This is a genomic window from Arthrobacter sp. FB24 (genome assembly GCF_000196235.1).
Lineage (GTDB): Bacteria > Actinomycetota > Actinomycetes > Actinomycetales > Micrococcaceae > Arthrobacter.
Window position 1 is genome coordinate 2528669 of the sequence record NC_008541.1, and the last position, 226869, is coordinate 2755537.

215 protein-coding genes, 6 tRNA genes, 1 other RNA gene, 1 pseudogene and 2 riboswitches (2 of these 225 only partly in view) are annotated in these 226869 nt (G+C 65.7%); of the genes and pseudogenes, 75 read left to right on the forward strand and 148 right to left on the reverse strand.

The genetic code is table 11. The annotated features are described in order from the left end of the window. The 4 genes from leuS to ARTH_RS11385 form a co-directional block, all read right to left on the reverse strand. On the reverse strand, positions 1-1641 hold the 5' portion of the coding sequence (leuS, locus tag ARTH_RS11370; protein WP_011692091.1) for a leucine--tRNA ligase. The gene continues 891 nt to the left of window position 1, outside the view; the window shows 1641 of its 2532 coding nt (coding positions 1-1641); its start codon is at positions 1639-1641; the stop codon falls past the left edge of the window. A 355-nt stretch (positions 1642-1996) separates the two neighbouring features. Next, complete coding sequence (glpK, locus tag ARTH_RS11375; protein ID WP_011692092.1) at positions 1997-3511, reverse strand: glycerol kinase GlpK; 1515 nt, start codon at positions 3509-3511, stop codon at positions 1997-1999. A gap of 58 nt (positions 3512-3569) precedes the next feature. Continuing rightward, a complete protein-coding gene (locus ARTH_RS11380; RefSeq protein ID WP_011692093.1) occupies positions 3570-4319 on the reverse strand; it encodes an MIP/aquaporin family protein in 750 nt (249 codons plus the stop codon). A 161-nt stretch (positions 4320-4480) separates the two neighbouring features. After that, the gene (locus ARTH_RS11385) at positions 4481-6283 is read right to left on the reverse strand and encodes a glycerol-3-phosphate dehydrogenase/oxidase (RefSeq protein WP_011692094.1); all 1803 of its coding nucleotides are present in this window, start codon (positions 6281-6283) and stop codon (positions 4481-4483) included. 124 nt (positions 6284-6407) lie between these two features. Here ARTH_RS11385 and ARTH_RS11390 point away from each other — a divergent pair, with 124 nt between their 5' ends. From ARTH_RS11390 to ARTH_RS11405, 4 genes are all read left to right on the forward strand, one after another. Further along, on the forward strand, positions 6408-7370 hold the full coding sequence (locus ARTH_RS11390) for a sugar-binding transcriptional regulator (RefSeq protein ID WP_011692095.1): 963 nt from the start codon (positions 6408-6410) through the stop codon (positions 7368-7370). A gap of 68 nt (positions 7371-7438) precedes the next feature. Further along, a complete protein-coding gene (locus tag ARTH_RS11395; protein WP_011692096.1) occupies positions 7439-8314 on the forward strand; it encodes an aldo/keto reductase in 876 nt (291 codons plus the stop codon). A gap of 11 nt (positions 8315-8325) precedes the next feature. Next, complete coding sequence (locus ARTH_RS11400) at positions 8326-9255, forward strand: alpha/beta fold hydrolase (protein WP_011692097.1); 930 nt, start codon at positions 8326-8328, stop codon at positions 9253-9255. Beyond that, positions 9252-10328: a glycosyltransferase family 4 protein gene (locus ARTH_RS11405; RefSeq protein WP_011692098.1), complete on the forward strand. Its 1077-nt coding sequence runs from the start codon at positions 9252-9254 to the stop codon at positions 10326-10328. Before ARTH_RS11400 ends, ARTH_RS11405 begins: the two co-directional genes overlap by 4 nt. Positions 10329-10355: 27 nt before the next feature. On the opposite strand, the gene ARTH_RS11410 is transcribed toward ARTH_RS11405, so the two are convergent. From ARTH_RS11410 to pyrR, 13 genes are all read right to left on the reverse strand, one after another. Continuing rightward, entirely contained in the window at positions 10356-12512 is a 2157-nt protein-coding gene (locus ARTH_RS11410) for a primosomal protein N' (RefSeq protein WP_011692099.1), read from the reverse strand. A 213-nt stretch (positions 12513-12725) separates the two neighbouring features. Then, complete coding sequence (gene metK, locus ARTH_RS11415; RefSeq protein ID WP_011692100.1) at positions 12726-13961, reverse strand: methionine adenosyltransferase; 1236 nt, start codon at positions 13959-13961, stop codon at positions 12726-12728. 109 nt (positions 13962-14070) lie between these two features. After that, positions 14071-15306 (reverse strand): bifunctional phosphopantothenoylcysteine decarboxylase/phosphopantothenate--cysteine ligase CoaBC, encoded by a 1236-nt coding sequence (gene coaBC / locus ARTH_RS11420; protein WP_011692101.1) that lies wholly within the window; start codon positions 15304-15306, stop codon positions 14071-14073. Positions 15307-15361: 55 nt separating this feature from the next. Then, positions 15362-15622 (reverse strand): DNA-directed RNA polymerase subunit omega, encoded by a 261-nt coding sequence (rpoZ, locus tag ARTH_RS11425; protein WP_011692102.1) that lies wholly within the window; start codon positions 15620-15622, stop codon positions 15362-15364. Between the two features lie 39 nt (positions 15623-15661). Beyond that, complete coding sequence (gmk, locus tag ARTH_RS11430) at positions 15662-16234, reverse strand: guanylate kinase (protein ID WP_011692103.1); 573 nt, start codon at positions 16232-16234, stop codon at positions 15662-15664. After that, positions 16231-16581 (reverse strand): integration host factor, actinobacterial type, encoded by a 351-nt coding sequence (gene mihF, locus ARTH_RS11435; protein WP_011692104.1) that lies wholly within the window; start codon positions 16579-16581, stop codon positions 16231-16233. Before mihF ends, gmk begins: the two co-directional genes overlap by 4 nt. Before the next feature lie 107 nt (positions 16582-16688). Continuing rightward, positions 16689-17555: an orotidine-5'-phosphate decarboxylase gene (gene pyrF, locus ARTH_RS11440; protein ID WP_011692105.1), complete on the reverse strand. Its 867-nt coding sequence runs from the start codon at positions 17553-17555 to the stop codon at positions 16689-16691. Then, positions 17548-20847, reverse strand: coding sequence for a carbamoyl-phosphate synthase large subunit (gene carB / locus ARTH_RS11445; protein WP_011692106.1), 3300 nt, complete (start codon positions 20845-20847; stop codon positions 17548-17550). Before carB ends, pyrF begins: the two co-directional genes overlap by 8 nt. Next, positions 20847-22109: a glutamine-hydrolyzing carbamoyl-phosphate synthase small subunit gene (carA, locus tag ARTH_RS11450; protein WP_011692107.1), complete on the reverse strand. Its 1263-nt coding sequence runs from the start codon at positions 22107-22109 to the stop codon at positions 20847-20849. The genes carB and carA overlap by 1 nt, the downstream gene beginning before the upstream one ends. Then, complete coding sequence (locus ARTH_RS11455) at positions 22090-22608, reverse strand: PH-like domain-containing protein (protein ID WP_011692108.1); 519 nt, start codon at positions 22606-22608, stop codon at positions 22090-22092. Before ARTH_RS11455 ends, carA begins: the two co-directional genes overlap by 20 nt. Next, the gene (locus tag ARTH_RS11460; protein ID WP_011692109.1) at positions 22608-23996 is read right to left on the reverse strand and encodes a dihydroorotase; all 1389 of its coding nucleotides are present in this window, start codon (positions 23994-23996) and stop codon (positions 22608-22610) included. Before ARTH_RS11460 ends, ARTH_RS11455 begins: the two co-directional genes overlap by 1 nt. Beyond that, entirely contained in the window at positions 23996-25009 is a 1014-nt protein-coding gene (locus ARTH_RS11465; protein WP_011692110.1) for an aspartate carbamoyltransferase catalytic subunit, read from the reverse strand. The genes ARTH_RS11460 and ARTH_RS11465 overlap by 1 nt, the downstream gene beginning before the upstream one ends. Continuing rightward, a complete protein-coding gene (gene pyrR, locus ARTH_RS11470) occupies positions 25006-25590 on the reverse strand; it encodes a bifunctional pyr operon transcriptional regulator/uracil phosphoribosyltransferase PyrR (protein ID WP_011692111.1) in 585 nt (194 codons plus the stop codon). Before pyrR ends, ARTH_RS11465 begins: the two co-directional genes overlap by 4 nt. 319 nt (positions 25591-25909) lie before the next feature. Here pyrR and ARTH_RS11475 point away from each other — a divergent pair, with 319 nt between their 5' ends. Beyond that, positions 25910-27079 (forward strand): PrsW family intramembrane metalloprotease, encoded by a 1170-nt coding sequence (locus ARTH_RS11475; RefSeq protein ID WP_083812693.1) that lies wholly within the window; start codon positions 25910-25912, stop codon positions 27077-27079. A 62-nt stretch (positions 27080-27141) separates the two neighbouring features. On the opposite strand, the gene nusB is transcribed toward ARTH_RS11475, so the two are convergent. The 15 genes from nusB to ARTH_RS11550 form a co-directional block, all read right to left on the reverse strand. After that, a complete protein-coding gene (nusB, locus tag ARTH_RS11480; protein ID WP_011692113.1) occupies positions 27142-27552 on the reverse strand; it encodes a transcription antitermination factor NusB in 411 nt (136 codons plus the stop codon). Continuing rightward, on the reverse strand, positions 27552-28115 hold the full coding sequence (gene efp / locus ARTH_RS11485) for an elongation factor P (RefSeq protein ID WP_011692114.1): 564 nt from the start codon (positions 28113-28115) through the stop codon (positions 27552-27554). The genes nusB and efp overlap by 1 nt, the downstream gene beginning before the upstream one ends. 143 nt (positions 28116-28258) lie before the next feature. Then, positions 28259-28777: a tetratricopeptide repeat protein gene (locus ARTH_RS11490; protein ID WP_043430731.1), complete on the reverse strand. Its 519-nt coding sequence runs from the start codon at positions 28775-28777 to the stop codon at positions 28259-28261. A gap of 14 nt (positions 28778-28791) precedes the next feature. After that, entirely contained in the window at positions 28792-29883 is a 1092-nt protein-coding gene (gene aroB / locus ARTH_RS11495; protein ID WP_011692116.1) for a 3-dehydroquinate synthase, read from the reverse strand. After that, positions 29880-30419 (reverse strand): shikimate kinase, encoded by a 540-nt coding sequence (locus ARTH_RS11500; protein WP_052309783.1) that lies wholly within the window; start codon positions 30417-30419, stop codon positions 29880-29882. Before ARTH_RS11500 ends, aroB begins: the two co-directional genes overlap by 4 nt. Positions 30420-30478: 59 nt before the next feature. Continuing rightward, positions 30479-31678, reverse strand: a complete 1200-nt coding sequence (gene aroC, locus ARTH_RS11505) for a chorismate synthase (RefSeq protein WP_011692118.1) — start codon at positions 31676-31678, stop codon at positions 30479-30481. A 26-nt stretch (positions 31679-31704) separates the two neighbouring features. Beyond that, positions 31705-32565, reverse strand: coding sequence for a shikimate dehydrogenase (locus ARTH_RS11510; RefSeq protein WP_011692119.1), 861 nt, complete (start codon positions 32563-32565; stop codon positions 31705-31707). After that, complete coding sequence (mltG, locus tag ARTH_RS11515) at positions 32562-34190, reverse strand: endolytic transglycosylase MltG (RefSeq protein ID WP_043429809.1); 1629 nt, start codon at positions 34188-34190, stop codon at positions 32562-32564. Before mltG ends, ARTH_RS11510 begins: the two co-directional genes overlap by 4 nt. Continuing rightward, positions 34187-34786, reverse strand: a complete 600-nt coding sequence (gene ruvX / locus ARTH_RS11520) for a Holliday junction resolvase RuvX (protein ID WP_011692121.1) — start codon at positions 34784-34786, stop codon at positions 34187-34189. Before ruvX ends, mltG begins: the two co-directional genes overlap by 4 nt. A gap of 7 nt (positions 34787-34793) precedes the next feature. After that, on the reverse strand, positions 34794-37472 hold the full coding sequence (alaS, locus tag ARTH_RS11525) for an alanine--tRNA ligase (protein WP_011692122.1): 2679 nt from the start codon (positions 37470-37472) through the stop codon (positions 34794-34796). Positions 37473-37654: 182 nt separating this feature from the next. Beyond that, positions 37655-37885 (reverse strand): DUF6167 family protein, encoded by a 231-nt coding sequence (locus ARTH_RS11530; protein ID WP_011692123.1) that lies wholly within the window; start codon positions 37883-37885, stop codon positions 37655-37657. Positions 37886-37902: 17 nt separating this feature from the next. Further along, on the reverse strand, positions 37903-38277 hold the full coding sequence (locus ARTH_RS11535) for a DUF948 domain-containing protein (RefSeq protein WP_011692124.1): 375 nt from the start codon (positions 38275-38277) through the stop codon (positions 37903-37905). Positions 38278-38422: 145 nt separating this feature from the next. Continuing rightward, the gene (gene rpsD / locus ARTH_RS11540) at positions 38423-39049 is read right to left on the reverse strand and encodes a 30S ribosomal protein S4 (protein ID WP_011692125.1); all 627 of its coding nucleotides are present in this window, start codon (positions 39047-39049) and stop codon (positions 38423-38425) included. 195 nt (positions 39050-39244) lie between these two features. Next, positions 39245-39643: a cupin domain-containing protein gene (locus tag ARTH_RS11545; protein WP_011692126.1), complete on the reverse strand. Its 399-nt coding sequence runs from the start codon at positions 39641-39643 to the stop codon at positions 39245-39247. 220 nt (positions 39644-39863) lie between these two features. Next, positions 39864-41288, reverse strand: coding sequence for a replication-associated recombination protein A (locus ARTH_RS11550; protein ID WP_011692127.1), 1425 nt, complete (start codon positions 41286-41288; stop codon positions 39864-39866). Between the two features lie 52 nt (positions 41289-41340). Between ARTH_RS11550 and ARTH_RS11555 the strand changes: the two genes are divergently transcribed. From ARTH_RS11555 to ARTH_RS11580, 6 genes are all read left to right on the forward strand, one after another. Further along, entirely contained in the window at positions 41341-41988 is a 648-nt protein-coding gene (locus ARTH_RS11555; RefSeq protein ID WP_011692128.1) for an acVLRF1 family peptidyl-tRNA hydrolase, read from the forward strand. Positions 41989-42183: 195 nt separating this feature from the next. Continuing rightward, entirely contained in the window at positions 42184-42969 is a 786-nt protein-coding gene (locus ARTH_RS11560) for an IclR family transcriptional regulator (RefSeq protein WP_011692129.1), read from the forward strand. A gap of 119 nt (positions 42970-43088) precedes the next feature. Beyond that, entirely contained in the window at positions 43089-43850 is a 762-nt protein-coding gene (locus ARTH_RS11565; RefSeq protein WP_011692130.1) for an SDR family NAD(P)-dependent oxidoreductase, read from the forward strand. Between the two features lie 95 nt (positions 43851-43945). Beyond that, positions 43946-45622, forward strand: a complete 1677-nt coding sequence (locus ARTH_RS11570) for an FAD-dependent oxidoreductase (protein ID WP_011692131.1) — start codon at positions 43946-43948, stop codon at positions 45620-45622. Position 45623: 1 nt separating this feature from the next. After that, complete coding sequence (locus ARTH_RS11575) at positions 45624-45953, forward strand: Dabb family protein (RefSeq protein ID WP_011692132.1); 330 nt, start codon at positions 45624-45626, stop codon at positions 45951-45953. Positions 45954-45963: 10 nt separating this feature from the next. Then, positions 45964-47340 (forward strand): MFS transporter, encoded by a 1377-nt coding sequence (locus ARTH_RS11580; protein ID WP_011692133.1) that lies wholly within the window; start codon positions 45964-45966, stop codon positions 47338-47340. A 112-nt stretch (positions 47341-47452) separates the two neighbouring features. Here ARTH_RS11580 and ARTH_RS11585 read toward each other — a convergent pair whose 3' ends face one another. Continuing rightward, on the reverse strand, positions 47453-48247 hold the full coding sequence (locus ARTH_RS11585) for a GNAT family N-acetyltransferase (protein WP_011692134.1): 795 nt from the start codon (positions 48245-48247) through the stop codon (positions 47453-47455). Positions 48248-48327: 80 nt separating this feature from the next. Continuing rightward, a complete protein-coding gene (gene aspS / locus ARTH_RS11590) occupies positions 48328-50118 on the reverse strand; it encodes an aspartate--tRNA ligase (protein ID WP_011692135.1) in 1791 nt (596 codons plus the stop codon). A gap of 108 nt (positions 50119-50226) precedes the next feature. Here aspS and ARTH_RS11595 point away from each other — a divergent pair, with 108 nt between their 5' ends. After that, positions 50227-51483, forward strand: a complete 1257-nt coding sequence (locus tag ARTH_RS11595) for an APC family permease (RefSeq protein WP_011692136.1) — start codon at positions 50227-50229, stop codon at positions 51481-51483. Between the two features lie 6 nt (positions 51484-51489). On the opposite strand, the gene hisS is transcribed toward ARTH_RS11595, so the two are convergent. Continuing rightward, positions 51490-52833, reverse strand: a complete 1344-nt coding sequence (gene hisS / locus ARTH_RS11600) for a histidine--tRNA ligase (protein WP_011692137.1) — start codon at positions 52831-52833, stop codon at positions 51490-51492. 252 nt (positions 52834-53085) lie between these two features. On the opposite strand from hisS, the gene ARTH_RS11605 reads away from it, so the two are divergent. The 3 genes from ARTH_RS11605 to ARTH_RS11615 all read left to right on the forward strand — a co-directional run bounded on the left by ARTH_RS11605 (position 53086) and on the right by ARTH_RS11615 (position 56344). After that, positions 53086-53886, forward strand: a complete 801-nt coding sequence (locus tag ARTH_RS11605; protein WP_011692138.1) for a peptidylprolyl isomerase — start codon at positions 53086-53088, stop codon at positions 53884-53886. Between the two features lie 61 nt (positions 53887-53947). Then, positions 53948-55621 (forward strand): DUF349 domain-containing protein, encoded by a 1674-nt coding sequence (locus ARTH_RS11610; protein WP_011692139.1) that lies wholly within the window; start codon positions 53948-53950, stop codon positions 55619-55621. 93 nt (positions 55622-55714) lie between these two features. After that, positions 55715-56344 (forward strand): type IV toxin-antitoxin system AbiEi family antitoxin, encoded by a 630-nt coding sequence (locus ARTH_RS11615; protein ID WP_011692140.1) that lies wholly within the window; start codon positions 55715-55717, stop codon positions 56342-56344. A 43-nt stretch (positions 56345-56387) separates the two neighbouring features. On the opposite strand, the gene ARTH_RS11620 is transcribed toward ARTH_RS11615, so the two are convergent. From ARTH_RS11620 to pdxT, 9 genes are all read right to left on the reverse strand, one after another. Continuing rightward, positions 56388-58781 carry a RelA/SpoT family protein gene (locus ARTH_RS11620; protein WP_011692141.1) on the reverse strand — a complete coding sequence of 798 codons (2394 nt, stop codon included), beginning with the start codon at positions 58779-58781 and terminating at the stop codon, positions 56388-56390. A 133-nt stretch (positions 58782-58914) separates the two neighbouring features. Then, a complete protein-coding gene (gene secF / locus ARTH_RS11625) occupies positions 58915-59937 on the reverse strand; it encodes a protein translocase subunit SecF (RefSeq protein ID WP_011692142.1) in 1023 nt (340 codons plus the stop codon). Next, positions 59938-61695: a protein translocase subunit SecD gene (secD, locus tag ARTH_RS11630; RefSeq protein ID WP_011692143.1), complete on the reverse strand. Its 1758-nt coding sequence runs from the start codon at positions 61693-61695 to the stop codon at positions 59938-59940. A gap of 115 nt (positions 61696-61810) precedes the next feature. After that, positions 61811-62203: a preprotein translocase subunit YajC gene (yajC, locus tag ARTH_RS11635; protein WP_043430739.1), complete on the reverse strand. Its 393-nt coding sequence runs from the start codon at positions 62201-62203 to the stop codon at positions 61811-61813. Between the two features lie 230 nt (positions 62204-62433). After that, positions 62434-63522, reverse strand: a complete 1089-nt coding sequence (gene ruvB / locus ARTH_RS11640; RefSeq protein WP_011692145.1) for a Holliday junction branch migration DNA helicase RuvB — start codon at positions 63520-63522, stop codon at positions 62434-62436. Continuing rightward, entirely contained in the window at positions 63515-64159 is a 645-nt protein-coding gene (ruvA, locus tag ARTH_RS11645) for a Holliday junction branch migration protein RuvA (protein WP_011692146.1), read from the reverse strand. Before ruvA ends, ruvB begins: the two co-directional genes overlap by 8 nt. A 95-nt stretch (positions 64160-64254) precedes the next feature. Then, the gene (ruvC, locus tag ARTH_RS11650; RefSeq protein ID WP_011692147.1) at positions 64255-64833 is read right to left on the reverse strand and encodes a crossover junction endodeoxyribonuclease RuvC; all 579 of its coding nucleotides are present in this window, start codon (positions 64831-64833) and stop codon (positions 64255-64257) included. 34 nt (positions 64834-64867) lie between these two features. Next, the gene (locus tag ARTH_RS11655) at positions 64868-65623 is read right to left on the reverse strand and encodes a YebC/PmpR family DNA-binding transcriptional regulator (protein WP_011692148.1); all 756 of its coding nucleotides are present in this window, start codon (positions 65621-65623) and stop codon (positions 64868-64870) included. 3 nt (positions 65624-65626) lie between these two features. Further along, positions 65627-66337: a pyridoxal 5'-phosphate synthase glutaminase subunit PdxT gene (pdxT, locus tag ARTH_RS11660; protein ID WP_011692149.1), complete on the reverse strand. Its 711-nt coding sequence runs from the start codon at positions 66335-66337 to the stop codon at positions 65627-65629. A gap of 91 nt (positions 66338-66428) precedes the next feature. Here pdxT and ARTH_RS11665 point away from each other — a divergent pair, with 91 nt between their 5' ends. The 6 genes from ARTH_RS11665 to ARTH_RS11690 all read left to right on the forward strand — a co-directional run bounded on the left by ARTH_RS11665 (position 66429) and on the right by ARTH_RS11690 (position 71621). Continuing rightward, positions 66429-67718 carry a Mur ligase family protein gene (locus ARTH_RS11665; RefSeq protein WP_011692150.1) on the forward strand — a complete coding sequence of 430 codons (1290 nt, stop codon included), beginning with the start codon at positions 66429-66431 and terminating at the stop codon, positions 67716-67718. After that, positions 67715-68437 carry a type 1 glutamine amidotransferase gene (locus tag ARTH_RS11670; protein WP_011692151.1) on the forward strand — a complete coding sequence of 241 codons (723 nt, stop codon included), beginning with the start codon at positions 67715-67717 and terminating at the stop codon, positions 68435-68437. The genes ARTH_RS11665 and ARTH_RS11670 overlap by 4 nt, the downstream gene beginning before the upstream one ends. A gap of 95 nt (positions 68438-68532) precedes the next feature. Continuing rightward, positions 68533-69036, forward strand: coding sequence for an NUDIX domain-containing protein (locus ARTH_RS11675; RefSeq protein WP_011692152.1), 504 nt, complete (start codon positions 68533-68535; stop codon positions 69034-69036). A 123-nt stretch (positions 69037-69159) separates the two neighbouring features. Next, positions 69160-70140, forward strand: coding sequence for a S1C family serine protease (locus ARTH_RS11680; protein WP_011692153.1), 981 nt, complete (start codon positions 69160-69162; stop codon positions 70138-70140). A gap of 598 nt (positions 70141-70738) precedes the next feature. Continuing rightward, a complete protein-coding gene (locus ARTH_RS11685) occupies positions 70739-71044 on the forward strand; it encodes a hypothetical protein (protein ID WP_011692154.1) in 306 nt (101 codons plus the stop codon). 142 nt (positions 71045-71186) lie between these two features. Then, positions 71187-71621 (forward strand): protein-tyrosine phosphatase family protein, encoded by a 435-nt coding sequence (locus tag ARTH_RS11690; protein ID WP_011692155.1) that lies wholly within the window; start codon positions 71187-71189, stop codon positions 71619-71621. 36 nt (positions 71622-71657) lie between these two features. Here the strand turns inward: ARTH_RS11690 and ARTH_RS11695 are convergent, their stop codons facing one another. Further along, positions 71658-72932, reverse strand: coding sequence for a CapA family protein (locus tag ARTH_RS11695; protein ID WP_052309688.1), 1275 nt, complete (start codon positions 72930-72932; stop codon positions 71658-71660). An 82-nt stretch (positions 72933-73014) separates the two neighbouring features. On the opposite strand from ARTH_RS11695, the gene ARTH_RS11700 reads away from it, so the two are divergent. Continuing rightward, positions 73015-75027: a M3 family metallopeptidase gene (locus ARTH_RS11700; protein WP_011692157.1), complete on the forward strand. Its 2013-nt coding sequence runs from the start codon at positions 73015-73017 to the stop codon at positions 75025-75027. Between the two features lie 77 nt (positions 75028-75104). Here the strand turns inward: ARTH_RS11700 and pdxS are convergent, their stop codons facing one another. From pdxS to ARTH_RS11730, 6 genes are all read right to left on the reverse strand, one after another. Beyond that, positions 75105-76031, reverse strand: a complete 927-nt coding sequence (pdxS, locus tag ARTH_RS11705) for a pyridoxal 5'-phosphate synthase lyase subunit PdxS (RefSeq protein WP_011692158.1) — start codon at positions 76029-76031, stop codon at positions 75105-75107. 166 nt (positions 76032-76197) lie between these two features. Continuing rightward, a complete protein-coding gene (gene pgsA, locus ARTH_RS11710) occupies positions 76198-76821 on the reverse strand; it encodes a phosphatidylinositol phosphate synthase (protein WP_011692159.1) in 624 nt (207 codons plus the stop codon). Beyond that, the gene (locus tag ARTH_RS11715) at positions 76814-77404 is read right to left on the reverse strand and encodes an HIT family protein (RefSeq protein WP_043430743.1); all 591 of its coding nucleotides are present in this window, start codon (positions 77402-77404) and stop codon (positions 76814-76816) included. Before ARTH_RS11715 ends, pgsA begins: the two co-directional genes overlap by 8 nt. A gap of 22 nt (positions 77405-77426) precedes the next feature. Then, positions 77427-79436, reverse strand: a complete 2010-nt coding sequence (thrS, locus tag ARTH_RS11720) for a threonine--tRNA ligase (RefSeq protein WP_011692161.1) — start codon at positions 79434-79436, stop codon at positions 77427-77429. A gap of 143 nt (positions 79437-79579) precedes the next feature. Continuing rightward, complete coding sequence (locus ARTH_RS11725) at positions 79580-83080, reverse strand: DNA polymerase III subunit alpha (RefSeq protein WP_011692162.1); 3501 nt, start codon at positions 83078-83080, stop codon at positions 79580-79582. Continuing rightward, complete coding sequence (locus ARTH_RS11730) at positions 83077-83409, reverse strand: DUF6504 family protein (RefSeq protein WP_011692163.1); 333 nt, start codon at positions 83407-83409, stop codon at positions 83077-83079. Before ARTH_RS11730 ends, ARTH_RS11725 begins: the two co-directional genes overlap by 4 nt. Positions 83410-83863: 454 nt before the next feature. Here ARTH_RS11730 and ARTH_RS11735 point away from each other — a divergent pair, with 454 nt between their 5' ends. After that, positions 83864-84250 (forward strand): hypothetical protein, encoded by a 387-nt coding sequence (locus ARTH_RS11735; protein ID WP_011692164.1) that lies wholly within the window; start codon positions 83864-83866, stop codon positions 84248-84250. Between the two features lie 18 nt (positions 84251-84268). Here ARTH_RS11735 and ARTH_RS11740 read toward each other — a convergent pair whose 3' ends face one another. Next, positions 84269-84595: a chorismate mutase gene (locus ARTH_RS11740; RefSeq protein ID WP_011692165.1), complete on the reverse strand. Its 327-nt coding sequence runs from the start codon at positions 84593-84595 to the stop codon at positions 84269-84271. Between the two features lie 14 nt (positions 84596-84609). Here ARTH_RS11740 and ARTH_RS11745 point away from each other — a divergent pair, with 14 nt between their 5' ends. Continuing rightward, entirely contained in the window at positions 84610-85032 is a 423-nt protein-coding gene (locus ARTH_RS11745) for a VOC family protein (protein ID WP_011692166.1), read from the forward strand. A gap of 7 nt (positions 85033-85039) precedes the next feature. Here ARTH_RS11745 and ARTH_RS11750 read toward each other — a convergent pair whose 3' ends face one another. Next, the gene (locus tag ARTH_RS11750; protein ID WP_043429813.1) at positions 85040-85768 is read right to left on the reverse strand and encodes an SOS response-associated peptidase; all 729 of its coding nucleotides are present in this window, start codon (positions 85766-85768) and stop codon (positions 85040-85042) included. A gap of 178 nt (positions 85769-85946) precedes the next feature. Here ARTH_RS11750 and ARTH_RS11755 point away from each other — a divergent pair, with 178 nt between their 5' ends. Then, the gene (locus ARTH_RS11755; protein WP_011692168.1) at positions 85947-86204 is read left to right on the forward strand and encodes a mycoredoxin; all 258 of its coding nucleotides are present in this window, start codon (positions 85947-85949) and stop codon (positions 86202-86204) included. 51 nt (positions 86205-86255) lie between these two features. Here ARTH_RS11755 and ARTH_RS11760 read toward each other — a convergent pair whose 3' ends face one another. Next, positions 86256-87005: a lipoate--protein ligase family protein gene (locus tag ARTH_RS11760; protein ID WP_011692169.1), complete on the reverse strand. Its 750-nt coding sequence runs from the start codon at positions 87003-87005 to the stop codon at positions 86256-86258. Positions 87006-87021: 16 nt separating this feature from the next. Here ARTH_RS11760 and ARTH_RS11765 point away from each other — a divergent pair, with 16 nt between their 5' ends. Next, positions 87022-87411 carry a DUF2177 family protein gene (locus tag ARTH_RS11765; protein WP_011692170.1) on the forward strand — a complete coding sequence of 130 codons (390 nt, stop codon included), beginning with the start codon at positions 87022-87024 and terminating at the stop codon, positions 87409-87411. A gap of 42 nt (positions 87412-87453) precedes the next feature. On the opposite strand, the gene ARTH_RS11770 is transcribed toward ARTH_RS11765, so the two are convergent. After that, entirely contained in the window at positions 87454-88257 is an 804-nt protein-coding gene (locus tag ARTH_RS11770; protein ID WP_011692171.1) for a thioesterase family protein, read from the reverse strand. 322 nt (positions 88258-88579) lie between these two features. Here ARTH_RS11770 and ARTH_RS11775 point away from each other — a divergent pair, with 322 nt between their 5' ends. Beyond that, a complete protein-coding gene (locus tag ARTH_RS11775) occupies positions 88580-89284 on the forward strand; it encodes an endonuclease/exonuclease/phosphatase family protein (protein ID WP_043429816.1) in 705 nt (234 codons plus the stop codon). Between the two features lie 27 nt (positions 89285-89311). Further along, entirely contained in the window at positions 89312-91003 is a 1692-nt protein-coding gene (locus ARTH_RS11780) for a SulP family inorganic anion transporter (protein ID WP_011692173.1), read from the forward strand. An 18-nt stretch (positions 91004-91021) separates the two neighbouring features. On the opposite strand, the gene ARTH_RS11785 is transcribed toward ARTH_RS11780, so the two are convergent. After that, entirely contained in the window at positions 91022-92782 is a 1761-nt protein-coding gene (locus tag ARTH_RS11785) for a DUF5671 domain-containing protein (RefSeq protein ID WP_232223514.1), read from the reverse strand. After that, positions 92740-93204, reverse strand: coding sequence for a hypothetical protein (locus ARTH_RS11790; protein ID WP_043429818.1), 465 nt, complete (start codon positions 93202-93204; stop codon positions 92740-92742). The genes ARTH_RS11785 and ARTH_RS11790 overlap by 43 nt, the downstream gene beginning before the upstream one ends. A gap of 111 nt (positions 93205-93315) precedes the next feature. On the opposite strand from ARTH_RS11790, the gene ARTH_RS11795 reads away from it, so the two are divergent. Further along, a complete protein-coding gene (locus tag ARTH_RS11795) occupies positions 93316-94761 on the forward strand; it encodes a DUF5129 domain-containing protein (protein WP_011692176.1) in 1446 nt (481 codons plus the stop codon). Between the two features lie 215 nt (positions 94762-94976). After that, positions 94977-95354, forward strand: a complete 378-nt coding sequence (locus ARTH_RS11800) for a cupin domain-containing protein (protein WP_011692177.1) — start codon at positions 94977-94979, stop codon at positions 95352-95354. A 42-nt stretch (positions 95355-95396) separates the two neighbouring features. On the opposite strand, the gene ARTH_RS11805 is transcribed toward ARTH_RS11800, so the two are convergent. Then, entirely contained in the window at positions 95397-95588 is a 192-nt protein-coding gene (locus ARTH_RS11805; RefSeq protein ID WP_011692178.1) for a DUF1918 domain-containing protein, read from the reverse strand. A gap of 191 nt (positions 95589-95779) precedes the next feature. On the opposite strand from ARTH_RS11805, the gene ARTH_RS11810 reads away from it, so the two are divergent. Then, positions 95780-96367: a hypothetical protein gene (locus ARTH_RS11810; RefSeq protein WP_011692179.1), complete on the forward strand. Its 588-nt coding sequence runs from the start codon at positions 95780-95782 to the stop codon at positions 96365-96367. Between the two features lie 113 nt (positions 96368-96480). On the opposite strand, the gene ARTH_RS11815 is transcribed toward ARTH_RS11810, so the two are convergent. Next, complete coding sequence (locus ARTH_RS11815; protein WP_011692180.1) at positions 96481-97245, reverse strand: NlpC/P60 family protein; 765 nt, start codon at positions 97243-97245, stop codon at positions 96481-96483. 3 nt (positions 97246-97248) lie between these two features. After that, positions 97249-97443, reverse strand: a riboswitch (cyclic di-AMP (ydaO/yuaA leader). 229 nt (positions 97444-97672) lie between these two features. On the opposite strand from ARTH_RS11815, the gene ARTH_RS23145 reads away from it, so the two are divergent. Beyond that, complete coding sequence (locus ARTH_RS23145) at positions 97673-99175, forward strand: polysaccharide deacetylase family protein (protein ID WP_011692181.1); 1503 nt, start codon at positions 97673-97675, stop codon at positions 99173-99175. A gap of 25 nt (positions 99176-99200) precedes the next feature. After that, entirely contained in the window at positions 99201-99455 is a 255-nt protein-coding gene (locus tag ARTH_RS11830) for a hypothetical protein (RefSeq protein ID WP_156037032.1), read from the forward strand. Here ARTH_RS11830 and ARTH_RS11835 read toward each other — a convergent pair. After that, complete coding sequence (locus ARTH_RS11835) at positions 99422-99940, reverse strand: DNA alkylation repair protein (protein WP_011692183.1); 519 nt, start codon at positions 99938-99940, stop codon at positions 99422-99424. The two genes, ARTH_RS11830 and ARTH_RS11835, sit on opposite strands and share 34 nt — an antisense overlap. A gap of 99 nt (positions 99941-100039) precedes the next feature. Between ARTH_RS11835 and ARTH_RS11840 the strand changes: the two genes are divergently transcribed. Continuing rightward, positions 100040-101071: a ribonuclease Z gene (locus tag ARTH_RS11840; RefSeq protein ID WP_011692184.1), complete on the forward strand. Its 1032-nt coding sequence runs from the start codon at positions 100040-100042 to the stop codon at positions 101069-101071. Here ARTH_RS11840 and ARTH_RS11845 read toward each other — a convergent pair. From ARTH_RS11845 to ARTH_RS11865, 5 genes are all read right to left on the reverse strand, one after another. Continuing rightward, the gene (locus ARTH_RS11845; RefSeq protein WP_011692185.1) at positions 100967-101794 is read right to left on the reverse strand and encodes a CPBP family intramembrane glutamic endopeptidase; all 828 of its coding nucleotides are present in this window, start codon (positions 101792-101794) and stop codon (positions 100967-100969) included. The two genes, ARTH_RS11840 and ARTH_RS11845, sit on opposite strands and share 105 nt — an antisense overlap. Further along, positions 101787-102059 carry a hypothetical protein gene (locus ARTH_RS11850; RefSeq protein ID WP_011692186.1) on the reverse strand — a complete coding sequence of 91 codons (273 nt, stop codon included), beginning with the start codon at positions 102057-102059 and terminating at the stop codon, positions 101787-101789. The genes ARTH_RS11845 and ARTH_RS11850 overlap by 8 nt, the downstream gene beginning before the upstream one ends. A 94-nt stretch (positions 102060-102153) precedes the next feature. Next, positions 102154-102969: an amino acid ABC transporter ATP-binding protein gene (locus tag ARTH_RS11855; protein ID WP_043429819.1), complete on the reverse strand. Its 816-nt coding sequence runs from the start codon at positions 102967-102969 to the stop codon at positions 102154-102156. Continuing rightward, positions 102956-103621, reverse strand: coding sequence for an amino acid ABC transporter permease (locus ARTH_RS11860; RefSeq protein WP_011692188.1), 666 nt, complete (start codon positions 103619-103621; stop codon positions 102956-102958). Before ARTH_RS11860 ends, ARTH_RS11855 begins: the two co-directional genes overlap by 14 nt. A gap of 36 nt (positions 103622-103657) precedes the next feature. After that, positions 103658-104479 carry an amino acid ABC transporter substrate-binding protein gene (locus ARTH_RS11865; RefSeq protein WP_011692189.1) on the reverse strand — a complete coding sequence of 274 codons (822 nt, stop codon included), beginning with the start codon at positions 104477-104479 and terminating at the stop codon, positions 103658-103660. A gap of 118 nt (positions 104480-104597) precedes the next feature. Between ARTH_RS11865 and ARTH_RS11870 the strand changes: the two genes are divergently transcribed. From ARTH_RS11870 to ARTH_RS24095, 8 genes and pseudogenes are all read left to right on the forward strand, one after another. Next, positions 104598-105323, forward strand: a complete 726-nt coding sequence (locus ARTH_RS11870; protein WP_011692190.1) for a maleylpyruvate isomerase family mycothiol-dependent enzyme — start codon at positions 104598-104600, stop codon at positions 105321-105323. Between the two features lie 373 nt (positions 105324-105696). Continuing rightward, on the forward strand, positions 105697-106188 hold the full coding sequence (locus ARTH_RS11875) for an OsmC family protein (protein ID WP_011692192.1): 492 nt from the start codon (positions 105697-105699) through the stop codon (positions 106186-106188). A gap of 249 nt (positions 106189-106437) precedes the next feature. Continuing rightward, positions 106438-106836, forward strand: a complete 399-nt coding sequence (locus ARTH_RS11880) for a YybH family protein (protein ID WP_011692193.1) — start codon at positions 106438-106440, stop codon at positions 106834-106836. Between the two features lie 45 nt (positions 106837-106881). Continuing rightward, positions 106882-107235: a hypothetical protein gene (locus ARTH_RS11885; protein ID WP_011692194.1), complete on the forward strand. Its 354-nt coding sequence runs from the start codon at positions 106882-106884 to the stop codon at positions 107233-107235. A gap of 15 nt (positions 107236-107250) precedes the next feature. Next, positions 107251-107406, forward strand: a complete 156-nt coding sequence (locus ARTH_RS24260) for a DUF2087 domain-containing protein (RefSeq protein ID WP_269534825.1) — start codon at positions 107251-107253, stop codon at positions 107404-107406. A gap of 77 nt (positions 107407-107483) precedes the next feature. Continuing rightward, positions 107484-109079, forward strand: a pseudogene (locus ARTH_RS11890) (DUF222 domain-containing protein). A 62-nt stretch (positions 109080-109141) separates the two neighbouring features. Then, positions 109142-109702: an SDR family NAD(P)-dependent oxidoreductase gene (locus ARTH_RS11895; RefSeq protein ID WP_011692195.1), complete on the forward strand. Its 561-nt coding sequence runs from the start codon at positions 109142-109144 to the stop codon at positions 109700-109702. Then, entirely contained in the window at positions 109699-109989 is a 291-nt protein-coding gene (locus ARTH_RS24095) for a hypothetical protein (protein WP_198011508.1), read from the forward strand. The genes ARTH_RS11895 and ARTH_RS24095 overlap by 4 nt, the downstream gene beginning before the upstream one ends. 39 nt (positions 109990-110028) lie before the next feature. On the opposite strand, the gene ARTH_RS11900 is transcribed toward ARTH_RS24095, so the two are convergent. From ARTH_RS11900 to ARTH_RS11945, 10 genes are all read right to left on the reverse strand, one after another. Then, the gene (locus ARTH_RS11900) at positions 110029-110856 is read right to left on the reverse strand and encodes a VOC family protein (RefSeq protein WP_011692196.1); all 828 of its coding nucleotides are present in this window, start codon (positions 110854-110856) and stop codon (positions 110029-110031) included. A gap of 43 nt (positions 110857-110899) precedes the next feature. Next, the gene (locus tag ARTH_RS11905; protein WP_011692197.1) at positions 110900-111394 is read right to left on the reverse strand and encodes a hypothetical protein; all 495 of its coding nucleotides are present in this window, start codon (positions 111392-111394) and stop codon (positions 110900-110902) included. A 186-nt stretch (positions 111395-111580) separates the two neighbouring features. Beyond that, positions 111581-112555 (reverse strand): class 1b ribonucleoside-diphosphate reductase subunit beta, encoded by a 975-nt coding sequence (nrdF, locus tag ARTH_RS11910; protein WP_011692198.1) that lies wholly within the window; start codon positions 112553-112555, stop codon positions 111581-111583. Between the two features lie 107 nt (positions 112556-112662). Further along, on the reverse strand, positions 112663-114846 hold the full coding sequence (nrdE, locus tag ARTH_RS11915; RefSeq protein ID WP_011692199.1) for a class 1b ribonucleoside-diphosphate reductase subunit alpha: 2184 nt from the start codon (positions 114844-114846) through the stop codon (positions 112663-112665). 2 nt (positions 114847-114848) lie between these two features. Then, positions 114849-115337, reverse strand: a complete 489-nt coding sequence (nrdI, locus tag ARTH_RS11920) for a class Ib ribonucleoside-diphosphate reductase assembly flavoprotein NrdI (RefSeq protein WP_011692200.1) — start codon at positions 115335-115337, stop codon at positions 114849-114851. Between the two features lie 51 nt (positions 115338-115388). After that, the gene (nrdH, locus tag ARTH_RS11925) at positions 115389-115634 is read right to left on the reverse strand and encodes a glutaredoxin-like protein NrdH (protein WP_011692201.1); all 246 of its coding nucleotides are present in this window, start codon (positions 115632-115634) and stop codon (positions 115389-115391) included. A gap of 445 nt (positions 115635-116079) precedes the next feature. Then, positions 116080-117318: an SAM-dependent methyltransferase gene (locus ARTH_RS11930; protein WP_011692202.1), complete on the reverse strand. Its 1239-nt coding sequence runs from the start codon at positions 117316-117318 to the stop codon at positions 116080-116082. Next, complete coding sequence (locus tag ARTH_RS11935) at positions 117315-118706, reverse strand: class I SAM-dependent methyltransferase (RefSeq protein WP_011692203.1); 1392 nt, start codon at positions 118704-118706, stop codon at positions 117315-117317. The genes ARTH_RS11930 and ARTH_RS11935 overlap by 4 nt, the downstream gene beginning before the upstream one ends. Then, the gene (locus tag ARTH_RS11940) at positions 118703-119431 is read right to left on the reverse strand and encodes a DUF1365 domain-containing protein (protein ID WP_011692204.1); all 729 of its coding nucleotides are present in this window, start codon (positions 119429-119431) and stop codon (positions 118703-118705) included. The genes ARTH_RS11935 and ARTH_RS11940 overlap by 4 nt, the downstream gene beginning before the upstream one ends. Beyond that, entirely contained in the window at positions 119431-120795 is a 1365-nt protein-coding gene (locus ARTH_RS11945; protein ID WP_011692205.1) for an NAD(P)/FAD-dependent oxidoreductase, read from the reverse strand. The genes ARTH_RS11940 and ARTH_RS11945 overlap by 1 nt, the downstream gene beginning before the upstream one ends. A 210-nt stretch (positions 120796-121005) precedes the next feature. Between ARTH_RS11945 and ARTH_RS11950 the strand changes: the two genes are divergently transcribed. Then, positions 121006-121920, forward strand: a complete 915-nt coding sequence (locus ARTH_RS11950; protein WP_011692206.1) for a LysR family transcriptional regulator — start codon at positions 121006-121008, stop codon at positions 121918-121920. Here the strand turns inward: ARTH_RS11950 and ARTH_RS11955 are convergent. Next, the gene (locus tag ARTH_RS11955; protein ID WP_011692207.1) at positions 121917-123344 is read right to left on the reverse strand and encodes an aldehyde dehydrogenase family protein; all 1428 of its coding nucleotides are present in this window, start codon (positions 123342-123344) and stop codon (positions 121917-121919) included. The genes ARTH_RS11950 and ARTH_RS11955 overlap by 4 nt on opposite strands. Positions 123345-123455: 111 nt before the next feature. On the opposite strand from ARTH_RS11955, the gene ARTH_RS11960 reads away from it, so the two are divergent. Beyond that, positions 123456-123962: a DUF2004 domain-containing protein gene (locus ARTH_RS11960; protein ID WP_043429821.1), complete on the forward strand. Its 507-nt coding sequence runs from the start codon at positions 123456-123458 to the stop codon at positions 123960-123962. A 124-nt stretch (positions 123963-124086) separates the two neighbouring features. On the opposite strand, the gene metE is transcribed toward ARTH_RS11960, so the two are convergent. The 9 genes from metE to ARTH_RS12005 form a co-directional block, all read right to left on the reverse strand. Beyond that, entirely contained in the window at positions 124087-126447 is a 2361-nt protein-coding gene (gene metE / locus ARTH_RS11965; protein WP_011692209.1) for a 5-methyltetrahydropteroyltriglutamate--homocysteine S-methyltransferase, read from the reverse strand. 164 nt (positions 126448-126611) lie between these two features. After that, a complete protein-coding gene (locus ARTH_RS11970; RefSeq protein WP_011692210.1) occupies positions 126612-127583 on the reverse strand; it encodes a methylenetetrahydrofolate reductase in 972 nt (323 codons plus the stop codon). A gap of 385 nt (positions 127584-127968) precedes the next feature. Then, on the reverse strand, positions 127969-128838 hold the full coding sequence (locus ARTH_RS11975; RefSeq protein ID WP_198011509.1) for a CPBP family glutamic-type intramembrane protease: 870 nt from the start codon (positions 128836-128838) through the stop codon (positions 127969-127971). 118 nt (positions 128839-128956) lie between these two features. Further along, a complete protein-coding gene (locus ARTH_RS11980) occupies positions 128957-129727 on the reverse strand; it encodes a hypothetical protein (RefSeq protein WP_011692212.1) in 771 nt (256 codons plus the stop codon). Beyond that, on the reverse strand, positions 129724-130734 hold the full coding sequence (locus tag ARTH_RS11985; RefSeq protein WP_011692213.1) for a vWA domain-containing protein: 1011 nt from the start codon (positions 130732-130734) through the stop codon (positions 129724-129726). Before ARTH_RS11985 ends, ARTH_RS11980 begins: the two co-directional genes overlap by 4 nt. Continuing rightward, the gene (locus ARTH_RS11990; RefSeq protein WP_011692214.1) at positions 130731-131753 is read right to left on the reverse strand and encodes a vWA domain-containing protein; all 1023 of its coding nucleotides are present in this window, start codon (positions 131751-131753) and stop codon (positions 130731-130733) included. Before ARTH_RS11990 ends, ARTH_RS11985 begins: the two co-directional genes overlap by 4 nt. Next, entirely contained in the window at positions 131744-132244 is a 501-nt protein-coding gene (locus tag ARTH_RS11995) for a hypothetical protein (RefSeq protein ID WP_011692215.1), read from the reverse strand. Before ARTH_RS11995 ends, ARTH_RS11990 begins: the two co-directional genes overlap by 10 nt. Further along, a complete protein-coding gene (locus tag ARTH_RS23320) occupies positions 132234-133268 on the reverse strand; it encodes a DUF58 domain-containing protein (protein ID WP_071067493.1) in 1035 nt (344 codons plus the stop codon). The genes ARTH_RS11995 and ARTH_RS23320 overlap by 11 nt, the downstream gene beginning before the upstream one ends. Before the next feature lie 10 nt (positions 133269-133278). After that, positions 133279-134286, reverse strand: a complete 1008-nt coding sequence (locus ARTH_RS12005) for an AAA family ATPase (RefSeq protein WP_043429827.1) — start codon at positions 134284-134286, stop codon at positions 133279-133281. A 161-nt stretch (positions 134287-134447) separates the two neighbouring features. Between ARTH_RS12005 and ARTH_RS12010 the strand changes: the two genes are divergently transcribed. Then, positions 134448-134651, forward strand: coding sequence for a hypothetical protein (locus ARTH_RS12010; RefSeq protein WP_156810671.1), 204 nt, complete (start codon positions 134448-134450; stop codon positions 134649-134651). A 7-nt stretch (positions 134652-134658) separates the two neighbouring features. Here ARTH_RS12010 and ARTH_RS12015 read toward each other — a convergent pair whose 3' ends face one another. The 20 genes from ARTH_RS12015 to ARTH_RS12110 all read right to left on the reverse strand — a co-directional run bounded on the left by ARTH_RS12015 (position 134659) and on the right by ARTH_RS12110 (position 155761). Then, positions 134659-135549 (reverse strand): carbohydrate ABC transporter permease, encoded by an 891-nt coding sequence (locus ARTH_RS12015; RefSeq protein ID WP_011692219.1) that lies wholly within the window; start codon positions 135547-135549, stop codon positions 134659-134661. Beyond that, positions 135546-136427, reverse strand: a complete 882-nt coding sequence (locus ARTH_RS12020) for a carbohydrate ABC transporter permease (protein ID WP_011692220.1) — start codon at positions 136425-136427, stop codon at positions 135546-135548. Before ARTH_RS12020 ends, ARTH_RS12015 begins: the two co-directional genes overlap by 4 nt. Positions 136428-136430: 3 nt before the next feature. Beyond that, the gene (locus ARTH_RS12025) at positions 136431-137786 is read right to left on the reverse strand and encodes an extracellular solute-binding protein (RefSeq protein ID WP_011692221.1); all 1356 of its coding nucleotides are present in this window, start codon (positions 137784-137786) and stop codon (positions 136431-136433) included. 117 nt (positions 137787-137903) lie between these two features. Further along, positions 137904-139157, reverse strand: a complete 1254-nt coding sequence (locus tag ARTH_RS12030) for an ROK family transcriptional regulator (protein WP_011692222.1) — start codon at positions 139155-139157, stop codon at positions 137904-137906. A 154-nt stretch (positions 139158-139311) separates the two neighbouring features. After that, positions 139312-140454 carry a class I SAM-dependent methyltransferase gene (locus tag ARTH_RS12035; protein WP_043430760.1) on the reverse strand — a complete coding sequence of 381 codons (1143 nt, stop codon included), beginning with the start codon at positions 140452-140454 and terminating at the stop codon, positions 139312-139314. A 108-nt stretch (positions 140455-140562) separates the two neighbouring features. After that, the gene (locus ARTH_RS12040; RefSeq protein WP_011692224.1) at positions 140563-141687 is read right to left on the reverse strand and encodes an NAD(P)-binding domain-containing protein; all 1125 of its coding nucleotides are present in this window, start codon (positions 141685-141687) and stop codon (positions 140563-140565) included. Positions 141688-141741: 54 nt separating this feature from the next. Then, positions 141742-142092, reverse strand: coding sequence for a zinc ribbon domain-containing protein YjdM (locus ARTH_RS12045; RefSeq protein WP_011692225.1), 351 nt, complete (start codon positions 142090-142092; stop codon positions 141742-141744). Positions 142093-142165: 73 nt separating this feature from the next. Further along, positions 142166-142238 (reverse strand) — tRNA-Ala (locus ARTH_RS12050). 195 nt (positions 142239-142433) lie between these two features. Beyond that, a tRNA-Ala gene (locus ARTH_RS12055) sits at positions 142434-142506 on the reverse strand. 139 nt (positions 142507-142645) lie between these two features. Then, the gene (gene rsfS / locus ARTH_RS12060) at positions 142646-143047 is read right to left on the reverse strand and encodes a ribosome silencing factor (protein WP_011692226.1); all 402 of its coding nucleotides are present in this window, start codon (positions 143045-143047) and stop codon (positions 142646-142648) included. A gap of 102 nt (positions 143048-143149) precedes the next feature. Then, the gene (locus ARTH_RS12065) at positions 143150-144439 is read right to left on the reverse strand and encodes a hypothetical protein (RefSeq protein ID WP_011692227.1); all 1290 of its coding nucleotides are present in this window, start codon (positions 144437-144439) and stop codon (positions 143150-143152) included. 8 nt (positions 144440-144447) lie between these two features. After that, positions 144448-145065: a nicotinate-nucleotide adenylyltransferase gene (gene nadD / locus ARTH_RS12070; protein ID WP_011692228.1), complete on the reverse strand. Its 618-nt coding sequence runs from the start codon at positions 145063-145065 to the stop codon at positions 144448-144450. Positions 145066-145120: 55 nt separating this feature from the next. After that, positions 145121-145345, reverse strand: a complete 225-nt coding sequence (locus ARTH_RS12075; RefSeq protein WP_011692229.1) for a hypothetical protein — start codon at positions 145343-145345, stop codon at positions 145121-145123. Between the two features lie 80 nt (positions 145346-145425). Beyond that, positions 145426-146775: a glutamate-5-semialdehyde dehydrogenase gene (locus ARTH_RS12080; protein WP_043429831.1), complete on the reverse strand. Its 1350-nt coding sequence runs from the start codon at positions 146773-146775 to the stop codon at positions 145426-145428. Positions 146776-146801: 26 nt separating this feature from the next. Next, positions 146802-147899 carry a glutamate 5-kinase gene (gene proB / locus ARTH_RS12085; protein WP_052309786.1) on the reverse strand — a complete coding sequence of 366 codons (1098 nt, stop codon included), beginning with the start codon at positions 147897-147899 and terminating at the stop codon, positions 146802-146804. 64 nt (positions 147900-147963) lie between these two features. Further along, positions 147964-149553, reverse strand: a complete 1590-nt coding sequence (gene obgE / locus ARTH_RS12090) for a GTPase ObgE (protein ID WP_011692232.1) — start codon at positions 149551-149553, stop codon at positions 147964-147966. Positions 149554-149670: 117 nt separating this feature from the next. Next, the gene (gene rpmA / locus ARTH_RS12095; RefSeq protein ID WP_009372867.1) at positions 149671-149934 is read right to left on the reverse strand and encodes a 50S ribosomal protein L27; all 264 of its coding nucleotides are present in this window, start codon (positions 149932-149934) and stop codon (positions 149671-149673) included. Between the two features lie 60 nt (positions 149935-149994). Next, entirely contained in the window at positions 149995-150303 is a 309-nt protein-coding gene (gene rplU / locus ARTH_RS12100) for a 50S ribosomal protein L21 (protein WP_011692233.1), read from the reverse strand. Between the two features lie 323 nt (positions 150304-150626). Beyond that, positions 150627-152222 carry a bifunctional hydroxymethylpyrimidine kinase/phosphomethylpyrimidine kinase gene (locus ARTH_RS12105; RefSeq protein ID WP_011692234.1) on the reverse strand — a complete coding sequence of 532 codons (1596 nt, stop codon included), beginning with the start codon at positions 152220-152222 and terminating at the stop codon, positions 150627-150629. Beyond that, positions 152205-152302, reverse strand: a riboswitch (TPP riboswitch). Its footprint overlaps the gene before it by 18 nt. 117 nt (positions 152303-152419) lie before the next feature. Further along, positions 152420-155761: an Rne/Rng family ribonuclease gene (locus ARTH_RS12110; RefSeq protein ID WP_011692235.1), complete on the reverse strand. Its 3342-nt coding sequence runs from the start codon at positions 155759-155761 to the stop codon at positions 152420-152422. A 470-nt stretch (positions 155762-156231) separates the two neighbouring features. Here ARTH_RS12110 and ARTH_RS12115 point away from each other — a divergent pair, with 470 nt between their 5' ends. Then, a complete protein-coding gene (locus ARTH_RS12115) occupies positions 156232-156903 on the forward strand; it encodes a vitamin K epoxide reductase family protein (protein WP_011692236.1) in 672 nt (223 codons plus the stop codon). A gap of 117 nt (positions 156904-157020) precedes the next feature. Here ARTH_RS12115 and ndk read toward each other — a convergent pair whose 3' ends face one another. From ndk to ileS, 4 genes are read right to left on the reverse strand one after another with little or no spacing between them, the layout of a single operon-like run. Then, a complete protein-coding gene (ndk, locus tag ARTH_RS12120) occupies positions 157021-157440 on the reverse strand; it encodes a nucleoside-diphosphate kinase (protein WP_011692237.1) in 420 nt (139 codons plus the stop codon). Between the two features lie 39 nt (positions 157441-157479). Then, positions 157480-157923: a DUF4233 domain-containing protein gene (locus ARTH_RS12125; protein WP_043429833.1), complete on the reverse strand. Its 444-nt coding sequence runs from the start codon at positions 157921-157923 to the stop codon at positions 157480-157482. 2 nt (positions 157924-157925) lie between these two features. Further along, the gene (locus ARTH_RS12130; protein ID WP_011692239.1) at positions 157926-159284 is read right to left on the reverse strand and encodes a bifunctional folylpolyglutamate synthase/dihydrofolate synthase; all 1359 of its coding nucleotides are present in this window, start codon (positions 159282-159284) and stop codon (positions 157926-157928) included. Positions 159285-159287: 3 nt separating this feature from the next. Then, positions 159288-162617, reverse strand: a complete 3330-nt coding sequence (gene ileS, locus ARTH_RS12135) for an isoleucine--tRNA ligase (protein WP_011692240.1) — start codon at positions 162615-162617, stop codon at positions 159288-159290. A gap of 326 nt (positions 162618-162943) precedes the next feature. On the opposite strand from ileS, the gene ARTH_RS12140 reads away from it, so the two are divergent. Further along, complete coding sequence (locus ARTH_RS12140; protein ID WP_011692241.1) at positions 162944-163969, forward strand: endonuclease/exonuclease/phosphatase family protein; 1026 nt, start codon at positions 162944-162946, stop codon at positions 163967-163969. Positions 163970-163977: 8 nt separating this feature from the next. Here ARTH_RS12140 and ARTH_RS12145 read toward each other — a convergent pair whose 3' ends face one another. Continuing rightward, positions 163978-164739, reverse strand: a complete 762-nt coding sequence (locus ARTH_RS12145; RefSeq protein ID WP_011692242.1) for an SDR family oxidoreductase — start codon at positions 164737-164739, stop codon at positions 163978-163980. Between the two features lie 105 nt (positions 164740-164844). On the opposite strand from ARTH_RS12145, the gene valS reads away from it, so the two are divergent. Next, positions 164845-167466, forward strand: coding sequence for a valine--tRNA ligase (gene valS, locus ARTH_RS12150; protein ID WP_011692243.1), 2622 nt, complete (start codon positions 164845-164847; stop codon positions 167464-167466). Positions 167467-167865: 399 nt separating this feature from the next. Here the strand turns inward: valS and ARTH_RS12155 are convergent, their stop codons facing one another. From ARTH_RS12155 to ARTH_RS12180, 6 genes are all read right to left on the reverse strand, one after another. After that, positions 167866-168480, reverse strand: a complete 615-nt coding sequence (locus ARTH_RS12155) for a mycothiol-dependent nitroreductase Rv2466c family protein (RefSeq protein WP_011692244.1) — start codon at positions 168478-168480, stop codon at positions 167866-167868. Between the two features lie 67 nt (positions 168481-168547). After that, on the reverse strand, positions 168548-169837 hold the full coding sequence (gene clpX / locus ARTH_RS12160; protein ID WP_011692245.1) for an ATP-dependent Clp protease ATP-binding subunit ClpX: 1290 nt from the start codon (positions 169835-169837) through the stop codon (positions 168548-168550). Between the two features lie 197 nt (positions 169838-170034). After that, complete coding sequence (locus ARTH_RS12165; protein WP_028268993.1) at positions 170035-170694, reverse strand: ATP-dependent Clp protease proteolytic subunit; 660 nt, start codon at positions 170692-170694, stop codon at positions 170035-170037. 36 nt (positions 170695-170730) lie between these two features. Beyond that, positions 170731-171342, reverse strand: a complete 612-nt coding sequence (locus ARTH_RS12170; protein ID WP_011692247.1) for an ATP-dependent Clp protease proteolytic subunit — start codon at positions 171340-171342, stop codon at positions 170731-170733. Positions 171343-171598: 256 nt separating this feature from the next. After that, complete coding sequence (tig, locus tag ARTH_RS12175; RefSeq protein WP_011692248.1) at positions 171599-173008, reverse strand: trigger factor; 1410 nt, start codon at positions 173006-173008, stop codon at positions 171599-171601. Positions 173009-173074: 66 nt separating this feature from the next. Beyond that, positions 173075-173149: transfer RNA gene (locus ARTH_RS12180), tRNA-Pro, on the reverse strand. A 157-nt stretch (positions 173150-173306) separates the two neighbouring features. Here ARTH_RS12180 and ARTH_RS12185 point away from each other — a divergent pair. Next, positions 173307-173380 (forward strand) — tRNA-Gly (locus tag ARTH_RS12185). A gap of 81 nt (positions 173381-173461) precedes the next feature. On the opposite strand, the gene ARTH_RS12190 is transcribed toward ARTH_RS12185, so the two are convergent. The 3 genes from ARTH_RS12190 to ARTH_RS12200 form a co-directional block, all read right to left on the reverse strand. Beyond that, the gene (locus ARTH_RS12190; protein WP_011692249.1) at positions 173462-174379 is read right to left on the reverse strand and encodes an Fpg/Nei family DNA glycosylase; all 918 of its coding nucleotides are present in this window, start codon (positions 174377-174379) and stop codon (positions 173462-173464) included. Further along, the gene (locus ARTH_RS12195) at positions 174379-174873 is read right to left on the reverse strand and encodes a ribose-5-phosphate isomerase (protein WP_011692250.1); all 495 of its coding nucleotides are present in this window, start codon (positions 174871-174873) and stop codon (positions 174379-174381) included. The genes ARTH_RS12190 and ARTH_RS12195 overlap by 1 nt, the downstream gene beginning before the upstream one ends. Before the next feature lie 153 nt (positions 174874-175026). Then, on the reverse strand, positions 175027-176013 hold the full coding sequence (locus tag ARTH_RS12200) for a hypothetical protein (protein WP_011692251.1): 987 nt from the start codon (positions 176011-176013) through the stop codon (positions 175027-175029). 145 nt (positions 176014-176158) lie between these two features. Between ARTH_RS12200 and pepN the strand changes: the two genes are divergently transcribed. Together pepN and ARTH_RS12210 are read left to right on the forward strand one after the other, a co-directional pair. Further along, positions 176159-178711, forward strand: coding sequence for an aminopeptidase N (gene pepN, locus ARTH_RS12205; protein WP_043429835.1), 2553 nt, complete (start codon positions 176159-176161; stop codon positions 178709-178711). An 8-nt stretch (positions 178712-178719) separates the two neighbouring features. Then, positions 178720-179199, forward strand: a complete 480-nt coding sequence (locus ARTH_RS12210; RefSeq protein WP_011692253.1) for an OsmC family protein — start codon at positions 178720-178722, stop codon at positions 179197-179199. On the opposite strand, the gene ARTH_RS12215 is transcribed toward ARTH_RS12210, so the two are convergent. After that, a complete protein-coding gene (locus ARTH_RS12215) occupies positions 179196-180179 on the reverse strand; it encodes an epimerase (protein WP_011692254.1) in 984 nt (327 codons plus the stop codon). The two genes, ARTH_RS12210 and ARTH_RS12215, sit on opposite strands and share 4 nt — an antisense overlap. Before the next feature lie 107 nt (positions 180180-180286). On the opposite strand from ARTH_RS12215, the gene ARTH_RS12220 reads away from it, so the two are divergent. After that, positions 180287-180952, forward strand: a complete 666-nt coding sequence (locus tag ARTH_RS12220; RefSeq protein WP_011692255.1) for a mechanosensitive ion channel family protein — start codon at positions 180287-180289, stop codon at positions 180950-180952. Positions 180953-180956: 4 nt separating this feature from the next. Next, a complete protein-coding gene (locus ARTH_RS12225) occupies positions 180957-181412 on the forward strand; it encodes a globin (protein ID WP_043429836.1) in 456 nt (151 codons plus the stop codon). 28 nt (positions 181413-181440) lie between these two features. Here ARTH_RS12225 and ARTH_RS12230 read toward each other — a convergent pair whose 3' ends face one another. Together ARTH_RS12230 and ARTH_RS12235 are read right to left on the reverse strand one after the other, a co-directional pair. After that, a complete protein-coding gene (locus ARTH_RS12230) occupies positions 181441-182148 on the reverse strand; it encodes a Pr6Pr family membrane protein (protein WP_011692257.1) in 708 nt (235 codons plus the stop codon). Between the two features lie 41 nt (positions 182149-182189). Continuing rightward, positions 182190-182849 (reverse strand): hypothetical protein, encoded by a 660-nt coding sequence (locus ARTH_RS12235; RefSeq protein ID WP_011692258.1) that lies wholly within the window; start codon positions 182847-182849, stop codon positions 182190-182192. Between the two features lie 63 nt (positions 182850-182912). On the opposite strand from ARTH_RS12235, the gene ARTH_RS12240 reads away from it, so the two are divergent. Then, on the forward strand, positions 182913-183893 hold the full coding sequence (locus ARTH_RS12240) for an acyl-CoA thioesterase (protein WP_011692259.1): 981 nt from the start codon (positions 182913-182915) through the stop codon (positions 183891-183893). Positions 183894-184009: 116 nt separating this feature from the next. On the opposite strand, the gene ettA is transcribed toward ARTH_RS12240, so the two are convergent. The 3 genes from ettA to ARTH_RS12255 all read right to left on the reverse strand — a co-directional run bounded on the left by ettA (position 184010) and on the right by ARTH_RS12255 (position 186986). Further along, a complete protein-coding gene (gene ettA / locus ARTH_RS12245; RefSeq protein ID WP_011692260.1) occupies positions 184010-185692 on the reverse strand; it encodes an energy-dependent translational throttle protein EttA in 1683 nt (560 codons plus the stop codon). A gap of 73 nt (positions 185693-185765) precedes the next feature. Then, complete coding sequence (locus ARTH_RS24265; protein ID WP_232223515.1) at positions 185766-186341, reverse strand: DUF6993 domain-containing protein; 576 nt, start codon at positions 186339-186341, stop codon at positions 185766-185768. A gap of 66 nt (positions 186342-186407) precedes the next feature. Next, positions 186408-186986, reverse strand: coding sequence for a single-stranded DNA-binding protein (locus tag ARTH_RS12255; protein WP_011692262.1), 579 nt, complete (start codon positions 186984-186986; stop codon positions 186408-186410). A 220-nt stretch (positions 186987-187206) separates the two neighbouring features. On the opposite strand from ARTH_RS12255, the gene ARTH_RS12260 reads away from it, so the two are divergent. Together ARTH_RS12260 and ARTH_RS24270 are read left to right on the forward strand one after the other, a co-directional pair. Beyond that, a tRNA-Arg gene (locus ARTH_RS12260) sits at positions 187207-187279 on the forward strand. A gap of 295 nt (positions 187280-187574) precedes the next feature. Continuing rightward, positions 187575-188093 carry a LapA family protein gene (locus ARTH_RS24270; protein ID WP_011692263.1) on the forward strand — a complete coding sequence of 173 codons (519 nt, stop codon included), beginning with the start codon at positions 187575-187577 and terminating at the stop codon, positions 188091-188093. 60 nt (positions 188094-188153) lie between these two features. On the opposite strand, the gene ARTH_RS23900 is transcribed toward ARTH_RS24270, so the two are convergent. The 5 genes from ARTH_RS23900 to ARTH_RS12285 all read right to left on the reverse strand — a co-directional run bounded on the left by ARTH_RS23900 (position 188154) and on the right by ARTH_RS12285 (position 192279). Beyond that, positions 188154-188330, reverse strand: a complete 177-nt coding sequence (locus ARTH_RS23900) for a hypothetical protein (protein WP_011694002.1) — start codon at positions 188328-188330, stop codon at positions 188154-188156. A gap of 82 nt (positions 188331-188412) precedes the next feature. After that, positions 188413-188844 carry an SRPBCC family protein gene (locus tag ARTH_RS12270; RefSeq protein WP_011692264.1) on the reverse strand — a complete coding sequence of 144 codons (432 nt, stop codon included), beginning with the start codon at positions 188842-188844 and terminating at the stop codon, positions 188413-188415. A gap of 197 nt (positions 188845-189041) precedes the next feature. After that, positions 189042-189899: a sugar phosphate isomerase/epimerase family protein gene (locus ARTH_RS12275; protein WP_011692265.1), complete on the reverse strand. Its 858-nt coding sequence runs from the start codon at positions 189897-189899 to the stop codon at positions 189042-189044. Then, positions 189896-191110 (reverse strand): dihydrodipicolinate synthase family protein, encoded by a 1215-nt coding sequence (locus tag ARTH_RS12280; RefSeq protein ID WP_011692266.1) that lies wholly within the window; start codon positions 191108-191110, stop codon positions 189896-189898. Before ARTH_RS12280 ends, ARTH_RS12275 begins: the two co-directional genes overlap by 4 nt. Then, positions 191110-192279: a Gfo/Idh/MocA family protein gene (locus ARTH_RS12285; RefSeq protein WP_011692267.1), complete on the reverse strand. Its 1170-nt coding sequence runs from the start codon at positions 192277-192279 to the stop codon at positions 191110-191112. The genes ARTH_RS12280 and ARTH_RS12285 overlap by 1 nt, the downstream gene beginning before the upstream one ends. 164 nt (positions 192280-192443) lie before the next feature. Between ARTH_RS12285 and ARTH_RS12290 the strand changes: the two genes are divergently transcribed. The 3 genes from ARTH_RS12290 to ARTH_RS12300 all read left to right on the forward strand — a co-directional run bounded on the left by ARTH_RS12290 (position 192444) and on the right by ARTH_RS12300 (position 194949). Beyond that, positions 192444-193541, forward strand: a complete 1098-nt coding sequence (locus tag ARTH_RS12290; RefSeq protein WP_011692268.1) for a LacI family DNA-binding transcriptional regulator — start codon at positions 192444-192446, stop codon at positions 193539-193541. Next, a complete protein-coding gene (locus ARTH_RS12295; RefSeq protein ID WP_011692269.1) occupies positions 193529-194341 on the forward strand; it encodes an alpha/beta hydrolase in 813 nt (270 codons plus the stop codon). The genes ARTH_RS12290 and ARTH_RS12295 overlap by 13 nt, the downstream gene beginning before the upstream one ends. Before the next feature lie 101 nt (positions 194342-194442). After that, positions 194443-194949: a GNAT family N-acetyltransferase gene (locus ARTH_RS12300; protein WP_011692270.1), complete on the forward strand. Its 507-nt coding sequence runs from the start codon at positions 194443-194445 to the stop codon at positions 194947-194949. Here ARTH_RS12300 and ARTH_RS12305 read toward each other — a convergent pair. Then, complete coding sequence (locus ARTH_RS12305; protein WP_011692271.1) at positions 194946-196202, reverse strand: ROK family transcriptional regulator; 1257 nt, start codon at positions 196200-196202, stop codon at positions 194946-194948. The genes ARTH_RS12300 and ARTH_RS12305 overlap by 4 nt on opposite strands. Before the next feature lie 127 nt (positions 196203-196329). Between ARTH_RS12305 and xylA the strand changes: the two genes are divergently transcribed. Together xylA and xylB are read left to right on the forward strand one after the other, a co-directional pair. After that, the gene (gene xylA, locus ARTH_RS12310) at positions 196330-197517 is read left to right on the forward strand and encodes a xylose isomerase (protein WP_011692272.1); all 1188 of its coding nucleotides are present in this window, start codon (positions 196330-196332) and stop codon (positions 197515-197517) included. An 84-nt stretch (positions 197518-197601) separates the two neighbouring features. Next, positions 197602-199029: a xylulokinase gene (gene xylB / locus ARTH_RS12315; RefSeq protein WP_011692273.1), complete on the forward strand. Its 1428-nt coding sequence runs from the start codon at positions 197602-197604 to the stop codon at positions 199027-199029. An 8-nt stretch (positions 199030-199037) separates the two neighbouring features. Here the strand turns inward: xylB and ARTH_RS12320 are convergent, their stop codons facing one another. Then, positions 199038-199943 (reverse strand): aldose 1-epimerase family protein, encoded by a 906-nt coding sequence (locus ARTH_RS12320; RefSeq protein ID WP_011692274.1) that lies wholly within the window; start codon positions 199941-199943, stop codon positions 199038-199040. Between the two features lie 218 nt (positions 199944-200161). Between ARTH_RS12320 and ARTH_RS12325 the strand changes: the two genes are divergently transcribed. Next, positions 200162-200848 carry a DNA alkylation repair protein gene (locus ARTH_RS12325; protein ID WP_011692275.1) on the forward strand — a complete coding sequence of 229 codons (687 nt, stop codon included), beginning with the start codon at positions 200162-200164 and terminating at the stop codon, positions 200846-200848. On the opposite strand, the gene mptB is transcribed toward ARTH_RS12325, so the two are convergent. Further along, a complete protein-coding gene (mptB, locus tag ARTH_RS12330; RefSeq protein ID WP_011692276.1) occupies positions 200841-202397 on the reverse strand; it encodes a polyprenol phosphomannose-dependent alpha 1,6 mannosyltransferase MptB in 1557 nt (518 codons plus the stop codon). The genes ARTH_RS12325 and mptB overlap by 8 nt on opposite strands. 157 nt (positions 202398-202554) lie before the next feature. Between mptB and orn the strand changes: the two genes are divergently transcribed. From orn to def, 3 genes are all read left to right on the forward strand, one after another. Further along, on the forward strand, positions 202555-203190 hold the full coding sequence (gene orn / locus ARTH_RS12335) for an oligoribonuclease (protein WP_011692277.1): 636 nt from the start codon (positions 202555-202557) through the stop codon (positions 203188-203190). Positions 203191-203320: 130 nt separating this feature from the next. Continuing rightward, positions 203321-203393: transfer RNA gene (locus ARTH_RS12340), tRNA-His, on the forward strand. A 100-nt stretch (positions 203394-203493) separates the two neighbouring features. Next, positions 203494-204066 carry a peptide deformylase gene (def, locus tag ARTH_RS12345; protein WP_011692278.1) on the forward strand — a complete coding sequence of 191 codons (573 nt, stop codon included), beginning with the start codon at positions 203494-203496 and terminating at the stop codon, positions 204064-204066. Between the two features lie 21 nt (positions 204067-204087). Here the strand turns inward: def and ARTH_RS12350 are convergent, their stop codons facing one another. The 3 genes from ARTH_RS12350 to ARTH_RS12360 all read right to left on the reverse strand — a co-directional run bounded on the left by ARTH_RS12350 (position 204088) and on the right by ARTH_RS12360 (position 206743). Continuing rightward, on the reverse strand, positions 204088-204885 hold the full coding sequence (locus ARTH_RS12350) for an HNH endonuclease family protein (protein WP_011692279.1): 798 nt from the start codon (positions 204883-204885) through the stop codon (positions 204088-204090). A 92-nt stretch (positions 204886-204977) separates the two neighbouring features. After that, positions 204978-205187, reverse strand: a complete 210-nt coding sequence (locus ARTH_RS12355) for a hypothetical protein (RefSeq protein ID WP_043429841.1) — start codon at positions 205185-205187, stop codon at positions 204978-204980. Positions 205188-205264: 77 nt separating this feature from the next. Further along, the gene (locus ARTH_RS12360; protein WP_011692280.1) at positions 205265-206743 is read right to left on the reverse strand and encodes a glyceraldehyde-3-phosphate dehydrogenase; all 1479 of its coding nucleotides are present in this window, start codon (positions 206741-206743) and stop codon (positions 205265-205267) included. 271 nt (positions 206744-207014) lie between these two features. On the opposite strand from ARTH_RS12360, the gene ARTH_RS24100 reads away from it, so the two are divergent. After that, a complete protein-coding gene (locus ARTH_RS24100) occupies positions 207015-207167 on the forward strand; it encodes a hypothetical protein (RefSeq protein ID WP_011692281.1) in 153 nt (50 codons plus the stop codon). 105 nt (positions 207168-207272) lie between these two features. On the opposite strand, the gene rnpB is transcribed toward ARTH_RS24100, so the two are convergent. Then, positions 207273-207664: RNase P RNA component class A (gene rnpB / locus ARTH_RS23265), an RNA gene on the reverse strand. A gap of 120 nt (positions 207665-207784) precedes the next feature. On the opposite strand from rnpB, the gene ARTH_RS12370 reads away from it, so the two are divergent. The 3 genes from ARTH_RS12370 to ARTH_RS12380 are packed head-to-tail and all read left to right on the forward strand — an operon-like array spanning position 207785 to position 210288. Beyond that, a complete protein-coding gene (locus ARTH_RS12370; RefSeq protein WP_011692282.1) occupies positions 207785-208597 on the forward strand; it encodes an SPFH domain-containing protein in 813 nt (270 codons plus the stop codon). 42 nt (positions 208598-208639) lie between these two features. Next, entirely contained in the window at positions 208640-209476 is an 837-nt protein-coding gene (locus ARTH_RS12375) for an alpha/beta hydrolase (RefSeq protein ID WP_011692283.1), read from the forward strand. Between the two features lie 47 nt (positions 209477-209523). Then, positions 209524-210288: a YaaA family protein gene (locus ARTH_RS12380; protein WP_011692284.1), complete on the forward strand. Its 765-nt coding sequence runs from the start codon at positions 209524-209526 to the stop codon at positions 210286-210288. Here the strand turns inward: ARTH_RS12380 and ARTH_RS12385 are convergent. Both ARTH_RS12385 and ARTH_RS12390 read right to left on the reverse strand, forming a co-directional pair. Continuing rightward, a complete protein-coding gene (locus ARTH_RS12385) occupies positions 210285-211022 on the reverse strand; it encodes a zinc ribbon domain-containing protein (RefSeq protein WP_011692285.1) in 738 nt (245 codons plus the stop codon). The two genes, ARTH_RS12380 and ARTH_RS12385, sit on opposite strands and share 4 nt — an antisense overlap. Positions 211023-211083: 61 nt before the next feature. Then, a complete protein-coding gene (locus tag ARTH_RS12390) occupies positions 211084-212016 on the reverse strand; it encodes a Nif3-like dinuclear metal center hexameric protein (protein WP_011692286.1) in 933 nt (310 codons plus the stop codon). A gap of 99 nt (positions 212017-212115) precedes the next feature. On the opposite strand from ARTH_RS12390, the gene msrA reads away from it, so the two are divergent. From msrA to epsC, 3 genes are all read left to right on the forward strand, one after another. Next, positions 212116-212640: a peptide-methionine (S)-S-oxide reductase MsrA gene (gene msrA, locus ARTH_RS12395; protein WP_011692287.1), complete on the forward strand. Its 525-nt coding sequence runs from the start codon at positions 212116-212118 to the stop codon at positions 212638-212640. Between the two features lie 77 nt (positions 212641-212717). After that, a complete protein-coding gene (cysK, locus tag ARTH_RS12400; protein WP_011692288.1) occupies positions 212718-213653 on the forward strand; it encodes a cysteine synthase A in 936 nt (311 codons plus the stop codon). 41 nt (positions 213654-213694) lie between these two features. Continuing rightward, positions 213695-214279: a serine O-acetyltransferase EpsC gene (gene epsC, locus ARTH_RS12405; RefSeq protein WP_011692289.1), complete on the forward strand. Its 585-nt coding sequence runs from the start codon at positions 213695-213697 to the stop codon at positions 214277-214279. On the opposite strand, the gene ARTH_RS12410 is transcribed toward epsC, so the two are convergent. Together ARTH_RS12410 and gndA are read right to left on the reverse strand one after the other, a co-directional pair. Continuing rightward, entirely contained in the window at positions 214276-215109 is an 834-nt protein-coding gene (locus ARTH_RS12410; protein WP_011692290.1) for an oxidoreductase, read from the reverse strand. The two genes, epsC and ARTH_RS12410, sit on opposite strands and share 4 nt — an antisense overlap. Positions 215110-215261: 152 nt before the next feature. Continuing rightward, positions 215262-216698 carry an NADP-dependent phosphogluconate dehydrogenase gene (gndA, locus tag ARTH_RS12415; protein ID WP_011692291.1) on the reverse strand — a complete coding sequence of 479 codons (1437 nt, stop codon included), beginning with the start codon at positions 216696-216698 and terminating at the stop codon, positions 215262-215264. A gap of 255 nt (positions 216699-216953) precedes the next feature. On the opposite strand from gndA, the gene ARTH_RS12420 reads away from it, so the two are divergent. Then, positions 216954-217682, forward strand: a complete 729-nt coding sequence (locus ARTH_RS12420) for a FadR/GntR family transcriptional regulator (RefSeq protein WP_043429844.1) — start codon at positions 216954-216956, stop codon at positions 217680-217682. Here the strand turns inward: ARTH_RS12420 and ARTH_RS12425 are convergent. The 3 genes from ARTH_RS12425 to ARTH_RS12435 are packed head-to-tail and all read right to left on the reverse strand — an operon-like array spanning position 217660 to position 220495. Then, the gene (locus tag ARTH_RS12425; protein WP_011692293.1) at positions 217660-218727 is read right to left on the reverse strand and encodes an L-idonate 5-dehydrogenase; all 1068 of its coding nucleotides are present in this window, start codon (positions 218725-218727) and stop codon (positions 217660-217662) included. The genes ARTH_RS12420 and ARTH_RS12425 overlap by 23 nt on opposite strands. After that, complete coding sequence (locus tag ARTH_RS12430) at positions 218727-219497, reverse strand: SDR family oxidoreductase (RefSeq protein WP_011692294.1); 771 nt, start codon at positions 219495-219497, stop codon at positions 218727-218729. The genes ARTH_RS12425 and ARTH_RS12430 overlap by 1 nt, the downstream gene beginning before the upstream one ends. Beyond that, complete coding sequence (locus ARTH_RS12435; RefSeq protein WP_011692295.1) at positions 219494-220495, reverse strand: NAD(P)-dependent oxidoreductase; 1002 nt, start codon at positions 220493-220495, stop codon at positions 219494-219496. Before ARTH_RS12435 ends, ARTH_RS12430 begins: the two co-directional genes overlap by 4 nt. A gap of 82 nt (positions 220496-220577) precedes the next feature. On the opposite strand from ARTH_RS12435, the gene ARTH_RS12440 reads away from it, so the two are divergent. Next, positions 220578-221642: a D-2-hydroxyacid dehydrogenase gene (locus ARTH_RS12440; RefSeq protein ID WP_011692296.1), complete on the forward strand. Its 1065-nt coding sequence runs from the start codon at positions 220578-220580 to the stop codon at positions 221640-221642. 99 nt (positions 221643-221741) lie between these two features. On the opposite strand, the gene ARTH_RS12445 is transcribed toward ARTH_RS12440, so the two are convergent. Both ARTH_RS12445 and ARTH_RS12450 read right to left on the reverse strand, forming a co-directional pair. Next, positions 221742-222365, reverse strand: a complete 624-nt coding sequence (locus ARTH_RS12445; RefSeq protein ID WP_011692297.1) for an FMN-binding negative transcriptional regulator — start codon at positions 222363-222365, stop codon at positions 221742-221744. A gap of 4 nt (positions 222366-222369) precedes the next feature. Further along, positions 222370-223347 (reverse strand): DMT family transporter, encoded by a 978-nt coding sequence (locus ARTH_RS12450; RefSeq protein ID WP_052309691.1) that lies wholly within the window; start codon positions 223345-223347, stop codon positions 222370-222372. On the opposite strand from ARTH_RS12450, the gene ARTH_RS12455 reads away from it, so the two are divergent. After that, a complete protein-coding gene (locus ARTH_RS12455) occupies positions 223346-224758 on the forward strand; it encodes an aminotransferase-like domain-containing protein (protein ID WP_011692299.1) in 1413 nt (470 codons plus the stop codon). The genes ARTH_RS12450 and ARTH_RS12455 overlap by 2 nt on opposite strands. 114 nt (positions 224759-224872) lie before the next feature. On the opposite strand, the gene ARTH_RS12460 is transcribed toward ARTH_RS12455, so the two are convergent. Both ARTH_RS12460 and ARTH_RS12465 read right to left on the reverse strand, forming a co-directional pair. Beyond that, positions 224873-226228, reverse strand: a complete 1356-nt coding sequence (locus tag ARTH_RS12460; RefSeq protein WP_043429846.1) for an MFS transporter — start codon at positions 226226-226228, stop codon at positions 224873-224875. Between the two features lie 164 nt (positions 226229-226392). Beyond that, positions 226393-226869, reverse strand: the 3' portion of a protein-coding gene (locus ARTH_RS12465) for an IclR family transcriptional regulator (RefSeq protein WP_011692301.1). It continues 321 nt past the right edge of the window; only the last 477 of its 798 coding nucleotides appear in the window; its start codon lies beyond the right edge, outside the window; its stop codon occupies positions 226393-226395.

Here is a 226869-nt window from a genome sequence, read left to right on the forward strand (position 1 = left end):
CTTGGGATCAAAGGGACCCTCGGTGTACTGCGGCGACACGAAGCGCAGGAAGTACCACGACGAGTCAACGAACGTGTCCATGGTGTCAGTGTCGCGTTTGGCGGGACCGTGGCAGTTGGGGCACTCAACGTTGACCCAGGCCTCGGCCGCGGCCAGCGGCGAGGTGCCCTTCGGGGACAGGTCCTCGCCGCGCAGGTCGGCCGGCAGGGTGACGGGCAGCTGGTCGTCGGGAACCGGAACTTCGCCGCAGGCAGGGCAGTGGATGATCGGGATGGGCGTGCCCCAGAAGCGCTGGCGGCTGAGCAGCCAGTCACGCAGGCGGAAGTTGACGAACTTTTCGCCCGTGCCCTGTTTCTCCAGCATGTCGATCGCCGTCGGGATGGCCTCGGCCTTGGGCAGGCCGTCGAGCACGCCGGAGTTGATCAGGGTGCCTTCCCCGGCGGTGGCCTTCCCGGTCACCGCGGGGTCGTCCTCCCCCGTGTCCAGCACGGCGCGGACGGGCAGGTCGAAGGTCCTGGCAAAGTCGAGGTCGCGCTGGTCGTGGGCCGGGACCGCCATGATGGCGCCCGTGCCGTAGTCCGCCAGCACGTAGTCGGCCGCCCAGACGGGCAGCTTTTCGCCGTTCAGTGGGTTGACGGCGTAACGGCCGGTGAAGACGCCCGTCTTTTCGCGCTCGGTGGACTGCCGTTCGATTTCGGACAGCGCCTTGACCTGTTCGCGGTACGCGTCCAGGGCCGCGGCGTGCTCGTCCGTGACCAGCTCCACTGCCATCGGCGCATCTGCTGCAACCACGAAGAACGTGGCGCCGTAGAGGGTATCGGGGCGCGTGGTGAAGACGGTGACGTCCTTGGCCGGCTTATCGCCGGCGGCCTCGATCACGAAGTTGACGTGGGCGCCTTCGGACCGGCCGATCCAGTTCTTCTGCATGGCCAGGACACGCTCGGGCCAGTGGCCGCGCAGTTCGTCCATGTCGTCCAGCAGCCGGTCGGCGTAGTCGGTGATCTTGAAGTACCACTGGTTCAGGGACTTCTTGGTTACAGCGGTGCCGCAGCGCTCACAGGCCCCGTTGACCACCTGTTCGTTGGCCAGTACGGTCTGGTCCTTGGGGCACCAGTTGACCGGAGAATCCTTCCGGTACGCCAGGCCGCGTTCGTAGAAGCGCTTGAACAGCCACTGGGTCCACCGGTAGTACTCCGGGTCCGAGGTGTGCAGGCGCCGTGACCAGTCCGCCGAGATCGCATAGCGCTTGAAGGACGCCGCCTGGGTGTCGATGTTGGCGTAGGTCCACTCGCTGGGGTGCGCGTTGCGCTTGATGGCGGCGTTCTCGGCGGGCAAGCCGAAGGAGTCCCAGCCGATCGGGTGCAGGACGTCGTAGCCCTTCTGGCGCAGGTAGCGCGCCACGACGTCGCCCATGGCAAACGCCTCGGCGTGGCCCATGTGCAGGTCGCCTGAGGGGTAGGGGAACATGTCGAGGACGTAGCGGCGCTCGCGCGAGCCGTCGTCGACGGGTGTGAACACCTTGAGGTCTTCCCACACCTGCGGCCATTTGGCCTCCATCGCGGCGAAGCTGTAGGTGCCCTCCTCGGGACCTTCCGTCGCGACTGCTGCTGTTCCGGTCTCTGTCTCCGGCTGAACGCTCACTGCTGCCCTCTTCTGTTCTGTACCGCTTTTCGTACGGCCCGGGCTTGCTGTCCAGCCCCGGCCCCCTAATCCCCTGCTGCCGGCCCCGAAGGGCTCCAGACACACAAAAGCCCCTCGACATGGAGGGGCTGCCGCGCGGTAATCCGAGTAGGTCCGGGATACCGGGCGGCTAGCTAAGCAGAAGGATCGCACGCATAGAACTACTTTAGCGCACCTCTACCATCAGCTAAACGTAAGTCGCCACGAGCGGCTGAATAGCTGACGGATAGGTTGATGGCAGCCGCACCTCGCCCGGGTGTGGTGGGCACCGCGAAGCGGGCGGGGCAGGTGCGGCTGCCATCAACGACAGGTCAGACTATTTCACGTCCTCGTCGACCCAGTCCATGGACTTCGTGACGGCCTTCTTCCAGAGGCGCATCTGGCGGTCCCGCTCGGCGTCGTCCATCTGCGGTTCCCAGCGCTTGTCCTCGGACCAGTTGGCCGAGCACTCCCCTAGGTCCTTCCAGAAGCCGACGGCCAGGCCGGCAGCGTAGGCGGCACCGAGGGCGGTGGTTTCCACAACCTTCGGCCGGATCACCGGAACGCCCAGGATGTCCGCCTGGAACTGCATCAGGGCGTCGTTGGCAACCATGCCGCCGTCGACCTTCAACTCAGTCAGCGGAACACCGGAGTCCGCGTTGACGGCGTCGAGCACCTCACGGGTCTGGAAGGCCGTGGCCTCCAGCGCCGCACGGGCGATGTGGTTCTTGTTCACGAAGCGGGTCAGGCCAACGATCGCGCCGCGGGCATCGGACCGCCAGTACGGCGCGAAGAGGCCGGAGAACGCCGGCACGATGTAGACGCCGCCGTTGTCCTTGACCGAGGCCGCGAGCGTCTCCACCTCCGGGGCACTGCTGATCAGGCCGAGGTTGTCCCGCAGCCACTGGATCAGGGATCCGGTGACGGCGATCGAGCCTTCCAGGGCGTAGTGCGGAGCAGCATCCCCCAGCTTGTAGCCCACGGTGGTCAGCAGTCCGTTCTTGGAATGGACGATCTCCTCGCCGGTGTTGAAGATCAGGAAGCAGCCCGTTCCGTACGTGTTCTTGGCTTCGCCGGCATCAAATGCCGCCTGGCCGAACGTGGCTGCCTGCTGGTCGCCGAGGATGCCGGCAACCGGCACTTCCCGGAGCAACTGCGAGGTGTGGACGGTTCCGTACACCTCGGAGGAGGACTTGATTGCGGGCATCATTGACGCGGGAACACCGAAGGCGTCAAGGATCTCCTGGTCCCAGGACAGCGTGTCCAGGTCCATGAACATGGTCCGGGAGGCGTTGGTGACGTCCGTGACGTGCACGCCGCCATCCACTCCGCCGGTGAGGTTCCACAGCACCCAGCAGTCAGTGTTGCCAAAGACCAGATCACCGGCTTCGGCCTTGGCACGGGCGCCTTCCACGTTATCCAGGATCCATTTGATCTTGGTGCCGGAGAAGTACGTGGCCAGCGGCAGGCCCACCTTCTGTTTGAAGCGCTCCGGTCCGCCGTCCTTGGCCAGTTCATCCACGATGTCCTGCGTCCGGGTGTCCTGCCAGACGATGGCGTTGTAGATCGCCTTGCCCGTTGTCTTATCCCACACGACGGCGGTTTCGCGCTGGTTGGTGATGCCGACGGCGGCGATGTCGTGCCGGGTCAGGTTCGCTTTGGAAAGCGCCGAGGCAATGACCTCGCGGGTGTTGTTCCAGATTTCGGCGGGGTCGTGCTCCACCCAGCCGGCCTGCGGAAAGATCTGCTCGTGTTCCATCTGGCCGGAGGAGACGATGCTGCCGCTGTGGTCGAAGACGATGGCGCGCGTGCTGGTGGTGCCCTGGTCGATGGCGATTACGTACTGGTTCATGTTGACGTCCTTGTCTGTTGTCTGAAGGGCTTGACGGGGTTGTTGAAACGCGGGCGGATCAGGAAGCTGCCGAGGCGATGATCGGCACTACAGCTGCGACAGCGCCGGCCAGGGTACCGCCTACCAGCGGCCCGACGACCGGGATCCAGGAGTAGCTCCAGTCGCTGGAACCCTTGCCCTTGATGGGGAGCAGAGCGTGCGCAATGCGGGGACCAAGGTCACGGGCGGGGTTGATGGCGTAGCCGGTGGGACCGCCGAGGGACACGCCGATGCCCACGACGAGCAGGGCCACAGCGAGCGGGCCGAGGCCCGAGGGGGTGCCGCCGAACGTCAGGATGACGAAGACGAGCACGAACGTGCCGATGATCTCGGTGATCAGGTTCCAGGGGGTGGAGCGGATGGCAGGGCCGGTGGAGAACACGGCGAGCTTGCTGGCGGGTTCCGGTTCGGCGTCAAAGTGCTGCTTGTGGGCCAGCCACATGACGACTGCGCCCAGGAACGCGCCCAGGAGTTCTCCGCCGAAGTAGGTCAGTGTGGATGCGAAGTCGACGGGCACCCCGGGCGCATATTCGCTTTTCCCGTTCACCAGCAGGCCGAGAGTCACGGCAGGATTGATGTGTGCGCCGGACTTTACCGCCACATAGACGCCGGCGAAGACCGCGATGCCCCACCCCCACGTGACCATTAGGAATCCGCCGTTGTTGCCCTTGGTGCCTTTGAGCGCAACGTTTGCCACAACGCCGCAACCCAGCAGGGTGAGCATTGCGGTTCCGAATACTTCGGAAAGGAAAACAATTCCAAGAGACATCTTTGACTCCTCTATTTTCTGTTGTCAGCCCCTCGCGATTTGAAGGGCTGTTGGGCCGGCAACGTTGTTGCGTTGCCGGCCGGCTGCTGCGCTGGCTGCTCCTCCAGCGGGACTGCGCAGCCCTTGCGCCCGGGCAATTCCTCCCCGGGCACGCAAGCTTTCTAAGCGACCAGGCTGTGGACCTGGACGCCGTGGAAGCGTTCAAGCACCTCCTGGGCATGGTGGATTTCGGCTGCCCTGGCAGCGGCGTCCCATTCCAGCGGGGCAGCGAGGACGTCTGCCACCTCGTTGAGGAGTTCGCCGGTCACCAGCCCGCGGAAGGCCAGCGAGGTGCGCCGGATCAGCACGTCGATGAGGTGCCCCACTTGTTCGTTCCGGGCCATGAATTCCAGTTCGCGGACACTGAGTTCACGGGTGGAGTGCAGGAGCCGGTCCGGGCCCGCGTCGAGGTAGCGCAGCACCTCTTCGGCGCGGGTGCCGTATCGGGTCAGCAATCCGGAGATCCGGTCAGCGTCGCGGCCGGCGGACATGTGGGCCTTGATCCACTGCTGGACTCCGGCCTGGCTGTCCGGGAAGCCGGCTCCGCCGCCAATGGCGAGTTTCGCCGTCGAGACTTTCCGGTCCATGCCCAGTTCCTTGAGCACGTCGTTTGTGAGGTGTTCGGCCAGCGCCCGGAATGTTGTCCATTTGCCGCCCACCAGGCTGAGTACGACGGCGCCGCTGCCGCCGGATGCCGCTTCCTGGCCGCCGGCACTGCGTTCGATGCGGTAGTCGCGGCTGACGAAGCCGGGCTGGGTGGCGTCGTGCCTGGGCAGCGGGCGAACGCCGGCGAAGGTGTAGACGATCTGGTCCCTATGCACTGCGACGTCCGGGAAGACGTGGCCGATCAGGTCGAAGAAGTAGTCGATCTCGTCGTCGGTGCACACGGCGTCCTCGGCCATGTCCGCGTCCACGTCGGTGGTCCCCACGAGGACACGGTCGCCCATCGGGTAGATGAGCACGATCCTGCCGTCCGTGTGCTCGAAGAAGATCTCGCGGCCGTTGCAGGCTTCGAGGAGGCCGGGGTGGTCCAGCACGATATGCGAGCCCTTGGTGCCGCCCATGAACATCGACGCGGCGCCCATGGCCTCATTGGTCAGGTCCACCCACGCCCCCGTGGTGTTGACGATGACGTCCGCCGTGAAGTCGAACACCTCTCCGGTCAGTTCATCGCGCAGCTGGACAGTGCTGCCGCCGGTGGGCCCGGCTGACGTGCCGGCCGCTCCGCCCATGGCGACGAGCGAGAGGTAGTTGCTGGCCCGCGCGTCGCTCTGCCCGCTGGCGCCGGCCTTCTCGCCGTCCTGGAGCACGTCAAGGGTGAGGCGCTCTGGGTTGTGGACCGAGGCATCGAAGTACGTGGCCGCGTATTTGATGCCGGGGTGCAGCCGTGGCAGCTCCGCCAGGGCGCGCTTCCTGCCGCGGAACTGGTGGCGCGGAACGGTGCCCCCGTCGCGGGAAAAGAAGTCGTACATGCTAAGCCCGACCTTGATGAGGAAAGCTCCGCGTTCCTTCGGCTTGCCCTGCTGCTTGTGGGTCAGGAACCGCAGGGGCGCGGACAGCACACCCGAGAAAGTGCTGAAGATAGGGATGGTGGTCTGGAGCGGCTTGACGTAGTGGGGAGCGATGCGCAGGAGCCTGTTGCGTTCGACGACGGACTCCTGGACCAGCCGGAACTCGCCGTTTTCCAGGTATCGGATTCCACCGTGGATCATGTGCGACGATGCACCGCTGGCCCCCTGGCAGTAATCCCCGCGTTCAACGAGCGCAACGTCCACGCCCTGCAGTGCCAGGTCGCGGAAGGTGCCGACTCCGTTGATCCCGCCGCCGATAATCAGGACTTGGGCGCGGGGCCGCTTGCGCAGGCTCTGCACTGATGACCGCTGGCGGCTGGTAGCCGGATGGCCGGATGAATCGTTGGTTCCCAAATCTGCTCCTTCGGGTTTGGTCCTGTGCGGCGCACCTCACAGCGCGGCGCCGTTCATCACTATTCTTTGGAGTAATGGAAAATGGAGTCAAGCACTATGCACAAACGTGCAGAACGGAAGCCGAATGCCGCGCTCACGCCACTCAGAAGCCCTCAGGGCTGCACAACTGTATTACCTCCAGGACCTCACGATGGACGCCATAGCCAGAGAGCTCAGGACGTCCAGATCCACGGTTTCCCGCCTTCTTTCCGCTGCCCGGGAGACCGGCCTGGTCCAGATCCAGATCCGCAATCCGCTCGACACCGGGCCGGAACTGGAAAACATGATCCGCACCCAATACCGGGTGGATGTCCACGTCGTCCCGGTGCTGGACACCCTTAATGAAGCGGAAACCCTTGACAGGGTGGCCATGCAGGCTGCAAGGACGATCGGGCCGCTGGTTGACTCCAACGCCATCATCGGCGTCGCCTGGGGATCCACCCTTAGCGCCGTCAGCAGGCACCTCACCCGCAAGATCACCCACGACAGCGTGATCGTCCAGCTCAACGGCGCCGGCAACATGCAGACCACCGGCATTACCTACGCCAGCGACATCATGCGCAGGTTCGGCAGTGCCTACGGTGCACGCGTTGAACAGTTTCCCGTTCCTGCCTTCTTCGACCACGCAGCCACCAAAACCGCCATGTGGAATGAACGCAGCGTCCAGCGCATCCTTGAGCTGCAGTCGCGCATGAGCATTGCCATCTTCGGCGTGGGGTCGGTGGACGCCGACTACCCGAGCCACGTCTATGCCGGCGGATACCTCGACGAAGACGACCTGAATATTCTGGCGAACTCCGACGTGGTGGGTGACGTAGCCACCGTGTTTTTCCGCGGGGACGGATCCTCTGACGGCATCACGCTCAATGAGAGGTCCACCGGCCCCGCCCTGGCGCAGCTGCGGCAGGTCAGGCGGCGGATCTGCGTTGTGTCAGGGGCCTCGAAGATCAACGGATTGCGCGGCGCGCTCGCCGCCGGCCTGGCAACGGACCTGATCCTCGATGAGGCCACCGCCCGCCGCCTGGTCAGCTTTGACGGACTGTCCTGAGGCCTGCTGCCAGTCCCGCCCGGCCTGTCCCGGGGAGCGGACGGCGCCGAGTCGGTAGAGTCAGTCCTATGAAGAACTCGCCCCGACTAAGCCTCAACAACGGTGTGCTGATCGACCAACTGGGCTTCGGGCTCTATAAGGTTCCCCCTGCAGACGCCGCCGGCCTGGTAACCATGGCCCTCGAGGCCGGCTACCGTCACTTCGACACTGCCGCCATGTACGGGAATGAAACCGGGGTAGGCAAGGCCATCGGTGCGCTTGCCGGGTTCGCGGGCGGCGGTCCGGCCGGAGGCTCCGGCGAGGCAGCACCGTCGCTTTCCCGCGAGGACCTCTTCGTCACCACGAAGGTGTGGAACGACGACCATGGCTACGACGCCACCATGCGGGCCTTTGACACGTCCATGTCCAACCTCGGCATGGAATATGTTGACCTGTACCTCATCCACTGGCCATGCGCCCGCCGCGGGCTTTTCACGGAAAGCTACCGGGCCATGGAGACCCTCTACCGCGAGGGCAGGATCCGGGCCATCGGGGTGTCCAACTTCCAGCCCGCCCACCTGGAGCACCTGCTGGAGACCGCCGAAGTCGTCCCTGCAGTGAACCAGATCGAACTCCACCCCTGGCTGCAGCAGGACGAACTCCGCCAGTTGCACGACCGGCTAGGCATCCGCACCGAGGCCTGGAGCCCGCTGGGCCGGGGCCAGGTGCTTGCGGATCCGGTAGTCCTCGAGCTGGCAGCAGCGCACCGCCGGAGCGCGGCGCAGATCATCCTGAGATGGCACGTGCAGCTCGGCAACGTGGTGATCCCGAAAGCCAGTTCCTATGCCCGGATCAGGGAAAACCTGGACGTCTTCGGGTTCACCCTGGACCCGGCGGAGATGGCCGCCCTCGCCGCCCTGGAACGCGGCCACCGCACCGGCTCCAACCCTGACGACGTCAACTAGGATTCGACACCATGGAACAAGTGGACATGGGACCGGCGCAGGCCCCGCCCCTCTTCAGCGGGCAACTGGACGCCCGGACGCGGGCTGCCAGCGTGGACCTGCACGGCTGCAATGTGGACTACTGGGTCTATGAACCTGTCAGCGTGACGGCCGAGACCCGTACCATGCTGGTGGTCCACGGATTCCGGGGCGACCACCACGGCCTGCTCCGGGTAGCGGACCAGCTCCCGGACATGCGGCTCATCATGCCCGACCTTCCCGGCTTCGGCAGCTCCGATGCGTTCCCGGACGGCGGGCACAGTGTGAGGCGGTACGGGCAGTTCATCAGCGATTTCATGGCCGCACTTGGACTGGGGCCGGACACGGTGCTCCTGGGGCACTCGTTCGGGTCCATCGTTGCCAGCCATTTCGCGGCTGCCAACCCCGGCGCGGTGTTCCCGCTGATCCTCATCAACCCCATTGCCGCACCGGCGCTGGAGGGGCCCAAGGGCGTTATGACCAAACTGGCTGTCATCTACTACGAGGCCTCCGCCAGGCTCCCCCGGGCCCTCGGCCTTTACCTGCTCCGCAGCCGGCTCATTGTCAGGGTCATGAGCATGGCCATGGCCAAGACCAGGGACAAGCAGCTCCTGCAGTTCATCCATGGACAGCACAACGCCTATTTCTCCGCCTTCGCCAACCGGGACAGCCTGCTTGAGTCGTTCAAGGCCTCCGTGGGAAGCAACGTTTCCGAGGTTGCCCCGGACCTTTCCCTCCCGGTGCTGCTGATTGCCGGGGAGAAGGATGAGATCGCGATGCTCCCGGACCAGCACAAGCTGCAGGCACTCCTGCCGGACGGCACCCTCGAGGTGATTCCCGGCGTGGGGCACCTCATCCACTACGAGACCCCCCAACCGGCCGCCGGCTTCATCAGACGCTTCCTGAAGGACCATCCCGCGTGAAAATCATTATCGACGCCCGCTTCACCCGCCTGGACCACCACGACGGCATCAGCCGGTACGGCGCCAGCCTGATCGCAGCCACGGCCAAGATCGCAGACGTCTCGATGCTCATCAGCGATTCCCGGCAGCTGGCCCTCCTCCCGGATGTGCCCTACACGCTGATCAACAGCCCGCTCTCCCCCGCGGAGCTGTTCGTGGCCGGCAAGGTCAACAAGCTGGGCGCCGACGTCGTGGTGTGCCCGATGCAGACGATGGGCACGTTCGGCCGGAAGTACGGCCTGGTGCTGACACTTCACGACCTCATCTACTACGAGCACCCTTCCCCGCCGGGCTTCCTGCCGGCACCCGTCCGTGTGCTGTGGCGCCTGTACCACAAGGCGTACTGGCCGCAGCGGCTGCTCCTGGACCGGGCGGACGTGGTGGCTACCATCAGCCACACCACCGAAGCACTGATCGCCAAACACCGCCTCACCCGGCGTCCGGTCCGGATTGTGGGCAATGCGCCGCAGCACGGCCATACTCCGCGCGACCCCGGTGCCGGCGCGGACAGGACGCTTCTCTACATGGGTTCGTTCATGCCGTACAAGAACGTGGAAACCATGGTGCGGGGAATGGCCGAACTTCCCGACATGACGCTCCACCTGCTCAGCCGCATCACGCCGCAGCGGCAGGCGGAGCTGGAAGCGCTGGTGCAGCCGGGAGCCAACGTTGTGTTCCACAACGGCGTGACGGATGCCGAGTACGAGGCCCTGCTGGGCCGGACAACGGCCCTGATCAGCCTTTCACGAGCGGAGGGCTACGGCCTCCCGCTCGTGGAGGCCATGTCCCATGGGACCCCCGTAATCGCAAGCGACATCCCGATCTTCCGTGAAGTAGGCCATGACGCGGTGAGTTATGTCCACCCGGATTCCCCCTCGGAGTTCGCCAACGCGGTCCGCAGGCTGGAAGAGCCGGAAGTGTGGAAAGCTCACTCACTCCGTTCGGTGGAACGCGCCGCGGAATTCAGCTGGGACCACTCGGCCCGGCAGCTTGTGCAGCTGGCCGAGGAGGCCGCCCGAATCAACCGCCGCTGAGGTGCCGCCCCCCGGGGTGAATCACTGCTACAGCACATCCACGCCGTCGAGCCTCAACTGGACGGGGTCGTCGCTGCGCCGCGCCGCTGCAGCTGCCTTGACGGCCCGCATCACCCGCGTGGCGTCGGCCGCCTGGGAGTATGGAAAAAACAGCAGGGTCCTGACGTCCTCGCTGGCGTCCCGCCGCGGTGCGCGTGCGTCCGTGAGCACCAGAGGCGCCGGTCCGGCGGTGCGAAGGGTGATGCCCTGCCTGGCAAGGCTGTGTTCGATGGCTTCGGTGAAGTGCCCGACGGCGGTCCGGCCGCCGGTCACGGAGGCTATCCTGACCGCCGGGGGCAGCTGGAGCTCCTGCCGCAGTGAGAGCTCCCGCTGCGCGTACCCCCCTGCGTCCCAGCGCAGCAGCGCGCCGACCCCTGCTGTGTCGTCGGCGGTGATAACAACGAGGCCGCCCTCGCGGGCAGGCCTGACCAGCGCCGCGGCATTGAACCAGCGCCGGACGGCGTCCTCCCCGGCGCGGAGGTTTTCGCGGCGGAGGAGCGAGTCTCCATCCAGCAGAACTGCGGCGGCATAGCCGCCAGCCGCCACAGGTTCCGCCCCCACGGTGGCGACCACCAGGGATTTTGTGTCCGGGACTGCGGCTTTGACGTGGTCCCCGGACGACGTGATGACCGTCTTGCCAGGAAATGCCCGGCCCAGTTCCTCCGCGGTTCGCAGCACGCCGGTAGCGGAGCGGCGCAGCCGGGGGCTTGTGCAGTGGCTGCAGCGCCAGGCCGGCGCGGGAGCGGAACACCAGCGGCACTGCGGCACGGCGGAACTGCCTGCGGCGCCGGCAACAGCCAGGGGTCCGCTGCAGGCCGTGCAACGTGCCGGCTCCCGGCAGGAATCACAGACCAGCGAAGGCGCGTAGCCGGAACGGGCGACCTGGACCAGGACGGGTCCGCGTTCCAGGCCCTCCTTGGCGGCACGCCAGGCCGCCCCGGGCAGCCTCGCGATCCTGGCCAGGGGGTCGCGCTCCTGCTCGAAGCTGTCCGCCGTATTCACAACTCGCGGCACGGTCCGGCGGACCTCCGGACGGTCGGCTTCCACCGACCTCGCCCAGCCCGCCTCCACGAGCCGCTGGAGTTCGGTGCTGCGTGTGTGCGCCGCCATGAGGCACGCCGCGCCTTCCTGTTCCGCCCGCAGCAGCAGGACCTCCCGGGTGTGGGCGTACGGCGACCGCTGTTCGATGTGAAGATCGTCGCCGTCATCCCAGCACACCACAAGACCCAGGTTGTGCACTGGAGCATAGGCGGCCGAGCGCGTACCGACGGCAACCCCGGCGCTGCCCGTGAGCACCCGCAGGTAGCTGCGGTAGCGCGGCGTTGGCCCGTCGTCTGCGGTAAGTCGGGCAATGTCTTCCCGGGGCAGCAGTTCCGCCAGCGCCTCCTCGACACGGTCCAGGTCGCGGTAGTCCGGAACAACCACCACCGCGCCGCGGCCCGAGGCCCGGGCGGCTGCAACGGCTTCGGCAACGAGGGCTGGCCACCCGGCGGGGCCGAAACCCTGCAGCGCGCTGAGGACGGCCCGCGGCGATTCGCCGGCCGCAAGATGCTGCAGGAACGCCGCTCCGTTGACGTAGCGGGACCAGTGGCCGGGTGCGGGAGGCGTGCGGTCCGCCTCCGGCGCAAGGTTCGTTGCGGCTTCGGCGGCCGTACCCGGGCTCAGACCGAGGGCACCCCCGGCGGCCAGCTCCTTTTCCAGCCTGGCAACCCGCGGCGGAATGGCTACGCGCAGCACGTCGCTGACGGTGCCTGCGTAGCGGGCAGCCACTTTGCCGGCGAGTTCGGCGAGTTCGGGGGTGAGCACCCGGACGGGCGAGACCACTTTGTGGAGGGGCACCAGGGTATGGCCGGCGTCGGATACCGCCAGCCGGTCCAGGATGTAGCCGCTGAGCTCCTGGCCGTTGAACTTGACCTTGACCCGTACGCCGGGCTGCGCGACGTCGTCGAACGCCGCCGGCACGCTGTAGTCGAAGGGCCGGTCCAGGTGGGGCAGCGAAGACTCGATGAGCACCCTGGCCACGGGCAGCGAGGGGGCGAGGACCGGGCCGGATGGAGACACCGGGCGGCCCGCCGGGAACCCCTGCAGGAGTGAAAGCTGGAGCGGCTCGCCGGCGGCCGATCCGTCGGAGGAAAAGGAAGTCATGGTGCCACCCTCCGTTCAGCATCGTGCAGGTTATGGTGCCAGTGGATCCGGTGCAGGGGCCCCGGCGGCCACCGGCCGGAAAGCACTGTAGCAGGGCCACCCGGACGGGGGCCCTGCTACAGCCAAGCACAAGGCACCGACTTTTACTCCGACGCGGCACATTTCATGCCGTGCGGATCGAGCGCGCCGCGGTTTGTTTGCGGGTGGCGGTTCTCAGGCGTTGAAGAAAGCCTTGAGCTCGTCCACCCGGTCGAGCCGTTCCCAGGTGAAGTCGGGATCGTCGCGGCCGAAGTGTCCGTGCGCCGCGGTCTTGGCGTAAATGGGCCGTTTGAGGTCCAGCGCGTCGATGATCGCACGGGGACGAAGGTCGAAGATCTCCGAAATCGCGGCGCTGATGCGCTCGGGATCCACCGTTTCCGTGCCGAAGGTCTCGACGTAGGTACCCACGGGGCGTGCCTGGCCGATGGCGTAGGCGATCTGGATCTCGGCCCGCTTGGCGAGTCCTGCAGCCACTACATTCTTGGCCACCCAGCGCATCGCGTACGCCGCCGAGCGGTCAACCTTGGACGGATCCTTGCCGGAGAAGGCCCCGCCACCGTGGCGCGCCATGCCGCCGTAGGTGTCGACGATGATCTTGCGGCCGGTCAGGCCGGCGTCTCCCACGGGGCCGCCGATCACGAACGCACCGGCGGGGTTCAGGATGTTGCGGGCGCGGGAGATGTCCAGGTTCGTTGCCGCCAGCACGGGATTGATCACGTGCGTGGCGAGGTCGGCTCGCAACTGTTCGAGGCTGGCGCCTTCAGCATGCTGGCTGGAGATGACGATGGTTTCGACGGAGACGGGCCGGTCCCGGTCGTAGCCGATCGTCGCCTGGGTCTTGCCGTCCGGGCGGAGGTACGGCAGTTCGCCATTCTTGCGTACTTCGGTGAGCCGCTCCGAGAGGCGGTGCGCAATCCAGATCGGGATCGGCATGTAGGACGGCGTCTCGTCGCTGGCGTAGCCGAACATGAGGCCCTGGTCTCCGGCGCCCTGGAGGTCGTAGTCATCTTCCTGGCGGCCTTCCCGGGCCTCCAGGGAATTGAAAACGCCGCCGGCGATGTCGTTGGACTGCTGGCCGATGGACACGGAGACGCCGCAGCGGGCGCCGTCGAAGCCGTTGGCCGAGGAGTCATAGCCGATCCCCAGGATGGTCTCGCGCACAATCTGCGGAATCTCCACGTAGGCGTCGGTGGTGACTTCGCCAGCTACGTGCACCAGCCCGGTGGTGGCCAGTGTCTCGACTGCCACACGGGACTCGGGGTCCTTCGCAAGCAGGGCATCCAGGATGGCGTCGCTGATCTGGTCGCAGATCTTATCGGGATGGCCCTCAGTCACGGACTCCGACGTGAAGAGACGAAGGGATGGCGGCGTCGCGCCATGGGAAGCGGGAATGTGCAGCGGTAAAGTCACTCAACTACCTTACTGGTTGGGAATCGTTCAGGCCCCGGCATGTGTCCCCCTGCTAAGCAGGCTTTGCACACGCCGGTCTCTCAGTCTCCGGAAAACAGTTTCTCGAAAATCATGATCGCGGGAAAACGCGGCTCAACTCGGAGCTGATGCGGTCAATGACGGTGGCCGCAACATCGTCCTTTGAACCGGATGCCGCCTGTGGTTCGGAGCCGGAGCGGGAAAGGATGACTACCGAATTGTGGTCCTGGCCGAACACCAGGCCTTCGCCCACATGGTTGACCACCAGCAGGTCGCAGCCCTTCTTGCGCAGTTTGGCCTCGGCGTAGGCGAGGACGTCACCGTGGGCGTCCCCGGTTTCGGCCGCAAAACCCACGATCAGCTGCCCGGGCTTGTTCGCCGCACGCACTTCCACGAGTTCCTGCAGGATGTCCGGGTTGCGCAGCAGGCTGATCACCGGATCGTCGGTGTCGTCACGTTTCTTGATCTTGGTGTCTGAAACGTTCGCGGGACGAAAGTCCGCCACGGCGGCGGCCATGATGACGACGTCGGAATCGACGGCCGCGCGCAGCGCCTCTTCCCGGAGCTGCAGCGCCGTTTCCACCCGGACCACCTCGACGCCGGCGGGCGCCGGCACGTCCATGTGGGCGGCGAGCAGCCGGACGCTGGCCCCCGCGTCGCGTGCCGCCACGGCAAGCGCCACGCCCTGCTTGCCGGAGGAACGGTTACCGAGGAACCGTACCGGGTCCAAAGGTTCACGAGTGCCGCCTGCGCTGATGGTGACAGTGCGGCCGGCCAGCGGCAGCTGCCCGGAAACCCCGCTGTCCTGCATAAGCGCCATGGCGGCCGAGAAGATTGCCTCCGGTTCGGGGAGCCTGCCGGGACCGGAATCGGACCCGGTGAGCCGGCCGCTGGCGGGTTCGAGGACGGTGACGCCACGGCCGCGCAGTGTTTCCACGTTGGCCTGGGTGGCGGGGTGCTGCCACATTTCGGTGTGCATGGCGGGTGCCATCAGCACGGGACCGCTGGCCATCAGCAAAGTGTTTGTCAGAAGGTCGTTGGCGTGGCCGCCGGCGGCACGGGCCAGGAGGTCCGCGGTGGCCGGAGCCACAACAATGAGGTCCGCCTCATGCCCCAGGCGGACATGGTTGACCGAAGGAACGTCGTCGAAGACGCTGTTGCTGACCGGATTTCCGGACAGCGCTTCCCAGGTGGCCACTCCGACAAAGCGGTTCGCGGCCTCCGTGGGGATCACCGTGACGTTGTGTCCGGCTTCAGTAAAAAGCCGGAGGAGCGATGCCACCTTGTAGGCGGCAATCCCTCCCCCGACTCCGAGGACTATGCGCACGTGACCTCCGTCAACAGGCAGTCTGTATTCCGATGAGACCCAGTCCGAAAAGTTCTTACTCTGCAGGCTCGATCGGCGTGGAAACGAGCTTGCCTTCGTTGATCTCGCGCAGGGCGATGGAAAGCGACTTCTCGTTCAGCTTGGTGTCGACCAGCGGACCTACGTATTCGAACAGGCCCTCGTGCAGCTGCGCGTAGTATGCGTTGATCTGACGTGCACGCTTGGCACCGAAGATCACCAGGCCGTACTTGGAATCAGCTGCCTTCAGCAGCTCGTCGATCGGCGGGTTGATGATGCCTTCAAGGTTCGTGGACACGAATTCTCCAAATTCTAACGGGCCGATCCGACCCTGCGGCTAGTGCGGGTGCGGGGTCAGCCCCATGAGTGAAACAAGCTCGTCCGCTGCGCGTCGAACGTCATCATTGATAACGGTGTGATCGAACTCCGGCTCAGCGGCAAGTTCTAGTTTAGCGGTTTCCAGTCTTTGCTGCTGTTCCTCGGCTGTTTCGGTGCCGCGGCCCACCAGGCGGCGGACCATTTCCTCCCAGCTGGGCGGGGCGAGGAAGACGAACTGCGCCTCCGGAACGGCCTGCTTGACCTGCCGTGCGCCCTGCAGATCTATCTCCAGCAGCACCGAGCGGCCATCGGCGATGGCGGCGTCCACGGTGCTGCGGAGCGTGCCGTAGCGGTTGCGGCCGTGGACCACGGCCCACTCCAGCAGTTCCCCGCGGGCCACCAGGGCGTCGAATTCCTCGGCGGACTTGAAGAAGTAGTGAACGCCGTCCTGCTCCCCCGGGCGCGGCTCACGGGTGGTGGCCGAGACGGAAAGCCAGACTTCAGGATAGTTGTCCCGGATGTAGGTGGACACGGTGCCTTTGCCAACAGCCGTCGGGCCGGCGAGGACTGTCAGTCCCGGTTTCTTGCTCACATATTCCTTTGGGCGTTATTCGGATGGACGTGGTTCTCGTTCATAAAATCTACCAGCGCCCGGCGCTGGTGAATGCCGAGTCCCCGCAGCCGGCGGGACGCGGCAATACCCAGCTCGTCCATAATGGCGGCCGCCGTGACGCGGCCGATACCGGGCATTGCCTCAAGCATCTCGGAGACCTTCATCCGGGCAAGGGCGGAATTGCCGTCGCCGGAGGTGAGGAGCTCCGCCACGGAGAGGGTTCCGGACTTCAGCTGCTCCTTGGCTTCCGCCCGGGCAGCCCGGGCCGCTGCCGCCTTCCCCAGGGCTTCCGCGCGTTCCTGGTCTGTCAGGGGCCGCAGGCTCACTCAAGTCACCGCCGAATCGTCAGTCTGAACCAAGGCAAGGGCCGTTGGAGTCTTCCTGAACCTACCCTTTGCCCGTCGCAGAAATCAATGGCGCCGAAGTCAATGGATCAGCTGGTCAGCAGCGGTTCCAGGGTACGCAGTGCGGCCTCGCGGAGTCCGCCGGCGGAGGGACCCGCCGAGAGGATGTCCCGGCTTGAGGTGCCCAGGACCTGCGAATAGGCGGCACCGAACGTTGTCCGCAGATCAGCGGCCGTGGCGCCCTGCGCCCCGAGCCCGGGAGCGAGGATGATCCCCCGGACAGCCGCCAGGTCCAGCTGCAGATCCTGCAGGGCTCCGCCCACGGTGGCGCCAACCACCAGGCCCACCGAACCCAGGGCGCCCCCGTACCGGCGGTTTTCCCCGGCAGCGGCCTCGGTGATCCTTCGCGCCACTGAATCCGCACCGCCCACGTGCTGGACGGAGGCGCCTTCCGGATTGGACGTCAGGGCCAGGACGAAGACGCCGCGACCGTACTCTGCAGCCAGGTCGAGGGCCGGACGCAGCGATTCGAAGCCAAGGTAGGGGCTCAGTGTCACCGAATCCGCGGCGAGTGACGAGCCGTCCCGGAGCCAGGCGTCGGCATAGGCCGCCATCGTGGAGCCGATGTCCCCGCGCTTGGCGTCGGCAATGGTCAGCACACCGGCGCCGGCGGCGGCCGCGAGGGTGCGTTCGAGCACCGCCATGCCCGCCGAGCCGTGCCGCTCGTACAGCGCCACCTGCGGCTTGACGGCGGCAGCGAGCGAACCCACTGCGTCCACAACGGTGAGCGAGAAGCGCTCCAGGCCGGCGGCGTCGTCGTTCAGTCCCCAGGCTTTGAGCAGCGCCGGGTGCGGATCGATCCCCACGCACAACGGACCGCGGTCCGCCATGGCCCGGCCCAGCCGGGAGCCGAAGGACTCCCGACCGGCCGTCATTGCTGCCGCCTGCTCAGCCATTCTGCAGGGCCTTCAGGTTCTCGGCGTGCTCCTGCAGGCTGGTCACGGACCATTCGTAGGTCCGCTGCGCTTCGATGGCCTGGACGGCTGCGTTGAACTCGGCCACCGTGGTGATGCACGGAATGCCGATGGAGGTTGCCGCGGCGCGCAGTTCATAGCCGTCGATGCGGGCCTCGCCGCCGGAAGGCGTGTTGAAGACCATGTCGATCTCACCGGCGACGATGAGGTCGGCAATGGTCCCTTCACCCTCGGCGCTGCTGCCCTCGGCGACCTTGCGGACCGGGGTTGCCTGGATGCCGTTGCGGCGCAGGACGTCCGCGGTGCCGCCGGTGGAGACGATCTCGAAGCCGAGGTCGGAAAGGCGTTTGACGCCCATGATCACCGAGCGCTTGTCCCGGTTGGCCACGGACACGAAGATCTTCCCTTCAGTCGGCAGCGCATTGTTGGCGGCGGCCTGGCTCTTGGCGAAGGCTGTGTCGAAGTGCTTGTCGATGCCCATGACCTCGCCGGTGGAGCGCATTTCCGGGCCGAGGAGCGAGTCCACAACCTTGCCTTCCGGAGTCCGGAAGCGGCTGAACGGCAGCACGGCTTCCTTGACCGAGACGGGGGCGTCGAACGGCAGGGTGGAGCCGTCCCCGGTCTCCGGCAGCATCTTGTAGGCGCTGCGGAGCTGGTTGATGGTCACCCCGGTGCCGATCAGTGCAGCGGCCTTGGCCATCTGAACGCCCGTGGCCTTGGAGACGAAGGGCACCGTGCGGGAGGCCCGCGGGTTGGCTTCGAGGACGTACAGGACGTCGGAGGCCAGGGCGAACTGGATGTTGATAAGGCCTCTTACGCCGACGCCCTCGGCGATGGCCAGGGTGGCGGTCCGGACGCGTTCGATCACGTTGTTGCCGAGGGTGATCGGCGGCAGGACGCACGCGGAGTCGCCGGAGTGGATGCCTGCCTCTTCGATGTGCTCCATAATGCCGCCGAGGTACATTTCGGTTCCGTCGTAGAGGGCGTCGACGTCGATTTCGACGGCGTCCTCCAGGAACCGGTCGATCAGCACGGGGTGTTCGGTGGTGATCTCGGTGGCGTTGGCGATGTAGCGCGAGAGGTTGGGCTCGTCGTATACGATCTCCATGCCCCGGCCGCCCAGCACGTAGGACGGGCGCACCAGGACCGGGTAGCCGATTTCGTCGGCGATCTTCTTGGCGTCTTCGAAGGAGACGGCCGTGCCGTTCTTGGGTGAGATCAGTCCGGCCTCGTCCAGCACCCGGGAGAAGGCGCCGCGGTGTTCGGCGAGGTCGATCGCTTCCGGCGACGTGCCGAGGATCGGCACGCCGGCGTCGGCCAGCTGCTGCGCGAGTTTGAGCGGGGTCTGGCCGCCGAGCTGGACAAACACACCCATGACGCCGCCGGTGCGCTCCTCCGCCGCGATGACCTCGAGGACGTCCTCGAGGGTCAGCGGCTCGAAGTAGAGGCGCGTGGAGACGTCGTAGTCGGTGGAGACGGTTTCCGGGTTGCAGTTGACCATGACGGTCTCGTATCCGGCCTTGCGCAGCGCCATCGAGGCGTGGACGCAGGAGTAGTCGAATTCGATGCCCTGGCCGATGCGGTTTGGCCCGGAACCCAGGATGATGATGGACGGCTTGGAGTGCAGCGCCACCTCGTCCTCTTCGTCGTAGGACGAGTAGTGGTACGGGGTGTAGGCGGCGAATTCCGCGGCGCAGGTGTCCACGGTCTTGTAGACCGGCCGGATGCCCAGGGCCTGGCGGACGCCGCGGACCACGGCCTCCTGGTTGTTGGTGAGGGCGCCGATCTGCTCGTCGGAGAAGCCGTGGCGCTTGGCGCGCTGAAGCATTTCCGGGGTGAGGGCCGTGGACTTGCGGATTTCGTGCGAGATCTCGTTGAGCAGCTGGAGCTGGTCCAGGTACCAAGGGTCGATCTTCGTGGCCTCGAAGAGCTGTTCCACTGTTGCGCCGCCGAGCAGCGCACGCTGCACCTGGTGCAGTCGTTCGGTGGTGGGCCGCTTGGCCTTTTCGATCAGCTCCGGGACTTCCCATTCCGGAACGTGGCTGAAGTCCAGCTGCGAGCCCTTCTGTTCCAGGGAACGGAGCGCCTTCTGCAGGGCCTCGGTGAAGTTGCGGCCCATGGCCATGGCCTCGCCCACCGATTTCATCGTGGTGGTGAGGGTGGGGTCTGCTGCCGGGAACTTCTCGAACGCGAAGCGGGGAACCTTGACTACGACGTAGTCAAGCGTCGGTTCGAAGGAGGCCGGGGTCTTCTGCGTGATGTCGTTGGGGATCTCGTCCAGGGTGTAGCCCAGGGAAAGCTTGGTGGCGATCTTGGCGATGGCGAAGCCGGTGGCCTTGGATGCCAGCGCGGAGGACCGGGAGACGCGGGGGTTCATCTCGATGACGACGACGCGTCCGGTGTCCGGTTCGACGGCGAACTGGATGTTGCAGCCGCCGGTGTCCACGCCCACTTCGCGGATGACCGCGATGGAGATGTCGCGCAGGCGCTGGTACTCACGGTCCGTAAGGGTCAGCGCAGGTGCAACCGTGATGGAGTCGCCGGTGTGGACGCCCACGGGGTCGAAGTTCTCGATGGAACAGACGACAACCACGTTGTCGTTCTTGTCCCGCATCATCTCGAGCTCGTATTCCTTCCAGCCGAGGATGCTCTCTTCGAGCAGGACCTCGCTGGTGGGGCTGTACTGCAGGCCCTGGCCGACAATCCGGCGCAGGTCGTCCTCGGTGTAGGCGAGGCCGGAGCCGAGGCCGCCCATAGTGAAGGACGGGCGGACCACCATCGGGTAGCCGAGGTCCTCGGCGGCCTTCAGTGCCTCGTCCATGCTGTGGATGATGTGGCTGCGGGCGGACTCCGCGCCGCAACGCTCCACGACGCCCTTGAACTTCTCGCGGTCTTCGCCGAGTTCGATCGCGGCGATGTTGGCGCCGATGAGTTCCACGTTGTACTTTTCCAGCACGCCGTTCTTGTCCAGCGCAATGGCAGTGTTGAGGGCTGTCTGGCCGCCCAGGGTGGGCAGGATCGCGTCAGGCCGTTCCTTGGCGATGATCTTTTCCACCACCTCCGGGGTGATGGGCTCCACGTAGGTGGCATCGGCGAACTCGGGGTCCGTCATGATGGTGGCCGGGTTGGAGTTGACCAGGATGACGCGCAGGCCTTCCTCCTTGAGGACACGGAGAGCCTGGGTGCCGGAATAGTCGAACTCGGCGGCCTGGCCGATCACGATGGGGCCGGAACCGATGACCAGGACGCTCTTAAGGTCAGTTCTCTTAGGCATTACTTCTTGTCCTCAGTCTTGGATTCGGTGGCAGTCTTTGTCTCGGAAGCGGTGTCCGCCATCAGCTCGATGAAGCGGTCAAAGAGGTAGGCGGCGTCGTGCGGGCCCGAGGCAGCTTCAGGGTGGTACTGCACCGAGAATGCGGGGATGTCCAGGCAGGAGAGGCCTTCCACGACGTCGTCGTTGAGACTGACGTGGCTGACTTCGACGCGGCCGTAACGTTCCTCGGGAGCCTGGGTGGCGCCGTCGAGCGGGGCGTCCACGGCAAAGCCGTGGTTCTGTGAGGTGATCTCCACCTTGCCGGTGCGGCGGTCCATGACGGGCTGGTTGATGCCACGGTGTCCGTAGCGGAGCTTGTACGTCCCGAAGCCGAGCGCACGGCCAAGGATCTGGTTGCCGAAGCAGATGCCGAAGTACGGCAGCTTCTCGTCCAGCACCGAGCGGAGCAGCTTGACCTGGTTGTCCGCCGTGGCGGGGTCGCCGGGGCCGTTGGACATAAAGAATCCGTCCGGGTTGACCGCCTTCACGTCAGCCAGGGTGGCCGTCGCCGGCAGGACGTGGACGCGGACGCCGCGTTCGGCGAAGCGAATGGGAGTCATGCGCTTGATGCCGAGGTCGATGGCGGCGATGGTGAACCGCGGCTCACCGTCCCAGCCCCAATCCTTGGGCTCCACAACATACGCCTCGTCAACACTGACTTCCTCGGCGAGGCGGGACCCCTCCATGGGGGCGCTGGCCAGTACGGCGTCGAGCAGTTCCTTGTCCGTGGCCCGGGCGGACTCGCCGGAGAAGATCCCGGCACGCATGGTCTTGTGTTCGCGCAGGTGCCGGGTGATGGCACGGGTGTCCACACCCTGGATGCCCACTATGCCCTGTTCCACGAGTTCGTCGTCCAGGGAGCGTTCGGAGCGCCAGTTGGAGGGCCGGCGGGCGGCATCGCGGACAATGTAGCCAGCCACCCAGATGCGGCGCGATTCGGCGTCGTCCTTGTTGACGCCGGTGTTGCCGATGTGCGGGGCGGTCTGAACCACGAGCTGGCGGGCGTAGGAGGGGTCCGTGATGGTTTCCTGGTAGCCGGTCATGCCGGTGGCGAACACCGCCTCGCCGAGCGCGGTGCCGGTTGCGCCGTAGCTGGTGCCGCGGAAGGTGCGGCCATCCTCGAGCACCAGCACCGCGGGTGCGGAAGTTCCTTGTTCAGGTGCAGTATCTGCGTTTGCTGTTACTTCGGTTTCTGTCACGTTGTTACTTTCCACTATCGGCATCTGCCTGAGGGGCTGCGGAGATCAATTCTTGAAAGGCTGCCAGGACGGGCGGTTTGTCTGCGGCACGGCGGGTCCGGAACCCGGTATCGAGTTCCCGGCCGCCCAGGGTCCAGCTGACCACCAGGAGTCCGTCTTTTTCGACGAACTTCCCGGCCATGCCACTGTCCTGGCGGATTCCGGTGAGCCGGTTCGCCGGGATGAAGACCGGCCCGGCCCCGGAACGCTCGAACAGCACGCCCTCCGGGTGGACGGTGAGTTCAGCGTTGGTGCGGATGCCCAGGCCATGGACAGCGATGCGGTCCAGCCAGTCGCCGGCCGTCGTGGTGGCAACATACTGGCCGTCGGCGGTGGCCAGCGGCTGGCTCAGTTCGGCCGGCACCGCGGGCAGCTGCTCGACGTCGGACTGGCGCCGCAGGCGGTTCCGCCACCCGATGCCGAGCAACACGAAGGCCACCGCGATGATCGCCAGCATGGCGAGTCCGGGGAGTGCTTTGTCCATCAGTACCCGCCCGCCGGTGCGGCGGCGGTTGTTTCCTGGTGGGGCCCGTGGCGGTACGGGGTGTTGAGCTCGCCGTTAAGGACGGTGGGGTGGCCCTTGAAGAACGTCGCCACTACCTTGCCGGGGAGTTCCCTGCCGGCGAACGGAGAGTTACGGCCCATGGTTGCCATCTTAGAAGGGTCCACGGTCCAGCGCGCAGCCGGGTCCACCAGTGTGACGTTTGCGGGTTCGCCGGCCTCCAGCGGACGTCCCTGGTCCGCCACCCGTCCGATCACGGCGGGAGCGGTGGACGTCACCCGGGCAAAGTCGGCCCAGCCCATCAGGCCGGTCTCGATCATGGTTTCCTGGACGACGGACAGCGCCGTTTCCAGCCCCGTCATGCCCATGGCCGCCTGCGCCCACTCGCATTCCTTGTGTTCGCTCGGGTGCGGGGCGTGGTCGGTTCCGACGACGTCGATCGTGCCGTCGGCCAGGGCGGCACGCAGGGCCTGGACGTCGGAGTCCGTGCGCAGCGGCGGGTTGACCTTGTAGACGGGGTCGTAGCTGCGGACCAGTTCATCGGTCAGGAGCAGGTGGTGCGGCGTCACTTCGGCCGTCACATTGATCCCGCGGGCCTTGGCCCAGCGGATGATTTCCACCGAGCCTGCCGTGGAAACGTGGCAGACGTGCAGCCTGGACCCGACGTGCTGGGCGAGCAGCACGTCCCGGGCAATGATGCTTTCCTCGGCCACGGCGGGCCAGCCCGTCAGTCCGAGAACTGCCGAGACGTCGCCTTCGTTCATCTGGGCGCCCGCGGTGAGCCGCGGTTCCTGCGCGTGCTGTGCCACCACGCCGTCGAACGCCTTCACATATTCCAGCGCACGGCGCATGATCACGGGGTCGTGGACGCAGATGCCGTCGTCGGAAAAGACCCGGACCTTGGCACGGGAATCAGCCATGGCGCCGAGCTCGGCCAGTTGTTCGCCTGCGAGGCCCACGGTCACCGCGCCAACTGGGCGGACGTCCACCCAGCCGGCGGCACGTCCCAGGGTGTGCACCTGTTCCACGACGCCTGCGGTGTCCGCAACGGGATTACTGTTGGCCATGGCGTGCACGGCCGTGTAGCCGCCAAGCGCGGCGGCGCGGGTGCCGGTTTCCACTGTTTCGGCGTCTTCCCGTCCGGGTTCGCGGAGGTGGGTGTGGATGTCCACCATGCCGGGCAGTGCCACCAGGCCGGCGGCCTCGATGACGGTGGCGCCGTCAGCTGCGTCGGTGCCGGCCAGGTCGGTGCCGCGCGCGGCGATAATGCCGTCGCGGATCAGGAGGTCTTCGGCTGCGCCGCCAAGAATCGCTGCGCCGCGGATGAGGTATGCCCCGGTGGTGGCTGCATCCTGTTGATCGTGTGCCATCAGTGGCTCTCCTTGGTGGAATAGGCGGCGTTTGGGGTTAGGGCTGGTTCGCGGGTGTCTCCGGAGAGCAGCAGGTACAGGGCGGCCATCCGGACGGACACGCCGTTGCGCACCTGCGCAAGCACGGTGGAACGAGGTGAGTCCGCGGCCGCGGAGGAAATTTCCAGCCCGCGGTTCATGGGGCCGGGGTGCATGATGATGGTGTCCTTCAGGCCCAGGCTGTCCAGGGCACGCAGCCGGTTGTCGTCGAATCCCCAGCGGCGGGAGTACTCGCGGGTCGTGGGGAAGAAGGAGGCATTCATCCGTTCGCCCTGGACGCGCAGCATCACGACGGCGTCGACGCCCTTCGCCAGGGTTTCGTCCATGTCGTAGCTCACGCTGCAGGGCCATTGCCCGACGCCGATGGGCAGCAGGGTGGGCGGCGCCACGAGGGTGACCTCCGCGCCGAGTGTACGCAGCAGCCACACATTCGAACGGGCCACACGCGAGTGCAGGACATCGCCGGCAATGGCCACGCGCATTCCTTTGAGGTCTGCCCCGGCGGACGGCGTCCCATGGAGCCTGGCCCAGTGCCGGCGCATGGTGAAAGCGTCCAGCAGCGCCTGGGTGGGGTGTTCGTGGGTTCCGTCGCCTGCGTTGATGACGGCTGCGTCGATCCAGTCCGTGGCTGCCAGCCGGTGCGGCGCACCCGAGGCCCAGTGGCGGATGACGACGGCGTCGGCCCCCATCGCTGCAAGCGTCTGGGCCGTGTCCTTGAGGGATTCGCCCTTGGAGACCGAGGATCCCTTCGCGGCGAAGTTGATGACGTCCGCGGACAGCCGCTTCGCTGCCGCTTCGAACGAGATGCGGGTGCGGGTGGAGTCCTCGAAGAACAGGTTCACCACGGTGCGGCCGCGGAGCGCAGGCAGCTTCTTGACTTCCCGGTCCCCCACGGCCGCCATCTCCTCTGCGGTGTCGAGGATGCGGATGGCATTGGCCAGGCTGAGGTCTTCGGTGGAGAGCAGGTGTTTCATGCGCCTGCCTCGATGACCACTTCATTGACGGGGGTGCCGTCGATGGAATCGGTCTCTTCGAGCCGCACCCGGACCTTTTCGGAGGAGGAAGTGGGGAGGTTCTTTCCGACATGGTCTGCGCGGATGGGCAGCTCGCGGTGGCCGCGGTCGATCATGACGGCCAGCCGGACGATGCGCGGGCGGCCGAGGTCCACGATGGCGTCCAGCGCTGCACGGATGGTCCTGCCCGAATAAAGGACATCGTCGATCAGCACAACGACCTTGTTGTCGATGCCGGTGCGGGGCAGCTGCGTGGGATAGGGCGGCCGCGTGGGCTGGTGGGACAAATCGTCCCGGAACATAGTGACGTCCAGCTGGCCAACGATGGCGGCGGCATCCACGGTGGGATCGGCGGCGGCGATTTTTTTCGCCAGGCGGACGGCCAGCGGGTAGCCGCGGCGCGGAATGCCCAGCAGCACCAGATCCTGGGAACCCTTGTTGGCCTCGAGGATCTCATGGGCGATACGAGTGAGTGCACGGTCAATGTCCGCAGAGTTGAGCACAACCCTGGCCGGAACCGGTGCTTCTGTGACTGAAGTCAACGCTCGTCTCCCCTTTCCCCGCCTCACGGGACGGAATTAAAAAAGGAACATTTGCAGTTCAAAATTACCACACGCCACACCCACACCCTGCGGGCCGGCGGGCGGCGGGAAGGCGTTTAACATCACACCCCCGGGATGGTGAGGCGTGCCTTTCCCGCGCGCCTGTCGCCTTGGAAGCGACAGTGACGGGGACATAGGCTCAGTCCCATGACATCGAACGCGCCCTGGCCGCAGCACGATCCCACCGGCGGCCCACGAATACGGGCAGCAGCCACCCTGGCCCCGGCAGGAGCTGCCGACGCAGGCCAATCCCACCTGGATGGGCCAGGTCCGGCCCGATCACTACCGTCCGGCACCCGCCAGCAACCACGCGCCCACCGTGAACACCATGATGCCGCCTGCCGCGGTGCGCAGCCGGTCAAGTGCGGGAGTTGTAGGACTCGTGGGCGGCGGCGGCTTCCTGGCTTTTGCCAGCCTCTTCCTGGTCCTCCCCTACCTTGTTGGCAACACCGGCGTCACCGGGTTCGTGATCGGCTTCATCGCGTCCCTGATCCCGTTGAGCGCCGTGCTCCTCGCTGTCTACGTCATTGACCGCTGGGAGCCCGAGCCCAAGCGCCTGTTGCTGTTCGCCTTTATGTGGGGCGCGGTCGTGTCTATTTCCGTCACGCTGCTGATCCAGCCGGTTTTTGCGCTGGCAGCGGTGCCCCCGGCCGGCGTGGACTACCGGACTTTTGCCGTCACCGTGCAGGCCCCCGTGGTGGAGGAGTTCGCCAAGTCCTTGGGCCTGTTGCTACTGCTTGTGCTGGCGCGGAAGCACTTTGACGGCCCGGTGGACGGGGTGGTGTTCGCCTTCACCATTGCCGGCGGCTTTGCTTTTACGGAAAACATCCTCTACTTCGGCCGGGCCATCGCCGAGTCCGCAACACCGGGCACAGACCTCGCGGTCGTGTTCTTCCTGCGGGGCGTCATGTCCCCGTTCGCCCACGCCATCTTCACGGGTACCACCGGACTCATTCTCGGTTTTGCGGCGCGGCGCTGGCACCCGGGGATGTCCGTCGTTGCGTTCGCCGTGGGACTGGTCCCGGCGATGATCCTGCACAGTATGTGGAACAGCATGGGCCAGGACTTCCTGGTTCAGTACATCGTGGTCCAGGTGCCCATCTTCGTGCTGGCCGTCGTCGTTATTGTGCTGCTGCGTGTGGCGGAGAACCGGCTAACGCGGCAGCGGCTCCAGGAGTATGCAGCCGCGGGGTGGTTCACGCCGCCGGAAGTGGAGATGCTGGCAACCGCCGGCGGACGCCGTTCTGCGGTCCGCTGGGCGAAGCAGTTCGGCCGGGGGCCGCAGATGAAAGCCTTCCTGCGATCGGCCACCCGGCTTGCCTTCATCAGGCAACGGATCCTCAGTGGCCGGGACGTTCCGGCCCACCAGCTGGACGAGCACCACCAGCTCGCAGAAGTCGTGGCCCGGCGGGACGCCGTGCTGCGCTAGGCGGGCAAACAAAAAGGACCGGCGCCCGCCTTGGCGGGGACCGGTCCTTTTTCATGTTGTTGTTATGCCAGCAGCGAAGGCTTCAGCTGCTGGAGCCGGCCGAGGAGGCCGTTGATAAAGGACGGTGACTCGTCCGTGGACAGCGTCTTGGCAAGGGCGACGGCCTCGCTGACCGCCACGCCGTCGGGAACGTCATCGTTGTAGAGAAGTTCCCACGTGCCGATGCGCAGGATGATGCGGTCCACCGACGGCATGCGCTCCAGTGTCCAGCCCTGCGAGTAGGTTTCCAGGAATTCGTCGATGGCGGCCTGGTGGGACACCACGCCTTCGACGATCTCGAGTGTGTAGGGGTTGACGATCTGGTCGGTTTTTTCACGGCGTGACCGCAGCACATCGAAAGCCGAGAGGGAGCGCTGCTCCGCCTCGAAAAGAACATCCAGGGCCCGGTTACGGGCCTTACCGCGGGCGCTCACTAGTCGTTGACCCGGCCGAGGTAGCTGCCGTCGCGGGTGTCAACCTTGACCTTGGTGTTGTTCTCGACGAACAGCGGCACCTGAATCTCGTAGCCGGTCTCCAACGTGGCGGGCTTGGTGCCGGCGGAGGAGCGGTCGCCCTGCAGGCCCGGCTCGGTGTAGGTGATTTCAAGCACGACGCTCGGGGGCAGTTCGATGTACAGCGGGGTGCCTTCGTGGATGGCAATGTTGACCATCTGGTTTTCCAGCATGAAGTTGGTGGCGTCGCCTACGGTGGCGCCGGAAACCGTGATCTGGTCGTAGTCCTGCGTGTCCATGAACACGAAGTCAGCGCCGTCCTGGTACAGGTACTGGTAGTCGCGGCGGTCCACAGTGGCGGTCTCGATCTTGAGGCCGGCGTTGAAGGTCTTGTCGACCACCTTGCCGGACATAACGTTGCGCATCTTGGTACGGACGAAAGCGCCGCCCTTGCCCGGCTTGACGTGCTGGAACTCGATGATGTTCCAGAGCTGGCCCTCAAGCTTCAGCACGGTTCCGTTCTTGATGTCGTTTGTGGTTGCCACTGGTATCCTCTGGTTTGTCTCTGACCGCTTCTAGCCGCCAGCCGGTTATGTCAGGCAGGCACGCCACAAGGCCGCCAGCGAGTATTTGTCAAAAATCCAAGAACCATTCTACCGGCAATGCCGGCGGGCTGCTGCGACCGACCCTAGGACGACCTTTCCAGGACGTTCCGCGCACGCTGCAGCGCGACTGTGGACGAGTAGATCAGCGCGGCATCCGCGGCCCCCGCAACGCGGAGGTCCAGGGCCTTGGCGAACTCGTCGACGGCCGCTGCCGTGTTGCCTCCGGCATAGTAGGCACGGCCGAGATGCTGGTGCGCCATGGCCTCCAGCTCGGTTCCCTGGACCTCCGCCAACAGCTGGCGGTAAAGATCCACGGCCCGGTCATAACGCTTGGAGACCCGCAGGAGCTCGGCTTCAAAGGCCCGGAGCCGGAAAGATTCGGGGTCGTTGTAGCGTGCTTCGGCCAGGAGCTCCGCGGCATCGCCGGCGTGGCCTTCCGCCAGGAGGACCATGATGCGGTCCGCCGGATCGGAGGACGCCTGAAGTGCCAGGTTGCATGCCTCTTCGTTGACGATTCCCGGCATGAGGGTGTCCGGGTTGATCTTGACACCCGGGAACCCTGCGTCCGGCCACTCACTCGTGCCGCCCATGGAATCAATCATGACGCTCCCCGTCATCAAGAGGCAATCTCCTGGTAGGCGGCAAACAGCAGGGACGTGTCCGGAACGTCAAGGATTCCCGGGCGGGCGATGCCGTCCAGGACCACGAAACGAAGCAGGTCTCCACGGGACTTCTTGTCCCGGCGCATGCCGTCCAGCAGCCCCTGCCACCGGTCCCGGCGGTAGGTGATCGGCAGTCCGAGCGTTTCCAGGATGGTGCGGTGACGGTCGGCGTCGGCGTCGCTGAGGCGACCCACGCTGCGGGCGAGTTCAGCGGCGAACATCATCCCCACCGAAACAGCGGCGCCGTGGCGCCAGGAGTAGCGTTCCACTAGCTCGATCGCGTGGCCTAGGGTGTGCCCGTAGTTGAGGATCTCGCGCCGGCCGGTTTCCTTGAGGTCTTCGGACACGACGTCGGCCTTCACGGCGATGGCGCGCTCGATCAGCTCGCGGAGGAACGCTGACTGCGGATCGGTGACTGCGGACGGATCCTTTTCCACGAGGTCCAGGATGGCGGGGTCGGCGATGAACCCGCACTTGATGACCTCGGCCATGCCCGAAATGAGCTCGTTCTTCGGCAGGGTGCTGAGCGTATCGAGGTCCGCGAGGACGGCGGCCGGCGGGTGGAACGCACCCACCAGGTTCTTGCCTTCGGCGGTGTTGATGCCGGTCTTGCCACCGACGGATGCATCCACCATGCCGAGAAGGCTGGTGGGCATGTGGATGACCTTAACGCCGCGGAGCCAGGTGGCCGCCACGAAGCCGGCGAGGTCCGTGACGGCGCCGCCGCCTACTGCCACCACGGCGTCGGAGCGGGTGAAGTCGTTTTGTCCCAGGACCTGCCAGCAGAACGCGGCTACCTGGATGTGCTTGCCTTCTTCGGCGTCCGGGATTTCTGCGGTCAGCGCAGTGAACCCGGCCGAGGCCAGCTCATCGCGGACGGTGTCACCGGTGAGCCGGAGGGCCCGCGGGTGGATGACCAGAACCCGTTTGACACGCTCGCCCAGCAGCTCGGGAAGGCGTCCAAGCAGGCCGCGGCCCACAACGACGTCGTAGTTGTCAGCGGCAGACTTGCCGGTGACTTTGATGACGGTTGATTCGCTACTCACTTTTCAACTTCCTTTGTAGCGGCCACTGGCTCCGCCGCCGCGGTTTGTGCCGCCGCGTACTCACGCAGCGCCTCTTCCAGCCGGTGCCCGAGATCCGTGACGGATCCGTGGCGGACATCGAAAACTAGGTCGGCAAGCCGTTCATAGACCGGTTGCCGGGTGGCAAAAAGCGCACGCCACCGGCCCATGGCGTCTCCGGCCAGGAGCGGACGGCCGGAATTGCGGGCTATGCGCTCCGAAACTGTGTCGGCGTCGCACTCAAGGTAGACAACGGTGCAGCGGCGCAGGAGCTGCTGGGTGCCGGAGTCGAGTACGGCCCCGCCGCCGAGGGAAATGACGGTGCCGGTGTTCCCGGCCTCTTCGATGACCCGGGCGACGGTCCGGGCCTCAATCTCCCGGAACGCACGCTCGCCGCGGGCGGCGAAGATGTCCGGGATGGTTCCGTGGTTTTCCACGATCACGACGTCGGTGTCGACGAACGCCGCCCCCAGCTGTTGAGCAAGCTGGTGGCCGATTGCCGACTTGCCAACGGCCATGGGTCCGATGAGCGCAATGGGCCGCCGGGCCGCAGTGCCGTTCCTGCTGCTGGCCGGCACTACTGGCCGATCGAGTCCAGGGACGCCGGAATGTTGTCCAGGTAACCCTTGATGTTCCGTGCCGTTTCCGCGACCGAATCGCCGCCGAACTTCTCCGCCACTGCCTCGGCCAATACGAGTGCCACCATGGCCTCAGCCACTACGCCGGCGGCCGGAACAGCACAGACGTCAGAGCGCTGGTGGTGGGCCTTGGCGGCCTCCCCGGTGCTCACGTCGATGGTCTTGAGGGCGCGCGGAACGGTGGCGATGGGCTTCATTGCCGCGCGGACCCGCAGAACGTCACCGATGCTCATGCCGCCTTCAATGCCGCCGGCCCGGTTGCTGGTGCGGATGATCCGGCCGTCGGAGTCCTTGACGATTTCGTCGTGGGCGGCTGAGCCCCGGCGGGAAGCCGTGAGGAATCCGTCGCCCACCTCAACACCCTTGATGGCCTGGATGCCCATCAGGGCGGCGGCGAGGCGGGAGTCCAGGCGGCGGTCCCAGTGGACGTAGCTGCCGAGTCCGGGCGGAAGGCCGTAGGCCAGCACCTCCACCACACCGCCGAGGGTTTCGCCTTCCTTGTGGGCGGCGTCAACTTCGGCCACCATGGCGTCGGAGGTTTCCCGGTCAAAACAACGAAGCGGATCGGCGTCGAGGGCAATCACGTTGGCGGGTACAGGCAGCGGGCGCCCTTCCGGCACAGAGACACTGGCGATCGAAACCGTGTGGCTGACTAGTTCAATGCCCAGTTGCTTGAGGAACTGCGACGCCACGGTGCCCAGTGCAACGCGGGTAGCGGTTTCGCGGGCGCTGGCGCGCTCCAGTACGGGGCGTGCTTCGTCAAAGCCATATTTCTGCATGCCCGTGAAGTCCGCGTGTCCGGGGCGCGGCCGCGTCAGTGGTGCGTTGCGTGCCTGGTCCGCCAGTATCTCGGGGGCCACGGGGTCCGCAGCCATGATCTGCTCCCACTTGGGCCATTCAGTGTTGCCCACCTGGATGGCCACCGGGCCGCCCTGCGTGATGCCGTGGCGCACGCCGCCAAGGACGGTAACGACGTCCTGCTCGAACTTCATCCGGGCACCGCGGCCGTAGCCGAGGCGGCGGCGGGCGAGGGCATCCGCGATCTGGCTGCTGGTGAGTTCAACACCGGCAGGGACGCCTTCAATTATTCCGACCAGTGCCGGTCCATGGGATTCACCGGCAGTCAACCAACGCAACATAAAATCCATCCTGCCACGTAGGGCGGTTAGAACACTCGTCGGGGTGCCCCGACTGCGTCACACATCACATCTATGACTTCGGCCGTGACGTCGTCGCCAAGGCCGCTAAAGAACCGGACCTGCTCTACTGCCTGGTAGAGCAGCATTTCCAGGCCGGGAACCACGGCGCCTCCCCCGTCCTGCCAGACGGAGGCTATCCTGCTGGGCCACGGATCGTAGGCGACATCCAGCAGCACTCCCGGCGTCCGGGCCCCGAGGCCCGCGAGCTCGTCCGCCAGGGCGTCGGCCCCGCGGGGCGGGAGCGTGGAGATGACGACGTCGGCGGCGGCCATTGCGGCGGCCGCGCCGGATAGCGGGAGGATGCGGACGGGAAGGCCCACGCCTTGGGAGGCAGCCCGGGCTTCTGCCGCCCGGCCCACGTCGCGCACGTAGACATCAGCAGACGGTGCGCCGAGGTCCTTGAGCGCGGCGATCGCGGCGGCAGCGGTTCCGCCGCCGCCCAGGACCACGGCTGACGGTGCGGAAACCACGCCGGCATGCCGCACGGCGTTGACGATGCCCGCGACGTCGGTGTTGTAGCCGACCCGTCGCACGGCCGTACCGTCGGCCTCAAACACCACCGTGTTGACCACTCCGAGGATGCCGGCTACGCCGCGGACCTCGTCAACCTCGGAAACCATGGCCGTCTTGAGCGGCATGGTGACGGACAGTCCACACCAGCCGGGCTGGTTGCGGACCGACGCCATGAAGGCCGGCAGGTCGGGAACAGTCACATCGATGGCGGAATACTCGACGTCGATTCCCAAACGCCGGTAGGCAGCGCGGTGCAGGGCCGGGGACTTCGAATGGCCGATCGGGTGCCCAAGGACGGCAGCCTTCAAGGTCACGTGCAACGTCCTGCGTTGGCGGCGCACCAGGCGTTGTACTGCTCCACGTACTGGTTGTGCTCAGCCAGCGTCTTGGAGAACTTCGTCTCCTTGGTGTCCAGGTTAATGGTCACCCAGTACATGTAGTCGTTGGCCTTCGGCTTGGCTGCCGCGTCGATGGCGTTCTTGCCCGGTGAGCCGATGGGTCCCACCGGAAGCCCCTGGTTGGCGTACGTGTTGTAGGGGTTCGACTTGTCAGCTTTCTGATCCTCGTCGATGTGGAAGCTCTTGATTCCCAGCCCGTAAGTCACCGTTGCGTCGGACTGGATCAGGCCGGCCGTCTCGGTGTTGTTCGGCTTGAGCCGGTTGTAGATGGCACCGGCGACGTCGCCGTACTCGGCCTGGCCGCCTTCAGCCTGGACAATGCTGGCGACCGTGACGACGTCGTACTGCTTCGCGGGATCCGTGACTCCCTGCGCCTTCAGCTCGTCGGTCGTGGTGGTCACAAGGTTCTGGAGGATCTCCTTCGCCGGCGTTCCCAGCGGGAACCGGTGCTCGCCCGGAGCCAGGTAACCTTCAAGGTTCTTGGCTTTCGCCGGCAGTCCGAACTGGGCCGGGGAGTCGCTGAGCGATTTGAGTTCGGCAACAGGGATACCGGAGCCCTTGGATATCGCCTGCAGTGATTCGCCGATCCTCAAGCCGGCGCTCAGGGCGAAGTACATGACTTTGCCCTCGCCCTTGCCCAGCAGCACGGCCACGGCGTCTGAATTCTTCATTTCCTGGCGAAACTGGAATTCCCCCGGGGCTATCGTGCCGCCGGAAGCTGTGAGCTCGCGCAGGAACGTGTCCGGGTTGGCAACTACCTTCTGCTCCGCGAGCTTGGTGGCCACAGACCGGGTACCTTCACCGGGCTCCACGGAAACATTCACCTCGCCGGTGCCGGGGCCGGGGTAATCGGCGATCGTGTTCCCGCCCAGAAGGGGTTTCAGGAACTGGGCGCCCACCACCAGGGCAGTCACGAACACCGCAAGGGTCAGCAGTAGCGCGAGCCAGCGTCGACGACGGCGGACCTTCTTGGACGTAGCCGGAACGACCGCCACGGACGAGCCGCCGGCCATCAGCGGATGTGCAGGTTCGTCAAGATGCTCCTCGTGGTGCTCCCCCGCTGCATAGAGGTGGGCGTCATCGTAGACGTGGTGCTCGTCGTCCTCGTGGTCGGGGTGCACAGGGTAGACGTGGTGCGCGTCATCCTCGTGCTCGTGGTGCACGGGGTAGCCGGCATGCGGGGCGAACTCCGCAGAGTCGTCGTGGTGCAGCGGTTCCTCGTGGTGGAGCGGTTCGGGGTGCACGGCTTCCTGATGCAACGGCGCGTCGGGGTGCAGCGGTTCGTCGTGCTGCCCGGGCTCGTGGTGCACCGGTTCCCGGGCAGGTTCCTGAACAGCGTCCTGTTGCACGGTGGGCGGCTCCGCCGGCATGGCGGGCGGAACCTGCGGCGAGTGGCCGGTTTCAAACGCCTGCGGCGGGACGACGTCGTTACCGTCGGTGGTCAGGGATTTCTCCCTGGCCCGAATTTCCTTGCGCGTCAGCTGACGTCCGGAGTCACTGAATTCCTCACCTGAGGACTCTCCGCTGTTAACCGGGCTCACTGTTGCCTTCCATTTTCTGAAGATTGCACATTGATTCCCGGGACTGCCGGATCAGCGTTTTCCGCTGCGGCGTCCCCGGAAAGCCCCGGCTGGGAAACCGCGAACACGCGGCTTCCTACATCCGTTCCCCTGGCTTTTTGCATGTCGATTGCGTGCTGCAGTATTCCTGCGGCGGCAACCTGATCCACTACCTTACGGTGATTCCGGCTGCTCATGCCAGCTTCGTGCAGGTTGCGGTGGGCCGTCACTGTGCTCAACCGTTCGTCCACGAGCTGCACCGGAATGTCCGATCCACGGGCCGCGAGGGCTTCGGCCAGCAGCTCCGCATAATCCGTCGCCATCCGGGCCGAAGCATGCTCTTCCCCTTTGAGCGTACGCGGCAACCCTACAAAGACCTGCACGGCGCCAAGCTCGGATGCCAGACCCGCCAGCACACGGACATCCGTATTTTTCTTGGCGTTTCGCTCGAGCGTCTTCAACGGTGTGGCCAGGATGCCGTCGCGGTCACACACCGCGACGCCTACACGGACCGTGCCCACGTCCACCCCCAGTTTGATGCCCCGGGGGTAGGCGTCGGATTCAACAGATTGGTTCACGGTTCGGTTATCGCCTCGTGATTGCGTCCACGACGGCGGTCAGCGCCGCCGGCACCTTCGCGGCATCGGTGCCGCCGCCCTGGGCGACGTCGTCCTTGCCGCCACCGCCGCCGCCGAGGATCCCGGCTGCGAGCCGGACGAGTGCTCCGGCCTTCACACCCGCGGCACGGGCCGCCTCGTTGGTGGCGACAAGAATCACGGGGCGGTCGTTGCTCACACCCGCAACCGCAACTGCCGCGGCCTCGGAGCCAAGACGTGTGCGCAGGTCAAGCGCCAGTCCCCGGAGGTCGTCAGCGCCGCTCACCTGTCCGGCGTCGTGCGCAATGACCTTCACCCCGGCAGCGTCCTTAGCCGTACCCACCAGCTGCGCAGCGGCAGCCGTCAGCTGCTCCTTGCGCAGGCGCTCGAGTTCCTTTTCCACCGTCTTGAGCTTGGTCAGGGTGGTGGCGATGCGGTCCGCCAGCAGCCCTGACGGCACCTTCAGCATTTCCGTAAGCTCCGTGACCAGCGCCCGCTCGGCAGCCAGGTGCCGGAAAGCCTCCATTCCCACGAAGGCTTCAACGCGGCGGTTTCCCGAGCCGACGGACTGGTCGCCCAGCAGTGACAGGCTGCCGATGAGCGAGGTGTTGGCCACATGGGTTCCGCCGCAAAGCTCGCGGGACCATGCGCCGTCGATCTCTACGACCCGGACTTCGTTGCCGTAGTTCTCGCCGAAGAGCGCCATGGCGCCGAGAGCCTTGGCCTCGGCCAATGCCATGACTTTGGTCTCAACCTGGAAGTTGTTGCGGATGGCAAGGTTGGAGACTTCTTCGATTTCAGAGCGCGTGGCAGCGCTGAGTCCCTCTCCCCAGGCGAAGTCGAAGCGCAGGTATCCGGCCTTGTTGTAGGAACCGCGCTGCAGTGCCTCCGGGCCGAGGATCTGGTGCAGGGCGGCATGCACAATGTGGGTGCCGGTGTGGGCCTGCTCTGCGGAGTGCCTCCGCTCGCGGTCCACCGCCGCCTGCACGAGCGAGTCCGCGCCGATTTCGCCCTCGCGGACGATCGCCTTGTGCACGCTCAGGCCCTTGACAGGGCGCTGGACGTCCAGCACTTCGACGACGAAGCCGTCTCCCGTAATGAGCCCGGTGTCGGCAGCCTGGCCGCCGGCTTCCGCGTAGAACGGGGTCTCGGCGAGCACCAGTTCGATTTCCTCGCCGGTGGAGGCCTGGGAAACCTTGCGGCCGCCGGAAAGGATGCCGCGGACCTTGGATTCGCCGGCAAGCTCCGTGTAACCGGTGAAGACCGTCTCCCCCTCGGCCAGCAGCTCCTGGAAGGCGCTGAGGTCGGCGTGCGAACCCTTCTTGCCCTTGGCGTCCGCCTGGGCGCGCTGGCGCTGCTCAAGCATCAGCTTCCGGAATTCGGGTTCGTCGACCTTCAGGCCCGCTTCTTCCGCCATTTCCAGCGTCAGGTCGATCGGGAAACCGTAAGTGTCATGCAGGGCAAAAGCATCGGCGCCGGAAAGCGGCTGGCCGGCTGCCTTGGAATCCTTGACGGCGTCCTCGAGGCGTGCGGTGCCGGAAGCAATGGTCCGCAGGAACGCCTTCTCTTCGGCGTAGGCGATGCGGCTGATGCGGTCGAAGTCGGTCTCCACCACCGGGTAGACGCCCTTCATGGCGTCACGGGAAGCCGGCAGCAGATCGGGCAGGCAGGCCTTTTCGACGCCCAGGAGCCGCATGGAGCGCACGGCCCGGCGGATGAGGCGGCGCAGTACGTAGCCGCGGCCTTCGTTGGAGGGCGTCACGCCGTCGGCGATCAGCATCAGTGCGGACCGGATGTGGTCCGCCACTACGCGCATCCGGACATCGTCGGTGTGGTGGGGATCGTCGGCGGACTCGGCCGAGGTGTATTCCTTGCCGGACAGTGCCGCGGCCTTGTCGATGACGGGACGGACCTGGTCGGTCTCGTACATGTTTTCGACGTCCTGCAGGATCATTGCCAGGCGTTCCATGCCCAGGCCGGTGTCGATGTTCTTCTTGGGCAGTTCACCGGTGATGTCGAAGTCCACCTTCGAGCGCACGTTGTCGATCTGGTACTGCATGAACACGAGGTTCCAGATTTCGACGTAGCGGTTCTCGTCGGCGATGGGGCCGCCTTCGACGCCGTAGGAAGGGCCACGGTCGTAGTAAATCTCGGAACAGGGTCCGGCCGGGCCGGGCTGGCCGGTGGACCAGTAGTTGTCCGCCTTGCCCATCCGCTGGATCCGCTCGGCGGGCATGCCGGTGTTCTTGAGCCAGAGCTGCTCGGCCTCGTCGTCTTCTTCGTAGACGGTGACCCAAAGCTTCTCGGGCGGCAGGCCGTAGCCGCCGTCGTCGACGCTGGTGGTGAGGAGCTCCCAGGCGAACTTGATGGCGTCTTCCTTGAAGTAGTCGCCGAAGGAGAAGTTGCCGCACATCTGGAAAAAGGTGCCGTGGCGGGCGGTCTTCCCGACTTCCTCGATGTCGCCGGTGCGGATGCACTTCTGCACGCTGGTGGCGCGGTTGTAGGGCGCCTCCTCGCGGGCCGTCAGGTACGGAATGAACGGAACCATGCCGGCCACCGTGAACAGCAGGGAGGGGTCGCTGGAGACCAGTGATGCGGAAGGCACCGCCGTGTGGCCCTTACTGACAAAAAAGTCGATCCAGCGCTTGGTGATCTCCTGCGACTTCATAACCTGGTTACTTACCCTTCTTGGTGTACTGCGTGTAGTTCTGATGCGTGCGGTTCACGCAATGCAACGCGTGGCTGCCCTGGCACATGCCTGAGCCACCGGTTTAATTCTCCCCTACGCCGGGCATTGTGATGTCCGCGCGGGTACCGGACCGGTTTCCGGGCCGTTCCAGGGGCTGCGGGTTAGCGCCGCACCAGCTCCTGGGTGTCAATGCCCAGTGCAGCCCGCAGGTCGCTTTCGCGCTCCTGCATGCCATCGCGGACAGCGTCTGCAAAGTCGTAGATGCCGTCGGCCAGCCGGCCCACCGCCCTGTTGAGGCCTTCAGGGCCCAAGGTGGACTGGGCCTCGGTGATCTTGCGGAAAGCGATGACGCCGATGGCGACGCCGATTCCCATCCAGAGGATTCTTTTCATTGAGTGCTCCGTCGGGATTAGCGGCTGCGGCGGCCGGTGGCGGGTTTCTTGCGGGCGGAGAGGGCGGAGCGGACTCCGTAGCTGAAGGCTGCCACCTTGATCAGCGGAGAACCCACGGTTGCCGCCACGAGAGACGAGAGGGCGGAGATGTTGGCTGAGGCGTCCGAGACGTTGGACGAGATGCCGTCAACCTTCTTGAGCTGCTGGTTCGTGGTGGAAACCGTTGCCGTGACTTCGTCCATGAGCGGTGTGGCGCCGTCGCTAATCGAACGGATAGACGTCCGGACTTCATCAAAAACCCGTCCGAGCTTCAGGATCGGCACGGCGAGTAACAGCACGAGGAGCGCAAACACCCCTGCCGCGATCAGGCCGGCAATATCGCCACCAGACATAGACGTTCATCTCCTTGTATTTCCGTGGACTGCTGCGGGTTCCGCACCGGCGCCGTGGCCGCTCTTGCGGAACTCCCCCCAGTACCTTACATACAAAGAAGCCCGCGGCGCTTGCCACGGGCTTCTTTGTATACGCTGCTTTTATTTAGCGTGCGTAGAATTCGACGACGAGCTGCTCTTCGCAGGTTACGGGAACCTCGGAGCGCTTCGGGCGACGAACCAGGCGTGCCTGCAGGGCGTCAAGCTTGACGTCCAGGTAGGCCGGAACCTGGGGCAGGACGTCGCGGTGCGCGCCGGCTGCTGCAACCTGGAACGGAGGCATGGTTTCGCTGCGGCTGTGGACGTGGACCAGCTGGCCCTCGCCGACGCGGAAGGACGGACGGTCAACGCGGATGCCGTCAACCAGGATGTGGCGGTGCACAACCAGCTGGCGGGCCTGGGCGATGGTGCGGGCGAAGCCGGCACGGAGCACGAGGGCGTCGAGACGCATTTCGAGCAGTTCGATCAGGTTTTCACCGGTCAGGCCCTTGGTGCGGCGTGCTTCTTCGAAGGCACGGGTCATCTGGGCTTCGCGGATGCCGTACTGGGCGCGCAGACGCTGCTTTTCGCGCAGACGTACGGCGTAGTCGGAGTCCTGCTTCTTGCGGGCACGGCCATGCTCACCGGGGCCGTACGGGCGGCGCTCCATGTACTTGGCGGCCTTGGGGGTCAGAGCAATGCCGAGTGCACGCGAAAGGCGTGCGGTACGGCGAGCACGAGTGTTGTTAGCCACTTGTGTCCTTCCAATATCTGCGGTGTGTCAGTGTTACTGGCCTCCACGATGGAGAGCATCGGCCAACCGCTGCCTTTTGCTACTGGGCGCAGGGCATAACCTCATCAAAGTGAATTTGGTGGATTGTGCGTCCGTGCCTTGCCAGACAACGAACTATCCTACCACGATGCGGTCTGCCGTCCCTGACGCCTGCCGTCAGGTCCGCGCGTGGACGCCGCGGCTGGCCGGACGGCCGAAGGACGCGGCGCCCAGGAACTCGACGGCGATGAACGGCTCGTTCCCCACCACCCATTCATCGTGGCCGGGAGGCAGCGTGTAGGTGTCGTTGGCATGGATCGTGGAACGGACGCCGTCGGGGGTTTCCACTTCCATGACACCGGAGACGCAGAATCCGAGGTGGTTGTGCTGGCAGAAGTCGGTCTTCTCAAGGGGCTTGATGCTCTCCGACCACCGCCAGCCGGGGTTGAGTATCAGCCGGGCCACTGAGTAATCGTTCACGGTGACCAGATCGAACTCGGCCTTGTCGGGGCAACGCTTCTTGTCCGGAACGTCGAACGACTTCACGGACATTGCTGTGACGAAATTTGCGGACATGTGACACTGCCTGGGAACTGGGAAGGAGGCGCATAGGGTTGTGCCGGGCTGTTTCCGTGCCGGCGGCCGGCCCGGGCCTGAGCGAACGGGCAACCGGCAAGTGTGCTGATGTCCCCCTCAAGGCACGCACGTACAGCAGATCTGTGCTGACGTAATTCAACGTTAGCCCTCCGCCGCCGGAAGTCAACGGGCAAGTGCACCGTCCGCAGGGGCCGGCCCGTCAGCCGCCGCGGATGATCTTCCGGAGCCGCTCCAGCCTGGTGGAAATCTCCCGTTCGGCGCCGTTGGCGGTGGGCTGGTAGTAGTCCCGGCCCACGAGGTCGTCCGGTGGATATTGCTGGGTGGCAACGCCGTGCGGTGCGTCGTGCGCGTATTTGTAACCCTGCCCGTGCCCGAGCTGTTTGGAACCCGGATAGTGGGCATCCCGCAGGTGGGCGGGGATGCCGTTCCCCAAGCCGGCCCGTACATCGGCTGTGGCTTTGTTGATGCCCATATAGGCGGCGTTGGACTTCGGGGCCGTCGCCAGGTGGACCACGGCCTCGGCCAGCACGATCCGCCCCTCGGGCATGCCGATCAGTTGCACGGCCTGCGCCGCCGCCACGGCAGTCTGCAACGCCGTGGGGTCCGCCATCCCGACGTCCTCCGCAGCCGAGATCACGATGCGCCTGGCGATGAACCTGGGATCCTCCCCGGCCTCCAGCATGCGTGCCAGGTAATGGAGTGCGGCGTCCACGTCGGATCCGCGAATCGATTTGATGAAGGCACTGGCAACGTCGTAGTGCTGGTCCCCCGCACGGTCGTACCTGACGGCGGCAACATCCAGGGCACGTTCGGTATGCCGCAGTTCCACGGTGACGGGACCGTCGTCGGCGTCGTCGGCATCACCGAAAGCCACGCCGGCGGCCGCCTCCAGCGCTGTCAGCGCTCGGCGCGCGTCTCCGCCGGACAGCCTGACCAGGTGCGCCAGTGCTTCTTCGCTTAGTTGCACTTTCCCGTTGAGTCCGCGGGGATCAGCAACGGCCCGCTGGACCAGGCCCTCGATGTCGGCATCGGTCAGCGGACGGAGCGTCAACAGCAGCGAGCGGGACAGCAGCGGGGACACGACCGAGAACGAGGGATTCTCGGTGGTGGCGGCGACGAGGACCACCCAGCGGTTTTCGACCCCCGGCAGCAGCGCGTCCTGCTGGGCTTTATTGAAACGGTGGATTTCGTCGAGGAAAAGCACCGTTGTGGTCTTGTAGAGGTCCCGCGCCGTGAGCGCATCGTCCATCACGCGCCGTACGTCCTTGACGCCCGCGGTGATGGCGGACAGTTCGACGAACTTCCGGCCCGGGCCTTTCGCGATCACATGCGCAAGCGTGGTCTTGCCGGTTCCTGGAGGACCCCACAGGATGAGCGAGGTGGGGCCGGCCGGGCCGGCGGAATCCGCCCCCGCTCCCGCGGCAAGCTGGCGCAGCGGCGAACCCTGCCCCAGCAGGTGCTGCTGGCCCACGACGTCGTCAAGCGTGCGCGGCCGCATCCGGACAGCCAGCGGGCTCCGGGGCTGCGTCCGGCCGGCGGCCAGCCCGGAAACTGCCGATCCGGACGGCGTCACAGTCCCGCCGTCGTCGTCGTTGTCCGGCCCTTGGCCAAAGAGATCATCCACATAGATAGGCTACTTCTAGTTCAGGACGCCCCTAACAACGGAGAACCACGCGATGCCAAACCCAGAGTCCCGTGTGGCTTTCGTCTCCGGTGAACGGCTGCCGGGATGGGTGGAGCGTTTTGCCGCAAGCCACGGCACCCTTGTCGAAGAAGACCTCGACGGCGGCCTGCAACTGTCCGCGGCGGACGGTGCCGTGGCGCTGCTGCAGTCGCCGTGGCCGGCGGACGGACGGCCCGGCCGCGGCGCCGATGCCGTGGGACGGCTGGCTTCGTTGGCGGCGCAGTCCCGGACGGTCGGGCTGGTGCTTGTCCGCCGCGGCGGTTACTCAGTGGCGGTGGTCCGTGACGGGGCCGCCCTTGCCTCCAAAACCGGTACCCGCCACATCCAGTCCAGGACTGCCGCCGGGGGCGGGTCCCAGCAGCGGTTCGCCCGGCGCCGCACCAACCAGGCCGACGCCCTGGTGGAGGCGGTCGCCGGGCACGCCGACCGGATCTTCCGGGAGCACCGGATCGAATACCTGGTGCCGGGCGGCGACCGCACCCTTGCCGAGCAGGTCCTCGGCGAACCCGTACTGAAACGCTACGCGGCGCGGTTCCGGCTTGCGTTCCTGGACGTCCCGGACCCGCGCGCTTCCGTGCTGAAGCAGGCTGCAGCCGACGCGTGTTCGGTCCGGATCCTGGTGACCGACCCGCCGGCTTAGCCCCGCCGCTGCTCCACCTAATCCTCGCTGCGCCCGCCCAGCGTGTCGAAGGCATCCCTCCCGAGGAACACGTGGCAGGTTGCTCAGGAGGCGGTGCAGCCGCAGGAGGCCAGGACGGGACTGCCGTTGTCCCGGAGGGCAGGTCCCGGCGCCCGGGAGGAGGATTACCATTGAGCGGGAATCCTGAGGAGAAGAGTGGCCAATTCCGCATCGGGCGAGTCAATCATCGGGCGCTTCGTGAAAATCGTGAGCGCCTTCGACGACCGCCATACTTCCATGAGCGTCGCCGAACTCGGGCGCAGGACCGGGCTGCCCGTAACCACCACCTACAGGCTGGTCAACGACCTGCTGCAGGAACGGCTCCTCGAACGCGAGCCAGGCGGCGACGTCCACATCGGCACCAGGATGTGGGAACTCGTCTCCCGCGGGTCCAAGATGCTCGGACTGCGGGAGGCCGCCCTGCCCTTCATGGAGGACGTCCAGGCAGTTGTGCAGCATTCCACCACGCTGGGCATCCTGGATTCGGATGAAGTGCTGTACATCGAACGGCTTGGCTCCGACAAGACCATCGTGGACATCACGAAAATCGCCGGCAGGCTGCCGCTGCACGCAACGTCCTCGGGTTTGGTTCTGCTGGCGCACTCCCCGGCGGCCTATCAGGGCAGCTTCCTGGCCCGTCCGCTGACAAAGTTCACCGAAACCACCCTCACGGACCCTGCGGTGCTCCGCCGCCACCTGGCCGAGATCAGGCAGCGCGGCTTTGCTGCCATGCCGGGCGTGATCGTGCCCGAATCCAGCGGCATCGCTGTCCCCGTCTTTGGACCCGACAACAGAGTCCGCGCCGCGCTCAGCGTAGTGGTGCCGCGCAACGAGGAGAACGCGGCTGCCCGGGTCCCCGTCCTGATGGCCGCCGCCCGGGGAATCTCGCGGGCCCTGGGCTGGCGCGGCGAGCTGAAGGGGACCGTCCGCCAGAGCCACTGACCGGAGCTCTTGGACGCTGCATTGCCGTTCATCGGCAATCATGTGGTTCCAGTCACACCTCCCCTGCCACTCTGGCTAGACGCGGCAAAGAAGCTGCAGGAGCTACGAGGAGCAAACCCATGAACACCACAGCGAACCGGGTGGCTGGTAAGACCGCAATCGTCACCGGCGGCCGCGGCGACCTGGGCAGCGCCACTGCCGCCCTGCTGGCTCAACACGGCGCAGTAGTCGCCAGCCTGGACGTTGCCGGCATCCCGGCAGGCGCGTCCCACGCAAACATCAGCCAGTACGACGTCGACGTCACGAGCGAGGACAGCGTCGCCGATGCTATCCGCCGGGTCATCGACGACCTGGGCACGCCGGACATCCTGGTCAACGCGGCCGGAATCATCGGGCCCGCCGGAGCCTCCCACACCGCCTCCGTGGCGGACTTCGACACAATCTTCAACGTCAACGTCAAGGGTGTCTGGCTGATGACCAAGCACGTGGTCCCCGGCATGATCGATAGGGGCGCCGGCAGCATCGTCAACTTCTCCTCCATCCACGGAATCACGGGCGGACGGAACGTGCCGCTGTACCACGCGACCAAGGGTGCCGTCCGGCTCCTGAGCAAGTCCGATGCGGCGGCGTACGGAGCCCATGGCATCCGGGTGAACTCCATCCACCCGGGCTCCATGGACACCCGGATGAGCCGCCGCTCGGCCGAGCAGTCAGACATCGGCGCCGAGGCCTACTACAGGCAGCTGGTGGGCTCCAATCCCCTTCCCCGGCAGGGCAAGCCGGACGAGATTGCCTATGGGGTGCTGTACCTGGCCTCCGACGAATCCCGCTTCACCACCGGTTCCGAGCTCGTGATCGACGGCGGCTACACCGCCGTCTGACCCGGCGCGGGGTTCCCGGCCCCGGGCAGCCGCTTGGCAGAACCGTTCGCGCAGGCATCTGCGCAACCAATTTTCCCTCCTGAAAGGCAACACCCATGAAATTCGTCAATGGAACCGCAGCGGAAAGCTACGACGTCGTCGTCGTCGGATCCGGCGCCGGTGCACTCACCGCGGCGGCCACCGCAGCGCGCGCCGGCAAATCCGTCGTCGTCCTGGAAAAGAGCGCCGTGCTGGGCGGCACGTCCGCCGTCTCCGGCGGCATGCTGTGGGTGGCGGACAACCACCACGCCCGGGAAGCCGGCATGACCGATTCGAAGGAAGCGGCCGCAAAATACGTGCGCGCCGTGGCCCGGGGACGCGGACGGGCGGAGCTCCTGGACGCCGCCCTGGACTACGGGGACCAGATGCTCCGGTTTGTTGAAGAGGAGTGCGGCGTCCGCTTCATCTTCCTCAACAACTTCCCGGACTACCGCCAGGACCTCCCCGGCGCCGTGGAGGGTGGCCGCACGGTGGAACCCGAGCTGTTCAACAGCAAGGAAGCCCTCGGCGCACTCACGGCGCACGTCCGCACCGACGGCAGGGCCCCGTTCACCATGCAGGAATACGAAAACTGGGGTGCCTTCACCAGGTTCCCCTGGGACGACCTCAACCAGCGCCAGGCTGACGGGCTCGTGGCCAAGGGCCAGGCCCTGGTGTCCATGCTCCTTGCCAGCCTGGTCCGCGACGGTGCCGCTTTCGTCACCGAAGCACGGGGCCACCGGCTGCTCACGGACGGCGCCCGGGTGACCGGCGTCGAGCTCGAATCGGGCGAAGTCTTCCAGGCGAACGATGCCGTCGTACTGGCCACCGGCGGCTTCGAATGGGACAAGGCACTGGCCGACTCGATGCTGGCCTCGCGGCTTTACACGATGTGCTCACCGCCCTCGAACACCGGCGACGGCCTGCGGATGGCCCAGCGGATCGGCGGCCAGACCCGCGGCACCAGGGAAGCCTGGTGGGCCCCGATGTCGGTCACCGGCGACACGCGCGACGGGCAGCCGATCGGCACCTTGCTCCGCTTCGAGCGCCAGGGCCCGGGATCGATCATGGTCAACCGCCATGGCCGCCGCTTCGCCAACGAGTCGCAGAACTACAACGACCTCGCCCGGAGCCTGCAGTCCTGGGATTCCGCCGCGAACCAGACCCTCAACACGCCGGCACACGTGATAGTCGACCACGCCTACATGGAGCGGTACGGCATCCTGGCCCACCGCGCCGGCCAGCCCGCCCCTGGCTACCTGATCGAGGCGGCCACACTGGAAGAACTCGCGGCAAAGATCAACGTTCCCGCGGAAAACCTCAGCGCAACCGTGGCACGGTTCAACGGGTTTGCGGTCAAGGGCGAAGACCCCGACTTCGGCCGCGGAGAAAGCGCGTACGACAAGTACTGGGGCGATGAGGAGAACCTGTACCCGAACCCGTCCCTGGGTCCGCTGCGGGCCGGCCCGTTCTACGCCATGGAGGTGGTCAACGGCGCATTCGGGACCAACGGCGGCGTGGCAACCGACGGGCTGGCCCGCGTGCTCGACGTCGACAACCGCCCCATCGAGGGCCTGTTCGCCGCCGGCAACACGGCCGAAAACGCCTACGCCGCGGGCTACCCCGGCGCCGGCGCCACCCTTGGACCGATCATGACCATGGGCTACCTCGCCGGCCGCACCATCGCCGGCCGGTCGCCGGAGTACCGCCCGGCTGAAGAAAACGAGGCAGCAGCGGAACTGGTAGGAGCCTGAGATGATCCGCCACACCGTACTCTTCAAGTTCAAACCGGACTTCCCGCCCGCCGATAAACAGGCCTGGATCGCCGGACTCAACAGGATGGCCGGGAACATTCCCGGCATGCTCAGCCTGAGCCATGGCCCGGACCTGCTCGGTACCGAGCGCTCCTTCGATTACGCCATCGTCGCCGACTTCAAAACGGTCGAGGACATCGCGGTGTACAACACGCATCCGCTGCACGAGCCGCTCAAGGCCTACTCATTCCCCAACAGCCGGCAAATCCTCTCGGTGGACTTCCACCTCCCGGATTCCCAGCCGGCTTCCACTAAGACACCGACGTCTTAAGGAGAACCCCATGCAATCTGCACCCGCAACCCGAATCCCGCCACATGACGCCCAGGGCACGACACCGCGCAAAACCCCGGGCAAGGCAGCCTTGGCGTCATTCCTCGGCAGCACTCTGGAGTACTACGACTTCTTCATCTACGGAACCGCCGCCGCCCTCGTGTTTCCGCACCTTTTCTTCCCTTCCGCCGACCCCGCCATCGGCCTGATCGGCGCCTTCGCCACCTTCGGCGTCGCCTACGTAGCCCGGCCGGTGGGCGGGCTGGTGATGGGCCACTTCGGCGACAAGCTGGGCCGGAAGAAGATCCTGCTGCTGACCTTGGGCATCATGGGCCTGGCATCGCTGGGCATCGGATTCCTGCCCACCTACGAACAGGTCGGCGTCTGGGCACCGGTCCTCCTGGTGGCGGGGCGGCTGGCACAGGGCTTCTCCGCCGGTGCGGAGTCGGCCGGCGCTTCCACCCTCACCCTGGAACACTCGCCCGAAGGTAAACGCGGCTTCTTCACCAGCTTCGTGATGACCGGCTACGCCTCCGGCATGGTGCTGGCCACCCTCGTGTTCATTCCGGTCACGGCCCTGCCGCAGGAAGCAATGATGAGCTGGGGCTGGCGCATCCCGTTCTGGCTCTCCATCGTGGTCCTGGCCATCGCCTACTGGGTGCGGACGCACCTGGACGAAACTCCGGTCTTCGAAGAGGCCCAGGAACACCGGAAGGTCGCCCCGATGCCGCTCAAGGAAGTGCTTAAGTTCCAAGGCCCTGATGTGATGCGCGTTGTGGGAATGTCGATCATGTCCGTCATGCAGACCATCTTCACCGTTTTCGGCCTGGCGTATGCCACCTCCACGGCAGGCTTTGACCGGGCCTCCATCCTGACCGTCAACGCCGTCGCCATCGGGCTGTCCATGTTTGCCATGCCGGTGGCGGCCAGACTTTCGGACCGGATCGGCCGCCGGCCCGTGCTGCTTACGGCCGCGTTCGGGTGCTCAGCCACGATCTTCCTGTACTTCCTTGCACTGTCCTCCGGCAACATCGTGCTGGTCTTCCTGGCGGCTTTCCTGAACATGACGCTGCTGTACTCGGGCTTCAACGGCATCTGGCCCGCATTCTTCGCGGAACAGTTCGCCGCACCGGTCCGCTACACAGGCATGGCGATGGGAAACCAGCTGGGACTCGTCCTGGCCGGCTTCGCCCCGATGATTGCCGGCCTGCTCCTGACCCCGGGCGTCACCGGCTGGGTTCCCGTGGCTGTGTTCGGCACGGTGTGCATGCTCATAGCTGCAGCCTCGGTGTACTACTCCCGTGAGACGTTCAAAACGCCGATCGGGGAGCTGGGTGCTCCGTACCTGGCCGGTACCGCCGCCCGGCGGGATCTGCAAAACCATTGAGTCCGAGCACCAGCCCGAAAGGAATTACCACGCCGCGCCCCACCAGCGGCCCCGATCAGTACCCCGGACACTGGCCGGCGCACGCCACCGAAAGCTATGCGACCGAAGGAACCTAGCAGCCGGTCAGGTGCCTCTTGGGCCGCTCCTGCCGATAGTAGTAGCGTCCGGCTTCCGTGAATCCCGAGCGGGCGTACAGCTCCCGGGCGCCGGCATTGGCCGCCGTCACCAGAAGCCAGTATCCGCTGAGGCCCAGGGCGTCACCTTCACGCAGCAAGGACCGGAGAACCCGGGTCGCGTAGCCGTGGCGACGGGCATCAGGGCGGGTAGCCATGGCGTACAGGCCACCCTCCGTGCCGGACGGAACGGCAAGGCGTCCGACGGCGGCGGGCGCGCCGTCGTCGTCCCGCACCAGGGCGTACAGCGACCGGCAGCCTTCGAGGATAGCGCGGGCGGTGGCGAGGGACTCCTCGCCGCCGCGGCCGTCCACTCTCCACCACAGCTGGAGCCATTCGGCCGACGGCTCTGCAGTCAGTTCGACGCCGGCGTCAGGCGCCTCGCCAGCAGATACGGGCTCCGCGCCGGCGTCGCGCACCAGGACCAGGGTCTCCGACTGCCGGGTGAAGCCTTCCTCGTCGAGGACAGCGTTCAGGGCGCTACTGCGGGAGTCGTCGAAGACCTGGAAGATCACCGGAAGCCGGCGGCTGCGGTACCAGGCCCGGGCATCCCGGAGCCGCGCCATCCGGTCGTGGTGGGTGCCGGCAGGCTCCGAACGCGGCCAGATCGAGTTGGCCCGCTGGGTCACGCCGCCCGCGGCACGCAGCACCCAGCCGCCGGACTCTTCCCGGTCAGTGGCGGGCCAGGCAGCATCCATGGCGGATTCAATGTCAGACAGTCCGATGCGAGCCATGCGTCTCCCTCCTTTATCAACGGCAAGGGGCTCCCCGGTTGTCCCGGGGAGCCCCTTGCTCGTGTTTGTGCCTCGGCGGATCAGGCCTTCGTGGCGCCGGGATCTGCCTTCTTTGCCTCGGGCTTGAAGTCGACGCCGGCCTCCTTACGCTGCTGCGCGGTGATCGGCGCAGGAGCCTGGGTCAGCGGGTCGTAGCCGCCGCCGGACTTCGGGAAGGCGATGACGTCGCGGATCGACTCCACGCCGGCGAGGAGTGCCACTACGCGGTCCCAGCCGAAGGCAATGCCGCCATGCGGCGGAGCGCCGAACTTGAAGCCTTCCAGGAGGAAGCCGAACTTCGTCTCGGCATCTGCCTTGTCCAGGCCCATGAGCTCGAAGACACGCTCCTGGACATCACGCTCGTGGATACGGATGGAGCCGCCGCCGATCTCGTTGCCGTTGCAGACAATGTCGTAGGCGTAGGAAAGCGCGGACTCCGGGTCCTTGTCGAACGAATCCATGAATTCCGGCTTGGGCGAGGTGAAGGCGTGGTGGACTGCGGTCCACTGGCCCGCACCTACGGCGACGTCGCCCGAGGCCACTGCGGCTGCGGCGGGTTCGAACATCGGCGCATCCACGACCCAGCAGAACGCCCAGTCGGCGGGGTTGATCAGGCCGGTGCGGTGTCCGATTTCGACGCGGGCGGCACCGAGGAGGGCACGGGAAGGCGTCTTCTCGCCGGCGGCAAAGAAGATGCAGTCTCCGGGCTTGGCGCCGACGGCGTCGGCGAGGCCGGCACGCTCGGTATCCGTGAGGTTCTTGGCTACGGGACCGGCCAGTTCGCCGTCTTCCTTGAAGAGGACGTAGGCGAGGCCCTTGGCCCCGCGCTGCTTGGCCCATTCCTGCCAGGCGTCCAGCGCGCGGCGTGCCTGCGAGGCCCCGCCGGGCATGACCACTGCACCGACGTAGGGCGCCTTGAACACGCCGAAGTTGGTGTCCTTGAAGAACTCGGTGAGCTCGGTCAGCTCCAGGCCGAAGCGGAGGTCCGGCTTGTCTGAGCCGTAGCGTGCCATGGCATCCGCGTAAGTGATGCGCTGGATGGGCGTCGGGATCTCGACGTCGATCAGCTGCCACAGGGCTTTGACGATGCTTTCGCCGAGCGAAATGATGTCATCCTGCTCGACGAAGCTCGCTTCGATGTCCAGCTGGGTGAATTCCGGCTGGCGGTCCGCGCGGAAGTCCTCATCGCGGTAGCAACGCGCGATCTGGTAGTACTTCTCGAACCCGCCCACCTGCAGGAGCTGCTTGAAAAGCTGCGGGGACTGCGGCAGCGCGTACCAGGAACCCGGCGCGAGGCGTGCGGGGACCACGAAGTCGCGGGCGCCTTCCGGCGTCGAACGCGTGAGCGTGGGTGTTTCGATCTCCACGTAACCGTCGCGGTGGAGCAGTTCGCGCGCCACGCGGTTGGCCTCGGAGCGCAGGCGCATGTTACGGGCGGGGCCCGGGCGGCGCAGGTCGAGGTAGCGGTGCTTGAGGCGGGCTTCCTCGCCCACCTCGACGTGCTCGTCGATCTGGAAGGGCAGCGGATCAGAGGTGTTGAGGATGGTCACCTTCTCGGCGATAACCTCGATCTGGCCGGTGGCCAGCGCCGGGTTTTCGTTACCCTCCGGACGCTGCGACACCGTACCGATGACCTGCAGGACGTACTCATTGCGGAGTCCGTGGAAGACCTCTTCTTCGCGGACGACCACCTGGGAAACGCCCGAGGCATCGCGAAGGTCAACGAATGCCACACCACCGTGATCACGACGCCGGCCCACCCAGCCGGCAAGGGTTACGGTTTGTCCAATGTGCTCGGAGCGAAGGGATCCGAGGTCATGTGTGCGCAGCACAGCACGCCTTTCTTAGGGAGACAGCAGGAATACAGAGATGATGTTGAATGGGACCGTTAGGGAACAGTCCCGTTCGAGTTTACCCGTTGGAGAGGCTTTACATCCGCCATGCAGACCCATCAGCGGCTCCAGCGCCGGCTCGGAGTGTTTGACGCCACCGCAATCGGGCTCGGCTCAATGCTCGGCGCCGGCGTGTTCGTCGTCTTCTCCCCTGCCACCGCACTGGCCGGCCGGCTCATGATCGTTTCCGTGCTCATCGCCGGCGCGATTGCCTACTGCAATGCCGTTGCCTCCGCCCAGCTGGCCGCCAAATACCCGGCCAGCGGAGGCACCTACGTTTACGGCCGGAAACAGCTGGGCGAATGGCCGGGATTTATTGCCGGCTGGGGTTTTGTCACCGGGAAGACAGCATCGTGCGCGGCCATGGCCCTGACTTTTGGCTATTATGTGGCCCCGGATTACGCCACGCCCGTGGCCGTTGCAGCCGTAGCAGTGCTCACGGCAGTCAACCTCATGGGTATCACCCGCACAGCGCTGCTGACCAGGGTCCTGCTCGGCATTGTTCTCGCCACCCTGGTGTTTGTCGCGGTTGCGGGTGTGATGGGCCCCCACCCGGGGCCCGGCGTGTCGGCGGAAAGCCCCGGCAGCGGCTGGGGAATCCTCCCGGCCGCCGGTCTGATGTTCTTTGCCTTCGCCGGGTACGCCCGGATCGCTACGCTGGGCGAGGAGGTCAAGAATCCCACCCGCACCATTCCGCGGGCGATACTGGCCGCACTGGCCGCTGCCTTCGTGATCTACCTGGGACTCGCCGTCCTGCTGCTGTGGCACCTGTCCCCGCGGCGGCTGGCTGGATCCGTGTCGCCCCTGCTGGACGTCGTAGCCTTTTCCAGCCTCAGCGCCGGCAGCCCGCTGGTTCAAGCCGGCGCAGCCGCCGCATGTTTGGGGGCCCTGCTCGCGCTCATTACCGGAGTGGGCCGCACGGCGCTGGCCATGGCCCGGGAGCGGGACCTCCCCGCTCCCCTGGCCCGGGTGGGCGGACGGCACACTGTTCCGGTCGTCGCTGAGCTCTCCGTGGCCGCCGCGGTGGTTGCCCTGCTCATCACCACGGACGTCCTCACCGTGGTGGGGTTCTCCAGTTTCGGCGTGCTGATCTACTACTCCGTGACCAACGCCGCCGCCTTCACCCTGACCGAACGACCGGCATCCGCACCCCGATGGATGAACGCTGCGGGATTCGCGGGGTGCCTGCTCCTGGCCGCTACGCTGCCGTTTGCCTCCGTTGCGGGCATGGCAGCAGTGCTTGCCGCCGGGATTGCCGGCCGGTTCCTGGTACTGAGGTTCCGGAAGCGGCAGCCCAGGCCTTAAGGCCGCTCAGGCCTTGAGGATCCGGACGTGCAGGTCCTCTTCGGCCGGCGTCCAGGAAGCGGGGTCCGCGTCTGTCTGTTCGCCGGAACGGATGTCCTTCACCTGGTGCTTTCCGTCATCGTCTGTGAACCAGACGAACGGGATGCCCCGGCGGTCGGCGAACTTGATCTGCTTGCCGAATTTTTCCGCTTTGGCGGCCACCTCGGTGGAGATTCCGCGGGAGCGCAGCTGCGCGGCGACGTCCTGGGCCGCGCCCCAGCTGTCGTCGTTGTTCAGGGCGACGAGCACTGCGGTCGGCACTGATCGCGTGGCCTGTGCCAGTTCCTGGCTCAGGATCCTTGAGACGAGACGGGTGACGCCGATGGACAGGCCGACGCCCGGGAACTTCCGGTTTCCCTTGCTTGCCAATGCGTCGTAGCGTCCGCCGGAGCAGATGGAGCCAAGCTGCTCGTGGCCCACCAGCACGGTTTCCACCACGGTTCCGGTGTAGTAGTCAAGGCCGCGGGCGATGCTGAGGTCCGCCACCACCTTGCCCGGCGCACGCTGGACCGCGGCGGCAATGACCTGCTCCAGCTCATTCAGGCCCTCCTCCAGCAGCTCGTCCTTCACGCCCAGGGCACGGACCTTCTCAACGAAGGAAGTATCCTCGGTGCGGATGCCGGCCAGGCTCAGGGCGGCCTGCGCCTGTTCCTCGGAGGCTCCCAGCTCAGTCTTGAGGAGGTCGGCCACCTTGGCAGGACCGATCTTCTCGAGCTTGTCGATGCTCCGCAGGACTCCGGCGGTATCCGTCAGTCCGATCCCGCGGTAGAAGCCTTCGGCCAGCTTGCGGTTGTTGATGCGCAGGCGGAAGTCCGGAATCGGGAGGGCGCTGAGGGCTTCAGCGATCACGAGGGCGATTTCGACGTCGTAGCGGAACGGCAGCTCGCCGTCGCCCACGATGTCGATGTCCGCCTGCGTGAATTCGCGGGCGCGGCCTTCCTGCGGTCGCTCGCCACGCCACACCTTCTGGATCTGGTACCGGCGGAACGGGAAGGCGAGGTATCCGGCGTTTTCGACGACGTACCGGGCGAACGGCACCGTCAGGTCGAAGTGCAGGGCCAGGGAGTGGTGGTCGCCCTTGGCGGCCCTAGAGTCCTCTTCGTCCTCCTGCAGGCGGCTGAGGCCGTACACCTCTTTGTCGATTTCACCCTTGCGGAGCAGCTGGCCCACCGTTTCCACGGCACGGGTTTCGATCGAGGAGAAGCCGTGCAGCTCAAAGACCCGCCGCAGGGTGTCCAGCACATGCAGCTCCACCAGCCGCTCCTCGGGAAGCCACTCGGGGAATCCGGACAGGGAGGCGGTGCGTGCCATGGTGGATTTTCTCCTCAGGTAACAGAAGGCTGACGTCCCTTACCCGGTATTCCGGTTCCGCCATGCGATCAAAAGCGGCGGTTAGGGCGGGAGACCAGCCAGTCATGCATAAACTATGTGCGGCAGTCAGTTTATGCTTTCGGCGCCGGCAACTCTAATGGAGCGGCCCGGAGCACGCCTGCCGCTTGCTGCCGGACACCGGACGTCGCCCATGGCCCGTTCGGCTGGCCGGCCCGACAACCAGGAGGACTTTTGGCGGCCAGTTCACGGAGCGCCCGCGAGGCAAAGCGGCGCATCCTGCAAATGGAAGCGAAGCGCGAGCTGCGGCGGCACCAGGAGAAGCGCCGCAGGCGCGACAATATCATTGCTGTCAGTGCCGGCGCCGCTGCCGTGGCACTCGCGATCGTCCTTCAGCTCACTGTGTTCGCCGGTAACCCCTCCGAGGAGGAGTACGCGGCCGCGCAGGCAGGCCTGACCAGCCCTTCGGCGTCGCCCGCACCGTCGGCCACGAACGGTCCCAACATCCCCAAACCGGAGACCGCGGCTGGCAAGGTGTTCACCGGCGAGCTCAAGCTGAACAGCGGCACCCTGGGCGTTGAGCTGGACGGAACGAAGGCACCGCAGGCAGCAGCGGTCTTCAAGTCCCTTGCTGACGAAAGCTATTACAACGGCATCAGCTGCCACCGGCTGACCACGGGCGAAACGTTCGGCGTCCTGCAGTGCGGATCGAAGACCGGTGACGGGCAGGGCGATCCCGCGTACACCTGGGGCCCGCTTGAAAACACGCCGGCGGACAACAACTATCCGGCTGGAACGATTGCAGTGGCGCGGACCGGCGGCAATGCCTACGGGAACGGTACGCAGTTCTTCATCGTCTATAAGGACACCGTCATCCCGGCCGATGAAGCCGGCGGATACACAGTGGTGGGCAAGGTGACCTCCGGCCTTGATGTGGTAACCAAGATCGCCGCCGGCGGTATTAAGACGGGCGGAAGCGCAACAGACGGCGCTCCTGCGGAACCAGTCACGATAGACTCGTTCTCTCTGAAGTAACCAGCCTCGGCCTCCACGCTGCGGGTGCTGGTATTTCCCTCCAAGCGAAAGACTTTTAGCGGTGACAGACAGTCAGAAATCCGACGAAACAGTAACAGCCTCCGAAGAAGCCGAGACCGTGGCTCAGGTGGTTGACGACGCACAGGCAGCTGGCAACGACGCAGCTCCCGAGGCTACGGCAGAGGCGCAGTCCGGTACCCAGGAAGTTTCCGCAACGGAGGCCGAGGCACCCGCCGAAGACGCCCCCGCGGCCGAGGCACCCGCTCCGGCTCAGGCCGCCGACGACGCCGCGCAGGCTCAGGCCGCCGACGACGCCGCGCAGGCTCAGGCCGCCGACGACGCCGCGCAGGCTGAGGCGCCCGCGGCCCCGGCACCGCGTCCGGCGGCCCGCCCGGCGCCCTCACCGGCAGCGTTCGCCGCGCGGCCGAAGGCAGCGTCCTCGCCTGCAGTTCCCGTCCCCGCTCCTGTTTCCTCGGCTGCCTCCCTGGCCGAAGCCGCACGCTGGGGCCGCGTCGAAGGCGACGGCCACGTCTTCCTGACCATCGACGGCGAAGAACACCCCGTGGGTCAGTACCCGGACGTCAGCGACGAGGAAGCCCTCGGCTACTTCGCCCGCAAGTACGATGACGTGGTGGCCCAGATTGTCCTGCTCGAACAGCGGGTGGGCTCCAAGGCCCCCACCACCGACATGCAGAAGACCGTGACGCACCTGCGCGAGCAGCTGGCGGAACGCAACATGGTGGGCGACCTCCGCGCGGCCGAAGCCCGTCTCGATACGCTGTCCACGCAGATCGCCGAACTCGAGAAGGCCGAAAAAGCCGAACACGACGCCGTGCGCGCCGCCGAGCTGGCCGCACGGGAAGCGATCGTTGCAGAAGCGGAAGAAATTTCCGGCCACGACCCCGCGCAGATCCAGTGGAAGACCTCCAGCGCCCGCATGAACGAGCTCTTCGAAAGCTGGAAGGCGGCACAGAAGAACGGCGTGCGGCTGGGCCGCAGCAACGAGGACGCCCTCTGGAAGCGGTTCAGGGCAGCACGGACGGTCTTCGACCGCCACCGCCGGGCCTACTTCTCCCAGCTGGACAGCAATAACTCCGCAGCCAAGGCCGCGAAGGAAAAGCTGATCGCTGAAGCCGAAGCACTGTCCACCTCAACGGACTGGGGTTTCGCCGCAGGTGAATACCGGCGCCTGATGGACGAATGGAAGGCCTCACCGCGGGCCAGCCGCAAGGACGACGACGCACTCTGGGCCCGCTTCCGCGCCGCCCAGGACGTGTTCTTCACCTCACGCCAGGCAGCCAATGACGAGATCGACCAGGAGTACGGTGCAAACCTGACCGTGAAGGAAGCGCTCCTGGTCGAGGCGAACGCCCTGCTGCCCATCAAGGACCTGGGTGCCGCCAAGAAGGCCCTCCAGTCCATCCGTGACCGCTGGGAGGAAGCCGGCAAGGTTCCCCGCGCGGACATGGGCCGGATCGAAGCCGGGCTTCGGAAGGTGGAGGACGCCGTCCGACAGGCCGAAGACGAAAACTGGAAGCGGTCCAACCCGGAGACCAAGGCGCGGACCAACAGCGCACTCTCCCAGCTGGAAGCCGCCATCGCAGGGCTGAAGGAAGACCTCGCGAAGGCGGAGCAGGCTGGCGACCAGCGTAAGATCAAGGCCGCCCAGGAGGCCCTCGAGGCCCGCCAGGCATGGCTTGACCAGATCTCGCGCTCGGCCAGCGAACTGGCATAGTCGCGCAAGCTTAACGTACAGGCCCCGTTCCGGTTATCCACATAACCGGAACGGGGCCTGTACCGGTTTAAGGCCACAGGAAAAGATAGCTGAATGGCTACCTCGTCCCCCGTCCCCGCCAATTCCCGGTCTGCAGCAGCGGGGCGCACAGATATCGGTTCCGTAGAACTGTATTCACCCGGCCGAGTGTTCTCCTGGCCGGAACTGCAGGCCATGGCTGCAGACGGCATTCTGAACCAGCTGTATCAGCGCGGCTACATGCTCCCCGGAACTGCCGCCACGCCCCAGCTGCGCGCCCGCGCGGCGTCCTTCGCCGTTCCGCCGGCGATCCGGCAGCGGGTAGTTGCGGGGCGAATGACGGCGGCGTGGATCTACGGCTGTGCCGGGGAGCCGGATCGGCTTGCGCTCCTGGTGGATGCCACCCGGCGTGTCTCCAGCCTGAGGTCGACCCGCGGCTGCACCCTGCACGAAGTGCGGCTCGGTCCGTTTGACGTTGTCAGCCTGGGCGGCCTGATGGTTTCCAGCCCGCTGCGGACCGCACTGGATATCGCACTCCACGTCGACGCAGAGCGGGCGCTGCCGGCCCTCAGGAGAATGCTGGCAACCCCTGAATTGGACGTCAGGCTGCGGCTCCTGACCCTCGCGGTCGACGCCACTCCCCGGGTTCCGCACAAGAAGGCGGCACTGGAAAAACTCGCTGCCCTGCAGGCCCAGCCCGGCTAGCCGCACGCCTCGCGGGAAGCGTAGCGGTCGGCGCGGCCGGCAGTCAGCTGCGCCGGCGGTTTCCGGTTGTGCGGTACACATCGAACACGCCGTCGATGCGCCGCACGGCACTGAGCACGTGGCTCAGGTACTTGGGATCGCCCATTTCAAAGGCGAACTTCGAGATGGCCACCCGGTCAGTCGAGGTGTGCACACTGGCGGCCAGGATATTCACGTGGTTTTCGGAGAGGATGCGGGTGACATCGGAGAGCAAGGACTTCCGGTCCAGCGCCTCCACCTGGATCTCGACGAGGAAGACGCTGGACTGGGTAGGCGCCCATTCCACCTCAACGATCCGGTCCGGCTGGTCTTTCAAGTCCGACACATTCGTGCAGTCCGTGCGGTGAACCGACACTCCGGAGCCCCTGGTCACGAATCCCAGGATGGGATCCGGAGGGACCGGCGTGCAGCACCGGGCAAGCTTGACCCACACGTCGCCCACGCCCCGGACAATCACGCCGGAGTCGGAGTACTTCGTCTTGCTGACCTGAGTGGGGATGCTGACCTCTGTCAGGTCATCCTCCGGGCCCTCATTACCGCCAAGGGTCTCCACAAGCCGTTCCATCACGGACTGCGCCGAGGTGTGCCCGTCGCCCACACCGGCATAAAGTCCGGAGATGTCCACGTATTTGAAGTGCTCGGCCACTTCGGCGAGGGCGTCATGGGTCATCAGTCGCTGAAGTGGAAGGTTCTGCTTGCGCATCGCCTTCGTCAGGAGTTCCTTGCCGCGGTCGATGGCTTCTTCGCGGCGCTCCTTGCTGAACCACTGCCTGATCTTGTTGCGCGCGCGGGCGCTCTTAACAAAATGCTGCCAGTCCTGGCTGGGACCGGCGCCTTCAGCCTTGGAGGTGAAGATTTCCACCCAGTCGCCATGGTTGAGCTCACTGTTCAGCGGAACCAGCTTGCCGTTGACCCTGGCACCGATGGTCCGGTGGCCCACTTCAGTGTGGACGGCGTAGGCGAAGTCCACGGGGGTCGATCCGGCCGGCAGTGCCATGACCTCGCCCTTGGGCGTAAACACAAAAACTTCGCGGGCGTTGATTTCAAACCGCAGGGAGTCCAGGAACTCGCCCGGATCGGACGTTTCCTGCTGCCAGTCCACGAGGGACCGCAGCCAGCCCATGTCGCCGTCACGGGGGCTTCCGGGGCCGGCGGCCGTCCTGTTCGGCTGGTCCTTGTACTTCCAGTGCGCCGCGACACCGTACTCGGCTCGGCGATGCATTTCGTGGGTGCGGATCTGGATCTCCACCGGCTTGCCGCCGGGCCCGATGACCGTGGTGTGCAGGGACTGGTACATGTTGAACTTGGGCATCGCGATGTAGTCCTTGAACCGCCCCGGGAGCGGGTTCCAGCGCGAATGCAGCGTGCCAAGGGCTGCGTAACAGTCACGGACGGAGTCCACCAGGACCCGGACGCCCATGAGGTCGTTGATATCGTCGAAGTCCTTGTCGCGGACAATCATCTTCTGGTAGATCGAGTAATAGTGCTTGGGCCGGCCCGTGATGGTGGCCTTGATCTTCGCGGTCCGGAGATCTTCGGTGATCTGGTTCCGGATAACGCTGAGGCTCTTCTCACGCTCCGGGGTCCGGTCCCCCACCATGCGGACTATTTCCTCGTACACCTTCGGGTACAGCGCTGCGAAGGACAGGTCTTCGAGTTCCCACTTGATGGTGTTCATACCGAGCCGATGGGCCAGCGGCGCGAAAATTTCAAGCGTCTCGCGCGCTTTCCGTGCCGAGGACTCCGCCGAAACGAAGCGCCAGGTGCGGGCATTGTGCAGCCGGTCGGCGAGTTTGATCATCAGCACCCGGATGTCCTTGGCCATCGCCACGACCATCTTCCGGACCGTTTCGGACTGCGCGGCTTCGCCGAAGCTCACCTTGTCCAGTTTTGTTACGCCGTCAACGAGCATGGCCACCTCGGGACCGAAGTCCCTCTTGAGGTCCGCCAGCGTGTACGGCGTATCTTCAACCGTGTCGTGCAGGAGGGCGGCTGCCAGCGTCGTGCCGCTCAGGCCCAGTTCCGCCAGGATGGTGGCCACCGCGACGGGGTGCGTGATGTACGGATCGCCGCTCTTGCGTTTCTGCCCCCGGTGGCTCTGTTCCGCCACGACGAAGGCACGCTGGATGAGGTCGAAGTCCTCTTTGGGATTGTTCGCCCTGACGGTGCGGAGCAACGGTTCGAGGATGGGTGAATACGTCGCCGTGCCGCGGCCGGTCAGGCGGGCGAGCCTGGACCTGGTGCGTTCGCGGCGTCCGGGGAAGGTCGGCCGGAACCCGGAACTGTCAACCGGCACACCTGCGTCCGGGCGCCCGGACGCTACCAGACCGGTCTGCGGACCCTGGCCCGGACCTTCACCACCGTCGGCCGTTGGCGCCGACGTCGAACGTTCTTCCAATGAAGCACCCCTCACGACCCGTTAATTATCCCAGTCTATTCCTGCGGCAGGGCACTTCCGTAACCGGAACTCAGATGCGAAGGGCCGGACCCCGTCATGAATGACGGAGCCCGGCCCTTCAGGCGCGGACGGTTCAGGCTGTTGCAGTCTCCGTCGCGGCCGCTTCCTTGGCAGCAGACTCTGCCCGGCGGCGTTCCACACGCTCAGCCTGCTTCACCAGCTGCGGTTCGCCCTGGCGCAACCAGGCATACAGCGGGGCCGCGATGAAGATGGTCGCCGCGGTGCCGATCAGGATGCCGACGAAGAGGGCAAGCGAGAGATCACGCAGGGTACCTGCGCCCAGGAGGCCGGCGCCGATGAAGAGAATGGCACCCACGGGAAGGATGGCAACCATCATCGTGTTGATGGACCGGACGAGCGTCTGGTTGACGGCCAGGTTGACCTCCTCCGCAAACGTACGGCGGGTGGAGGCGTCAATGTCGGCCGTGTTCTCGCGGATCTTGTCGAAGACCACCACCGTGTCGTACAGCGAGTAGCTGAGCACCGTCAGGAAGCCGATGATAGCCGACGGTGTGACTTCGAAGTCGCTGAGTGCGTAAACGCCTGCAGTGATGAACATGGTCACGAGCATGCCCACCAGCGCGGAAAGCGACATCTTCCAGGTGCGGAAGTAGAGCGCCATCAGGACCGCCGCTATGACAACGAAGATCACCAGGCCCAGAAGTGCCTGCTTGGTGACGTCAGCACCCCAGGTCGGTCCCACGAACGTGGAAGTCACCTCGTTGTCCGTGACACCGTAGGCGGTGGTCAGCCCTTCCTTGATCCGGAGGGTTTCGTCATCGGTGAGCTTGTCCGTCTGGATCCGCATGGTGTTGCCGGCAACGTTGGCTACGCGTGGAATACTGCCCTCCACGACGTCCTGGACGGCCTTCTCGCCGAGGGACGCCTCCGTGGTCTTCACATTGGAAACGGTGAATTCCGACCCGCCCCGGAACTCGATGCCGAGGTTGAATCCGCCCTTGGCCACCGGGAGGAGGATGGACAGCGCCACGGCGACGGCCGCAATCAGGAACCAGATCTTTTTGGCGCTGACAAAGTTGTACGAGCGCTTGCCCGTGTAGAGCTCATTGCCGAACGTGGCAAAATTCGTGGTCATTTACTTGCCCTCCTTGGTCGTGCTCTTGGAGGAACCGGCAAGCTGCTCCTGCTTTTCCGCGAGGCGGCGTTCTGCGATGGTCATCCTGCGCTCAGCTTCGGCGGCTGCTCCGGTGTTCTTGGCGCGCACCACGGCCGGCTTGTCCTCCGGCGTGCGGAGCCTGCCGGCACCACGGTAGAGAGGCACGGCGCCGAGCCGCTTCGGGTCAAGGCCGGAGAACTTATGGCCCTCGCCGAAGAACTTGGTGCGGGCCAGCAGCTGCAGGGTCGGGTGGGTGAACATGAACACGACGATGAGGTCGGCGATGGCCGTCAGGCCCAAGGTGAAGGCAAAACCGCGCACGTTGCCTACGGCCACGAAGTAGAGGACCAGGGCTGCCAGCAGGTTCACTGCCTTCGACGCCAGGACGGTGCGCTTGGCACGCTTCCAGCCGTTCTCCACGGCGGAGACCAGCCCGCGGCCTTCGCGCAATTCATCGCGGATTCGTTCGAAATAGACGATAAAGGAGTCGGCTGTCTGGCCGATGGCCACGATGAGGCCGGCGACGCCGGCAAGTGACAGCCTGTAGTTTTCAGTCCACCCCAGGATGGCAATGGCCAGGTAGGTCAGCGCACCTGCAACCACGAGGGAGAAAATGGTGACAAATCCCAGGGCCCGGTACTGGAAGAGCGAGTAGACCACTACCAGGAGCAGGCCGATCACGCCTGCGAGCAGGCCCATCCGGAGCTGCTCACCGCCCAGTGTCGCGGAAATCTGCTGTTCGCTCTGGATCTCGAAGCTGATGGGGAGCGCGCCGAACCGGAGCTGATCGGACAATGCCTTCGCGGTATCCTCCGTGAATCCGCCTGTGATCTGGGGACGGCCGTCCGTGATCACCGCAAGTGAACGCGGGGCGGAGATGACCTGGTCATCGAGGACGATTGCGAACTGGGCCTTGGGATCGTTGCCTGATTCGCCGCCGGCCGCCACGAAGAACTGGTACAGCCGTTCCGTGACTTCCTTGAACTTGGCGGTGCCGGCCTCATCGAACTGGATGTTTACTGCCCATTCGTTGGTAACAGCACCCTGTGCACCCTGCTGCAGCTGGAAGGAGGAGGACTTGATGTTCGAGCCCTTTACTTCCACCGGACCCAGAATGTACTTGATGGCCGGGGACGTGGCCGTCGCAGGCTCACAGGTCACCAGCGGCTTGGCAGGATCCGAGCGCTCCTGCTTGTCCTGTGACGGGTTGTCGCAGTCCAGGGTCTCAAACTTCTTGTAGACCTCTGGCGTAACCCAGTTGACGTCGCTGCTGTTGGCCGGCGCAGCCGTCGGCTTGGGCAGCTTGTCTTCCGGCGTCTGTGATTCCACGGGTACTGCGGCGCCGGGACCGGCCTGGAGAACCGGCCGGAAGTTCATGTCGGCCGAGGCCTGAATGAGGGCGCGGGTCTCTTTGGAAGGCGTACCCGGGAGGCTTACCACCACATTGCGGCCGGACTGCGTGCTGATTTCAGCTTCCGCCACGCCTGAGCCGTCAACGCGCTGGCGAATGATCGCAACGGCCTGGTTGAGCTGATCCTCATTGATGTCCGAACCGCCTTCGACCTTGGGCGCCAGGATCATCTGGGTTCCGCCTTCAAGGTCAAGTGCGAGCTTGGGTGCCCAGCTGGCCTGGCCGGAAATGGAGCCGCCGGCGAGCACGGCAGTCATGACGGCGAGGATAACGCCGAGCCAGACCAGCACTCTGAGTGCTGAGTTTTTGGGGCCAGTACGTGCCATTGTCGATCTTTCTATTGTTTACGGAGGAGCCGCCGGGGTGAGCTGGGCTCACACACCGGCGGCAGCCCGCGGCCGTCGTTAGTTCTACGTAGCGGGACTTGGCGGAAGCGCCAGGTTAGCTGTCTTTCTTGCCTTCGTCGTTGAGACGCTTCAGTGATTCTTCCGGGGTCTCGTTAACAGTCTCGGCGCGGTCGGCGTCGTGCCCGGTCAGGGAGGAGGCGTCGTCCGGAACGACGGCAGGCTCGTCGTGCGCTGCAACCGGCTCAACGATCTTGGTGACGGCCTGACGGTGCACTGTGGCCAGGTTGCCCGGGGACAGTTCGATGACGACTTTGTTTTCGTCCTCGTCGATGGAAACGATGCGTCCATAAAGGCCGAAGCTGGTCATGACCTCGACGCCCGGAGCGAACTGGGACTGAAGCGATGCCTGCTGCTGCTGGGTCTTCTTGTTGCGGCGGAACATCATGAAGATGAAGAGTCCGAGCATCACGAAGAGCAGGATGGTCATGATGTCGATGCCGCCGCCGGCCTGCGGCTGGGTCTGGGCAGTAATGTGTCCGAACACAGGAAGTTTCCGTTCTGTACTTGCGTAGCTGATTTACAGCAACGTCGGCTTCGTTTCGGCCCACCCGGCAGAAAACCATGCCCAGCCAACGGCGGCCGGAGCCGCCCACAGAAACAAAGACCCGAACGTGCCGAGCGTCATACCAGTCTAAAGGGAAAGTCAGCCGGACGCTGCTATTGCCCGTTGGGCAGCCACTCCGCCACCGGCTCGACGCCGAGGTCTTCCACTTCGAAAAGCGCCAGCGCCTCCTGGCCGAACACCCCTTCCGGAACCGCATAGCCAAGGTGCGTCCAGGCCGGAGCCATGGCGATCCGCCCGCGTGGCGTCCGTCCCAGCAGGCCCTCACGGACAAGGTAGGGCTCAGCCACGGTTTCCACCGTTTCCGGTTCCTCCCCCACCGCAATGGCCAGCGTGGACAGCCCCACCGGGCCGCCGCCGAACTTGGTGATCAGGGCTTCGAGGACGGAGCGGTCCAGCCGGTCCAGGCCCCTTTTGTCCACTTCGTACATGTCCAGCGCGGCCGACGCTGTCCGGGCATCGATTTGCTCGATCCCGTGGACAAGCGCCCAGTCGCGGACACGGCGGAGCAGGCGGTTCGCAATGCGGGGCGTGCCCCGGGACCGGCCCGCTATTTCGCTGAAGCCCGCCGAATTGACCTTGAGGTCCAGCAGTCCGGCCGAACGCCTCAGGACGAGCTCCAGCTCCTCTACGGAGTAGAACTCCAGATGGCCCGTGAACCCGAACCTGTCCCGCAGCGGTCCCGGAAGGAGCCCGGCACGGGTTGTGGCGCCCACGAGCGTAAACGGAGGCAGCTCGAGGGGAATTGCGGTGGCGCCGGCGCCTTTGCCCACCACGATGTCCACACGGAAATCCTCCATGGCCATATACAGCATTTCCTCCGCAGGACGGGACATCCGGTGGATCTCATCCAGGAACAGGACTTCCCCCTCCGACAGCGAGGAAAGGATGGCGGCGAGGTCGCCGGCGTGCTGGATGGCCGGACCACTGCTGATCCGCAGCGGAGCATTCATCTCCGCGGCGATGATCATGGACAACGTGGTCTTGCCGAGGCCGGGCGGGCCGGAGAGCAGGACGTGGTCGGCACTGCGTCCGCGCATCCGCGACGCTTCCAGCACAAGCGACAATTGCTTACGGACACGGTGCTGGCCGACGAAGTCGTGCAGGTTCTTGGGACGGAGGGCCGCCTCGATGACCCTCTCCTCGGGCTCCTCTCCCCCGCCCACCAGGGAGGAATCAGCCACGGCTGCCTACCCGGTTGCCCGCACGCGCGCCGTCCTGGCCCAGCCAGCGCAGCGTGGCGCGCAGGATTTCGGCCACCTGGCCGCCGGCTTCGAGCTCCGGGGAGTCGGAGAGCGCCTTGTCGATGCTGGACGTGGCGTCCTTTTCGGACCAGCCAAGGCTCGTCATTGCCGCCACCACCTGCGGCTTCCACGGCGCGGAAGCGGCGGCTGCGGGCGCTGCCGCTGCACCGGTCCCGTGGGGCACCAGTTTCCCGGCGAGTTCCAGGACAATCCTGCCGGCGACCTTGGGGCCGATCCCCGGGACCTTCGTGAAGGCCTTTCCATCACCGGTGTGCGCAGCCACGCGGATTGCCTCGGGATCATGGACAGCAAGCACGGCCAGGGCCAGCCGCGGTCCGACGCCGCTGACGCTGAGCAGGACATCGAAGACCTCGCGCTCATCGTCGCTGGAGAACCCGAACAGCGTCAGTGAATCCTCACGCACGATCAGGGACGTGAAGAGCTTGCCCTCTTCGCCGGTGCGCAGCCCGCTGAGGGTCTGGGGCGTGGCGTTAACGCTCATGCCGGCGCCGTTGAGGTCGATCACGGCGGAGGACAACCCGACGTGCGCTACGGTTCCGCGGAGAAAACTGATCAAGGCCGGGCTCCTGGGTCTACAGCAAAAAATGCAGCCGGCGCGAAAACCGGCTATCCGAACATATCTACGAATACCCTAGCAAGGGGTCCGGACATTCACCGTGCACGGCGCGCCTTGGCTTCCGCCTCGGCCCACGCGCGCTGGGCCGGGGTCAGCGACTGGCTGCCCGGTCCGGTGGTGGCTATGGCAGCTCCGCTACCGGCCCGCCACGCATGCGTGATGGCCAGCGCCAACGCATCGGCAGCGTCCGCCGGGCGGGGCGGGGCATCCAGGCGGAGGATCTTGGTGACGAGTTTCGTGACGGCGTCCTTATTGGAGGTTCCGCTGCCGGTGACGGCCGCCTTGACCTCCGACGGGGTGTGCAGGGCGACGGGGATGCCGCGCCGGGCGGCGGCGGCAATCACCACGCCGGACGCCTGGGCAACCCCCATCACAGTGCTGACGTTCAGCTGGGAGAACACCCGCTCCACGGCAAGGACGTGGGGTTCGTAGCGGTCCAGCCAGTCGTCGATGGACGTGGCGATCAACAGCAGCCTCTGGTCCAGGCTCTCATCCGGGGACGTTCCCACCACGCCGACTGCCACCATGGTGGCGCGCCGGTTCTTCTCGACGTCCACGACGCCGATGCCGCAACGGGTGAGGCCCGGGTCGACTCCCAATACTCGGAGGGTCAAGGCCGGGCCTCAGTTTCACAGCTGGGCTGCGGGATCACTCGGCTTCCAGTGCGGCCTGCACTTCGTCGCTGAGGTCGGCATTACTGTAGACGTTTTGCACGTCGTCGAGCTCCTCCAGTGCGTCCACCAGCTTCATGAACTTCTTGGCGGCGTCGAGGTCAAGCGGAACCTCCATCGAAGGAACGAACTCAGCCTCGTCGGTGTCGTAGTCGATCCCGGCGTCCTTCAGGGCATCGCGGACGGCCTGGAGATCCTTCGGGTCCGAGTGGATCTCGAAGGTTTCGCCGTTGTCCTTGACTTCCTCGGCACCGGCGTCCAGGACGGCCATCAGGACGTCGTCCTCGCTGAGGCCGTTCTTGGGCAGGGTGACTACGCCCTTGCGGGAGAAGAGGTAGCTGACGGAGCCGGGATCGGCGATGGTGCCGCCATTGCGGGAGATGGCGAGGCGGACCTCGGACGCGGCACGGTTCTTGTTGTCCGTGAGGCACTCGATGAGCAAGGCCGAGCCCTGCGGGCCGCGGCACTCGTACATGATCTCCGTGTAGTCCACGACCTCGCCGGTGAGGCCGGCGCCGCGCTTGATGGCGCGGTCGATGTTGTCAGCGGGGACCGAGGTCTTCTTGGCCTTCGTGACGGCGAGTTCCAGGCTCGGGTTGCCCGCGAGGTCCGGGCCGCCCATCCGGGCTGCGACTTCGATGTTCTTGATCAGTTTGGCGAACGACTTTGCCCGGCGGCTATCAAGGATGGCCTTCTTGTGCTTGGTCGTCGCCCATTTGGAGTGGCCTGACATGCTTTACGCTTCTCCTCTGATCATTCGAATAAACAGTTCATGCACGCGCTTCTCCCCCGTCACTTCCGGGTGGAAGGAGGTGGCCAGCAGGTGGCCTGAACGCACTGCAACAATTCTAGCCGTCCCCTGCAGCGCGGCCGCATGCGAAGCATGCGCCGGATCCGCCGGCTCCACCTGCGCCAGGACCTCCACGCCGGGGCCCACGCGCTCCACCCAGGGGCCGCGGATGAACACCGCGTGCACCGGGGCGACACCGGAACCGGTGTCACTGAAGCCGAGTCCCTTGAACTCCAGGTCGATTTCGAAGGACTCCCGCTGCCGGCCGAAGGCGTTGCGGCGGACGGTGATGTCCAGTCCGCCGAACGTCTGCTGGGGATTGCCGGCCAAGTCCGTGGCGGGGTCCGCGATCTCGTCGGCGAGCAGGATCATGCCAGCGCACGAGCCGTACACGGGCAGTCCTTCGGCGATGAGCTTCCGCAAGGGGTCCGCGAGCTCGAAGGCCCTGGCCAGCTTGTCGATCGCGGTTGATTCGCCGCCGGGAATGATCAGGCCGTCGATGCCGTCAAGTTCGGACGGGCGCCTGATCCCGATGCCGGTGGCGCCGGTTGCTTCTGCGGCGCGCAGGTGCTCCCGGAAGTCGCCCTGGAGGGCCAGGACACCGATTCGCAGGCCCGCACCCGCGCGGGAATAGTCCGTGGAAGGGGGGTTGGTCATCCCATCAGCATAGTGGCCCCCGCGGCCGGAGGCTTGCCGGAACAGGCTGGCCGGCCCGCTTCCATGCCTCGACTGGGATATATTACAGAGCATGCTTTACATCAGCGTTCCGCTCGGCAAGCTCGTCCGCCGGGTCTCCCGGCTCAGGGGCGGAGGCTCTGCCCTCCCCGGCCTTGTGGTGGAGAAAATCGACCCGGGATTCATGCAGCGGACACTGTCCACGCTCCCGTTGGGCGTCGCCGTCGTCAGCGGAACGAACGGCAAGACGACCACTACCAAAATGGTGGTGGAACTGCTGGAGAGCCAGGGGCTGAAGGTCTTTACGAACCGCACCGGAAGCAACTTCACCCGCGGCGTGGCTGCGGCTTTGCTGGGCGACGTCGACTGGCGGGGCCGGCTGAAAGCGGACATCGCTGTGCTGGAGCTGGATGAGGCGCACGCCGTCCACTTCGTCAACAGGGTTCCGCCGCGCTACAGCCTGCTGCTCAACGTCCTTCGCGACCAGCTGGACCGCTTCGGCGAGATCGACAAGACCGCCCAGCTCCTGCAGCACATCGCTTCAAAAACCACCGGAACTGTGGTCCTGAACCGCGAGGACCCCCGCGTCGCCCGGATCGCCGACACCCTGGACGGACCGGAGGTCCGCTATTTCGGGCTCGACGATTCCTTGCTCAGCACGTTCCCGAACGACGACGACCTGCGCGCCGGCCCCGGCAGCCCGCTGCCGGCAATGCCCGAAAAGCCGCACGCCGACGTCGTGCTTCGCCGGGTAGGGACGGACGACGCCGATTTTGAGTACGACGGCGCCACGGTCACCACCGGGATGAAGCTCCGGGGGGTCTACAACATCTTCAACGCGGCCGCCGCGCTTGCGCTGGCCCGATGCATCGCCGGAAACGGCGCCACCCCGACGGATCATGACGGCCTGCTCAAGGCCCTGTCACAGGTTGCGCCCGCCTTCGGCCGGGGGGAAAGCCTGGTGGTCGACGGCCTGCCCCTGGACCTGGTGCTGGTCAAGAACCCCAGCGGTTTCCGCCTGGGCCTGAAGTCCTTCCCGGCCGGAGGCTACGCCACGATGGTGGCCATCAACGACAACTATGCTGATGGCCGCGACATGTCCTGGCTTTGGGACGTGGAGTTCGACTCGCTGCGTGAAGGCGGCGTGGACCAGTTGACCGGCTCCCGGGCCTACGACATGGCCCTGCGGCTGCAATACGACGACGTTGCGGTCGGTGCCGTCAATCCGGAGATCGCGCCTGCCCTCGCCGCCTTTATCCAAGGTGCGAAAGGCAAACCCAAACGCATCTTCTGCACGTACACCGCAATGCTGGCCATCCGCCGCGAGCTCTCCAAAATCACTACCGTGGAGGTGGTCTCATGAGCAAGGGAACCATCCGTGTCCTGCAGCTGTACCCGCGCGACATGAACATCTACGGCGACTGGGGCAACGCGCTGGTACTCCAGCAGCGCCTGCGCTGGCACGGCTACACCCCGGAACTCCTCGAATACAACGTCGGCGACGAATTCCCTGCCGGCGTCGACCTGATCGTGGGCGGAGGCGGCCAGGACAGCGGCCAGCTGGTCATCCAGGACGACCTGCTCTCCCGCGAATCGACGCTGAAGGAACTGGCCGAAGCCGGGACGCCCATGCTGCTCATTTGCGGGATGTACCAGCTCTTCGGAAAGTTCTTCAAAACCCGCACGGGATCGGTCATTCCCGGCATCGGCGTGTTGGATGTGGAAACCCACGGAACCGACGAACGCCTGATCGGGAACGTTACGGTGTCTTCTCCCGAGTTCGGCGACGTCCTCGGCTACGAAAACCACAGCGGACAGACGACGCTCGGCCCCGGAGTGCGGCCCCTTGGCAGTACCCCCAAGGGCATCGGCAATAACAGCAAGGACGGTCAGGAAGGGGCGCGTTACCGGAACATCGTGGCCAGCTACCTCCACGGCTCGCTCCTGCCGAAAAACCCTGCCATTGCCGACTTCCTGATCCGCACCGCCGTCGAACGCAAATACGGCAGCTTCACGCCGGGTGCGCCGGATGACCGCTACGCCGTGATGGCGCGTGAACACGCCGCACGGCGGCCACGCTAGGGGTGCCGGCCGGTTCGCGTCCGCCTGCCTTTCCGCCCCGAACGCCGGTGACGCTTTGTGACCGGCAGCAAACCGGTCCGTGGGAAACTGGTCCCATGGACACCGCAGCTGCCAGCTTCCCGGAACACCTCCGCAATCCGTCCCATCCCCGCGATCCAGGGGACGCGTGGGTCGAAGGCGCAATGGGCAAGTTCTGGGGCCGCTTCGGATCGGCAGGCCTCCTGGTGCAGGATCCCGCCAAAGGCATCCTGCTGCAGCACCGGGCCACCTGGAGCCACCACGGCGGCACCTGGGGTCTGCCCGGCGGGGCACTGCACCAGGGCGAAGACGCCATTACGGGCGCCCTGCGCGAAGCCCACGAAGAAGCGGCCGTGCCACCGGACAACGTCCGCGTCCTCTTCACGTCCGTGTTCGATGTCGGATACTGGTCGTACACCACCGTGGCGGTGCGCGTGGTGGAATCCTTCGAACCGGCTATCAACGATCCGGAGAGCATCGAGCTGAAGTGGGTCCCGGCCGGTTCCGTTGAAGACAGGGAACTCCACCCGGCGTTCGCCTCGGCCTGGCCTCAGCTGTGGCGCCGGCTGGCGCACCCTTAGTGATCCGCTGACTGATTCTCTGCCTGGTACCCTGAATGGTTTCTCTGACGGCGTAGCACTGGCCGGAGTAGTGGCGCGGGCATAGCCGTTGACATAGGTAGGCACCATGTCAGGAGGCACACCATGGCGGCAGCCAGCAGCGGGATCAACGGAGCCGACACTATTGAAGACCCGCTGGATTCCTATTCCGCAACAGTCATCCGCGTCGCGGAAACCGTCACCCCGCACGTAGCCGCCGTCGAAATGGCCGGCACGGGCCGCAACGGCGGATACCGGGTTGGCGCGGGGTCGGCCGTCCTGTTCACCTCCGACGGCTACCTGGTGACCAACGCGCATGTGGTGGGCTCCGCGGGAAAGGGGCACGCGGTGTTTGCCGACGGCACCCGGACGGCTGTTGAAGTGGTGGGTGCCGATCCCCTGTCCGACCTCGCTGTTGTCCACGGCAAAGCACCCATGGTCCGGCCGGCCGAATTCGGCGACGCCGAACTCCTCAAGGTCGGGCAGCTGGTGATCGCTGTCGGTAATCCGCTGGGACTCTCGGGCTCCGTGACCGCAGGGGTGGTCAGCGGCCTCGGCCGTTCCATCCCGGTGTGGTCGGGACGCAACCGGCGCGTGATCGAGGACGTCATCCAGACCGACGCCGCGCTTAATCCCGGCAACTCCGGAGGGGCCCTGGCCGACGCACGGGGCAGGATCGTGGGCATTAACACGGCGGTCGCAGGAGCGGGACTGGGTTTGGCGATTCCTATCAACGCGACGTCACGCCGGATTATCGCCTCCCTCCTCTCCGACGGGCGGGTCCGGCGCGCTTACCTGGGACTCGTGAACACTCCCGTTCAACTTCCGGTCAGCTCGGTGGTCCGCACCGGCCACCGGGATGGGCTGCTGGTTGTCGAAGTGCTTCCCGGATCACCTGCCGAACGGGCGGGCCTCCGCGCCGGGGACGTGCTGTTGAGCGTGGGGCGGAAATCCGTTTCGAACGCGGAAAGCCTCCAGAAGCTGCTGTTCTCGGAGGCCATCGGGGCACCATTGGACATTTCGGCGCTCCGCGATGGAAAAGAATTCCACGTTGTGGCCGTACCGGAGGAAATGAGCGCCCCGTAACATTACGGGTGATTGACGACCCCGCCCGAGCCGAATGGGCCGTGCGGCGCGCAAACACATCAGGGGCGCGTTGAAAACGTGTCCCAAGTCGACGATATCGCAGTTTCGAAAGTAATAAACCCCTGCTCCTATTCGGGTCCCGGCCGTCGCGCTATCGTTGTTCGTGAACACACCCTCCACCCACATGGACGTGGCGGACCGGTGTTGTTCCGGCACTACAGGCCGGCCACCGGACACCGTTACCGGAGCCGGGATTGTGGATATTGGGGTAGGCACGGGGGGTGCCCTCATATCGTTATCCGTGCGATTCACTTCACGCACCGTGGGGCACGGAGGTTCCCAAAAGCGGCAGGGGCTCTGCGCCACCGCTTTGAATCCGGCCACTGCAAAAATGGGGCATTGCGCCGATTCACGGAGCGCATATCCGCGAAAATTTGGGGCCACTAACCGCAGGCAAACGTCCGACTGGAATCGTATATCCGGCGCGGCCGGCAGCATGGCACGCTGGAACCCACACTGATCCACGACGGGTGATTCCAGCTGCCCGGGACAGCCTGCGGCCTATACCTGGGAATGAACCACAAGATAGGAAGATCTCATGAAGAGGTCAATGGGATTGCTCGCATCCACCCTGCTGGCCGCAGGACTTGGTATCGGGGGGACGGCAATGGCTGCCGGACCTGCCGCAGCGGATACGGGACTGCAGTCCGTCACGATTTCGGCTGAGAACTACCAGAGCTACACGGACCACAAGAGGGACGATGACAAGCGGGACTGGCGTCATGACCGCAGGTGGTGTGAGCGGAACGGCTACTGGCACCACCACAGGGGTGACAGGGACCATAGGGGTGGCTGGCACTTCCACAGCTACTGTGACGACGACCATCGGCGCGGCCGCCACTAGGTTGCCAACCGTCGCCTGACCGACCGGTCCTGGGCGACAAGGAGGGGCATCGCTTCCGGCGGTGCCCCTCCTCCGCCATTCATCGCTCCGTTCGCCGCGGCAACGCCTTCCCGCGCAACCGATCCAATGCCAGAGTCAGTACATGGACACCTGGGAACGAGAGGCCGCCGGCGTCATCAGTTTTCCCTCCGGCCGGCGCATCCGCGGCCGTGCACTGCGGCGTCCGCTCCCGGCGGGTCCGTTACCCGATTTCGCCGTCTACTTGCTCGGCAACCGGCCGGCTCCAACGGCATGGGAACAGCGGTGGGTGCGCTGGCCGGACTTCTGGCTGCCGGCAAACACAAATGACGCCATGGATGCCCTGCGGGAGGCCTGGGACCGGGCAGAATCGGAGCGAGTTGAAATCGCCTGCCTGGGCGGCCACGGCAGGACGGGCACGGCCCTTGCCTGCATCGCCGTTATGGACGGCGTTCCCCCGGAAAAGGCAGTATCTTTCGTCCGGGATCACTACGGTCCGGCCGTGGAAACACCCTGGCAGGACTGGTACGTCAGGCATGTTGCCGGCCGGATCAAGTGACCCGCTGCCCGTTTCACAGATCCGACGCCGCCGTCGTCACCGCTCCCCGGAAATGAGCAGTTCCCGGGCACCCGCCGCGGCGGCTCCCATGGATTCCACCACCGTCCGGGTCCTCAACCGCGTGGCAGCGTCCGCTTCGGCGCCGGCGCACGGTCCCTGCGGCGCATCGGCAGCCACGGAACACCAGCGGTAAGGGTCGCGGACGATCACCGACGGCACCCACGCCAGGTCCGATGCCTGCCATTTTCCGGCTGCATCCTGGCTGAACTGCGCCCGTACCAGCAGCCCCTCGTTGTTCACCACATACCAGGGGGACAGTTCGGTGATGCCGTTGCCCAGCCCGTAAACGATCCACGTGCCTTTGTAGTTTTCAATGGGCAGCACGGAGTGTGTGTGGTGGCCATAAATCATCGTGAACTCGCCGCTGTCAACCAGGGCATGGGCCGTGTCCTGCTGCTGGGCGTTCGGGACGCTGGCATATTCGTCACCGGCGTGCATGACTCCAAGGACGATGTCCGCACCGAGCGCCCTGGCCTTCTTCGCTTTGGCAATCATGGCCGGCGCATCAAGCATGTCCACCTGCCAGGCCTGCTCGGGGTACTGGCCGTTCAGGCCGTAGGCAGCTTCGATCACCGCTATCCTGGCGGCATCGGTCTGCAGGATCAGGATGCCCTGCGAATCGGCCTCGGTCCGGTAGGAGCCCGTGTGTTGCAGGCCGGCGGCATCCAGCGCGTCGAGGGTCCGGACGAGGCCGCTGGTCCCTTGGTCGATGGTGTGGTTGCTGGCTGTGGTACAGGCCTGGTAGCCAACGTCCTTCGACGCCGTGACGATCTGCGGCGGCACGTTGAACGAGGGATAGGCCGAGAAGGGACCCCCCGGTTCGGCGACCGGAGTCTCCTGGTGGCAGATGGCGAGGTCGCTTGCCCCGATGTACTCCCGCTGGCCTTCGAGCAACGGGGTGAAGTCCAACCCGGGTTTTCCGAGCGCCGCAGCGTCGGCACGTGCCTGGTCCCACAACTGGGCATGCACCAGCATGTCTCCGGTCACCAGAACGGACACGCAGCGGACCGCAGCGCACACCGGGCCCTTGCCCGGGGTCGGCTCCGGGGAAGGGGCCGGCACCTCCGGTGCAGCTGAAGACGGCGGTGCGGAGGCCGCCGTCGTGCTCGCCGCTTCGGCTGAACGCTGCCCGGCGCCTTGTTCAGCCAAGACACCGCACGACGACAGGCTCAGCAGCAGGGCGGCAGCGGCCAACGCCGCGACTCCCCGGCCCGCGGTTGATTTTCGGTAGCATCCTGGCGACTCCCCCATGGGCGCCATCCTATGGCGGGCCGTCCCGGAATCCCGAATAATCACCATTGAGAACCGCCCGGTTACATGAAAGGGTTGCTTCATGACCAACCCCCTCCTGAGCCCCAGCCCTTTGCCATTCGGGCTGCCCCCGTTTGCCGAAATCGAAGAGTCCCACTATTCCGAGGCAGTCCGTGCAGGCCTTGCCGGGCACTTGGCTGAGATCCGGACAATCGTAGGCAATCCGGAACCGGCAACTTTCGAAAACACCGTGCTGGCCATGGAGCGTTCCGGGCAGCTCCTCCAGCGCGCCGCCGCGGCGTTCTACACTCTGGTTTCTGCCGATGCCTCGGACGGCATCCGCGTCCTCGAGACTGAACTGTCCCCGGAGTTTTCCGCACATCAGGACGCCATCTACATGAACCGGGGGCTGTTTGACCGCTTCGCCGCCGTGGACACCACCGGACTCGACGAAGAATCCGCCCGGCTCGTGGAGGAGTACCTCAAGGAGTTCCGCCAGTCGGGCATCCAGCTGGACGACGCCGGGCAGGAACGGCTCAGGACAGTGAACGCAGAGTTGTCCCGGCTCGGCACTGAATTCGGTCAGCGCACCAAGGAGGCCATGAAGTCCTCTGCGCTGCTTCTTGACGACGCCGCGGAACTGTCAGGGCTGCCGGCGGACGACGTCGCCAGTGCCGCCGAAGCAGCCCGCGCGGCCGGGCACGACGGAAAATTTCTGCTCACGCTCATCCAGCCCAGCAACCAGCCCGCCATGGCGTCCCTGGAAAACCGCGACGTCCGGCGCCGCCTCTACCAGGCGTCCATCAGCCGGGGAAGCAGCGGGGGTAGCCTCGATGTCCTGGAGCTGGTGCAGTCCATGGTTGCGCTTCGCGCCGAGAAGGCCCGGCTGCTGGGGTTCGCCAACTACGCCGAGCTCACCGTGGACCGGCAGACCGCACCCGATTTCGAAGCTGTGCAGACCATGATGAACCGGCTGGCGCCTGCCGCCGTCCGGAACGCCGACGCCGAAGCGGCCGCCCTGGCAGAGGTGGCGGGCCATCCGCTCGAGGCCTGGGACTGGGCGTACTATTCCGCGAAGGTGCGGCGGGAGCGTTACAGCGTCGACGAGCAGGCGCTGCGACCCTACTTCGAACTGGACCGGGTCCTTCGCGACGGTGTCTTCTTCGCCGCCACGGCCCTGTACGGTGTCACCTTCCACGAGCGGCCCGACCTCCAGGGCTACCACCCCGACGTCCGGGCCTGGGAAGTCCGCAACGAGGACGGATCAGAACTGGGGCTGTTCCTGGGTGACTACTACTCCCGTGAGTCCAAACGCGGCGGTGCCTGGATGAACTCGCTGGTGGATCAGTCCGCGCTGCTGGGTACCAAACCGGTGGTGATCAACAACCTGAACATTTCCAAGCCTCCGGCCGGAGAGCCCACGCTGCTGACGCTGGATGAACTCCGGACCGCGTTCCACGAGTTCGGCCATGCCCTGCACGGACTGTTTTCCAACGTGACCTTCCCGCGGTTCTCCGGGACCGCAGTTCCGCGCGATTTTGTGGAGTACCCCTCCCAGGTCAACGAAATGTGGATCATGTGGCCCGAGGTGCTGGCCAATTATGCCCGCCACCATGTGACCGGCGAGCCCCTTGCCCAGGACATCGTGGACAAGCTCAACGAGTCGCAGCTGTGGGGCGAAGGCTTCGGCACCACTGAGTACCTGGGCGCGGCGCTCCTGGACCTCGCCTGGCATGTACTGGACGAATCCGGGGTTCCGGCGGATGTCCTGGCGTTCGAAGCCAAGGCCCTCGCAGCGGCCGGGGTGGCACACAGCCTGATTCCGCCGCGGTACCGGACGGGCTATTTCCAGCACATCTTCGCGGGCGACGGCTATGCTGCCGGCTACTACTCGTACATCTGGAGTGAGGTGCTTGATGCGGACACCGTGGAGTGGTTCAAGGAAAACGGCGGGCTCAGCCGGGCCAACGGCGACTTCTTCCGGAACGAACTACTGTCCCGGGGCAACAGCCGCGAACCGCTGGATTCATTCCGTGCCTTCCGGGGCCGCGACGCCAGGCTGGAGCCGCTGCTGAAACGCCGCGGCCTGGAGTAATCTCCCCTCCCCTCACGGACGACGGCGGCGGGTCACCTTGCCAGGTGACCCGCCGCCGTCGTACTGCTGTGAAGCTGTTACCAGCCGCGCTCGGCGAGGCGGTGCGGCTGGGGGATTTCGTCGACGTTGATGCCGACCATGGCTTCGCCCAGGCCGCGGGATGCCTTGGCGATGACGTCGGGGTCATCGAAGAAGGTGGTGGCCTTCACGACGGCGGCGGCACGCTGGGCCGGGTTGCCGGACTTGAAGATACCCGAGCCGACGAACACGCCGTCAGCTCCGAGCTGCATCATCATCGCGGCGTCGGCCGGCGTGGCGATACCGCCGGCGGTGAACAGGACCACCGGGAGCTTGCCGGCGGCAGCAACTTCCTTGACCAGTTCGTACGGGGCCTGCAGTTCCTTGGCCGCGACGTAGAGCTCGTCCTCGGGCAGGGCGGCAAGCTTGGCGATCTCGGAACGGATCTGGCGCATGTGGCCGGTGGCGTTGGAGACATCGCCCGTACCGGCTTCGCCCTTGGACCGGATCATGGCTGCACCCTCGTTGATGCGGCGCAGCGCCTCGCCGAGGTTGGTGGCGCCACAGACGAAGGGAACCTTGAAGTTCCACTTGTCGATGTGGTTAACGTAGTCGGCCGGGGTCAGGACCTCGGACTCGTCGATGTAGTCCACGCCGAGGGACTGCAGGACCTGGGCTTCGACGAAGTGGCCGATCCGGGCCTTGGCCATGACCGGCACGGACACGGCTTCGATGATCTTGTCGATCATGTCCGGATCGGACATGCGGGACACGCCGCCCTGGGCCCGGATGTCGGCCGGAACGCGTTCCAGCGCCATCACGGCCACGGCACCGGCGTCTTCGGCGATGCGGGCCTGTTCGACGTTGACGACGTCCATAATGACGCCGCCCTTGAGCATCTCGGCCATGCCGCGCTTGACGCGGTTGCTGCCCGTGACGCTGTTGGCGGACGAGCCGGCTTCGCTGCTTACATCAGGTGTAGACACAAAAACCCCTATGGGTAGCTAGATGTTACGTAGATCCGGTCTCTCGGTTCCGGCGCAGGCGGCAGCATAGGCGGGATAAGCCACGCCGCGCGCACACCGGATTACCGGATCCAATGACCAGGTACAGCTAATACTAGTCCCACGCTGCGACCCAGCTGAATTCGGGTTACCCCGGCAGTCCCGTCTCTTCCAGCGACTGCCGGTGCACGGTGGCAATCCGCTGGATCACGGTGACCAGGCTGGCGGCGGCCAGGAGGATAAGCGTCACCAGGAGGACCACGCTGGGAAGGCCGATCCCGGTGAATCCGGTGACCACGAGCACCGACACCAGCCGTTCGGCGCGCTCGGCAATGCCCACGTTAGCGTGGAAGCCCAGGGCTTCGGCCTTCGCCCGCGCATAGGAGACCACCATGCCAAGCACCAGGCATACGACGGCGGCGACTGCGATCGCGCGGTCCGCGCCTCCCGTGAAATACCAGATGGCAACTCCGGCGAACAGGGCGCCGTCGGCGACCCTGTCCAGGGTGGAATCCAGGAAGTTGCCCCAACGGCCGCCGCGCTCCTGCATCCGGGCCATGATGCCGTCGAGAACGTCCGAGAAGATGAAGGCTGTTATGAAGAGCGTTCCCCACCAAAGCTCGCCCAGCGGGTAGAAGACCAGCGCGCCCACCACGACTCCCGCCGTGCCCACGATGGTGATGGCGTCCGGTGAAACACCAATCTTCAGAAGCCAGCGGGCAAGCGGTGAAAACAGGGCGGTGAAGAACCCGCGGGCATGCCGGTTAAGCATGTTCGTCCTGCGGCCACGCCTCGGCAACCTGCTGGCGGACCTCGCCCAGCGTCTGCGTGATCGCTTTTGTCTGGGCGATGATGGGGAAGAAGTTGCCGTCCCCTCCCCACCGCGGGACCACGTGCTGGTGCAGGTGTCCGGCTATTCCGGCCCCGCCCACCACGCCCTGGTTCATTCCAAGATTGAAGCCACCGGGGTTGGACACCTTCCGCAGGACCCGCATGGACGTCTGCGTCAGTGCCGCGAATTCCGCTGTTTCCTCCACGGTCAGGTCCGTGTAATCCGGAATGTGGCGGTAAGGGCAGATCAGCAGGTGGCCCGGGTTGTACGGAAAGAGGTTCAGCACCACGTAGGCGGTGCGTCCGCGGTAAACAATCAGCGAATCCTCGTCGCTGCGGGCAGGGGCCACACAGAACGGACAGTCATCCTTGTTCTTGAACTGGTGCTGCCCGCCCTTGATGTAGGCCATGCGGTGCGGAGTCCACAGGCGCTGGAAAGCGTCCGGGACTCCGGCCAGGCCGAACTCATCGGTCACCTCGCCGTCGCCCGGATATCCCCCGCCAGCGCCTGTGTTCTCCTGCACGTCGCCTGCCATTCCGCTTTCGCTAGCTGGTCCGGTTGCGGACGGCTTCGACAATCCTCTGGACCGCCTCGGCGACCGGCACGCCGTTGTCCTGGCTGCCGTCGCGGAACCGGAAGGACACTGCTCCGGCCTCGGCATCCTCGCCGCCGGCAATCAGGACAAACGGAATCTTGTCCTTGCTGGCGGTCCGGATCTTCTTCGGGAAGCGGTCGGAGGAGATGTCCACCTCGGCCCGGATGCCTACGGCCTTGAGCTGATCCACGACGTCGAACATGTAGTCGTTGAAAGCTTCCGCCACGGGGATGCCAACAACTTGTACGGGCGCCAGCCACGCCGGGAAGGCGCCGGCATAGTGTTCCGTCAGCACGCCCATGAACCGTTCCACGGAACCGAACAGGGCGCGGTGGATCATCACCGGACGCTGGCGCGTGCCGTCGGCGGCCTGGAATTCGAGCTCGAAGCGCTCAGGCAGGTTGAAGTCCAGCTGGATGGTTGACATTTGCCAGGTCCGGCCGAGCGCATCTTTTGCCTGGACGGAGATCTTGGGGCCGTAGAACGCAGCTCCGCCCGGATCCGGGATGAGCTCCAGGCCGGACGCTTCAGCCACCTCGGCCAGGGTGCGGGTGGCTTCATCCCAGGTGGCGTCGTCTCCCACGAACTTGTCTTCGTTCTTGGTGGAGAGTTCCAGGTAGAAGTCGTCAAGGCCGTAGTCCTTGAGCAGGCCCAGTACGAAGTTCAGCGTGGTGGTGAGCTCGTCCTTCATCTGCTCGCGGGTGCAGTAGATGTGGGCGTCGTCCTGTGTCATGCCGCGCACGCGGGTCAGGCCGTGCACCACACCCGACTTTTCGTAGCGGTACACCGAACCGAATTCGAAGAGCCGCAGGGGCAGTTCCCGGTACGACCGTCCGCGTGAGCGGAAGATCAGGTTGTGCATGGGGCAGTTCATCGGCTTCAGGTAATAGTCCTGGCCGGGCTTGCGCACGGTGCCGTCCTCGTTCAGTTCCGCGTCGATGTGCATCGCCGGGAACATGCCTTCCTTGTACCAGTCCAGGTGGCCCGAGACTTCGTAGAGGTGCCCCTTGGTGATGTGCGGGGTGTAGACGAAGTCGTAGCCGGCATCAACGTGGCGCTGGCGGGAGTAGTCCTCCATGGCCTTGCGGATGATGCCGCCCTTGGGGTGGAACACCGGAAGGCCGGAGCCAAGCTCGTCCGGGAAGGAGAACAGGTCCAGTTCGGCGCCGAGTTTGCGGTGGTCGCGGCGTTCGGCTTCGGCGATGCGTTCCTGGTAGGCCTTGAGGGCGTCCTTGGTGGGCCAGGCGGTCCCGTAGATGCGCTGCAGCTGCTGGTTGTTCTGGTTGCCCAGCCAGTAAGCGGCTGAAGACCGGGTCAGGGCGAACGCGTTGGAGATGAGCTTGGTGTTGGGCAGGTGGGGTCCGCGGCAGAGGTCGCACCAGACGCTGTCCCCGCTCTTGCGGTCCACATTGTCGTAGATGGTGATGTCACCCGCGCCCACCTCGACGTTGACGCCTTCCCCGGCGTCGGCGGCGTTGTTCTTCTTGCCCAGGAGTTCGAGCTTGTAGGGCTCGTTCTTCATGGCTTCGCGTGCCTCGTCCTCGGACACCACGCGACGGACGAACTTTTGGTTCTGGTTGATGATTTTGAGCATCATCTTTTCCAGGGCCTTCAGGTCTTCCGGGGTGAACGGCTCGGCGACGTCGAAGTCGAAGTAGAACCCGTCCGTGATGTACGGGCCGATGCCGAGCTTGGCGTCGGGACGCAACTGCTGCACGGCCTGGGCCATCACGTGCGCGGTCGAGTGCCGGAGGACATTGAGCCCGTCCGGCGAATCGATGGTGACGCCTTCGATGTCCGCACCCTCAGGGAGCGGCTGGTCGAGGTCTTTCAGTTCGCCGTTTACTCGGGCAACCACAACGTCGCGGCGCTCAAAGAAGAGTTCCGCGCCGGTGGTCCCGGTAGTCACCTTGGTCTCTTCGCCGTCGACGATGAGGGTGATCTGCTGGGCATCTGACACGGGTGTCTCCTATTCAAAGTTAAGGCTTCGTAGCTTGTGGCGTACGGGGACCACAGCCAGCCTCGTCCATGCTATCGGTTGAGAGATAGGCCGACCAAAGCGGCGCGTCCGGCCCAAGCGCCTGACCTCTTTCCGGGTGGAGCTCAGCTGCCGAGTCCCGTGATAGCCAGGTTGCGGCTGATTCCGTCCAGCGGCCCCTGCAACTGGAGGGCCGGATCCCAGGGGTCAGCGGATTGTTTTTCCGGGTACGGGAGGGTCTCGGTGCGGCTCAGGTCCCACGCCATGGTGGCGCTGATGCTGATCCCCCGCGGCCCGGTCCTGCGGGTGTTGCCCCGGATCAGGAGCAGCCGGGTGCCGAACAGCAACGGGCCGGCCAGCTCCTGTGCCTCATGGAAGAACACCGAGTCCACGCAACCGGTGCCGTCGTCGATGCTGATGAAAACCACCCGGCGCCCTCCGCGCATCGGGGGTGTCTGCGTGGCGATCCGGACTCCGGCCACCAGTACTTCAGTGCCGTTTCTGAGCCCCAGGAGCTTGTCCGCCGTGGTGACTCCCAGCTTGTCGAGCAGGGGCCGGTGGCTGGTCATCAGGTGTTCACTGACATCCACGGCCATAAGGTCAAGCTCGGCCCTGACGTTATCGATCATGCTCGGAGCAGGCAGTTCGGCCTTCAGGTTCCTGAGTTCAACATCGCCCAAGGGCAGGGACAGCTGGCCCTCGATGACGTCAACGCCCTTTTTGGAAGGACGGTTCTGGAGGGCCTGCAGGTGCTGGACGAGGTCAGCCCGGTTGGCGGCTCCGCCGGATTCGCGGTGCAGGGTATCGAAGGCTCCCAGCTGGGCAAGCCGCTTGATGCTGGGTTTACTCAGCCTGGAGCGGGCACGCAGGTCTGCCAGCGAGTCGTAGGGCTGCCCTGCCACGATCCTTTTGAGTTCAGCCCCCGAGAGCCCGTAGATGCCGTTCAGGCTTAACCGGATGCCCAGCTTGCCGCGGTCCGGACCAGATCCGACCCGTTCCACACGGTACTCAGCGTGGCTCCGGTTGATGTCCAGGGGCAGGATGGGGATCCCCAGCCGCCGCGCTTCGGCCACCAGGAGCCGTTTGGGGTACATGCCGGGATCGTGTTCCCATAGCCCGGCCAGGAAAGCCTCCGGGTGGTGGGCCTTCAGCCAGGCGGACTGATAGGTGGGCACGGCGAAGGCTGCCCCGTGTGCCTTGCAGAAGCCAAAGCTGCCAAAGGCCTTCAGCGTTCCCCAGACCTTATCCACGACCTCGGGGGTGTAACCCCGTGCCCGGGCTTCCTTGCGGAAGAATTCCTCCACCTTGGGTTCCAGGAGTTCGTTCCCCAGGGCGCGGCGGAATTCGTCAGCCCGGGCCAGCCCGCATTTTGTCATGACATCGAAGGTCTTCAGGATTTGTTCATGGAACACCGTCACGCCATGGGTTTCCTGGAGCACGGGCTTGAGGTCCGGATGCGGATAGACCTCCGGCGCAAAACCGTGGCGGTGTTCCAGGAAGGGACGCACCATGTCCGACTTCATGGGCCCCGGGCGGAACAGCGAAATGTCGATGATGAGGTCGTTGAATTCACGCGGGGCCATCTTGCCGATCAGTTCCCGCTGCCCGGGGGATTCTATCTGGAAGCAACCCAGGGTGTGCGTGCTCCGGATCAGCTCGTAGGTTGGTTCGTCATCCAGTGGCACCGCGTTAAGGTCAATGCGGCCGTCAGCCGCGATGTAGTCCGGGCCCGTTCCGTCCGGGCCGGGTCGATGGGCGCCGGCTGCCACTACCTCGGCCTTGGTGGGATGCAGCCTGATAACTTCCCGGACAGCAAAGGCCATGGCGCTCTGCATCCGGACGCCGAGGACGTCCAGCTTGAGCATGCCCATCGGGTCCATGTCGTGCTTGTCGAACTGGCTCATGGGCAGGCCAAGTCCGCTGGGCTGGACGGGTGTCCTGTCCAGCAGGGTGGCATCGCCGAGGATCACCCCGCAAGGGTGCATCGAGATGTGCCTCGGCAGGCGGTCCAGCCTCTCGGTTAAGTCAACTAGCAGGTCCAGTTGCTGGTTTTCCGCGAAATCCCGCTGTTCCACCCTGCCCGCGAACTCTTTGAGCTCTGGCTTTTCCACCAGGGCTTCACGGAAGTTCCTTGCAGAGAAGCGCCAAAGCTGCTTGGCGATCTCGCCGATGTCGCCGTCGTCCATGCCAAGCGCCATACCGGCGTCACGGACCGCACCGCGAGCGCGGTAGCCGTTCTGCATGCTCATGAGCGTGACGCGTTCCGCTCCGAAGCGGTCAAAGATCCGCCGGTAGACATTGTGCCTTTCGGCACTTTCGACGTCGATGTCGATGTCCGGAAGCGTGGCCCTGTCACGGGAAAGGAACCGCTCGAAGATGAGGTCGTGCTGCAGGGGATTCACCTGGCTGACATCAATGAGGTAGTTCACCAGGCTGGAGGCGCCGGATCCCCTGGCCGCTGCCCTGACTCCCATGTCCAGGATCATCCGGGAAACTTCGGCCACGGTCAGGAAGTAGGAGGCAAATCCCAGATTGGCGATGATCCGCAGTTCGTGTTCCAGCCGTGCCCGCATTTCCGCCTCGGGCTTCCCTGATATCCCCGGGAACCGGCGTCCGATGCCCGCCTCGCAGCGCAGGGTCAGCTCAACCAGGGGGTCGCCCGCAATGCCGATGACGGACGCCTCAGGAACAACCGGCCGCTTCCATCCCATATCAGTGACGGGATCCATCCGGCAGCGGTCCGCGAGCGCCTCGGTCTGGCCCAACAGCCTCGTGAGGTCAGTGGCGCCGTAGCCGGCGGCATGGATGATTTCCTGCCCGAGTTCGAGCATTTGGGCGGATGTTTTCAGCCACCCCCTTCCATTGGGCTGCAGCAACGGCTCCGCTGTCAGCTCGGGAAGCGATTTCAAGGTGCGGGCCGAATCCAGCACGTCCGCCGTGGCTGCGCCATCCTCCGCGCAGTACCGCACCGCGTTGGTCAGTACGGCCGGAACGCCGTGCTCGGCAGCAAGCTTGAGCATGCGCACTGCATGGGCGGTGCTCAGCGCCTCACCGGGAGCACTGAGGTGCGACACCACTTCGGCTGCCACGGTTCCCTTCGGCATGCCGTCAAGCCATTGTTTGAAAAGCGTGCGGGGGCGAAGGTACCGGCGTCCGCCCATTGCCCTCCCGACATCGGAATCCGGTCCCACCAGCACCGTCAGCACCGGCTCCAGTGTTTCCGGGTGCAGAGCCCGGGAAGCGATTTCGGCGCGGGTCACAGCGACTGGCACCACTCCCCCGGCTTTGCCGGAGGTACGGGCATGGGCATCTGAAATCAGCCGGCAGAGGGCGCGGTAGCCCGCACCGTCGTTGTGTCCGTGGGCAAGCACGACGACGCGGCCGGCGAGCTGGGTGCGGAGGTCGCCGTCGTCGTCGAAGACCGCCAGGTCAACCCCGACGACGGGATCCAGGCCCGCCGACATGCAGGCCTTGAGGTGTTTGACGGTGCCGTACAGGCCGTCCCTGTCGGTGCAGGCAAGCGCCTTGGCGCCGTCGGCGGCAGCCGCCTGGGCGAGCTCATCCGGCCAGGACACGCCATAGTGGGCACTGAAGGCTGTGGAAACGTGAAGATGGGTGAAACTCATGCTGATTGTGGCCTTAGGGCATCGTGGATCTTCAGCAACCTCCACCGACCGTTTCCGATGTTCCTTGTCAGGTCAAGGGTGAGGGTTTCATGGGGTTGCGGGGTTTCCTTGGCACCGGTTGGCCGGACCTGGACGCGCCAGATTTCGTGATCCACCAGCCCCGGGCCGGTTCCCAGCGGCGCCCGGGTTTCCTCCACCCACCACTGACGGCGTTCAAACCAGTGCACCGGCTCTGCGCAGACCGTGTAATGCCGACCTGCCCAGGTGAGTGCGGACGGCTGGCCGGCTGGCGAGCAGACGACGTCCACACCTTCGCTGAATAAGCCCATCGGCGCCTCCCGGAACTGCACTCCCCTTCCCGAACAGGCGATCGCACCGCCGGCGGGGAGAAACTGAATTGATTCGATTTGAGATACTTGGTTCGAATATATCTTCGAATAATTCAAGTCTACGCCGGAGCCGGGACAAAAACTACAAGCCCTCGGGTTCAGGGCTGCCGGCGACTGATGTTGTTGTTAACGCCCGGAGGAATCCGTAGCGCTCAAGGATCGGCCTCCGCATCCGTCCGGAGTGCCGGTCGTACACAGCGAGTAAGTCCCTTGCGGAAGTCACTGGCCCCCGCGCTACCGCCGCCGGCCTGGAGCCAGAGGACCGCCGGCCGGCCCCACTCCTGCCGGTCATTGATATTCGAACATATCTTCGAACACTTTGGATCCGGACCGGAGGCTGACAAAACCTTGATCAGGGGTGGACGGACGGGAGCGCAGGGAGCAGGATGGAGCCATGAGCTCCCATGACGCACTCCTGAAGCACGTAGCCATCGCCGCCAAGGACTCCACCTTGGTGGCGACTTTTGATATAGACGGCAACATCCCCGGGGCGGGCGCCTACGTTGTGGGCCTTGTCGCGGCCACGCCGGATCATTCCCATCAGCGAAGAATGGGAATTGAGTTCATGAACGGCGAAGCTGTGTCCTTCTATTGCTTCAGCCACGACGGCACAGAGGAGAATTTCGACCTCAGCGGCGTGACGCACTCAGGCAGCACCATTACCGGCAACTTTCCCATGAGTACCGTCCTGGGCCTGGAAAAGGGTCACCTGATGACGGCCTTCAGCGACGCTGACGGCAGGGGCTACCAGGCAAACGTGCCCGTGGAAGAATCCCTCTGAGCCGCTAGTTGCTGGACGCTAGTTGCTGGCGTTGTGCACTTTCATCTCAAGCTCGGTGAAAGCCGTGATCATCGCCCGGTAGGTCTTCTCCACGATGTCCGGGTCGATGTCCTTCTTCTCGGCGGCGGCGCGGACATGTTCGATGACCTTCTCCACCCGGCCGGGAGCCCGGACCTCCGCGTCATCACCCTTCAAGGTGCCTGAAATCCGGATCAGGCGTTCACGGCGGGCAATCAGGGTGACAATCTGCTCATCAACTTCATCGACGGCCACACGGACAGCTGCGAGCTGCTCCCTGTCGGCCTGGGCGTCTTTGTCGTGTCCGTGATTTGTGGGCATGTGCATGACAGTATCTAAGAATGCAGCCTCGAGTCGACTTCATTTCATTGGGCGTCCGCAGTGTTGATGCCTCCCGCGCCTTCTACGTCAACGGCCTCGGCTGGCCGGTCCACCGGGAAGTCCCCGGCGAGGTGGTGTTTATCCAGGCAAATCACGGCCTCATTCTTTCCCTCTGGGACGCGGGCCAGATGCAGGCCGAAGCCTCCGTGGACATCCCTGCCGGGGTCCCCTGCATCACGTTGAGCCATAACGTGGGCAGCACGGCGGACGTTGACCGGGTCATGGCCGATGCCGAGGCTGCCGGGGCCACCGTGGTGGCCTCGCCGAAAACCCAGCCCTGGGGCGGGTACACCGGATACTTCGCGGACCCGGACGGCTTCCGCTGGGAAATCGCCTTCAATCCCACCTGGTCCGTGGACGCCGCCGGCAACGTCACGGTCTGAAAGCCGGCTAGAACAGGCTTCCCACCGGCTGGATAAGTTCCGGCGAGTCATTTTTCACATTCCCGACGGCGGTGCCGACAGCATCGATGGTCCAGCCTTCGGCGACGTCGTGCGCACCGGCCCGGACCAGATCCACCAGCCCCGCGGCATCGTCCGCCTGCGGATCCAGCCATGCCTGCATGGTCTCGCGGTCCATGGGCAAGGGCACCCTGTCGTGCAGGGCGGTGAGTTCAGCCAGCACTCCCCCGGCGTAGCCGTCCGGCGGTGAATCGGTCGTCATGATGGAGGTGGACAGCATCCAGCGCTGCGGGTCCCCCTCGGGCTTGGAGGGATCCTTCCACCACTCATACAAACCGGCGAACACCAGCGGCCGGCCGTCCTTCGGGTGCACATAGTAGGGCTGCTTGCTGCGGCCTTCACCCTTCCACTCGTAGTAGCCGTCCGCCGGAACCGCGCAGCGCCTGGAGCGGGTCGCCTTGCGGAAAGCCGGCTTCTCCAGGACGCTCTCGCTTCGCGCATTGATCATTTTCGAACCAATGGAAGGGTCCTTGGCCCAGGACGGCACCAGCCCCCAGCGGGCCACGTGCAGTTGCCGGACCGGGCTGCCGTCCACCAGCCGCTCCAACAGGATGGGCACGTCAGCGGTCGGGGCAACATTCCACGACGGCGGAACCACCAGCTCCTCTTCCAGTTCAGCGTCAAATTCTGCCAGCAGGTCCCCGACGGCCCTGGCCATCACGTAGCGTCCACACATGGCACCAGCATGCCACCGCCCGCATCCGGTGTCACCCGGCGTAACCATGGCGTTCCTACGGCACCCCGGCGCCAGGGGAATACCGGCGGCCGGGTTACGGTTGAGGACAAAGACATCTGATTTGATAACGACGAGCAATAACGAGCTTGAGGAGAACTCCGTGGATTTCACTCCCGAATCCGGCACCATCACCATGTTTTCGACCACCTGGTGCGGATACTGCAACCGGCTGAAGAAGCAGTTGGACGCCCAGGGCATCGGTTACACCGAGATCAACATCGAAGAAGTCGAAGGCACCGCCGACCTCGTGGAACAGCTCAACGGAGGCAACCGCACCGTCCCCACCGTGCTATTCCCGGACGGTACCGCCGCCACCAACCCGTCGGCAGCCGAAGTAAAGAGCCGGCTCGCGGCCTAGGGGTCATCTCCTTCTGCATATCCGCAGGTTCCGGCAGCCCTGCACCGCCGGCTAGCCCCGCAGGCTGGCAAAGTCCGCGTAGTCCAGCTGCGCATAGCCGGCGTAGGTGTTGATGACCGCCGCTTCGATGGCCGCGACGTCGAGTCCGGGAACCAGGTCGTCCACCGCGCCGGCAGTTGCCGGGTTCCAGTCCAGCCCCAGGGCCGCGTAGCTGGCTTCCAGGACTTTGCGGATCGGTGCCGAGTTTTGCACCACGATGACCGAACTGAACAGCCAGCCTCCTGAGACCACCCGCTGGGCCGTGCCGATCAGTTTGACCCGGTGCTGCGGATCTGCCGGGTCGAGGCCGTGGACGCTGAACTCGCCCGGGCAGTACTCACCCGGGATTTCGCCGACGGCGGCGTGGACCCCTGCGCTCCGAAGCGCGTCCGCCAGCATCCCGCCGAAGAAGGCGAAGCGCCCCTTCGCGCCGGCAATTGCGTCGGCGTGAGGTTCCACATGGTCGACGATCAGCGTTCCCTGGTGGTAGGCCGCGGCCCGGCCGCCGGCCTTCCGCACCAGCGGTTCAAAACCCAGCTCCCGGCAGGCACGGGCGGCAGCCTCAAAGCCGGGAAGGTGCGCGTCGCGCTGGCCGAAGGCGACCGTGGGAGCAGGGCGGTAAAGCCTGAGAGTCGGGCCGATCCGCCCGGTCTTAGCCATGCCCAGCAATTCAATGCCGAATTCGAGGTCACGCGCCGCACCCAGCGACTCCTCCTGCCGGACAATGGTCAGCGAGGCTGGTACGCCGGCCGCATGCTGCATGTTGCTAAGCTCCCTTATGGTCATTCTGCAATTCCTGGTCGTCGCCGCTGCGTTCGCCGTCATTGACGCCATCTGGCTCAAGACGATGAACCCCTATTACCGCCGACAGATTGGTGAGCTGCTGGCCGACAAGCCCAATCTAGGGTACGCGGTGGTCTTCTACGTGATCTACATTGCCGGCATTGTCTTCTTCGCCCTGCGCCCCGCGCTCGACGGCGGCAGTTGGCTCAGCGCCGTCGGCTACGGTGCCGCCCTGGGCGCCTTCGCCTACGCCACGTACGACCTCACCAACGCCGCGACGCTGAAAACGTGGCCCTTGCAGCTGATCGTTGTGGACATTCTCTGGGGCGCGGCGCTGACCGGCCTGGCCACGCTGGCCGGTTGGCTGGTATTCCACCAGAACTAGGGGCAGCAGGACCAGCCCCGCAACAACGGACCTCCGCAGCAGCTACGTCCTGCGGAGGGTCAGGATCTGTTCCGCCCGGCCGAAAGGCCCGGCGAGGTCGTGGAGCACAGTTGACGTCAGCCCGATACCGTCGGTGCCGAAGGAGACGGCGTTGTCCAGGCCCAGCCAATCGCCGGAGGGTTTCCGGTACATGTGGATCTGCAGGTCCAGGTTGGGGAAGGCATAGCTGTCCTTGCCCGGGGGTACGCGGGCGGCTATTCCGTTCGCCGTATCAACCAGCCCCATCAGCCGTGCGACGTCGCCGCTGTCCTCCCTGTCGGTGAGCGGATGCGCGGTGCGCAACCAGACGGTGCCGGAGCCCGGACGGTGTCCGTCCGCAACGCGCATCTCAAGGGAGCGGATGTAACCTCCCGGCCAGACGCTCGCGCCGTCGTATGGCGAGCACTCCTCCGGCCCGGGAATGCGGGTGTCTTCCACCGCGGCCACCGCCGATGTGTCGGAGGTGATCATCCGCCAAGCAGTGGCCCGGATGGCCACCCGCCCCCCGGCCACTAGTTCGGCCTGGAGCAGTTCGATGGTGCGTCCGGGGCGAAGCGTGGTGGTCAGGACTTCGAAGTCGCCGCCCGGAATCAGTCCCAGGATCTCGTAGCTCAGCCGGGCCATCCTGACGTCGTCCCGCGGCGAGTGCCGCTCCAGGCAGTCCGCCATGATCCCGGACGCGGGCGCCATGTGCTGTTCATGCTCGTTCCAGGCGCCCTGGGCATGAATCGTGGAACGGAATCGTCCGCCGCCCAATGACTGGTAGTAGAACCCGCCCTCGGCAAGTTCCGGAAGTGCAGCAGTCAACGTCGACCCTTTCGCATGGCTGGTGATGATCCCAGAACACACTATCGCCTGCCGGCCCGCAGCATCCCCTCGTCCTCACAGCTTCCTCATATCAGGGCCTCACGGCCGGCATAGTCCGGAGCCTGGAAATCAGGGCATGACTCCTCTCAAGAACAAACAGCGCAAGGGCAGGCGGGGGACGACGGCACGGCCGCGTCCCCCGCCGTGATGCTGCACTGTTTCTGTGGAGTCTTTCTGCGCTGCCTTCCTGTGCTCGGCACCCCGCACGGACTAGACTCAGGAGTCGGTTCTCCTAACTACGCTCGGAAGAGGTAATCCCCTGATACGAGTCATCAGCTACAACCTTCGCAAGCACGCGGCACGCGGCGAACTGCTGGATCTGGCCCGCGACTTCGGGATAGATGCCTTGTGCCTGCAGGAATGCGACACCACCGATTTGCCGGACACGCTGGGCCCGCTCCATCTGGCCGATTCAACGAAGGGCAACAGGCTGGGGCTCGCCATCTACTACCGGATGGACCGATTCACGGCCTTTGATACCAACACGTTCGCGTTGAAGAAGTCGTTGCACGACCGGGTGCTGGCCCCGGCCCATGAGCGTTTGATCGGCACACGGGTGGTGGACAATGAAACAGACCATGAGCTGGTGATCGCCTCATTCCATGCCGCTCCCCTGACGGCCTCCAATTCGTTGCGCCGCAAACAGATCAAGGCGGCACACGCGGAGCTCCTGGGCATGGGCAGCGGGCTGATGACGCTTATGGTGGGCGACTTCAACTACCCGTTCTTCACCAAGAACCTCACCGAACACATGAAGAATTCCGGCTACGAACTCTCGCTCAGCGACCGGCGAACCTATACGAGGTACAAGGTCTTCAAAGGCCATTTCGACTTCGCCACCTCCCTCGGCCTGGACATCGAGAGTGTGGAAACCCTGCCGCGCGGCGCCTCGGACCACCTTCCCATCCTGGTGTCAGCGGAGTACGGCCAGGATTACGGACCCATCCAGGGAACGCCCCAGCCCTGACGCCGACCACCAGCCCGGGAGGCCCCAGTGCGTCGCGATTGGATCCTGAAAGCCGTTCCGGGCATCCAGCTGGCACGGACATACCAGCGGTCCTGGCTTCAACCAGATCTGGCCGCCGGAGCAGCCCTTAGCGCAGCCCTGATACCGGCCGGAATGGCCTACGCTGAAGCCGCCGGCCTTCCCGCGATCACCGGACTGTACGCGTCTGTGGTTCCCATGCTGTTCTACGCCGTTTTCGGGCCTGCCCGGGTAATCATTGTGGGGCCCGATTCTTCGCTGGCGCCCATGATCGCCGCCGCTGTGCTCCCGCTGGCAGGACGGGATCCTGACCATGCCGTGGCGCTCGCAGGCGTCCTGGCCATCCTGATCGGAATCTTCCTTGTCGCCGGCCGGATCTTCAGGCTGGGCTTCGTCACCGGACTGTTGTCCAAGCCGATCCGGGTGGGCTACCTCAATGGCATCGCGCTCGCCATCATGGTCAGCCAATTGCCCAGGCTGCTTGGGATCACGGTATCGGGAGACTCACTACCGGCCCGGGCCACGGAGACGGCCGAAGCCGTTGTGGGGGGAGCCACCAACCCTGTGGCGCTGCTGTTCGGAGCTGCCACGGTGGCAATCATCGTGGCCGGCCGCTTCCTCCCCGGTAAGGTGCCCGGCGTGCTCCTGGCTGTGGGGGCCTCCATCGCAGCGGCCGCCGCCCTGGACCTCAGGGATGCCATGCCCATGGTCGGAGCGCTTCCATCGGGCTTGCCGAAACCGGCCCTCGAGGGCGTCACTATGGAGGACGTCGCCGGCCTCATTGGACCTGCTGCCGGTATCGCGCTCATCGCCTTTGCCGATACGTCGGCGTTGTCCAAAAGCCTCGCAGGACGCCGCGGCATCCACACCAGCGGCAACCAGGAAATGGGGGCGCTGGGGATCGCCAACGTGGCAAGCGGCATGCTGGGCGGCTTTCCGGTCTGCGGCAGCTCATCCCGGACGCCGATAGCGCTCGACGCCGGGGCCCGCACCCCCTTCAGCGGCATCGTGGCGGCAGCCCTGGTGGTGGTATTCATGGTGGCAGCCCCCGGAGTGACAGCCTATCTCCCCACCACCACGCTGGCCGCGGTCGTCATGGTTGCAGCGGCCTCGCTGGTGGATATCAAAACCCTGCTCCGGCTGGTCCGGATGAGCAGGATGGAAACGGTCCTGCTCGTCGCCACATTCCTTGGGGTCGCGTTCGTGGGGGTGCTGCAGGGCATCGTCATCGCCATTTCCCTCTCGCTGATCGCGTTCATCCGGCGGGCGTGGGATCCGTACCGCACCGAACTGGCGAGCCTGGAAGACATCCCGGGATATCACGACCTGAGCCGGCACCCGGAGGGCAAGCGCGTCCCCGGCCTCGTGATCGCCCGTTTCGATGCGCCGCTCTTCTTTGCCAACGGAGCGGTTTTTGCGGAGCACATCCGCAATCTTGTGGCGAACGCGCCCGCGCCGGTGAAGTGGGTCATTGTGGCTGCCGAGGCCATCACGGACCTGGACACCACCGCCTTGGACGACCTCGTGGAGCTCGACGACGAACTTGCCGGCCAGGGCATCAGCCTGGTTTTTGCCGAGTTGAAGGGACCGGTCAAGGACCGCCTGCTCAGGTTTGGCGTCAGCAGCAGGTTTGGTCCGGACCACTTCTTCCCCACGGTCAACAACGCGGTGCGCACCTACAAGCGGACCTTCGGGATCTAGCCGCTGTTGTTAGCCGGCTCAGTCCGAACCCAAGGGAATCACGTCGAGGCGCGATCCCGGGCCTATGACTATGAGGACACGGTCCGCCGCGACACCGTCCAGTGCCTCGGCGAGCCGTTCGGGCAAGTCGCCCGCGGCACCCTCCGCAGCGGTCGCGGTGACGGATGTCCCGGCACCGGGAGTCGCAGCGCCGGCGTTCGCAGCGCCGGAGGTGCCGGCGTCGGCCTTCCGCCAGACGGTGACACTCGCCCCGGTAACCTCAGCCGCCACCCGAACTAGCGGCTCCGGGTCCCCGGCCGCCACCAGGATCACTTTCCGCACCGTGCGTTTGCGGGGCGCAGCGGCTGCGGTGAGGGAACGGTCGTGCCGCCATACCGCGAAGTGGTATCCGGCGGCGAGTCCCGTGGCCACGAGCAGGCCCAGCGGCGCCCTGATCCGGTCCACCAGGCTTCCGCCGCTGATGTCGTCGAGCAGGAATTCGAAGACCCGGTACCCGATCACCAGGAGCGTGATGACGGCGACGATCGCGCTCAGGCCGAAGACTGCGATGAGGTACACCCGCCGGCCCCGGCGGCCAAGTTCAGTCGGTTCCGGCGGCACTCCCGGCTTCCAGGTCAGCCACCACAGCGGACCGCCGACTGCCAGGGCACTGATGCCGCCCAGCAGGAGGGTACGAATGCCGTCGCCGGCCAGTGGCGTCGCTGCGATGCTAAGGGCCGAGTTGACCACGATGCCGATGCCGGTGGCCGCAGCAACCAGACCGACGCCGGAGGTCACTAGCTTTGCTGCCTGCAGGGTGGTGTCTGACCGCCCCATGGAAACGGTCCGGTGGTACGCCCAGACGAGGGAACCCACTGCGCCCGCAGCTATCGCCGCCCCAAGCGGCTCCAGGATTTCGCCGACCGGGTCCGAACGGTCAAAGGCCAGCCGGAGCAGGACAAACAGGACTGTGCCCGTGCCGCCCACAGTCAGGAGGACGGCCCCGAGGATTCCGACCACCACCAGTGCCACATCGGCGAAATCCGTTTTCAGCCGGCGTCCGCCGTCGTGAATCCAATGCCACCACCAGATAGCGGCGCCGCCGGCGCCCCAGGCGAGCGACTGCAGCACGAACCTCCACCACGGATCCCCGATGGACGCCGATGACGTGAAGCCCTGGATCGCAGTGTCCAGGAGATTTGCGAGCGCTGTCACAGTTCCGCCCACACCGATGATGAGCCCGAAAACCGCCCCCACCACCGTGGGAACATCCGCGAGCAGCGAGGGGCTCTTTCGCGGATGCCGCCACATCCAGCGATGCCAGGCCAGAACTCCTGCCCAGACCAGTCCGTTGGACAGTGACAGCTGCCACCCCAGCCGTTCGCCTCCGATGACGGACGCCGCGGCGCTGAGCAGCCCGGTGGCAGACGTGATGAGCGAAACCGCATACATGCCGGTCAGGTAAAGTCCCCAGCCCGCGGACGACCGCTCAATGGCGTCGTCGAGCCGCCGCCACACGAACCACCAGAGGGCGGCTGCCATGGGCCCGCCGATCAGTGTGAACGCCAGCGACCGGGCCAGGCCTGCCACATCACCTGCGACAAGCACCGTGCCGGCGCCGAGGAGCCGGCCCAACAGGCCGCTCAGTCCGATGGCCGTCACCACCACCAAGGCGAAAAGCAGCGTGTATACGATGAGGCGGCGGACCGTCGGCTGGGCGGACCCCGCTGCCGGGGCAGGCACCGGCCGGACGGCGGTCATTGCTTCACCGTCCGGTTCGTGCAGACCCTGAGCTGCCACGGCGCGGAATCAATCAGCCATTTTCCGTCCGTCTTGACGAGGTCAAACACGTCCTCCATCTCGTAGTCCGAGTTCCCGAAGGGTCCGCCCCCGTTCGACACCACGATCAGGACCCGGACGTCAGCAGACGAGGCCCGCTCCGTGGTGGACACCAAAGTGACCCGCAGGTTGTCCGTGGAGGCACGCTCAAAGTCGACGCACTGAGTGCGGGCCGTTTCCGTGAGGTAGGCGCTAGCCGCCGACTCATCGCCGTCGATGACGGCTGCGGAGTAGCGCTGCACCACGCCCTGGGGCGTGGACTCGTCTAGCAAGGCCGGTTCGCCCCGCGAGAAGACCACAGCCAGGGCAGCCACCGCAAGGACGGCGATAACTGCCAGGATAATCACGAGGATCCTGTTCGGTTTTCCCGCCGCTGCTTCCATGTGGTCAGTATGTCGCACTGCCCACACCCTAGCTACGGTACTTTCGGCCCTATCAGCAGTGATTGGCATGAACGAGGCTGAAGACAATCGTTGCCTCATGGGAAAGGAATCATGCGCAGAGCACTGGCTGCCATGTTGCTCGTACTGCTCGGCCTGGTAAGCGGTCCAGCCGCCGCCCGCGCCGAGCCGCCGGTGGGGATCGTGGTGGAAGACGGTGCCGGCGTCCTGGACCGCAACCGCCTGATCCCGGCCGTGGAAGCCATGGACTTCTACGAACCCACCCGGGTTGCCGTGTTCACGTACCGGGGCTCGGCGGAGGACAACCTAAACGAAGAAGTCCTTCGCTTCGCCCGGGCGCAACATCCGGAATGGATCAGCGGGGACGGCCAGAAATGGGCGGACGGTCTGTTCATCTTCGCGGTGGACCCGGTGGGACGCCATGTGGGCACCTACATGGGCGAGGACCGCAAGGTTTCCCTGGAACAGCGCGAGGACATCCAGAACGCCTCCAAGGATTTGCTGCGCGATGCCCAGTGGACCGACGGAACCATCGCCGGCATCCGGCGCGGGGCGGAGCTGATCAACCAGCCCTGGTACCGGTCCACGGCATTTCTGGTGACGGCATGGAGCTCCGCCGCCGCGGCCGTCCTCGGTGCCGCGGCATGGTTGGTCGTGCGGTGGCGCACCAGGGCCGCCAGCCGCAGGGAGCTCGCCCGCGGGGACGCCAGCTACTCCAGCGTCAGCATGGATCTCCAGGTCACCGAGCTCAACGCCGGCACCATCCCGGAGTCCTCCCGGTACGGCAGCACCGTCCTCGAGAAGCACCGCACCTTCCTGGCAAAGTACAAAACCGCCACGGAGCTGGCCAACCGGGCGCACGCGCTCACTCCACGTGCCATGAGCCGGCGGCCGAACCTCAAGCTGGTGCGGGATTTTGCCGACGCCTCCGCTGAACTGGATGCCCTCGATGACGTCATTGCGGACACCAACGCATTGCTCAACCGCGGATCAGCGTGGGCATCTGCCTGGGACCGGCAACTGGCGCCGTTCCGCAGTGACCTGGCAGCCCTGGAACAAATGCTCAGCAAGCGGCACGCCGCGGGCGACTCGGCGACTGCCGCGGCACTGCGGTCCTTCCGCGACGAGAGCCACCGGGACATTGAGAGGTGGTCGGCCGAACTCGCCGAGGGCACCACGAGCCCTGAAACGGCCCTGGACCGGCTGCGGGATGCCCGGACGCACCTGACCGAACTGCTGAAAAACCACGCAGACACAGTCATCGCAGGCTTCGCGAAGACCGACCGGGAGGCCAGACTGATGCGAGAGGAAATGGACAGCGCGCAGGCCGGTACAAAGGTCAGGTACGGCCGTACTTACGAACCCAGCATCCTTGGCACGGTCTATCCGTCGTACTACTTCTTCTCAGTCCCCGCCTTCAACACCGGGTTCAGCACCGGGGTGGGGAGCGTCAGCACGGCCCGCGGCGGTGGCGGCACCACCGGCTACGGCGGCAGCGGAGGCAGTTTCTCCGGGTCCGGGAGTTCGTCCAGTTTCTAGGCACGGTTCAAGGCCCCGAACTGCCGGCGGTGCGGCCGCTGCGGCCCGCCACCGGGTCTCGACAAGGATCCCGGATCGGAGGAAGCTGAGCATCGTAAAGCGATCACTACATCGGTTCGCCGCATCGATTCAGACCAGGCAAACCGACTCCGCTGTCCGGTCGCGCATGCGGGTCCGGACAGCCCCATCCGCAACTCCGATTGATGGAGAGAGCCATGACCACGAACGTTGTCGCTCAGCTCGCAGTAAAGTCGCACAATTCTCCGGACGAAAAGCGCCGCCCGGACAAGACGGAAGTGGATCTTGTATCCGTCGACGCCTACACCATCGGAAGATTCAAGTTTGAACCCGGCTGGCGTTGGTCCGAGTGCATCAAGCCCGTCGTCCAGACCGATTCGTGCCAGCTCAGCCACGTTGGTTTCTGCGTTTCCGGCAAGCTCACGGTCCAGACTTCTGACGGCAGCCAGATCACCATCGCCGCTGATGACTCCTACAGCATCCCGCCAGGGCATGATGCATGGGTTGAGGGAGACGAGCCCTTTACGGGCATCGAGTTCGTCAGCGCCGCAGTGTTCGCCAAGGCCGCCGAATAGCGGCCAGGCGGCGTCTGGCAGCCCAGGTGCACAGCAGCTTCCCTACTGCGGGTGGATCCTGTCCACAACGAAATCCCCGCCGGGAATGACCGTGGTTTCATGGCCGTCGTCGAAACGCACCACGTAGGGCGGCGCTCCGTCAGCGCCGTGGACCTCAATGATCTGGCCGTGCCGCTCCGCCGATCCGACCGTCTTGCCCCGGATAGTGATCCGGTCTCCCTGGGTTGCCTTCATGGCAATCACCTCCAAGAACCAGAGTACGAGTGTCGGGGCAGGGATAACAGGGCCGTTCCGCACTGGCAGGACGGGGGTTTCGGCCGGGGGCCTATGCGGCGCCGGCCGGCATCTGGCGCTGGTGGCCGCCTGGCAGGAGTATTGGGATACAACGGATCTTGACCCTGGCACGGGACCGAGGGGGAGCTGCTATGGCGGAGGAGAAACCGACCAGCTGGTGGGCTACGCTGCCCGGTCTGCTGACCGCCGCCGCAGCGGTTATCACCGCTGTGACGGGGCTGCTGCTCGGCCTCGGGCAGCTTGGGATGTTCGACGCCGGCAAGCCCGCAGCTTCAACGGCGGGCTCCTCCGCCGCCGGCGCGTCCGCACAACCGGACGGCACCGTGCCGCCGTCGGGTGCCGGGTCCGGCGCCGCTAACAGCCCGGAATGGGCCGTGGCCCTGCCCGCCGAACGCCGCTACCGGGCTGCCGACGTCGAATACGAAATTCTCGGTGCCCGTGCCCGCCCTGATGTGTCCGGCAAGATCGCGGTGACGTTTACGCTCAGATGCACCAACCACGGCAGGTACGACATCAACTTCTGGGACTCAACATTCAGGCTGAACGCGAGCGGGGTGAGCCACTCCCCCGATTCCGGCCTGAACGAGCTGGTGGCTGGCGATGCAAGCAAATCGGGCGATGTCCGCTTCACTATCCCGGCGGACACGCGCGATGCGGTCCTTCGCATCAAATTCGCAGAGGGCGAGGGCACGGTTCAGATCGCGATATCCCCGCCCTGAAACCCCGGGCGGATACGTGGCGACGGGGAAGGCCGGTGACCGGCTGCCCCCAAGGCAGCAGATCACCGGCCTGTCATCCTGTTCCCTGCCCCCGGCGAGAACGGGACGGAAGGCTAGGCTCCGGCGCGGACGAAAGTCACGCCGCCGGTGGCCGTCAGCCAGGACAACGGGTGCGTGACGGTGGCGTTGACGCCGTTCATGCCGCCGCTGATCACCTGTCCGTCGCCGACGTAGATGCCCACGTGGCCGGACTGCACCACCATGTCGCCGGGCTGGGGTTCCCCCACCACTGAGCCGTAGTTCATGAACTGCATGGGTCCCAGGTCGCCGACGGGAATGCCTGCGGAGCCAAGCGCCTTCTCCACCATGGCGGTGCAGTCCTGGGTGATGCCCAGTTGGGCATAGGCGGCAGAAACCATGGCGGCATTGACGCCGCCGGCAGCCGGGGCCGGGGCAGGGGCGGGCGCAGCCGCCTGGACCTGGACGGAAACGGCAGGGGCCGCCGGTGTCGCGGCCGGTGCCGGAGCTGCCGCCGGGGCCGCCGCTTCTGCCGGGGCGGGCTCTGCAACCGGCACTTCGACCGGAGCGGGGGTGGTGCTGACGTCCGGCCGCTCGAAGCTGATCCTGACGTGGGAGTCCGCGCTGAGCGGGGCACCCACCTGGGCCTGGGCGTCGAGGCCGGATGCCGGTGCCGAGTCGCGTTCCGCGGGAGCCTCGGCGGCCTGCGCAGCCATCCCGCTGGACAGGACCAGGCCCGAAGCCGCCGCAATTACCGCGGCCTGGCGGCCAACCTTGCTCCTGCCGCGGGCCGTTGGGAACCCGGAGCGCCCTGCAGGCGCGGTTGACGGATGATGAGCGGGCAGTTTGCGTGAAGACATGAAGTAACCTCTCCCGATGCCTGCGAGGTTAGCTGTCGGATTCGGATGGGAGACACCCGGCCGCAGTTGCCATCCGCTCAGAGGACGGCGTGCGGCTTCACCCCGAAGACCTGCACAAGAATCCTGCAGGCCAAAAGTGGTTTCCCCGTCCCTGCCGGATGGTTTCGATCGGATCCCGGACCGCGGCAGGGTTAGGCAATCCGCCCGGGAGTGCCCGCATCTGAGATAACCGGCACCGTTCCACCGTACGCGTGCCTCTCGGCCGATGTCACATTTGAGTAACGCGCTGCCGGACCAAGGGCGGCATGCAGATGGCTGCTGTGTACTTGGGTACTGCGGCAATCAAAGTCGAGTGTTTTGCCTTGGCGCCGCGAGGCGTAGTCTACGTGCATGTTCTTGCGGGGGGACTCACACGCTTGGAGGCATCATGCGTTGGTCGAATCAGCCTGTCCGCAAGCCCGCGCGTTGCGTGGCGGATCCCCCTGAACCATTGGCCGAAGGCCGGCACGGCAGGCGCTGGGTTGCAGTCCTGGGTGCCCTGCTGCTTGCTGTCAGCACAGTGGCGGGCGTGGCCGGTACTTCGAAGGCTGCGGCGCCAACCATCGTCAGCCTGACGTTCGACGACGGCCTCGGCAGCCAGTTGGCCGCGGCGCAGGAGCTGAAAGCCCACGGACTGGTGGGAACTTTCTTCATCACCACGTCCTTCGTGGGCCAGTCCGGGTTCCTCACCCAGGCAAACCTGAACACTCTCGTGGCCGACGGCAATGAGATCGGCGGCCACAGCGTGACCCACCCGGACATGACAACGCTCAGCGCAGCGGCCGCCAGCGCGGAGGCCTGCAACAGCAAGTCGACCCTCGAGGCCTGGGGCTTCACCGTCCGGAACTTCGCCTACCCCTTCGCGGCGGTGAATCAGACAGCCCAAAACGCCGTCAGCGGCTGCGGGTACAGCAGTTCCCGTGGCCTCGGCGACATCCGTTCTCCCGCCAGCTGCGCCGACTGCCCTGTCGCCGAGACGCTCCCGCCGCAGGAACCCATGGTCACCAAGGCGCCGGACCAGGTGGCCGCCACATGGACCCTGGCGGACCTGCAGGCGACAGTCACCAACGCCGAGACAACCGGCGGCTGGCTGCAGCTGACGTTCCACGAGATTGCGAACGGAACGGATCCGTCGCTGTCCATCAGCCCCGCGCTGTTCAAAGAGTTCGTCACGTGGCTGGCCGCGCGGACAGCAAACGGTACGACGTCGGTGCGTACAGTGGCGCAGGCATTGGGCCAGTCCCCCGTGACGTCACCGCCTCCCTCGCCTTCACCGTCACCATCGCCGACCCCGTCACCCTCGCCGGCGGGCTCGTTTACGGATGTTCCCGCGAACTCGCAGTTCTACACGGAGATCAGCTGGCTCGCCTCGCAAGGGATTTCCACTGGCTGGGTTGAAGCCAACGGCACCAGCACGTATCGCCCGGCGCTCGCCGTCAACCGGGATGCCATGGCTGCCTTCATGTACCGACTCGCCGGGAGTCCGGCGTACACACCGCCGGGCACCTCCCCGTTTATCGATGTGACGCCGCAGACGCAGTTCTATAAGGAAATCGCCTGGCTCGCTTCGAAGGGCATTTCCACCGGCTGGGACGAAGGAAACGGCGCCAAGTCGTACCGGCCGCTGCAGACCGTGAACCGTGATGCGATGGCAGCCTTCATGTACCGCTTTGCCGGCAGCCCTGCCTACAACGCCCCGGGCGCCTCCCTCTTCACTGACGTGGTCCCGCAGACGCAGTTCTACAAGGAAATCAACTGGCTCGCGTCGATGAACATCTCCACCGGCTGGGTCGAAGGGAACGGCACCAGGACCTTCCGTCCCGTCCAGTCCGTGAACAGGGACGCCATGGCGGCCTTCATGTACCGCTACAACAACGCCTTCCCTGCGTAAGAACCCGCGTGAAGCGGAATACGTGGTGAAACACTATTGCGTGGCGATCTGCCAGCTGAGCGATCAGCCGCCGGAGGATTTCGACGTCAACACGGAGCTCCTGATCCTCGAGGGCAAGGAACTGCATGTGGCGACGTGGGACGCCGAGCCGCGGGACGGCGGCTTTGACGTCCTGGTTCTCAACGACCGTGTCAGCGCCCTCGGGTTCATGGTGGTTACAGACTGGGAGTTCCTGGAAGGCAGGGCCTACGCGGTGGTGGAGCGCCGGGCCGGCGGCTGAGCGGCGTCCGCAAGCGACAGCGCCGCCGCGCGCCTCAGCCACGGATCGGGATCCCGCACCCAGCGCTCCAGCACAGCGCGTGCCCGCATCCCCGCTTGTCCTTCCAGCGCCGCCACCAGGGGACGGACGACGTCGACGGCGAGCGGGTCCACCAGCTCACCCAGCTGCGCCTCCCGCACAAAGCCCTCGATCCGGGTGAGGTCGGAGTTGTTGAGCAGGGCCACCCGGGACTGCAGCAGGACAACCGCCGCCAGGCGGCGTTCGAAGACGGGAACCGACCACAGCTCGGTGCTAAGGGCGGTGATGTCGTCGTGCACCAGGTCACGGTGGCGGCGCAGCATGTCACGGATGGTCCCCCGCACAGCACCGACGGATGCACCGTAGAACTGAAGGCGGTCGCCCAGCCGGGCGTGCGCCTCTTCCGCCCTGAGCCAGGAACTCTCCCGCTGCAGCGAGGCATCCACGAAGTCACAGGCATCGGTCACCCGACTATTCTGTCCTAATATCGCGCGCTGGCACACGGGCACCGGTGCCCGTGTGCTGCCTGCGAGCGCGTGCCGCGGCTACGTGAGACACTCAGTCCCATGCGTGAACTGGTCGTCCTGGGAACCGCCTCGCAGGTCCCCACCCGGACCCGAAACCACAACGGCTACCTGCTTCGATGGGACGGCGACGGGCTGCTCTTCGATCCCGGTGAAGGCACTCAGCGGCAGATGATCCACGCCGGCGTTTCAGCCAGCCAGATCACGCGGATCTGCCTCACGCATGTTCACGGGGACCACTGCTACGGGCTTCCGGGCGTGCTCTCACGAATGGTCCTCGACGGCGTGCAGCACCCGGTGGACCTGCACTTTCCAGCCGCCGGCGGAGATGTGGTCCGCGCCCTCGTGTCCCTCGCCTCCCCCGGCCTGGACCTGCGGCTGCATCCGCACTCCGGTCCGGGCCCGATCGCGCCCGGGCTGGAGGTGCGGCCCCTGCGGCATCGCATCGACACATTCGGCTACCGGCTGGTGGAGCCCGAGGGGCGAACACTCCTGCCCCATCAGCTCGCAGCGGCAGGGATCGCCGGGCCGGAGATCGCACGGCTGCAGCGTGAGGGGACAGTGCGCGGCGTGCGCCTGGAGGACGTGAGCGTTCCGCGCCCCGGCCAGAGCTTTGCCTTCGTCATGGATACCGCGGAATGCGACGGTGCACGGGAACTCGCCGACGGCGTGGACCTCCTCGTGGCGGAGTCCACCTTCAGCGACGACGACGCCGCGCTCGCCGCCCGGTATCTTCACCTCACCGCCGGGCAGGCAGGCGCGCTGGCCGCCACCGCCGGGGCCGGCACGCTCCTCCTTACGCATTTCTCGTCTCGCTACAGCGACGTCAGTGGGCTGGCGGAGCAAGCCCGTGCCCGTGCGGGCCTGGCAGCCGTCATCGCCGCACAGGATCTGGACAGAATCCCCTTGCCCAAACGGCAACGGGACTCCCGGCCGGCTGGCGAGTCTGCCGCCCCGAGGCAAACAGTGTCAGTAGACGAAGATGTCGATCCAGGCGCGGTTGTGTGCATGCAGCAGGACCAGGAACAGCACAAAGTCGAACAGCAGGTGTACGGCCACGATGTAGGACAGTGACTTCGTCCGGGTGAAGATGAACGCCTGGAGCATGGCGAAAGGAAAGATAAACACCGGCGCCCACGCGTGGAAACCCAGTTCCCAAAGGAACGATGTGAACAGGACGGCCTGCAGCACGTTGGCTTGCGCAAGCGGCAGGTGCCGGCGCAGGAGCGCAAAGACGGTGCAGATAAAGAACAGCTCGTCCCAGATGCCCAGCGCGTTGGTGCCCAGGAAGAGGCGGAAGATTCCTTCGGGGTCCGATACCGCTGGCCAGTTGCTGTATACCCCGGTATTGACCATGTACGCCGGGAGCAGGGCGTATCCCATCAGCACGACGGCGGCGAGGTACCATTTTTCCGCTCGCGTCCATGGGTGCCCGGTCAGCACGGGAAACCTGACAGCGTGCTCCTTGAAGACCCATCGCGACACCGCGTAAGGAACTCCCACCGCGATGATCATCGCCGTGCCCATGACCACCATGTGCCCGGTGCTGATATCAGTGGTGATCGGAACCAGGCTGATGGCTACGAGCCCGAGAGCGATCAGGGCGAGGTCCCGGAGGAGGGCACGGTCAATGAAGCCCGCCAGTACCAGGGCCAGCGCCAGCAGCCCGTACCCCGGGAGTTTCTGTTCCAGGACGTAGAGGACGAAGCCGGAGAGCGACACAAGGGCCGAGGGAATCAGCTTCAGCGATAGGCCGTTGCGGACGCTGGTTCCGGCCGCGGGCGCACGGTTAGACATATTTGCCGATGCCTCCGCCGACGCAGAAGCCGGTCATGGCCATGCGCCCGGCGTCGACGAAGTCCTGCGAGGCCAGGAAGTCGAACGCTGTCGCGAAATCCGCCACGTGGCGCTGCACTCCCGCCCGGGTCAGCGCCCTGGCGGCAGCGGAGCCAGAGGGCGTGCCGGTGCCGGTTGGCGTTGCGGGCGGCATGGCACCGGCACGGTAGTCGTCAAAGAACCCCTCGATCAGGTATCTCTCAGACTTGCCGAGCTGCACTGTCATGGCGGGCCTCCTGCCGTTTGCCACATATACTCCCCTGCCGCCCGTCGCGGGGCAAGGGCTCGAAGTCAGTCATTACGCGCGCTCAGCGCCCTGCCTAGAACGGGTTGAGCAGCCGGTCCACGAACTGCCGGGTGCGTTCCTCCCGGGGGTCGCGCAGAACGGTGTCCGGATGGCCGCGTTCGACGACGACGCCGCCGTCCATGAAGATGACCTCGTCGGCCACCTGCCGGGCGAACGCCAGCTCATGGGTGACCACCACCATGGTCCAGCCTTCATCCGCCAACTCCTTGATAACGGTCAGGACATCCCCAACGAGCTCCGGGTCCAGGGCCGACGTCGGCTCGTCAAAAAGAAGGAGCTGCGGCCGCAGGGCCAGGGCACGCACAATGCCCACGCGCTGCTGCTGGCCGCCCGAGAGCTCAAAGGGGTAGCTCTTCTCCTTTTCTGTGAGGCCTACGCGGGCCAGCAGGTCCCTGGCCTCGGCGATCGCTTCGGCTTTAGGGCGCTTTTGCACCTGGACAGGGCCTTCGATGATGTTCTCCAGCACCGTTTTGTGTGGGAAGAGGTTGTAGTGCTGAAATACCATGGCGCTGCGGTCCCTGAGCGCGGCCAGCTGTTTCTTTGACACCGGGGCGGAAAAATCGACGGCGAGCTGGCCCACAAAGTCCACCACGCCGTCGTCGGGGATTTCGAGTCCGTTCAGGCACCGCAGGACGGTCGTCTTGCCGGATCCCGACGGCCCGATCAGGGCGACGACTTCGCCCCGGCGGACGTCCATGTCCACGGATCTCAGCACCTCATGGCTGCCGAATGCCTTGCGCAGCCCGCGCACAGAAAGCAGCGCCCCGGTGCCGGGTGGTCCGGGTTCAGTGGGCGACGGCTCAGTGGATGACGGTTCAGTGGGCGACATAGCGGTCCAATCTCTTCTCCAGAACGGACTGGCCGCCGGCGAGGACCAGGCAAATGATCCAGTAGATGACCGCTGCCTCCAGGTACAGCAGCATGAATTCCTGGCTGAACGCCGCCACCTGCTGCGCCTGGCGGAACAGCTCGGTGACGAGGATCAGGGATGCCAGCGACGTGTCCTTGACCAGGCTGATGAACGTGTTGGACAGGGGCGGGACCGACACCCTCGCGGCCTGCGGCAGGATGATCCGCACCAGCGACTGGCGGCGGGACATGCCGATCGTATGGCCCGCCTCCCACTGTCCCTTGGGAACGGAAAGGATGGCCGCCCGGATGACCTCCGCGGCGTAGCCGCCCACGTTCAGGGAGAACGCGATTATGGCACTGGGCCAGGGGCTGATCGTGACGCCGACCGAGGGAAGTCCGTAGAAGATGACGAACAGCTGGACCAGGAGGGGTGTGCCGCGGATAACCGAGATATACATGCGAGCCGCGGCTGATAACACTGGATTCCGGCTCAACCGCATGAGCGCGACGAGCAGGGCAAGGAGGAGGCCGAGGCCGAAGGACGCCAGTGCCAGCGGAATGGTTCCGGTGATGGCGCCGATGAGGATAGGCCCCAGCGAGTTCCAGACGAGGTCCCAATTGATGTTCATGCTCTGATGCTGCGTTCGCCGCCGGCTTCCACGTGGCTACTTCGAAACGTCCGCGTCAAAGTACTTCTGCGAAATTTTGGTAAGGGTGCCGTCGGTCTCCAGTTCGCTGAGGGCCTTGTTCACGGCCTCCGTCAGGCTTGTTGATCCCTTGCGGAAGGCGAGGGCGCTGAGCGACTTGTCCGTGGTCTCGGCTGCGATCTTGATGTCGCTGTCCTTCGCGGTCTTTTGGTAGTCCAGATAGGTGAGTTTGTCGTTGATGGTGGCATCGACGCGTCCCTGTTTGAGCAGAGTGACCGCTTGTGCCCAGCCTTCCACGGCCTCAACGTTGGCACCGCTCTGCTGCGCGAGCTTGTACCAGTTGCTGGTCAGCGATTGCGCAGTGGTCTTGCCCTTGAGGCTGTCGAAGGAGCTAATGCTGCCGTCATCGGCCTTGGTGACAATAACGCCGGTGCTCACCGTGTACGGCTCGGAGAATTCGTATTTTGCTTTGCGTTCGTCGGTGATCGAAACCTGGTTGGCTACGACGTCGAACCTTTTGGCCTCCAGGCCGGCGAAGATGGCGTCGAACTGGGTTTCCTGGAAGGACGGCTTCACACCGAGCTTCCCGGCGACGGCGGTGATGATCTCGACGTCGTAACCGGTCAGTTCGCCGCTGCCCTCAGCGTGGAAGGAAAAGGGTTTGTAGGTGCCTTCCGTGCCGATCTTGAGCTCGCCGGCGCTCTTGACGTCGCTCAGGGAGGAGTCCGCGCCGCCTGTCGGCGCCGAGCCGGACGGGGTGGTGGACCCGGACCCGCAGCCGGCCAAGGCAAGGGCTGCGGCTGCAAAGAGGCCGAGAGCGGAAAGGCGTGTGCGCTTCATGGTGAACCTTCGTCCTGTAGCCGGAAGGGCTCGCCAGCTGTACCGCAGGCCGGCAGTCCACTTCCGACGATAGCAAGATCTGCTTTTGGGGAGAACAGTTGCACCGTAGGCTCATGCCATGTCGCCCGATCGCTACCTCGCCGAGCTTGCCGGTTTCCTGGACAGTCTCACGTCACTCGCCCGCCAGCCCGACGACGTGCTGTCCCGTTCCGTTCCGGCGTGCCCCGGCTGGACACTCGACCAGCTGTTCGGGCACCTCGGTTCCATCGAACGCTGGGCTGCGGCGGTGGTTCGTGGCGGGAACTACGTTGAGGAGCCGGCTCCCCCGGCCGCGGGAGCCGCCGCGTGGTTCATCGAGGGCACCGCGCCGTTCCTCGAGGCGATGGCGTCCGTCGAACCCGGGGCAGCGTGCTGGAACTTTGGACCGCCGCCGCGCACGGCGGGCTTCTGGCTTCGACGACAGGCGCACGAGCATGCCATCCACCTCATCGACGCCAGCCAGGCGTCCGGAGTGGCAGCGCCGGTTCCCGGCGCGGAATTCATGCTCGACGGCGTCGATGAGGTCCTGGCGATGTTCACTCCGCGACAGTTGCGGCTGAAGCGGATGCAGCCGCCTGAGCAGGCCGTCGCCTTCCACGTGTCCGGTTTCGACGTGCCCGGCTTCGAGGCGCCCGGGGCGGCCAGCTGGACCGTCGGCAGCGGCCCCGCGGCGGCGTCTGTCACCGCCCCGCTAACGGACATGTACCTCGGCTTGTGGGGCCGGTCCAATATCAAGGACACGGCCATCATCGACGGCGACGCCGCGCTGGCACTTCGCGTCCTCCGGGGCCCGCTCACACCATGAGCGGGGTGACCTCCCTGGCCCACCGCCCGCCGTCGTCGGTTCAGTGCTGGGAACACAGCCTCAAATACCCCATGGGGTATACTGATGTGACTATCCACTGATACTGAGGGAGCCACCAGATGTGCCGTGCAGTGACATGTAAGAAATGCGGTAAGACAACCTGGGCGGGCTGCGGCCAGCACGTCGACCAGGTGATGCGCGGGGTCCCTGGCTCCGATCGCTGCCGCGGGCACGAGCACGAAAACCCGGCCGGGACGGGCTTTTTCGCCAAGCTGTTCGGACGCTAGCTCCGCAGGCCCGAAGTCCTACGACAATCACCGCCCCTGAACCGGCCCCGGACCCCCGTGGGATCAAACGACGGATCGAAGCAACCATGAGCAGCGAACAACCCATCACGGCCTCCGGAAGGTCCAACCCGGGTCCTGGCCCTGCAGCCCGCGATGTACAGCCAGTACACGTCGTGCATCAGGGCGGAGACCGCTTCGACATCAATGTCCGCGGGCACGTCATCCGGACCGACCAGCCAACCAGCGACGGAGGGGAGGACACCGGTCCCACGCCGACAGAGCTGTTCATTGCGAGCCTCGCAGGCTGTGTCGCGTTCTACGCCCGCCGTTACCTGGACCGGCACGGACTTCCCACCGAAGGCCTGGCCGTGGACGCGGACTTCCAGATGGGCTCGCGTCCTGCACGCGTCGCCCGGATCGAGGTGCGGCTCACTATCCCCGCCGACGTGCCCGCCGAGCGACGTGAGCCGCTGCTTGCCGTCGCCTCGCATTGCACCGTTCACAACTCGCTGACGGTGACCCCTGAGATCTCGGTGGCCTTCGCCGGCACCGGTGAGCGCCTGACGATGACCGGGTAGCGCCCTCCCCCATGAAAGCAGTTCAGGCCCGTGCCGCACTTCCGCTGACAGCGGCGCTCCTACTGGTGGGGTGCGCTTCCGGCGGCGGAGGTCCCGGAGCATCCACCGCTACGGGGTCCGCGGCGGCAGCCATCACTATTAAGGACTTGTGGGCGAGGTGGCTCATGGAAAGCAGGACCGAGCCGATTTCCGGTCCGGGGCGCAACGGGCCACCCTGTGCAATGCTCCGGGCCAGGGGCATACTGAGGTATGGATGACGCCGACGACTTTCTAGCCTGGGTTAGATCCGCGCTGTACCGGGCGGAAATGGCCCTCCACGACGGCGACGCCGCCCCGCGCCGGGCGCTCTGGTCACGGAATGAGCCGGTGAGCATCCTTGGCGCGTGGCGGAATGCGTATGGGCAGCAGGAGATCGACGAGGCCTTCGCTGTCCTCGAGAGGGCTTTCTCCAACTGCACGTCCTACAGTTTCGAACTGCAGGCCTATGACGTGGTCGGCGCCATGGCCTACACCGCGGGCCTGGAACATATTTCAACCTCCGTGGACGGTCAGCCGCGCAGCTACACCCTGCGCGCCACCCAGGTCTACCGCCGAGAAAACGGAGAATGGAAGGTGGCGCACCGCCACGCCGACACCGTGGCCGAGTGAGGGCGACGTAGACGCAAGGGGTGAACACGGGGTGGTAAGACGACTATGACCGAAGCAACGAGGTTTAGCGGACCGCACTGGCGCCGGGTGATGGCCGCCCTCGGCAACGATGACGCACGGACGGCTTACGCTCAAGTAGTGCTCGGGGCCAAGCTCCCCGAAGCGATCGCTGATTTGAACGAACGGCGGCGGAGCCGGGCCATCACGGCCCTGCTCGAGTCCGGGCTCGTCGAACCCAACGCTGCCGGCGAACTCGAGGCGTCCGGGGCGATCTTCCGCCGCCTCCTCACGCAACAATCCCGGCGACAGCCGCAGACCGGACACGCCCGCTTTATGCGCTTGGGCAGGATCGAGCGGTATCCGGCCAACAAGGCGGAGCGACGGGAGCTCCTGGCATGAATTGTCACCGATGCCATCGAGCTCGGCCAAGACCTGTCGGAAAGACAGGTCAATGAACGGCTTCTCAGTTATACGGACGACGTCGTGATGCTGCGCCGCTACCTGGTTGACTTCGGGCTGCTGGAACGGACCCCTTCAGGCTCCTCCTATTACCGGCCGAAGAAGACTTAGTTCCCTGTGCGGAAAGGGCCGATGGCAGTTCCGGCGACGGCGTCAATAATGTCAGCGCCCTCTGCGATGCTTAGGCAATGGACAGCAGAACAGCTTGGAGTGCGGACATCAGGGAGGCCCTGGCGGCCGTCTCTGCCTCCACTGCTGCCTTGGAGTCCCTCGTCGAAAGCGGCCCAGACGGGGCCGGTTCACCCTGCACCGATCCCCTTCCGGACACCGATCCGCTTCAGCGCCTGGCGGATGATTGCCTGGAAGGTCTCGCTGAAATAGCCCGACAGGAAGCCCGGACCGCCGCGCTGAAGGTGAGGATGACCGCAGAATATGTGCGGGCAACCCGGGCCTTGGCCTCACCGGCTGCTTCCCCGCGCGAACGCACCACCCAACAGATGGCGCTGGTGGCCGAGGTCGCCTGCGTCCTGACCATCAGCGAACGTTCCGCCGGAGCCCTCCTGCACGAATGCCGGACGCTGACCACGGCGCTGCCGCTGACCCTGACAGCGCTTCAAGCCGGGACGATCTCCTGGCAGCATGCCCGGATCATCGTCGACGAAACCACCAGCCTGAATCCTGACGGTGCAGCCGCACTGGAAGCGCACTTCCTGGACACCGACGCGCCAAACCCCGCCCGCGGCTGTCCGGCCGGGGACCTCGTGCCTCCCCGGTTCCGGGCCAAGGCACGCCTCCTGGCGGGAACGCCACCACCCGGTCAGCATCGAAAAACGCTTCGCCAGCAGCGCCGCCGAACGGCGGGTCGAGTACCTCCCGGACCGGGACCGCATGGCATGGCTTTCGGCCTACCTCCCGGCCCAGATTGCAGCGGGCATTTGGGAACGGACCACCGCCGCCGCCCGCTCCATGCAAGCCCCGGACGAGGTCAGGACCCTCACCCAGCTCCGCGCCGACGTCGCCGCTAGCTGGCTCCTCACCAACGGCACCGGCACCCCCGGCGGGACGGTCGACCGCGGGGCCGGATTGGGTGGAGACGTCCCGTATCCGAGGGCCCAAGTCCTCATCACTGTTCCGGTCTTGTCACTACTGGGCGCGCTACGGACGAACCAGCCATGCTGGACGGGTACGGCCCGATCCCGCCGTCCATGGCCCGCCGGCTGATCGCCGACGGCGCCGATTCCTTCCACCGCGTCCTGACGGACCCCCGCGACGGGGCGCCCTTGGAAATCGGACGGACCAGCTACCGGCTCACGAAGGCGCAGCGTCAGTGGCTCCGCCTCCGCGACGGCAAATGCCCCTTCCCCGGCTGCAACAACCACTCCCTCGACAATGAAGCAGACCACCTCTTGGCCTGGGCAGACGGCGGCACCACCGGCATCTCCAACCTGGGCCAGCCGTGCCCAAAACACCACAAACTCAAACACAGCTCCGGCTGGACACCCACCGGAGCCAGCACAGACCACCCGCCGGGCTGGACCTCACCGTCAGGCCGGCACTACCCCAGCGAACACCAGGACTGGGAACCACCCCGCTGGCCGGACCACATCCTGACCCACGAAGAGACCAGCCGGGATCCCGACCTCAATATGCCCGCGGACCCCTTCCCGCAATGGCACTTAGTCACGGCCGCGGACGAATTCCAGGCCGCAGACATGGACGGTCCGGGCTGGCCGCCGCCCTTGGACGACTTCCTCCCCGAGGCGTTCGTGCCCCAACGCGTCTGATCGGCTGCTGTCGCCATGCCGGTGCCCTTGCTCTCCTGGGCTGCAGCGCGTATGAGAGATGCATGGCTTCGAAACGAGACGTCCTCCGCGGACGTGTTGCGGTCGTAACTGGCTCGACACGCGGCCTGGGGTTTGCCATGGCCCGGCTCCTGGGGCACCAGGGCGCTGCGGTGGTGCTGGCGTCCAGGTCGGACGTCGATGTCGCGGCCGCCGTCGAGGCCCTGCACGCGGAAGGGATCGCAGCCTCTGGACGTTCCTGCGACACCGGTGAGCTGGCAGACGTCGAAGCCCTGCGCGACGAGGCCCTGCGCCGCGGGAGGCTCGACATTTGGGTCAACAATGCCGGAGTCTCCGGTGTCTTCGGGCCCACGGCGTCCACGCCGGTGGACGACTTCACCCGAGTGGTGCGCACGAACATCCTTGGCACGTTCCACGGGTCGAGGGTTGCGCTGCCAGTCTTCCTCGGCCAGGGCCGGGGCGACCTTGTCAACGTTTACGGCCAAGGCGACCAGGGGCCGGTGGCGCTACAGAACGCATATGCGTCAAGCAGCGTTGGGTCCGCCAGTTCACCGAGACGTTGCGGCTGGAGACCAGGGGCACCGGCGTCCGGGTGCATGGCATGAACCCGGGCCTGGTGGTGACGGACTTGCTGGGGCACGTCACGTCCCAGCCGGGGTATGAGCATCGACTGGGCGGGCTGCAGGTCGTCGTCGGACTGTGGGGGCAGACCCCTGATGACGCCGCGCGTCCCCTCCTGGACCTCGTAACCTCGGATGCGGCCGAGTTCCGGTATCTGACCAAGACGACCATGGTTTCGCGAGGACTGCGAAATTTGATCGCCGGACGCCTCCGCCGCACCAACCGCATGCCTCTGGAGGTCACCGTCCTCGACACGGAGCCCAAGGGCTGACCGGGGCGGGATTTCCTTGTGTCACTTGTACAGGACGGTTCATCCCGGCGGGGGCGTGAACTGGCTGGCAGTGAACTCCGCTCCCTGGGGGTCGCGGATCAGTGCCGTGCGCGTCCACGCGGTGTCGTTTTGGCGAAGGACCTGGGCGCCGAGTCGCTGAGCCTCAGACACCGTCCGGTCCCGGTCGGCGACGGTGAACGAGACGTGCCAGTGGGGCGCTTCATCGGGGGCCGTGGCAGCGACCCAGGCGATCGCGTCCTCGAAACCGGGCGGGGCTGCCAGCCCGGACTGCCTCGCCCTGATGCCCGGATCCGCTGTCGCCTCAAGGTGGTCGCCATAACCTGGCCTGCGGATCATCTTCGCGAAGCGAAGGTCGTCGACCTGCCAACCGAACGCATCCTCGTAGAACGCAATGGCCGCGCCGGGGTCGGCAGTGTGGAGGTCGCTAAAATTCCAGGACGCCGGCAGGTTGACCACTTGTGCCCCTAAGCGTCGTCTGGCCTGCCAGATGCGGAACTCGGCACCCTCAGGGTCGGCCAACACCGCACTTCGGCCGCCTTCGCCCGCATCGGCAGGCGCCGATCGCACCGCGGCACCGGCAGCAACCAGCCGCTGCACTGCGGCATCCGCGTCCTCGACGGCTATGTAGGTGCTCCACACCGCGGCACCGCCCTGGGTGCCGGCAACCCCACCGACGTCCTGGCCGTCGAGCTTTGCTATCAGGTAGCGGCCCGGCGCTCCAGGCGGCATGACGTCCTCGAATGTCCAGCCGAAGAGTCCGGAGTAGAACTCTGCGGCTGCCTCGACGTCAGGCTGCTCGGTATCGATCCAACATGGGACGCCCTGCGGGTAGGTCCGTTCAGTCATGTCTGGTTCCAGTCCATCATCGCCGCAGGCCTGGTTCGGCCCCTCAATCGTGCTTCCTCGCAGGGCTGCGCATTCCGCTGGAGGCGACTCCTACCCCTGCCAGGAAAATCAGGACAGTGAGGTAGACCGGACCGAGGTGCCCAAGCGTGGCCAGACCCCACGGGTAATGTGCGGGGAGGGCCACTGCGAGTGCGACGGTGGGGACCATGACGGCTGTGGCGAAGGCCCACCGTTCTCCTCGGCGCACCCCGTACCAGGACAGGCCTGCTATGGCCAGCCCGGCCGCAGCGATGAAGCCGCCGAGCGCAATGTGCAGATGGCTGATGTAGTGGTGCAGCTGCGGGCTGAACGCCTCGACCTCCGCCATCCCCTTGTCCACTTGGTCGGGGCCGATACCCAGCTCGAGGAAGGCGCCCGAAAACTTCAGTCCCAGGAAGACTAGGGCGTACGCAACGAAGGCCAGCCCGGCAAGCGCCATGAGAGCGGCTCCCGTCCGGAGGCGGGCCGGGTTCCCCGGGATGGTTTGGCTGGCAGGCATGGCCACCACGCCCTCTCTTATCCATGTAGATACTCGATAAGAGCCCCCGGATCGCGGGCCTGTCAAGAGAGACTAGGAATGCACTCCTCGACACACCGTGGTGTGCGAGCGATCCCGCAAGAAAGCCGCGCCACAGGATGCGGCGCGGCTTTCAAGGGAGGTCGGCTGAACCTCGAAGAAGAAGAACTAGAAGTCCCAGTCCTCGTCCTCAGTGTTGACAGCCTTACCAATTACGTAAGACGAACCCGAGCCCGAGAAGAAGTCGTGGTTCTCGTCGGCGTTCGGGGACAGGGCCGAAAGGATGGCCGGGTTCACGTCGGTGACGGACGCCGGGAACATGGCTTCGTAGCCCAGGTTCATCAGCGCCTTGTTGGCGTTGTAGTGCAGGAACTTCTTGACGTCCTCGGCCAGGCCGACGGAGTCGTAGAGGTCGTGCGTGTACTGGACTTCGTTTTCGTACAGCTCGAAGAGCAGTTCGAAGGTGTAGTCCTTGATTTCCTGGCGCTTTTCCTCGGAGACCTTCTCCAGGCCCTTCTGGAACTTGTAGCCGATGTAGTAGCCGTGCACGGCCTCATCGCGGATGATCAGGCGGATCAAGTCTGCCGTGTTCGTCAGCTTGGCCCGTGAGGACCAGTACATCGGCAGGTAGAAGCCCGAGTAGAACAGGAAGCTCTCCAGCAGCGTGGAAGCCACCTTGCGCTTCAGGGGATCATCGCCCTGGTAGTAGTCCATGACGATCTGCGCCTTCTTCTGAAGGTTCGCGTTCTCGGTGGACCAGCGGAACGCCTCGTCGATCTCCTTGGTGGAGGCCAGCGTGGAGAAGATGGACGAGTAGCTCTTGGCGTGCACGGACTCCATGAAGGCAATGTTCGTGTACACGGCCTCCTCGTGCGGGGTGATCGCGTCCGGGATCAGCGAGACGGCGCCGACGGTGCCCTGGATGGTGTCCAGCAGGGTCAGGCCGGTGAACACACGCATGGTGAGCTGCTGCTCGTCCGGCGTCAGCGTCGCCCACGACTGGACGTCGTTGGACAGCGGCACCTTCTCCGGCAGCCAGAAGTTGTTGACCAGGCGGTTCCAGACATCCACGTCCTTGTCGTCCTGGATGCGGTTCCAGTTGATGGCCTCGACGTGGCTAAGCAGCTTGACCTTCTCGGTCATGTCATCCCCTAAACGTTGGGTGGTTTCTCTAAGTTAAAGCGTACGACGGCGGGCGGGCGCCCGCCGTCGTACTCAAGCTATGGTCTCGACAGGCTCGACCACCGGGGTTACAGCATGCAGCTGACGCAGCCCTCCACCTCGGTCCCTTCCAGCGCGAGCTGGCGGAGACGGATGTAGTAGATGGTCTTGATGCCCTTCTTCCAGGCGTAGATCTGGGCCTTGTTGATGTCGCGCGTGGTGGCGGTGTCCTTGAAGAACAGCGTCAGGGACAGGCCCTGGTCCACGTGCTGCGTGGCAGCGGCGTAGGTGTCGATGACCTTCTCGTAGCCGATCTCGTACGCGTCCTGGTAGTACTCCAGGTTGTCGTTCGTCAGGTACGGCGCCGGGTAGTACACGCGGCCCAGCTTGCCTTCCTTGCGGATTTCGATCTTGGACGCCACCGGGTGGATCGAGGAGGTGGAGTTGTTGATGTAGCTGATCGAGCCCGTCGGCGGAACGGCCTGCAGGTTCTGGTTGTAGATGCCGTGCTCCATGACGGAAGCCTTCAGCTCGCGCCAGTCATCCTGGGTGGGGATGTGGATGTTCTTGAACAGCTCCGCGACCTTCTCGGTCTGCGGCACCCACTCCTGGTCCGTGTACTTGTCGAAGAACTCGCCCGAGGCGTACTTGGACTTCTCGAAGCCGCCGAAGGTCTGGCCGGTCTGGATGGCCAGTTTATTGGAGGCGCGGACCGCGTGGTACACCACCGAGTAGAAGTAGATGTTGGTGAAGTCCAGGCCCTCTTCGGAACCGTAGTGGACCCGCTCCCGTGCCAGGTAGCCGTGCAGGTTCATCTGGCCCAGGCCGATGGCGTGGCTCTGGTCGTTGCCGCGGGCGATGGACGGCACCGAGGTGATGTTGGACATGTCAGAAACAGCCGAGAGCGAGCGGATGGCCGTCTCGATGGTCAGGCCGAAGTCCGGCGAATCCATGGTCTTCGCGATGTTCAGCGAGCCCAGGTTGCAGGAGATGTCCTTGCCGGTCTGGTCGTAGGACAGGTCATCGTGGTACGTGGTGGGCTGCGAAACCTGGAGGATCTCGGAGCACAGGTTGGACATGATGATCTTGCCGTCGATCGGGTTCTCGCGGTTAACGGTGTCCTCGAACATGATGTACGGGTAGCCGGATTCGAACTGGATCTCGGCTAGCGTCTGGAAGAACTCGCGCGCCTTGATCTTGGTCTTCTTGATCCGGGAATCGTCCACCATCTCGTAGTACTTCTCGGTGACCGAGACGTCGGAGAACGGCATGCCGTAGACGCGTTCGACGTCGTACGGGGAGAACAGGTACATGTCCTCGTCGCGCTTGGCCAGCTCGAAGGTGATGTCCGGTATCACGACGCCGAGTGAGAGGGTCTTGATGCGGATCTTCTCGTCCGCGTTTTCCCGCTTGGTGTCCAGGAACCGGTAGATGTCCGGGTGGTGGGCGTGCAGGTAGACCGCGCCGGCGCCCTGGCGGGCACCGAGCTGGTTGGCGTAGGAGAAGCTGTCCTCGAGGAGCTTCATCACGGGGATGACGCCCGAGGACTGGTTTTCGATCTGCTTGATCGGGGCGCCGACTTCGCGGATGTTGGTCAGCGCGAACGCCACGCCGCCGCCGCGCTTGGACAGCTGCAGGGCGGAGTTGATGGAACGGCCGATCGACTCCATGTTGTCTTCGATGCGGAGCAGGAAGCAGGAGACCAGCTCGCCGCGCTGCTTCTTGCCGGCGTTCAGGAACGTGGGGGTGGCCGGCTGGAAGCGGCCTTCGATGATTTCGTCCACCATCTGCAGGGCAAGCTGCTCGTCGCCGCGGGCCAGGTGCAGGGCAACCATGCAGACGCGGTCCTCGTAGCGCTCCAGGAAGCGCTTGCCGTCAAACGTTTTCAGTGTGTAGGACGTGTAGAACTTGAAGGCGCCCAGGAAGGTCTCGAAACGGAACTTCTTCTTGTACGCACGGTTGAAGAGCTCGCGGATGAAGTTCATCGTGTACTGGTCGAGGGTCTCGCGCTCGTAGTACTGGTTCTTCACCAGGTAGTCGAGCTTCTCTTCCAGGTCGTGGAAGAACACGGTGTTGTTGTTCACGTGCTGCAGGAAGTACTGGTGCGCGGCCTCGCGGTCCGCCTCGAACTGGATCTCCCCGTTCGGCCCGTACAGGTTCAGCATGGCGTTCAGTTCGTGGTAGCCCAGCCCCTTGTAGGCGGCGGGCAGCGCGGACTTCTCTGCGGTCTTTTCGACGGCGGCCCCCGCGCGGGGACCTTGACCCTCAGGCATGGTTACTTCTGTGTCTGCGACAGTAGTGTCCAAAACTTGTCCAATCCTTGGTTTACCAGGCGGACGTCTTCAGGCGTCCCCATGAGTTCGAAGCGGTAGAGGTGCGGTATCTGGCATTTGAAGGCGATGATGTCGCCCGCCATGCAGTAGTTGTCCCCGAAATTCGTGTTTCCTGCGCCGATCACCCCGCGGATCAGGGCCCTGTTCTGCGGGTTGTTGAGGAACCGGATCACCTGTTTCGGCACTGAGCCCTCGCCGCCGGTTCCTCCGTAGGTGGGAACCACCAGGACGAAAGGCTCGGAGGCTACGAGTTCAGCTTCACGCTGATGCAGGGGGATCCGGGCTGCATCCCGGCCGAGCTTCTCAACGAAGCGCCGGGTGTTCTCGGAAGCCGAGGAAAAGTAGATGAGGTGACTGGATGTCCGGTTCATGGGCGTCGTATTCACAGCATCTGCTGCGAGCGGCGCATCGGCAAGTGCCGGCGCTGCCATGGGAGTCACCTCATCTACCTAAAGTTCTTTGCCGGAAGCGGCGGGCTGAGCCTAGGCCACTGAGGCGGCTGCGCTCAGCGCCAACTCCTCGATCTTGTCCGGGCGGAAGCCTGACCAGTGATCCTGGTCCGTGACCACGACGGGGGCCTGCATGTAGCCGAGGGCCTTCAGGCGCTCGAGGGCATCCGCGTCCTGGGAGATGTCGACGCTCTGGTAGGTGATGCCCTTCTTGTCCAGCGCGCGGTATGTTGCGTTGCACTGAACACAGGCCGGCTTCGTGTAAACCGTAACGGTCATGGTTCCTGTCCCCTTTGTTGAAGTCACTGCTTTTGAAGTCTCTGGATCATCGCTGCGGTAGACACTGCCCGGATCTGAAACCCCTGCTCGATGCCGGTCCTGCGTCCCGCTCAATCTGTATGTCGATACTACATGTAGTGCACGGCCCCGATATGGACCCCAAGATGATGTATTACAAGTATGTCATTTAATGCACCGTTAATCCACAGGGCAGGGGTTGAAAAATGTCCGTGTTTCAGCTGTTTTCACGGACGAAATCCACACCCTGTGGAGGAGTTAGCCACAACTAATCCCCCCGCGTGTCGCGTGGTAGACGGCGTGTCGCCACTGTGCCGAAGGCGTGTCGGAGGGCACACAAAGGGGGTCCTGAAACATTTTCAGGACCCCCGATGTGACGAACGGAACGGCGTAGCGGCGAGAGCCGACTTGCCAGACGGTGGCGGGCTCAGCCGTGCGGAGCCGGCCGGCTGCAGAGAATCTGTTCCACGCCCATCCTGCCTTCAGCGAAGCTGCGCAGGGCACCGACGAGATAGAGCCGCCAGACGCGCACTATCTCCTCCCCCATCATGTCGACGGCAGCCTCCTGGTTCGCCTCGAAATTGGCGTACCAGGCCTCAAGGGTGCGCACGTAGTCCGTACGCATCGCCTCCACGGCCTGGACCTCAAGGCCGGCGTCCTCCAGGAAGCCCAGGGTCTCGCCGACCGGGCGCATATGCATGTCCGGTGCGATGAAGGATTCGATGAACGGCCCTCCCCCGGGGTGCTTTCCCCGCCGGGACATCTGCTGGATCAGCACCCTCCCGCCGGGAACGACGTTATTGAACAGTGCCGCCGCATACACCGGGTAGTTGCGCTGCCCCACGTGTTCGCCCATCTCCAAGGAGGCGACGGCGTCGAACGGCCCGTCCGGGATCTCGCGGTAGTCCTGGACCCGGATGTCCACTCGGTCTTCCAGGCCGCGTTCGCGGATCCGAGCGTCGATGAAGGCCTTCTGTTCGGTGGACAGGGTGACACCCACGACGTGGGCACCGTAGTGCTGTGCTGCGTGCAGGCTCAGCGACCCCCAGCCGCAGCCGACGTCGAGCAGGCGCATGCCGGCCTTGAGCCCGATCTTCCGGCAGACGAGGTCCAGCTTGTCCCGCTGGGCGTCCTCCAGCCCGTAGTTCTCGGAGGAGTCTGTCCAGTACGCGCTGGAGTAGGCCATCTGGGGATCCAGGATGAGGCCGTAGAACTCGTTGCTGAGGTCGTAGTGGTGACTGATGGCCGCCCGGTCACGGAGGATGCTGTGGAGCCTTCCCTTCACCCGGGCCTGGCTGGCCGGCGGTTGCGGCGGAGTCCCGACGGCGCCTGCCGCCCGTGCGATCCTGCCCACGCCTGCGAGGACGGCCGGTGTGGGCCGGATCCCGGAGAGTCCGCGTTCCCGGACTACCTTCCACAGGTGCTCCAGGGCCAAGTTCAGGTCGCCGTCGACGTCCAGTTCACCGGTGACGTACGCCTGGGCGGCCCCGAGCTCCCCCGGCGCCCACAGCAGCCGGCGGATGGCACCGGGCGCCTTCAGCCGCACCACCGGAGCGTCGGCCGGGCCTGCTTCGCTGCCGTCCCACACCTTGAGCCGGACGGGCAGTTCACCGCCGACCACCGGGCGCAGGACCTCGGCGATGGTGTCCGCGAGCGGCGCCGTCATATTGCGGCTCCGCCGGCCGCACGCTTGGATGCTGCGTGGTCCAGGACAATCTGCTGGACGTCCAGGTATCCGGTCTCAAAGCCTGCCCTGGAATAGCAGAGGTAGAACAGCCACATCCGCTGGAAGATCGCGTCGAACCCCATGGCCGCTACCTCGTCGGCGCGGGACATGAAACGTTCCTCCCAGAGGCGCAGCGTCTGCGCGTAGTGCTCGCCCATGGCGAGGCGTTCGCGGACCCGGAGCCCGGTTTGCTTCTCGGTGATTTCCTCGATGGCCCGGACGGAGGGAATGACGCCGCCGGGGAAGATGTACTTGTGCACCCAGGTGTAGCTCGTCCGGGTGGCGATCAGCCGGTCGTGCGCGATGGTGATGGCCTGGATGGCCACCTTCCCGCCGGGGGCGAGGACGCGCTCGATCGTCTGGAAGTAGGTGGCCCAGTATTCGTAGCCGACGGCCTCGATCATTTCCACCGAGACGACGGCGTCGTACTCGCCTTCCACCGCCCGGTAGTCCTTGAGCTCAATCGTGACGGCGTCGGCGTAGCCGGCCTCGGCCACGCGCTGGCGGGCGAGTTCCTGCTGTTCGCTGGAGAGCGTGACCGAATACACCGTGGCGCCGCGGGCAGCTGCACGCAGCGCGAGTTCGCCCCAGCCCGTGCCGATTTCCAGTACGCGCGTTCCCTCGCCGACGCCGGCCTTATCCAGCAGCCGGTCGATCTTCGCCTGCTGCGCGGCGGCGAAACCGTCCCAGGCGACCGTCCGCAGGGCATCGCCCCGCTCCGGGAACAGTGCACTGGAGTAGGTCATGGTGCTGTCCAGGAACGAGGAAAACAGTTCGTTGGAGAGGTCATAGTGCCGGGAGATGTTGGAGCGGGTGTTCTGTTCGGTGTTTCGTTCCCTGCGCGGCTGGCGCGGCAGGTAGAGAGCGCGCAGTTTCTGCAAGGGCTCGGGCACGAGGGTTCCGACGCGGGCTGCGAAGACTTCCATGACAGCGGTGAGATCGTCGGCGTCCCAGTCGCCGGCCATGTAGGACTCCCCGAGTCCGATCAGCCCGCCGTCGCCCAGCCGGGCGGCGAAGGCATCCGGCCGGTTCAGGGTCATGACCGGGTACGGATTGCCGGGTGCCGGATCGTATGCCGCTTTACCGAGGACGGTGCCGTCCGGGTACCGGACTTCCAGCGGAAGCGTTCGGACGGCGGCTCTGAAGATGCCGTCCGCAATCCGGCCGGCCACCCGTGCCTTGAGGCTGTCCGGCGTGGTGGCGATGCTGGGCCAGATGGCGGCGTCGATAGTGACGGGCGGCTGTGGAACCGAGTAGGGAACCCGGCCTGCGTGGCCTTCGCCCTGTCCGCGCCCCGCTGCGGATCCGGTAGCTTCGGTGATGGTCACTGTACTGCCTCCTGTGAAGGGTGTTGTGGTCGTTTGATGATGGGCAGCCGACGTGCCCAAAGTTTGATGCCCTGCCAGCGGATCTGCGCGGACACCCGGAGCGGCGCCAGCGGAACCGCGAGCGCGGCGGAGAGGATGTTCGGCACCGATGCCTCGCGGCGTTCGCCGTCAACTGTTGCCACGAAGGGCTTCTGGCCTTCGCGCTCCAGCACGATGGATACTGCGAGCCGCTCCCCCGGTTCCGGAAGTTTCATCCGGTACTGGCCTTCGACGTCGTTGAACGGGGAAACGTAGAACGCTTTGGGAACGCTGGCCCTGCCGGAATGGTCCGTTTCAAGCAGGTAGCAGTGCCGTTCACCATAGGTGTTGTGGACCTCCGCAACCACGCAACGCAGGCCGCCGGAGGCGTCGTGGCACCAGAAGAGGCTGAGCGGGTTGAACACGTGGCCGAACACACGGGCGCTGGCCAGCATGGTGATCCGGCCGCCGTCGAGTTCGATTCCCCGGGTCCGCAGGAACCGTTCGACATTGCCCCGGAGCGACCCGGCCGGGTCGCCAAGATGATCCGCAACGCGGAAGCCGGCCAGCGGCCGGAGCGGCCACGGAAGAGACGGAAGCCTGTCGACGTCGACATACCAGCTGTAGCTGCGGTAGGTAAACGCATTGTGCAGGGGTGTTCGCCGCACATGGGCTATGGACGTACGGTAGATGGCTGCCCGTTGCATCAGGCGACCTCCGCGGCGACGCTCTCCAGGCCGGGATCGGACACCGGCTGCTCCTCCCAGTTCCGGCCAAGCCGGGCAGCCGCTTTGACGCCGGAGAGGGCCCCGTCCTCGTGGAAGCCCCAGCCGTGGTAGGCGCCGGCGAAGGCCAGGCGTTCGTCCCCCAGGGTCAGGATCTGTTGCTGTGCCCGGAGCGAATCGGGCGTGTACTGCGGGTGCTCGTAGACCATCCGGTCCAGCACCGTCCCGTCGGCGATGAGTTCGGACTCACCGAGGCTCACGATGTAGCGTCCGCCGTCGGCAGGTTCGAGTCGCTGCAGGCGCGTCATGTCGTAGCTGACCAGCACTTTGTCAGGACGTGCGTCGCAGGACGGCAGCCGGTAGTTCCAGGACGCCTGTGCGTTTGCGATGCGCGGCAGGACGGCTTCGTCGCGGTGGAACAGTGTCTGGTTCACCGAGTAGGGCATGCCGGCGAGTGCCTCGCGCTCGGCTGATGAGGCATCGGCGAGCATGCCCAGCGCCTGGGCCGGGTGGGTGGCAATCACGACGGCGTCGAAGTTTTCCGTGCCCTGCGCGGTAGTCAGCTCGACGCCGTCGCCGTGGCGCCGCACCGAGGCGACCGGGCTGGACAGCCGGATGTCCGTCAGCGCCGCGGCCAGCTTGTCCACGTAGGTGCGGGAACCTCCCTTGACCGTCCGCCACTGGGGTGAGCCTGACACTCCGAGCAACCCGTGGTGGGCGAGGAAAGTGAACAGGTAGCGGGCCGGGTACGCCAGCGCCGTGGCGGGGTCGCAGGACCAGACGGCACTCACCACGGGGGTCATAAAGTGCGAGATGAAATAGCTGCTGAACTTCTCCCGGGCTAGGAAATCCCCCAGCGTCAGTTCCGGCTCCCCGGTGCCGGACGCACCGCGGGACGCCCCGGCAAGCAAGGCACGGGCACGGCGGTGGAAGCGCGTCACCTCCAGCAGCATCAGCAGGTACCGGCCGCGCAGCAGGGTGGACGGCCGGGGAATGATGCCGCGCCCCTTGGCGCGGGCGCCGGCATATTCGAGGCCGCAGCCGTCGCAGCGTACCGACATGCTCATTTCGGAGTCCTGGGTCTCCACGCCGAGTTCCGCGAAGAGCCGCAGGAGTGTGGGGTAGGTACGTTCGTTGTGGACGATGAAACCCGTGTCCACGCCGAGGTCCGGGCCGCCCTCCTGCCCCACGTCGTGGGTGTGGGCATGCCCGCCCAGCCGGGAGTCCGCCTCGAATAGCGTCACGTTGTCCCGCTGGTTCAGGACATAGGCCGCGGTCAGTCCTGCCACGCCGCTGCCAATGACGGCCACCCGCCGGCCGTCCGGAATGCTTGCTGCTTGCGACACTGATCTGCTCCTGTTGGCTTCGCCTGAATCGTTGTGATGAATCGTCTTATGGACAATTCGTCACCGATGGGCTCCCGGATGACTACGAATTCCCGCCGGGCACCTTGACGCGATTCTGCCCCATGGACCCGGCCAGCCTGACGCGACATTCCGGGGCTGCGGGGCGATGTGCCACAATGAAGCGGGATTTCCGAGGCGAAGGGCAACCCATTGATCAACCCCGTTCATCTGCGGACCCTCGTCGAGGTCACCCGCCTTGGCTCATTCGCGGCAGCCGCCAACCGGCTGGGCTACACCGCTTCCGCTGTTTCCCAGCAGATGTCTGCCCTGGAACGGGACACCGGCGTGGATCTCTTCCAGCGTTCGGCCAGGAGCATCCAGCCCACCGAAGCCGCCCTGGTGATGACCCGGCACGCCGCTAAGGTCCTGACCGACATTGAGGCCCTCATGGCGGCCGCCTCCCGGACGCACGACGCCACCCATCAGGAGCTCAGGCTGGGAATTTTTCCCAGCCTGGCAACATACGTCCTGCCGCGGATCCTGCAGAACCCGAAGTGGAAGGACCTGGGCATCGACCTCAGGGTGTCCGTGGCTGAGCCGTCCCAGACCATACAGGGGCTGCGCACTGGCGGCGAACTCGATGTGGCCCTGGTCTACCAGGTGGGCCAGTCCGGCCTCGCGTGGCCCCACACCGTGAACCGGCAATGGATCGGCGACGACGAATTCCGTGTGGTACTGCCGGCAGCCTGGGGTTTCCGCGCCGAAGCCAAGGTGGCGGCGGACCATCTGTCCGACATGCCGTGGATCGTCCATCACCCGGGCACCAGCGACGCGACGGTCATTGAACGGCTGTTCGCCAGCTGCAACCTGCACCCCCGCGTGGTGGCCTATAGCGACGACTTCCATGCCAGCCTCGAAATGGCCGCCGCTGGACTGGGAGCCGCGCTGGTCCCTGAGCTTGCCCTGCGGCACCGGCCTGCCGGTGTGGTGGTCCTGGACGTTCCGGAGATCCGGCTGGCCCGGAATGTCTTCGCCCTGCTGATCAACGACAAGCGGACGGCGCGGGTGCAGCTCTTCGTCGAACTCCTGGCCGACACCCTGCACGGCATGGGAACAGCCCGCTAGGCCTTGCGGTCCCCGGGACGGCCGGCTTTCGGGCGGCCCGGCACCCGCCCGGCCAATGACAGCAGGGCGGTGACCACCCTGTCTTTCGCCGTCCCGTAAGGCGGATAGGCCAGCCCGAGGGTGTCCGGCCACAGCGGCTTGTCCATGCCTGCCCGTTCGTGCGAGAACGTCCGCACGGAATGTTCACCGTGGTATGCCCCCATGCCGCTGCCGCCCACCCCGCCGAACGGGAGGCCCGGAACCGTGAGGTGTGCCGCCGGTGCTCCGTAGGCCAGCGCGCCTGACGACGTTTCCGCCGCGAAGGCGCTGCGCACGGCGTCCTCTTCGCTGAAGACATACACGGCCAGCGGCTTGGAGCCGGAATTGATCATGCGGATGGCTTCGTCCCGCCCGGATACCGGCACCAGCGGCAGCAGCGGACCGAAGATTTCCTCGCCCAGGACTGCATCGCCGGGGGCGGGGCGCAACAGCGTCGGTGCAAAATACCTGCTGCCGGGGTCCCGCTGCCCTCCGTGCACCACGGTGCTGCCGTCCGCCAGTTCGGCGATCCTTTCAAAGTGCCGGTCATCCACGATCCGGCCATAGGAAGCGCTGGACGCCGGGTCCTTTCCGAACATGGCGGTGATGGCGTCCACAAGCAGCGGTTCCAGCGCGTCCAGAACCTCGGGGGCGGCCAGCACATAGTCAGGTGCAACGCACGTTTGCCCCGCGTTCATGAACCGGCCCCAGGCAAGGCGTCCGGCGGTGGTCTCGAGGTCGGCGGTCCCGTCCACGAAGGCCGGGCACCTTCCACCCAGTTCCAGGGTCACCGGCGTCAGGTGTTCGGCTGCCGCCCGCATGACCACCCGGGCCGCGTCCTGGCCGCCGGTGAAGAAGATGTGGTCGAAGCGCTCAGCCAGGAGTGCCTTGGTTGCCGGGATGCCTCCGGGCACCACCTCGGCGGCACCGCCCAGGTACTCAGGCAACCAGCGGACCAGGGCGGCTGAGGTGGCGGGGGCGTGCTCGCTCGGCTTGACGACCACGGTGTTGCCGGCCGCCAGGGCGCCGGCCATCGGCGCCAGCGTCAGCTGGACCGGGTAGTTCCAGGTGCCGATCACCAGCACCACACCGAGCGGAGTCAGCTCGGTCCAGGCCCGGGCCGGCTGCATGGCAAGCGGAACGTCCACCCGGCGGCGCCGAAGCCAGCCCGCGAGATGCCGTTCCAGATGGGCCGTTTCCGCGGCCACAAAACCGATTTCGGTCATCTGTGATTCACTCCGGTGCTTGCCCAGGTCGCTGAGCAGTGCGCCGGCAAAATCCTCACGGCGTTCCGTCAGCATCCTGCGCAGATTGCCCAGTTGCTCCAGCCGCCAGTCCAGGGGGCGGCTCACCCCGCTGTCGAAAAGCTCGCGGGATCGGGCGACGGCGGCGGCGGGAGTGTGCATCCGATCAATGTACCCGTGGCGGGACGCGGGACGGGCTGCAGCCGGGGATAAAGCGCCAGATAAAAATCACCGATGCTGGAATGGACTGCCCGAGAGGGCTATGTTGAAGATATGAACAAGGTAGCGAGCCGGCACTTTGGTGAAATCGAGCTCAACCACGGCCGGGACCACAACATCGCAGCGAAGCATGAACTGGGCGGCCAGCCGGTAGAGCTGGACCTGAACATCAATGCCCACGACCACTTCGACGAGGCGGCCATGCACAAGGTTGACTACCGGCTGCGGTACCTGCCCGAGCTCGTGGACCAGGTCCGGGACATGATCGCCGATGAACTGGAGCAGGAGGGCACCAGCCCCCAGGAGTACCGGCACTTCCACTGCAACGCCATCAAGGACGAGCACCTCAAGAAGGTGTTCGGCGTGGAGGACAAGAGCCAGCTGACCAATGCCGTGTTCCTGAAGGCACTGAAACTTGGCCACGTGGGCATCTACCCCGGCCAGCCCGAACGCTACTTCGTCCTGGATTTCACCCTGGGCGAGCACTTCACCGACGAAGTCCTGGTAGCGTCCGCCGACGAAGACGGCGTCGTGGACGACGAAATCCTCTGGGAGTCGTGAGGGGCCGGTGATCCGGCCCGTCGGGATCCAGGTTTCGACGGACTCAACCATCGGATAGCAGGACATTACGACGGCGGCCGGTCACCTCAGGTGACCGGCCGCCGTCGTGCGTGGTTGCTTTTGCCTACTTGGCCGTCGCCAGGAGGCTGGCGCGGACCGTCTTGGTGGCCGCAACAAGGTTGCGCAGGGACTCTTCGGTCTCTGCGTAGCCGCGGGTCTTCAGGCCGCAGTCCGGGTTGACCCAGAGCTGGCGGGACGGGACGTGCTTCACGGCGGTGCTGAGCAGCTCGGTGACTTCCTGCTCACCCGGGACGCGCGGCGAGTGGATGTCGTAGACGCCCGGGCCGACGCCGCGGCCGAAACCGTGGGACTCGAGGTCGTGGACAACCTCCATGCGTGAACGTGCGGCCTCGATCGAGGTGACGTCAGCGTCCAGTCCGTCGATGGCGTCGATGATGGCGCCGAACTCGGAGTAGCACAGGTGGGTGTGGATCTGCGTGGAATCGGCAGCACCGGCAGTGGCAAGTCGGAACGAGTTCACGGACCAGTCCAGGTATGCGGCCTGGTCTGCCTTGCGCAGCGGAAGGAGTTCCCGCAGGGCGGGCTCGTCCACCTGGATGACCTTGATGCCGGCTGCTTCGAGGTCGGCGATTTCGTCGCGGAGCGCCAGGCCCACTTGGTTGGCGGTCTCCCCCAGCGGCTGGTCGTCACGGACGAAGGACCAGGCCAGGATGGTGACCGGACCGGTGAGCATGCCCTTCATCGGCTTGCTGGTCAGCGACTGGGCATACTCGGCCCACTTCACAGTGATGGGGGCGCTGCGGGTGACGTCGCCCCACAGGATGGACGGACGGGTGCAACGTGAGCCATAGGACTGCACCCAGCCGTGGACCGTGACGTCGAAGCCTTCCAGGTTCTCGGCGAAGTACTGGACCATGTCGTTGCGCTCGGGCTCGCCGTGCACCAGGACGTCGTAGCCGAGCTCTTCCTGCAGCTCCACGACGCGCTTGATCTCGTCCTTCATGAGTTGCTCGTACTGCTCGTTGGTGAGGTCGCCCTTGTTGTTGCGCGCACGGGCCGAACGGATTTCGGAGGTCTGCGGGAAGGAGCCGATGGTGGTGGTGGGCAGTGGCGGCAGGTGAAGGGCCTCTTCCTGGGCGGCTTCGCGGACCGGGTACTCGGAGCGGTTGAAGTCGGCCGCGGTCAGGGCCGCGGTGCGGGCCCGGACGTCGGCGCGCTGCACACCTTCGGCGGCGGCACGGGAGGCGATGATGCGCGTGGCTTCGTCGATGGCCGACTGCACTGAGCCTGTCTCACTGCCGGCAGCGTCGGTCAGCAGGCCGGCGAGGGTTGCTACTTCAACGGCCTTCTGGTCCGCGAACGCCAGCCAGCTGCGGAGCTGCTCGGACAGCTGGGTCTCTTCCTCGACGTCGTGCGGGACGTGCTGGGTGGAGGTGGAGGTGCTGATGGCCAGCTTGGTCACGGACTTCTTCAGTTCGGCGATCTTCTCGGCAGAGGCGGCCAGGTCGTTGCGCCAGATGTTGTGGCCGTCCACGACGCCGGCAACCAGGGTTTTGTTGCCCAGTGCAGCGAGTGCCGCAGCGGACGGAACAGCGCCCTTGAAGACGTCGACGTGCAGCGCGTCGATGTTGGTGGCGGCGAGGGTGCCGAGCTGGCCGTTCAGTGCGCCGTACGGGGTGGAAACGAACAGCTGCGGGCGGCGGCCTGCAGCGGACAGGACCTCGTAGGAGCGGGCAACCGCGGCCTGGATCTCCTCGGCGGACGTGTCCTGGTCAACCACCAGTGCGGGCTCGTCCAGCTGGACCCAGCTGGCGCCGGCAGCGGCGAGCTTCTCCAGCAGCGCGGTGTAAACCGGCAGGATGTCCTCAAGGCGGGACAGCGGGCTGAATCCGGCCGGGGCGTCGTCGGAAGCCTTGCTCAGCAGCAGGAAGGTGACCGGACCAACGATGTACGGGCGGGTCTCCACCCCGTTGGCAAGGGCGTACTCGAATTCCTCGACGATGCGGTTGGAGGTCAGCGCGAAGTTGGTCTCCGGACCGATTTCCGGCACCAGGTAGTGGTAGTTGGTGTCGAACCACTTGGTCATTTCAAGCGGCTGCTCTTCCTTGTTGCCGCGGGCCAGGGTGAAGTACCCATCGATGTCCAGCTGTCCCTCGGCGTTGAGGAGGTTTCCGAAACGGGCCGGTACGGCGCCGAGGTGGGCGGCGGCGTCGAGCACCTGGTCGTAGAAGGAGAAGGTGCCCGGAACAGCGGCGGCTTCGGTCAGGCCGAGTCCCTGCAGGCGCGTGGCGGTGCCCAGCTGGATTTCCTTCGCGGCGGCATCGAGGGCGGCGGCGTCGATCTTGCCGGCCCAGTAGGCTTCGACGGCCTTCTTCAGTTCGCGGCGGCGGCCGATGCGCGGGTAGCCCAGGATCGAAGCGGACGGGAAGGGAGTGGTCACGGCCGGGGTGTTCTGCTCAGTCATGTGGAATTCCTTGGGTGTTGGTGAAAATCAGTGGTGTTGGATGCTGAAAGCGCCAGTGCTGACGGGCGGGGGTACCGACAGGCAGTGCCGACAAGCAGTGCTCCCGGCGGGCGGTGCCGGGTGCCGGGTCGGGCGCGTGGTTCTGGCGGGCGGGCGAAGCCGGCTCAGCTGGCCATTTCCTGGTGGCGGCGGGCAATGGCATTCAGCCTGCTCGCCGGACGGGCGGGGCGTGGCAGGGCCAGCTTGTCCAGGACCTCCAGAGCACACGCGTGTTCGTTGAAGGTGTACAGGTGGATGCCCGGTGCTCCGGCGTCCAGGGCTGCGTTGGCCAGGTCCACCGTTGCCCGGACGCCGATCAGCCGGCGTTCGGCGTCGGTGTCCGCAGCTGCCAGGCGTGCCATGAGTTCCGGTGCGGGTTCGACGCCGGTCAGCTCAGCCAGTCGGTTGAGCCGCCGCACGCTGGTCAGGGGCATGACGCCCGGGATGATGGGGATGGTGACCCCGGCCCGGCGTGCCCTCGTGATGAGGTCGGCATACTGCTCGGTGTGGAAGAACACCTGCGTGATGGCGAAGTCCGCGCCGGAGCGCTGCTTGGCCAGCAGCACCTCGACGTCGTGGGCTTCAGTGGGTGATTCCGGGTGACGCGTCGGGTACGCGGCCACGCCGACCGCCACCTTGCCGGCACACAGCAGTGCCGAACGTCGCTGCTCCACGCGGCGGATCAGCTCGATCAGGTCCTGGGCGTACCGCAGGGAACCGCTAACCGGTGCTGCGCCGTCCTTAGGCCTGTCACCGCGGAGGGCCAGGATTCCCCGGACACCCACGTCAAGGAGCTCGCCGATGATTTCGGAGAGTTCCTCCGGCGTGTTGCCCACACAGGTCAGGTGGGCCAGCGGGCGCAGCGTCGTCTCCAGCAGGAGCCGGTTGATGAGTTCGACGGCGGTGTCCCGGTTTGATCCGCTGGCGCCGTATGTCACGGAAACGTAGTCCGGGTCCGTGGCTTCCAGCTCGCCAATGGTGGTCCAGAGCGATTCGGCGGCCGCCGGCGAACGTGGCGGGAACAGCTCGTACGAAAGCGCCACCGGGGCGGCGTCGGAGAGATTCGGATGTGTGTCAATAAGGCTAGGTGGAGACATTTGCGTCCTTGGCTTTGGGCCATTGCCGGCAGCTGCGCCTCAGTCCATGGGACTTTGGAAACGCTGAACCGTCAATGAATTTGAGTTTGGGAACACGGAGAGAACTTCGGCAGGGCGCAGCCGCGACTGTTACGCCTGACAGGAAGTTGTCCGTGAGCAAATGTCAGGCCCACATGGGGGCACCCACACCCTCCTGGCGGAGGATCGCTGACACGTTACCTCGGTAACTTGTATAAGACTCTAGGGCCCTGCTCCGGGGCGTTCAAGCCGGGCCCCGAATTAAGACGCACCTTTACGCTCTGTTGCGCCACCGGACAGAACATTGTTCGCCGAAAGGCCGGTAATTGACCAGTACCCGGAATGGTTTGCACGGCAGTCCGCGGATTCAAGGCTGGCGGCGGACCGCTTTCCGTAGCTTCCGGCGCCCCAACCACACCGCTGCGGCCATCAGGCCGAGGACATCGGCGAATCCGAGGATAGCCTCCCAGGGCAGCTCGATATCCCCGCTGTTGAGGTTGTTGAAGAACGAACCCAGCGGGGTGAGCAGCGGCCACAGGACAAGCACGTTCCGGACGAGCGCAAAGGCCACGGCGTAGACGACGCCGAGCCCGAACAGGAAGACCATTCCTAGTCCGCTCATCCCGTAGCCGACGTGGTACACCGCGTACAGGGCCGCCGCGAGTGCTATGCCCGGGATCTGCCCCAGGCTCGCACTCAGGTTCGTCTGGACAAAACCTCTAAAGAAAACCGTCTCAAAGGCCCCGACGGTCAGCGACATAACCAGCAGCGGAACCCAGTCCACGGGCGCCGGTAGCGCACGGCCCCAGAGGGTGATGGCGAACTGGATTGCAGACAGGACGAGGCCCAGGGCGACAGCCTCTTTCCAGTTTCCCGCCCACAGGCCCAGGTCAGACAAGGGCCGTCGCCGCTGCACCGTATAGAACACCGGCCCAGCGACTCCCAGGACAAGTCCGGTGCCGAAGCACAGGAAGAGACCCAGGACGTTGGCAGGGGTGAAGACCGTGAATGCCACCCTGAAGAGCGCCACGACGGCGAGGTACAGTGCCGCGACCACGGCCAGGTCCAGCTTGTCGACCCTTATCCGTGCCCTACCGCGCCTCCGGAGTCCGGGACCTGCCAGGAGGGCGAGCACCAATGCTGAAGCCGGGATCACCAAACCGTAGACAGTCAGGTCCAGGAACGCCAGCGAGAGCACCGCCGCAACGAGCCACGAAGCCCACATCCATTGACGCACGTTTACACGCCTGGCAATCTTCATCCGCCGCCGCCGCTCTGTTGATCGGCCTCCCCTGTCAACAGCGTGACGCGCAATAGTTCCCGGCGCTAGGGGATTTGGTCGCAACCTCCGCGCATCACCAGGGTTTGTCTGTTCCGGCCCCGGTGTCGGCATTCCGGAGATACTCGTTCCGCTGCATGCCGCCGTTGCGTTCCCGCTGCGCGGACTTGGCCGACTCCTCCAGCTTGTCCAGCTGGCTCTGCTGCGGTTCCGGATCGGGCTGCGGCTGCTTGTCGCCGGACCCGGCTTCAGCCCCGGCCCCCGCATCTCCGAGCTTGTCCGCTTTGCCCTGCAGCCTTTGTTCCGCTTCCCGGAGGCGGTCGCCTTCGCCGTCCGCCCCGTTGGCGGCGGCCTCGCCGCCCTCCGGGTTGAAGCAACCGGGCGGAGCGGCCTTGACCGCCGCCAGTCCGTCGGCGTAGAGGCGGTCCGCTTCGGCGCCGGAGCCGGCCGACTCGGCGGCCTTGTCTGCCAGCCGTTCGATGCTCAGGACCAGGTTGACGCGCACCTTGCATTCGTCAGCGGGCGGCGCATCAGCGAGGGCTGCTTGAAAGAGCGCCCGGGCACCGCCGTAGTCCCCGCCCAGCACCAGGGCATCGGCGGCCGCAAAAGGCGCCTTGTGCCGTTCCACGATATTGGCGACACCCAGTCCGGATGCCGCGGATGCAAGGGCGGCCTGGTCACCGCGGCCGAATGATCCTGCCGCCTCGCCGCCCAGGTAGCCGACGCTCAGAAGCTTGACGGCGAGCGCCACGGCGACCAACACAGGCAGCGCGGATCCGAGCAGCAAACGGCGCCGTCGGCGGCTGCGCAGGCCCTGCCCCGGTTGTTGTTCCGATGCCCCGGTCATGCGCGGACCTCCCGTTTTCCGGTCCTGAGCTGCCTCAGCTGGCGGAGCACCGTGAGGCTCTCCCACAGCGCGAGGAAGAACGCGGCCAGTGCCGGCGCCCAGTACAGTTCCACCCTGCCCTCGAGTGACCCGGTTGTTTCGTGGAGGGCGCCGGGCCGGGCCGCCTGCATCATCGGGGCCACTCCATCCCCGGCAGCCCGGTGGACATAGGGAACGCCGAGCTGCGCTGCGATCCCCCGCAGCGTGTCCTCGTCGATTCGTGACACGGCGTCCCCGGCGCTTTCGCCGCTGCGGTCCTGGATGTAGCCGGCGGCATCGTCGGCTACATAGCTGGTCTTCTCCTTCATACGCCCGCCCTGGTCTGTGCCGTAGCCGAGCACCGCGCCGCCGTTGACCAGCGAAGCATCCACGTTCATGGGCTCCGGTGCCCTGCCGCTGGTCTGCTCGCCGTCGCCAAAGTAGAAGACGATCCGCGCCCGCTCCGGGTGGCTCTCCCGCGCTGCCCCCAGCCGTTCGTTGAGGACGGTCCGGGCGGCGGTGACGCTGCTGCCTGTCGAGTACAAGGTGATCTGGGGTTCCAGCACACCGGTCAACGTATCAAGGGCGGAGGTGTCCGTCGTCAGCGGCATTCGGACCACCGTCTGGGAATCGAACGTGATCATGGAAAACCGGGCCCCGGCCAGCTCCCCGGCGATGGCCATGATGTCCTTCCGGACGCCGTCCAGCCTGGGGCTGCCCGTGCCGTAGTCTTCGGCGGAGATGCTGCTGGTGGTATCCACCACGAAGAAGACGTTCAAGTCGCTTGCCGCTGCCCGGACGCTGCCGCCGGGTAAACCCGGGCGGAGCGCCGCCAGCATCAGCAGGACCACAAGGCCGGAGGGCAGCAGCCACCCGCGCAGTCCGGCACTGCGGAGCCGGCTTCGGACGGCCGTCCACGCAAGGAAGACGACGACGGCGACAACAACCGGCAGCATGATCCACCACGGCCAGATGGGCTGGACTGTCATGACCGGAGCCTCCAGGTAGCCCCGGCCAGCACCAGGCCGGACAGCAAGGCGATGCTCAGGGGAATCTCGGCACGGTCCGAAACGGCGGCTTGCGGGGCGGCTTTGAAGGCGGTGGCCTCCGTGGACTGGACCCTGCGGATGATCTCCCCGACCGCTTCCGGGCTGTCCAGCGGGTAGTACGCACCGCCGGTGCCTTCCACAGCGGTGCGCAGCTGAACCCCTGGCTGGTCCGGGTCCGTGCCGTAGTCGAAGTCTCCGGGGTTGAGGGCATAGACCCGGACGTCCTGCTTCTTGGCCAGTGCCGCCGCTTCCTGCAGGGTGAAGATGGGCTCGCCGGAAATGAAATTATCGGTGGCCAGTACGACGGAGCGGGATCGCTCCTCCCTGCCGCTTCCGGCCTGCTCTCCCGTGCCGGTATCGCCCCCGTTTGACGGGAAGCCCTGTACGCAGGAAGCCAATCCGTCACCGATCAGCGAGGAGCCCGCACCGTTCCATGTGCCGTCCAGGAACGCGGCGCTGCCGGGTGCGCCGTCAAATGCTTTCCGGGCTGCTTCGAGCTGCCCCTGCACGACGTCGTAATCATCGGTCAGGGGGAAGACCTGTACCGCGCTGCTGTCGAAGACGGTCAGGCCCAGCCGTTCGCCGTCGAATCCCGCTGCGAGCCGGGCAAAAACTTCCACCACCGCTGCATCGGCGCTGCTCATGGATCCCGAGGCGTCAAGGCACAGGATGATGTCGCGGTTGCGCTGTTCGGGGCTGACTGTGCTTCGTTCGGCGGGACGTGCTGCTGCCGCCACGGCCGCCGCCATCAACACCACACCGGCGACGGCGGCAACGGTGAGCCATCGCCGGTGGCGCCGCACAGCGGCCTGGTACTCCGGCAACTCCGTGAGCCGGTGGCCGTGCGCCACAGGCCGCCGGGCGGAGTCGTCGCCCCGCTGCCGTTTCCAGGCCATCCAGCACATCCCTGCGCCCGTAAGGATCGCCGCCGGAATCATCCACCAGAAGATCAGTTCCATGTCCGGACCACCTCCCGGGCCGTTTCCGCCGCAACCGCGACAGAGTCGCCAAGCTCGGTGTCGCCAACGTCGGTGTCGCAGGGTCCCGGGCTAAATTCCGCCGGATAGAGGCTGCTGACGGCCAGGGCGGCAGCCGGGATGTTCTGCTCGTTGAGCTCAGCCAGGGTCATCCGTGGAGCGTCAATCCCTGCGATGTCGCGGACAAAGCTCCGGATAAGCAGGCTGAGCTCCTGGTGCGAGGCGCGTGCGGACAGCCTGCCGGCCGCGGCGTCAGCCGTCACAACATCGATACGGCGCAGGTAGTCCCGTTTCAGGCTGGACGGATCCGAAGGCGGCGCGGGGGGAGCTGCGGCGGACATGTCGGGCCGCCGCCGCGTGCTCAGGATCACGTAGGCCAGCCACGCGGCCACGAGCACCAGAACGCCAAGGCCGGCCCACGGCAGCCAGGCACTGTAGGCCAGGGGGGCATAGAATCCGGTGTCATTTCCCACGGCGGTGCCGTTCCAGCAGGGTGAACACCGCAGGCATCACATCATGGCTGCTGCCCGCATCGACGTGGGCAATGCCCATCCGCCGCAGCACAGCCTCCCGGGCGGCATCGCGCTGCTCCTGCGCCGCGGCATAGGCCCGGATGATGGCATCAGACGCCGCAAGGCGTCCGGGAAGGAAGCCGGCATCCGCAACGTCGTAGCGGTCGACGGGTTCGGCGGGGTTCGGTCCGGCGGCGGGTCCGGCGGGGTTCGGTCCGGCGGCGGGTCCGGCGGGGTTCGGTCCGGCGGCGGGTCCGGCGGGGTTCGGTCCGGCGGCGGGTCCGGCGGGGTTCGGTCCGGCGGCGGGTCCGGCGGGGTTCGGTCCGGCGGCGGGTCCGGCCAACTGCGCGTCGCGGACGGTCAGCCAGAGGACTTCGTGCTGCGCGCGCAGCCGCCGCAGCAGCCGCTCCATCCCGGCATCCGGCACCAGCTCGTCGGCCACAACGAAGAGCAGCATGCGCTGGCCGAAGTTGCGTGCCACATAGGAGAGCTGCTCGCTGATGTTGCTTCGGGGCGAGGCCAGCGCCGTGGCCCCGTCGACTTCGCGAAGAAGCCTTTCCAGGTGGGCCTCGCCGGCTTTCGCGGGCAGCGACCGGGTCGACGTCCCGTCGCCGCACACGAGCCCCACTACGTCGCCGTGACGGTGGGCAAGGTAGCCCACCACGCCCAGGGCCATCACGGCAATGTCCTTCTTCTCCTCGCCGCCGAGCGAGGAAGCAGCCATGTTGCGTCCGGTATCCGTGACCAGCAGCACTGTCTGCCGCCGCACTGCAACATAGCGTTTGATGAGCGGGGATCCGTGCCGGGCAGAGGCTTTCCAGTCGATGTCGCGGACTTCGTCTCCGGGAATGTAGGCACGGAGGTCGTCAAAGTCCAGGCTGCGCCCCTTGAAAACGGAACCGTATTCGCCGTCGAGCATCCCGCGTGCCTTGCGGTGGGCGAAGATCGACATTTTAGATTTCACCCGGGTCAGGAGGCTGGCCATGCGGGCGCGCTCAGGGAGTCTGGACGGACGCCACGATGGCATCGATGACGGTTTCGACCGGAACCTGCTCCGCGACCGCTTCGAAGCCAAGGATAATCCTGTGCCGGAGCACGCGGTGGGCCAGTGCCTTCACGTCCTCGGGGATCACGTGGTCCCGGCCGTTCAGGAGTGCGACAGCGCGGGCGGCCTGGCTGAAGGCGATACTGGCGCGCGGGCTGGCTCCGAATTCGATAAAACCCGCCAGGCGGGAGTCGATGTACTGGGCGGCGTTCCGGGTGACAAACACCAGCCCCACGATGTAGCGCACTATTGCGGGATCGATGTAGACGCGTTTGACCAGCTCCTGCACTTCCGAGACCGCGTCCAGGGACGCAGCCGCCGCTGGGCGCTGTTCATCGGTGAAGACGCCGGAATCGATCCTGCGGATGATCTCGGCCTCTTCGGCCGGCGTGGGGTAGTCCAGGACGTCTTTGAGCATAAAGCGGTCCATCTGGGCCTCGGGCAGCAGGTAGGTGCCCTCCTGCTCGATGGGGTTCTGCGTCGCCAGGACAAGGAACGGGGAGGGCAGCCGGTGCACCACTCCCCCGATGGATGTCTGCCGCTCCTGCATCGCCTCGAGCATGGCGCTCTGCGTTTTCGCACTGGAGCGGTTGATCTCGTCCAGGAGGACGATGTTGGCGTGGACCGGGCCAAGCTGGGTGACGAACGTGCCCTTGGCGGCATCGTAGATCTGCGTGCCCACGATGTCGCTGGGGAGCAGGTCCGGCGTGCACTGAATCCGCCGGAACTCTGCGCTGACGGCCTCCGCCACCGTCTGCGCGGCGGTGGTCTTCGCGAGTCCGGGGACGCTTTCGAGCAGGATGTGCCCGCCGGTCATGAGCCCCACCAGCAGCGATTCACGGAGCCTTGCCTGCCCCACAACCTTTGCGTCGAAGCTGCGGGAAATGCTGCCCATGACCTGCTGCGCCCGGGCCAGCTCCGCCGCTTCGATCCGGACGGCGGCCGTAGTCTGAAGCACTGGAAGTCCCCCTGGTTGCTGTTCATGAACGGCCGCGGCTGCTGCCGGATGTCCGGCGGTCACTAGGCGACCGCCACGGGCCATACTATCCAAGCCCCGGGCGGCGGATTGCACAATGGGGACCACTCCCCATGCAGGCCGCGCAGGACTATCCTGATGGCATGATCCAGCTTCCAGCCAGTTACCAGGAGTATCTCGCCGGTAAGAGCGAGAGTTTCATCAACACTGTCCGTCCGATCCTCATGCAGTCGGCGGCGGAAAAGATGCACGGCGTCAGGGTCCTGTACAACCCCGGCCCTACCGGCCATCAGGCCCATCTGGACGACACGATCCCGTTCGGGACAGTGGTCGAGGACATCGACTGAAGGCGGCTCAGCCCTTCATCGCCCCGGACAGCGCAAACGACCCGCCAGCTCCCCGCGCCACCAGTACGTAGAGGACCAGGACCGGAACCGAATAGAGAATTGAGAATGCGGCCAGCTGACCGTAGGCGACCGCACCGTGCTGTCCGAAAAAGCTGAAGATTGAAACCGACGCGGGCTGCTTTGACGGCGACAACAAAAGGATGAAGGGTACGAAGAAGTTCCCCCACGTCTGGATGAAGACGAAAATGAACACCACCCCCAGCCCCTGGCGCATGAGCGGCAGCACGACGGAACGCAGGGCAGTGAGCCCGGACGCGCCGTCCACCCAGGCGGCCTCCTCCAGCGAAACGGGCACCGCATCCATGAAGTTCTTGGTCATCCAGATGGCCATGGGCAGCGAAGTTGCCGCCAGGAAGAGGACCGTGGCCGGCAGCGAATCCAGCAGGCGCAGCTGGACGAACAGACCATAGACGGGCACCATGATGGCCGTGATCGGCAGGCAGGTGCCGCACAGGATCGAATACATGAACGGCCGGTTGAACCTGGACTGGAAACGGGACAGCGGGTAGGCGGCCAGCACGGCTGCCGCCAGAGTCACTGTTGCCGTCCCGGCGGAGAGCAAGAGGCTGTTCCAGAGCGGGCCGAGCAGTAAGTCCGGGGTGAGGACAGCCGCGAAGTTGTCGAGCGAAGCACTGGCCGGCAACTGTGTCTGGTAGCCCGCCGTTGTGTCCAGGGAGGCGAACACCAGCCAGAGCAGCGGCAACACGAAGCAGGCACCAATCAGCAGCAGGGCCGCGTCTGCCGGAGTCCGGGCCCGGCGGAATCCCGGCGACGCAACTCCCCGGCGGGTGGCCCGCCGTGAAGCGACTGCTAAGGGCGGCCGGCCTGTCGTCCTCATCGTTTGTCCCCCTTCAGCAGCCGCACGTAGCCAATCCCGAACACCAGGCCCAGGACAATGAGCACCGAGGCGATCGCCGTGCCGTAGCCAATGTCTCCGAACTTGAAGGCCTCCTGGTAGGCGAGGACCGGCAAAGTGGTGCTGGCATTGGACGGTCCGCCGGCCGTCATCACCCAGATCAGGGTGAACACGGCCAGGGTCTGGAGCGTGACGAGCATCAAATTGGTGGCGATGCTGGACCTGATGAGCGGCAGGGTGATGAACACCAGGCGCTGCCAGCCGGAAGCGCCGTCCATCAGGGCTGCCTCGGAGATGTCCCTGGGAACGTCGGCCAGGGCCGCGCGGTACACCAGCATGGAGAACGCGGTGCCGCGCCAGATGTTGGCCAGCACCACGGCAACCATGGGGTAGGCGTAGAGCCAGTCCGCACCGGCAGCGCCGGCATTGCCGAGCAGCTGGTTCAGCGTCCCGTCCTTGCTGAAATAGGCGTAAGCGGCAAAGGCCGCCACGATCTCGGGGAGCACCCAGGCGGCGACCACTGCAGTACCCACAACGGCGGACACCGGCTTCCGGGCGCGTGTCATCAGTCCGGCAATCAGGAGTCCCAGCAGGTTCTGGCCCACCACCGCTGACGCAACAACGAAGACGATGGTCAGGAGGACGGCGGCCGGGAACGCAGGGTCACTGAGCAGCCGCACGTAATTCTCGACGCCGGTCCAGGCCGGGTTCCTGGCGTTGCGGCCGGTGAGGGCGGCGTTGGTGAAGGAGGCGTGGAAGGACCACAGGACGGGCGCCGCCAGGAAGAGGAGAAGCAGCAGGACGGAGGGGACCACCGGCAGCAGCCGGAGCTGCCGCCGGACAGTTCGTCGTTCAGCCATGCGCTATTTCTGCAGGACCTTGGCGTCACCCACCTGGTCCCTGACTGTCTTGTCGTACTGCGCGGCTGCCTCCTGCGGTGAGAGGGCACCGGTGATCACGGCTTCGGTTGCCTCCTGGACCGCGGCGGAGATCCGCGGATAGTCCGCCGTGGCGGGCCGGTAGTGGGTGACGGATACGAGTTCGGAGACGTCTTTGACGAACGGATTTGCCGCCAGGTACTCGGCTTCGGCGGCGACGTCCGTCCGGACCGCGATCTGGGATCCGGACACGGTGAACGCCAGCGAGTTCTTCTTGCTCACGGCCTCGGAAAGGAACTTGAACGCCAGGTCCGGGTTTTTGGAGTCGGCTCCGACGGCCAGCGTCCAGCCACCGGACATGCTGACGCCGCCGGGTTCCTGGCCACGCTGGGTGGGGAATTTCGCCACCCCCATGTCCTCGGCATAGCCTGCCCATTCGTAGTTGCCGCCCTTCTGCCAGAACGACGGCGTGTAGGAACCTTCCACGGTGGCGCCCATCTTGCCCTTGGGCAGCCATTCGCCGAAGACCTTCTTCCAGACGTTGGCGTCAAGCGCCTCGGCAGGCGTGACGGCAAGTCCTTCGTCGTAGAGTGTCTTCAGGAAAGCCAGGGAATCGGTGAACCCCCGGGAACCGATCACCCATTTTTTCTCCTGCTGGTCATAGAGTTCGCTGTCCGTGCCGTACAGCAGTTCGTAGAAACTCTGCATGACGGTTCCTTCACCGGTGGCCTTGCCGGCATACATGTTGAAGGGGACCAGGGACGGGTCCGCCGCTTTCATCTTGCGGGCGGCTTCGAGTATTTCGTCCCAGCTCCGGGGCTGCCAGGGAACCGATATGCCTGCTTTTTGCAGGACTTTCTTGTTGTACCAGATGGCGCGGGTGTCGGTTCCCAGGGGCACAGCGTAGATCCCGCCGTCGTCTCCTGTGCCGGCAGCTTTGGCGGCCTCGTTGTACAACTTCCAGTCGTCCCATTTTTCGAGATACCCGTCCAGTTTCAGGAGGTATCCGGCGTCGACATCGGACCTCACTTTGAAGGTGTCCTCGTAAAAGACGTCCGGGGCGGTCTCGGACGACCGGAGGGCCAGCGCCAGCTTGGTGCCGTAGTCGTCATCGTTGGCCTCGATGGGCTGCAGCTCCACTTTGGTGCCCTGGTTGGCAGCTTCGAAGTCCTTCTTGGCGTCCTTGAACAAGGTGTCCAGGGCAGAAAACGAGTCAGTCTTCTGGTAGACGATCTTCAGGGTCCGGTCTTCGGCGGCCGGTTTCTCCGCGGAGCAGGCTGATGTGGCCAGCAGCGCTGCCGCCGACATCAGCGCCGCAAGTATTTTGGCAGGGCGGTGCATGACGCTCCAATCTTCGAGCGGCTGCAGCCCCCAATGTCCTCCAGCTGGCCCCAGCCTTTAGCCGATATGCAATTTCAGGTTAGTGCTCCGCACTGACAGGGCAACGGAATGCCGGCGTCAGCCTTCCAGCAGCAAGCGCTGTGCGCGCGGGGCCAGCGTATGCTCCAGCACCAGGCAGGCCGCACCGATGGCTCCGACGTCCTCTCCCACCCCGGTCCCGACAACTTCTATCCCGTGGATCTCGCGGGCTGCGCTGTTGTCTGCCAGCAGTTGGGGAACACGGTCCAGGTACCTCCGTGAGAGGCGCGTCCAGAAGGGGCCGCCGAAGACGACCCTTTCGACGTCGAGGGTGTTCGTGACCACTGCCACGGCCCGGGCGACCAGGACGGCGGAGTGGTCGATGATCTCCCCCGCCTGGCTGTTGCCGGCGTCGGCCTCGTCGCAAAGTTTGGCGAAGCTCTCCTGGATGTCCAGCGCACCGGAGGGATGGCGCACAACCTCCAGCACGCCGGCGGCTTCGGCCTGCGCCACGAGGACCTGCGGGATGCTGCTTGACTTCACGCAGCCCCGAAGTCCGCAGTCGCAGGGCGGACCGTCCGGGTCAACAATGATGTGCCCGATTTCACCGGCATTCCCCGAAGTCCCGCGCACCACTTCATCGTTCAGGACGATGCCGCAGCCGATGCCTGTGCCCATGTACATAAAAATGAAGCTGCCGGAGCCGCTCGGGCCGCCTGCCCAGGTTTCGGCGACGGCGGCGCTGGTGACGTCCTTGTCCACCAGGGTGGACAGTCCGGTGGCCTCCGCGAGGGCATCGCGCAGGGGCACACGGTCCCAGCCCAGCAACAGCGGCGGATCCACGACGGTTCCCTCATCCAGGTTGATGGGGCCGGGGGCTGCGACGCCGAGCCCGGCGATCTTGTCCGGGTCGACGCCGGAGGCTGCCACCAGGTCCTTGATCTCGGCGGCAATGGTGGCGATGATGCCGTCGGGGTCGCTGGCGCCCGGGGTGTTGATCCGTGAGTGCCTGACGACGGAGCCGACGAGATCCAGCACCACGAAAGTGGTCACGGCGGGATCGAGGTGGACCCCCACGGCATACATTCCGGCAGGGTTCAACCGGAGGATGGTGCGCGGCTTACCCGGCCCGCTTCCTTCCTTACCGGCTTCGACGATGAGGTTCTGGTCAAGCAGCCGGCGGGAGATGTTGGAGATGGTTTGCGGGGAGAGCCCTACGATCTGGGCGAGTTCCACCCGGCTGAGGCCTCCCGAGGACCGGCGGATGGCATCCAAAATCACCGTGAGATTGAAGTCCCCCATACGGGGCAAATTGGTTCCGCGCCTCGGCGTTGGCGTGCGGATCTCAGTCACGGATTCCCCTAAACGTCTTCGGTTATGCACTTCTGATGCTTGAATCGTACGTTACCTGCGCGCGCGGCGGTACGCTCCCACGCGGACTTCCGGGACCGTGCTTTCGCTTCCGGGCGGGACAGCACCGGGCGCGGGCGTCCCGTCACCTGCACCATTACTGGTGCGGAGCGCGTCCGGTGCTGACGGCCACCGTAAACTTTGCGTTCCTGCCGGCCACGCGGGTGGGGCCGACGTACCGTTCCAGGGCCGGCAGGTACTGCAGGTGGCTGTTGTACACGGTCCAGAGTTCGCCGCCCGGCTCCAGCACCCTTCCGGCGGCCCGGAACATCTTGATTCCCGCCCCCGCGTGGACGCTGGCACCCAGGTGAAAGGGCGGATTCAGCAGGATGAGGCCGGCGCTGCTGTCCGGGAGCGAGCTCATGGCGTCGTCCTGGAGAACGGTGACCCGGCCCCCGAGTCCGTTGGCTTCCGCTGTGGCCCGGGCGGAGTCGACGGCGGCCGCCGACTGGTCTGTCGCCGTGACCTTCGATTCCGGATGGCTTTTGGCATACATGGCGGCCAAAATGCCGGTGCCGCACCCGAGGTCCACCACGTTCCCGGCCGACGGCATGTCAGGCAGGTACCTCAACAGGAACCGTGTCCCGATGTCGAGCTTTGTGCCGGCGAACACCGCACCCCGCGCGCAGACGGTGAGTTCCAGTTCGCTGTTGCTTTCGGCGACGGGAAACGGCGGCGGTCCCGTAACGGGCCGGGGGTCCCTGGCAACCAGGACCCTGGATTTCTGCCGTGCCAACTGTGGCTGGACATCGCTGAAGTGGCGTTGCAGGACGGCGTTCATGCCCAGGCTCATGTGCTTGATCCGGCCGCCTGCCATCAGGACCGTGTGCGGCGCTGCATAGCGGGCCACGGCGTCGGCCACTTCCTCCAGCTCCGCGAGCGTCTTGGGCAGCTGCAGCAGCACCACGTCGGCGTCGGCGAAAAGGGCCCGACCAAGCGGCAGCTGCTTAAAGCCGGCGTCCACTCCAAGTGCTGCGGCGTTGTTGCGGAGGGCCCGCTCCCCCGTTATCAGGTCCTGGTGGACTTGCACCTGCCGGACGCCACCGGCGGCCAGCGCCCCGAGAGTGAGGGCGCCGTAGCGGTCACCCACTACCGCGACTCGGCTGTCCGGGGCGAGCAGTCCGGCCGCTGTTTCCAGGAGCAGCTTGTCGGTGGCATCCCAGGCCTGCAGGTTGGGGGCTTCGACATCCGGGAACCGGCGCAGACCAGAGAGGACTGATTCCAGGGTGTTGTCCGCCACGTCCAAGCTGCCTCTCCTCTGTTCATCGCCATTCGGCTGACAATCGCCGCGCCAGTACTCGCTCCGCCGTCGGGGAAGGAGCCCCCGACGAAAAGCTACCCGGTAAACCTACCGTGAAACGGCCCCGACCGACGCCGCAGGCACCCGGCCCGGTGGCCGCCCGAGCATCCTCACGATGCCGGCCACGGCAGCGCGGCCGGCCCGGTTGGCGCCGATGGTGGACGACGACGGCCCGTAACCCACCAGATGAATCCGTTCGTCCGCTGCCACCCGGGTGCCGTCCATAACGATGCCCCCGCCGCTGCTGCGAAGGTGCAGCGGGGCAAGGTGTTCCAGCTCGGCCCGGAATCCGGTCGCCCACAGGATCACATCCGCCGCCAGGAAGGTTCCATCGTCGAGCCGGACGCCGTGGGGCTCTATTGCGGTGAACATCGCGTGCCGGTCCAGGGCGCCGCGCGCGGCGGCCGCCCGCAGCGAAGGGGTCCAGATCAGTCCCGTGGCTGACACCACGCTCTGCGGAGGAAGTCCCTGCCGGACCCGCTCTTCAACGAGCGCGACGGCGTCGTGCCCCGCCTTGCGGTCGAATCCCGCATCGCGCCACACCGGTTCCCGTCGGGTGAACCAGCTCGTGGTGGTCACCTGGGATATCTCGTCGAGCAGGCCGACAGCCGATATGCCGCCGCCAACCACAATGACATGCTTCCCGCGGAATTCCTCTGCCGCCACATAGTCGGCCACGTGCAGCTGCCTGCCCTGGAAGGAGGACTGGCCCGGGTAGATGGGCCAGAACGGCCTGGTCCAGGTGCCTGTGGCATTGATGACCGCCCGCGTGGACCAGTCGCCGGCAGAGGTTTCGATTCTGAGCCGCCCGGAAGGGGCGCCATCTTCCCGGGATACCGAGCGGACTTTCACGGGCCGGACGATGTTCAGTCCGAGTTCTTCCTCGTAGTCCCCGAAGTAGCGTGAAAGGAATCCTGAACTTGGCTCAGCCGGGTCGACTTCCGGCTGGGGAATGCCCGGCAGGTCGCTGATGCCGTTGACGGTGGCCATCCTGAGGCTTTGCCAGCGGTGGCGCCAGGCCCCGCCGGGTCCGGCTTCGGCGTCCAGCACCACGTACGATCCCGCGGAGCCCTGCACGACGGCGGGACCGGCGGTCCTTCCGGCGGGCAGGAAGCCGCGCCGCTGCAAGTGGTAGGCAGCCGACAGACCGGCCTGGCCCGCACCAATCACCACTACATCTGCGGCGTGCAGTTCCGCCGCCTGGGCATATGGGATCCCGGGACCCGCCTAGACCTTTTTGACCACACTGGACTTCAGCTGCATGGGGCCGACGCCGTCCACCTTGCAGTCGATGTCGTGGTCCCCCACGCCGTCCATGAGCCGGATGCCGCGTACTTTCGTCCCCACCTTGATGACTGTGGAGCTTCCCTTGATCTTCAGGTCCTTGATGACAGTCACGGTGTCTCCGTCGGCGAGGACGTTGCCTACCGCGTCCTTGATGACAGCGTCCGCCGCCTCTGGCGTCTCCGAGGTCTCGGCGGACCACTCGTGTGCGCATTCAGGGCAGACCAGCAGCGCTCCCATTTCATAGGTGTACTCACTGGAGCATTCAGGGCAGGGCGGAAGGGATTCGTTCACGCTCCCATATTAGTCGAGCGTTAAACAGCAGAAGCCGCCCGATCGGGCGGCTTCTGCTCTGAAAAAAACAGAGTGGAGCTGAGGGGACTCGAACCCCTGACCCCCTGCATGCCATGCAGGTGCGCTACCAGCTGCGCCACAGCCCCAAACTTTGTTTCTTCCGGATCGATCTCCGTAAGCAACTTGATTATCTTAAACCACAATTGTGTAAGACGCCAATTCGGGTCCGGAACCCTGTACCGGTCCGCCGTAGGTGGTGGTAACGCCGACGGTAAGCGAGGAAAACAGGGCAGGACACAAAAACGTCCGCCGGAATCTTTCGATTCCGGCGGACCCTTGGGTGGAGCTGAGGGGACTCGAACCCCTGACCCCCTGCATGCCATGCAGGTGCGCTACCAGCTGCGCCACAGCCCCGAATTTTCATTGCTCCGGCACCTTCAGTCTTCACTGTAGGGCCCGGTTCTGCGTCCGGATCTCTCCGAAGCAACTCAAATATCTTAGAACAGCCGTTCCGAAAATTCCAAATCGGGCATATTCGGTGGCCGACTCAGGATTACTCGCTGTCCGAGGAGACGGCCGCTTTGGCGGACGTGTCTTCCCCGAGCTGGAGATCCACCACGGGGCAGTCCTTCCACAGGCGCTCCAGGGCATAGAACACGCGGTCTTCCTCGTGCTGGACGTGGATCACGACGTCGGAGTAGTCCAACAGGACCCAGCGTCCGCCGGAACGGCCCTCGCGGCGGACAGGACGGAGATCCTGCTTGCCCAGTTCCTCTTCGATGCCGTCGACGATCGCGTTGACCTGGCGCTCACTGGGTGCAGAGGCAATCAGGAAGACGTCGGCCAGGGCCAGCCGCTCGCTGACGTCCAGGCCAACAATGTCCTGGGCTATTTTGTCCGCTGCAGCGCGCGCGGCGACGCGGGCTATGGCGATGGATGAATCGGTTGCAGTCACGGGACTCCTTGTAGTGGTTTAAAGCTATGTAGGTTCGGCGCCGTTGATGTCGGCGCCGTCATGCGTGAGGATGGCGGCGCGCTGATGCGCCGGTGCGGCGGGTCAGGGCGTCAAGCCGCTGATGATCATGGTGACGCCTGCAATCAGTGCGACGATCCCCAGTGCGAGGACCGCGAGCTGCAGCAGCCGGATACGGTGTGCCCTGCCCAGGCCGGCAGTGACAGCGTCGAGCGGTTCCAGGCCGTAGGCGGTGTTGGCGGCGACACGCGGCTTGTCCACGAAATTCTCGCCGGTTTCAGCAGCCCAGGGCTCACCAGCGGCGGATGCCTGGACTGCCGACGCAGGATCGGCTGCGGCCTGAGCGGCTGCCTCAGCACGGGCAAGCACTCCGGCCCGGCCTGTCGCCGGCCGGGCGGTCCGCTTCGCGGGGCCTGCCTTGCGTGCACCCTTGGTGCCGGCTGGCTGCAGCCGCGGACCGGGGTTGGTGACCACCGGCACGTACGAAGTGGCAGGCTTTTTCATCACCGGCCGGTCAATTCCTGGAACCTTCTCGAACTCCAGCGGCGTGACCATCGCAAGGTTGCTGACGGCTGATGGTTCGGTCTTCGGGTGGGCGGGCTGGCTGGCCTGCTCGGCCAGCTTCTGCTTGGCCATGGCCCGTTTGTTCAGGATGGCGGCACGCTCGGCCAGCGCGATCTGCTCCGCGAGGATCTCCGGGTCCACCGCTTCGGGGTCGTTCGCCGCGATGTGCTCCATCTTGGCAATCTGGTTCCTGGCCTGTTCGGCGATGAGTGACCGCGCCGCGAGTGCCTGTTCCACAGTCATGCCCTCAGGAAGCTTGCTTTCCGCGTTGGCCTCCGGGGAGTCGGCCTGCGGAGCTGCTGCCTGCGAGGCCCCCTTCGGCGACGAGGGCTGCCCTGGCCGGACCTGCGGCGCAGACTGTCCCGGCCGGGCCTGCGGCACGGTGCGCTGGGCGGAAGTGCGGGCTGGCGGGACGATCAGGTTCGCGGCCGTAGCCGGCGCGGCCTCGGCTTGGAGCTGCTGGAGGCGGAGCTGGCGGCGCGTGGGCGGACCGCCACCGGAGAGCCGCTCCTCCTTCTCCGCGAGTTCCTTGATGGTGCGAAGGGCGGCACGGTCGCGCGCCCGGCTTTGCGATGACCGCTCGGATCCCGACGGTGTGCGGACGGAGTCGACGGGGCCGGGAGCCACACGGCGGATGCGGCCGGTGCCATCCTCCCTGGCGGGTGCCGGTGTTCCGTTCCCGGGCGCGTTTGAGGCAGGGGGAACCGGACCCGGGGCAGAGGGCCCCGTGTCCTGGCGTGATTCCGCGCGCTCATCTCTGGCCTGCCGCAATTCGCGGCGGCTGCGGAGGGGAGGCTGTTCCTGGCTCATCTAACAACTCACTCGGTACTGGCTGGTTCGTGTAACTCGGTAAGTGCGGCACTGGGGCCGGGGTCGGCATGCCCGGCGTACAGGCCGTATTTCGCAATATATTGGACCACCCCGTCGGGTACGAGGTACCAGACCGGGTTCCCGGCCGCCACGCGCGTCCTGCAGTCAGTGGAGGAAATCGCCATGGCCGGGACTTCCAGGAGGCTGACGTCTTTCCTGCCCATCCCGTCGAGGACGTGCCCCGGCCGGGTCACACCAACGAAATGCGCTAGCGACCACAATTCATCGATGTTCTTCCAGGACAGGATTTGCGCCATGGCGTCCGCGCCGGTGATGAAGAAAAGGTCCGCATCCGGCCGTTGCGTGCGCAGGTCCCGCAGGGTGTCGATGGTGTAAGTGGGGCCGGGACGGTCCACATCGACCCTGCTGACGGTGAACCTGGGGTTGGACGCCGTGGCAATGACAGTCATCAGGTACCGGTGCTCCGGTTCGCTGACCTTCTTGCTCATCTTCTGCCACGGCTGGCCGGTCGGTACGAATACCACTTCGTCGAGGCCGAACTTCGCCGCAACTTCGCTGGCCGCAACAAGGTGGCCGTGATGGATGGGATCAAATGTCCCACCCATCACACCTAAACGCAGGCGACGCTTGGCGCCACGCCGCTTCAGGACCGCAGTGATGTTAGTGGCCTTGGCCGTGATCGTGCTTGTTCGGGTGCTGGCGGTGGGGGTCCGAGTGCTCTTCGACGGCCTCGTGCCGGTTGCCCAGGTTGCTGTAGGACAGCGTCACGAACATCAGGACCAGCATGATCGCAAAGATCGACACGCCAAAGACCCACGGTTCGGCCCACAGCGGAGCCAGTTCTTCATGTTCGGCGACAGACGCGCCCACCTGCTGCAACAGCATTTTCTCCCCTAAAGAGTTCACACAATGACGACGGCGGTCATTCCCGCCGTTCCGGACTTCTGTTCCATGTTACAGCGTTGCTAGCTGCGAATCTGGCCCTCGCCCTGGACGATCCACTTCGTGGTCGTCAGCTCGGTGAGGCCCATGGGGCCGCGCGCGTGGAGCTTTTGGGTGGAAATGCCCACCTCGGCGCCCAGGCCAAGTTCCCCGCCGTCCGTGAACCTGGTGGACGCGTTGACGATGACCGCTGCCGAGTCAATTTCGGAAATGAAGCGTTCGGCGTTGGCGAGGTCGTTGGTGATGATGGCCTCGGTGTGTCCGGTCGACCACTTGCGGATGTGCTGCACCGCCTCGTCAAGACTGTCCACCATGCCCACCGCGAGATCCAGGTCCATGTACTCGGTGGCCCAGTCCTCATCAGTGGCCGGGACGGATTCAATGGACGCGGGCAAGGCGGCACGGACCCTCTCGTCGGCGTGGAGGGTGACTCCGGCTTTTCGGAGCGCCGCCGCGACGGCCGGCAGGACCGTGGACCCGGAATGCACCAGGAGGGTCTCCACCGTGTTGCAGACGCTGGGCCGCTGGGTCTTGGCGTTGAGCAGGATGTCCACGGCCATGTCTTCACTGGCGGATTCGTCGATGAAGATATGGACGTTGCCCTCGCCCGTCTCGATGACCGGGACGGAGGAGTTGGTGACGACCGTCTGGATCAGGTCCCTGCCGCCGCGGGGAATGAGGACATCCACCCGGCCGCGGGCCCGCATCAGCACATTGGCTCCTTCGCGGCCGAACTGGTCGACCGTCTGGACAGCGTCCGCGGGAAGACCAACGGAGGCGAGGGCATCCCGAAGGACGCGGATGAGGGCCTCGTTGGTGGCCGCCGCGGCCGTGCCGCCCCGCAGGATCACGGCGTTGCCGCTCTTCAGCGCCAGCCCGGCGATGTCCACTGTCACGTTGGGACGGGCCTCATAGATGGCGGCAACGACGCCCATGGGAACATTGACCTGCCGCAACCGCAGGCCGTTGGGAAGCGTCTGGCCGCGAACAACATTTCCCACCGGGTCCGGCAGGCCGGCAAGGTTTTCCAGGGCGGCGGCAAGCGCCTCGATCCTTGCGTCATTAAGAGTGAGCCGGTCAAGCAGTGCCGCGGACGTCCCGTTGGCGCGGCCGGCCTCAACGTCCGTGGCGTTGGCGGCCAGGATCTGCGCCCTGCTGTCGAGCAGGGCGGCGCCGATCGCGCGGAGGCCCTTGTCCTTCCAGGCGCGGTTGGCGCGTGCCATGCTGCGGGCAGCGTGCCGGGATCGATCAGCGATTGCGTGCACGGCAGTCTCGATGTCAGCCGGGGACAGCTGGGCATTTTCCGGCGTGGGAGATGCCTCCGTGGAGTCGTTGGATTTCTCGGCCGCTTGGTGAATCAGTGCCTCAGTCATCATTCAAGTCTAGGCGAATCAGTCCGCTAGACCAGAACCAGGTCATCAACGTGAACAACCTCACGGTCGAAGCCGCGGCCGAGGGACTCCCCCAGTTCCACAGTGGAACGCCCCAGCATTTGCGGCAGTTCGTCCGATGAATAGTTGACCAGCCCGCGGGCGATCACGGTGCCGTCCGGCGAAACCATTTCGACGGCGTCGCCCGATTCAAAGGTGCCTTCGACGGCCGTGATACCGGCCGGGAGCAGCGAAAAGCGGTGGTCACGGACAGCGGTGACGGCACCGTCGTCAAGGAGCAGCCGGCCCTGCACGTGCGCAAGGTGAGCGAGCCACATCATGCGCACCGACTTGCGTCCGCTGTTGACGGAGAACCAGGTTCCGACGTCTTCACCGTTCAGGGCTGCGGCGGCGTTCGCGGTGGAGGTGACCAGTGCGGGGATGCCCGAATCGGCGGCCATCGTGGCGGCCTCCACCTTCGTCTGCATGCCGCCGGTTCCGACACCGGCCTGACCCGGCTTGCCGATGTTGACGCCCTCAAGGTCCTGGGGACCGTCCACCTGGGGAATCCGCTTGGCCCCCTTCGAGGGAGGCCCGTCATAGAGCGAGTCGACGTCGGAGAGCAGCACCAGGGCATCAGCGCGGACCAGGTGCGCCACCAGGGCGGAAAGCCGGTCGTTGTCACCGAAACGGATCTTGTGCGTTGCCACTGTGTCGTTCTCGTTGACCACGGGCACAACGCCCAGGTTCAGGAGCCGGTTCAGTGCACGGAAAGCGTTCATGTGGTGGCTGCGACGCATGAGGTCGTCCGCGGTCAGCAGAACCTGGCTCACGGTCACGCCGTGCGCTGCGAACGCGTGCGTGTAGCGGGCCATTAGGAGGCCCTGGCCGACGCTGGCGGCCGCCTGCTGGGTGGCGAGGTCCCGGGGACGCTTCACCAGGCCAAGGGGGGCAAGGCCTGCCGAGATCGCGCCGGAGGACACGAGGATGATCTCGGTTCCGCCGTTGTGCTTGGCAGCCAGCGCGTCCGAGAGTTCGATCAGCGCCTCTTCGGAGATTCCACCCTTGAGGCTGGTGAGCGACGACGATCCGACCTTGACAACAATGCGGCGTGCCCTGGCGAGCATGCTGCGGTCGTCGGTCCTGGGTTCCTCGATGACAATTGCGGAATTATCGGTCACGTGTGGGGGTTCACTCCTCATTTTCGGTGGTCAGTCCGCTCTCCTGGAGCGGCCGTGCGGCACGGCGCCCGCTGACTGATTCTGTCCAGATCCCGGCCTTGCGCTCGGCTTCCAGCTCTGCCCGGGCCGCTGCCTTGGCGTCGCGGCGTTCCTGCTGCTCGTCTCGCTTCTGGCCGCGGGTGGGGCGGTCTCCGATGTCGGCGAAGCGCACGTCGGTGCCGCGGGGCGAGGCGAGCAGTTCGGCGCCGGCCATCATGGTGGGCTCCCAGTCGAAGACCACGCCGTCGTCTTCACCGATCACTACGGTGTCGCCGGGCTTGGCGCCCTGCTTGAACAGCTCGTTTTCCACGCCCAGTTTTGCCAGGCGGTCGGCGAGGTAGCCGATGGCTTCCTCGTTGGTGAAGTCGGTCTGCTTGACCCAGCGCACGGGCTTGTCGCCCAGGACGCGGAACAGCGGCTCGAGGTTCTTTTCCTCGCGGCGGATCTTGAAGCCGGCCTCGTTGACCGCACGGGGGCGCAGTACGGGCGCGTGCACCTTCGGCGGGGTGGCGGCCACGGCGTCGCGGGCCGCCTTGACGATCTCCGCCATGGCGAAGCCAAGCTGGCGCAGGCCCTCGTGGCTCGTCGCGGAGATCTCAAACACCCGGTAGCCGCGGGACTCAAGCTCGGGCCGGACGAATTCGGCCATGTCCTTGCCGTCAGGCAGGTCTACCTTGTTCAAGGCAACCAGCCGGGGCCGGTGGTTCAGCGGGACGACCTCGCCGTCGGTGCCGGCGTAACTCATGTCAACCGCGTATTTTTCGAGTTCTGCTTCGATGATCGCCAGGTCGGAGAGCGGATCGCGGTCAGCTTCGAGCGTACCGCAGTCCAAAACGTGAACCAAAGCTGCGCAGCGTTCCACGTGCCGCAGGAAGTGGTGGCCCAGGCCCTTGCCTTCGCTGGCCCCTTCAATGAGGCCGGGCACGTCTGCGATCGTGAAGCGCACGTCGCCGGCCTGGACGACACCAAGGTTGGGGATGAGTGTAGTGAAGGGGTAATCGGCGATCTTGGGACGGGCAGCGGACATGGCCGCGATCAGGCTGGACTTGCCGGCGGACGGGAATCCCACGAGGGCGATGTCCGCAATGGACTTCAGTTCCAGGACGATGTCGCTGGACTCGCCTTCGATGCCGAGCAGGGCGAAGCCGGGGGCGCGGCGCTTCTGCGAGGAGAGTGCGGCGTTGCCCAATCCGCCCGGTCCGCCTGCGGCCGCGATGAACTCGGTGCCTTCGCCGACCAGGTCGGCGAGGACGCGGCCGTCCTTGGTCTTGACGACGGTGCCTTCCGGAACGGGAAGGATGAGCGTCTCGCCGTTTTTGCCACCGCGCCAGTCGCCCATGCCGGGTCCGCCGTTGGTGGCGTGGCGGTGGGGTGCGTGGTGGTAGTCCAGCAGCGTGGTGGTCTGGGGGTCAACACGCAGGATGACGTCGCCGCCATCACCGCCGTTGCCGCCGTCGGGACCGCCCAGGGGTTTGAACTTTTCGCGGTGGACGGAGACACAGCCGTGACCGCCGGTACCGCCGGATACGTGCAGTACTACCCGGTCTACAAAGCTCGCCACGTGAATCTCCTCTATTGCTTAACCTGACCGTCTTGGACGCCCAAATTGATTGTAATGCGGTTAAAAGAACAGTGGAGCGGGCCATCATGGCCCGCTCCACCGGTTTGGATCTTGTTGTTACTCTGCAGCTGCAGCAGCAACGATGTTCACGACTCGACGTCCGCGGCGGGTACCGAATTCAACGGCGCCGGGGGTCAGTGCGAACAGGGTGTCGTCGCCGCCGCGTCCAACGCCGGCACCCGGGTGGAAGTGGGTGCCACGCTGGCGGACGATGATCTCGCCTGCGGAAACTACCTGGCCGCCGAAGCGCTTGACGCCGAGGTACTGGGCGTTGGAGTCACGACCGTTGCGAGTGGAACTCGCGCCTTTTTTATGTGCCATTTGAAATGCCTGCCTTAAAATTCTGGGGAATCTGCTGAAAACCTGAAAAGTAACGGAAGGTTACTTGATACCGGTGATCTTGACCTTGGTCAGTTCCTGACGGTGACCCTGGCGCTTCTTGTACCCGGTCTTGTTCTTGAACTTCTGGATGACGATCTTCGGACCACGAAGGTCCTGAAGGATCTCAGCCGTAACCGTTACCTTGGCCAGGTCCGCAGCGGCAGACGTGACTTTGTCACCGTCTACCAGGAGCAGTGCGGGCAACTCAATGGTGCTGCCGGCTCCACCGGGGACGCGGTTCAGGGTAACGAAGTCTCCAACGGAAACCTTCTCTTGGCGGCCGCCTGCGCGGACAATCGCGTACACCACTGGGGAACTCACTTCTCTCGACGTTTATTACTAGATTTGCGTGCGGAACCTGGGTCCAATTGTTTGGCCTGGTTCACGCTGTGCCTCAACGCCGGTGGGTTCCCCGGGGGAACCCATGAGTTATCCAAGGAACAATGCCATCTGGAATTCCAAACGGACCGTTCTGAGGTTATAACCCAAGTGTTGGCGTAAGCACCGAAGATCTAGAATACGCTAATTTTGCCTTCGGCCGCAAATGAGGCTGACTCCGGTGGTAGTACGTGATAGGCGCCACTCTGCTCAAAACAGACTGTTGCCGCAACGACTTCCGGAACCGTGCCCCACTATCGTACCGGCTCGGGAATGCTTTGCGGTGCAGCGTGAAGCCTCGGCGCGTCGAAGAATTCCACCTCGTACCGGCACGACTGCCGGAAGGCCACCCGCATGGCTTGCCGCTCCGCGTCAGACGCGGCACGGGCAGCGTCGTCGGCAATGCGCACCGCCTGCCGGGTGGCGGCGGCAAACCCTTCGTCCGCGTAGGTGCGGAGCCATTCGGCGTACGGGTGGTCCGGGGCCGACCCGGCAGCAAGGAACTGCCCGTGCAGGGTGGCACCCACCTCTGCATACAGCCAGAAGCATGGGAGCACAGCGGCGACGAGTACCCCGTAGCTGCCTGAAACGGATGAGGCCAGCAAGTGGTCCACGTAGGACTTCGTAACCGGTCCGAGTGCGGTGTCCACGTTCCGTGTGCTGAGCCATGTCCGGTGCAGTTCGGACTCGACTTCAAGGCATTGCTGTGCCGACCGCGCCCAGAACAGCTGTTCCACCTCGGTCGGGGCAATGGCGGCGGCGCGCGAAAGTACCCGGGAATAGCCGTTCAGGTAGATGGCATCCTGGGCAAGGTAATAGGCGAAGTGCTGCTCGGTGAGGGAGCCGTCGGCCAGGCCGCGGATGAAGTCGAGCTCGTAGACGGCGTCCAGGTCCGGCCCGGCATCTTGCCAGAGCACCGCTGCGAACCGGCCTTCGGGGGGCGCATCACTTCCTTTGGGGGCCAGGTGGTGGAAATGGTGCACCGGGCCGTTGCCTGTTCCCACGTCCAAGGCGCCGGCTTCCCGGAGCGCCCCCTGCAACCATGGCTTCACTGTCCGCAAGGATTCCTCCCAGTCCCCCAGCCTCGCCTGCGCGGTGGCCATTGCCGAGGACAGGGAGCAGCCGGTGCCGTGGCTGTTCATGGTATCGATCCGCTCGCCGGGTACAACCACAACGTCCTGGGCGAGCAGCCCTGCCGTGTTGACCAGCGCGTCAGGGCACTCCCCGCCGTCGAGGTGTCCGCCCTTGACGAGCACAGTGGCGCCGGTCCGGGCGGCGAGGCGCTTCCCCTGGGCGAGTGCCGCCTCCCAGTCGTCCGCGAGCGGTTCGTTGAGGAGCATCGCCAGTTCCGCCAGGTTGGGAGTGACGAGGTCGGCGAGGGGCAGGAGTTCGCGCAGTGCCGCCTCGGCCGCCTCCTGCAGGAGCCTGTCCCCGCTGGTGGCGACCATCACGGGGTCAAGAACCACGACGGCGGGACGGGCCTTCTCCAGCCAGCTGCGGACAGCGGCGATCACCGAAGAGTCACCCAGCATGCCGATCTTGACGGCGTCAATGCTGATGTCGTCGCTGATGGCTTCAAGCTGGGCCGTCAGGAAATCCGCCGGGGGCACGTGCACGGCACGAACGCCACGGGTGTTCTGCGCCGTCAGGGCGGTGATGGCAGCCATGCCGTATCCGCCGTTTGCGGCAATGCTTTTGAGGTCGGCCTGGATCCCCGCCCCGCCGGACGGATCGGAGCCGGCGATGGCCAGGACCCGGGGCGTACTGCGCAGGACAGTGCCGCCCGGTGATGATTCGCGGGCGACTTCGGAGGCAGGGGTGGGCAGGAATGATGAGGCCAAAGGAGACATCCCTTCGCCGGTGCTAACCGGACAGGTTCAACGGGTGTGGATCTCAGCCGGCCCTGTGCGCGGCACCCCGTGTCAGTCCCCTAGCCTAGCTGTTCCACCGCAACGAACTCACGGGCACGGCCCGAAACCGGCGTATTGCTACGCCAGTCCCGGACCGCACCCGCGATGTCAGCGTGTGGGACCGTGGTGCTGTGGGATCAGAGCTCGGAGGCCGGTACTCCCACACCCAGGATGATCGGCTCGCTGGCCGGTGCCTTGGCGGGCACATCCTTCTTCGCCGGCTCGGGAGCCTTTGCCTCATGGGTGTGCCCTGACGCGGCCACAGGAGCAGTTTCGTGGTGTTCCACGGACGTCTCGTTGGCTGCGCCCTGGGCGCGGCTGGCACTCCGGTGACGGCGGGGACGGCGCGCCCGGCCCTGGACCGCAGTGTGGTCGGTGTAGTCGGCTTCAGCAGCGGGTGCTGCCGGGGCCTGGACCGACGGCACACGGGCGGGTGCCTCGACCGGCGCCTGGGCGGACGGAGCCTGCTGCTCAGCCGGTGACGCCGGAGCCTCAGCAGCTGCAGGCTCACCCAGGTGCGCGAAAGCCTCAGCGAGCCGGTCGAGAGTCAGGGCGGCTCCGGACGCGGGTGCTTCGCCGGCATGCTCAACAAACGGCAGTGCCACCTTTTCGCCACCGAAGGTCAGAACGGCCGCGGGCCGTCCTGCGGCTGCTGCTTCAGATTCCGACACCTTGGCCGGCCTTGCCGTGGCGGGCTGGGTGGTGGACGGCTGGGCCGCCCCTTCCCCGGCCGTCGCTCCGGCTTGCCCGGAAGGAGCCTGCGCGGCGAGTGCCTGGCCGACAGCCTGTGCGGCACTTGCCTGTGCGGCGGCCGCCGGGGCTGCATGGCCCGTCTCGGAGTCATGCAGGTGGGCGGCGTGTGCTGCCGCAGCGATGTTGGCCAGGGCAACGCGGGTCGCTTCAGCCTTGGCGTGGCGTTCGGCTTCGGTGGGCTCGTGGTGCACCGGGGCCGGCGTCAACGGAACAGCCTCGGAGGCCGGCTGGCCGCCCTTGCCGCGGCGGCGGCTCTTGCGCTCCGTCCGGGGAGGCTGCTGGGCTTCCGTCCGCTGCACGTGGTGCTCGGCGGCAACAGTGTTGGCCCGGCGGTGTTCCACCGGCTCGTCGTGGGTGACGATGCCGCGGCCGGCGCAGGCCTCGCACTGCTCGCCGAAGACCTCCAGCAGCCCGGTGCCCATGCGCTTGCGGGTCATCTGCACCAGGCCCAGCGAGGTCACTTCCGCAACCTGGTGCTTGGTCCGGTCGCGTCCGAGGCACTCCACCATGCGGCGCAGCACAAGGTCGCGGTTGGATTCGAGCACCATGTCGATGAAGTCGATGACGATGATGCCGCCGATGTCGCGCAGCCGCAGTTGGCGCACCACTTCTTCAGCCGCTTCCAGGTTGTTCTTGGTGACGGTTTCCTCCAGGTTGCCGCCGCTGCCGGTGAACTTACCGGTGTTTACGTCCACCACGGTCATGGCTTCGGTGCGGTCGATCACGAGGGAGCCGCCGGAGGGCAGGAAGACCTTGCGGTCCAGGGCCTTGTGGATCTGCTCGTCGATGCGCCAGGCCGCGAAGATGTCCGTGTCCTTGGTCCACTTTTCGAGCCGCCCCACCAGGTCCGGTGCCACGTACGTCACGTACGCCTCGATGGTGTCCCAGGCTTCCTCGCCGGAGACGATCAGCTTGGAGAAGTCCTCGTTGAAGACGTCCCGGACCACCTTGATGGTGAGATCCGGTTCGCCGTAGAGGAGCTCCGGAGCAAGGATCTTCGTGGACGTGGCCTGGCTTTCAATGCCTTCCCATTGGGCACGCAAGCGGTTGATGTCGTGCGTCAGTTCTTCCTCGGACGCGCCCTCGGCAGCGGTGCGGACGATCACACCGGCGTCTTCCGGCAGGCGGTCCTTGAGGATCCGCTTAAGGCGGTTGCGCTCGACGTCGGGCAGCTTCCGGGAGATGCCGGTCATGGATCCGCCGGGAACGTACACGAGGTACCGGCCGGGCAGCGAGATCTGGCTGGTCAGGCGTGCACCCTTGTGGCCGACCGGATCCTTGGTGACCTGGACCAGCACGGAGTCGCCGGATTTCAGCGCGTTCTCGATCCGGCGCTGCTTGCCTTCGAGGTTGACGGCGTCCCAGTTGACTTCACCGGCGTAGAGGACTGCGTTGCGTCCGCGTCCGATGTCCACGAAAGCGGCTTCCATGGAAGGCAGCACGTTCTGGACCTTGCCCAGGTAGACGTTGCCGATCAGGGAGTCCTGCTGGGTCTTGGAAACGAAGTGCTCAGCCAGGACGCCGTCCTCCAGGACACCGATCTGGATTCTGTCGTCGCGCTGGCGAACGATCATCTGGCGGTCCACCGACTCCCGGCGGGCCAGGAACTCGGCCTCGGTGATGACAGTACGGCGCCTGCCGGTGTCGCGGGATTCGCGGCGGCGCTGCTTCTTGGCCTCAAGCCGGGTGGAACCCTTGACGGACGTGACGCGGTTGTTGACCGGCGCCTCGCTGATGGCCCGGGGTGCACGGACCCGGGTCACCGTGTTGGGCGGGTCGTCGTCTCCCCCGCCCGTCAGTTCGAGGTCCTGGTCACCGCGGCGGCGGCGACGACGACGGCGGGAGGTAACGCCGTCGTCCGCGGTCCGGGTGGATTCCTCATCCGAGTCCTCGTCGCCCGCTGCGCCTTCGGCGGATTCGGCGGATTCGGCCTCACCGGCAGTTTCCCGGTCGGTCACACGGCTGCGGCCACGGCGTCCGCGGCTGCGGCGCCGACGGGAGCCGCCTGCGTCTACCTCTTCGGTGTCCTCTTCCGTGTCTTCCTCGTCGTTTTCCTTTGCCACGGCAGGCGCGGCTGCCGGACGGACCACGGTGCTCAGGTCCGGTGCCTGGAAAATCATGGACGTCACCGAACCGGGCTCGAGGAAGAGCGCGCCGACGGGACTGGCGGCTTCGGCTGCCGCGGGCTGCTCAGTGGCAGCCACGGGAGCGGCGGGTTCCTGGACTTCTGTTTCCTGGGCTGCGGCAACCACTTCTTCTTCAGCTGCCGGCTCGGCAACGGCCGCAACATCCCGGGCCTCGGTACCCAGGGTGACGGCAGGCTCGGCGGCCTGGGGGGCTTCGGCGGCTTTCGCGGGGGCCTTGGCGCGCGAGGCCCGGCGACGGACGGGCTTTTCGACGACTTCTGCCGTCCCTACTGCCTCCCCTGCGGGTGCAGTGTCGGCCTGCACCGCGTCCACGGGGGCGGCGGAGTCATCGGCAAAAACCGGAAGCGGTTCGGCGGGCTCCACCTTCTTGCGTGAACGGCTGCGGCGCACCGGGGACTTTTCCTCCGCGGCGGCATCGGCTGCGGGAGCTTCCGCGGGAGCTGCCTCCGCTTCGACGGCTTCCGCCTTCGGGGCGGCCTTGCGCCTGGTGCGGACGGCCCTCTTGGGCGCTTGGGGCGCTGCAGCCTCTTCGCTGGCAGCTGCTTCTTCATTAACGGCTAGAACCTGGTCATTATCCATATGTGGCGACACTCCTGCCCCTGACGCACCGCCACATCCGGCACCCATTGGGGCACATATTGTCAAAACCCGCAGGCGTTGACAGAAGTCAATTGGATACCCTCAGGTTCGCACCGGCAGTGGGGTGCGGCAGCCCTGGAGGGCCGGCGACGTTGTTCTGAAACCCGTTGTTCCTCAAAGCCACAACCAGGTGCCGTCCAATGGCATTGCCGGGAGGCCGGGATCAATCGTGGATCCGGAGCGTGCCCTGCTCATCATTGGCGGTCTTACAAACAAGCCACCGGACCGGAATCCGAATGTGGATCGTATTCCAGCCAGCTTCATTCTCTCATACGCTCACTCAAACGAGGAGGAAGCGGCGCAGGCAGGCGGATAATCAGGGCACGGCCGCGCGGACTCTGTGCGGCCCGCCCAGTCTCCGGCGTTACAATCAGGGCGAGGAGCCCTCGAGAAAAAGGACGCAACATCCCATGCCCAGCATCTCCCATTCCATGCAGAACAACGTGGTGGACGGCGACCTCCGCGAGCGTGCAGCGGCCCAGGAAGGCCTGCCTCCCATGACCCGGGACAAACCGTTCGGCTGGCTTCTGGTCATTACAGGCGTTATCGGCTGGCTCGCCTCCGGCGCCCTGGTCCTGGAAAAGCTCGCAGTTCTAAAGGATCCGAACCACGTCACGGCCTGCGACGTCAATCCGTGGGTCTCCTGCGGCGCCGTCATGCAGACCTGGCAGAGTTCCCTCTTCGGCTTCCCCAACATGTTCATCGGCATCGTGGCCTTTGCGGTGGTGATCACCACCGGCATGGCGGTCCTTTCCGGCGCAAAGTTTGCCCGCTGGTACTGGCTTGGCCTGCAAGCGGGCGTCACGCTTGGCTTTGCCTTCGTGGTGTGGCTGTGGTCGCAGGCGCTGTACTCCATCCACATCCTGTGCCCGTTCTGCATGGTGGTCTGGGCAGCGATGATTCCGCTCTTTGTGTGGGTAACGGTCCGGAACATCACGCACGGAGTGATCAAGGTTCCGGCCGGCCCCGCGAAGGTCGTCGGAGACTCCGGCTGGATTGCCGTAGCCCTGCTGTACGTGGGCGTCATCGCCACCATCTTCTTTGCCTTCATCCAGGTGTTCATCGGAACCTCCGGGTACTAAAGCCAAAGAAGAAGCGCGAACGTACAGTTGAGGCCCCCTTTTCCGAAGAGAAGGGGGCCTCAACTATACGTTCGCGCTTAAGGCAGGTGCCTAAGTGTCCGTTCGCGCCGGTGGCTGTTAGTCCTGGAACCAGATCTTGATCTCGCGTTCGGCGGACTCGACGGAGTCTGAACCGTGGACCAGGTTCTGCTGGACCTTCAGGCCCCAGTCGCGGCCGAAGTCACCGCGGATGGTGCCGGGCGCCGCGGTCGTCGGGTCCGTTGTACCGGCGAGCGAGCGGAAGCCCTCAATCACGCGGTGGCCCTCGAAGATTGCGGCGACAACCGGCCCGCTGAGCATAAACTCGACGAGCGGCTCGTAGAACGGCTTGCCTACGTGCTCCTCGTAGTGCTGCTCCAGCAGTTCGCGGCTGGCGTCGACCTTCTTGAGCTCGGTGAGGGTGTAGCCCTTGGCTTCAATCCGGCCGAGGATGGCGCCGGTCAGGTTGCGGGTCACGCAGTCTGGCTTGATCAGGACGAGGGTGCGCTCAATGCTCACAGCTGCTCCAATGTGGTTGGTGTGGGGTTCGGAATAAGTCTAGTTGGTTTCGCCGTCAGGGTGGGCGGCGTCCCATTCGGCCTGTTCGCGTTCGCGCTGGGCGGACTCGCGGTCAATCCGGATGCCGGTCCTAATGCCGTACCACCAGGCAACGGCAAAGAGGATTCCCACCACGAACATCATGGGTTCAATGAATCCGGTGAAGATCAGGACGAGCTGCAGGATCCACCCCAGCGCCACACCCCACGGCTTGGACAGCACCGCACAGGTGAACACCAGCACCAGGCTCAGGACAATGCCCACCGAGAGGATCACGGCCGGCGGGAACTCGTCGCGGCGGAGTCCAAAGACCGCCAGCGTGGCGAAGAACGCGACGAACCCTTCGAGAACCAGGACCGTGGAGGCGAACATGACTTTGGTGGAGCGCCGCTTCTTGGGCATGCCGGGCCGCCACTCCCGCTGCGCCTTTGTGAGTCGGGCCATGGTCAGGCATCCGCCTTTCCGAGCAGGATCCGGGCTTCCGCCACGAGCGTGATGGAGCCGGTCACCAGGACGCCGCCGGCGAGGTCCTCGTTGGCTTCAGCGTGCTCCACGGCCCACTCCAGGGCATCGTCGAGTTTTTCGGCAACATGGATGTTGTCCTCGCCGAATCCGAGATCCAGCGCAATTTCCGCGAGGTCCTCGGCCGGCACTGCCCGGGGCGAGTTGGACTGGGTGAAGCAGTATTCGGCGGCGAGGTCGCCCAGGGACTCCTTGAGCTGCCGAAGGATCTCTTCGGCGTCCTTTTCCTTCAGAACGCCAACCACTACCACCAGTTTGGTGAAGCTGAAGGCTTCGTGGATAGCCTCCGCTGAAACCCGGATCCCCTCCGGGTTGTGGGCGGCATCCACAATGATGGTCGGGGCGGTCCGGAGCACTTCGAGCCGGCCCGGTGACGTGACCGACGCAAACGCTTCCTGGAGGACCTCGGGGTCAAGCGCTTTCTCTCCGCCAAAGAACGCCTCGAGCGCGGCAATTGCGACGGCGGCGTTCTCCGCCTGGTGAGCTCCGTGCAGGGGCACCAGGAGTTCCTCGTACCGTCCGGCCAGGCCCTGGATGGTCACCATCTGGCCGCCAACGGCAACCGTCCGGGACTCGACGCCGAATTCCACGCCTTCGAAGCGGTAGGGCACCTGCACTTCCCGGGCCTTCTCGAGCAGCACCTGGGCGGCGCCCACCGGCTGTGCGGCGCTGACCAGGAAGCCTCCCGGCTTGATGATGCCGGCCTTCTCGTAAGCGATGTCTTCCGTGGTGTCGCCAAGGAGGTCCGTGTGGTCCAGTGAAATGGGAGTCACCACGGCCACCTGGCCGTCACCGACGTTCGTGGCGTCGGTGATACCGCCCAGGCCCACTTCCATGACGGCGACGTTGACCGGCTGGTCAGCGAAGATCGCGAAGGCCAGGATGGTCAGGCACTCGAAGTAGGTCAGCCGGGGCTGGCCCTCAGCTTCAAGTTCGCTGTCCACGATCCGGAGGTAAGGGCGGATTTCGTCCCAGATCCGGACGAAGGTCTCATCCGGCACGGGGGCGCCGTCGATGCTGATCCGCTCGGTGACCTTCGACAGGTGGGGGCTGGTGTACCGCCCGGTGCTTAGCCCGTGCGCGCGGAGCCCCGCTTCGATCATGCGTGCCGTGGACGTTTTGCCGTTGGTGCCGGTGATGTGGATGATCGGGAACGCCTTGTTGGGCTCCCCCAGCACGTCCATGGCACGGAAGAGCGGCGCAAGGCGCGGCTCCATTTTGTTTTCCGGCGCCCGGCCCAGCAGCTCGGCGTAGACGCTCTCTACGGAAAATTCGTCAGTCATTGCTTAGGCCTCTACTTTTTCTGCCGCGGTCTTGACAACACTGATCTGCGGTTCACGTACATCGGCCGGGACGGTGTCCAGCTTTACCGTCAGTGTTTCGGTCTTGACGAGCTCTGCGTTCGCCAGCAAAGCGTCGACGACGTCCTGCTTCGCGGTAACAGTGGTGTGAATCCGGTCGCTCACGTTGAGTCCGGCGTCCTTGCGGGCCTGCTGGATGGCGCGGACCATGTCGCGGGCGGCACCCTCAGCTTCCAGTTCCGGAGTGACCTCAGTATTGAGGACCACAAAACCGCCGCCGGGCAGGACCGCCGCCGCGCGGGATCCTTCGCCTTCCGCCGCTTCCGCCACAACGGTCTCCAGCGTGTATTCCTGCGGCTCCAACTCGAGCCCGCCGGCCGTCACCACACCAGCTTCCGAAACAGACCAGTCACCGGACTTGGAGCCCTTGATGGCCTGCTGGACGTTCTTCCCCAGGCGCGGGCCCGCGGCCCGGGCGTTGACCACGAGCTTCTGTTCGATGCCGAACTCCTCCGGTGAGGCGCTCTCGGCGTCGAGCAGGCGGACGGAACGCAGGTTCAGTTCATCGGCGACGACGGCGGCGAAGCCTTCCAGCGCGTCCGCGCCGGGTGCCACAACAGTGAGCTCCTGCAACGGCAGGCGCACCCGCAGGTTGGCGGCCTTGCGCAGCGAGGATCCGGTGGAGCAGATCTGCTGGACCCGGTCCATGGCCTCAACGAGTTCCGGGTTGGCCGGGAACAGGCCGGCGTCCGGCCAGTCGGCCAGGTGCACCGAACGCCCGCCGGTGAGGCCGCGCCAGATCTCCTCGGAAACCAGCGGCAACAGGGATGCGGCCACGCGGGAGACAGTTTCCAGCGCGGTGTACAGCGCGTCGAAGGCGTCAACGCTCTCGTCGAAGAAGCGCTGGCGGCTGCGGCGGACGTACCAGTTGGTGAGCATGTCCAGGTAGCTGCGCAGTTCGTCGCAGGCGCCGGAGATGTCGTAGCCGTCCAGCTGCGCGGTCATGTTCCGGACCAGGTCCCCGGTGTTGGCCATCAGGTATTGGTCCAGGGTGTCTGCGTAGCCGTCGTAGCGCAGCCTGGCGTCATAACCGCGTCCCCCATCCGCGGCATTCGTGTACAGCGTGAAGAAGCTGTACACGTTCCAGAGCGGCAGGATGACCTGGCGGACGCCGTCGCGGATGCCCTGCTCGGTGACCACAAGGTTGCCGCCGCGAAGGATGGGACTGGACATCAGGAACCAGCGCATGGCGTCGGAGCCGTCGCGGTCCAGGACCTCGGAGACGTCCGGGTAGTTGCGCAGGCTCTTGGACATCTTCTGCCCGTCCGAGCCCAGCACGATGCCGTGGCTGATGACGTTGCGGAAGGCAGGCCGGTCGAACAGCGCAGTGGAGAGGATGTGCAGCATGTAGAACCAGCCGCGGGTCTGGCCTATGTACTCGACGATGAAGTCCGCCGGGTTGTGCGTGTCGAACCACTGCTCGTTTTCGAACGGGTAGTGAACCTGGCCGTAGGGCATGGAACCGGAGTCGAACCAGACGTCCAGGACGTCCTCGACGCGGCGCATCACTGACTGTCCTTCTTCCGGCGTGCGGGGGTCATCCGGGTTGGGGCGCACGAGTTCGTCGATGAACGGCCGGTGCAGGTCAACCTGCCCGTCCTTGTTCAAGGGGAGCCGGCCGAAGTCGGCTTCGATCTCGGCGAGCGAGCCGTAGACGTCGGTGCGCGGGTATTCGGGGTCGCTGGACTGCCACACCGGGATGGGGCTGCCCCAGTAGCGGTTGCGGCTGATGGACCAGTCGCGGGCGTTGGCCAGCCACTTGCCGAACTGGCCGTCCTTGACGTTGCCGGGGATCCAGTTGATCTCCTGGTTCAGCTCGGACATGCGGTCCTTGAACTTGGTGACCTCCACGTACCAGGAGGACACGGCACGGTAGATCAGCGGGTTACGGCAGCGCCAGCAGTGCGGGTAGCTGTGCTCATAGCTGGCCTGGCGGACCAGGCGGCCCTGGGCGCGCAGCACCTGGGTGATGGGCTTGTTGGCTTCGAACACCTGCAGCCCAACGATGTCGTGCAGCTCGCCGTGAGAGAAGAGCGGCAGGAACTTGGCGCCCTCGTCCACGGACAGCACCACGGGGATGCCGGCCTCTTCACAGACCTTCTGGTCGTCCTCACCGTAGGCGGGCGCCTGGTGGACGATGCCGGTGCCGTCGGTGGTGGTGACGTAGTCCGCCACCAGGAAGCGCCAGGCATTCTCTGTGCCGTACTTTTCGGTATCGCTGAAGTCGTTCCAGAGCGGCTGGTACGCCAGGCCGGCAAGTTCGGCGCCGGTGTACGTGGCGGTGACTGCGGCTTCCGCCTCCTCAACGCCGGCGGTGCCGTCGCCGTAGCCAAGGTCCTTGGCGTAGGCGCCCAGCAGGTCCGCGGCGAGCAGGAAGCTGCCTCCGACCGGGGCATCCGGGGACGCCGCTTTGATGCCGTTGGGTCCGGCCGGAAGCACCGCATAGGTGATGGACGGCCCGACGGCGAGCGCCAGGTTGGTGGGCAGTGTCCACGGCGTGGTGGTCCAGGCGAGGGCCTGGACTCCGGCAAGCTGCCGGGACAGTTCCGACTCCCCAGCCGTGATGGGGAAGGTGACCGTAACGGTCTGGTCCTGGCGGTTCTTGTACACGTCGTCATCCATGCGCAGCTCATGGTTGGACAGCGGCGTCTCGTCCTTCCAGCAGTACGGCAGGACGCGGTAGCCGTTGTAGGTCAGGCCCTTTTCGTGCAGCTGCTTGAAGGCCCAGAGCACTGACTCCATGTACTCGACATTGAGCGTCTTGTAGTCGTTGTCGAAGTCCACCCAGCGGGCCTGGCGGGTGACGTAGCTCTTCCACTCGTCCGCGTACTTCATCACGGAAGCGCGGCAGGCGTCGTTGAACTTGTCGATGCCCATGGCCTCGATCTGGGTCTTGTCCGTCATGCCCAGCTGCTTCATTGCTTCCAGCTCGGCGGGGAGCCCGTGGGTGTCCCAGCCGAACCGGCGCTCGACACGGCGGCCACGCTGGGTCTGGTAGCGGCCCACCAAGTCCTTGGCGTAGCCGGTCAGCAGGTGGCCGTAGTGCGGCAGGCCGTTGGCGAAGGGCGGGCCGTCGTAGAAGACAAATTCGTTGGACCCGTCTGTGCCGGCTTCGCGCTGGTCGATGCTCGCCTGGAAGGTGCCGTCCTGGTCCCAGTACTTGAGGATGCGCTCTTCGATCTCCGGGAACTTCACAGAGGCGGAAACGCTGCTGGTGCCTGACGGTGCGGCTGAGGCCTTGGGGTAATAGGTCATCTCGACATCCTGGGTTGAGCTAGTGAACAAGTGGATCATTCAGGATGCGAGGACGGCCCGTACGCTGTTTTGCAACAGCACCGGCACCGCGGTACCACCTCACTTACCGTCGCCGCACCCCCGTTTGAGGGAGCACCGGCGTCGGCCGCTCATTGCTGCTGTGACGGGCTTACCCGTCCGGTTCTACTGCTCCGGGTTCCTGCGCTGCAGGGGTCCGAAGGTTCTTCCGGAAGCTCACCGGTGATGGCCGGGTCGAAGCTGATACTCGATTCTACCCGGAGTTGCGGTGTTCTTCCGTAACCGGGGGCGTGCCTAGACTCGGGCGTATGACTTTCACCGCCCGGGCCGTTGCCGGAGTCCGGCCACGTAGCCGTTGGTCCGCCGTGTGGGCGGTGGCCGCCGTGCTGTTGGCCCTGCCGGTTGCGGTCCTCTCTGTGTTCCGCGCCGTCCCGGTGGAGTGGCCCACCCTGGCCGTCCAGCTCCTGTCCTTCACTCCATGGCTATTGATTCCGGCCGGCGCCGCAGTGCTTCTCGCCATCCCGGGGCGGCGCCGTTTTCTCATCTGGGTGACCGCGGCCCTCGCGGCAGCCCAGGTCTTCTGGCTGCTCCCGCTGGACCACGGCCGGAGCATCACGGAGGCCGGAGCGCCCGCGGCGAAGCTGACGGCCATGACCATCAATTCGGAGTTTGGCCAGGCCGAGGCGGCCGGGATTGTGCGGCTGGTCCGGGAGAACGGCGTGGGGCTGCTGACGGTGCAGGAACATTCGCGGGCACTCGAGGACAGGCTGGCCGCTGCGGGGCTGTCCGGCCTGCTGCCCTACAGGATCAGCTCTCCAACGGACGACGGCGGCGGCAGCGCCATCTACTCGGCCCACCGACTGGAAGCCGTGGGCGTCCTGCCTGACACCCCGTTCCACATGCCGATCGTGAGGCTCACGGTGGAAGGCGCCGGAGCGCCGGCGGTCCTGGAGGTGACGAACGTCCATGCGCTTCCGCCGGTGGACGTGCGTGTGGACCAGTGGCGCAGCGACCTGGCTGCCCTCGCCCGACTGTCCGTGCGGCCGGGCAACAGGCTGCTGATCGGTGATTTTAACGCCACGTACGATCACGCCGAGTTCCGCGCGCTGCTCGACGTCGGGCCGGACGGCCGGAAGATGGTCGATGTTGGGACGGCCGCCGGCTTGCGGCTGGAGCCCACCTGGCCGATGGAGGGGCACCGGCTCCCCGGCATTGCCATCGACCACCTGGTCACCAGCCCCGGCATCGCCGCTTCCGGGTATGCGGTCCATCGCGTACCCGGAACCGACCACGCCGCCGTGCTCGCGACGCTGAGCCTGCCGACGGGCCGGTAGTCCCCGGCTCAGCCCTGCTTGCGGATGAGCTTGTAGTTGGCAGCCTGCGCCACGGGCCGGATCACGATCTGGTCAAGGTTGACGTGGTGCGGGGCCATGACAGCGTAGCGGACCACATCGGCCACGTCTCCGGCCGTGAGCGGCTTCTCGACGCCCTGGTACACCTTCCCGGCAGCCTCCTCGTCGCCCAGCCTGTTGAGGGCGAACTCCTCGGTCTGCACCAGGCCCGGAGCCACTTCGATGACCCGGATGTTGTTTTCCACTTCTTCCAGCCGCAGTGCGCCGGTCATGGCGTGCTGGGCGAACTTTGCGGCGTTATAGCCGGCGCCGCCCTCGTAGGCGGCAAGTCCCGCCGTCGAAGTCAGGTTCAGGACCGTCCCTTCCCCGCAGGCCCGCAGCATCGGAAGGAAGGCACGGGTCAGTTTCATGGTGCCCAAGACATTTACGTCGAACATCCATTCCCAGTCCTCGGTTTTGGCGTCCGCGATCCGGTCCGCGCCCCGAGCACCGCCGGCGATGTTGATGAGGGTGTCAATCCCGCCGGCCTGCGTCACCTCGGAGAGGAGGCGTTCCACGTCAGCGTCGTCGACGATGTTCGCCGGAATTGCCGTGGCCCCGGTGGCCTCGGCAAGCACAGCGAGCCGGTCAGCCCGGCGCGCGACGGCAAAAACCGTCCACCCTTCGGCCCGCAGCGCGCGGACAGTGGCCGCGCCGATGCCTGTGCTTGCTCCTGTAACTACTGCTGCTTTCGTGTGCATTTCCTCAGTCATGGCACCACCCTAGCGTCGCAGGAAGTCGAGCCGCACGCGGTCTTACGGGATGCTACTGCAGGGCGGGGCGCAGGCCGAGGGAAGAGATCATGAAACAATTGCTCCATGGCTGAAGACAATCAGGGTACAGACACGCCCACCACCGCCCCTATCAACGTTCCGGACAAGCCCGCCCTGGAGGGGTTGGAAGCTGCCTTGACGCAGCGCTGGCTTGACGAAGGGACCTATAAGTTCAACCGGGAGACCACCAGGGGGCAGGTCTATTCGATCGACACTCCCCCGCCCACTGCGTCGGGATCCCTGCACGTGGGCCACATGTTCTCCTACACCCAGACCGACGTCCTGGCGCGCTACCAGCGCATGACCGGCAAGAATGTCTTTTACCCGATGGGCTGGGACGACAACGGCCTGCCCACCGAGCGCCGCGTCCAGAACTATTACGGTGTGCGCTGCGATCCGGCCATCCACTACGACGCCGACTACCGCCCGCCGGCTGAGCCCGCCAAGAACCAGCGCGACTTCGATGTCATCTCGCGTCGGAACTTCATCGAGCTGTGCGAGGAGCTCGCCGTTGAGGACGAGAAAGTCTTCGAGAACCTGTTCCAGACCCTTGGCCTGTCCGTTGACTGGGACCTCACCTACCGGACCATCGATGACAAGTCACGGGCCATCTCCCAGCGCGCGTTCCTTGCGAACCTGGCCGCCGGCGACGCCTACATGGCCGAGGCCCCCACATTGTGGGACGTCACCTTCCGTACGGCTGTGGCGCAGGCGGAACTTGAGGACCGCGAGGTCGCAGGCGCCTACTACCGCTACCCGTTCTTCACCGAGGACGGCGAGAAGCTCTTCATTGAGACCACCCGCCCGGAACTGCTGGCAGCCTGCGCCGCCCTGGTGGCAAACCCCGACGACGAGCGGTACCAGCCGCTGTTCGGCAAGAAGGTCACCTCTCCCCTGTTCGGCGTCGAGGTGGAAGTGAAGGCCCACCACCTTGCGAAGGCGGACAAGGGCTCGGGAATCGCCATGGTCTGCACCTTCGGCGACCTCACCGACGTGACCTGGTGGCGCGAACTCCAGCTTCCCACCCGAGCCATTGTGGGCCGCGACGGCCGCATCATCGGTGAGACCCCGGACTGGATCACCACCGAGGAAGGCCGCACAGCCTTCGCGGCTATCGCCGGCAAGACGGTCTTCAGCGCCAAGGAAGCAGTCGTCGAGCAGCTCACCGCTGCCGGACTCCTCGACGGCGAGCCGAAGAAGATCATGCACCCGGTCAACTTCTTCGAAAAGGGCGACAAGCCCCTCGAGGTGGTGACGTCGCGCCAGTGGTACATCCGCAACGGCGGACGTGACGAGGACCGCCGCGAACGCCTGATCGGCCGCGGCAACGAGATTGAGTTCCACCCCGCCTTCATGCGTTCACGCTACGAGAACTGGATCTCCGGACTGAACGGCGACTGGCTCGTGTCCCGCCAGCGCTTCTTCGGCGTCCCCGTGCCGGTCTGGTACCCGCTCGACGCCGACGGCAACCCTGACTATGACGCCCCGGTCCTGCCGACCGACGAACAGCTCCCGGTGGACCCTGCCGCTGACGCCGCACCCGGCTACGAAGAGGCCCAGCGCGATCAGCCCGGCGGCTTCACCGGTGACGCCGATGTCCTCGACACCTGGGCCACGTCCTCGCTGACTCCCCAGATCGTGGGCGGCTGGAGCACGGATGAAGACCTCTTCGCCAAGGTCTACCCGTTTGACGTGCGCCCGCAGGCACACGACATCATCCGGACCTGGCTGTTCTCCACCGCCGTGCGTGCCGATGCGCTGCAGAACACCGCGCCGTGGAAGCACGCGGCCATCTCCGGCTGGATCCTCGATCCGGACCGCAAGAAGATGTCCAAGTCCAAGGGCAACGTGATCGTGCCGACCGATGTCCTGAACGAGTACGGATCGGACGCCGTACGCTACTGGGCAGCCTCGGCGAAGCTCGGGGCGGACACCGCCTACGAGATCGCCCAGATGAAGATCGGCCGCCGCCTGGCCATCAAGCTCCTCAACGCCTCGAAGTTCGTCCTGAACCTCGGTGCAACGGAAAACTCGGTGGTCTCCGCCGACCTGTCGGTGCTCACGAACCCGCTGGACCGCGCCGTGCTGGCGCAGCTCTCGGACGTCGTGGCACAGGCCACCAAGGCCTTTGGGAACTACGACTACGCCCGTGCCCTGCAGATCAGCGAGAGCTTCTTCTGGCAGTTCACGGACGACTACGTTGAACTCATCAAGGACCGGGCCTACGGTGCCGCAGGCGAGGCCGAGCAGGCGTCCGTGCTGGCAGCCCTGGCCACCACCCTTGATACTCTGCTGCGGCTGTTCGCGCCGTTCCTGCCCTTCGCTACCGAAGAGGTCTGGGGCTGGTGGCGCAGCGGCTCGGTGCACCGCGCCGAGTGGCCGGCCGCCCTGGAGGTGTCCGACGGCGACACGACCATGCTCGCGACTGTGGGAATTGCGCTGAGCGGCATCCGCAAGGCCAAATCGGAGGCGAAGGTCAAGCAGCGCACTGAGGTGCTCTCCGCGACGATTACCGCCACGGAGTCGCTCACCACGCAGCTGAAGGCCGGCCTTGCAGACCTGAAGGCAGCCTCCAATGCTCGCGAACTGACCCTTGTGGCAGGCGAAGGAGAACTCACCGTCAGCGACGTTGTGCTGGCCCAGCCGGAAGAAGCGCCGGGCGCCTAGCCCGTCCCCCGGCTACCGGACACACATGAAGCCCCATCAGCGTTCAACGCTGGTGGGGCTTCTGCCTTCGGCGGCCTTACTGATTTAGGGCAAAGGGGAAGCCCCATCAGCGTTTTGCCGTTGGTGGGGCTTCGACTTTTTCGATTGTCTCGTGACGTCTGTGACAATCTGGCGGAATCCTCGGAATTCCAGGTCTTCCTACCTCGTCACTGGTAGCCAGCTTCTGACTTTGCCGAAGGCTGCGTCAGATGCGTGTCACTGAATCTTTGGTTTCCGTGTCCCGCTTCTTTCGAAGTGGGTAAGAACTATTGTTGTCCCACCCGGGGGCATTCGCAAGGGTAGCGAAAGAACTACAAGGCAGTAATTCTCACGGCCCGCAGGGGGCCGTCTGGGGGAACGTCAGTTGAATTCGGGACTTTCTGTTCTGCTGCGCTTGATCTCGAAGAAATGCGGGTACGCAGCCAGGGTCACCGCGGCGTCCCACAGGCGTCCCGCTTCTTCGCCCCGGGGAATGCGGGTCAGCACCGGGCCAAAGAATGCCGTGCCGTTGAAGGCCACTACGGGCGTACCCACATCCTGCCCCACGAGGGAGATGCCCTCTTCGTGGCTCGCGCGGAGCTGCGCGTCGAAGGCGTCTGAGGATGCTTCGGCCGCGAGGCCGGGCGGGAGGCCGCACTCCGCCAGCGCCTTGCTGATGACGATGCCGAAATCTTTCTCGCCTCCGTCGTGGATGAGGCTGCCCATTGCGTCATAGAGGGGCTTGATGACCTGGTCGCCGTGCTGCTCACGGGCGGCGATGATGACGCGTACCGGGCCCCAGGCCTTGTCCATGGCCTCGCGGTACCCCGGGTCCAGCTCGCGGCCCTCATTGAGGACTGCAAGGCTCATCACGTGCCATTCAGTTTGGATGTCGCGCACTTCCTCCACCTCGCCCACCCAGCGGGACGTGATCCAGGCAAAGGGGCACAGGGGGTCGAACCAGAAGTCGGCTTTGCTCACGGTGGTTTCAGGCACGGAAATCTCCTCGTAAAGTCGTCAGGGCACGGCGCACTTCAGGCGCACGTCTACCAAGAGCGATGAACTAAGCTGATTTATTCCGCCGCTTCGCCACCACGTCGTGGGCGATCATGGTGGGCGGCGCCTTCTTTGCCACCACATCCGCGGTAATAACAACGCTGGCGATGTCGTCCCTGCTGGGGAGATCAAACATCACGGGGAGGAGCACTTCCTCCATGATGGCGCGGAGCCCGCGGGCGCCGGTGCCCCGTTCCAGGGCCTGGTCGGCGATCACATCCAGCGCTTCGTCGTCAAAGAGCAGCTCCACACCATCCAGCTGGAACATCTTCTGATACTGCTTCACCAGCGCGTTCTTCGGCGTGGACAGAATTTGGATCAGGGCCGGCCGGTCCAAATTGGAGACCGTGGTGATGACGGGAAGGCGGCCGATGAATTCCGGAATCAGCCCGAACTTCAGCAGGTCTTCCGGCATGACCTCGCCGTAGGAGTCGGAGTTGTTCTTGACTTCGTTCAGCGGAGCGCCGAAGCCTATGCCCTTGCGGCCGGAACGGGAGCCGATGATGTCCTCGAGCCCGGCGAAGGCCCCCGCGACAATGAACAGCACATTGGTGGTGTCGATCTGGATGAATTCCTGGTGCGGGTGTTTCCGGCCGCCCTGCGGGGGCACCGAGGCCACCGTGCCTTCCAGGATCTTCAGGAGGGCCTGCTGCACGCCCTCGCCGGAGACATCCCGGGTGATGGAAGGGTTTTCGCTCTTTCGGGAGATCTTGTCGATCTCGTCGATGTAGATGATGCCCTGCTCGGCCTTCTTGACGTCGTAGTCAGCGGCCTGGATGAGCTTCAGGAGGATGTTCTCCACGTCCTCGCCCACGTACCCGGCCTCGGTCAGCGCCGTAGCGTCCGCGACGGCAAACGGTACGTTGAGGCGCCGGGCGAGGGTCTGGGCCAGGTAGGTCTTACCGCAACCGGTGGGGCCGATCAGGAGGATGTTCGATTTGGCGATCTCGACGTCGTCGTGATGGACGCCTTCGGCGAGGCTGCCGCTCTTCGGGGCGTGGCCGGCCTGGATCCGCTTGTAATGGTTGTACACCGCGACGGCGAGGGAACGCTTGGCCGGTTCCTGGCCGATGACGTATTCCTGCAGGAAATCGTAGATTTCGCGCGGCTTGGGCAGTTCGAAGCTGCCAAGGTCCGCTACTTCCGCGAGTTCCTCTTCAATGATCTCGTTGCAGAGCTCAATGCACTCGTCGCAGATGTAGACGCCGGGCCCGGCAATGAGCTTTCGCACCTGCTTCTGGCTCTTTCCGCAGAAAGAGCACTTCAGCAGATCCGTGCTCTCGCCAATCCGAGCCATATGTGAACCCCTTAGTATCCTGCTGCTACCGCAGCACTGCACCGGTTGCTGGAATCACGGTGGGTCCGGGAGGTCCGGCCGTGACATCTTCCACTCTAGGTCACATTCGGCCTGAGAGGTGGAACCTTACGCATTGAAAGCGAAAGCCGGTGCGGTCCATTTTTCATGAACCGCACCGGCTCCGCATGTCGTGCTGATTACCTGCTGATAGCCTGCGGCTTGATCTTGCGGGAATCAAGGACCTGGTCGATGAGCCCGTAGGACTGCGCCTCTGCGGCGGTCAGGATCTTGTCCCGCTCGATGTCGTTGTTGACCTGCTCGGACGTCCGGCCCGAGTGCTTGGCCAGCGTGTCTTCGAGCCAGGAGCGCATCCGCATGACTTCCGCGGCCTGGATCTCGAGGTCCGAGGCCTGGCCGCCCTGGCCGCCGGACAGTGCCGGCTGGTGGATCAATACGCGGGCGTTGGGCAGTGCCAGGCGCTTGCCCGGCGTACCGGCCGCCAGCAGGACGGCTGCGGCGCTTGCAGCCTGGCCCAGGCACACCGTCTGGATCTCGGGACGGATGTACTGCATGGTGTCGTAGATCGCCGTCATGGCGGTGAAGGAGCCGCCCGGAGAGTTGATGTACAGCGTGATGTCGCGGTCCGGGTCCGTGGACTCCAGCACCAGCAGCTGCGCCATGACGTCGTCGGCGGAGGCGTCGTCCACCTGCACACCGAGGAAGATGATCCGGTCCTCAAAAAGCTTGGTGTACGGGTCCTGGCGCTTGAAGCCGTAAGGGGTACGCTCCTCGAACTGCGGCAGCACGTAGCGGCTGGTGGGCAGGTTCCCGGCAGACGATCCGAAATTGTAGTTCATGTTCATTTCTCCTGGAATCATTTCTGTCTACCCCGGTTACTTTTCCGAGCCGCTGGCGTTTTGAGTTCCGCCGCCGCCGGCCACAGATCCCGCGTGCGCGGCGATCTTGTCGAAGAAGCCGTACTCAAGGGCTTCGGGTGCCGTGAACCACTTGTCGCGGTCGTTGTCCTTGAGGATGGTTTCCACGGTCTGGCCGGTCTGGTCGGCGGTGAGTTCCGCCATGACCTTCTTCATGTGCAGGATGAGCTCAGCCTGGATTTTGATGTCCGAGGCCGTACCGCCGATGCCGCCGGACGGCTGGTGCATCAGGATACGGGCGTTGGGGGTGGCGTAGCGCTTGCCCTTGGTGCCCGAGGACAGCAGGAACTGGCCCATGGATGCAGCGAGGCCGGTGGCGACGGTGACGACGTCGTTCGGGATGAACTGCATCGTGTCGTAGATGGCCATGCCTGCCGTAACAGAGCCGCCCGGCGAGTTGATGTAAAGGTAGATGTCCTTATCGGGGTTCTCCGCGGACAGCAGCAGCAACTGCGAGCAGATGGCGTTGGCGTTTTCATCGCGGACCTCGGAGCCGAGCCAGATGATTCGCTCTTTCAGCAGGCGGTTGTAGATGTAGTTGTCCTGGGCTGCCGGATCGACAGTAGCCATCCGGGGGGCCCCTGCTTGCTGTGACATATGTACTTACCTCTCGCTGGCGACGGTGACGTCACGGGACGACGTCACTGAAAATCACTACTTGGACACTAACCGGTTTGGCGGCCGTTTTGTTCTCACGGATCGCGCTGTTCGCTGACGGCGCACGATTGCCCGCAACCGCACCGCAGAGCACGACACAGCCGCAATTCCGGGGTTAAACGGAGGAAGCCCCCGGATCAGGGATCCGGGGACTTCCGTGCAACACGTGCTAGAACTTCACTGCTGCCGGATCGTCGCTCGGCGCAGCTTCTTCGGTGGCAGCTTCGCCTTCAACGGCGTCGCTGTCGACGGCGGGGGCTGCTTCAGCCTCAGCGGCCTCCTCTTCGCCGCCGGGGCGGACGAAGTCGCTCAGGTCAACCTTGTTGCCTTCAGAGTCCGTGACCTCGGCCTGGCCCAACACGACGGCCAGTGCCTTGCGGCGGCGAACCTCGGAAACCATCATGGGAACCTGGCCGGACTGATCGATGATCTGGGCGAACTGGTTCGGGTCCATGCCGTACTGGCTGGCAGTGGTGACGATGTAATCGATCAGCTCGTTCTGGCTGACTCCGACTTCTTCCTTGTCAGCGATGGCGTCAAGGATGATCTCGTTCTGGAAGGCCCGCTCAGTGTTGGCCTTGACCTCGGCGCGGTGCTCTTCGGTGTCGTGCTCGCCGTCGCCGTGGGAGTTCTCAGCCTTGAAGTGCTGCTCCAGCTGCTCTTCGACAACCGAAGCGGGAACGGGAACCTCAACGAGCTCAACGAGCTTGTCCAGGACCTTGTCGCGCGCTTCGACACCCTGCTCAACAACCTTGGATTCGGCAGCCTGCTTGGCGAGGTCCTCGCGCAGTTCGGCCAGCGTGTCGAACTCGGATGCCAGCTGGGCGAAGTCGTCGTCAGCCTCGGGAAGCTCGCGCTCCTTGACGGACTTGACCACTACCTTGACCTGGGCAGCTTCGCCGGCGTGGTCACCGCCCACGAGGGTGGTGTCGAAGATGGCGTCCTCATCGGCGCTGAGGCCGGTTACAGCCTCGTCCAGGCCTTCGAGCATGGTGCCGGCGCCAACCTGGTAGGACAGGCCGGAAGCGGAATCAACTTCGGCGCCATCGATCGAAGCGGTGATATCGATCGTCAGGAAGTCGCCGTCGGCGGCCGGACGATCCACGGACTTCAGCGTGCCGAAACGGCCGCGAAGCTCGTCGAGGGCCTTGTCAACGTCTGCCTCGGAGGACTCAGCAGCGGCCACCTCGACCTTGATGCCCGAGTAGTCAGGCAGTTCGATCTCGGGACGGACGTCAACTTCGGCATGGAACTTGAGTTCGCCGTCGGTCGCAGTGGGATCCGGGACCTCGGTGATTTCAACCTCGGGACGGCTCAGCGGGCGGATGCCAGTCTCCTGGACAGCCTCCTGGTACCAGCCGTTGAGGCCTTCATTGATGGCGGTTTCCAGCACGTAGCCGCGGCCAACGCGCTGGTCGATCAGCTTTGCGGGGACCTTGCCCTTGCGGAAGCCAGGGACCTGGATCTGCGAAGCAACAGTCTTGTATGCCTCATCGATGCTGGGCTTCAATTCCTCAAAGGGGACCTCAACATTGAGCTTGACCCGCGTGGGGGTGAGGTTCTCGACAGCGCTCTTCACAGTCTAAGTACTCCTGGTTTTGTGGGATGGGGTTCTGCAAACACGATGATCTGACAAGCTGCAGAGTCGGGGTGACAGGATTTGAACCTGCGACTTCCTGCTCCCAAAGCAGGCGCTCTAGCCAAGCTGAGCTACACCCCGTAAGTGCACAGAACAGTCTACGGTCATAACGGCCGGATATGCACATTTGACACTGGGGCCCTGAATTAGGTTTAGTTATATCCGGCTCGAGCAGCCGACCGGAAGAAATGCACCAACAGCCCCTGCGGATCAGCAGCACGGCCGGATGCCTTTCCACGGGGACGTAGCTTAATGGTAAAGCCTCAGTCTTCCAAACTGATTACGCGGGTTCGATTCCCGTCGTCCCCTCCAGGACAGTCCCGCAGGAACGTTCCAGGGACCACCACGCAGGACAACAAAAGAGCCCCTCTCCGGAGGGGCTCTTTTGTTTCGTCAGGATCCCTGTTGGCACACGGGGCACCAGTAGAGCTTGCGCGCGCCAAGGTCCGTCAGGGCCACCGGCGAACCGCAGATCCGGCAGTCGAGGCCGTGCCGCCGGTAGACGAAGTGGGACTCGCCGGGTGCCGGCAGGCCGGCCGCGGGTTCCGTCCAGTAGCGGGGAGGCGTGGTGATGATCCTGCCGTCGCGGACGCCGTCGGACATCATGGCGACAGTGTCCTCCCAGAGACCGCCCGCCGCCTCCGCGTCCAGGGAGCGTCCTGGCAGCCAGGGATCCAGGCCCTGGCGGAAGAGCAGTTCGGCGCGGTAGACGTTCCCGACGCCGGCTATCACCTTCTGGTCCATCAGCAACGCCGCGAGGGGCGTCTTGCGTGCGCGGAGACCGGCAACGAAACCGTCCTTGTCCCCGGGAAGGTTCCGCAACGGATCGGGCCCCAGCCGGGCCAGGACAGCGTCGGCCTCGGCCTCCGTGATGGCGTGGCACGTGGTGGCACCCCTGAGGTCCGCCCAGCCGTGGGCGCCTGCAAGGCGGACACGGACGGCGCCCACCGGCGCAGGCGGCCCTGTGTATCCCGGTCCGCCGCCGGCCGCGGGGTCCGTTGCGCCGTCGTCGAACACTTCCCTCTCCCCAACCTTCCGGGGTGCGCCGATGCTGGACGCGCCCCGGAAGGTGGCGTCACCGCCGAAATCCCAAGCGCCATAGAGGCCCAGGTGCACATGCAGGGCGAGCCCGTTGTCGAAATGCAGGAACATGTGCTTCCCGTGGGCCACCGTGCCGAGCAAGGTGCGGGCATCCAGCAGCGCCGCGCCGTCGGCGAACCGGCCCTGCGGACTGGAAACGGCGAGGCGCTGGCCAGCGAAGACGTCCGCGAACTGGCGGGCCAGCCGGTGGACCGAGTGCCCCTCAGGCACTAGGCGATAACCTCGCCGGTGTTCTCGTAGGCCGCGATCTTGCCGATGCGGCGCACGTGCCGTTCATCGTTGCTGAATGGTTCCCGCAGGAAGGCTTCGATGATTTCCGTCGCTTCGTCCACGCTGTGCTGCCGGCCGCCGACCGCAACGACGTTGGCATCGTTGTGCTCGCGGGCCAGGGTTGCCGTGGACAGGTTCCAGGCAAGCGCCGCACGGACACCCTTGACCTTGTTTGCGGCGATCTGCTCGCCGTTCCCCGAGCCGCCGAGCACGATACCCAGGGCGTTGATTCCCGCCGCCTGGTCCGCCACGACGGCAAGCGCCGCGTTGATGCAGAAGGACGGGTAATCGTCCAGTGCGTCATAGACCTTGGGCCCGTGGTCCACCACGGTGTAGCCCTTGGCCGTGAGGTGGGTTACCAGATGGGCGCTGAGCTCCATGCCGGCGTGGTCTGTGGCGATGTGGACGCGCGGGAAGTCGGAAGATGTGGTCACGGCAATGTCCGTTCAGTCATAAGCACCGGTAGGCTTCCGGGCTGCTTCGGGGGTCGGATCCAAGCGTACTAGCCTGCGGGCGCCGGCTGCCTGCCATGAACACTCTGCGGACGCCGGTAGGTGCACCAGGCGTTCGGATCAGGATTGCGGGGGCTACTTCTCGCCGCGGGCCCGGGCGGCCACGCGGGAGAGTACGGCGGCCACCTTTTCGGCGGAATCGGCGCTGCCGCCGCTGATGGCCATCTTCTTGCCGTCCGCGCGGTTGACCACGACGGCGGGTCCGCTGCTGACCAGCATGGCAGTGGTTCCGCCGTGGTGTCGGTAGCCCCAGCCGCCGTAGTCTGCGGCACGGACAACTGCGGGCGTTGCGGAGGAAATGGCCGACGCCGGGACTTCCATCACGCGGACGAACCCTGCGGCGAATACCCGCAACCCGCTCCGGTCAACGATGACCCTGGCGAAGAGGAAGGCGGCTGCCAGCACCGCCAGCGCCACGAGGAGCGCACCCAGCCACGGGACGGCGATGGAGACCAGGGCTGCCGGAAAGAGCGAGGCGACGCCCAGCATCACAAACACGGAACTGCGCGCATGGACCCACATGTGGACTGAATCCGCCGCCAGCTCAGGGTCGATTTCGCGGTCCAAGGCAGCCCGCACAGCACGGTCATCGTCCACCGACCACCGCTCGTCCGCCTTGAAAACGAAGCCCATGATGACGCCGAGGGGCAGGGCGGCCCCGCTCCCGAGGGCAAGGACAGTCATGTCCACCCGGGCTTCGCGGACGTCTGCGATTCCCGCCTGGCCCACGAGCACTGCAGCCAGCACCGTGGTGACGAAGAGGCTGACCGTCAGCCCGGCGCCCATCATGAGACGCCGCATGACGGCGGGCCTGCTCAGCGGTACGGCCTGCCCCAGGACTAGCCAGCCCACCAGCACTACGATCAGGCCCCCGAAGGTCACAAAGGCGGAGAACGGCGCAAAACCGGCCGGTCCGGCCTCGGTCCAGCGCACCGCCATGGGGTCCGGCACGTCCGGCCGGATCAAGAGTGCGCAGACTACGAACGCGGCGGCCAGCAGCACGGGGAACACCATCGCGAACCGCAGTGCCCTGGCGTCCACCGAATCCCTGATCTTTCCCATACCCCAACGCTACTCCGCGCCGGCGCCGCGTGATCCACCTAACTTGCCATCGCCCGGCGAAGTGAAAGAATAACTTCACAGTGCCGGCGATGACCGTTGCCGGCCGGCAACCGCAACCCTTTCTGGAGGCCCCACTTTGCCAGGCATGAACCTGACGCGCGCCGAAGCCCGTGAGCGCGCCGACCTCATCTCCGTTGAGTCCTACGACGTCAGCCTGGACCTGACCCGGGGCGACAAAGTCTTCGGCACCACCACGGCCGTGAAGTTCAGTGCGCGGCCCGGGTCCTCCACCTTCATCGACGCGGTAACCCACCAGGTCCTCAGCGTCATGCTCAACGGCGAGGAACTCGACCCCGCGGAAGTGTCCGACGGCGTCCGCATCCAGCTCCCCTACCTCGCCGCGGAAAACGACCTGCTGGTGGTTGCCGAAGCGCCGTACATGAACACCGGCGAAGGGCTCCACCGTTTCGTGGACCCGGTGGACAACGAGGTTTACCTGTACACGCAGTTCGAGGTTCCGGATTCCCGCCGGATGTTCGCAGTGTTCGAGCAGCCCGATCTCAAGGCGAGCTTTACGTTCACCGTCACCGCGCCGTCGCACTGGGACCTGGTGTCCAACTCCCCCACGCCCGTCCCCATCGAAACCATTCCCGGCGAGGACGGCGGCGCCCGCTCCGTCTGGGAATTCGCCGCCACCCCGAGGCTGTCCTCCTACGTCACGGCGCTGGTCGCCGGCCCCTACCAGTCCGTGCGCAGCGAGGTGAAGTGCGCCGACGGGCGCGTCGTTCCGCTGGGCGTATTCGCTCGCAAGTCGCTCATGCAGTACCTGGATGCGGACAACATTTTTGAGCTCACCCGCCAGGGGTTCGAGTTCTTCGAGGCACAGTTCGGCTGCCCCTACCCGTTCGAGAAGTACGACCAGCTCTTCGTTCCCGAGTTCAATGCCGGCGCAATGGAAAACGCCGGCGCCGTGACCATCCTGGAAGGCTACGTGTTCCGCGGCAAGGTCACGGGCGCACAGGTTGAACGCCGTGCCATCACGGTGCTGCACGAGCTCGCACACATGTGGTTCGGGGATCTCGTGACCATGCGCTGGTGGAACGACCTCTGGCTTAACGAATCGTTCGCCGAGTACATGTCCCACCTGGCTGCCGTGGAAAACACCGAGTTTGACCACGCCTGGACCACGTTCGCCTCGGTGGAGAAGTCCTGGGCCTACCGCCAGGACCAGCTGCCCACCACACACCCGATTTTCGCCGAGATCAACGACCTGCAGGACGTGGAGGTGAACTTCGACGGCATCACGTACGCCAAGGGCGCCTCGGTGCTGCGCCAGCTGGTTGCCTGGGTGGGCCCGGAGCAGTTCATGGCCGGTGTCCGCGAGTACTTCAGCAAGCACGCCTGGCAGAACACCGAGCTCAGCGACCTCATGGTGGAGCTGGAGAAAGCCAGTGGCCGTGACTTGGACCAGTGGGGCAGGCTGTGGCTGGAAACCGCCGGCGTCAACACGCTGACTCCTGACGTGGCGGTGGATTCCGCAGGGGTCATCACGTCCTTCTCCATAGTGCAGTCCGCGGTGGCGGAGCAGCCCACCATCCGGCCGCACCGGCTCGCGGTCGGCTTCTATAACGTCGCCGACGGGCAGCTTGTCCGGGTGCACCGCGAGGAACTGGACGTCGACGGCGAACGCACCGACGTGCCTGCCCTCGCCGGCCTGCAGCAGCCGGACCTTATCCTGCTCAACGACGACGACCTCGCCTATGCCAAGGTCCGGCTCGATCCGAAGTCGCTGGCCACCGCGACGGCCCACCTGAAGGACTTCCGCGAGAGCCTGCCGCGGACGCTCGTCTGGGGCTCCGCCTGGGATGCGGCGCGCGACGGCGAAACACCCGCCCGCGGCTACGTCGAACTGATCCTCGCCAACATCGCCTCCGAATCCGATTCGTCAGTGATCCTGGTCCAGCTTCGCCAGCTGGCCACGACGCTCAGCTACTACGTTGCCGAAGAGCACCGGGAGAAGACGTCCGTGGCCGCAGCGGACACCCTCTGGAACCTTGCCGGTTCCGTCCCGGCGGGATCGGACGCGCAGCTGCAGTTCGTTAAGTCCTTCGCGCTGCTGGCCCGCAGCGACAGCCAGCTGGATACGGTTTCCGCGCTGCTGGACGGCTCGGCGGCACTGGACGGCCTCACCGTCGACCAGGACCTGCGCTGGGAACTGCTGGCGTCGCTGGTGGCAGGCGGCCGGGCCGGCCAGGACCGGATCGACGCCGAACTCGAACAGGACAACACCGCCAACGGCCAGAACGCGGCGGCACTGGCCAAGGCAGCCATCCCCACGGCCGAGGCCAAGGCCGCGGCCTGGGAGTCCATCGTGGTGAAGGGTGAGCTGTCCAACGCCCTCCAGGCATCCGCGGTGGCAGGTTTCACCCGCGTCCTGGATCCTGCGCTGCTGGAGCCTTACACGGAGAAGTATTTCGACGCCGTTCCCGGCATCGTGGCGAACCGCACGCACGCGCTCGCCCAGCAGATCGTCGTCGGGCTTTATCCGGCGCAGCAGACCACCCAGGCCACCGTGGACCGGACGGACGAGTTCCTGGCTTCGCTTCCCGAAGACAGCGCCGCCCTGCGGCGCATGATGCTGGAAAACCGCGACGGCGTTGCCCGCGCGCTGCGGGCCCGCCAGGCTGACGTCGGGTAGTCAACGGCATGAGCCTCGACGAGCACCGCTACGCCGTGACGGTCCGATGGACCGGGAACCGGGGAGACGGAACGTCGACGTACCGGGGGTACTCCCGGGACCACGACATCGAAATCCCCGGGCTTCCGGTCCTCAAGGGTTCCGCGGATCCCACCTTCCACGGCGACAGGACGCGCTACAACCCCGAACAGCTGCTGCTGACCGCCCTGTCGCAATGCCACATGCTTTCGTTCCTGCATGTGGCTGTGAAGCACGGCGTAGTGGTGACGGCCTACGAGGACCGCGCCGAAGGCCTGATGCGGACCAACCGCGACGGCAGCGGCCAGTTCGAGTCCGCCACACTCCGGCCCGAAGTGACCGTTGCTTCAGCCCTGGACCCCGCACTGATGGAGCAGCTGCATGAGGAGGCAAACAAGGTCTGCTTCATTGCCCGGAGCGTGAACTTTCCCGTCCTGCACGAACCCTCCGTGCAGGTGCGGGAAGCCTAGCCGCGGGCTTCCACGAGCCGCTTCTCGGTGTCGGCACTGAGCCCGGCTTTCCTCTCCCGGTCCAGGCCGCGGCGGCGTTCGTCCTCGAGCGTGTCCCGCAGCGTCTCCTGCCACGGCCGCAGGCTGAGGCCGGCTGCCAGCGCGGCATCGTTGGAGCGTGTGGCGAAACCGTCATGTCCCGGAGGGAGGCAGAGGGGCAGTGAATCGGGGCCTGCCCAGTAACCGACCCCGCGGGCAACCAGCCAGTCTTCCGGGACCGCCAGCATGCGACCGGAATAGTTGGCCGCACGCCTTGCTTCGTCCAGGTAGTCACCGAACCTCACGACGCCTCCCACCGCGTTCAGGGCGCCGGCAATCTTCAGTTCGGCCGCCTTGAGGATCCACGCTGCGAGGTCGCGGACGTCGATGACCTGCGTCGCACCGGAAACTGTGTCCGGAACGATGACCGGCCCTGCGTCACGGGAAAACCGGGCCGGCCAATAGCCGTACCGGTCCGAACTGTCACCCGGGCCGCCGATCAGCCCCGCCCGGCAGAGGTGGGCCTTCCCGCCGGTAATGGCCATGGCATGGTGCTCAATGGCCGACTTCGCCTCGCCGTAGTTCTCCGGCGCAAAGCCGGTGTCCCGTGTGAGCGGCGGTAACAGGGCCGCGCTCTCATCCGCGCCGGGCACCGAATGGTCGGCGTAGACAGAGCAGCTGGACACCACGGTCCAGTGCGCTGCCGCGGGCGCCAGGGCCTCGAGTGCGTCCTTGGCCTGCTCCGGATCACGGGCCACGTCAATGACGGCGTCCCAGTCTCCTGCTGCCTCCGCGTAGGCCGGCAGGCCCGTGGTCCGGTCGGCCCGCAGCCAGGCCGTTCCTTCCGGCGGAGTGGCCGCCGAGCCGCGGGCGAGGCAGGTCACAGCATGGCCCGCGGCGGCTGCCTGCCGGGCAATTTCGGCTGACAGGAATGCGGTGCCGCCAAGAATCAGGATGCGCATGTGGCCACGCTACGGCGCTACTGTTGAAGGTGAAAAGAGTGTTATGCGCCCGGCGAACGCCGGCAGCTCCGGCGAGAGCCGATAAGCAATAAGGAGCATCCCTGCCGATGTACAGCATGTTGTCGATCACCCCGCCCGCCACCCCGGACATGTCCGGAATCAACGCCGCCGGGATTGTGATCAGCATCGGAGTGGGCGTCACAATCTGGCTCGTAGCCTCGTTTGTGATTGCCGGAATCACCAAGAGTGTGGCTGCAGGAACCACGTTCTTCAAAAAGCCGCACTTCCGCTGGGTCGCCCCTGCGCTGCGCGCCCTGGACCACGAACGCCGCGTCCAGCGTGCCAAAACGATCGGATCGCTGCTGAACAGCGTGGCGGGTGTCCTGATCGCCGTGATCACCATCATGTACGTCCTCAAGAACCTGGACGTGGACATCGCGCCGCTACTGACGAGCGTGGGCATCCTGGGTGTCGCCATCGGCTTCGGCGCCCAGCAGCTCATCCGCGACTTTCTAGCCGGCATCTTCATCACGATCGAGGACCAGTACGGCATCGGCGATGTCATCGAGACCAGTGAAGTGGTGGGCACGGTGGAGTCCATGGGCCTGCGCATCACCCGCGTCCGTTCCGAAGACGGCGCCATCTGGTACCTGCGCAACGGCGAAATCCTGCGGGTGGGCAACCGCTCCCAGGGCAACTATGTCGCCCCGGCGGACGAGACCCCGGACGTGTCCGCCCCTGAGACCGCACCCCAGCAGAAGGCCGGAGAATAGAACCATGAGCATGCCAACCCCTGAACCGCGCCAACCGAAGATGCTGATGCAGAACGATCCGTTCTCCCGGCCCGGGTACACGGACAACTTCTACGACGCCGTTGGCGGCCACGAGACCTTCGTGAAACTCATTGACGTCTTCTATGACGGCGTGGCCACCGACCCGCTGCTCCGGCCGATGTATCCGGAAGCGGACCTGGGACCGGCGAAACGGCGTTTCCTGATGTTCCTCGAGCAGTACTGGGGAGGCCCCACCACCTACGGCGAGGAACGCGGACACCCCCGGCTGCGCATGCGCCACATGCCGTTCCGCGTCACCCCCGAAGCCAAGGACCGGTGGCTGCACCACATGCGCACGGCGGTTGACGCGCTGGAGCTGCCGCCGCTCTACGAGGGCACTCTGTGGGATTATATGGAGCGCGCGGCACTGTCCATGATCAACAGTCCCTCGGACGCCTGAGCGCGGTCCACCATCCGGTATGGACCCGTCAGCGCCGCTTTTGCCCCGCGGCAAGCGCGGCGCGTCCGTTTCCCGCGGCGTGCACGAGAACGGCGATCGCGAGGAACGCAACGAGCACCTGCGCCGTCGTCGTCAGCGCGGCCGGCCAGCCGCCGTCGAGGGTCGGATCGAGGAAGTCGTAAACGTACCAGCCGTCGATCGCTCCTCGGATCCATGAGAAGACGAGGAAGGCGGCAGGGTAGCCAAGCCACGCGAGCGGCCGCCACCACTTTCCGTGGACGGTCTTCGTCACCAGCGCCCAGTCAAGGATGACGAAGAGCGGGGCGAGACGGTGGTGCGCAAGCTGCGGCCAGTACATGTCCCAGCTCCACCACGGCTCGCCCGGCGGCGCGACGAGGACCGCGTAGATGATCCCCGTCATCACCAGGTAAAAAGTGAGAGCGCCGAGCAGGTGGTCCCACCACTCCGGCAGCCGCGCCCGCGGCACGGCGGCGGACGCGATGAGCGCGAGCCCGAGGACAAGGTTCGACTGGACCGTGAATTCGGAGTAGAGCTGTCCGATGTCCACGTCGCTGCCCGGAAGGGTGGCGTCCGTTGTCTTCCGCACGAGGGCGACCAGCACAAAGGCGCCGACCGCAAAGCGGAGCAGGCGGACCCAGGCACGGTCGGGGCGCAGCGCGTCGTTGAAGCCGGCGTGGCGCTCGACCGGAGGAACCAGCATGGTTACACGGCTCATGCGCTCAGTATGGCGGGCCCGTTAGGACCCTTACGAGGGCCTTAAAGCCCCGATCCGGTGCGGGCCAGCACGTGTCCGCGGGACCCGCTGAGCCTGAACCAGCGCCCCGCCCGGAAAAGCTGCTGTTCACCATCGGCCAGGAAGCCGAGCGTCAGGGCAGCAAACGCGGCACCCAGCGGCAGCCCGGCGGCACCGGGCAATTCCCTGCCCCAGACGGTGGCACGTGCGTTGTTGACGATCAGGGCGCCGGGTTTGTCCGGGATGATGGCAGCGATCTCGGTGATGCCGGCCTCGGCGGCCTGCCGCAGCGTGGCGTCCGGCAGCGCGCCGACTGACTCCCACCCCGTGCGAGGCGCGCCGACGCCGGCCCATGACTCGGTGACGGTCACGGGCGGCAGCGGCAGCTCGACGTCGTTCTCCCCTGCCCTGGCGAGCCGGTCCAGAACCGCCGAGATCGGAACCGTGACGTCGGTGTCCGCCGGCTGGGCCAGGGCCATGGTCCGCAGCCCGAGGATCGTCGGCGTCGCCTCGCCCAACAGCCGGGGCCGCAGCACGCACACGTAGGCGGCAAGCACCGGGCCGGAGGCCTGGAGGCGGATGGCACCGTCGTCGATCGACTTGGCGCGGGTGGCAAAGGTGCGCAAATCTGCGAGGTCGCGGGGATCGGTGAACTGCAGGGGCTGGGTTAGGACGTCAGACACAATATCGACTCTACCGGCTGCGCCTCTTTGGGAGGGTGCCCGGGGGACGTCTAAAGTCGAACCATGACTGAAGCCGATGCCGGACTGCCGGGACCACCGACACAGGACCCCACCTCCTCGCTCATTGAACTCCTTGACCTCGGCGAGCTCGAGGGTGCCCGGACCGATGAGGACATATTCATGGGGCCTTCCCAGAGGCAGCCGCGGCAGCGGGTCTTCGGCGGCCAGGTCCTGGCACAATCGCTGATCGCCGCCAACCGCACCGTTGATCCCGCCCGCAGCGTGCACTCCATGCACGGATATTTCCTGCGCCCGGGGGATGCCAACAAGCCCATCACCTTCGGCGTCCAACGGTTGCGGGACGGCCGGTCATTCTCTGCCCGACGGGTCCACGCCTACCAGGACGGAATGCCGATCCTGTCCATGATCGCGTCCTTCCAGGAGGAAGACGAGGGAATCGACCACCAGTCCCCCATGCCCGAGGGCATCCCCGACCCCGAATCGCTGCCCAGCACGGCAGACCTGCTGGGAAAATTCGACCACCCGGTGGCTCGGCACTGGGCCTACGAGCGTCCCTTCGACATCCGGCACGTGGACCCGCCTCTGTACGTCTCCGCAAACGGTGAACGGGAAGCCCGCAATGCCGTCTGGATGAAGACCTTCGGGCCCATGCCGAACGACGCAAATACGCACCGCGCAGCCCTTGCGTACGCCAGCGACTACACGCTGCTGGAATCCATCCTGCGCAAACACGGACTCAGCTGGATCACGCCGGGCATGAGCGTGGCAAGCCTCGACCACGCCATGTGGTGGCACCGCCCGGTGCGCGTCGATGAGTGGCTGCTGTACGTACAGGAATCCCCGAGCGCACAGGGCGCCCGCGGGCTGGCTACCGGCCGGATCTTCAGCCGGGACGGGCAGCACGTCGCAACGGTGGCCCAGGAGGGCATGGTGCGGGTGCCGACCGACCTCAAGAACAAAGTGGTGGGCGCCTTCCAGACGAAGGTCCTCCAGCACCAGATGCGCAAGGCCGGGAAAGAATAAGCTGTCGGCCGCCGCGTGACAGCGGCCAGCGGCCCGGTGCCGCCCGGGCTTGCGCATGAAAAAGCCGGTTCCCGTCGGGGAACCGGCCTTTTCATGCCTTGACTTGGGGGCGGAGCCTAGTCGCGGGTCAGGCGGCGGTGTGTCACGCGGTGCGGCTTGGCCGCATCGGGGCCGAGGCGCTCAACCTTGTTTTCCTCGTAGGATTCGAAGTTGCCCTCGAACCAGTACCACTTCGACGGGTTTTCCTCGTCACCTTCGTAGGCCAGGATGTGGGTCGCCACCCGGTCCAGGAACCAGCGGTCGTGCGACACCACTACGGCGCAGCCGGGGAATTCCAGCAGCGCGTTTTCGAGGCTGCTGAGCGTTTCGACGTCGAGGTCGTTGGTCGGCTCGTCAAGGAGGAGCAAGTTGCCGCCCTGCTTGAGGGTCAGCGCCAGGTTCAGGCGGTTGCGCTCACCACCGGAGAGGACGCCTGCCTTCTTCTGCTGGTCCGGACCCTTGAATCCGAACGCCGCCACGTAGGCACGGGAAGGCATTTCAACGTGGCCCACCTGGATGTAGTCGAGGCCGTCCGAGACAACCTCCCAGAGGGACTTGTTCGGATCGATGCCGCCGCGGCTCTGGTCGGCGTAGGAGATCTTGACTGAGTCGCCGATCTTCAGGTCGCCGCCGTCGAGCGGTTCCAGGCCGACGATCGTTTTGAACAGCGTGGTCTTGCCGACGCCGTTGGGGCCGATGACGCCAACGATGCCGTTACGCGGAAGCGTGAAGGAGAGTCCGTCGATGAGGGTCCGGTCCTCGAAGCCCTTCTGCAGGTTCTTGGCTTCCAGCACCAAACCGCCCAGGCGGGGTCCCGGCGGGATCTGGATCTCTTCGAAGTCGAGCTTCCGGGTACGGTCCGCCTCCGCAGCCATTTCCTCGTAGCGTGCCAGGCGCGCCTTGGACTTGGTCTGGCGGCCCTTGGCGTTGGAGCGGACCCACTCGAGTTCCTCGGTAAGGCGCTTCGCCTGCTTGGCGTCCTTCTTGCCCTGGATTTCCAGGCGGGCGCGCTTCTTCTCCAGGTACGTGGAGTAGTTGCCTTCGTACGGGTAGAGGTGGCCGCGGTCCACTTCGGCAATCCACTCGGCCACGTGGTCAAGGAAGTACCGGTCGTGGGTCACGGCGAGGACGGCGCCGGCGTAGTTCGAGAGGTGCTGTTCCAGCCAGAGGACGCTTTCGGCGTCGAGGTGGTTGGTGGGCTCGTCGAGCAGGAGGAGGTCCGGCTTCTGCAGCAGGAGCTTGCACAGCGCAACGCGGCGGCGTTCGCCACCGGAAAGGAGGGTGACGTCGGCATCCGCCGGCGGGCAGCGGAGGGCATCCATGGCCTGTTCGAGCTGGGAGTCGAGGTCCCAGGCGTCGGCGGCGTCGATGGCTTCCTGGAGCTGGCCCATTTCTTCCAGAAGCGTGTCGTAGTCCGCGTCGGGGTTGGCCATTTCCTCGGAGATCTCGTTGAAGCGCTGGATCTTGCCGTAGATTTCGCCCACGCCCTCCTGGACGTTGCCCAGGACCGTCTTCTCCTCATTCAGGGGCGGCTCCTGGAGCAGGATGCCCACCGTGTAACCCGGGCTGAGCCGCGCCTCGCCGTTGGAGGGAGTGTCCAGGCCAGCCATGATCTTGAGGATGGTGGACTTACCGGCACCGTTGGGGCCAACAACACCAATCTTGGCCCCCGGGAAGAAGGACATGCTTACGTCGTCGAGAATAAGTTTTTCGCCAACGGCCTTTCGGGCCTTGGTCATTGTGTAGATAAATTCCGCCATGCTTCCAAATCTAGTGGGTCGGCGGGGTTAACTCACATTCGCGGCTGTCATTCGCGGGCGGTCCGGCTCCGGCTCAGCCGCCGACAAAGCACTTTCCGGTAGCCAGCACGGGCAGGACGGTGACCACTACACTTCCGTCGCGGATCTGGCCGATCACACAATCCTTACCCTGGAGCGCTGCGGCCTCTATGGCATCCACTTCCAGGCCGGTGGGCGTGCGGCTGGCGGATACCTGCAGGGAGCCGGCGGGTATCCCGGCGCCGGTCAGGGCCGCAGTCAGCTGGTCCTGCCCCGGCTTGGGGTTGGCCGCGGCGACTCCGCGAAGGGCATTGCCGACGGTTTCACTCAGCCGGGCGGTATCAGCGTCAAGTTCGGGCAGCTGCGCTGGAGCGCCCGGGGATCCCGCAGTAGCTGACGCTGCCGGCTGCGCGGCCCGGGATCCGGGCACAGCGGCAGCCTGAGAGGCAGACGCCGGGGAACCCGTACCCGCACCACTGCAGCCAGCGACGCCGGCCGCAAGCATGGACGCCGCGAGGAGCAGAACTGACGCGCCGCGCAGCCGCCGCCCGGTTCCGGGCCGTGACGTTCCGGACGGTGACGTTCCGGACTGGCGGCCGTGGTGTGGCTGGGGTGTCTTTGCTCGGATCACGTTGCCATTCTGCCATGCGGCACCGCAGGGGACGGTGCCGCACGCGGGGCATCAGCGGGGGCATGTTCAGGCAGCCGTCCCCTTAAGTTCGCCGGTCTCCGAATCGAGCTGCAGGACGTCACCGCTCTCGTCGTCGATGAAGATACCTTCAGCTGCGGGATCCGGGTCGCCCCCGTCCTCCCTGAGGCCTCCGGCGTCATCATGATCCTCCCCGCCGGGTCCGCCGCCGTGCAGCGGCCCGGACGCATGATCCAGCTGCCCCTGGGCCGGGCCGGAGTGGGCGGAGTTGCCGGCTGTGCGGGTGAAATTGGCAGAGCCCCACATGAGGTCATGGCCAACCGACTCGGCATCGATCTCGGCCGCGTGATAGATCCTGCCGTCCTTTTCCCAACTTCGCATCTTGAGTCGGCCAACGATGATGACGCGCTGGCCTTTCTTGATGCTGCAGCCCATGTTTCCGGCAAGCTGCCGGTAGCCCTGGACAGTGAACCAGTTGGTATTGCCATCGACCCACGTGCTCGATGCGCGGTCATACCGCCTGTCCGTGGAGCCGAGCCGAAACGACGCGGTGGGGACTCCCCCGGGCGTGGTCGAACTCTTGATTTCCGTGGCGACGAAGCCCCGGACGGTGATGTTGTCGGTCATCTTGGTGTCCTGTCTCGAATGGTGGTGCCTTAGCAGGCATCTTCAGCTTCAGGCCGGATAAGCGCCGGGGCGAGGGGCCCGCGTCGCTATGTGGACAACTCCGGGTGCACCCGGGATGTTAGGGACGAGTCAAAACGCCGCGACGGGGCTGACTGGCCGGAGGCGCGTGGCACTGTAAACTTTTCTAGGCGCTGCCGGATTGGTCCGGCCACGCCAACGTGCCCCAGTAGCTCAGGGGATAGAGCAGCGGCCTTCTAATCCGCCGGTCGGGGGTTCGATTCCCTCCTGGGGCACTTGACAGGAAGCGGCTCCCACTTGCGTCAACGCAGTGGGGGCCGTTTCGTTCATCCTGAGGTCAGCCGGATCCGGGCCCTTCACCGCGGCGGCAAGGGCAATGCCGCCCCGGCCTTTCCAGACGCGAGTCTCCGGAGGACAGTGTTAACTGACATGCCGTATGCAGGACACCATGCTTCTGCAAGCAATTCACCCTAAGCATGCTTATCATTTGAGGGCGGCGCCGACTCATTTGAAGTGGCGTCGGCGCCGCACCTTCCGCCGCGGTGGATCATCTTGGAGAGGATGGACCGAATGACTCAGCAATCACCGGACTACGAGCCGCAGGAAACAACCACGTCATCAGCGCAAACGGGACCCGGTGCGGCCCAGAGCACTCCGCCGGCGGGGGAACCCGCCCCGGGCGTACCCGCCCAAGGCGCACCGGCACCAGGCAGCGCGGGACAGGGCGCACCGGGAGAGGTCGCGCCAGGAGAGGTCGCGCCGGCCCGGCGTGCTCCGGCGCCAGGGGCACCCGCAACGCAGGCGACTGCGCCGCCCGAGGACCGGCACGTGACACGCGCCGGGATGGTCTGGGTGGCCGTCGCCACCGCATTGGCGGTGATGGTGCTCCTGATCATCTTCATCCTGCAGAACCAGGACTACGTGCAGGTCAGGTATTTCGGCCTGGAGGGCGCGGTTCCGCTGGGGATTGCACTCTTCATTGCGGCTGTGGGCGGCGGGGTGCTTGTGGCGGTTGCCGGCGCAGCCAGAATCATCCAGTTGCGTGCCGCGGCCCATCGCCGCCGGGTGCTTGCGCAGCGGGTGCGCTAAGGCACACCCGCGGGTGGTCCGCCAAGGCGTCCCGAAGCGGTCCGGATCACCCGCGCAACCTCACCCGTAATCCACGTCTCCCCGGTGTCCTTCGGGGGTGTCGTCCATGTCGGCGATATCGGGCTCAATCGTTTCCGCCAGGTCGCCGGCGACGGAAACCCGGGCGGCCTCCTCCGCCGGCCGGACCGTACCGTCGTCGCCCCGGGCGGTGCCGTTTTCGTCTGGAATCTCAGTCATGTGCCCAAGCTAGTCCCGAACGTTCGGCTTGTCGACGCTTCACATGTGCGGTGCAGGCCACCACTCCGTCGGGCAGGAACCCTCAGCTTTCAAGCAGCCCCTTGAGGTTTCCCAGCACGATTGCCCACAGCTTTGCGGACTCCTCCGCCTCTGAATCACTCTTGTTGTTCCCCTGCGTGATGGTGACCTGTGTGCCGTCCGGCTGCTCATCCAGCCGGTACTCCACCGTGTGGTAATTTTCCGGCACGTCCGGCAGCCCTGTCAGCGGACTGTAGTGGCTGATGCGCAACAGGTCCTCAGGCCGGTTTTCCAGCACGATGCCCTTGTCCTCGTAGCGTTTGCCTTTCCACTCCCCGGCGAAGGTCACCGGCTCACCTTCGCGCCAGGTAGTAGTCACAGTAGTGCCGAGGAAATACTGCTTAACGATTTCCGGATCGGTCAGTGCCTGCCATACCCGGCTCCGCGGGGCTTCCACCAGAACCGATGCTTCCGCGACCTTGATCTGCTCATTCACGTGAGTGCCTCCTGCGCACGACCCTACGCGCGACGGCAGGCGTTGTTAAGGACCCGGAACATCCAAGGACCAAAAACGGCCCGGCACCGCTGAGCGGTGCCGGGCCGTTCCGTGGGGCGCAGGCCCCGGCCGTGACGAAGCAGGGGCCCGCGGTCTGTACCAGGAATCGCGTCCCCGCGGGAAGACGCTGCGGCCGGTCAGGCGTAGGGCAGGACGAGTCCCGCGTAGCGCTCCTTCATGGTCGCCAGGACGGTGTCGCCGTCGGCGTCCCAGATTTCCTGGTTGAAAATTTCCACTTCGATGTCGCCCGTGTAGCCGGCGTCCCGCACCCAGGTGCCGATGGTTGCGAAGTCGATCACGCCGTCGCCCATCATGCCCCGGGACAACAGGGCATCGGCGGCGATGGGCAGGTTGAAATCACAGACCTGGTAGGACGCGATGCGCCCCTCCCGGCCTGCCCGTTCGATCTGGGCCTTCAGCTCAGGGTCCCACCACACATGGAAGGTGTCGACGGCGACGCCGACGGCCTGCGCGTCGTAAGGCGCGGCCAGGTCAAGGGCCTGGCCCAGGGTGGAGATCAGGGCGCGGTCGGCGGCGTACATCGGGTGCAACGGTTCAAGCACCAGCCGCACGCCGTTCTCGACGGCAAACGGAACCAGGTCCCCGAGGCGGTCAGCGACGCGCTGGCGGGCCGCCACCACGTCCTTCTCCCCCGGCGCGAGGCCGCCGACCACCAGGAACAGTTCCCGGGTGTCCAGCGCCACGGCTTCCAGGATGGCGGCGCGGTTGTCGGCCAGCGCGGAGGCCTGCCCCTCCGCGTCGGCTGCTGTCAGGAAGCCGCCACGGCAGAGCGAGGACACCCGCAGGCCGGCGTCCCTGATGAGCTTCGCGGCCTTGTCCAGGCCGGCCTCGTGGACGCGGTCCCGCCACGGGCCAATCGCCGGGATCCCTGCCCGGGCACAGCCGTCAACGGCCTCGGCCAGGGTCCACTTCTTGGTGGTGGCGCTGTTGAGGGAAAGTCGCGAAAAAGGGGACGGCCCTGAATTGAAGGTCATACTCCCACCCCGTTGATGCGCAGGTAGTCGGACATCCGGAACGCCGCCAGGGCGGGGTCCTTCAACAGTCCGGCCTGGTCGGCAAGTTCGAAGGTTTTGGCGAGGTGCACCACGGACCGGCCGGAGTGCAGTCCGCCCACCATCTGGAAGCCGGGCTGTTTGCCGTTGAGCCAGGACATGAAGGCGATGCCGGTCTTGTAGTAGAACGTGGGGGCGCTGAAGATGTGTTTGCCCAGTTCGCGGGTGGAGTCCAGGATGGCCCGCGCCTTGACTGCATCGCCGGCGTCGTAGCTTTGCAGCGCTGCCGATGCTGCCGGGTAGATGGCGGCGAAGATGCCCAGGAGGGCGTCCGAATGGTGCGTGCCGTCGCCGTCGATCAGTTCCGGGTAGTTGAAGTCGTCGCCCGTGTAGAGACGGACGCCTTCGGGGAGTGCGGCGCGCAGCGCCACCTCGTGGCTGGCATCAAGAAGTGAGACTTTGACGCCGTCCACCTTGTCCGCGTGCTCACGGATCAGGGAGAGGAACGTGTCCGTGGCCGTAGAGACGTCGTCGGATCCCCAGTAGCCGGCGAGGGCGGGATCGAACATGGTGCCAAGCCAGTGCAGGATGACCGGCTGGTCCGCTTCCCGCAGCAGCGTGGAGTACACGTGCAGGTAGTCGTCCGGCCCGTTGGCCACTTCGGCCAGCGCGCGTGAGGCCATCAGGATGACCTTGGGCCCGGCCTCGGAGACGACGGCGATCTGCTCACGGTACGCGTCCAGGACGGCCTGGATGCCGGCGGCGCCCGTCGGCAGGGCGGCCGGATCCAGCTGGTCGGTCCCGGCCCCGCACGAGACAAGGTCGCGCACGGACTTGCCGGCCGTGGCGGCAGCGCCCGCGGCGACCACTGACGCCGCTTCGACGCCGGTGCGCTTGATCAGCTGCTGAGTGGCAGCCCAGTCCAAGCCCATGCCGCGCTGGGCGGTATCCATGGCATCAGCAACCCCGAGCCCATAGGACCAGAGCTCGTGCCGGTAGGCCATCGTGGCGTCCCAGTCGAGCCGGGCCGGCGCGCCGGGGGTGTTGTCCGCGGTGACTTCCGGGATGACGTGGGCTGCGGCGTAGGCGTGCCGCGAGGTGATGGGTGCCGAGGGCTTTGCCCAGGCGGGGGAAGACTTAAGCCGGTATTCGCGGGTTCCGCCGTCGCCGGTGGGAAGGATCAGGGATGTCATTAGAGCGAGATCTCCGGGATGTCGATGGTCCGGCGCTCGTCGTTGGACTGCAGGCCAAGCTCGGCGAGCTGGACGCCGCGGGCCGCGGAGAGCAGGCCGAAGCGGTGTTCGCGGCCGGCGACGACGTCGCGGAGGAATTCTTCCCACTGCAGCTTGAAGCCGTTGTCCAGGTCAGCGTTGGCCGGGACTTCCTGCCACTGGCTGCGGAAGGACTCCGTCACGGGCAGGTCAGGGTTCCAGACGGGCTTGGGGGTGTGGGCGCGCTGTTGTGCGACGCACTTGTTCAGGCCCGCGACCGCCGAACCGTGGGTGCCGTCGATCTGGAATTCCACCAGTTCGTCGCGGTAGACGCGGACGGCCCAGGAGGAGTTGATCTGGCCGACGACCTGGTCGCCGCCCGGGGTTTCCAGCTCGAAGATGCCGTAGGAGGCGTCGTCGGCCGTGGCCTTGTATTCCTTGCCGGTTTCGTCCCAGCGGGCCGGGATGTGGGTTGCGGTCTTGGCGTTGACGCTCTTGACCTTGCCGATGATGCCTTCGAGGACGTAGTTCCAGTGGCAGAACATGTCCGTGGTCATGCCGCCGCCGTCTTCCTTGCGGTAGTTCCAGGACGGGCGCTGGGCTGCCTGGACATCGCCTTCGAAGACCCAGTAGCCGAACTCACCGCGGATGGACAGGATACGGCCGAAGAAGCCTTCGTCAACGAGGCGGCGGAGCTTGACCAATCCGGGCAGGTAGAGCTTGTCGTGCACGACGCCGGCGGTGACCCCGGCTTCCTTGCCGATCCGGGCCAGCTCAATGGCCTCCGCCAGGGTTTCCGCCGTGGGCTTCTCAGTGAAGATGTGCTTCCCGGCGGACATCGCCTTCTTCAGGGTGGCGGCGCGGAGGCTCGTCATGGACGCATCAAAAACCAGGTCGACTGTGGGGTCGCTGATCACAGCGTCCAGGTCGGTGCTCCACTCGGAGACCTTGTGCAGTTCTGCGAGTTCCCGGATCTTGGCTTCGTTGCGGCCAACCAGGATGGGCTCGACCTGGACCTTTGTGCCGTCCTCGAGGGTAAACCCGCCCGCGTCGCGGATGGGGAGGATGGAACGCAACAGGTGCTGGCGGTATCCCATCCGGCCGGTAATGCCGTTCATGGCGATACGGATCGTCTTTGTTTCGAAGCCCATGTGTCCTCCACGGTGAGTTGATTCGGTACGGTGTGCTGGGAAAGCGCATTCCCACTGCATTTATGATGCATCTTCCCGCGTCTCATGGCAAGCGCTTTCCCGAAAGTCCTTCAAACTGCCATAATGACCACTACGCGCACGTTGGCTGAACAGGAGAGATATCAGTGGCTGCAAGTACCCTCACCGAGGTGGCACGATTGGCCGGGGTCTCGCCGGCTACTGCGTCACGCGTCCTCAATGGCTCCGCCCGCAAACCCGGCCCGGGAGTGTCCGAACGGGTCCGGCAGGCAGCCGAAACCCTTGGCTACATCCCCAACGCCCAGGCCCAGGCACTGGCGAAATCCAGTTCGGGCCTGGTGGGCCTGATTGTGCACGACATCGCCGATCCGTATTTCTCCGCGATCGCCCGCGGGGTCCAGGAAGTGGCCCGCGAACAGCACAAGATGGTGCTGCTGGCCACAACGGGCGGAACTCCGGCCGATGAGAAGGAAGCCGTCGCCGCCTTTGCTGCCAGGCGGGCCGACGCCATCGTTATTGCCGGTTCACGGTCCAGCCGTCCTGAAGACCAGCAAGGCAACGCCGATCTTGCCGCCGAACTGGACCGCTACTGCCGCAATGGCGGGCACGTGGGCGTCGTAGGGCAGGCAATCGTCGGAGCCGCTGAACTGGACGGCTACCACCTTGTGGAGGTGCCGAACGAACAGCTTGCTGCGGAATTTGCCGGAAAGCTGGCAGCCAGCCATTCAGGCGGCTTCGTGATCATCGGCGGCCCCGAGGGCCTGATCACGTCCGACGACCGGATCCGCGGTTTCCAGGCAGGCCTCGCCTCGGCCGGACGCTCCGAAGCCGAAGTCCTCCGCGCCTCCTTCAACCGTGCCGGCGGCTACGAAGCCGGGCTCGTGCTGGCCGAACGGATCCGGAATGCCCGGAACTCCGCCTCGGCGAACGAGGGCGGGAGGCCTGACCTGTGCATCTTTGCGGCGAACGACGTCATGGCAATCGGCGCCGCTGCGGGGCTTCGCTCCCAGGGATTCCGAATTCCCCGCGACGCCCTGATCGCAGGGTTTGACGACATCGAAACGCTGCGGGACTTCCGCCCGGCGCTTTCAACGGTGCGCCTTCCGCTGGAGGAAATTGGCCGCCTGGCAACGTTGAGCACCGTGGGCTCCAAAGCTGCCGCCGTAGCGGACGGAAAACACGACGACGGCACGGCCGTCACCGGTCAGGTGACGCTCCGGCGGAGCACAGAGTGGACACCCTGACGGGCGGTTCCCGGATGCCGGCCAGCCTCACCGTGGTCCCGGCCCGCCACGGTCCTTCCGCATCCGGAGACGGCACGTCACCGGCCCGCGCACACCCGGACAACGGGCAATCCCGTCAGTTCCCGGCAATCCTGGTCCTTCCCGGCGGAGGCTACGCGCGCCACGCCGACCACGAGGCGGAGCCGGTGGCCGAATGGCTGGCGTCGCTGGGCATCCACGCCTTCGTATTGCGCTACCGGGTGGCTCCGCACCGCCACCCGGCGCCGCTGGCGGACGCGAAGGCGGCCGTGGCCTGGATCCGGCGCGGCGGCCACGGACTCGGAGTGGACGTCGCACGCGTGGGTGTCCTGGGATTCTCCGCCGGGGGGCACCTGGCTGCCACCCTCGCCGGAGGAGTTTCCACCGGCGACGAGACACTTGACGGGCCGGAGTCCCGGCCGGACCTCGCCATCCTGTGCTACCCCGTGGTGTCCTTCGAATCGGCCGTCCACCAGGGCAGCATCGACAACCTGCTCGGCGCTGCGCCGGCCGGTGACCTCCTGGCAGAGTTGTCCGCCGAGCTCACCGTTACAAGCAATGCTCCCCCGGCCTTCATCTGGCACACGTTTGACGACGCAGCAGTCGATGTGGAACACAGCCTGCGCTACGCCTTGGCCCTGCGCAAGGCTGCCGTGCCCGCGGAGCTGCACGTCTTTCCGCAGGGCCGGCACGGGTTGGGCCTCGCTTCCGGGGTGGCCGGCGTGGAACGCTGGACCGAGCTGTGCGCCGCCTGGCTTGCCGGACACGGCTGGCGGCCGTGACCGCTTCACCCGTAACCACAGCACCGGCGGAATGGCCCGACGTCGAACGCCTTTTCGGGGTGCGCGGTGAGCCGTCTCGTTGTTGGTGCAGGTTCTTCGCCATGACGGGGGCCGACTGGAATGATTCGACCCCTCCGGAGCGGAAGAATCACCTGCGGGCCAGGTTCGAGGCCGGCACTCCGGCACCGGGCGTCCTCGCTTTCCGTGACGGAGCGCCGGTGGGCTGGTGTGCCGTGGAGCCGCGCGACTGCTACCCGCGGATCCTCCGGTCCCAGGTGTTGAAGGCCGCGGGTCCGGCGGCGCACGGCGGACCCGGCGGGAAGCCGGAAGGCCCTGTCTGGTCGGTGAGCTGTTTCGTCGTCGCACCGGGCCACCGCCGCAGCGGCGTGGCGGCAGCGCTGCTTCGTGCCGCCGTCGGCCATGCCGTGGGGCATGGCGCCCGCATTGTGGAGGGCTACCCCGTGGATCCAACATTGCGGCCGAAAGCCGGCCCGGCTGACCTTTACCAGGGAACGCTGAAGCTGTTCCTGGACGCCGGCTTCGAGGTGGTCAGCAATGCAGTGCCCGGCCGGGCGGTGGTCCGGTTCGCCGCCCCGGACAGAAGCTAACCGGCGGGCGTCAGCGCGGAGGGAGCGGCAAGGACGGAACGCAGGGCGCTCCCTGCCGCGCCCAGGAGGGCAGCCGACTGGCCAAGCTCCGAAACCGCCACCCTGGCGGGACTGACGACGCCGGGCGCATGGTTGGCGAGGCTTTCTATCACGGCCGGTGCAAGCCACGGCCCCATCCGGGTGAAGTGGCCGCCGAGGACAACGGCGGAGAGGTTCATCAGCCGTGCCGTGGATGCTGCGGCGATGCCAAGGTAGCGGCCCGCGCGGGCCACGGCAGATGTGGCGGCTGCATTGCCGGCGTCAAGTTGTTCCACGAGTTGCCCCAGCCGCACGGAGGCAGTGCCTGCCGGAATGCCGGCCTCGGCAAAGATGGCCTCCTGGCCGGCGAACGTTTCCAGGCAGCCGCGGCCGCCGCACGAGCAGTCCGGACCCGAGGGGTCAACCACAACGTGGCCTACCTCCCCCGCCTGTCCGTGGGGTCCGGCGAAGAGCCGGGAGCCGATGACCAGGCCGCCACCGACACCCACCTCACCGGAAACAAACAGGTAGTCGCGGAAATCCAGTCCGTGCCCGTACCAGAGCTCGGCCAGGGCGGCGCAGTTAGCCTCGTTATACAGAACAGTGCCCAGCGGTGCGCCCGGCAGCAGCCCGCCCAGTTCAAGGGCAACACTGTGCCACTGCAGGTTGGGGGCGCTGGAAACAGTTCCGGAGGCCGTATCCACGAGGCCGGGCACCGCCAGTCCGCCGCCCAGGATTTCGATCCCGGCGGCTGCCGCCTCGGCAACGACGCCGTTCACGAGCCCGGACAACAGGGCCATAACGGATTCAGGCGACTGGCCGCGGTTTCCGCACTCCAGCGTCCTGGAAGCACGCAGCGCACCGCCGAGGTCCAGAAGGCCTGCCGAGATGTAGTCCACGTTGATTTCCATGCCCACCACGCCGCGGCGGGTGCTCAGCTGAAGGCCTACCCCGGGCCGGCCGCGTTCACCGTCGCGCGTGGCGCCGGACTCCATGACCAGGCCGGAGTCCGCGAGCTCCGCGACCAGGCTGGACACTGAGGCCTTGGTCAAGCCCGTCAGGGAGGCCAGCTCGGCGCGCGTAGGGTAGCGCTGTGGATCCGTCCGTGCCTGCGCAATTGCCGCGAGGACCCGCACGAGGTTCCCGCGCCGGACGTCCTCCACCCGGCCGGGTGCCGGACCCGGTTCTTTGAAGGAACCGCCTGCACGGCCGTTGGCATTATCTTCCCGTGACATTTCCACCCCTTAACCATTGACCCAAGTCAATCATGACGCATATAGTTCAGATTGAAAACTAATTCATCGGCCTGCATTTCATGCCTGGCCGGCCACTTCCATCCCACCTCTGAACCAAGGATGCTTCATGACTCTTCAGCCCACCCCAGCAGACCGCTTCACCTTCGGCCTTTGGACCGTCGGCTGGACCGGGGCGGATCCTTTCGGGGTCGCCACCCGCCCTGCCCTGGACCCCGTCGAGGCCGTCCACAAGCTCAGCGAACTGGGCGCTTACGGCATCACCTTCCATGACAATGACCTGGTCCCGTTCGACGCAACGGCTTCCGAGCGCGAGCTGATCCTGAAGAACTTCAAGGCCGCCCTCGCCGAGACGGGCCTCAAGACCCCCATGGTCACCACCAACCTGTTCAGCCATCCTGTCTTCAAGGACGGCGGCTTTACCTCCAATGACCGGTCCGTCCGCCGGTTCGCGCTCAGCAAGGTCCTTCAGAACATCGACCTTGCAGCCGAGCTGGGTGCGGAGACCTTCGTCATGTGGGGCGGGCGCGAAGGCAGCGAGTATGACGGTTCCAAGGACCTCTCTGCCGCGCTGGACCGGATGAAGGAAGGCGTGGACACGGCCGCGGCTTACATCAAGGACAAGGGGTACGGCCTTCGGATCGCCCTGGAACCGAAGCCCAACGAGCCCCGCGGCGACATCTTCCTGCCCACCGTCGGCCACGGACTGGCCTTCATCGCGCAGCTGGAACACGGCGACATCGTGGGCCTCAACCCGGAAACCGGGCACGAGCAGATGGCCGGACTGAACTTCACCCATGGCATCGCCCAGGCGCTGTGGGCCGGCAAGCTCTTCCACATCGACCTCAACGGCCAGCGCGGCATCAAGTACGACCAGGACCTCGTGTTCGGGCACGGCGACCTCACCAGCGCATTCTTCACCGTGGACCTGCTCGAAAACGGCTTCCCCAACGGCGGTCCGAAGTATGACGGCCCGCGTCACTTCGACTACAAGCCCTCACGCACCGACGGATACGACGGCGTCTGGGAATCCGCGAAATCCAACATGTCCATGTACCTCCTCCTGAAGGAGCGCGCCCTGGCCTTCCGCGCCGACCCCGATGTCCAGGAAGCCCTGAAGACCTCCGGTGTCTTCGAACTCGGCGAGCCCACCCTTGCCGCCGGAGAGACCACGGCGGATTTGCTGGCTGACGCTTCCGCGTTCGCGGAGTTCGACGCCGATGCCGCCGCCCAGCGGTCATTCGCCTTCGTCCGCCTCAACCAGCTGGCCATCGAGCACCTGCTCGGCGCCCGCTAGGCCAGGCTCCCCCAACCAGCCAGCTCCACTGCCGCCGGACCCGGACTGCCGGGTCCGGCGGCAGTCCTTCAGAAAGAACCCGCCATGCCGTTGGTAGCAGGAATCGACAGTTCCACGCAGTCATGCAAAGTGGTGATCCGGGATGCGCACACCGGCACGCTGATCCGCCAGGGCCGCGCCGCCCACCCCGACGGCAGCGAGATCCACCCCGACCAATGGTGGGCAGCCCTCCAGGAGGCCATCGCACAGGCTGGCGGCCTGGACGATGTAGCCGCCGTCTCAGTCGGCGGCCAGCAGCACGGCATGGTGTGCCTGGATGCCTCCGGTGCGGTGGTGCGCCCCGCGCTGCTCTGGAACGACACGCGCTCCGCGGAGGATGCGGAACAGCTCATCGCAGAGGCGGGCGACGGCGACGCCGAAGCCGGAGCCGCTTTCTGGGCGGAGGCGACGGGTACAGTTCCGGTGGCGTCCCTCACCATCACCAAACTTCGCTGGCTGGCCCGCCATGAACCGGACAGCGCGCGCCGCGTGGCGGCCGTCTGCCTGCCGCACGATTGGCTCAGCTGGCGGCTCGCCGGCCACGGCCCGGGCTCCGGTCCCGCGTCGCTGCAACAGCTTCGCACGGACAGGTCGGACGCCTCCGGAACCGGATACTTCTCCACGGCCTCGGGGACCTACCTCCCGGAACTCCTCGAAAAAATACTGGGCCACGTTCCGGTTCTCCCTGCCGTCGCCGGTTCGCTGGAGGCCGCGGGCACAACGCCGGCGGGTGCAATCATCGGCCCCGGCGCCGGCGACAACGCGGCTGCGGCCCTTGGCGTCGACGCCCGTCCGGGCGACGTGGTGGTATCGCTGGGGACATCGGGAACTGTTTTCGCCGTCTCGAAGACTCCGTCCGCCGATGCAACCGGACTCGTTGCCGGATTTGCCGACGCCACCGGCAACTTTCTCCCGCTGGCCTGCACGCTGAACGCCACCCGGATCTTCGATTCCACGGCCGCGTTGCTCGGCGTGACCCTGGCCGGGCTCAACGAACTGGCCCTCGCCGCCCCGGCAGGTTCGGGCGGCCTCACGCTCGTTCCCTATTTCGAAGGCGAGCGCACACCCAACCTGCCGCACGCCACGGGGTCCCTGCACGGCGCCACCCTGGCGAGCTACACGCGGGCCAACCTGGCCCGGGCCGCCGTCGAAGGCGTGGTCTGCTCCCTCGCGGACGGGCTGGCGGCCTTGCAGGCCCAGGGAGTCACGGCCGCGCGCATCATCCTCGTAGGAGGCGGCGCGCAGTCCGCTGCCGTGCAGCAGATTGCCGCGTCCGTCTTCGACCTTCCCGTCGTGGTGCCCGAGCCAGGTGAATACGTGGCGGACGGTGCCGCCCGGCAGGCGGCGGCCGTCCTCACGGGCCGGTGGCCGGAGTGGGACTCGTCCGGCACCGAAGTTCCAGGGACCGGCAGTGGCTCGCCGGACGTCCTCGAGCAATACCGGCGGTATGCCAGCACCTACGTCAACGGCTGAGTCCTAACTCAACGACTGAGCGCCCGGATGGTCCAGCTGGCCTCGTGGGACTCCCCCGGAGCCAGCCGGAGCACGTCGGTTCCGCTGTTGAAGGCATCAGGCGGGCAGGTCATGGGTTCAACCGCAAGCCCGAGCCGCGTGGGCCCTGACGGCTTGTCCGCAGTATGGATCTGCAGCCAGGGCCACGTCGCGTCCCATTCCAGCTCCACTCCGGTACCCGAGGGGTCGTGAACGCGCACCGCGGCAAGACCGTCCGCGTTGGGAATCAGGCCCGTGAAAGCGTGGTCGATTTGCACGGACCCGAGGACCTTTTCCGTCCGAAAATCAAAGGCATGGCCTTCCACGCCGGCCATGCCTTCCGGGAGCAGCCGGTCGGCGGAGACCTCCATGAATTCCGTAGCCGGGATCTGCACGCTCCACTCATCCAGCGGGGCCGGACCTGCGATCAGGTACGGGTGCGGGCACGCGCCGTAAGGGGCTGCTTCAACGCCAACGTTCCGGGCGCGCACCGTGCTGTGCAGCCCGTCTGCCCGCAGCTCGTAGTCAACGGACACGTCAAGGCGCCCCGGATAGCCGTCGCCCGGCTCGATGCGGGTTCCAAGCCGGACAGAAGACGCAGTGTGTTCAAGCAGTTCCCATACCGCCCCGAACACCAGCCCGTGCAGGGCAGTCCCGCGCTGCTCCTCGTTGACCACTGCCTGATAGTCCTTGCCCTCGAAGCTGTACCGGCCGCCAGCCAGGCGGTTCGGCCACGGTGCACAAATGACGCCGCGGTAGTCCGGAATTTCGCCGTCGGCAGCGAAGCCGACCACCAGGTCGCGGCCCTCATGCCGCAGCTCACGGAGGGCTCCTCCACGCGTCGTGGCGACAGCCGTGTAGGGGCCGAAACTGATCTCATGTTCGGTGCGGGTCATGGTTGTCCAATGCTGCCGGGAATATATGTGTTAGCGCTCACTATTCTAGTCCACCGGCGACTCGTCCACGGTGATCACTCGCGCGTCAGTCCTATTTCCTGGGGACCCTTGATCATGGACATGGGCTTCCTCCTCCGGATCACCTCGCGTGGTCCAAATCCAGGACTCCGCGGGAGCGGTTCGTAAGCACATGCAGGCACGCCAGTAGAGTGGCCACCATGGCCAACGAGGAACTGATCGCCGGGGTCCGCGCCGGGCTGAGGGCGGCGGCGGATCCGTTACGGGCCGTGGGAAGCCAGTCGTACATGAAATCGGACATGCCGACGCTGGGAGTCAGGGTTCCCGAGGTCCGCAAGATCACGACTGGCGCCGCCGCGCAGTGGCCCTGCCGGTCGTTCGAGGAGCTGCGCGACACTGTCCTGGAACTCTGGCGTACAGCCGTCTTCCGTGAAGAGCGTTACGCCGCCATTGACCTGACGGGTGCGAGGCCGGCCAGAGGCAGGCTGGAGATGCTTCCGGTGTACGAGGAGATCATCCGGACCGGTGCATGGTGGGATCTTGTGGACGGAGTGGCACACCGGATCTGCGATCTGCTGCAGGCACACCGTCCGGAGCTCGATCGGGTGCTCCGCTCCTGGAGCAGCGATCCTGACATGTGGGTTCGCAGGGCTGCCATCACGGCACAGCTCGGGGCAAAATCCGCCACAGATCCCGTACTGCTCGCCTCGGTCATCGAGCCCAATCTGGCCGACCGGGAGTTCTTTATCCGCAAAGCGATTGGCTGGGCCTTGCGCGAGTACGCAAAGACCGATGCCGACTGGGTCCGGCAGTTTGTGGCCCGGCACGAGACCGGGCTCAGCCCGCTCTCCCGCCGCGAGGCCCTCCGGAACCTACCGGCTAGATGACCGGGCGGGTGGTTACCGGTTCGTCGGGTTTGCTGAACAGCTGCTTGGTCTTGGGATCGAGGAAGATCAGGTACAGCGCGAACATCAGCGCGATGATGGCCGCCGCGTTGCGCGCCAAGGCCAGGGGCAGCCCCAGGTCCTCCGTCTGCAGGTACGGGAAGACTTCCAGCTGGTCGGAGATGGCGTAGACCATAAAGAAAGACACGATGAAGTAGAGGGCCTTCACCTGCCAGTCATCCCGGATGCCCGTCACGGCGAACAGCGGGATAAGCCACACGACATACCAGGACTGGATCATGGGCGCCAGCAGGACCACTGCCGCGAACCCCAAAGTGAGCCGGCGCATCAGGCGGTCGTGGTCGCCGCGGAAGATCTGCCAGGCGACAATTCCGACGGCGAGCAGCTTGCCGGCGTCGTAAACCCATTTGGCCAGGCCCCAGCCGTCCAGGCCGAAGGCGTTGGAGATGGAGGCCACCACAAGTCCCAGCAGGCCCACCGGCGCGTACCAGATCCATATGCTGCCGGGGGCGGAGAGTCCGTTCACCCAGCCGAAGCCAAAGCCGTTCACCATGCTCATCAGGTACAGGATGGCCAGGCTGATACCGGCAGTGAGCCCCCAGAAGACGAACTTCCGCGGCCAGCCGGCGTTCTTGCCGGCCCACAGGAGTCCGATGAACGGCAGGAAGACGATGGTGATCGGCTTGACGGAAATGGATAGCGTCACGAGGACCAGGCCGAAAAGAACGCGCCGGGTGGCGCAGTAGTAGAGCCCGGCCAGCGCCAGTCCGATCATGAGCGCATCGTTGTGGACACTGGCGATGAAGTTGGTGAGGAACAGCGGGTTGGCTGCCGTCAGCCACAGCGCGCGGTGCGGATTGACGCCGTGCAGCTCTGCCAGCTTGGGGACATACACGATGCACAGAACCACGCCGACCAGGGCGGCGACGCGGAACAGCATAATGCTGGCCTCAGGCTGCACGTTGGTGGACCACACCACCAGCTGTTCGATCCAGAGAAACAGCTGGCCGTAGGGAACGGGCGCTTCGGTCCACATCTTGTCGGCACCGAGCTGGAAGTAGTTTGACAGCGCCGAGATCCCGTTTTCGTAAGGGTTGAAGCCTTCCACCATCAGGCGGCCCTGCCCGATGTAGGCGTACACGTCCCTGCTGAAGAGCGGCACGGAAAACATCATGGGCAGCCCCCACAGTGCCACAGCCTGCAGCGTGGCCCTACGGGCGCCTGCACCCCAGACCCGGACCCGCTGCCCAAGGCGAAGCCAGGCGCGCACCAGGAGCATGCCGCCGACGGCCAGCAGCACGATGGAGAGCGCCACCCCTACCGCTTCCGTGCGCATCCAGATGAACAGCGGCAGGCGGCGAAGCTCGGAAACAGGCGCGAGCCAGCCCACACCCAGCGACCCGATCGCCATGAACATCGACCCGGCGAACCCCGAGAGGAGCGGCGAGAGCGCGTTGTCCACTTCCGCAGTGGCCGGCTCCGGTGACCTGCCGGCAGCCACTTTTCCCGCCGCAGGCACACGCGCCGTCATCTCAGGATCGTCCAATCTGTTGTGGGGCGTTTTTCACCCGGTGATAGCCGGGCAAACCGGCGGGGGTGGGGCCGCGGCAATGAAAAAGAGGCACCGCCACGTATCCGAAATCCTAGCATCGGACAGCTCCGTGGCAGCTGAACGGTAGGCTGGTTGGGTGCCTATTACTAACGAACGCATTGTCTGGATCGACTGCGAGATGACCGGCCTGGACATCAAGAACGACGCCCTCATCGAGGTGGCCGCCCTGGTGACGGACTCCGAACTCAACATCCTCGGTGACGGCGTCGACGTCGTCATCCGTCCGGACGACGCCGCGCTGGCCCAGATGAACGATTTCGTCCGCGACATGCATACGCGCTCCGGGCTGCTCGACGAGCTTCCCCACGGCAAGACCATGGCTGAGGCCGAAGCAGTGATCATGGAATACATCGCAAAGTGGGTTCCCGATCCCCGCAAGGCTCCGCTGGGAGGCAATTCCGTAGGCACCGACCGTGTCTTCCTCGCCCGGGACATGCCCGCGGTGGTGGAGCACCTGCACTACCGGGTGATAGACGTCAGCACCATCAAGGAACTCTCCCGCCGCTGGTTCGCCCGGGCGTACTTCCAGGCTCCGGCCAAGCACGGCGGGCACCGCGCGCTCGGGGATATCAAGGATTCCATTGATGAGCTGCGCTACTACCGGGAGGCAATCTTCGTCCCCGCCCCGGGGCCGGACAGTGCCACAGCCCAGCGGATTTCCAAGTCGGTCATGGCCTCCGCCGAGCCCCTGTCGGAACCCTCGGAAAAGTAATCTGCGCCACGTTTGAGGGAAATTTCCTCGAAACCGGCAAAAGTGGCGAAAACAGCCCCGCGGAGCAGGTAAGCTATATGACGTTGCCTTCCAAGACAGCCGGCTAGCCGGATTGTCCGCAGGGCACATGGTGGGCTTAGCTCAGTTGGCAGAGCGCCTGGTTGTGGTCCAGGAGGTCGCGGGTTCAACCCCCGTAGCTCACCCTCACAGGATGGTATTGCCGCCGTCCAGCAAGGAGGCCGCACCGGATATCCGGTGCGGCCTTTTGTGTTTCACCGCACTGCATCAAAGGAACCGCCTGACATGACCGTTCTGCCGATCACTATCTGGGGCGAGCCGGTTCTCCACCGCCGGGCCGCCGAAGTGGAAGTCTTCGACGACGAACTCCGCACCCTCATCGCCGACATGTTCGAAACGAACGACGCCGCCAACGGCGTCGGCCTGGCAGCCCCCCAGGTGGGCGTGGGCAAACGCCTCTTCGTCTACAAGTTCGCCAACGACGACGGCGTGCCCCCCGCGGGGGTCGTGGTGAACCCCGTCCTGACGCTGTCCAAGGTCTCCGGCGCACTCCCGGACCCGGACGAGGAAGTGGAGGGCTGCCTGTCGTTCCCCGGCGGCCAGTACCCGCTCAAGCGCGCGGAGTGGGCGCGGGTGCAGGGATTCGACGGGGACGGGAACCCGGTGGACTTTGAGGCGACGGAATGGTTCGCCCGGATCATCCAGCATGAGTACGACCACCTGGACGGCAAGCTCTACGTGAACCGGCTGATGGACCGCTACGCCCGGAAAGCCATGAAGCAGGCCAAACGGAGCGGCTGGGGGGTTCCCGGTTTGACGTGGATGCCCGGCGTCGACCCCGACCCGTTCGGTCACTAACCCGCAGCGCTGCTTGCTGCCCTACCGCGGCATAACAGTCTGCTGCTGCGGACATGAGTCGAGGACCCGCTTCATGGCGTCCTTCTCCGGCTGGGTCACCCACAGCCCGTAAGCAGCTTTGACGGAGATCTGGCGGGCCACGTAGTGGCACCTGAAGGTCTTGTTCTTCGGCAGCCAGCTGGCTGCATCGGAAGCGCTTTTTTCCTGGTTGGCCGGACCGTCCGCGGCCACGAGGTTGAGCGGATCGTTGGCCAGGCTTTGGCGTTGTTGCGGCGTGAGCTGCTGGGCGCCTTTCTGCCAGGCGTCCCCGAGCGCCACGACATGGTCGATCTGGACGGCCTTGCTGCTCTCCGCTCCCCGTGTGAATGTGACCACCGCGCCTGTGTACGGCTCGTGGAATTCACCGCCCGCCACCCGGCATCGGGAGCCCTCCGTGAACTGTACGCCGGCCAGGTCCCGCCGCAGGATGTCATTGCGGGTGTCGCAGCCGTTGCGGTCCACGTCCAGCCAGGCCTGGCCGAATGCCGTGCGCTCGTAACTGTCGTCGGCGGCCCGGCCCTTCACCGCGAGTGCCTCCAGCGCCTCCGCGGCACTGCCCGCGGGCACCGGCCGCACCGAAGGAACGGCTTTCATCCACGCAGTATCCAGCACGGGTGCTTCGCTCGGGCCGGTGACAGACGGCTCTGCCACGGCGAACTGGCCCGCGGTGAAAAACCAGCACGCGCCGGAAACCAGTCCCACGGACAGCACGATCAGTACAGCCCACGCCTGGCGGGAGCGGCGCCGGGCACGGCGGTATGCCGCCCAGCTGATGGTCACGGTTGCCCTGCCCGGAGAGAATTCCTACCCACCGGACGAGCCTAGGGCAGGCCACCGACAACGTGGCCGCTATCCACAGTGTGGAGGAGGGGTTACTGCTCCTTCAACACTCGTTTGAGGTCGTTGGCGGCAAGGTCGAGCAGCTCCTCAAGCTGTTTGATCCTGCTGTCGGGAATCTCTCCCGCGGCATGCGCCACTCGCGCCTGGTCCAGGAGGCGGGTGGCTTCCTTATGGTTCTTCCGCGCTACGTCGAGGGCGTGTTCGAGGGTGGTTTCATGTTCGAGAGTCGATTCGTGTTCCATGACTCCATTTTGGGTCCGTTTCCCGGCCGATGCCAGAGCATCGGCCGGGAAACATCAGACCCGGACCCGCCCGGAAACTAGACCGCGATCGCTGCCAATGCGGCGGCCGGCTCCTTGACGGGGAACGACGGCGGGTTGACGCCGGCCATTTCCTCCATCACGCGGACTACCTGGCAGCTGTAGCCGAACTCGTTGTCGTACCAGACGTAGAGGACAAGGTTCTTGTCGTTGGAGATGGTGGCCAGGCCGTCGACAATGCCCGCGCGGCGCGAGCCGACGAAGTCGGTGGAAACAACCTCGGGTGAGTCGATGTAGTCGATCTGCTTGCGCAGCTCGGAATGCAGGGACATCTGCCGCAGGTAGTCGTTGACCTCGTCCTTGGTGGTGCCGCGTTCCAGGCTTAGGTTCAGGATGGCCAGCGACACATCCGGGGTGGGAACGCGGATGGAGCTGCCGGTGAGCTTGCCCAGCAACTCGGGCAGTGCCTTGGCGACGGCTTTGGCGGCACCGGTCTCGGTGATCACCATGTTCAGCGCGGCGGAGCGTCCGCGGCGGTCGCCCTTGTGGAAGTTGTCGATCAGGTTCTGGTCGTTGGTGAAGGAGTGCACCGTCTCGACGTGTCCGTGGACTACGCCGAACTTGTCGTTGATGGCCTTCAGGACCGGAGTGATGGCGTTGGTGGTGCAGGACGCGGCCGTCACGATCTTGTCCGAGTCAAGGATGGTGCCGTGATTGATGCCGTGGACGATGTTCTTCAGCTCGCCCTTGCCCGGCGCCGTGAGCAGGACGCGGGAAACGCCCTTGCTCAGGAGGTGCTGGGACAGGCCTTCGGCGTCGCGCCAGCGTCCCGTGTTATCCACGACGAGGGCGTCCTTGATGCCGTAGGCCGTGTAGTCCACGGTTGAGGGGTTGTCCGAGTAGATGACCTGGACCTGAACGCCGTTGGCAGTGATGGTGTTGCTGTCGGTGTCCACCTTGATGGTGCCCTCGAACGATCCGTGTACGGAGTCGCGGCGCAGCAGGCTGGCGCGCTTAGCGAGGTCGTTGTCCGAGCCGCGCCGGACCACGATGGCCCGGAGACGGAGGCCGTGGCCGCCGCCGGCCTTTTCAATGAGGAGGCGCGCGAGCAGGCGGCCGATGCGGCCGAAGCCATAGAGCACGACGTCGGTGCTGGTGCGGTCGTCGCCGCCGCGCTTCCCGACGATGTCGGCGAGTTCGGCGCGCAGGAATTCATCCAGGCTTGCACCGTTGGCCTCGGTCTTGAACTTCTGGTTCAGGCGGGCAATATCGATTGCCGCAGCACCCAGGTCCAGCCCGGCGAGGGCATCCAGCAGCGGGGCCGTCTCTTCCAGGAGCAGCTCGTCCTTGCTCATCCGTCGCGCAAAGCGGTGCGCCTTCAGGATGTTCATGGTGGATTTGTTGATCAGGCTGCGGCCGTGGATGGAGGTCACCACGTTGTTCTCGCGGTACAGCCGGCCGATGACCGGGATCATGGCCTCGGCTAGCGCCTCACGGCCCATCCACGTATCAAGACAAGAATCTGACGTCTGGCTCACAGAACTACCTTCCTTGGGTCAACCACATACGTCCTCGTATGCGGATGTCGGCCACCGGGGGTATTCCGGGGCACAGGCATCGGCGGGGATTCGGTCCACCCCGGACACCTTGGAGAAGCGCAAAGAAAAACCGCCGGCTGCGAACGCAGACCCGACGGCAGAACTTCTACGTTCGCTATCCATTCTAGGGCGGCGGCGGCTTCTCCCGCGCCCGGAAAAGCGTGAAGTCACTCACACGCCGGAGCGCACTCCCTTGACATAGGATGTCCGAATGGGACTCATCATTGCACTTCTTGTCATTTGGCTCATTCTCTCCATCCTGGGCTTCGTCGTGAAAGGCCTGCTGTGGCTGGCCGTCATCGGCCTCATCCTGTTCGTCGCTACGGCGGCCTGGGGCTGGGTGAAGCGGAAGGCCAAGGCCTGAACTGAAACCCGGTCTCTACCGGCGGGGGCTGGCACCACACGGTGCCGGCCCCTTTCGTTTGCACGTACGGTTGCCGGCGCCCTGCCACGGGCCCCACGGTGGTGGTGGATGGGTTGACCGATACGCCGGGTTCTGTGTTCCCGCGCCGTTGCCGGTGCGGGAATAGCGGCCATCCATCTACGAACGCCGTTGCCGACGCCCTCCAGCGGCCTACCCGGACACTCGGGCGAGCAGCCCTCGAACGTGCCCTGTCTGGCCTTGCTCCGGGTGGGGTTTACCTAGCCTTCCCGGTCACCCGGGAAGCTGGTGGTCTCTTACACCACCGTTTCACCCTTACCTGTTCACAGCCCGTGCGGACACGGACCGCGGCAGGCGGTCTGTTCTCTGTGGCACTGGCCTGCGGGTTACCCCGAGTGGGCGTTACCCACCACCCTGCTCTGCGGAGCCCGGACGTTCCTCGAGCCACTTGCGTGACGCGCGGCCGCCTGGTCAACCCATCCGCCGTCCATTCTACGGGCAACCCCGGGCGCCCGGTTGCGCACCGGCTGCCGGGCGCTTTTTGATCCTTTGGTGGGACAATTGAACAAAACCACCCGGGCAAGAAGGAGGGGATCCGGATGGACCCCACCAATGCGTTCATCGCCATCGCCGTCGCACTGCTGCTGCTCATCCTGCTGAAAATGTCCATCCGGATCGTCCGGCAGTACGAGCAGGGCGTGCTCTTCCGGCTGGGGAGGGTCATCGGCGTCAGGATGCCGGGACTGCGGTTCATCATTCCCGTTATTGACCGCCTTCCGCTGGTCAGCCTGCGGATAGTAACCATGCCCATCCAGTCGCAGGGCATCATCACCCAGGACAACGTGAGCGTAGACATCTCGGCTGTTGCCTACTACCGGGTGGTGGACGCCGTGAAATCCGTCGTGGCTATTGAAAATGTCGCAGCGGCAATCGACCAGATCGCCCAGACCACCCTGCGGAAGGTGGTGGGCCGCCACAGCCTGGATCAGACGCTGTCCGAAACCGAGCGCATTAATGGCGATATCCGGGAAATTCTGGATCAGCTGACCCTCGCCTGGGGCGTCGAGGTGGTGCTGGTGGAGCTGAAGGACATCCAGCTTCCCGACAGCATGAAGCGCGCCATGGCCCGCCAGGCTGAGGCCGAGCGGGAGAAGCGGGCGAAGATCATCGCCGCTGAAGGTGAAGCCATCGCGGCTGCCGCCCTCGGTGACGCTTCGGACACCATGATGGCCCACCCGCTAGCCCTGCAGCTGCGGAATTTGCAGTCCCTGGTGGAAATCGCCGTGGACAAGAACTCCACGGTCGTGTTCCCTGCGCCGCTGATGAGCACCATCGGTGAACTATCCGCATTCCTCGCCCGCGAGAACCAGGCGGCCACGGCTGCGGCCAAACCGCCGGTCAAGGCGGCCTGAGCCTGCCCTGGTATCCGGAGCATCCGCGTCTATTATCGGCGTATGGATCTACCGACGCTCGGACGCCGGCGGTTGCTGGAACTCGGAGCCGGGGGCGTGACCGCCGCCGTGCTGGCCGCCTGCGCGCCGGTCACCGAGGGCCCCGAGGTTGCAACCGCGGAAGTGCACAGCGGATCCTTCACGTCGAAGTTCCGCCCGGGCACCGGCACAAACTGGTCCGTGGCCGTTCCGGACCGCGGCGCGGGCAGCGATCAGCGGCCGTTGCCCGTTGCCCTGTTCCTGCACGGGACGGGCGCTGACCATCGTATGGTTTTCGACGATCTCCGGGCAGCCCGGGTCCTGGCACAGCACGTGGCCCGCGGCGGGACCCCATTCGCCATCGCGGCCGTGGACGGCGGCGAAAGCTGGTGGCACCGCCGTGCCACAGGCACCGACACCCAGGCCATGGTGGTGGAGGAATTCATCCCCCTGCTTGCCGGCCAAGGCCTCGACACCGGCAGACTCGCCGTGTTTGGGCTGTCCATGGGCGGCTTCGGCGCGCTGCTCCTCGCCTCACAGCACCGCATCCCCGGACTCCGCGCCGTCGCAGCGATGAGCCCGGCAGTCTGGAGCCAGCACGACGCCGGACGCATGGACAACTTTGACAGCGCCGGCGACTTCGCGGCCAACGATATCTTTGCGCTGAGGCCGGAACTGGAAACAGTGCCCAAACGAATCGACTGCGGCACCTCGGACAACCTGCTGTACAGCGTTAAGGACTATGTGAGCGGCCTGCCGGGGGAACACGAGGGGGGATACCAGGACGGCGGCCACGACAGCGGCTACTGGCGCTCCATACTCCCGGATGTCTTTTCGTTCCTGGGCCGGAACTTGGCCTGAGGCCGGCGCAGCACACCGCCGATCCGTGCCGCCGGTAAGATCGTACGGTGCTGATTCTGCTCCCCCCGTCCGAAGGCAAGACCCCCGCTGTCCATGGTGACTCCGTCGACTGGACGGCCCTGAGCTTCCCAGGACTGAACACCTACCGCGCGAAGGTTCTCGAGGCATTGGGAAACGTCAGTGCCCACCAGGACGCCCTCGCGTTGCTGGGTGTCGGCGCTTCGCTGAGGGCCGACGTCGAACGCAACACCCGGCTCCATACCGAACCGGCGGCCCCCGCGCACCAGGTCTATTCCGGCGTCCTGTACGACGCCCTGGGCTACCGGTCGATGACGGCGGCGCAGCGCCGCAAGGCCGATGAATCGGTAGTGGTCATCTCCGCGCTCTGGGGCGCCATCCGCTTCGCTGACCGGGTCCCCGCCTACCGGCTGTCGATGGCAACGTCACTGCCCGACGTCGGCCGCCTCGCCTCGTTTTGGAAGCCCCAGATTTCGGAGGCCCTTGCGGCCGAGACCGAAGGAGAGCTCCTGGTGGACTGCCGCTCCAGCACCTATTCCGCCGCCTGGGCTCCCCCGCCGGCGCAAACGGTCGCCGTCAACGTCTTCACCGAAACCAACGGCGTGCGCAAAGTGGTCAGCCACTTCGCCAAGCACACCCGCGGCGAGCTGGCCCGGCACCTGCTGACACGCCGGGGTGCCGCTCCCGGGACCCCGGCCCAGCTGCTCAAAGCGGCCCGCGAAGAGTGGGAAGCCGAACTGGTGGACGGTACTCCGCGCAGGGCACACGCACTGAACATCGTCCTGCCGGCTTAGGCCCATTCAGCCGAGCGCACCAGGATGCAGCCGGAGTCGGGGCAAAATACGATGTCGTCCTCGGCGGCTGCCTTGATTTCGGCCAGGTCACCGGGGCTGAGCTGCATGCCCGAGCCCTCGGACTTTCCATGGAAGAGCCGGGCCGCACCCACTCCGCGCTTGGCCAGCGTCTTTTCGTAGATTCCCAGCAGGCCGGCATCAAGGCCGGCGGCGAACTCTGCACGTTTGGCACCCACCTCCGCGGCCTCGGCGGCAATCTCTGCCAGGGCCGCGTCCAGCTCCGCGCGGATCCCGCCAAAGGAGCCCTGAACATCGTCCACGATCCGCTGCTGGGCCGACTGACGTTCACGGAGCCCCTCCAGGCGTTCCATGACCTCCAGTTCCACATCTTCGAGGGCCGACCGCCGTTTGTTGAGCGAAGCAATGTCGCTTTGCAGGGCAACAAGGTCCTTGGACAGGCCGGTTCCGCTGTTCAGACGCGCTTCGTCCCGCTCGATCCGGGAGGCCACCTGCTCGACGTCCGTTTCGGCGCGCTTGAGCTCGGCCTCGGCGTCGTGGACGGCCACTTTCGCGGCTCCGAGCTCGCCGTTGGCAACGGACAGCGCCGCTTGCAGGTCGCTGATCCGGGGGTCGCTTTCGATGGTCCGGCGGCGGTTGGACAGCGATTTGAGCCTGGCGTCGAGTCCTTGCAGTTCGAGCAATTTCAACTGTTCCGCCGGTGCTGCCTTGGCCACTATTACCTCCGCTTGTTCCTACCGGCCGCAGCCGGGCACCGGACCCGGCGCAGTTTAGACTCTAGTCCCCGCCCGGAGTCAGAATGAAGTCCCACGGATCGCTGTTGGTGGTGCTGACCCGGATGTCGACGTCGTGGCCCTGGTCGCTGAGGACGTTGCCCAATGCTTCGGCCGCCGCCGGCAGCCACAGCCACTCGCTGGCGAAGTGGGAAACGTCGATGAGGTAGGGCCGGTCATTCAGGGCATTCTCACGGGCCTCCGACGCCGGGTGGTGTCGGAGGTCCGCCGTTACGAAAAGGTCGGCGTTGCTCGCCCTGACCTCGCTGAACAGGGAGTCCCCCGCTCCGCCGCACACGGCGACGCGCCGCACCAGTCCGTCCTTGTCTCCGGATACCCTGACGCCGCCGGCCACCGAGGGCAGGATGCCGAAGACGCGGGCGGCGAAGTCCCCCAGCGTCATGACGTCTTCAAGGTCGCCCACGCGGCCGATGCCTTCTTCCGGCAGGCCGTTCGGCGCGGGCGTGAGCGGCACTACATCGTGGAGCCCAAGGGCGTCCGCCAAGACATCGGAGACGCCCCCGACGGCGGAATCACCGTTGGTGTGGACGGTCAGGAGACCGGTCCCGGACTCGATGAGGCGATGGACCGCCTTGCCCTTCGCAGTCGTTGCCGCAACGGAGGTGACTCCCTTGAGCAGTAGCGGATGGTGCGTGATCAGGAGTTCCGCGCCCCACTCAATGGCTTCCTCGATGACTTCAAGGGTGGGATCCACCGCAAACATGATCCTGCTGACCTCTGCCGACGGATGGCCGGCAACCAGGCCCACCTCGTCCCATTCCTCGGCCAGGGACTCCGGCCAGAGCTCTTCCACTGCCAGCAGGACCTCGCCGAGCGTGGGTACAGCGGATGTTTCGGCGGCCCCGGCGGACTCGGCACCGGCGGGATCAGCAGTATTTCGCGCGTCTTCTGCAACGTCGGTGTTCACAGGTTCCATACCCTCATTTTTACCCTATCCGCCGGCTTCGCCTGCACCCGTAACAGTCTCGTAAGGTGGTGGGGGAATCATCAGCACGCTTCAACCATTGAAGAGGACATGAAAACTTTTGTGCTTGGCGGAGGCTGCTTCTGGTGCCTTGACGCCGTCTACCAAAAAACCAAAGGTGTCACGTCGGTCATTTCGGGCTACACCGGCGGCCACGACCGCCATCCGGACTATTACTCGGTCTGCTCCGGCACCACTGGCCATGCCGAAGTGGTTGCGGTGAGTTTCGAGGAGGACGTGATCCCGGCGGAAGTCATCCTGGACATGTTCTTTGCCCTTCACGACCCCACTACGCTCAACCGCCAGGGCTACGACGTCGGCACCCAGTACCGCTCCTCCATGTTCTACGAGACCACGGAGGAAAAGATCCTCTTCGAAGAGGCAATCGAACGGAACCAGGCACTGTGGGCGCACCCGATCGTTACCGAGGTCAGCAGGCTGCCCGTGTTCCATGTGGCGGAGGATTTCCACCAGGACTACTACGCCAAGCATCCGGAGCAGGGCTACTGCCAGGTGATCATCAACCCGAAACTGGCGAAGGCGCGGAAATATTACTCTGCATGGCTTAATGCTTAGCAGCGGTCCTGCCGCCCTCGTTAGGCTGACCTCAGTATTCGCTGTTCAGAGAACTCTTCAGAGATAGGCACAAATACATGGCACGGATCTACGACGACGTCACCCAGCTTGTCGGCGGCACCCCGCTGGTAAGGCTCAACCGGCTGACTGAGGGCCTCGACGCCCAGGTGGCGGTCAAGCTCGAGTTCTACAACCCGGCCAACAGCGTTAAGGACCGTATCGGTGTGGCCATCGTGGACGCCGCCGAGAAGTCCGGTGCCCTCAAGCCCGGCGGAACCATCGTTGAAGGCACCTCCGGCAACACGGGCATCGCCCTGGCGATGGTGGGCGCGGCCCGCGGCTACAAGGTCATCCTGACCATGCCGGAGACCATGTCGACGGAACGCCGTGTCATGCTCCGGGCGTTCGGCGCGGAAATCGTCCTGACCCCCGGCTCTGAAGGCATGCGGGGCGCCGTGGAAAAGGCCCAGGAAATCGTGGCCAACACGGAGAACTCCATCTGGGCACAGCAGTTCGCCAACGAAGCCAACCCGGAGATCCACCGCACCACCACTGCCGAGGAGATCTGGTCCGACACCGACGGCAAGGTGGACATCTTCGTCGCCGGCATCGGCACCGGCGGCACCGTCACCGGCGTCGGCCAGGTCCTGAAGGAACGCAAGCCGGATGTGCAGATCGTCGCCATCGAACCGAAGGACTCCGCCATCCTCAACGGCGGCGCTCCCGGCCCGCACAAGATCCAGGGCATCGGCGCCAACTTCATCCCCGAAATCCTGGACACCAACGTCTACGACGAAGTCCTGGACGCCACCCTGGAGGACTCCGTCCGGGTCGCCCGCGATCTCGGAGTCAAGGAAGGCATCCTGGGCGGCATTTCCTCCGGTGCAATCGTCTGGGGAGCCCTCGAACTCGCCAAGCGCCCGGAGAATGCCGGTAAGCTCATCGTCGCTGTTGTCTGCGACTTCGGCGAGCGTTACATCTCCACCGTGCTCTATGACGACATCCGAGGCTAAGCCTTGGCCCGACATTCACCGTTTCCTGTAGAAAGGTCTTTGTGAGCTTTTTCGCAAGACTTAAGGAAGACCTCGACGCCGCCCGGTCGCACGACCCGGCGGCTCGAGGTTCTTTTGAGAACTTTTTCGCCTACTCCGGCCTCCACGCCATCTGGGCGCACCGCCTCACGCACAAGCTCTGGCAGAATCCCTCGCTCCGCTTCCCTGCCCGCTTGATTTCGCAGCTGGCGCGTTTCCTGACCGGGATCGAGATCCACCCGGGCGCCACGATCGGCAAGCGGTTCTTCATTGACCACGGCATGGGCGTGGTCATTGGCGAAACGGCCGAAATCGGTGAGGACGTCATGATCTATCACGGTGTGACCCTTGGCGGGCGCTCACTGGCAAAGGTAAAGCGGCATCCCACCATCGGGGACCGCGTGACCATCGGTGCGGGCGCCAAGATCCTCGGCCCCATCACCATCGGACGGGACAGCGCCGTGGGCGCCAATGCCGTCGTGGTCAAGGACGCCCCGCCGGAATCCATCATCACCGGCGTCCCTGCAACCTGGCGCCACCGTGATGCCCAGCGTGAGACCAAGCCCGCCGTGGATCCGGCCGAATACTACATCGAATACCGGATCTAGGCGGCAAACCGCTTGTAGACCGTCCAGAGCACCATGTCGAAGACGGTGTCCGGGAGGATCCTTCGCAGCGTCAGGATGGCTCGGGCCCCCTTGCCCACCGGGTACCGGGTCTTCGGCCGGGCGGCGGTGGCGGCATGGACAATGGCATCGGCAATGACGTCCGGATGCGTGGACATGCCGGAGCCTTCAGTGGAGGCCAGCGCCGCTGCGACGATTTTGGCCTGGTCCCGGTAGGGGCCCTGCCCGGACGTTTCCAGCAGGCTTTCACCGGAGATGGCGCCCCACTCTGTCTGCGTGCCCGCCGGTTCGATGATTGACACCTTGATGCCGTGGGGCTTGAGTTCCAGGCGCAGCGAGTCGCTCAGGCCCTCGACCGCAAACTTCGTGGCGTGGTACCAGGCCCCCAGGGGCTCGTACATCTTGCCCCCGATGGAGGACACGTTGATGATCCTCCCCTGCGCCGCCGCCCGCATGGCCGGCAGGACCAGCTGGGTCATGCGGGCCAGGCCGAAGACGTTGACGTCGAACTGCCGCCGGCCTTCGGCCAGCTCCACTTCTTCCAGCGACCCGTAGGATCCGTAGCCGGCGTTGTTCACCAGGACGTCGATCCGGCCGTGCGCCTCGAGGATTCCGCCCACTGCTGCTGCCATGGACGCTTCATCCGTGACGTCCAGCGCCAGCACGTTCACGCCGAATGCTTTCAGCGGCTCCATCTTCTCAACCCGCCGGGCCCCGGCATATACAGTGAATCCCTGCCCGCTGAGCTTCCTGGCGGCCTCGAACCCGATGCCGGTGGACGCACCGGTGACAAACGCGACTGGCTGCGACATGGGCTGCACTCCTCGGAAACGGCAATCGGTGGACGGACGGCCGTCATTGGACGTACAGTCCGATAACGCCAGCGGCCGACGCCTCCCAGAGTATCCGGGAAGCGCCGGCCGTTGATGTCACCGTTGGCGTAAGAGCCAGTGTGGCGTTGAGGCTAGTGGGTGTCCACTGCCTCGATTTCGGACTTGTCCTCGCCCCAAAGGGTGTGGAAGGTTCCTTCGGCGTCGACGCGGCCGTAGGTGTGCGCACCGAAGAGGTCGCGCTGGCCCTGGATCACGGCGGCGGGCAGGCGCTTGCGGCGCAGGCCGTCGTAGTAGGCCAGCGAGGAGGAGAACACCGGTACCGGGATGCCCAGCTGCACTGCGGTTGCGACAACCCGGCGCCAGGCCGGGAGGACGTCGGCGATGGCCTTGGTGAAGGCCGGTGCGAACAGCAGGTTGGCCGGCTTTTCGTCCGCGGCGTAGGCGTTGGTGATTTCCTTCAGCAGTTCCGCACGGATGATGCAGCCGCCGCGCCAGAGGGAAGCGATCTCGTCCAGCTTCAGGTCCCAGCCGTATTCCTTCGCGGCCGAGGTCAGCATGTCCAGGCCCTGGGCGTAGGAAACCAGCTTGGAGGCGTACAGGGCCTGGCGGACGTCCTCAACGAACGTTTCAGGGACATCGACGGCAATTTCCTCGCCGGCGAGCAGTTCCTGGGCCAGCTTGCGCTGTTCGGCCTGCGACGAGAGGGCGCGTGCGAAGACTGATTCGGCGATGCCCGACGTCGGGGAGCCCAGCTCGAGCGCGGAGATGACCGTCCAGCGGCCGGTTCCCTTCTGGCCTGCGGCGTCCACTACGACGTCGACGAACGGTTTGCCGGTGCGGGTATCCACGTGGCCGAGGACCTCGGCGGAGATTTCGATGAGGAAGGAGGCGAGCTCGCCCTTGTTCCACTCGGCGAAGATCTTGGCCTGCTCGGCAGGCTCGATGCCTGCCCCGGAGCGGAGGAGGTCGAAAGCTTCGCCGATGACCTGCATGTCGGCGTATTCGATGCCGTTGTGGACCATCTTCACGAAGTGGCCGGCGCCGTCGGTGCCGATCCAGGCGCAGCAGGGCTTGCCGTCCACGTGGGCCGCGATCTTTTCCAGCAGCGGTCCGAGGGCGTCGTAGGACTCCTTGGAGCCGCCGGGCATGATGGACGGGCCGTTCAGGGCGCCTTCCTCGCCGCCGGACACGCCGATGCCCACGAAGTGCAGGTCCTTCTTCGCCAGGGCGGCTTCGCGCCGGCGGGTGTCCTCGTAGTGCGAGTTGCCGGCGTCGATGATGATGTCGCCTGCCTCCAGCAGGGGCTCAAGCTGCTCGATCACGGAGTCGACCGGCTTGCCGGCCTTGACCATGATGAGCACGCGGCGCGGCTTTTCCAGGGAATCCACAAGCTCCTGGAGGGTTTCGGTACGCACGAAGTCGCCGTCGTGTCCGTGCTTTTCCAGCAGCGCGTCAGTCTTCTCAACAGACCTGTTGTGCAGGGCAACGGTGAAGCCGTTCCGGGCCAGGTTGCGGGCGAGGTTGGCCCCCATCACCGCAAGGCCGGTGACACCGATGTGTGCTGACATCAAAACTCCAATTCATTTCTGTGCAACGTGTGCATTCTGTTCCGCACTTCCTGCGGAACACGCTTTAAGAACCAGTGGCTGTCAATAAACCATATGTATTTCCGCGGACAACGGGAAAGTTGCGCCCACGTTTTGGAAGGTGGCGCGTCACAAAACAGTCTATGATGCCGCCGGCGTTCCACCGGGCAGGGTGGCCGCCCGGCCGGGACCGTGCACGCACGGGACGCCAGCGCCGACCCGATTATGCTTACGACTATGTCAACCAGCCTCCACCACCGCGCCATCGAACACCTCGGCACCCGCATCGTGAGCGGTGCGCTGCCCGCGGGTCATGTGATGCTGGCCGAGCAGCTCGAAGACGAGCTGAAGGTCTCGCGCTCCGTGGTGCGCGAAGCGGTCCGGGTCCTCCAGTCCCTCGGACTGGTTGAGACCATCAAGCGCGTGGGAATCCGTGTGCTTCCGGCGAGCCGCTGGAACCCGTTCGATCCTTTGGTGATCCGCTGGCGCCTGGCCGGCGACGGCCGCGGCGCCCAGCTCAGGTCCCTCGCGGAGCTGCGCTCCGCCGTCGAACCTGTCGCCGCCGAGCTGGCCGCCGCCAACGCCCCCCAGGAGATCCGCAGGGAACTGCTGGATGTCTCGCTGGCCATGCGCGACGCCGGCCAGGCCGGCAGCGTGGCAGAGTTCCTGCAGCTGGATATCAAGTTCCATTCGCTCCTCCTCACGGGCTCCGGAAACGAAATGTTCGCGAACCTGGTCGGGCAGGTGGCCGAAACGCTGACCGGCCGGACCGTCCACGGCCTGATGCCGGACCATCCGCGTGAGACCGCCCTGCAGTGGCATGTGGACGTTGCTGAGGCCATCGCCGCGGGGGATGCTGCCGGAGCCAGGGAGGCGTCCAGCCGGATCATGCGCGAGACGATCGCCGAGATGGAAGCCGGCTGGCGCGACCAGCCCAGGGTTTTCATTCCCCTGCAGCAGGGCTAAAGTCCAGCAGCACCTTCCCCGACTCGGCCGAGTTCCTGGCGACTTCGAAGGCCTCGAGTCCGCGTTCCAGCGGGAAGTCGTGGGTGACCACGGGGTCAACGAATAAGGTGCCGTCAGCGAGAGCCGCAATAACCTCGTCGATTTCGCCGTTGAAGCGGAACGAGCCCAGGAGTTCCAGCTCTCGGGTGATGGCAAGCGAGATCAGGACGGGCTGAGGCCCCGACGGCAGCAGGCCCACCATCACCACCTTGCCTCCGCGGACAGCGCCCTTGATGGCGGAGGCAAGGCCGTGGTGGCTGCCGGACGATTCGATGACCACGTCCGCCTCCACCGCTGCGATGGCGTCGCTTTCGTCTGCCTTGAGGACTTCGTCGGCGCCGACGGCCTGGGCTATTTCCAGTGGCTTGGGGTGCATGTCCACGGCCACGACCCGCCTGGCACCGGCGCGTTTGAGCACGGCGACGGCCAGTGCACCGATGGGGCCGCTACCGATCACCAGGGCCGTCTTTCCAGTGACGTCCCCGGCGCGGGCAACGGCATGCCAGGCAACGCTGGCCGGTTCCGCCAGCGCGGCAGTCCGCAGGCTGAGCCCGTCCGGGAGCGGCCGGAGCATCCGGGCGGGCAGCGTGGCGTAGCGGCTGAAGGCCCCATCGGTGTGCGGGTAGCGGGCGGCGCTGCCCAGGTAGGTGCAGCCCGGCGATAGGTTGGGCCGGTCCTCGGGATACCGTGCGGCGCCCGGGCCGGGCGTGGCGGGGTGGACGGCGACCGGGGTGCCGGCTTCGGGTCCGGTGCCGTCCGCAGCCGCGTGCAGGACCGTTCCCACAATTTCATGCCCCAGGACCATGGGTACGCGGAGGATGGACTCACCCGCGGCACCGTGGAGCCAGTAGTGCAGGTCGGAGCCGCAGATGCCGCCGAAGGCCACTTCCACGACAGCTTCGTCGGGACCCGGAGGCGGCACAGGAACGTCTTCGATCCGGAGGTCGCCCGCCGCGTGGGCTACTACGGCGGCCGAGGTGGCCGGGAGCTGGTCGAAACCGGGCATCAGACCACCACCGTCATTCCGCCGTCGATGAAGATGGTCTGGCCGTTCACGAAGTTGGAACCGTCGGAGGCCAGCCAGACGGCCGGGCCGGCCAGATCCTGCACGGTCCCCCAGCGGTGGGCCGGGGTGCGGCCCAGGATCCAGCCGTTGAACTGCTCATCGTCCACCAGGTTCTGCGTCATTTCGGTGTGGATGTAGCCCGGCGCGATCCCGTTGATCTGCAGGCCGGAGGCCGCCCATTCCGCGGTCATGGCCCGGGTGAGGTTCCGCAGCCCGCCCTTGGCCGCGATGTACGGGGCGATGGTGGGCCGGGCCAGGTCGGTCTGCACCGAGCAGATGTTGATGATCTTGCCATGTCCCCGCGGGATCATGTGCCGGGCAGCCTCTCTGCCTACCAGGAAGGCGCTGGTCAGGTCGGTGGAGATGACGCGTTCCCAGTCCTTCACATCCAGCTCCAGCATGGGCACCCGGTGCTGGATTCCGGCGTTGTTCACCAGGATCTCCAGCGGCCCCACGTTATCCTCCACCCACGTAATTCCCCGCGCGGCCCCGGCGTCGCTGGTGACGTCGAAGGCGCAGCTGTGTACCCGGCCCGGAGCATAGTCGGCGGCCATCGCGGCTTCGGCGGCTTTCAGGCGTTCCTGGTTGATGCCGTTCAGCACCACCGTGGCGCCGGCATCGGCCAGTGCCCGGGCCAGGGCGTTGCCGATCCCCCGGCTCGAACCGGTCACCAGGGCAACACGCCCCGTCAGGTCAAAAAGTGCACTCATCGTTGGCTGTTCCTCAATTGGTTTCGACTACCGGGTGTGACTGCTGGTTCTGGCTGTTGCCTGTGACTTGCGTCCCTGCTGAGATTGGCGATGGTTTGCCGGACGGCGGCGAGGTCAAGGTCCCCGAGTCCCTGGCGCTTGAGTTCGGCGTACAGTTCGGCGCCCACCGTGGCCATGGGTACGGCGGCGTCCACGGCGGCCGCACTCTCCAGGACGAAGGAAAGGTCCTTGTGCATGAATTTTGCGGGCCCGGTGGGCTCGTAGTCCCTTGCAGCGAGGCGGGGCCCGACGATGTCCAGGACCCTGCTGCCCGCCAGCCCGCCGGCAAGTAACTCGTACAACGCCGCAACGTCCATGCCGGAGCGTTCGGCGAGTTCGGCGGCTTCGGCGAGCGCCGCCGTCGTGGTGCCCACGATGAGCTGGTTGCAGGCTTTCGCCAGCGAACCGGAACCCAAGGGTCCCAGCCGCCGGACCGTGCCGCCCATGGCGTTGAAAAGGGGAAGGAGCCGCTGGAAGTCCTGCTCCCCCGCACCCACCATAATCGCAAGGGTTCCGTCCTCGGCACCTTTGGTGCCGCCGCTGACGGGTGCGTCGACCACGACGGCGTTGCCCCGGCTCGCGGCGGATACTTTCACCCCGAAATCGCGCACGGCCGCCGGCGACACGCTGCTCATGACCACGACGACGGTACCGGGGCCGGGCGGCTCGTCGGCCCAGCCTGCGAGGAGCCCTGCCGCCGCGTCCTCGATGTAGGACAGGTCCGGGAGCATAAAGATGATGACCGGTTCGTCGCGCAACGAGGCAACATCCGCGGCGCGCATGCCGCCGCGTGCGGCGAGGTCGTCCAGGGCGGCTGCGGACCTGTTCCAGCCGGTGACGTTCCAGCCGGCCTTCAGCAGGTTGGCCGCCATGGGGCCGCCCATCAGGCCCAGTCCGACGAAGCCGGCCCTCTTCCGGCTTAACTCTTCGCTCGCATCAGGGTCTGTCTGCACGTTCATCGGCAGCGGCACCTCACTTCGTTGTGGTTGATCGTCGGGTTAATGGGAGGAAATCTGTTCAATATCCTAGCCTCCATTCAGTATGATGAACACTATGACGACAAAAACCACCGTCGCAATCGCCGTCCCGCTCGAAGCTGAGCTGGTGGAGCGCATCCGCGCCGTAGACCCTTCCGTGACCGTCCTCTATGAGCCCGACCTCCTCCCGGCCGAACGCTTTCCCGCCGACCACGCCGGCGACCCGGACTTCAGACGCACCCCGGAACAGGAGGAACGGTACTGGGACATGCTGAACAAGGCTGATGTCCTGTACGGCTTCCCCAACGAGAGCCCGTCCGGACTGGCCCGCATTGCCGGCAGCAACCCCCGGCTCCAGTGGATCCATGCCATGGCCGCAGGCGCCGGCGGTGCAGTGAAGGCATCCGGCCTGGACCAGGAAACCTTGCAGAAATTCAAGGTCACCACCTCAGCCGGCGTGCATGCCCTGCCGCTGGCGGAGTTCGCCGCGCTGGGCATCCTCAACGGCTTCAAGCGCAGCGCCGAGCTCGCCGCGGACCAGGCAGCCAAGGTCTGGCCCGAACTGCGGACCCCGACCCGCCTGGTCAACGGCTCCACGCTCGTGGTGACGGGCCTCGGCGAGATCGGGCTGGAGACAGCCCGCATCGCCCGGGCACTGGGAATGAAGGTCAGCGGCACCAAACGGAACGTGGAGCCGATCGAGGGAATCGTCGAAGTGGCCGACAACGACGGCCTGCCCGGCCTGCTTGCTTCGGCTGACGCAGTGGTCAACACCCTGCCCGGCACGCCGTACACGGAGAAGCTGTTCAACCGTGACGTGTTCGCCGCCATGAAGCCGGGAACGGTTTTCGTTAACGTAGGCCGTGGCACGGTGGTGGACGAGGACGCGCTCCTGGAAGCGCTGGACAACGGCCAGGTGGGGTACGCCTGCCTGGACGTGTTCGCCGTAGAGCCCCTGCCGCAGGACAGCCCGCTCTGGAACCACCCCAAGGTGATGGTGTCCCCGCACACTTCGGCGCTGAGCGCAGCCGAGAACCGGCTGATCGCCGAACGCTTCAGCAGCAACCTGCGCACGTTCCTTGACGGCGGGGAACTCCCCCATCTCGTGGACACCGTCCACTTCTACTAAGCCGCACTGACCCGCGGTCCACCGGACCGCACGGCACACCACAGCACAGGGCGGCCCCTCCGGCGAACAGAGGGGCCGCCTGCCGTGCCGGCTCCGGACCTACGGCCGCCTTGCCCGCTCGACGTCGGCAGCGCTCTCTGCCTGGCCCCGGGCAGTAAGTCCTGCCACCACGCCGTCGATGTCCGCATCAGGCCGGTTCTGGCTAAGCTTGGCCTTCGCCTCGATCCTGGTGATCACCAGCTCAAGGCCGACGATGGCGCGCAGCTGCCCGGAAATATAGCGCTCCGGGGCGTCGTCCACACTCCACGGCTGGTCGAAGCCGGCTTCGTTCACGCCCGTCAGCCGCCTGACCTGACGGGCCAGCCAGACCGGGTCGTCGTGGATCACCAACTCGCCGTATACGTGCGCCGCGGTGTAGTTCCAGGTGGGTACTACACGGCCGTGCTCAGCCTTTGAGGCATACCAGGACGGCGATACGTATGCGTCCGCACCCGGGATGATGATGAGTGCCTCGCCTATCACCGGTTCGGACCACTGTGCGTTGTTCCGGGCCACGTGGGTGTGCAGGGCACCGCTCTCTCCGACAGACGGATCGAAAACGAACGGCAGCAGCGTTGCGAGCATGCCCTGCGAGGTCATGGTGACAAGGTTGGCTGCGGCCGGCCGGGCCAGGAGGTCCCTGATAGCGCCGGGGCCGGCTGCGAAGTGGGCTGGGGTGTACATGGCGCTAGTCCTTTGCGGGCTGGAGGGATCTTGTGGTGTGAAGGTTGGGCTGCGGAGCGGGCACCGGGCCGAGTCGGACCCGGACGGCTGCGCCGGCGCAGAGGATGACGGCCAGGCCACCGATGATGGTGGTCCAGGTCAGGGCTTCGCCCAGCAGGAGTCCGGCCCAGCAAATGCTCAGCACGGGCTGGATGAGCTGTATTTGGCTAACCCGCGCCATGGGGCCAATGGCCAGGCCCCGGTACCAGGCGAAGAACCCGAGGAACATGCTCACCACGCCGAGATAGGCGAATGCCAACCACTGGACCGGCGTGGCCGACGGCGGTTGCTGGACCACGGTAAACAGCGTCAGGAATACCATGAGCGGCGACGCAAGCACCAATGCCCAGGACACGGTCTGCCAGGGGCCGAGCTCACGGGCCAGCAGGCCGCCCTCCGCGTAGCCGATGGCCGCTGCGACCACTGCGCCAAGGAGCAGCAGGTCCGCCGAGTGCAACTGCCCGAATCCGCCGGACTGCATGGACGCGAAGGCGATGGCCGCCAAGGCGCCCGCACCGGTGATAAGCCAGAACGCCATGGGCGGACGCTCGCGGCCCCTCAGCACAGCTGCCGTCGCCGTCACGGCCGGGAGCAGTGCGATGACCACCGCGCCGTGACTGGCCGGAGTGGTGGCGAGTGCAAAGGATGTCAGCAAGGGAAAGCCAATCACGACGCCGGCGGCCACCACCGCGAGGCGGGCCCATTGCACCCCGCAGGGAAGTCGCTGACGCCCGAGGGCGAGGGCGGCAGCGGCCAGGACCGCGGCCACGACCGCACGTCCGGATCCGATGAACAGCGGTGACATTCCCGCGACGGCGACCTTCGTGAACGGAACGGTAAACGAAAAGGCCGCTACTCCAAGGATTCCCCACCAGAGGCCGGAAGGCTGTCCGGTCAGTATCACTCGAGATTCCCGCGCAGTAGCGCTACTATGGTCTTTCATGAACAACGATAGCAGTTCCCGGATTGCCGCACGACTGCGGGAATGGATCGCCACAGCAGCACCCGGTGCCCGCCTGCCGTCCACGCGCTCACTGGTGGCTGGCTACCAGGCAAGTCCCGTGACCGTCCAAAAGGCACTCCAATCCCTCACGGCGCAGGGGCTGATCGAGAGCCGCCCCGGCGTCGGGACCTTCGTCCGGGCCGTCCGGACTGCACGCCCCTCGGACTACGGCTGGCAGACGGCGGCCTTACGCTCACCACTGGCACCGCTTCCGTCGGCCTCCACCACCATGCGCGACGTCGCGAACAACGCCATCGCCTTCCACTCCGGCTACCCGGACCGGGAACTCCTGCCGGAGCGCCTGGTGCGTGCAGCACTCACCCGCGCTGCCCGGGGCGACGCAGCGTTGTCCCGTCCCCCCGCAGCGGGCCTGCCGGAACTCCAATCGTGGTTCGCCCGCGAACTCGGCGCCTCGACACCCGCCGGGACCACACCGCCGAACCCGAGCGACGTCGTCGTGCTGCCGGGAAGCCAGAGCGGGCTCAGCTCCATCTTCAGCGCGCTCGCGGGCCGCGGACAGCCGCTGCTGATGGAATCACCCACCTACTGGGGAGCCATCCTCGCAGCGGCCCAGGCCGGAGTCCGCGTTGTCCCGGTACCGAGCGGTCCGGACGGCCCGGACCCGGCGGAACTGGCCCGTGCATTTGACGAAACCGGCGCGCGCCTCTTCTACGCGCAACCCAACTACGCGAACCCGACGGGTGCTCAGTGGGCGCCAGGGCGCGGGGAAGAGGTCCTGGAGGTAGTGCGGGGCAAGGGTGCATTCCTGGTGGAGGATGACTGGGCCCACGACTTCGGCATCACCACCAGTCCCGTGCCCGTCGCCTCGCGCGACGACTCGGGCCATGTGGTGTACCTCCGGTCCCTGACCAAGAGTGTGTCGCCGGCCATCCGAATTGCCGCGGTCATTGCGCGAGGCCCGGCACGTGAACGCATCCTCGCGGACCGGGCAGCCGAGTCGATGTATGTCAGCGGGCTGCTCCAGGCCGCAGCGCTTGACGTCGTGACGCAACCCGGGTGGCAGACGCACCTGCGCAGCCTCCGCCACCAGCTCCAGGCGCGCCGCGACCTCCTGGTGACCAGCATCCGCGAGCACGCCCCGCAGGCGCATATCGAGCAGGTTCCCAAGGGAGGCCTGAATCTCTGGGCGCGGCTGCCCGACGCGACGGACCTCGATCGGCTGACCCGTGACTGCGAAAGCCGGGGCGTCATCATCGCCGCCGGCCGGGAGTGGTTCCCTGCTGAACCGGCCGGCGCGTTTATCCGCCTCAACTACTCCGGGTCCAACCCGGGTGCCTTCCCGGAAGGGGCGCGGATTATCGGCGAGTCAATCGAACGGAACAGCTCCTAGATCAGGCGGGACGGCTGGTGGTGGCCGGCGCAGCAAAGGACGTGGCCCCTTCCGTGTGGAGGGAGCCACGTCCTGCGCTTTGGAATGCAGTTCCGGCGCTGCCGGGGCCGTCGCTTAGGTCGCGTCCTCCGTGAGGACGAGGTCGCGGCCCACGGTTTCCGGAGTGAAGAACGTGGTGGCGAACGAGATTAGTGCCAGCACCAGCGAATAGATGGCGAGCACCAGCCACGAGTGATCCGTTGCGGCAAGGAGCGATGCGCCCACGAGGGGCACAAGACCGCCGGCCATGACGGCGGAGAGTTCGCGGCTCATGGCCACTCCGGTGAAGCGGTACTGGGACCCGAACAGTTCAGGCAGGAGCGGGCACTGGGGGCCAAGCATGGACTGGACGCCAATGGCGATGCCCACCACCATGACCACCCAGACGAGGGTCACGTTGCCGAGCGTCACGAGGTAGAACGCCGGAAGGGCGATGACGGCTTGGAACAGGGCGCCGTAGCGGTATACCGGGACACGACCGTAACGGTCCGAGAGAGCGCCGAACGTGACTACCATGACGGCAGCAAAGCCGGCCGCAATGAGCAGGCCTACGGGCCCGATGAACTTGTCGCCCGGGAACACGCCGTCTTTGGCCGCCAGGAACGCGATCAGTAGTGCGGAGTAGATCGAGGAGTTGCCGTTCTCGCCCATGCGCAGTCCGATGCCGATCAGGACGTTCTTCTTGGAGTGCTTCCACAACTGGCCGATGGGGTTCTTGACCACGTTCTTGTGCTTTTCGAGCTCCTGGAAAACCGGCGTTTCCTTGAGCCGCAGCCGAATGAAGATCGCCACCGCAATAAGGATGATGCTGGCCAGGAACGGCACACGCCACAACCAGCCCTCAAGGACGGCTTTGTCTGCCATGGCGATCAGTGCAAACGTGCCCGCACCGAGGAGGGTGCCCAGCTGGATGCCGACGAACGGCAGGGAAGCAAAGAATCCACGACGACGGCGCGGCGCTACTTCGGAAATCAAAGTTGTTGCACCGGCCTGTTCAGCACCGGCCCCGAGACCCTGGAGGATGCGCAGGGTTACGAGGAGGACCGCACCCAGCATGCCCGCCTGTTCGAACGTGGGCAGCAGACCGATGGCGAAGCTTGCGGTTCCCATCAGGCCGATCGTAAGAATCAGCACCATTTTGCGGCCGAACCTGTCACCGATAACGCCAAAGATGACGCCACCGAAGGGACGGGCGGCAAACCCGACGCCGTATGTGGCGAACGACGCGATCAGGGCGCCGTCCTCGCCGAGGGGCTTGAAGAAAAGCGGTCCAAAAATCAAGGCTGAAGCCAGGCCATAAATGTAGAAGTCGTAATACTCCAGAGCGGAGCCCACGGAGCTGGCAAGAGTTGCCCTCCGCAGTTGTTCCGGTTCGACGACGGCGCCGTCCGCATCGGCAATCGGTGATTCAGTACGAGTTGTCACTAGCACTCCCTTAAGAACACTCCAGACCCCCGTTGGTCTGGTGGGATAGTGGCGTCACCGGTGGTGTCGATCACTATATTGAACAGAGTACAGCACCCTGAACGGATAGCCAATGATGAAATCCGATTTATTTTTTTCGGGCCGCGCATGGCCGCCTACGCAGGTCCGGCTTAGCCCATCGGGTTGCCCAGGGACCGGGCCAACTCCTTGAGTTCCTTCACCATCATGGCGCCCTGCTCCTGGGAGTAGGTGGCCTTCAGTGCGGTGACCGAAAGGCCGAGGCTTGGCCCGTGGGCTCCCCTGGTCGGGACTGAGACTGCCAGGCACACGACACCGGTGGTGGATTCCTCATCCTCGAAGGCATATCCCTGCTCGCGGATAACCGGCAACTGCTTCTTGAATTCGGCTCCCGTCCGCAGCGACTTGGGCGTGAGCACGGGAAGTTCGGCGTCATCAGGGAACAGCTCGTCAATGTCGTGGTCGTGCAGCCGCGCGATGAGCGCCTTGCCCACGGCACAGAGCGACACCGGCATCTTGTCGCCGATATTCGAGGTCAGCCGGACCGCGGGGTGACCTTCATAACGGGCCAGGTAGATGACGTTGGTTCCATCAAGCATCGCGATGCGGACTGTTTCCCCGGACAGGGT

What these genes read in the sequence shown, in the direction of transcription:
- glpK (WP_011692092.1), bottom strand. Translation starts at nt 3,511, where the DNA reads ATGAACCAGTACGTAATCGCCATCGACCAGGGCACCACCAGCACGCGC.
- ARTH_RS11380 (WP_011692093.1), bottom strand. Translation starts at nt 4,319, where the DNA reads ATGTCTCTTGGAATTGTTTTCCTTTCCGAAGTATTCGGAACCGCAATG.
- ARTH_RS11390 (WP_011692095.1), top strand. Translation starts at nt 6,408, where the DNA reads ATGCCGCGCTCACGCCACTCAGAAGCCCTCAGGGCTGCACAACTGTAT.
- ARTH_RS11395 (WP_011692096.1), top strand. Translation starts at nt 7,439, where the DNA reads ATGAAGAACTCGCCCCGACTAAGCCTCAACAACGGTGTGCTGATCGAC.
- ARTH_RS11400 (WP_011692097.1), top strand. Translation starts at nt 8,326, where the DNA reads ATGGAACAAGTGGACATGGGACCGGCGCAGGCCCCGCCCCTCTTCAGC.
- ARTH_RS11410 (WP_011692099.1), bottom strand. Translation starts at nt 12,512, where the DNA reads ATGACTTCCTTTTCCTCCGACGGATCGGCCGCCGGCGAGCCGCTCCAG.
- pyrF (WP_011692105.1), bottom strand. Translation starts at nt 17,555, where the DNA reads ATGGCTGAGCAGGCGGCAGCAATGACGGCCGGTCGGGAGTCCTTCGGC.
- carB (WP_011692106.1), bottom strand. Translation starts at nt 20,847, where the DNA reads ATGCCTAAGAGAACTGACCTTAAGAGCGTCCTGGTCATCGGTTCCGGC.
- carA (WP_011692107.1), bottom strand. Translation starts at nt 22,109, where the DNA reads ATGCCGATAGTGGAAAGTAACAACGTGACAGAAACCGAAGTAACAGCA.
- ARTH_RS11455 (WP_011692108.1), bottom strand. Translation starts at nt 22,608, where the DNA reads ATGGACAAAGCACTCCCCGGACTCGCCATGCTGGCGATCATCGCGGTG.
- ARTH_RS11460 (WP_011692109.1), bottom strand. Translation starts at nt 23,996, where the DNA reads ATGGCACACGATCAACAGGATGCAGCCACCACCGGGGCATACCTCATC.
- ARTH_RS11465 (WP_011692110.1), bottom strand. Translation starts at nt 25,009, where the DNA reads ATGAAACACCTGCTCTCCACCGAAGACCTCAGCCTGGCCAATGCCATC.
- ARTH_RS11475 (WP_083812693.1), top strand. Translation starts at nt 25,910, where the DNA reads ATGGGCCAGGTCCGGCCCGATCACTACCGTCCGGCACCCGCCAGCAAC.
- ARTH_RS11490 (WP_043430731.1), bottom strand. Translation starts at nt 28,777, where the DNA reads ATGATTGATTCCATGGGCGGCACGAGTGAGTGGCCGGACGCAGGGTTC.
- ARTH_RS11500 (WP_052309783.1), bottom strand. Translation starts at nt 30,419, where the DNA reads ATGGCCGTTGGCAAGTCGGCAATCGGCCACCAGCTTGCTCAACAGCTG.
- aroC (WP_011692118.1), bottom strand. Translation starts at nt 31,678, where the DNA reads ATGTTGCGTTGGTTGACTGCCGGTGAATCCCATGGACCGGCACTGGTC.
- alaS (WP_011692122.1), bottom strand. Translation starts at nt 37,472, where the DNA reads ATGAAGTCGCAGGAGATCACCAAGCGCTGGATCGACTTTTTTGTCAGT.
- ARTH_RS11530 (WP_011692123.1), bottom strand. Translation starts at nt 37,885, where the DNA reads ATGAAAAGAATCCTCTGGATGGGAATCGGCGTCGCCATCGGCGTCATC.
- ARTH_RS11535 (WP_011692124.1), bottom strand. Translation starts at nt 38,277, where the DNA reads ATGTCTGGTGGCGATATTGCCGGCCTGATCGCGGCAGGGGTGTTTGCG.
- ARTH_RS11545 (WP_011692126.1), bottom strand. Translation starts at nt 39,643, where the DNA reads ATGTCCGCAAATTTCGTCACAGCAATGTCCGTGAAGTCGTTCGACGTT.
- ARTH_RS11555 (WP_011692128.1), top strand. Translation starts at nt 41,341, where the DNA reads ATGCCAAACCCAGAGTCCCGTGTGGCTTTCGTCTCCGGTGAACGGCTG.
- ARTH_RS11565 (WP_011692130.1), top strand. Translation starts at nt 43,089, where the DNA reads ATGAACACCACAGCGAACCGGGTGGCTGGTAAGACCGCAATCGTCACC.
- ARTH_RS11570 (WP_011692131.1), top strand. Translation starts at nt 43,946, where the DNA reads ATGAAATTCGTCAATGGAACCGCAGCGGAAAGCTACGACGTCGTCGTC.
- ARTH_RS11575 (WP_011692132.1), top strand. Translation starts at nt 45,624, where the DNA reads ATGATCCGCCACACCGTACTCTTCAAGTTCAAACCGGACTTCCCGCCC.
- ARTH_RS11580 (WP_011692133.1), top strand. Translation starts at nt 45,964, where the DNA reads ATGCAATCTGCACCCGCAACCCGAATCCCGCCACATGACGCCCAGGGC.
- ARTH_RS11585 (WP_011692134.1), bottom strand. Translation starts at nt 48,247, where the DNA reads ATGGCTCGCATCGGACTGTCTGACATTGAATCCGCCATGGATGCTGCC.
- ARTH_RS11595 (WP_011692136.1), top strand. Translation starts at nt 50,227, where the DNA reads ATGCAGACCCATCAGCGGCTCCAGCGCCGGCTCGGAGTGTTTGACGCC.
- hisS (WP_011692137.1), bottom strand. Translation starts at nt 52,833, where the DNA reads ATGGCACGCACCGCCTCCCTGTCCGGATTCCCCGAGTGGCTTCCCGAG.
- ARTH_RS11615 (WP_011692140.1), top strand. Translation starts at nt 55,715, where the DNA reads ATGGCTACCTCGTCCCCCGTCCCCGCCAATTCCCGGTCTGCAGCAGCG.
- secF (WP_011692142.1), bottom strand. Translation starts at nt 59,937, where the DNA reads ATGACCACGAATTTTGCCACGTTCGGCAATGAGCTCTACACGGGCAAG.
- secD (WP_011692143.1), bottom strand. Translation starts at nt 61,695, where the DNA reads ATGGCACGTACTGGCCCCAAAAACTCAGCACTCAGAGTGCTGGTCTGG.
- yajC (WP_043430739.1), bottom strand. Translation starts at nt 62,203, where the DNA reads ATGACCATCCTGCTCTTCGTGATGCTCGGACTCTTCATCTTCATGATG.
- ARTH_RS11655 (WP_011692148.1), bottom strand. Translation starts at nt 65,623, where the DNA reads ATGTCAGGCCACTCCAAATGGGCGACGACCAAGCACAAGAAGGCCATC.
- pdxT (WP_011692149.1), bottom strand. Translation starts at nt 66,337, where the DNA reads ATGACCAACCCCCCTTCCACGGACTATTCCCGCGCGGGTGCGGGCCTG.
- ARTH_RS11665 (WP_011692150.1), top strand. Translation starts at nt 66,429, where the DNA reads ATGCTTTACATCAGCGTTCCGCTCGGCAAGCTCGTCCGCCGGGTCTCC.
- ARTH_RS11670 (WP_011692151.1), top strand. Translation starts at nt 67,715, where the DNA reads ATGAGCAAGGGAACCATCCGTGTCCTGCAGCTGTACCCGCGCGACATG.
- ARTH_RS11675 (WP_011692152.1), top strand. Translation starts at nt 68,533, where the DNA reads ATGGACACCGCAGCTGCCAGCTTCCCGGAACACCTCCGCAATCCGTCC.
- ARTH_RS11680 (WP_011692153.1), top strand. Translation starts at nt 69,160, where the DNA reads ATGGCGGCAGCCAGCAGCGGGATCAACGGAGCCGACACTATTGAAGAC.
- ARTH_RS11685 (WP_011692154.1), top strand. Translation starts at nt 70,739, where the DNA reads ATGAAGAGGTCAATGGGATTGCTCGCATCCACCCTGCTGGCCGCAGGA.
- ARTH_RS11690 (WP_011692155.1), top strand. Translation starts at nt 71,187, where the DNA reads ATGGACACCTGGGAACGAGAGGCCGCCGGCGTCATCAGTTTTCCCTCC.
- ARTH_RS11695 (WP_052309688.1), bottom strand. Translation starts at nt 72,932, where the DNA reads ATGGGGGAGTCGCCAGGATGCTACCGAAAATCAACCGCGGGCCGGGGA.
- ARTH_RS11700 (WP_011692157.1), top strand. Translation starts at nt 73,015, where the DNA reads ATGACCAACCCCCTCCTGAGCCCCAGCCCTTTGCCATTCGGGCTGCCC.
- pgsA (WP_011692159.1), bottom strand. Translation starts at nt 76,821, where the DNA reads ATGCTTAACCGGCATGCCCGCGGGTTCTTCACCGCCCTGTTTTCACCG.
- ARTH_RS11725 (WP_011692162.1), bottom strand. Translation starts at nt 83,080, where the DNA reads ATGAGTTTCACCCATCTTCACGTTTCCACAGCCTTCAGTGCCCACTAT.
- ARTH_RS11730 (WP_011692163.1), bottom strand. Translation starts at nt 83,409, where the DNA reads ATGGGCTTATTCAGCGAAGGTGTGGACGTCGTCTGCTCGCCAGCCGGC.
- ARTH_RS11735 (WP_011692164.1), top strand. Translation starts at nt 83,864, where the DNA reads ATGAGCTCCCATGACGCACTCCTGAAGCACGTAGCCATCGCCGCCAAG.
- ARTH_RS11740 (WP_011692165.1), bottom strand. Translation starts at nt 84,595, where the DNA reads ATGCACATGCCCACAAATCACGGACACGACAAAGACGCCCAGGCCGAC.
- ARTH_RS11745 (WP_011692166.1), top strand. Translation starts at nt 84,610, where the DNA reads ATGCAGCCTCGAGTCGACTTCATTTCATTGGGCGTCCGCAGTGTTGAT.
- ARTH_RS11750 (WP_043429813.1), bottom strand. Translation starts at nt 85,768, where the DNA reads ATGGCCAGGGCCGTCGGGGACCTGCTGGCAGAATTTGACGCTGAACTG.
- ARTH_RS11760 (WP_011692169.1), bottom strand. Translation starts at nt 87,005, where the DNA reads ATGCAGCATGCGGCCGGCGTACCAGCCTCGCTGACCATTGTCCGGCAG.
- ARTH_RS11765 (WP_011692170.1), top strand. Translation starts at nt 87,022, where the DNA reads ATGGTCATTCTGCAATTCCTGGTCGTCGCCGCTGCGTTCGCCGTCATT.
- ARTH_RS11790 (WP_043429818.1), bottom strand. Translation starts at nt 93,204, where the DNA reads ATGGAAGCAGCGGCGGGAAAACCGAACAGGATCCTCGTGATTATCCTG.
- ARTH_RS11795 (WP_011692176.1), top strand. Translation starts at nt 93,316, where the DNA reads ATGCGCAGAGCACTGGCTGCCATGTTGCTCGTACTGCTCGGCCTGGTA.
- ARTH_RS11800 (WP_011692177.1), top strand. Translation starts at nt 94,977, where the DNA reads ATGACCACGAACGTTGTCGCTCAGCTCGCAGTAAAGTCGCACAATTCT.
- ARTH_RS11805 (WP_011692178.1), bottom strand. Translation starts at nt 95,588, where the DNA reads ATGAAGGCAACCCAGGGAGACCGGATCACTATCCGGGGCAAGACGGTC.
- ARTH_RS11810 (WP_011692179.1), top strand. Translation starts at nt 95,780, where the DNA reads ATGGCGGAGGAGAAACCGACCAGCTGGTGGGCTACGCTGCCCGGTCTG.
- ARTH_RS11815 (WP_011692180.1), bottom strand. Translation starts at nt 97,245, where the DNA reads ATGTCTTCACGCAAACTGCCCGCTCATCATCCGTCAACCGCGCCTGCA.
- ARTH_RS23145 (WP_011692181.1), top strand. Translation starts at nt 97,673, where the DNA reads ATGCGTTGGTCGAATCAGCCTGTCCGCAAGCCCGCGCGTTGCGTGGCG.
- ARTH_RS11840 (WP_011692184.1), top strand. Translation starts at nt 100,040, where the DNA reads ATGCGTGAACTGGTCGTCCTGGGAACCGCCTCGCAGGTCCCCACCCGG.
- ARTH_RS11845 (WP_011692185.1), bottom strand. Translation starts at nt 101,794, where the DNA reads ATGTCTAACCGTGCGCCCGCGGCCGGAACCAGCGTCCGCAACGGCCTA.
- ARTH_RS11850 (WP_011692186.1), bottom strand. Translation starts at nt 102,059, where the DNA reads ATGACAGTGCAGCTCGGCAAGTCTGAGAGATACCTGATCGAGGGGTTC.
- ARTH_RS11855 (WP_043429819.1), bottom strand. Translation starts at nt 102,969, where the DNA reads ATGTCGCCCACTGAACCGTCATCCACTGAGCCGTCGCCCACTGAACCC.
- ARTH_RS11860 (WP_011692188.1), bottom strand. Translation starts at nt 103,621, where the DNA reads ATGAACATCAATTGGGACCTCGTCTGGAACTCGCTGGGGCCTATCCTC.
- ARTH_RS11865 (WP_011692189.1), bottom strand. Translation starts at nt 104,479, where the DNA reads ATGAAGCGCACACGCCTTTCCGCTCTCGGCCTCTTTGCAGCCGCAGCC.
- ARTH_RS11870 (WP_011692190.1), top strand. Translation starts at nt 104,598, where the DNA reads ATGTCGCCCGATCGCTACCTCGCCGAGCTTGCCGGTTTCCTGGACAGT.
- ARTH_RS11875 (WP_011692192.1), top strand. Translation starts at nt 105,697, where the DNA reads ATGAGCAGCGAACAACCCATCACGGCCTCCGGAAGGTCCAACCCGGGT.
- ARTH_RS11880 (WP_011692193.1), top strand. Translation starts at nt 106,438, where the DNA reads ATGGATGACGCCGACGACTTTCTAGCCTGGGTTAGATCCGCGCTGTAC.
- ARTH_RS11885 (WP_011692194.1), top strand. Translation starts at nt 106,882, where the DNA reads ATGACCGAAGCAACGAGGTTTAGCGGACCGCACTGGCGCCGGGTGATG.
- ARTH_RS11895 (WP_011692195.1), top strand. Translation starts at nt 109,142, where the DNA reads ATGGCTTCGAAACGAGACGTCCTCCGCGGACGTGTTGCGGTCGTAACT.
- ARTH_RS24095 (WP_198011508.1), top strand. Translation starts at nt 109,699, where the DNA reads ATGAACCCGGGCCTGGTGGTGACGGACTTGCTGGGGCACGTCACGTCC.
- ARTH_RS11900 (WP_011692196.1), bottom strand. Translation starts at nt 110,856, where the DNA reads ATGACTGAACGGACCTACCCGCAGGGCGTCCCATGTTGGATCGATACC.
- ARTH_RS11905 (WP_011692197.1), bottom strand. Translation starts at nt 111,394, where the DNA reads ATGCCTGCCAGCCAAACCATCCCGGGGAACCCGGCCCGCCTCCGGACG.
- nrdF (WP_011692198.1), bottom strand. Translation starts at nt 112,555, where the DNA reads ATGACCGAGAAGGTCAAGCTGCTTAGCCACGTCGAGGCCATCAACTGG.
- nrdE (WP_011692199.1), bottom strand. Translation starts at nt 114,846, where the DNA reads ATGCCTGAGGGTCAAGGTCCCCGCGCGGGGGCCGCCGTCGAAAAGACC.
- nrdI (WP_011692200.1), bottom strand. Translation starts at nt 115,337, where the DNA reads ATGGCAGCGCCGGCACTTGCCGATGCGCCGCTCGCAGCAGATGCTGTG.
- nrdH (WP_011692201.1), bottom strand. Translation starts at nt 115,634, where the DNA reads ATGACCGTTACGGTTTACACGAAGCCGGCCTGTGTTCAGTGCAACGCA.
- ARTH_RS11930 (WP_011692202.1), bottom strand. Translation starts at nt 117,318, where the DNA reads ATGACGGCGCCGCTCGCGGACACCATCGCCGAGGTCCTGCGCCCGGTG.
- ARTH_RS11940 (WP_011692204.1), bottom strand. Translation starts at nt 119,431, where the DNA reads ATGCAACGGGCAGCCATCTACCGTACGTCCATAGCCCATGTGCGGCGA.
- ARTH_RS11955 (WP_011692207.1), bottom strand. Translation starts at nt 123,344, where the DNA reads ATGCACACTCCCGCCGCCGCCGTCGCCCGATCCCGCGAGCTTTTCGAC.
- ARTH_RS11960 (WP_043429821.1), top strand. Translation starts at nt 123,456, where the DNA reads ATGAACAAGGTAGCGAGCCGGCACTTTGGTGAAATCGAGCTCAACCAC.
- metE (WP_011692209.1), bottom strand. Translation starts at nt 126,447, where the DNA reads ATGACTGAGCAGAACACCCCGGCCGTGACCACTCCCTTCCCGTCCGCT.
- ARTH_RS11970 (WP_011692210.1), bottom strand. Translation starts at nt 127,583, where the DNA reads ATGTCTCCACCTAGCCTTATTGACACACATCCGAATCTCTCCGACGCC.
- ARTH_RS11980 (WP_011692212.1), bottom strand. Translation starts at nt 129,727, where the DNA reads ATGACCGGGGCATCGGAACAACAACCGGGGCAGGGCCTGCGCAGCCGC.
- ARTH_RS11985 (WP_011692213.1), bottom strand. Translation starts at nt 130,734, where the DNA reads ATGACAGTCCAGCCCATCTGGCCGTGGTGGATCATGCTGCCGGTTGTT.
- ARTH_RS11990 (WP_011692214.1), bottom strand. Translation starts at nt 131,753, where the DNA reads ATGGAACTGATCTTCTGGTGGATGATTCCGGCGGCGATCCTTACGGGC.
- ARTH_RS23320 (WP_071067493.1), bottom strand. Translation starts at nt 133,268, where the DNA reads ATGGCCAGCCTCCTGACCCGGGTGAAATCTAAAATGTCGATCTTCGCC.
- ARTH_RS12010 (WP_156810671.1), top strand. Translation starts at nt 134,448, where the DNA reads ATGATCCAGCTTCCAGCCAGTTACCAGGAGTATCTCGCCGGTAAGAGC.
- ARTH_RS12015 (WP_011692219.1), bottom strand. Translation starts at nt 135,549, where the DNA reads ATGAGGACGACAGGCCGGCCGCCCTTAGCAGTCGCTTCACGGCGGGCC.
- ARTH_RS12020 (WP_011692220.1), bottom strand. Translation starts at nt 136,427, where the DNA reads ATGGCTGAACGACGAACTGTCCGGCGGCAGCTCCGGCTGCTGCCGGTG.
- ARTH_RS12025 (WP_011692221.1), bottom strand. Translation starts at nt 137,786, where the DNA reads ATGCACCGCCCTGCCAAAATACTTGCGGCGCTGATGTCGGCGGCAGCG.
- ARTH_RS12065 (WP_011692227.1), bottom strand. Translation starts at nt 144,439, where the DNA reads ATGAGCCAGGAACAGCCTCCCCTCCGCAGCCGCCGCGAATTGCGGCAG.
- nadD (WP_011692228.1), bottom strand. Translation starts at nt 145,065, where the DNA reads ATGGGTGGGACATTTGATCCCATCCATCACGGCCACCTTGTTGCGGCC.
- ARTH_RS12075 (WP_011692229.1), bottom strand. Translation starts at nt 145,345, where the DNA reads ATGCTGTTGCAGCAGGTGGGCGCGTCTGTCGCCGAACATGAAGAACTG.
- ARTH_RS12080 (WP_043429831.1), bottom strand. Translation starts at nt 146,775, where the DNA reads ATGACTGAGGCACTGATTCACCAAGCGGCCGAGAAATCCAACGACTCC.
- proB (WP_052309786.1), bottom strand. Translation starts at nt 147,899, where the DNA reads ATGCTCGCCAGGGCACGCCGCATTGTTGTCAAGGTCGGATCGTCGTCG.
- rpmA (WP_009372867.1), bottom strand. Translation starts at nt 149,934, where the DNA reads ATGGCACATAAAAAAGGCGCGAGTTCCACTCGCAACGGTCGTGACTCC.
- ARTH_RS12105 (WP_011692234.1), bottom strand. Translation starts at nt 152,222, where the DNA reads ATGTCTCCTTTGGCCTCATCATTCCTGCCCACCCCTGCCTCCGAAGTC.
- ARTH_RS12110 (WP_011692235.1), bottom strand. Translation starts at nt 155,761, where the DNA reads ATGGATAATGACCAGGTTCTAGCCGTTAATGAAGAAGCAGCTGCCAGC.
- ARTH_RS12115 (WP_011692236.1), top strand. Translation starts at nt 156,232, where the DNA reads ATGCCCAGCATCTCCCATTCCATGCAGAACAACGTGGTGGACGGCGAC.
- ARTH_RS12125 (WP_043429833.1), bottom strand. Translation starts at nt 157,923, where the DNA reads ATGGCCCGACTCACAAAGGCGCAGCGGGAGTGGCGGCCCGGCATGCCC.
- ARTH_RS12130 (WP_011692239.1), bottom strand. Translation starts at nt 159,284, where the DNA reads ATGACTGACGAATTTTCCGTAGAGAGCGTCTACGCCGAGCTGCTGGGC.
- ileS (WP_011692240.1), bottom strand. Translation starts at nt 162,617, where the DNA reads ATGACCTATTACCCCAAGGCCTCAGCCGCACCGTCAGGCACCAGCAGC.
- ARTH_RS12140 (WP_011692241.1), top strand. Translation starts at nt 162,944, where the DNA reads ATGACTTTCACCGCCCGGGCCGTTGCCGGAGTCCGGCCACGTAGCCGT.
- ARTH_RS12145 (WP_011692242.1), bottom strand. Translation starts at nt 164,739, where the DNA reads ATGACTGAGGAAATGCACACGAAAGCAGCAGTAGTTACAGGAGCAAGC.
- valS (WP_011692243.1), top strand. Translation starts at nt 164,845, where the DNA reads ATGGCTGAAGACAATCAGGGTACAGACACGCCCACCACCGCCCCTATC.
- clpX (WP_011692245.1), bottom strand. Translation starts at nt 169,837, where the DNA reads ATGGCTCGGATTGGCGAGAGCACGGATCTGCTGAAGTGCTCTTTCTGC.
- ARTH_RS12165 (WP_028268993.1), bottom strand. Translation starts at nt 170,694, where the DNA reads ATGAACTACAATTTCGGATCGTCTGCCGGGAACCTGCCCACCAGCCGC.
- ARTH_RS12170 (WP_011692247.1), bottom strand. Translation starts at nt 171,342, where the DNA reads ATGGCTACTGTCGATCCGGCAGCCCAGGACAACTACATCTACAACCGC.
- ARTH_RS12200 (WP_011692251.1), bottom strand. Translation starts at nt 176,013, where the DNA reads ATGGGAAAGATCAGGGATTCGGTGGACGCCAGGGCACTGCGGTTCGCG.
- pepN (WP_043429835.1), top strand. Translation starts at nt 176,159, where the DNA reads ATGAACCTGACGCGCGCCGAAGCCCGTGAGCGCGCCGACCTCATCTCC.
- ARTH_RS12210 (WP_011692253.1), top strand. Translation starts at nt 178,720, where the DNA reads ATGAGCCTCGACGAGCACCGCTACGCCGTGACGGTCCGATGGACCGGG.
- ARTH_RS12215 (WP_011692254.1), bottom strand. Translation starts at nt 180,179, where the DNA reads ATGCGCATCCTGATTCTTGGCGGCACCGCATTCCTGTCAGCCGAAATT.
- ARTH_RS12220 (WP_011692255.1), top strand. Translation starts at nt 180,287, where the DNA reads ATGTACAGCATGTTGTCGATCACCCCGCCCGCCACCCCGGACATGTCC.
- ARTH_RS12225 (WP_043429836.1), top strand. Translation starts at nt 180,957, where the DNA reads ATGAGCATGCCAACCCCTGAACCGCGCCAACCGAAGATGCTGATGCAG.
- ARTH_RS12230 (WP_011692257.1), bottom strand. Translation starts at nt 182,148, where the DNA reads ATGAGCCGTGTAACCATGCTGGTTCCTCCGGTCGAGCGCCACGCCGGC.
- ARTH_RS12240 (WP_011692259.1), top strand. Translation starts at nt 182,913, where the DNA reads ATGACTGAAGCCGATGCCGGACTGCCGGGACCACCGACACAGGACCCC.
- ettA (WP_011692260.1), bottom strand. Translation starts at nt 185,692, where the DNA reads ATGGCGGAATTTATCTACACAATGACCAAGGCCCGAAAGGCCGTTGGC.
- ARTH_RS12255 (WP_011692262.1), bottom strand. Translation starts at nt 186,986, where the DNA reads ATGACCGACAACATCACCGTCCGGGGCTTCGTCGCCACGGAAATCAAG.
- ARTH_RS24270 (WP_011692263.1), top strand. Translation starts at nt 187,575, where the DNA reads ATGACTCAGCAATCACCGGACTACGAGCCGCAGGAAACAACCACGTCA.
- ARTH_RS23900 (WP_011694002.1), bottom strand. Translation starts at nt 188,330, where the DNA reads ATGACTGAGATTCCAGACGAAAACGGCACCGCCCGGGGCGACGACGGT.
- ARTH_RS12275 (WP_011692265.1), bottom strand. Translation starts at nt 189,899, where the DNA reads ATGACCTTCAATTCAGGGCCGTCCCCTTTTTCGCGACTTTCCCTCAAC.
- ARTH_RS12280 (WP_011692266.1), bottom strand. Translation starts at nt 191,110, where the DNA reads ATGACATCCCTGATCCTTCCCACCGGCGACGGCGGAACCCGCGAATAC.
- ARTH_RS12285 (WP_011692267.1), bottom strand. Translation starts at nt 192,279, where the DNA reads ATGGGCTTCGAAACAAAGACGATCCGTATCGCCATGAACGGCATTACC.
- ARTH_RS12300 (WP_011692270.1), top strand. Translation starts at nt 194,443, where the DNA reads ATGACGGGGGCCGACTGGAATGATTCGACCCCTCCGGAGCGGAAGAAT.
- ARTH_RS12305 (WP_011692271.1), bottom strand. Translation starts at nt 196,202, where the DNA reads ATGTCACGGGAAGATAATGCCAACGGCCGTGCAGGCGGTTCCTTCAAA.
- xylA (WP_011692272.1), top strand. Translation starts at nt 196,330, where the DNA reads ATGACTCTTCAGCCCACCCCAGCAGACCGCTTCACCTTCGGCCTTTGG.
- xylB (WP_011692273.1), top strand. Translation starts at nt 197,602, where the DNA reads ATGCCGTTGGTAGCAGGAATCGACAGTTCCACGCAGTCATGCAAAGTG.
- ARTH_RS12320 (WP_011692274.1), bottom strand. Translation starts at nt 199,943, where the DNA reads ATGACCCGCACCGAACATGAGATCAGTTTCGGCCCCTACACGGCTGTC.
- ARTH_RS12325 (WP_011692275.1), top strand. Translation starts at nt 200,162, where the DNA reads ATGGCCAACGAGGAACTGATCGCCGGGGTCCGCGCCGGGCTGAGGGCG.
- mptB (WP_011692276.1), bottom strand. Translation starts at nt 202,397, where the DNA reads ATGACGGCGCGTGTGCCTGCGGCGGGAAAAGTGGCTGCCGGCAGGTCA.
- def (WP_011692278.1), top strand. Translation starts at nt 203,494, where the DNA reads ATGACCGTTCTGCCGATCACTATCTGGGGCGAGCCGGTTCTCCACCGC.
- ARTH_RS12355 (WP_043429841.1), bottom strand. Translation starts at nt 205,187, where the DNA reads ATGGAACACGAATCGACTCTCGAACATGAAACCACCCTCGAACACGCC.
- ARTH_RS24100 (WP_011692281.1), top strand. Translation starts at nt 207,015, where the DNA reads ATGGGACTCATCATTGCACTTCTTGTCATTTGGCTCATTCTCTCCATC.
- ARTH_RS12370 (WP_011692282.1), top strand. Translation starts at nt 207,785, where the DNA reads ATGGACCCCACCAATGCGTTCATCGCCATCGCCGTCGCACTGCTGCTG.
- ARTH_RS12375 (WP_011692283.1), top strand. Translation starts at nt 208,640, where the DNA reads ATGGATCTACCGACGCTCGGACGCCGGCGGTTGCTGGAACTCGGAGCC.
- ARTH_RS12390 (WP_011692286.1), bottom strand. Translation starts at nt 212,016, where the DNA reads ATGGAACCTGTGAACACCGACGTTGCAGAAGACGCGCGAAATACTGCT.
- msrA (WP_011692287.1), top strand. Translation starts at nt 212,116, where the DNA reads ATGAAAACTTTTGTGCTTGGCGGAGGCTGCTTCTGGTGCCTTGACGCC.
- cysK (WP_011692288.1), top strand. Translation starts at nt 212,718, where the DNA reads ATGGCACGGATCTACGACGACGTCACCCAGCTTGTCGGCGGCACCCCG.
- ARTH_RS12410 (WP_011692290.1), bottom strand. Translation starts at nt 215,109, where the DNA reads ATGTCGCAGCCAGTCGCGTTTGTCACCGGTGCGTCCACCGGCATCGGG.
- gndA (WP_011692291.1), bottom strand. Translation starts at nt 216,698, where the DNA reads ATGTCAGCACACATCGGTGTCACCGGCCTTGCGGTGATGGGGGCCAAC.
- ARTH_RS12420 (WP_043429844.1), top strand. Translation starts at nt 216,954, where the DNA reads ATGTCAACCAGCCTCCACCACCGCGCCATCGAACACCTCGGCACCCGC.
- ARTH_RS12425 (WP_011692293.1), bottom strand. Translation starts at nt 218,727, where the DNA reads ATGCCCGGTTTCGACCAGCTCCCGGCCACCTCGGCCGCCGTAGTAGCC.
- ARTH_RS12430 (WP_011692294.1), bottom strand. Translation starts at nt 219,497, where the DNA reads ATGAGTGCACTTTTTGACCTGACGGGGCGTGTTGCCCTGGTGACCGGT.
- ARTH_RS12435 (WP_011692295.1), bottom strand. Translation starts at nt 220,495, where the DNA reads ATGAACGTGCAGACAGACCCTGATGCGAGCGAAGAGTTAAGCCGGAAG.
- ARTH_RS12440 (WP_011692296.1), top strand. Translation starts at nt 220,578, where the DNA reads ATGATGAACACTATGACGACAAAAACCACCGTCGCAATCGCCGTCCCG.
- ARTH_RS12445 (WP_011692297.1), bottom strand. Translation starts at nt 222,365, where the DNA reads ATGTACACCCCAGCCCACTTCGCAGCCGGCCCCGGCGCTATCAGGGAC.
- ARTH_RS12455 (WP_011692299.1), top strand. Translation starts at nt 223,346, where the DNA reads ATGAACAACGATAGCAGTTCCCGGATTGCCGCACGACTGCGGGAATGG.
- ARTH_RS12450 (WP_052309691.1), bottom strand. Translation starts at nt 223,347, where the DNA reads ATGAAAGACCATAGTAGCGCTACTGCGCGGGAATCTCGAGTGATACTG.